Source organism: Cryobacterium sp. M91 (genome assembly GCF_002929615.1).
Taxonomy (GTDB): domain Bacteria; phylum Actinomycetota; class Actinomycetes; order Actinomycetales; family Microbacteriaceae; genus Cryobacterium; species Cryobacterium levicorallinum.
In genome coordinates this window covers 56,911-222,244 of sequence record NZ_PJJT01000086.1, presented here as the reverse complement: position 1 = coordinate 222,244, position 165,334 = coordinate 56,911, and the positions used below count along the sequence as shown (strand labels likewise).

The window sequence follows — 165,334 nt, the reverse complement described above, 5'->3', positions numbered from 1 at the left end:
AACTCAGTGCGAGTATTCGGCGGAAACAACTTGACCATAAAACGCTCCAATCACTAGAGCGTTGCTACGACCATATGACTTTGCCGAGGCCAATCCCCCCGATAAAGCCGTAACCGAGGTACACGAGCCACAATTGGTGGCTGAAAATGCCCACAGATCCGATCATGAACCCGCCAGACCAGAACAATGCCGCCACGAACATTGCCTTGCGCGGACCGTTCGTGTCGACCCAGGTGCCCATGAAGGCGGCCGACAGTCCGAGCATAACTATGGCGATGGAGAAAATCACGCCGATTTGGGTCAGGCTGGCGTCAAAATGCTCCACTAAAGCGGTCTTGTATACGCTGGATGCATACACCTGGCCAATGCATAGGTGCACAGCGAGGGCCGCTGGCGGGATCAACCACCGGTTGAATCCAGGACGAGCAATGGTACGTTCTCGATCGAGCCAGCTCATTGATAACTTCCTTGTTATAGTTGCGACGTTGCGACGTTGCGACGTTGCGACGTTGCGACGTTGGGGCAGCCGGGGCTGCCTGGTGCGGCTGGGTGACGTGGCGCGGCGTGATGCTGCGGACGTAAGAAGGCCGCCAGCGACAGGGCAGTCACCGCGGCCTTCCCCAGGACTACATCGGTGCTCTCGCTGTCTTACTTACCGCCACTGCCGGGGCTCGACTCACCGCCGGCCGTGTAGGAGGCAGCACCAACGCCAGCAAGTTGACCGCCGTTGACGATGAGATATTCCTCCCGAATAGGTCGATCGGCGAACCAGTCTTCGAGAATCTCCCGGGTACCTGCGGCGTAGCGAGCCTGAGCGGACAGAGTCGACCCGGACACGTGGGGGGTCATGCCGTTGTGCGGCATCGTGCGCCAGGGGTGGTCGGCCGCTGGCGGCTGCGGATACCAGACGTCGCCGGCATATCCAGCGAGTTGCCCGGACTCCAACGCGCGAACGATCGTGTCACGGTCGGTGATCTCGGCTCGGGCCGTGTTCACGATGTAGGAGCCTCGTTTCATTGACGAGATCAGGGCATCGTCGAAGAGGTGATACGTCTCCGGATGCAGCGGTGCATGGATCGATACAACGTCGACGGCCCTCACGAGCGAGGCCGCATCCGGGTGGAAGGTCAGCCCAAGTTCGCGCTCGATTTCGGGGGACAGCCTGTTCTTGTCGGTGTAGTGCAGGCGAACATCAAAGGGTGCGAGTCGGCGCAGAACGGCACGACCGATGCGGCCGGCCGCGATGACACCGACGTTCATTCCTTCGAGGTCATAGGCGCGCTCGACGCTGTCGGCTATGTTCCAGCCACCATTGACGACCCACTCGTGCGAGGGAAGGTAGTTGCGAACGAGAGCGAGGACTTGCATGACAGCGTGCTCGGCGACACTGATGCTGTTGCTATAGGTCTCCTCGACCACGGTGATACCGTGGCTGATTGCTGCGTCGAGATCAACGTGATCCGAACCGATGCCGGCCGTGATCGCGAGCTTCAATTTTGGCGCCTTCGCGATCCTTTCTGCGGTCAAATAGGCGGGCCAGAATGGTTGGGAAATCACGATGTCAGCGCTCACGAGCTCGCGTTCGAATACCGAATTCGGACCGTCCTTGTCCGAGGTGACCGCCAATTCGTGTCCGGCAGCTTCCAGGAACCTGCGCAGACCGAGTTCGCCGGAAACCGCTCCCAGGAGTGCACCGGGGGTGAAGTCGATGGCGGAAGGGCTCGGCAGTGTCTGACCATCTGGGTAGCCATCAAGTACAGGGATGCTGTCGCGTGCGTACTGCGGCGGGTACCCGGTGACGGAATCTGGGTAGAGGACGAGAAGAATCTTGGCCATGTGGACTCTTTCTGTGACGCCGGTTTGGCAGGTGCCCGCCCGGCTGATGCGCTGTACCCAGTGTCTGCCTCACTTTGCTGGCCTGTCCAAGACCAGAAATCGACCGGCCGATAACTGGCGGCTATCGAAGCGTCGGCGCCGTCGGCGCGGTCGTAGCGGAAAAGCCAGCTGAAAGCTCCTGGTTGAAGAGCTCGCCCAGCCTCTGGTCGAACAATTCGCCGAGCGAGAGTTTGGCGGCGACTGCCGCGAAGGCACGGGCAATAACCGAACCGGGCGAGGCCGCACTGATCGCCACGACAACGCGAGCCGTTGCGACGGGATCGACCAGCGGTACGATCCGTGTCCGCGCCGGAGGGGTGATGGTTTGCACCCAGGTGTGCGGGACAATGCTGGCCCACCGGCCTGTCCTCATATGGGCGTGGAGGGACGCGATCGAGTCCGTCTCTACCTGAGGCACCAGCTGCACATGGTTCCGTTCGAACGCTGCGTCGATCACTTGTCTACTGCGCATTTTCGTCGTTAACACGGCAAGTGGTAATCGGGATGCCTGCACCCACGACATGGAGGTGGAAATGTCCGGTATGAGCATTTCAGAGGCAATCAGCACGTAGCGCTCCTCGTAGAGGGGCACGACATCGAGCCCCGGGTCGTCGCTAGCGTCGACGTACGTCACGCCAGCATCCAACTCGAAGTCATGCAATCGGTGTGCGATTTCGGTTGACGACAGGCCCGACTTGATCTGTACCTTGACCAGCGGATGCGCGGCACAGAACGCCGCAACCGGTAGCGCGACCGTTGTCGATGCGCTGGGCACGACGCCAAGACGCAGTACACCGGTCACGCCGGATTTGAGAGCGTGAACCTCCGCCTTGAGCGCGTCACGCTCCGCCACAATCCGTTTGGCCCACATCACCAACAGTTCGCCCTCCGGGGTCAACCCCTCAAAAGCATGACCACGGTTGATCAGTGAGACATTGAGCTCCTGCTCCAGCTTGCTGATTCCCGCGGAAAGGGCGGGCTGGGAAACGTGACAGGCCGCAGCGGCGTGCGCGAAGTGTCGTTCCCGTGCGACAGCGACAAAATATTCCAGTTGGCGAAAAAGCACGCGTTCTCCTTTGATTCGAGGGTAATGACCCAACCGCCTGCTCGACTCTAGTTGCTGCCAGACAGTGGACCGGCGCGTTGACTTGCCAGCCGAGCTGAATTAGGACATGCTTATGTCATGTTAATAGCTCACCGCCGCGGAAGCGCGGGCACAGAAGGGTCGCACCCTGGAGCGAATGGTCTGGAGGAACGCACCTGGGACCGCGTGCGGCAGATGCTCGCGGAGGATGGCCCACTGTCCGCAGCCGATCTGGCCGCGCGCTTGGGACTTACGCCCGCTGCCGTGCGCCGTCACCTCGACCAGCTGGCCGAGGAAGGGGCCGTCGAAGAACACGTGCCCGCTACATCAGGTGGCCGCGGCCGGCCGGCCCGCGCCTATGTCCTCTCCGTGTCCGGTCATGCCGGTCTGGGGGCTGACTACGTTGATGTGGCGACCTCGGCGTTACGCTTTCTCGCCGAACGCGCCGGAGCGGATGCCGTTGGCGAGTTTGCCCGTGAACGCAGCGCACGACTCGAGCGGGGGTATGCCGCACAACTGCCCTCGACCGGCGGAGATGTCCGCGCCCGTGCAGAGGCACTGGCGTCGGTACTGAACGACGAAGGTTTCGCGGCGTCGATCCGGCCGGTCGGAGCTGACCTGCCAGCGAATGGTGTGCAGCTGTGTCAGGGGCACTGCCCTGTTCTGCATGTCGCGGCCGAGTTTCCGGAGTTCTGCGACGCCGAGACCGAGGCATTCTCTCGGCTGCTCGGAGTTCCGGTTCAACGACGCACGACTCTGGCGGGGGGCGCGCACAGCTGCGCGACGTTCATCCCCCTTGACGCTCTGGCCACGACGACCACCTCCGACACGAACAATCGCAACGATGGGACAAATGCATGAGTACCAGTGCAGGACTAATCACGGGAGTGCGTCCGATCACCGGCTCCGAGGCCATCAGTTCTGACGTCGGCGCGAACGCGGCATTCAGTATCGAGGAGTCGGCCGCCATCCGTAGCGACTTCCCGATTCTCTCGCGTCTCGTGCGCGGCGGAAAACCATTGGTGTACCTCGACTCCGGGGCCACGTCACACAAACCGCGCCAGGTACTCGATGCCGAACGCACCTTCTATGAGCAGCACAACTCCGCGGTTCACCGTGGTGCTCATCAGCTGGCCGAGGAAGCCACCGAAGCATTTGAATCGGCGCGCGCGACCGTTGCACGGTTCATCGGCGCACAAACTAAGGAGGTGGTGTTCACCAAGAACGCCACCGAAGCCCTAAATCTCGTGGCGTATTCGTTCAGCAACGCGGCCGCTACCGGGGCCATGGGCGGCGTCGAAGCGGATGTTGCGGCGCGCTTCAAGCTCGGCGTGGGCGACGAGATCGTGATCACCGAGATGGAGCATCATGCCAATCTCATTCCCTGGCAGGAACTTGCCCGGCGCAGCGGCGCTACCCTGCGGTGGATCGGTGTCACCGATGACGGTCGCTTAAACCTGAACGACCTGGAGACGGTCATCACCGACCGTACCAAGGTGGTCGCCTTCACGCATGTGTCCAATGTTTTGGGTACCATCAATCCGGTTTCGGCCATTGTGGCTCGGGCCCGGAAGGTCGGGGCTCTGACCGTGCTCGACGCCAGCCAGTCGGTGCCGCACCTGGGGATCGACGTCGTCGATCTCGACGTCGACTTTCTGGCCTTCAGTGGCCACAAGATGTTCGGCCCCCTCGGGGTCGGCGTGCTCTGGGGCCGCTCTGGCCTCCTGGAAGCCATGCCCCCCTTTCTCACCGGAGGCTCGATGATCCACACCGTGCACATGGAGGGCTCAACCTACGCCGCACCGCCGCAACGTTTCGAGGCGGGTGTCCCGGTGGCCGCGCAGGCCGTCGGCCTGGCTGCGGCCTGTGATTACCTGACCCGGTTGGGGATGCCGCGGGTGAGCGCCCATGAGCAGGCCCTCACCGAAGTCCTGCTGGCCGGCCTGGCCCAACGCCCGTGGATCCGTGTCATCGGACCGGCCGATGGTGCGGACCGTACCGGTGTGGTGTCTTTCGTGGTCGACGGCGTGCACGCGCACGACGTTGGCCAAATCCTCGACGATGCCGGAGTCGCGGTGCGAGTCGGCCACCACTGCGCCTGGCCATTGCACCAGCGTCTGGACGTGGCCGCGACCACGCGAGTGACCTTCGCGGCCTACAACACGGCGGCCGAGATCACCGTGTTGCTCAACGCTCTCGACCAGGTCCCCGTGGTGTTCGGGGTGGAGACACTGTGACCTACGTCATCGCCTTGCCCTGCGTGGACGTCAAGGACAGGGCGTGTATTGATGAATGCCCGGTCGATTGCATTTATGAGGGTGACCGGGCGCTCTACATCCACCCCGATGAGTGCATCGACTGCGGAGCCTGTGAGCCAGTCTGCCCGGTCGAGGCGATCTTCTACGAAGATGACGTGCCGGAGCAGTGGGCCGACTACTACAAGGCCAACGTTGAGTTCTTCGACGACATCGGCTCCCCGGGTGGAGCGGCCAAGGTCGGCCCATACGCCAAGGATCACCCGCTGATCGCGGCACTTCCCTCACAGCGTCGCTGACCGAAACGATCGGGCTGCTCGCAGCCAACAACAACTGACATGGAGACGAAATGAGTGCACCCACAACCTCGACTGGTATCTCTGACGAGGTCCGCGAATTAGCGAACCAGGAATATCAGTATGGATTTGTGACCGATCTGGAAACTGACGTCGCACCCCGCGGGCTGAACGAAGACATCATCCGGCTGATTTCGAGCAAGAAAAATGAGCCGGATTGGCTGTTGGAATGGCGGCTCCGTGCCTACCGGCACTGGACCACGCTCACGGCACCGACCTGGCAGCACGTCACCTATGGGCCGGTCGACTACCAGGACATCATTTACTACGCCGCTCCCAAGCCGAAAAAACGCGTGGAGAGCATGGACGAGGTCGACCCGGAGCTGCGGGAGATGTTTGACAAGCTCGGCATTTCGCTCGGTGAGCAGGAGCGTCTCAGTGGCGTGGCGGTCGACGCGATCGTCGATTCGGTCTCGGTTGCGACGACGTTCAAAGACAAGTTGGCCGAGGTTGGAGTGATCTTCTGCTCCTTCTCGGAAGCCGTTCAGGAGCATCCGGATCTGGTGCGTCAGTACCTCGGCTCCGTGGTTCCGTACAACGACAACTTCTTCGCCTGCCTGAACGCGGCGGTGTTCACCGACGGTTCGTTCTGTTACATCCCTAAGGGCGTGCGCTGCCCGATGGAGCTGTCCACCTACTTCCGCATCAACGCCGCCGACACCGGCCAGTTCGAGCGAACCCTGATCATTGCCGAAGAGGGCGCTTATGTCAGCTACCTCGAGGGCTGCACGGCGCCTGTTCGTGATACGAACCAGCTGCACGCCGCCGTGGTTGAGCTGGTGGCACTGGACGATGCCCAGATCAAGTACTCGACGGTGCAGAACTGGTATCCCGGAGATGCCGACGGCAAGGGCGGCGTGTACAACTTCGTCACCAAACGGGGCATGGCTTCCGGCCGCAACGCAAAGATTTCCTGGACCCAGGTGGAAACCGGCTCCTCGATCACCTGGAAGTACCCCGGTGTGGTTCTTAAGGGTGACAACTCGGTCGGCGAGTTCTACTCGGTGGCATTGACGGCCAGACGTCAGCAAGCGGATACCGGCAGCAAGATGGTGCACATCGGCAAGAACACCAAGAGCACCATCATCTCGAAGGCTATTTCAGCCGGTCACGGGCAGAACACCTACCGCGGTCTGGTGGACATGCGACATTCGGCCGTCGGAGCCCGCAACTTCACCCAGTGCGATTCGCTGTTGATCGGCAAAGACAGCGGTGCCCACACGCTTCCATACATCGAGGTGAAGAACCAGACCGGGCAGGTTGAGCACGAGGCATCGACCTCCAAAATCGGCGAGGAACAACTCCTGTACTGCCGGCAGAGGGGTATCCCGGAAGAAGAGGCGGTGTCGATGATTGTGAACGGTTTCTGCCGTGAAGTCTTCAAGATGCTGCCCATGGAATTCGCCGTTGAGGCGCAAAAACTGTTAACCGTAAGCCTGGAAGGAAGCGTTGGCTAATGCTGAAAATCGAAGAACTGCACGCCAGTATCGAGGACAAAGAAATATTGCGAGGGGTGAACCTGCAACTGAAGCCGGGTGAGGTGCACGCGATCATGGGCCCGAACGGTTCGGGAAAAAGCACCTTGGCCAGTGTATTGATCGGCCGCGAGGGGTACCAGGTCTCTGGCAGCGTCACGTATGAGGGTCAGGACCTGCTGACCTTGTCACCGGAAGAGCGCGCTGCCGCCGGTGTATTCCTGGCCTTCCAACATCCGGTTGAGATTCCCGGCGTCGGAAACATGTACTTCATGCGCACCGCCTTGAACTCCCTGCGCCGCCAGCGTGGAGAAGAAGAACTGGATCCGGTGGACTTTCTGGCGCTGGCTCAGGAGAAGATGAAGCTCGTTGAGATGGACCAGACCTTCATGAATCGCTCGGTCAACGAAGGATTCTCCGGCGGTGAAAAGAAACGCAACGAGATCCTGCAAATGGCGATCCTGGAACCCAAACTCGCGATTTTGGATGAGACCGACTCCGGTTTGGACATCGACGCTCTGAGGGTGGTCGCCAGCGGGGTGAACGCACTCCGGAGCGAAGGCCGCAGCATGCTCGTCATCACGCACCACCAGCGCCTTTTGGACTACATCGTGCCCGACCAGGTGCACGTGATGACCGCCGGCCGGATCGTGCGTTCCGGGGGCAAGGACCTGGCCGTCGAGCTCGAAGCGCATGGCTACACCGGTACGCAGGAAGCTGACGCAGATCGATTGAGCACGGCCGGGATATTGCGATGACCGTTCTGAGCGCGGCCAGCGGAGTGCTCGCTGGCTTCGAACCTCGGCTCGGCGCGCGTGATCCCGCCTGGCTCGCCGAGGCGCGGGTAGCCGCCCTCCAGTGGGTGGGTGAGCACGGCTTCCCGACCCACAAGGATGAGGACTGGAAATACACCGGGTTGGCCCCGATCCTCGCCGTACCGTTCGATGCCGCCACCGTGGCATCCGGCAGCCGGGTGACGGCAGAAATGATCGACGAGGCAGCGGTCGATCTCGGTGGTCCACGGTTGGTCTTCGTCAACGGCCATTTCTCGTCCGAATTCTCGCGAGTGACCGGGGTGCCGGCCGGTGCAGTCGTCACGACCCTGGCCGCGGTGCTGGCAGCCGGGCCTGATCGCCTCGAACCCTTTTTTGCGCATGCACCGGGAGTGCGTCACGCCTTCGCAGCGTTCAATGACGCTCTGGCCGAGGATGGCGCATTCATTCATCTTCCCAGCGGCACCATCGTGGACGAGCCGATTCAGCTGGTCTACTTCTCCGACACCGGTGGAGTCCCGCTGATATCCAGTCCACGTTCGGTGATAATCGCCGATTCTGACTCTCGTGCCACGATCGTCGAGACCTACGCCGGGATCGATTCCGACGTGTATTGCACCAACGCCGTCACCGAACTCCTCCTCGCCGAAGACGCCCACATTGAGCACTACAAGGTGCAAAACGAGCCGACGAGTGCTTTCCATGTGGCGCTGCTGTCCGTGCGGCAAGGGCGGGGCAGCCGATTCTCTTCCCGTTCCATCATGCTCGGCGCCAGCATCGCCCGGCACGAGGTGCGAGTTCAACTGGATGGCGTCGGCGCCGAGGTCAGCCTCGACGGCGTCTACCTGCCCCAGGGCGATCAACTCCACGACAACACGATCTTCGTCGATCACGCCGCGACCGACTGCACCAGCCACCAGCTGTATAAGGGAGTGTTGGACGGCCGGGCACACGGTGTGTTCAACGGTCACATTATGGTTCGTCATGGCGCTGACGGTACCGATGCGAACCAGAAGAACAAGAACTTACTGCTCTCCGACCGCGCCGAAGTCGACACCAGGCCCCGGCTGGAAATCTATACCGATGATGTGAAGTGCACGCACGGTGCTGCGGTGGGCCAAATGGATGAGGAGGCTCTGCTCTATCTTCAGACGCGTGCCATCCCGCTGGAAGCGGCCAGGGGCCTGCTCATCTACGCGTTTGTACACGAAATGGTGGACCGGATTGAGTTGGATCTACTGCGCGCCCAGTTGGAACGCGTGGTCGCCACCCGGTTCGGGAGTGACGCCACTGTGGTCGCTCCATGACGGCCGGCCCAGGGATCGCTTCGTTCAGTGCGGGAATCGCGGGTCTTTACCAGGAAATGGTCATCGACCATGGCCGCCGGCCACGGAATTTTCGTACAATCGACCGCGCGACGTGCTCGATCGAGGCCGTTAACCCGCTATGCGGCGATCAGTTAACTCTCGCCATTCAACTCACCGACGGCGTCATCGCCGACGTTGCCTTCACGGGGAGCGGATGCACCATTTCCCAGGCATCCGCTTCGCTGATGACCATGGCCGTCAAGGGTATGGCAGAGGAGGAAGCCCTGACGCTGTTCGCTCGCGTGCACACCATGCTCACCAGCGAATCCGAGGGGGAAGCGGCATTGGCCGAGGTGGGCAAGCTCGCGGTGCTCTCTGGCGTATGGGAGTACCCGACCCGGGTCAAGTGCGCCTCCCTGGCCTGGCAGGCGTTGCGCAGCGCGCTGGAAGGTGACGACCGCGCCGATGGCAGCCGTGTCGTCGGAACGGAGAAGTAGCCGATGGACTCAGGCCAATACAAGATCGTTGAACTCGAACACAGCTGCCAGGCGACGGTAATCCCGGGCGGGCAGCCGATGCTGCTTCAGGCCGGCGAGCAGGTTGTCATAACGCAAACCCTCGGTGCGAGCGTCACCGTCCAAACCTCAATGGGCTACCTCGTTCGGATCAGTGCCGAAGACTCGGCCGCGCTCGGCCTGAGCCGGCTGGTCGCCGAAACCGTGACCATGAATGACGGTCCGTTCGACCTGGACCAGGTGCTCGATGCGCTCAAGAACGTGTTCGACCCGGAAATCCCGATCAATGTTGTCGATCTGGGGCTGATCTACCTGTGCGAGGCGGAGCCGCTGCCCGATGGCACCCACCGGGTCGAAGTCAACATGTCAATGACCGCTCCGGGCTGCGGCATGGGCGATGTGCTCAAAGAGGATGCCCGCACCGCAATTCAGGCGGTTCCGGGCGTCGGCGAGATCGATATCGAACTGGTCTGGGACCCACCGTGGGGCCAGGACCGGATGTCGGAAGCAGCTCGGCTCCAACTCGGAATGTACTAACCAGGCACGACAATATCGGGCAGTTGATGGCGCCCAATGGAGACAGATGAATTCAACGCAGGGAATGCTCGCTCCGCAGATCTCCGTCGGGAACGCGCCGGTCGCGTTCAACGAATTTCTGAACCGGCCCGGCGCTGTCGGTGCCGACCAGGCGGTCGATGCCGGAGTGGCTGCCCACTATGGGGACCCCCTCGACGAGCAGCGCGCACTGGCTGCAGGAACCGCGATCGTGGACCTCTCACACCGGGCTGTGATTACCATCAGCGGTCCCGATCGCCTCAGCTGGATAAATTCATTGACCAGCCAGAGTGTCGCCGGTTTGGCGCCGGGCGAATCCTCGGAGACCCTTCTACTCAATATGACCGGGCGGATCGACTATGCGGTGCGCCTGTTTGATGACGGAACCGATCTGTGGCTGCTGATGGAGCGAAACGAAGTAGCAGGGCTGCTCACATGGTTGGGCAGCATGCAATTCGCGCTGCGGGTAGAACTGATGGATCGTTCCATCGAATTCGCGACCATCGGAACCCTCGGCCAGCCGACGCTTCCGGTTACGGCCCCTCATGGGCTTCCCGTGGTCTGGCGGGACCGGTGGATGAGCGTTGGCCCGGGTGGATTTCAGTACGCGAAGGCTACCAGGCATCCGGCGGCGGGCTGGACCTACAGCGAGGTATTGGTGCCGCGAAGCGCCCTGGCAGGGATCGTCGCCTCCGATATTCCTGTCGCTGGACTTGACGCCCTCGAGGCCTTGCGCGTAGCAGCCTGGCGGCCACATTTTTCCTCGGAGGTTGACGAAAAGACGATTCCCCATGAACTTGATTGGTTGCGCACAGCCGTGCACCTGAACAAGGGCGGTTATCGCGGCCAGCAGACGGTGGCCAAGGTGCACAACATCGGGCATCCCCCGCGCCGGCTCGTGATGCTCTACCCGGAAGATGCGCACAGTGCTGATAAACACAGTGTGCGGCCCGCGCGCGGCGACGAAGTTGTGGCACCGAACAAAGACGGTGCGGACCAGATCGTCGGGCGGGTGACTTCGGTTGCCCGGCATTTCGAATTGGGTACGGTCGCGCTCGCGGTCATCAAACGCGGCACCGATCCAACGGCCGAACTTTTGGTGCGAACGGCCGGCTGCGATATTCCGGCCAGGCAGGTCGTGATCGTCCCGCCGGACGCGGGCGCCGCAGCCACCGTAACCGTTTCTCGGCTGCCGCGCCGGGGGTAACGAACCTGAAGATGGTGCAGCCGAGTTCGGGCGGGAGTGATCTAGCCCTGGGGGAAGAGGAGGGGGAGTTGCAGCGTCAGCCAGGGGCTGAACGCCCACGGGGTGATGCGTACCGCCGTCACGAGGTCGTCGCGCGGCACCCACCGCCATTCCATTACTTCGTCGGCACGTGGCACGACCGTCGAGTGCGTGATCGCCGTGAAGACCGGGCATATTTCGTTCTCCACGATTCCGGAGGCGTCGATCGCCCGGTAGCGAAAATCGGGCAGCACCAGGGTGAGTTCGGTCAGGGCGATACCGAGTTCATGGCCCGCTCGGCGCCTGGCCGCATCAGCCAGGGTTTCGCTCGGTGCGGGGTGACCACAGAAGGAGTTGGTCCACACGCCGGGCCAGGCCTTTTTGGTCAGCGCCCGCCGGGTGACCAGGATACGCCCGTTCTCATCGAAGACGTGGCACGAAAAAGCCAGGTGCAGGGCGGTGTTATCGTCGTGCACGAGTGCCTTGTCGGCCGTGCCGATCGGTGTTCCATCGTCGGCCACCAGCACCACGGTCTCGATCTCAAGAATGTCGAGGTCTTTGGTCAAGCTGTTCTGCCCCACGTTTGTCCATCCTCTCAAGGTCTGTCCTTCAAATCTACGCCAGTGACGCGCGTAAAATTGGGGTTGATCGTTCAGTGTCGAATTGAAATGGAAAGTCTGTGGCCAAAGTTCCGCCCGCAACCCGCACCGCCCGATTGGATGCCCTGCCGTTTACCCGGGAGCATCGACGCCTTCTGGTCGGGTCCGGCCTGGGCTGGGCGTTGGACGCCATGGATGTGGGGCTCATCTCCTTCGTGCTGGCCCAATTGGCGGTGCAGTGGAACACGAACGGCATGGAATTGTCCTGGATCGCTTCCGCCGGTTTCGTCGGCATGGCCGTTGGCGCTGTTCTCGGTGGACTCTTGGCCGATCGCATCGGACGCCGCCAGGTATTTGCGCTGACCCTCCTCGTTTACGGCGTGGCGACGGGGGCATCCGCTCTTTCCGGATCGGTGGCCGTGCTGATCGCCTGGCGCTTCGTTGTGGGGCTCGGTCTCGGCGCTGAGCTTCCGGTCGCCTCGACCCTCGTTAGCGAGTTCGCGCCGCCGCGAATTCGCGGTCGGATCATCGTGTTGCTGGAATCGTTCTGGGCGATTGGCTGGACCCTCGCGGCAGTGATCGGATATCTTGTGGTGCCGTCGTCGGAGAACGGATGGCGCTGGGCCCTGGCCGTCGGCGCGGCCCCGGCCCTCTACGCCATGTTCGTGCGGTTGCGGCTTCCGGAATCGGTCCGTTTTCTTGAATCGCGTGGGAGGTTTGTACAGGCAGAGTCGACCGTTCGCCGCTTCGAACTCTCGGCCGGAGTCACGGTCCCACCCCCAGCATTGGACCCGGCCGATCGGGCCGGAGCCGAACGAAAGGTTTCCGCAGGAGGCTTCACCGCGCTGTGGCCGCCGGGACTGCGTGGCCGCACGGCCGCCCTCTGGTTGGTCTGGTTCTGCGTCAATTTTTCCTATTACGGTGCCTTCATCTGGTTGCCTACCGTTCTGGTCGCCTCAGGCTTCTCACTCGTGCGTTCCTTCGCGTATACGCTGATCATCACCGTGGCGCAGCTTCCGGGCTATGCCGCTTCGGCGTATCTAATCGAACGGTGGGGCCGACGTAGCACCCTCGCTGTGTTCCTGGTCGGTTCGGCCAGTTCGGCTGCTCTGTTTGGCCTCGCAACGAATGCCAGCCAGGTGATTGCAGCGGGCATGCTGCTCTCGTTCTTCAACCTGGGAGCGTGGGGTGCGCTCTACGCGGTGACGCCGGAGGTCTATCCCACTCGCATTCGGGCCACTGGCTCCGGGTGGGCGGCAGGCAGTGGTCGCATTGCCGCGATCGTCGCACCGCTGGCGGTGCCCCTCCTGCGCGATACCGGCGGAACCGGGCTGCTCTTCGCGGTTTTCGCGGGGTTCTTCGTGGTCGCTGCGCTCGGCACCATAGGACTCCCGGAGAAACGGGGCCTGGCTTTGAATGATTGATATCTTTCGGCCAGTGATGGTTCTGGTGTTGTGCGTGTTTCGGTTTGTCCTCCCGCCGTGCAGCATCAGAGTGAATCCCGTTTGGGGGGTGGTGATGGGGGTAGCGGTCGCCAGAGCGATGGGAACAAACTAAGCCCAACGGTCCCGTAAAATTTTGCAAACTTCAGATTCGGCGGGGCAGGGCCGGACGAAGGAGTTCATTCCATGAGAATAACGTGCCCGTATTGCCATTCTGAGGCCAGACTGAGACCGAATCCGGCTCCAGCTGACGGGGTCACTTCACCCCGATACGAACTCGAGTGCAGCGGTTGTAACGCCACTTCAGTCCGGCCCAACCCGGGACGGCGGCAACCTCGCTGCTCAGCGGACGGGACCTTTATCCCGGAATCGCTGGCTCGTGCTTCGGCGGGATAATTTACTTCAGGCCCAGGCGCCACACGGGGCATTCTCTCTGGTCAGGACTCGCGCCGTGCCTTCCATGAGCGTTGGCCTGCCGTGGATCTGTGGCCTAATCCCAATGCTGTGCACTTAGTATTAAAATTTTAACTTTCTGGCATGGCATGGCGCGAATTGGATGGGTAACTCCGGTAGGTCCGGAGCGGTTGAGTGATCATGTTTCTTTGGGCGTGTTGACGCGGGTCTTCCCGCCCGATGTGGTTGATGCCGTGATCGAGCGGACGGGTGCTTTCTAGCAGCGGAATCGGCTGTTGCCGTCCCGACTGATGGTCTACTACGTGATGGCCTTGGCCCTGTTTTCCGCTCGCTCGTATGAGGAAGTCATGCGGTCGTTGTTGGCTGGGATGGAATGGGTCACGGGGCGATTTCGCGAATGGACTTTGCCGTCCAGAGCAGCGATTTTTCAAGCACGGACTCGGTTGGGCTCGACGATGATGGTCGAGTTGTTCGCCCAGGTCGCTAAACCCTTCGGAGTTTCGGGCGGTAGCGGATTTTCCCGAAAGTGGCCGTTAGTTAGTGTCGACGGGACGACCCTGGATTTGGCGGATGTCCCAGCTATTGAGCGTGCCTATGGCCGTCCGGGGACAAAGACGGAATTCAAGAGCACATTCCCGCAGACACGGGTGCTGGGCCTGGTCGAAGGCGGCACCCATGCGGTAATTTCTGCGGTGGTCTCCGGGTATCACGCCGCTGAACATGACCTGTATCCGGCGCTGCTGGCAGATCTGAAAAAGGACATGCTGCTGTCGGCCGACCGCGGGTTCTATTCGTACTCGGCCTGGAAGGACAGCGTCGCCACGGGCGCTGACCTGCTTTGGCGGATGAAAGCCAACAACCTGCTGCCCGTGCTGAAGGAACTCGCGGACGGGTCCTACCTCTCGACCCTGTACCCCAGCAGCAAGGACCGGCGCAACAACACCGCGGGGATCCCGGTGCGTGTCATCGAATATGACGTCACCACCGGCGAGGATGTCAGCACGTTTCGCCTGATCACCAACATATTGGACCCGGTGGCCGCCGATGCGGACGACCTGGCCAGCGCCTACGCCAAGCGGTGAGAAATCGAGTCCTGTTTCGACGAACTCAAAACCCACCAACGCGGACCCGGACTCGTTCTGCGATCCAAAACACCCGACGGGGTACTGCAGGAAATCTATGGATTCCTGTGCGTGCACTACGCGATCAGATCCCTCATTGGCACCGTTGCTCAACACTTCGAGGAAGACCCGTTGCGCTTCTCCTTCACAGGCACCCTCCGGGCCGCGCGGCGATCCCTTGCCGCGCGCCCGGCTTTTTCCCCCTCAGCGATTGGCTGGAGCCTTCACCAACTTCTGCCAGGAAATCATCCACGAGCTCCTGCCCTTACGACGTCACCGCGTCGTCCCACGTGCCGTCAAACGCAAAATGTCCAAATGGCCAGTCAGGAAAATACTCAAACCAAGAACTTAAGTGAACAGCATTGGGCCTAAATCCCCCGATTGATGAATCTTGGCCGGCGCGCACGCTCCGGCCACCCGCCTCAGGTCGCGGTTTCGTTCGCCTCAACTGAGGCGCAGCGACTCGCGTTGCGGCACGACGGAAAAACCCAGCGCCTCGGCATGGGGTTTTTCCGTCGTGCCGTTCGGTGTCGGTTAGACGAACAAGTTCGCGCGCTCGAGGTCTTCGGCGAAATCCACCTCGACGGCGTAGAAGTCGGAGATGTTCACCGGCTCCACCAGCATGCGGTTCTGCTCGATCGCAAGCTCAATGCCGCGCTCGAAGTAGTCCTGGTCGGCTACCTTGCTCAGTTGGCGGATCAGCGTCGCCTTGTCGGCACTCGACACGTAGTTGATGCCGACGGCTTCGCCGAGTCCGCCCTTGACGGTCTTGGACAACTCCTTGATATAGCCCTCGGCGCTCGTCGTGTACTTGACCTCTTCATCGGACACCTTGTCGGTGTTCACGGTGACGAAGGACTGGTCGCGGGCCATCATGGCGGCCGCGCGGTCGAGAATGGCCGGGTCGAAGACGACATCACCGTTCATCCAGAGCACGCCGCCCGACTTCGACGCCTGCAGGGCACGCAGCAGGCTTTTCGACGTGTTGGTCTGGTCGTATTCTTCGTTGTAAACGAAGGATGCCTGTGGGAACGCTTCGATGATGTGCTCGAGCTTGTAGCCGACGACGATGGTGACCTTGGCGGCATTGCCGAAGGCGTGGGCGATGTTGTCGAACTGCTGCTGCATGATGGTGCGGCCATCGTTAAGTTCGGTGAGCGGCTTCGGCAGAGAGCGTCCGAGGCGGCTGCCCATGCCGGCGGCCAGAATAACGACCTGTGTCTTGACCGACTGCGTCTTACCTGCCTGTGTCGTCACGATTATCTCCTCAAGAATGGTTGGGGCTACGCCTGAAACCCCACTCGCTTGCGAAGAGTTTGCTTAGGATTCACCTACATGTTCACGTAAAGACACACCGTTATGTCAACCTCACCATAACCCGTCGGGTCGTTCCGCGGGCAGAAACGGCGCAGCACGTGTCCATTTCGTGACCCGGCATGGAGCGTACTCACAGGTTGAAATGGCTGTCAAGCGGCCTTCCGCGCCCTCAGGTCGTTGGTCCTTGGTAGGTTAGCTGAGTGACTTTTGTGCCGCTTAACTCCGAACCTGACGACGAATCTGTCACTGTCACTTCCGCTGAATCGAAAGCGCCTAACGCCGTGGAACGAAAGATCGTGGAACTCAACGCCGCGGGTCCGGCGGCAATTGAGTCAGCTCTCGTTGAACCAGCCACGCTGGAACCTCCCGTTCCGAAGCCGGCTGCGCGTAAACCTGCCGTGCGTAAACCTGCTGCGCGTAAACCAGCTGTACGCAAGCCAGCCGCTGGGGCATCGGCTGCGGCCACGGCTAAGAAATCGACCGCGCCTGAACCGAACGCATCAACCTCCTCTGACACAACGGCCACACCGGCCAAGCCGGCCGCACGCAAGCCGGCTGCACGCAAACCGACCGTGCGCAAGCCGGCGGTTCGAAAGGCATCCATCCCCGCGTCAACGACCGCTCCGGCACCATCCGCGGCCACGACGTCGTCGCTCGCCAACAGAGCGACCGACGAAACGACTCGTCCCTATGCGACGCGTGATGCGCTCCAGGACCGGCTCCGCGCCGCTGCGCCCACAGACCCGGCCGCGCCGGATCCCCAGACCGAGGTTCTAGCCGAGCTGGAGCCACAGACCGAGGTTCCGGCCGAGCTAGAGCTACCTACCGAGGTTCCAGCCGAGCTAGAGCCACAGACCGAGGCTCAATCCGAGATTCAAACGGCGCCCCAGTCAGCGCCCAAAACGGCACCCAGAACGGCCCCGAAGGCCGGACCGAAGGCGAGCCTGAAGGCACAACCGAAGTCCGTGCTCGCATCCGTGGCCAAGCCGGCCCCGATTGTGATCGAGGCCCGTGGCCTGATCAAACGCTTCGGACAGACCATCGCGGTTTCCGACCTCAACCTGACTGTTCGTGCCGGGTCATTTTATGGCATCGTCGGACCGAACGGTGCCGGCAAGACCACGACACTGTCCATGATCACCGGGCTGCTTCGGCCGGCAGCCGGAACCGTCACCGTGCACGGAATCGACGTCTGGAAGCGACCCAACGACGCCAAGCGCGTCATCGGGGTGCTGCCCGATCGGCTTCGGCTGTTCGATCGGCTGACCGGGGCGCAGCTGCTTTATTACGCTGGCACGCTCCGCGGGCTCGACAACGACACTGTGCGTACCCGGTCGGCGGATTTGGCCGCGGCGTTCGGCCTCGAGGACGCACTCAACCGGCTGGTCGCCGACTACTCCGCCGGCATGACCAAGAAGATCGCCCTGGCCTGTGCCATGATCCATTCCCCCCGCGTACTCGTGCTCGATGAACCCTTCGAGTCGGTCGACCCGGTTTCCGCGGTCAACGTCACCGAAATTCTGCAGAAGTATGTTGCTGCCGGCGGCACCGTCGTGCTGTCCAGCCACGGTATGGATCTGATTCAGCGGGTCTGCGATCACGTCGCGATCATCGTGCAGGGGCGGGTCCTGGCTGCCGGCACCGTTGACGAGGTGCGTGGTCAGAAGACGCTCGAAGACCGGTTCGTTGAACTCGCCGGTGGGCGCAAGGTGGCGGAGGGCATGGAATGGTTGCACAATTTTTCGGATTGAAACTCCGGCTGCTCGCTAACCTATTTTGCCGGAGTCCCTGGCAGGTCGTCGGCCTGCTCGTCGGCCTGCTCTACGGGCTCGGCGTTGCCATCACTTTTCTCGTCGCCCTGATCTCCCTGCGATTCGTCGGTGACCCGGTTCTGATTCGTGATTCGCTCATCGTGGCCGGATCGGTGGTGGTGCTGGGCTTTCTGCTCATCCCGATCGTCGCCGGAATCGACGACAGCATGGACCCACGCAAGTTCGCCTTCCTGGGCATTCCGAATCGTTCCCTGTCGCTGGGCCTGGCAGGGTCGGCTCTCATCGGTGTTCCGGCCGTCACGCTGAGCATTGTTCTGCTCGGCACGGTGTTTACCTGGTCGCGTGGCGTGGGCCAGACGCTGCTCGCGCTCGTCTCAGCCGGACTCATCCTGGCCACCTGCATTCTGTTGTCGCGAGTGAGCGCATCCCTTGCAGCATTTCTGCTCTCCACCCGGCGTTCGCGAGAATTCACCGGCCTCATTGGAGTCGTCGTGCTGGTCATGATTTCCCCGGTGGTCGTGGTGCTGATCAGCACGGACTGGGCCCGGCACGGCCGTACCCTGCTCGGCACGCTCGCCTCAATTCTGGGCTGGACGCCGCTCGGTGCAGCCTGGGCAGTGCCCGGGGACGCCTCCACCGGTGCCTGGGGCCCGGCCATTCTCAAGCTCGTGATCGCTGCAGCGTCGGTCTACACCCTGTGGTTGATCTGGCAGCTGGTCGTGGCGCGTATGCTCGTGTCGCCTGGTCGCGAAGCGGCAGCGAAGCAGTATTCTGGGCTGGGCTGGTTCGACCGCATGCCGCACAACGCCGTCGGCGCCATCGCGGCGCGCACCTTCACTTACTGGGCCCGTGACTCGCGCTACTGGGTATCGCTCATCATGATCCCGATCGTTCCGATTATCGCGGTCCTGCCACTCATTATCGCCGGTGTGCCCTTGCACTACCTCGCCTTGGTCCCGGTTCCGCTCATGTGCGTCTTCCTCGGCTGGACTATGCACAACGACGTCGCCTACGACAGCACGGCCATCTGGCTGCACGTTGCCTCCGGTACGCGCGGGGTAGCCGACCGCATCGGTCGGCTCGTTCCCGCATTGGTCATGGCCATCCCCGTTATCGGCATGGGGTCGGCCATCAGTATCTGGTTCTACGGAGACTGGACGGTGCTGCCATCCATGCTGGGAGTGAGCACCTGCATCCTTCTGGCCGGTCTGGGTTTTTCGAGCTACACCTCGACGAGGTTTCCGTACCCGGTCACGAAACCCGGCGACAGCCCGTTTGCGCAGCCGCAGGCCTCCGACACGGCAGCGGCTCTGGTGCAATCGTTGACCTTCACCGGCTCGATCGTTCTCGCGCTGCCCGCGCTCCTGTTCGCGTACCTGGGAATTACCGAGGATCCGGTCTGGCATCTGCGTAGCCTGGGAGCTGGAATCGGGCTCGGTCTGCTCGCCGTGATCGTCGGAATCTGGCTCGGCTCGCGCACCTTCGAACGACGTGGACCCGAGATGCTCGCCTCCGCGCAGCGCGCCTGATCACCACCTACCTGATCACCCCGTGCCAGCCCAGCCGGCCCGAGATTGCTTAGACTGGTGCCATGACTGAATTTCGCGCGAGCATTGCAGAACCCGGCCAGCCCGGCGGCGGAACGTCCACCCTCGACCGTGAGCTTGAAGAACTCATCAAGCAGGAGCAGCTTGAACCGGGCGACCACGAACGGTTTTCGCACTACGTCCCGAAAGACAAAATCATGGAGTCGGCCATTTCCGGCAAGCCGGTCAAGGCGCTGTGCGGCAAGAAGTGGTTGCCGGGGCGCGACCCGGAGAAGTTTCCGGTCTGCCCGACCTGCAAGGCCATCTACGAAAAGATGAAGGCCAAGTAGCAGGTAGTCCGGCCGCAGCTAGCGGTACGAGGTCGGAATAACAGCCTCGCCGCGCCCGAGCCGAAACGCTTCAATCGGCAATTCCTGCATAACGGATGCATTATGCGCGCGAGCGCGCAGGGTCCCGGCAGATCCCAGGTAGCGATTGTCGACAGTGCCGCCTTCGATGAGGGGCACGAGGAGTGTTCGTTCCAGTCCGCTGCGGGAATCGAACTGGGCAGCGGGCCCATGGTCGAGCACGACGATTTCTTCCTGCGCGATACCGGCGCCATCCACTCGGCGCAGTGCGCTCTTGCGTCCACCGATGGAGAGTTTCGCGGTTGAGGTCTTGGCAACGGAAATCCAGTCATCGCCGTGTCCCTTGTGTGCGACGAGCTTGTAGACCAGGCCGGCGGCCGGCTCGCCAGAACCGGTGACCACCGAGGTACCGACGCCAAAGGCGTCGACCGGGCTGGCCGACAGGGCAGCGATGGCGAACTCGTCGAGATCGCTCGTGACCGTGATCTTCGTGTTGACCGCGCCGAGCGCGTCAAGCTGGGCGCGCGCGGCGGCCACGACGGTGGGTAGATCCCCGGAGTCGATGCGGATTGAACCGAGGTCGGGGCCAGCGACCTTGACCGCCCGGGCGATGCCGGCGGGCACGTCGTAGGTGTCCACGAGCAGCGTCGTAGCCGCACCGAAGGCATCCACTTGCGCCTGGAATGCTTCTTCTTCGCTGTCGTGCAGCAAAATAAATGAGTGCGCGGCGGTGCCCATCGTTGGCAGGCCCCACTGGCGGCCGGCTTCGAGGTTGCTGGTCGAGGCGAAGCCGGCGATGAATGCGGCGCGGGCGGCAGCGACCGCCGAATGCTCATTGGTGCGGCGTGAGCCCATTTCGGCGATCGGGCGGCCGAGGCTGACCGAGACCATGCGCGCGGCCGCGCTCGCGACCGCGATGTCGTAGTTGAGCACGCTCAAAATGAGTGTCTCCAGAATGACGCCCTCGGCGAAGGTGCTTTCCACCAGCAGAAGCGGCGACCCGGGAAAGTAGGCTTCCCCTTCCTGATAGCCCCAGATGTTGCCGCTGAAGGAGTAATTGGCGAGATAGTCGAGGGTGGGCGTGCGCACGACCCCGTTCTGCTCCAGCCAGGTCAGTTCTTCGGTTTCGAAGCGAAACTGCCGAATCAGGTCCAGCAGTCGGCCGGTGCCGGCGACGATGCCATAGCGGCGGCCCGCCGGCAGGCGCCGGGCGAAGGCCTCGAACATGCACTCGCGATCGGCGGTCCCACTTTGGATTGCGGCGTCGACCATCGTGAGTTCGTAGCGGTCGGTTCGCAGTGCCGGTGAGTGCAGTGCCGGCGTGCGGGCGGCCGGGTCGCCATCTGCGGGAACGGGGAAAGTGGGGGACGGGGTCACCCGGCACAGCTTATCCGCTCGGTCGGGCTAGGCTTGATCTTCGTGACGGATGCGCCGATTGGTATTTTCGATTCCGGAGTGGGCGGCCTGACCGTCGCCCGGGCGATCAAGGACCAGTTACCGAACGAATCCATCCTTTATATCGGCGATACGGCGCACTCGCCCTACGGCTCGAAGAAGATCGCCGATGTGCGCGGTTTCGCACTCGACGTGCTCGATGACCTCGTCGCCCAGGACGTGAAACTGCTCGTCATTGCCTGCAACACGGCGTCGGCGGCCATGCTGCGCGATGCCCGCGAACGCTACAGCGTTCCGGTGATTGAAGTCATCCAGCCCGCAGTTCGGCGTGCGGTCGTGACCACGCGTAACCAGCGGGTCGGGGTGATCGGAACGGTCGGCACCGTCAACTCCCGCGCCTACAACGATGCCTTTGCTGCGGCGCCCCAAATCTCCCTGTTCAGCCAGGCTTGTCCCCGTTTTGTGGAGTTCGTCGAGGCCGGTGTCACGACCGGCGCCGAGCTGCTCGCCGTCGCCGAGGAATACCTCGCACCGCTGCGCGCGGCCGAGGTCGACACCCTGGTGCTCGGCTGTACCCACTATCCGTTCCTGCGCGGCGCGATCTCATATGTCATGGGGGAGGGCGTGACTCTGGTCTCCAGCGACACCGAAACCGCCAACGACGTCTACCGGGTGCTGGTCAGCCAGGGGCTCGAACGTGGCCGCACGAGTCCGCCGACCTATCGCTACGAGGCCACCGGTGACAGCGCCGAGGATTTTCTGGCCCTCGCTCATCGCCTGATCGGCCCCGAAATCAACCGGGTCGAACTGATCGAAACCGGCGCGATCAATCTGAGCGCACTCGCATCGCCACCCTTTTCCGTCTTGAACCCGAACCACTAGGAGTACACCGTGACCGAAACCCTGCGCGCCGACGGGCGCACCAACGACGAACTGCGCCCGATCACGATCGAGCGCGGCTGGAGCGACCAGGCCGAAGGATCGGCACTGATCTCCTACGGGCGCACCAAGGTGCTCTGCACGGCATCGTTCACCAATGGCGTTCCGCGCTGGATGAGCGGCAAGGGCAAGGGCTGGGTCACTGCCGAATACTCGATGCTGCCCCGCTCGACCAACAGCCGCATGGACCGCGAATCGGTTAAGGGCAAGATCGGCGGCCGCACCCACGAGATCAGCCGCTTGATCGGCCGCAGCCTGCGCGCTGTCGTCGATATGAAGGCGCTGGGCGAGAACACCCTGGTGCTCGACTGTGACGTGCTGCAGGCCGACGGCGGCACCCGCACCGCGGCCATCACGGGCGCCTACGTGGCCCTCGCTGACGCGCTTGAGTGGGGTCGCAGCAAGAAGTTCATCTCGCAGAAGGCGCAGCCGCTCATCGACAGCGTCTCGGCCGTGTCAGTTGGCATCATCGGCGGTGTCCCCATGCTCGATCTGGCCTACACCGAAGACGTGCGAGCCGACACCGACATGAACGTGGTCGTGACCGGTCGGGGCAAATTCGTCGAGGTGCAGGGCACCGCCGAGGCGGCACCGTTTGACCGCAGTGAACTGGACACGTTGCTCGATCTGGCGCTGAAGGGCGCCGTCACCCTGACCGAGTTTCAGACCAGCGCGCTGGGGAACTGACACGTGCAGATCGTTCTCGCCACGCACAACGCCCACAAGGTTGAAGAGCTGCGGCGCATCCTGGCCCCACAGCTTCCGGGCGTTGAGGTGCTCGCCTACGACGGCCCCGAGCCGGTCGAAGACGGCGTCAGTTTCACCGAGAACGCCCTGATCAAGGCCCGTGCTGCCGCGGCGCACACCGGGCTGCCGGCCATTGCCGACGATTCCGGCATCTGTGTCGACATTCTCGGCGGAGCGCCCGGCATCTTTTCTGCGCGCTGGTCTGGCCCGGCCAAAGATGCTGGCGAGAATCTGCGCCTGTTGCTCTGGCAGCTCAGCGACGTTCCCGAGCAGCACCGCGACGCGCACTTCACCTGCGTGGCAGCCCTCGCGCTGCCCGACGGCACCGAACGTGCCGTGACCGGCGAATGGCCGGGGCAGCTTCTGTTCGAACCGGCCGGCGAGAATGGATTCGGGTACGACCCGATCTTTCTGCCGGAGGGCTATGCCATCTCGGCCGCCGAACTCTCGGGGCACGTGAAAAACCAGGTTAGCCATCGGGCGATCGCCTTCGAGGGTCTCGTTCCGGTACTGCGCGAGGTGCTCGGCAGCTGATTCACTGCCAACTCGCCGGGCGGCTGGCGAGCAGCCCACCACGGCCCTAACCTTGTGCCATGGGCCACGATCACGCGCACGGCACCGGATCGAATCGGAGGCGTTTGTCGATCGCCATCGGCATCGTGGGTTCCGTTCTGGTGCTCGAGGTACTGGGAGCCTGGCTGACCGGCTCGCTCGCCCTGTTGGCCGACGCCGGGCACATGCTCTCCGACCTGTTCGGGCTCATCGTCGCGTTGACCGCCACCCTGGTCGCGGCAAGGCCAGCCACGGACCGGGCCACCTTCGGCTTTCAGCGCGCTGAGGTATTCGGCGCGCTCATCAATGGTCTGATCCTGCTCGTGGTGGCCGGTGTCGTCTCCGTCGCGGCGGTGCTGCGGCTGGTGCGCCCGAGCGACACGGAGGTGCTCGGCACTCCGATGCTCGTCGTTGCGATCATCGGTCTCGCCGCGAACGTGGCGGCTATGGTGCTGCTGCGTCCGGCCGCCGCCGGGTCGATCAACATGCGTGGCGCCTACCTCGAGGTGCTCGGTGACGCTCTCGGGTCGGTAGCTGTGATCGTCGCGGCCATCGTCATCCTCTTGACCGGTTTTGCGGGGGCGGATGCTGTCGCTTCGCTGGTCATCGCCGGAATGATCGTGCCGCGCGCTTACTTCTTGCTGCGGGACGTCGTGCGGGTGTTCAGTCAGTCAACACCGGCCGACACGGACGTGTCCGAGATTCGGCGCCACCTGCTCGGTACCACTGGTGTCGTCGCCGTGCACGACGTGCACGTTTGGGCCATTACGAGCGGCGCGCACGTGTTCACCGCCCACGTCGTCGTCGAACCGACGGTGCTCGCTGCCGGCACGGGCACCCTGCTCGACGAGCTGTCGGGGTGCCTGGCGAAGCATTTCGACGTCGCCCACTCCACCTTTCAGCTGGAACCGTCCGAGCACGCCGAGCACGAAGACCAGCAGCACCGCTGAGCTGATCAGAACCAGTTGATCAGAAGCAGCTGATCAGACCTCGTGCCGGCCGGAGTGGTTCGTCTTGAACGTGTCGGGGTCGAGCAGGTGGCTGCCGGTGGCTTCGCTGGGCCGATCGCGCAGGCGACGGGCCTTCACGACCGACTGCACGTAGTGGTACACCGTCGGGATCAGGGTGATCACGACGGCACCGATTAGGATCAGGTCGATGTAGGCCGTCACGAAGTCAGCGACCGGCGGAATGTAGCCGAGAAAATAGCCTGCAAGGGTCAGCCCGGTTCCCCAGAGCAGGGCACCGATCAGGTTGTACAGGGTGTACTTGCGGTAGTCCATGTGGCCGACACCGGCGGCGACCGGGGCAAAGGTACGCACGATCGGCACAAACCGGGCCACGATGACGGCGACGCCGCCGAAACGCACGAAGAATGCATTGGTGCGGTCAACGTTTTTAATGCTGAACAGGCCGGATTCCTTGCGTTCGAAGACGCGCGGGCCGAACTTATGACCGATGAGGTAGCCGACCTCGCCGCCGAGAAATGCCGCAAAGCCGATGGCCAGTGCGACCCACCAGATGTCGATCTGAATCACGCCGGCTGCGGGGAACGCGAGTAGGCCGGTGATGATCAACAGCGTGTCCCCGGGGAGGAGAAATCCGACGAGCAATCCGGTCTCGGCGAAGACGATGGCACAGACGACGAGCAGCGCCCACGGACCGGCCGATTCGATGATCTGGGTCGGGTCGAGCCAGGGAATCAGTGCGGTGGGATTCATGCAGGGAACTCCAGTTGGCGGCGGGCATTTATCGGGTGAGTGCAGCGGATAACGAGCCCAGAGTATCGCGCAATCGTGGGAAATTGCCCGGCCGCTCCGCCCCGGCATTAGGGGGAGGTGACGCCCGATGACCGTGTGCGGGAGAGGGGACTTGAACCCCCACGCTCGAAAGCACAGGAACCTAAATCCTGCGTGTCTGCCAATTCCACCACTCCCGCCGGTGTGCTCCTAGTCTAGACGGCCAGTTGCGCGGCAGGATCTCGCTGGCCGTCGTGATGACCAAGCAACGCCGCGGCATACGATTCCATCTGGGCACGCAGGGCGCCCACCAGTGCCGCCACGGCGGGCAGCCGCAGCGATTCGGTGCGCAATACCATCCAGTACGGCAGTCGCTCCTGAAAACTTTGCGGCAGCACCCGTACCAGATCAGCGTGCTGATCGGCCATGAAACACGGCAGGAAGCCGATTCCAGCGCCGGCCCTGGTGCCCTCGACATGCACGAAGACGTTCGTCGAGCTGAGCGACTCCCGCATCTGCGGTACCAGCCGCCTGGGCGCGTCGAGATCGTCGACCTGCAGCATCGAATCCACAAAATAGACGAGCGGATGCTGCGTCAGCTCCTCCACCGTCGTCGGAGTGCCGTGTTCGGCCAGGTACGGCCGGGAGGCGTACATACCGAGGTGGTAATAGCCGAGCAGGATCGATTCGGCCCGGTGCACCTGCGGCTCACCGACCACGACCTCGATATCCAGGCCGGAGCGGTGCTGCAGGGCGCGACGTGTCACGGTGACGATTTCAACTCGCAGCAGCGGATGCCGTCGCTGTAGCGCTGCCACGGCCGGGGCGGCGATGTAGGCGCTAAACCCGTCGGTGGCCGACATGCGCACCACTCCGGACAGCTGCGGGGAATCTGTCGCGGAGCTGCGCAGCAGGGTGAGCGCCGATTCGACGCCTTCGGCCGCAGTCAGGGCTCGGTGTCCGAGCTCGGTCAACTCCCAGCCGCCGACAGCGCGGGCCAACAGACGACCGTCGAGCGCCTTCTCCAGAGCGGCGATCCGCCGGGACACCGTGGTGTGGTTGAGGCCCAGGCCCTCGGCGGCGGTCGTGAAACGCCCGGTGCGGGCAACGGCCAGAAAGATCAGCAGATCATCGGGGTGTGGGTCGGTACCAGCCGGTTCAAAGGTCATATCTGCAATTATGCACACGCGCTCTGTCATTTTGACTCTTGTTGCCCGGCCGTCCTGCGGGAATACTCAGTCAGGTCGTGCTTCAGCCAGGCGGCCGAAATCTTCCGCGCACTTCTCACCGCACAGCACGTGTCATTGACGACACAAAGGAGACAGACAATGAGTGTCAATCAACGCGTTGGGGCTGCCGATTCCGGTAAGACCACGCCAACCGCCGGCAGCGAAACTGAAAAGTCCGGCCTCAAGAAGATCGTCGCCGCGTCGATGGTGGGCACGGTCGTGGAATGGTATGAGTTCTTTCTCTATGCCACGGCCGCGAGCCTGGTCTTCGGCACGGTCTTCTTCCCGAACGCCGGCAGTGAGCTGGACGGCATTATCGCCGCCTTCCTCACCTACGCCGTCGGGTTCATTGCGCGGCCTTTGGGCGGCATCGTGTTCGGCCAGATCGGTGACAAACTCGGTCGCAAGCACACCCTGCAGGTGACGATCATCATGGTTGGTGCCGCCACCTTCCTCATGGGCTGCCTGCCCGGCTTCGACACCATCGGCTACTGGGCCCCCGCGCTGCTCGTGGCCCTCCGCTTCATCCAGGGCTTCGCCGTCGGTGGCGAGTGGGGCGGCGCCGTTCTGCTCGTCGCCGAGCACAGCCCGAACGCGTCGCGTGGCTTCTGGTCAAGCTGGCCGCAGGCCGCCGTTCCGGTGGGCAACCTGCTCGCCACCCTCGTGCTGCTGACCATGACCTGGCTCCTTCCGCCCGAGCAGTTCCTCAGCTGGGGCTGGCGTGTGGCGTTCTGGCTCTCCGCGATCATCGTCGTGATCGGCTACTACATTCGCACCCACGTCAGCGAAGCCCCGATCTTTCTCGAGGCCCGTGCCCAGGTTGAGGCCGAGAAGGCCGTCAACTATGGCGTGCTCGAGGTCGTGAAGAAGTACCCCAAGGGAATCCTCGGAGCCATGGGTCTGCGCTTCGCCGAAAACATCCTGTACTACATCATCGTGAGTTTCTCGATCGTCTATTTGAAGACGGTGCACGAGTACGACACGGGCCAGCTGCTGATCGCCCTGCTGATCGCCCACGTCGTGCACTTCATCGTGATTCCGCAGGTCGGCCGCCTTTCGGACCGCCTCGGCCGTAAGCCCGTCTACCTCGCCGGTGCCGTGCTAGGTGCCAGCTGGGCATTCTTCGCCTTCCCCATGTTCGACACGCTGAACCCGGTGCTCATCATTCTCGCCGTCACGGTCGGGCTCTGCTTCCACGCCCTGATGTATGCCGGTCAGCCCGCGATCATGAGCGAAATGTTCCCGACTCGGATGCGCTACTCCGGGGTATCACTCGGCTACCAGGTCACGTCGATTCTGGCCGGGTCGATGGCGCCGATCATTGCCGCCGCGCTGCTGCAGCAGTACAACACGTGGGTTCCCGTCGCGATCTACATCATGATCGCCTGCGCGATCACCGTGGTCGCCGTCGTCACCCTGAAGGAGACCAAGGGGGCATCGCTGCGCGAGGTCGACGCGGTCGACGCCCGCAAGCATGGGCTCGAGCCCGCCTCCTCCGGCAACTGACCGGCTCAACTCATTCGATCGTCTGAGGTGGGGCGCCGTGGGTGCCCCGCCTCAGACCGACCCACCCTGCAGCGATCGCGCAACCAAAAGGAACCAAATGACTGATCTCACCGACGCCGTCAGCGCCAACACCTTCCTTGCCAGCAGCGTCTCCGTTCGAACCCTGAGCCAGCCCCTCGCCGGTCGTCGCGCCTTCGTCACCGGCGGGGCGAGCGGAATCGGCGCGGCCGTCGTTCGAACGCTCGCCGCTCGGGGCGCGCACGTCGTCGTCGCCGACATCGACACAGCGGAGGCGACCGCCCTGGCCGAGGAGGTCGGTGGATCAATCTGGACCGTCAACCTGATGGCCACCGAGGCCCTCACCGATAACGCTCTTGCCACTGCTCTCGACGGCGTCGACATTCTGGTCAATAACGCGGGAATTCAGCGGATCAATCCGATCCAGGACTTCAATCCGGCCGATTTTCACAACATTCTCACGCTTATGCTGGAGGCCCCGTTCCTGTTGATTCGGGCCGTACTGCCGCAGATGTACGCGGCGAACTTTGGGCGCATCATCAACGTGTCCTCGGTGCACGGCATTCGTGCCTCGCCGTTCAAGAGTGCCTATGTCTCGGCCAAGCACGGGCTTGAAGGCCTGTCCAAGGTGACCGCCCTCGAGGGCGGGGCGCACGGAGTGACGAGCAACTGCGTGGCCCCCGGTTACGTGCGCACCCCCCTGGTCGAGAAGCAGATCACCGACCAGGCTCTGGTGCACGGTATTCCGGAGGCCGAGGTGCTCAGCAAGATCATGCTCACCGAGAGCGCGATCAAACGACTGGTTGAACCAGCCGAGGTCGGGTCGCTCGTGGCCTGGCTCGCCTCCGACGATGCTGCCATGGTCACCGGGTCGAGCTACACGATGGACGGCGGCTGGTCAGCGCGCTGACGCTGGGTCGATCGCTGATAATCGCAACGGATGCCCGGCATCCGTTGCGACCATTTTTGGGGCTCGGGGCACCTAAAAACAAGCCCTGTGGATAACTTATACGCAGAACGGCAAATGAGGCCATTATACGGGGATGACCGAAGCCGTTCGTATCATCACAGAGCAAGTGCGATCGCGGGTGCGCCGCGAGGGCGTCGACCTGGCGGCCAATAACGCGCTGGTCGAGCAGTACGTGCGCGACGAACTGCGCCGGTACAGCGAGCGGGCGCTCAGCGGGCTCGCGCCGATGATCGCCGACGAGCACCAGGCCGCCCGCGAGGTTGTGGCCGCGCTGACCGGTTTCGGCGTCTTGCAGCCGTTTCTGGATGATCCGGAGATCGAAGAGATTTGGATCAATGGCCCGGCCCGGGTATTCGTCGCCCGCGACGGGGTCCCAGAGCTGACCACGCTGCTGCTCGGCGAGCAGGACGTGCGCGACCTCGTTGAGCGGATGCTGCAGGCCTCCGGTCGCCGAGTCGACCTCTCGTCGCCGTTCGTCGACGCCTCGCTACCGGACGGTTCCCGACTTCACGTCGTGATCCCAGATATAACGCGAAAATATTGGGCGGTGAACATCCGCAAGTTCACCCGGCGTATTCGCGATCTGAACCAGCTCGTCGGGCTCGGCTCACTCACCCAGCAGGCCGCCGATTTTCTGCGGATCTGCGTGCTCGGCGGCCAGAATATTCTGGTCTCCGGCGCCACCCAGACCGGCAAGACCACGATGCTGAACGCCTTGCTCTCGTCGACGCGGCCGGGTGAGCGCATCGTGACCGTCGAGGAGACCTTCGAACTCGATCTGTCGGCACGAGACGTCGTCGCGATGCAGTGCCGGCAGCCCAGCCTCGAGGGCACCGGCGAAATCACCCTGCGCCGCCTGATCAAGGAATCCCTGCGCATGCGGCCCGACCGGCTAGTGGTCGGTGAGGTGCGCGAGGCTGAAAGCCTCGACCTGCTGATCGCCCTTAATAGCGGGCTCCCCGGAATGTGCTCGATTCATGCCAACAGTGCCAGGGACGCGCTGGCCAAGCTCTCCACCCTGCCGCTGCTGGCCGGCCGCAACATCGACTCGTCGTTCGTGCTGCCGACGGTGGCCGGCTGCATCGACATCGTGGTGCACTGCGAGATTGATCGGCACGGCCGTCGCCGGGTCACTGAGATCATTGCGCCGAGCGGCCAACTGGCCGGCTCGACGATCGAGGCGAGCCCCCTGTTTCTGTCCCCGCACGGGCACCTCGATCCGACCGGCTCGCATCCCACCAAGCTCGCCAAATTTCGTGCCGCCGGCGTCGACCCGGCACTGGTGTTGCGGCAGGGTGCCGCATGACTCTCGTGCTGGGGTGCCTGCTCGGGAGTGGGCTCGTGCTGCTGCTGGCGCCGTTTCTCTGGCCGGCCGGCGCTGTATCCGCGGGAGGCCGGGCGGGCGCCGGGGAGCGGATGCGGGTGCGCCTGGTTCAGGGCGGGCTGCGGTCGGTGCCGGTGTCGGCGTTCCTGGCGGTGTCGACGATCGTGGGTGTGGCATCCGCTGCCCTGATGCAGGGCCTGTTCGCCGTACAGGCCCTGAGCGCCGTCGCCGGACTGGTCGGAGTGCTGCTGCCGTGGCTGATCGTCTCGTGGCGGGCCGCGGCCCGGCGCCGGGCCAATCGCACGGTCTGGCCCGATGTCGTCGACCATCTCGTGTCGGCACTGCGTTCCGGGCTGGCCCTGCCCGACAGCGTGAGTAGCCTCGCTCAGGCCGGACCGGTGGCCACCCGCACGGCGTTTGCCCAGTTCGAGCGGGAGTACCGGGCCACCGGCAATTTCAGCTACTGCGTCGACGAACTCAAACGCTCCCTCGCCGATCCGGTCGCCGATCGCATCCTGGAAACCCTGCGCATGGCCCGGGAAGTGGGTGGAAGCGACCTCACCGTGGTGCTGCGCAGCCTCGCAGCCTGGCTACGGCAGGATGCCGCGGTACGGCTCGAAGTTGAGGCGCGGCAGTCCTGGGTCGTCAATGCGGCCCGACTGGGGGTGGCCGCACCGTGGATTATCCTGGTGCTGCTCGCGTCCCGCCCGGAGGCTGCCGTCGCCTACAACTCGCCGGCTGGCGTCGCCGTGATCGCGAGCGGCCTGGCCCTGTCAATCGTGGCCTACCGGGTCATGCTCGCGCTCGGCCGGCTGCCGGAGGAACGCCGATGGTTCGCGTAGCCGGCGGGTGCAGGCCATGAGCGCGAGCCTGGGCTGGGCCGTCCTCTGCGGCAGCGGTCTCGGTGTGGGGCTGTGGTCGCTCGTGAGCCTGACGCCGCGGCTGACCCGGCCCCGTCTGATCGATCGGGTCGTGCCGTACATTCTCGACGTCTCCGCCGAAGCCCGCAGCATCGTCGCCCGAAAAACCGTTAACCCGATTCCTGTGCTGGGCAGCCTGTTTGCGCCGCTGTTCGGGGCGCTCACCCGCGGGTTGTCGAACCTGCTCGGCGGCAGCGAGTTCATCGCGCGCCGGCTCCACCAGTCAGGCTCGGCGAAGACCGCGCTGGAGTTTCGCTCGGTGCAACTGGTCTGGGCGCTTCTCGCCTTTGCCGCCGGCACGGTGATCACCATCGTCACCCTGCCGGAACTGCCGTGGCCGGCGCGCGTGGTAGTGCCGTTCGTGGCGGGAATCGGTGGCGCCGTGTTGCGGGACTGGCTCCTGCAACGGGCCGCCACCGCCCGGTTGGCCCGCATGCGCAGCGAGTTGCCGACCATTCTCGAATTTCTCACCCTGTCGCTGTCGGCGGGGGAAGGCATCCTGGATTCGATCCGGCGGGTGTCCCGCACGAGTTCGGGGGAGCTGTCGCGAGAATTCGCGGGGGTGATCACCGAGGTGCACGCGGGGGTACCGCTCGGGGTGGCGCTCTTGGCGCTGTCGCGGAGCATCCAGTTGCCGGAGGTGACCCGATTTGTCGATCAGGTCACCGGTGCTCTCGACCGGGGCTCGCCGATCGCCGAGGTGTTGCGCGCGCAGGCCCAGGATTCCCGCGACCAGACGAAACGCTCGCTACTCGAGATGGCCGGCAAGAAGGAAGTTGCCATGCTCGTGCCGCTGGTTTTTCTGATTTTGCCGATGACCGTTCTATTCGCTGTATTTCCCGGCCTGGTTGTTCTGCAGTCCGGCTTCTAAACGCACTGCCCGGTACCGTTCCGCTCACCAGAAAAGAGAATGCCATGTCCCGAATCATGCTTCGCTTCAAGGGTCTGCTCCGCGACGAGACGGGTGACGTGCCCGGTTGGGTGCTGATCACGCTCATGACGGCCGGTTTGCCTAATAAAACATAAATAGGGCTATCCGATGCCCTACGCGGTAGGTGGGTCATCGGCTCTCGGTACGGTGGCGCCGGGCGGATGCCCCCGCGAACGTAGGAGATACTCCGGAATGAGTACCCGGTGATTGGCGCCACTGTGCCGCTCGTATGTGGCCCGGTGCCCTGGTCATTCGGGCCGCACTACCATCTCAGCGGCGCGAGGATGCCCGCTAACGCACGAGTTCGGGATTGTCGGGCAAGTCGTCGGGGCTAGACCCGAGCAGAGGTAGGACCGCTCAGGTTAAGGCTTGAGCCAAGCTCTGACCTGGTCCTTTGCCGGCACGTTCAGCAGGATCCACCGGTCTCGGCCGTCTTGACGCACGTCGCCGTGAACCCAGACGTCTGTGCCCTCTTTAGAAAGCTTCTTGACCAGGCTGCACCATAGCTTCGCCTCGTCAGCGGGCACGAAGCCTACCTGTCTCTTGTCCTGATAAACGGCGACCGCATTCTTGTCGAACTTGTTGCCAGGATCCGCCATTAGCTGGAACGGTCCGATTCCCCTGCCGCGAATGGCCGACTGCCGATAGCTCACCCCGGCCACAGGCATCGTGTCCGTCGCATTCGGAAGGAAGGTTACTGTGCGCTTTCGACTGAAAAATCCCATAGCCAGCTCCCTGTTGTCTTGATCTTCGCATGAGCCGGGGATGAGTTCCTGTCCCAATCCGAGGGCCGCGACGACGGTTGCTTCGCGCGCGTGATGGGGTGGGGGGTGATGTGGCTGTGTCCGGAGCGCGGACTAGTGAAGCTCTGACTAGTTGGTGCGGGCCGCTACGTGAACGGCGTAGGCAGCCCGGAGGCGTGCGCCTTCTTCCTTGCGGCGCTGGAGGTCGCCTTTTCTCGTTTCAATCCGCTCGAGGTCTTCGGGCGTGACAACGCGCCAGGACTGATCGGACCGATCCCACAAAATGAACTCGTCCTTGAGTGTCCCAAAATGGCGCAGCACACCTTTGTCGATAGCCGGGTTTCCGTTGTGATTCTTGTATGCCCATTCTTGACCGAACTTGTCGCGCATTGCTCGGACCAAACGGCTTTGGTACGACCGACGAGGGCCATTCGTGCGGACCTCGTTCATGAGCCATTCTGCGATCTCGTACTTGTCAGCCATGATCGAACGCTAACGATCGGGGCTCAATCGGTTCTACTCCCAGTGAGGGGGCCGCGTGCTGGGAGCATGGGAATGCAAAAAAGCCCCCGCTGTCCGAAGACAACGGGGGCGTGAGTCGTTCGAGATTCGTTCTATTCTGCAAACTTAAGGTCGTCCAACTTTTCGACGTGCAGAACGCGGTCAGCCGTGCTTTTTGACCGAAGGCGCACCGCGTAGCGCTTGAACACTCGCTTGATGATCCTCTCGGCGTTCACGCCGTGCACGAGGGTCAGTGCCAGGCGCGGTCGGCCTTCTTGCGTGCCAGCACTTCCGGGTTGCAAACTTCGCCAGTGGTGACAAGTAACCGCGCCGCCTGAATGGTCCCCAGCAGTCCGTAGATTCCGCTTGGGTGCCTCTCGTGGCGCCAATACGTCAAGTACTGCACCCGCCATGCTGCGAACGCCTCCACAGGCGGCTCAGGCCATTCTGAGGGGTCAAACCGGGCCATGCGCACCGGGTGGTCGATAAGGGCATTGCGACGCTTACGAACGACCATCAGCGGCGACCCTTGCCGTACACGCCGCGAACGCCGCGACTAGCCGGGAGGTCGTAACCCTCGAGCGCAGGGATGCCGAGCGACACGAGCAGCCGGGCAAGGGTCAGGCGTTGCTGTCGAGCTTCTGCGATGGCGGGGTGCAGTCGGCTGCCCTGACTACTGGCAATCATCAGACCTTCCGTGGCAACTGCCGCGTCGAGCTGCACGATCCGGTCACGGGTTCGGCATCCTTCCTCGAGCATTGCCAGCTCGTGGTGTGCCCAGTCAAATTCAGTCGTGGCAGCGTCCCAAAGCTTCCTTCCAGCACTATTCAGGCCACGCGGAACAGTGAGTTTCGAGCCAGTTTCAGGGGGTTTCGTTTCAGTCAATTCGGGGTCCTAATTGGGTCAAAGCGGTCAAAGGGGCTCTTTGTTTCGCCGGGTGGACAAGATGTGCGCCTATGCCGCTAGTGGCGCAGCGGTGGGGCTTGGGGTCATACCCCCTATGCATGCCGATCTGTCGGGGCCGCAGGTGGGGCCGGCTCGTGTGAACCGGCCCCGTGTGGTGCCGGTCTACCAGTCCATCGCGGGCAGTCCTGCGGCTGTCAGGTAGGCATCCACGCGCTTCTTGGCGTCGGCTTCCACGGCTTTGTTCAGGTTGCTGTCGATGAAGCCAGTGAACGGCGGCTGCCGGTACTCGAGCTCTCCGGAGACGGTCGGGCTAACGTCGAGGGTGGCGGCGGCTGACTGCATCTGGCGCCGGGCGTGAGCGCGGGCTGAGCGGGAGCCGAGCCAGCCGACATATCCGGCGTAGGCTGCGTTGAGGTCGCCGGCGGTGGCCCCATCGACGGCCACCTGGTAGGAGGCGGTCCCGCTTTCTTCGAGTTCTTTATCGAGGCCGGGGGCGGCGTCGAACACTGCCTGTGCTTGTATGGCTCGCGCCTCCCGCGCAAGTTCGGTCTGTCGTACTTGCTCGGCGCGCTCGGTGGCTTCGATCGCGCTAAGTGCGGCGTGAAGTTCGTCGGCGGTGGCGGGCGTGGTGTTCTTGGTGGCGGTCATGTTATTTGCTTTCCTGGTTGTTCAGTTCGGTGAATGCTGCTTTGGCGTTGTCGGCGTAACCCGCTGACATGAGGGTGCTGGCCGACAGCGTGAGTCCGGCATCGAGTGCCTTCTCAACCTGGGCGCGGTGTTCTGCGACGGGTTTTGTGAAGGTCTTCGCAATGGAGGTGATGCGGCGATTCTTGCGAATGGTTTCGGGGTCTTCGCCGAGGCCCTCGAGGTTGATGATGTCCATGCTGTTACTCCTTGATTTCTTGGTCTTGCTCGGTGGGATGAAACTCTGTGGCGTGCTCGGCCATGACCTTGATACGCAGCGCAGCGTGCTCAATTTCGGGGTCGACGTACACAAGCCAGCCTTCGAGAGTGAGGGATGCCAGCGCCCGCAGTGAGTGCCGGTTGAGGTAATTGGTCGAGGCGTGGAAGCTCTCGGCACCCTCTCTGATCTCCGTGCGGGGGTAGTGGATCCACTCGGGCCGCTGGGTCGGGTCGTCGTGCAGCCCGAGTGCAGTGAGGGTCACAAGGGGGCCGTAGTCTGCCGGCCAGCCCCGCGAGCTTGTGGTGATGCTCAACAGGGCACCTCGAGGTCGTCGTAGTTGACGAACTGACCAAGGCCGGCCACGTCCTCTGTCCATTCATCGCTGCCATATGCCGCGGTCACAGTCGGTACCCGAATTTTCCGGTGCTATCGACGTAGACCGACCTATAGTCCGATGTCAGCAGGGTGCTGTGCACGGAGAGCGCACTAATCCCTGAATTGAATGTCCCGGTGGCTCCAGATACCGCACCACCAGCGCTCACGCTCCCGGTTGCGCTCACGTTCCCTGTCGCGCTCACGTTCCCTGTCACCGCGGATCCTGCCGGCGGGCTTGCCACGAGTGAATCAATGACCGCCTTCGTGTACGAGTTCGCCGCGATCGACGCTTGCACGCCGGCGTCGATGTTCAGGAGGGTTTCGTTGACTTTGGCGACCAGCAGTTGCACCTGCTTCGCCGTGTTGCCGATGTTCGTTCCAGACGGGCGTTGCAAATCGCGGAGCTGCATGCGGATGTCTTTCAGCTCGCGGATGAGCGGTTCGAGTCCGTCTCCCGGAGGGGTTCGATAGAGTGCCATGATTACTTCTCCTTTTCGTGGTGCGTGTTGGACTTGATGTTGTTTCGGTACCGCTTGCCGGCCCAGATTCCACCTAGTGGCCGGTCGAGCTCGGCATAGGTGGCGCATAGGTCGTAGAGCGGGCAGGCTCGGCAGATAGGACCGAGCGGCCCGATCTCCTGGTCGTCGTCGGTAAAGCGGTCGTCACGCTGGCACGCCGGGTCCGTGGTGAGCATGGCGACCTGTAACCGGGTGAATGCGACTGAGGCGCGGCTCATGCTGCGATCCGCTCGGCGTCGTGCTCGGGGTTCCTTTTCCCGCAGATACCCGCAGCGCGCGAGGCCGGGGCGAGCAAAGGAGCGGCGCAGACTCGGCAGGTGTCCAGAACTGGACAGGTGTCGGGGGCAGGTGTTCCATTTGGAACACCTACAGACGGTTCGACGGTCTGCGACGGTTCCAGCGGTTCCGTTACAGGGGCATCGGGAGACGGCTCGACAGTTTCAGACGGTCCAGACGGTTCCTGACGGGGGGTGATGCCGGACTGTCGCCACGACTTGAGGAAGTCGGCCCGGGCGTATCCGCGCTGGTCCCGCGAGTTCTTGGTAGACCTGATCTTGATGAGCACGAGGGTTCTGCCGAGTCGCTGCACGGTGAGCGCGCGACCGTAGGCACTCCCGGCATCCCAGTAATCCGGGTTGGTCTGGATCAACCGACTCACGAGGTCGTTGGTGTTCACGAACGGCTCACTCTCAGGCCATACCGCGTACAGGTCCATGAGCATTACCATCTGGGGCGGGAGCTTCATAAGACCCTCTTCTCGTTCCATCTCTACCTCTTGAATGTCTCGATCGATCAGGCGGTCTGCGACATCGGGCCACGTACCGCCCGCAGCCGCAGCAACGCGCTTGAGCGGGTTCCACTTCTCCTTCATGCGGCCTACGCAGCCGGTGGGCAGGTCGGGGCGAACTGTGCGGATGAATTCCCGGGCGGCGTCCATTGCACTCGCGAGCGCTTCCGCGTGGTCGCGGGCATCCGCTTCGATCTCTTCCCAGTCGGAGGATTCAACTACTCCGTACAGGTCAGGCATGAGCAGAACGCGGATCGACCGTGATCGGGTGTCATCGGGCAGGTGGGGGGAGTTGCCCGCCATTGCCACCGGGGCGTAAGTCGACATCTCGGCTACGTCCCATTCGCCGCCCTTGGCCGGCACGAGCACCGGGCGAGTGGCGCCGCGCTTGTACCCACTATTGAGAATTGCAATGAGGTCTTCGACGCCGGGTTTCTTCGGGTCGAGGGACCGGTCAACTTCGTCAATCAGGATCGTTCGGATTCCCTTGGACAGCATCCGGGCGAGCAACGCGGGGGATGAGATCGACGCGGCCTGAATCGGGTCGTGGCAGAGTCGCTGCAGGTGTTCCAGAACGGTCGTCTTACCGCTCCCTGGCATCGTGGAGTCGAGCACGAGCCGAGGGGTGGAATACGTTTCGAGTGCAACGTGAGTGTGTGCAGCCCAGAGCGCGAGCAGGTCGAGGTCGAGCGGGTCAGGCACGGAGATAAACCGGGCGAGCCATTCTCGAACTTCGGTCAAGGTAGACCCCAGTAATGAACCGCTTGAACCGTCTGTAACCGTCGAGCCGTCGAGAATGACGACATCGCCGCTCACTTGGCGCCGCCTGAGTAGATCTCGTGTCGGGTGATTTCAAGCTCCGCGTAGCTCGGCCCAATGCGGATCGGCGCACGCGGGTTAAATGCGGCGTTGTAGTAGCGCGTTGCATCGGCCTGCGCCTGGTCCCGTTCGATCTCCACGCGGGTCAGGTCGGGCAACACGCTGGCTAGCGCTGCACGGTGGCCTGCAAGGAAGAAGTCTGCAAGGGCCGGCGTGAGTTCGTCCAGGCTGATCTCGTCACGCAGTAGGCGGCTGAGAGCTGCACTGAGCGACTTCTCGACGGTGTGCCCGATCAGTGGGACTAGGCGAGCGTCGGGGGTTTCCGGTATGCTGGCGGTAGTCGCTTTATCAATGAGTTTCTGAGCCGGTCCCGTTCCCGCGGGCCGGTTCTTCTCGTTCACGCGGCGATTCCAGCGGGGCGCAGCAATGCGGCGAGGCGGTCGCGCTGTTCGGGAGTGAGCGGCGGTGCCTCACTCACTACGCGGGTGATGTAGTCCTCAACGCGTGCGGCCTTGAGTCGCAGGCGAGCGGCTACGAGGTCGGGGTCGTCGGCGGGGCGGGAGCGGGAGAGTGACGCGACACGAGCGCGTTCAATGGTCCAAGACAAAAAAAGCCTCCAAGCAGGGAAAAGCTTCCTCTGCTGAGAGGCTGGTGCAACCGGGGAGTTCTTATTGTGCGAACCCTAACGCCGTGCACGTGAAACTATAGCACCTACTTAGGTCTAGTTGCTAATCGAACTCTCTGAGTTGGCGAAATGATGCAGCTCCACCTCACGAACACCTAGAAAATTCAGCGAATCGAGCACCAAGTAGAACTCATCCGGGGCGGCGATAATCTTGGCGAGTCCACACTCGCGGCATGTCAGGTTCCACCGCTCACGGTAGCCGTCTGGTTTCGAGAAAAACGGGTGACGGTCTTTCGGCAGCCATTCGGTACCGACAAGCCACTGAAAGGCTTTATCAGCGATCGGCGTGTTCAAGACCTGCCCTTCACGTAGTGGCTCGGTGTACCCGCTCGGGTCCACTACCCATACCGCGCCATCGTCGCGCGCTATCGTGATGAAAGTGGCAATTTTCCACTTTGGGTGGGCACGTTTCGCCGTGCCAGAGCAATAGACCGAGACGTAATCGTGCTCAGGGTGCTGGGTGGGCTTACTTCCGCGCGACCCACCCGTTTTTTTGCGACTCATTGCAGTGCCTTTCGTTCATATTTGCACAATTGGAGGCCCCGGCCCACTCTCGCAGGCCGGGGCAGTGGTTGGGTTATTAGTTACGCGGCGAGCACGTCGAGGCGGTCAGCCATGCTGCGCAGCCATTCGGGGAATGCCTCGTAGGTGTCAGCTGCGTCTCTGAACTCCGCCGCCGTCATCTCGCCGCTTCCCTCAAAGCTGATATCCCCAGTGAATGTGCCTAGACGATCAGAGATGGAGCTGAGCACGATTCCTCCGTCAAAACTGGCATTCACAGCCTCGTGAGACCATTCGGATTCGGGCAAGACATGTTCATGGCCATCGCCGGTGCACTCGGCATACTTGCACGGCGTGTTTCGCGCCGCGGTCCATAGGCTATCGATCTCGGTGCGTGATACGTCGTTCATGTTGGTTCCCACCAAATTGGCTACAGTATTCATGATTCGTTTCTCCTTGCTTGGTGATTCGGATCTTGCCCTCGAGTTGTTGGATCAGCTCGGGGGCATCTTCAGGACTACGCGCCTATGAAAGCCACGCGATAGCCACATCTTCGGGGTCAAATACCCTCGTGTTCTTTTGCTTGGACACGGTGACGGTCATGAGTGACGCGATCACCTGCCGCTTTTGAGGTAAGCCGAGCAGCGCCCAGGCGTTGGCTGTGTCCTCTGCTAGTGCCAGGTCGGTCATCGTGGAGCCACCGTGAGCAGAGTCGATGACAGCTTGAATCCGGGCGAGCTTCCCCTGAATAGTTGCAACCTGTTCGCGCACTGCGGCTGGTCGCATTGTTCCATCTGCCACAAGCTCGGCCAGGTCGTCCCATCGACGGCGCAGCACAAGGGCTTCGGCCTGCTGCGGTGCGATGTCTTGATCTACCCGCATGAGCGCGAGCACGTCCGGCTGCGAGAATCTGGCTATGATGACGCTCTCCACGAGGGCATCTAAGCGCGCTTGGTCTCGCTGGGTGCACCAGTTGTCGGTGCAGGCGTAGGCGATGCGTGGCGGGCGGTCCACGCCCTTGCGCGGGTAGTCTGGACGGGCGAGCATCCGACCTCCGCAGACAGCGCAGAGGGCAAGTCCAGACAGTAGATATTTGGTCTTGTTGCTCCAATCGTGCGGAGTCTTACGGTGCGTTCGAAGTCGGGTGTAATCGTCCCACTTCTGGCGCGTGATGATCGGCTCCCAGTCACCTTCCGCGACAGCTTCACCCTTGTATTCTCGAATGCCGGCATAGGCCGGATTGCGAAGTCGTGCGCGCAACGTAGTGATGCTCCACGGCTTCCCGGTGACGGTCAGCGTGCCGCGAGAGTTGAACGCCTCGACAATTGAGTAATAGGACTCGCCCGCGAGATAGCTCTCGTACGCCTCCCGCAGCACGACCGCCTCGTGTTCTACGATCTGCACCTTGCCTCCGACACGTTCGTACCCGTACGGGCGGTTAGAGAATTGCCAGACGCCGGCATTTGCTCGCTGCACGTTCGCCGCGACCTGCCGAGCCCCCTTTTGCTCCACCTCGTACCGAGCAGCGGCGCCAAGTATTTGCGCCATCATCCTGCCTGCCGCGTTATTCAGGTCGAGATCCCCGGCCTTTACAGTGAGGATGCGGAGAGCGTGCTTCTCTGCGAGCTCGACCAATTCCACGAGATCCCGAACACGACGATAGAGACGGTCGGTGTGCCAGACGACAATGGTGGAAACGGTGCCCGCCTTGATCGCTGTGAGCAGTTCTTGGAATCCTGGGCGCGTTCCCTTTGATGCTGAGACATCGTTATCGATGTACTCGTGCGCGATTTCGAGACCCTGAGTAGCTGCGAGTGCACGGCATTCCGTGAGTTGGCGCGCTACGGCCGCGCCTGCCCCGTCCCTGTCGAGGGACTGTCTCACGTAAATGATTGCCTTCATGTTGATTACCCTACACACGTTATGGCCGGATTGGTTTTGATCATCTGGGGGCTCGCCGGTCCGGCCCTCAGCGGGGTCTTCCAGCAGGCCATGGATCGCGTCAGCAGTTTCTGACCGACCCATGCATAAGCGGATGCGGCGGCTCGCCTGGTTGCGCCTTCACGAGTTGCGCGACGAGGCGGGTAGCGCCGTGGCCGAGTTTGTCATGGTGGTGTCGTTGCTGACCTTTCTCACGCTCATGGTCATGCAGCTGGCGCTCGCGCTGCACATTCGCAACACTGTGCTCGATGCCGCGGCCGAGGGCGCCCGCTATGCCACACTCGCCGATAGCAGCCTGCCCGCCGGAGCTGCGCGAACGCGCGATCTGATCACGACCGCCATCGGATCGACCTATGCCACCGATGTGGTCGCTCGCTACGGCACCCGTGCCGACTACCCGAGCGTCGAAGTGCGGGTGGTGGCGCCGCTGCCACTGATGGGCCTGCTCGGTGCCCCGCGCGGACTGGAGGTGGTCGCGCATGCCGCGGTCGAAACGCTGGAGTAGTCGCTCCGGGGCGCCTGGAAGTGAGGCCGGTTCGGCCTCGCTGGAATTCATCACGGCGGGAATGATCCTGCTGGTTCCGCTGGTCTACCTCGTGCTCGCCCTGTCGTCGTTGCAGGGCGGTGCGCTCGCCGTGGAGGGAGCCGCGCGGCAGGCAGCCAGGGTCTACGTGCAGGCGCCGGACCAGGCCACGGCGACCGAGCGCGCTCGGCGCGCCGTGGCCTTCGCGCTCGAAGACTACGGACTGGATGCCGGAGATGCCGAGGTGCAGATCGAGTGCTCCGGTGGGCCTAGCCGATGCCTCACCCGCCAGGCTCTCGTGACGGTCACCGTGCGCATCGGCATCGCCCTGCCGCTCGTGCCCGACCTGCTCGCGCTCGAGCAGAGCGCGAGCGTGCCGATGACCGCGGCATCGACGCAGATCGTGTCCCGATTTGGCGGCCTCGAATGAGCGGGCGCCTGCCGCACGCCGGGGCCGAAGACGGGTCGACCCTGCTGCTCATCATCTTCTACGGCTTCCTCGCCCTGAGCCTCGTGCTCGTGGCACTCTCAGCGACGTCGCTTTACCTCGAGCACAAGCGGCTGCTGAGCCTCGCCGACGGGGCGGCGCTCGCCGGGTCCGAGGCCTTCACCCTCGGCGAGGTGCAGGTCGGCATGGTGGGCCCTCGGCCGCAGCTGCGCTCCGATGACGTGTCGGCCGCGGTGGACGAGTACCTGCGCCTCGTTCCCCATCCCTCGTTCGAGGCGCTCGGCGTGACGAGCGCGGCATCCGCTGATGGGCAGAGCGCGTCGGTGACCCTGCGGTCGTGGTGGCGCCCACCCGTGCTCACCCTCGTGGTTCCCGACGGGGTGCCGCTTGAGGTGACGGTGGTGTCCCGGGCTGTGTTCCACTAGCAGCGTCCCCTTCCGCGAGAGCGGGATAATTGCTGCCTCAGCACCCGTGAAGCAACACATTTCCCGCTCTCGAGGGAGATGGCCGGGGTAGGCGGGGAGCGCCCACAAAGGCGCACTAGCTTTTTCAGGATGGAAGCGTACTATGCACAGACACGTAGCCGACACGTAGCCGACACGGAGGCCTCTTACCCGTAGGAGGCATCACATTTTTACGCAGTCGAAACTCGTTCCAGCCCCGGTCCCCGGTTGGTAGTGCTGGCGACCTCGGGTCGTCGTTCAACCGGGCTGGTCGCCACCGGTTGACGTGGCCCAGCATGGCGGCTGAGAATTACCGAGAACGGCTGTTAATTCATGGATGCATTACTAGACCGACACGAAGTCGATGAGCACAGTGTGGAGCAGCTCGACTTCGAGTCTCTTCTCCCCTGCGAGGGAGTGCATCACTACCGCGGATTGAGCGGTCACGATCCGGCCGAATCGGGTGGCTTCATGGTGATCTCGCCGTGCTGTGGGCCCAAGGTCATCCAATGCTCCTCCCGGGTCGACGCGATGCGCGTGTCCGGAGTGCTCTACTGCGGTGCCTGCCAGCACGAACATTTGACCAGCGAATACACCTTCGTTCCGCTGCAGCCCTAGGCCGCGGTCGTCCGCGCATGCTCAGAGCGGATGCCGCGCGCGGTACCCTCGCTAGGTGCCCTGACGGCGCCGACAGGAGTAGTGTGCGTACCAAGCGGGGGCAGTGGAAGGGTGCGGGAGCTCAACTCGCCACCGAAGTCAGCATCAATTTCGGTTCGTCGCTGGCCGGACTGCTCATTCCCCTCGTCGGCTCGCCGGTCGTCGTCGCGGCCCGACAAATCGTCATGGTCATCGTCGTGCTGCCGCTGGCGCGGCCCAGGCTCAAGAACCTGACCTGGAGCCGCATCTGGCCGCCGCTTGCCCTCGGCGTCGTGCTCGCCGTGATGAATCTCAGCTTCTACCAGGCCGTGAGCATGCTCGGGCTGGGCGTTGCGGCGACCATTGAATTTCTCGGCCCGTTCGCTCTCGCCCTCGTTACCAGCCGCCGCATCCTGGACTTCGTGTGCGCCGCGGCCGCCGCCGGGGGTGTGTTTCTGTTGACCTGGTCGGACGGCACGCTCGACCTGCTCGGCATTGCGCTCGCCCTGACCGCAGCGGCTTCCTGGTTTTGCTACATCCTGCTGACCCGCAGGGTGGCGACCGAATTTGCCGGCCTTGAGGGTATCTCCATTGCCAGCCTGGTCAGCCTCGTGATCGTGGTGCCGTTCGCCGTGCTCACCCTCGACCTGTCGGCGTTCACCTGGGGCGTTGTCGGGTTGCTCCTGCTCGTCGGAGTGGTTTCCTCGGCCTTCCCGTACACACTCGACACGTACATTCTGCGGCGGATGAGCCCTCGGCTGTACGCGATCATCACAAGCTTCGGCCCGGTGATCGCGGCCGGGTTCGGCGCGCTCGTGCTCGGCGAGACCTTCACGCTGCTGCAGCAGATCGCGATCGTCGTGGTCTGCGTGGCCGCCGGGGCTGCGATCGCGACCCAGCGCGACCAGCCGAAGTCCGACCTCGAGCTGACCGCGGTCGCGATTCCCTGACGCGGCGACCCCGCGCGGGCGGCCGTACGAGGCTGGCCCGGGCATCCGCTTATCGAGCGGCGTCGAGGCCCTGTTTATTCGACGCGCAGGCCGAGGTGGGCGGCGAGAAGCGGCGCCAGCATGCCGAGCTGGGCATCGTCGATCGTGGCACCGCGCAGGCCCTCGAGGCCGTGGACGGCCGAGAAGTCACTCGAGCGCAGGTCGACGTCCTTGAGCTTGGCGCCGCCGACATCGAGGGTGCCGATGCGGCAGTTCTGCAGTTCGAGGCGCTGCACGGTGGCGCTGCCGAGGTCGAGCTCGTCGATAATGCAGTTGCTCAGCAGCACATCGGTCAGGGTCGCGTTGCGCAGATTTACGAAATCGAGCTTCGACCCGTCGATGTGCACCGAGCGCAGCGTCGCCTCGTAGGCCTCGACCGAGCCGAGTCGGGCGTGGTTGAGCTGCACGTCACGCCAGTTCGAGCGCGGCGCGCTGAACACCGGGGCATGCAGATCAGTGGCGAGACATTCCGAGAAGGATGCTCCGCGCAGCTTGGTCTCATGCAGCGAGACTCCCGCAAATTCACACTCCCCGAAGGTGATACCGGTCAGGTCGCGGCCGTCGAGGTTCACGCCGGTGTAGCGCTCGGCCTCGCGACCGTCGCCGGAGCAAAGCTGCGCCCCGTCGTCGTCGGCGAGGTCGGGCAGCGTGATGCGGTCGATCGACGCCTTGCGGGTGGCTGCTTTCGCCACCTTTATTCGATGGGTTCGAGCACGAAAACCGGAATCTTCCGCTCGGTCTTGACCTGGTAGGCGGCGTAGTCGGGGAACGCTGCCACGGCGCGCTCCCACCAGACGGCCTTTTCGTCGCCGGTGATCTCGCGGGCGCGCATGTCCCACTTCTCGGGCCCGTCTTGCAGCTCCACCTCGGGGTGCGCGATGACGTTGGCGTACCAGACCGGGTTTTTGGGGCTGCCACCGAGCGAGGCGACAGCGGCATAGTGGCCGTCGTGTTCGACGCGCATGAGCGGTGCCTTGCGCAACTTGCCGCTCTTGAGGCCGACGGTGGTGAGTACGATCACGGGCATGTCACGCAGAGTCGTGCCCTCGGTTCCGCCGGACTTCTCGTACAGGTCGACCTGGTCGCGCACCCACTGGGCGGTGCTTGGCTCGCATTCTCCGATGAGGGGCATATTTGGCCCAACGCGCGAGCCGCCGAGAACATTCCACCCGGTCAGGTTCGCCCTGTCAGAGCAGGCGGCCGGGGCGATGCGGGGCGTAGCGCGGAATGTAGCGGCGCAGCAGCACCGCGCCGCAGAGGCCAATTGCCCCCATGACGCCGCTGGCGACCGAGAGCGAGACCAGGGCGGTGATGCCGGCGACCGCCAGGGGAGCTGCGGCACTGCCGAAGTCGGCAGTGAACCGCCAGGCGCCCAGGAACGGTGCGGGATTCGGCCGCGGAGCGAGGTCGGCGCCGAGCGTCATCAGCAGGCCGCTGCCGACCCCGTTGGCGAGCGAGAGGAACATGGCCACGCCGATGAACCACCCCACGTTGCTCGGCAGGTCTTGGGTGAACGCGAGTGCCAGGTGGCCGGCACCGAGGCCGATCATCGAGGGCAGCGCGCTCCAGATGCGGCCGAACCGGTCCATGATCTGGCCGCTGACATAGAACAGGGCGAAGTCGATGCCGCCGGCGATGCCGATGATCAACGCCGTGTCGGGGGCGCTGATGCCGATACTGACCGCCCAGAGTGGCAGCATCACCGTGCGGCTGGCCCGCATCGCACCGATCAGACCGGCGCCCGTACCGAGCCGCAAAAGCACTCCGCGGTGACTCCAAATGGTCTGGAACAATCCCTGCACCGGCACGGCCGGTCGCGCCGTTCCGGTGCTGCTGATCGCGCCGGTGCTCGTGTCGGTGGCGTCGAATATGGTCGTATCAGCGGAGGGAGTGGCAAAGGTTTTCGACGGGTCTGGCAACAACAGCAGCGTCGCTGATGCGGCGACGCAGCAGATGATGAACACCCAAAACACGGCCTGCGTACCACCGGTGAGGTGAATCAGGCCGGCCGAGAGAAAGGGGCCGACAAACCAGCCGGCTCGAAACACGCCGCCGAGGGTCGACAGCGCGCGGGCCCGGTAGACCAGCGGCACATAGTTGGTCATGAAGGCATGCCGGGCGAGCGCAAAAATGGCTGTGGCGAGGCCCACCAGAAAAATGCCGAGACCGAGCACGAGTGGGTTGGGAGCGACAATGCAGACGATCACTGCACCGATGGTGAGAGCGGATGCCCAGATCATCGCGTTCCGTTCCCCGATGCGCGAGACGATCCAGCCGCTGGGAATATCGCCGACCAGCTCACCGAGCATGACCATCGCTGCAATCACACCGGCAATGGCCAGGGAGGCACCGAGGTCAGTCGCAACCAGGGGAATCAGCGGGATAATCGCGCCCTCGCCGATCGAGAACAGCAGGGTCGGTAGGAACGCGACCAGGGCGACCGAGCGCAGGCTGAAGGGGCGCTCGTGGTTGCTCATCGGTTCGATGCTACTCGCAGTGCAATCCCGACCGTGCTATCCCGACCCGTGCTGCTCAGACCCGTACGATCCCGCCCCTGTAATCCGGCACGTGCGATCCCGACCGTGTTTTCCGGAGTGCTGTTCGAGTGGTGCGCCCACCAGCTCGGCAGCACCGCGCCTTCGCCCGGTAGGCTGAACAGAACATGATTGACTTGGATTTCTCAGTACAGATCGCCGCGCTGCGGATCACGTTTGGCGACATCCGCTCGGTAATCGACATTGATCGACTGCGCGCGGAGATTGACGACCTCAGCGGCGAGGCCGGTGTGCCCGACTTGTGGGACGACACCGAGCACGCCCAGAAGGTGACGAGCGACCTCAGCCACCGGCAGTCGCAACTGGCCCGCATCGAAAGCATCGAAGTCCGCCTCGATGACCTCGAGGTGCTCGTGGAGATGGCCAATGACGGCCAGGGCGACCAGGAACTGGCCGACGAGGCCGGCGTCGAACTCGTCAGCCTGCAGAAGCTGCTCGGCGAGCTCGAAGTGCAGACCCTGCTCAACGGCGAATTCGACGAACGCAACGCCGTCATCACCATTCGCGCCGGCGCCGGGGGAGTGGATGCCGCCGACTTCGCCGAAATGTTGCTGCGCATGTACCTGCGCTACGCCGAACAGCACGACTACCGCACGACCGTGCTCGACATCAGCTACGCCGAAGAAGCCGGCATCAAGAGCGCGACCTTCGAGGTCGATGCCGCCTACGCCTTCGGCACGCTCAGCGTCGAGGCCGGAACCCACCGCCTGGTACGGATGAGCCCGTTCAACTCGGCCGGCAAGCGCCAGACCTCATTCGCCGCGGTCGAGGTGGTGCCTTTGATCGAACAGACCGAGTCTATAGAGGTGCCCGACGGCGATATTCGAGTGGATGTCTTCCGCTCGAGCGGCCCTGGCGGCCAGTCGGTCAACACCACCGACTCCGCCGTGCGCATCACCCACCTGCCCACCGGCACCGTGGTGAGCTGCCAAAACGAGAAGAGCCAGATTCAGAACCGGGCCGCCGCCATGCGCGTGCTGCAGTCCCGGCTGCTGGTACTCGAGCGCGAGAAAGAGGCCGCGACCAAGAAAGAGCTCGCCGGCAACATCACCGCGAGCTGGGGCGACCAGATGCGCAGCTACGTGCTCGCGCCCTACCAAATGGTCAAGGACCTGCGCACCGAGTACGAGGTGAACAACCCCAGCAACGTCTTCGATGGTGACCTGGACGGTTTCATTTCGGCCGGCATCCGCTGGCGCAAGAAAGCCCCCGAAGACTAAACGGATGCTGAGCCTTCCCCCTCTCGGGTATGTCGCAGTAGGGAAAACGCCAGCGGGTGCCTAGGCTCTAAGAGCTATGATCCGCTTTGATCACATAACCAAGAAGTATCCCGGCACCTCTCGGCCGGCCCTGAACTCGATCGACGTCGAGATTTTGCGAGGCGAATTCGTCTTTCTGGTCGGCGCCTCCGGATCGGGCAAATCGAGCTGTCTGCGGCTCGTGCTCAAGGAGGAGAAGCCGACTAGCGGCAGCATCCACGTGCTCGGGCAAGACCTGCGCTCGATCTCCAACCGCAAGGTGCCCTACTTTCGCCGCAACATGGGCGTGGTCTTTCAGGACTTTCGGCTGTTGCCGAACAAGACGGTCTTCGACAATGTCGCGTTCAGCCTGCAGGTCATCGGCAAGAGCCGTGGCTTCATTCAGGAAGCCGTGCCCGACACCCTGAAGATGGTCGGCCTGGCCGAGAAGGCCCAGCGCCTGCCGCACGAACTCTCCGGTGGTGAGCAGCAGCGCGTGGCCATTGCCCGCGCCATCGTGAACAAGCCCCAGATTCTGCTGGCCGATGAGCCCACCGGAAACCTCGACCCCACCACGAGCGCCGAAATCATGGCACTGCTCGCGAGCATCAACGCGGGCGGCACCACCGTGATCATGGCCACCCACGAGGCCGGCATCGTGGACAAGATGCAGCGCCGCGTGATCGAACTGGTCAACGGCGAGATCGTGCGGGATGAACGCCAGGGCGGCTACGCCACCGCGTCCATCCCGACCATCGTGCCGTCGTCTGAAGCGGATGCCGCAGCGAGCGACCCCGTGCCGGTCGCGTCGGCCGCCGTCGCAGCGCGGGCCGCGGCTCAACCCTCGTTGACGCATCCGTCGGCGCCGGTTCCCGAAACCTCCGTGTCCCTGCACCAGGCGGCGGCAGCTGCGGTTGCAGCGGCGGCCGCGTCGGTTGTTCCGACACCGTTTGAGTCGGCTCCTGCGGCCGAATCTCCTGCTGCAGAGGAGGCCGGTCCCGCCGTGGCCACGCCATCGATGGCGCGCCCGGTTCTTCCGGTCGCCCCGAACGACGCCCCCGAACAGCTCACCCTCGCCGAGAAACTCGGCCTGCGGGCGCCGGGCGAGAAACCCGACCAAACCGGCGAACAGAACGTGGGGCCCAACCGATGAGGCTCGGACTGGTGCTCTCCGAGGCCGCGAACGGTCTGCGACGCAACGCATCCATGGTCGTCTCCGTGGTACTCGTGACTTTCATCTCGCTGACCTTCGTCGGCGCGGCCGTACTGATGCAGATGCAGATCGGCCAGATGAAGAACTTCTGGTACGACAAGGCGCAGGTCGGTATCTACATGTGCTCCGACATCTCGCCGGGCGAAACCTGCACCGGCGGCGACGCCTCGGCAGAGCAGATCGCAGCCGTCGAGGCCCAGCTCGAATCGCCGACCCTGGCGCCGTTCGTCGACACCTACTATTTCGAGACGCACGAGCAGGCCTTCGAGAATTTCAAGAAGCAGTTCGCCGGCAACCCGGTGGCCGACTACGTTACCGCGGATCAGTTGAACCAGACCTTCTGGGTCAACCTCAAGGACCCGTCCCAGTCCGCCGTGCTGGTCGAGAGTTTGTCCGGGGTGGCCGGCGTAGAAAACGTCGCTGATCAGCGCAAATACCTGGACCAGATCTTCTCGGTGCTCAACGTCGCGAGCTACACCGCCATCGGCATTGCCGGGTTGATGCTGATCGCAGCGGCGCTGCTGATTGCCACGACCATCCGTTTGTCGGCGTTCTCGAGACGCCGCGAACTCGGCATTATGCGACTGGTCGGCGCGAGCAACCGGTTCATTCAAACGCCGTTCATTCTTGAGGGCGTCTTCGCGGCGCTGCTCGGCTCGCTGCTCGCCGGCGGCGCGATTGTGGCGCTGGTCTACTTCTTCGTGCAGGGGTATCTCGGGGCCAGACTCACCGGCTTTGCCCTGGTCGGTATGGATGATGCGCTCGTTGTGGTGCCCATCCTGCTGGTGGTCGGCGCGGTGCTCGCCGCGTTCTCGGCCAACTTCGCGATCACCCGCTACCTCAAGGTCTAAGCGTCAAGCGGATGCCCGCGCGCAACGACCAGGCGCGGGGCCGGTAGACTGGTTGGCTGTCTGACGGATCTTTCGGCGGCATCCACTTGACGAATGAGAATTGAGGTGAACACATGCCCAGGGAACGTGGCGAAAAGGTCGTGGCGACCAACCGCAAGGCCCGACATGACTACCTCATTAGTGACACCTACGAGGCCGGAATGGTCCTGAGCGGCACCGAGGTCAAGTCGCTGCGCGCGGGCCGGGCCACCCTGGTTGACGGCTACGCCTTCATCGAGGGCGGCGAGGCCTGGCTGGATGCGGTGCACATTCCGGAGTATTCCGGCGGCTCGTGGACCAATCACCCGCCGCGCCGCAAGCGCAAACTCCTGCTGCACAAGAAGGAGATCATTAAAATCAGCCACAAGACCAAGGAGGGCGGTTACACGCTCATTCCGCTGCGGATTTACTTCGCGGATGGTCGGGCCAAGGTTGAGATCGCCGTCGCCAAGGGTAAGAAAGAGTACGACAAGCGTCAGACTCTGCGGGAACGCACCGACAAGCGCGAATCGGACCGCGCGATGTCGGCGCAGCGCCACCTCGGCGACTAGGCAACTTCTGTAGTAGTATGGAGGGCTGCACCGAAACTGGTGCAGATTGGTAACTCAACAGCGTGTGACACGAACCCATCGCATGAGCTTTCATTTGGAAAGCGTGTGATGTGTAGGGGGATGATCGGTTTCGACATTGTTTGCGCAATTGTGAGAAGCGGGTCGAGGATGCAGGGTTATCTCGTAAACGATCTCTGCAAAACAATAAGTGCCAATTCAAAGCGCACTGACTTCGCTCTCGCTGCCTAAGCGAAAGCACTAAAGAAGTCCGCCAGACCGGGAATGCTCTCTACCCGGATCCTGACGCCATTTAGAGAGATTGCTTCTACATTGAGCCACGGGGTGTAGAGGGACTTAAACGAAGGCTGGGCCTGTCGGAGTAGATGCCAGTGGCAAATTCCGGGGCCGAGAAAGCGATTTCACTGGATACACCCGTAGAAGGCATATGACCACAGCAGTGGACCGGGGTTCAATTCCCCGCATCTCCACCACCGGTTCTGTCACACGCTGTTACCGCTCCTGAGGCCGCCCATTGGGCGGCCTCATTTGGTTTAAGCGGATGCTATAGTCAGCGCAGGCGCAGGCCGACCGACGGGCGGATGGGTTCGCGCTGGCCGCCGGAGTGCACGATGAAGTCGCCGTCGACACTGAGCTGGCTGGCATGGCAGCTGAGGGCGGCCACGACGGTGGCGCGATGGGCGTCGAGGTCGAACCATTCCGTATCCTCTGTGGGGGAGTGGAGAATCTCGGCGTAGGGGATGGCGAGTGCTCGGCTGGCGGCGAGGGCGGCGTCGTGTACGCGGACGTGGTCCGGGTGGCCGTAGCCGCCGGTTCGGTCGTAGCTGATGACCAGGCTCGGTTGCACGTGCTGGAGAACGGCGACGAGGTCGGTGGTGACCTCGGCGAGCGGAGCTCGGGCGAGGGCATCCGCTGCGGAATCGGCGGCAGGGCCGGCCAGGCCGGGGCGGATCCACTCCATACCGGAGTCGCGGTAGTGGCGCGGCGCGAGCCCGGGCGCGCGGGCCGGTGCCTCGCCGAGCCAGAATCCCTCGTTGATGCCGAGCGTCCGGGCGGCGCGCTCGAGTTCGCGCTCGCGTTCCTCGGCCAGGGCGGCAGTGCCGACGAGCGCCGCGAGCGGCCCCGCGACGACTTCACCGCGTTCACCGCGGGTGGCCGTAACCAGGGCGATGCGGATGCCGTGGCTCGCGAGATACGCGATGAGGCCGCCGGTGCCGATGGTCTCGTCGTCGGGGTGCGCGTGTACGAACAGCACCGACCTGACGGCGTCCAGAATGCTCATCGGGCAGAATCTCGATCGCTCTTCGGCGTGACAGTCGGGGGGACAGCGGATTCGAGAGCCATCCGTCGAGCCTATCGCCGACCGCCCGTGGCGCCCCACGTACGCCATAGGGCAAAAGATGGCACCTCGCGTAACACGCGCTTCGAACTGCGCGCGCTGCCCGGTACAGCTAGCCGCGAAGGACCGTTCGTGAAATGGACGTGCTCCCCGGAGCTTGACTCGATGGCGGCGACGATGGCGGTGGCGGGTTGGGGTCGACGAGGTCGTCATGGTGGACAGAGTCGCCGTGGATGGAGTCGACGAGGGTGTGCAGGGGTTCGTTGCTCCCGCCCCACTGCAGGGAGATGATCTCGGCCGCGATCGAGACCGCTGTCTCCTCCGGCGTGCGGGAGCCGAGATCGAGGCCGATCGGACTGCGCAGCCGGGCCAGCTCGCTATCTGTCACGCCGACCGCCCGCAGTCGTTCCAGCCGGTCGAGGTGGGTGCGGCGGGATCCCATGGCGCCGATATACGCCACCGATGGGCCGTGCAGGGCGGCTTCAAGCAGGGGAACGTCGAATTTCGGGTCGTGGGTGAGCACACAGATGACCGTGCGGGGATCGATGAGGCCGGCCGCGATCTGTTCGCGCAGGTAGCGGTCGGGCCAACTCACCACGACTTCGTCGACCCCGGGAAAGCGGGCGGCGGTGGCGAACACGCCACGGGCATCGCAGACCGTGACCCGGTAGCCGAGAAAGGTTCCGAGCCGGGCCAGAGCGGTGGCGAAATCGATCGCTCCGAAGACCAGCATGCGGGGCCTGGGCGCGTAGCTCGCGAAGAACACCCGCATGCCCTCGCCGCGACGCTCGCCGTCTGGACCGTAGGTCAGAGTCGTGTTGCGGCCGGCGGCGAGCAACCCCTGGGTGTCGTCGCCGATGGCGTGGTTGGCGCGGTCCGATCCGAGATCGCCCGCGAATCCCTGCGGCCGCACCACGAGGTGGCGGCCGATCCAGCCGGCATCCGGATGCTCGATCACCGTGGCGACCCCCACCGGGCGCCCGGCGTCCACATCGTCATACACCCCCTCGAGCAGCGCGAAGGTTCCGCGGGAGACGGGTTCGATGAAGACGTCGAGGATACCGCCGCAGGTCAGCCCCACCGCGAAGGCGTCGTCGTCGCTGATGCCGTAGCGCACGAGTACCGGCACGCCGTCCTCTACGACCTGGGTGGCCAGTTCGTAGACGGCGCCCTCGACGCAGCCGCCAGAGACCGAGCCGGCGACCGTGCCGTCGGCGCTGACCAGCATCGATGCGCCGGCTGGCCGAGGTGCCGACTGGAAGGTGCGCACGACGGTCGCGAGACCCGCCGTCGCGCCGCCCTGCCAGCCAGCGAAGAGGGTAGTGAGAACTTCACGCATGCCGGGCTCCCTTCTGTCGTCGGTCGACTCTAACGGCCGGATGCCCGTCGACCGATTCGGTATGCGATGAACGCTACCGTGGCCAGCAGACCCACAAGTTTCACCGGGTCGCTCAACTGGTCGGCAATGACGCCCTTGACCAAGCTCAGCGCGTCGAGGCTCGGGGCCGGCGCTGCCCGATAGGGCGCGCCGCGATGCCCACCAGCGGGCGCCCCGCGATGGCCGTCTGCCGGAGCCGCGCGCGGTGGCACTGGGCGCGGCGGCACGGCGCTGGGCAGCCGGGCGGGGGCATCCGGCGTGACGTTAGGGAGAGTATCGGCGGCCGGGGCATCCGCTTCACCGTCGGAATCAGCAGCGGCACCGCCCTCGATCAGGTCTTGCAGATTGCCGGCGAACAGCCCCATCATCTGCTCGGTGACGCTGCTGATGACGCCCTTGCCCATGGCCGCCGCCTTGCCGGAGAGGGACAAATCGGCGCTGACCGTGCCCTGGGTGACACCGTCGGTTTCGACCAGAACGAGGGTGACCGTGGCCTGGGCTGTACCCTGACCGCGGGTCTCCTGAGCCTTGCCGGAGAATACGGCCCGGTGTGCCTCGGCGTCGCGCTCGTCGACGTTCATCTGCCCGCGGTACTGCATCGTGACCGGGCCAAGCTTGACCTTCATCCCCACCTGGTAGTTGTCATCGCTGAGTTGGTTGAGAATCTGAGCGCCCGGCACACACCCGGCGACACGTTCGAAGTCCATCAGGGTGTCCCAGACCGTGTCGACGGGGGCGATAACGGTGAAGGTGCTGTCAAGTTGCATCAGGGTGTCCTCTGCTCGGTCAGGTCGGTTGGTGGGAGATTGCTCGTTGATCGGATGCTGGCGGGTCGCCGCGAATCGCGGCCGCCACCTCGGCCAGGGCGGCGTAGCTGTGGCCGCTGACGAAGGCGTCGCAGTAGGGGAGCGCGGCGGCCATTCCGCCGACGAGCGGCCGGTAGTCGACGGCGACCTTGCGCGGGTTCACCCAGATGATGCGGTGCGCGAGTCGGCGCAGGCGTGCCATCTGGGCGTCGACGTCGACCGGGTCGTCCTGCGCCCAGCCGTCCGAGAACACCACGATCACCGCTCCCCGGGCCAGACCGCGTCGCCCGAAATCGTCGATGAATCGACGGATGCTCGCGGCCAGCCGGGTACCGCCAGCCCAGTCCGTCGCGGTGGCGGCCGCCTGCGCGAGTGCCTGGTCCGGGTCGCGGAGCGCGAGCTGACGGGTCAGCCGGGTGAGCTGGGTGGAGAACACGAACGCTTCGGCCCGCGCGCCGGACGCCGCGCCCTGAAGCAGCGACAGGAACACCCGGGTGTAGGGCTCCATCGAGCCCGAAACATCGCAGAGCAGCACGAGTCGGCGCGGCTTCGACCGGCGGCGGGCGTGGTGCAGGGCGATCGGATCGCCCCCGGTACGCTGCGCTGACCGCACGGTGCGGGCCAGATCGAGCCGGTCACGGCTGTGCCGCGACGGATGCCTGCGGCGGCTCAGGCGGGTCGGCGTCGACAGCACGATGCGGGCAACGAGCTCGCGCAGGCGGGCGAGTTCGTCGGGGGCGAGGTCGGCGAATGCCATGTTGTGCAGGTGTTCGTCGCTCGAGGCCAGGGCGAGGATGGCGTCGTGCTCCGGGGCCTCGTTATCGTTGTCGCTCGAGTCGGTGCCGGGCAATGGGGCCGGCGGGCGATCGGCCCCAGGCTCGGGAGCTGCGGCCGGACGATTGGTCGGCGGGGTGGCCTGGGAACGGGTTTCCGAGCCGATCGCCGGGGGAGCATTGGGATCACCGCGGCTTTCGGCCGGGTCGAGTCGACCGTCGAAGACGGCGCTGAACACCGCGTCGAACCGGGCAAGGTGCTGCTGCTGGGAGACGAACACGATCCGGCAGGCCCAGTACAGGGCGGCGCGGTCGGTCGGGGGGACGAGGCGGAGCGCCTCGGCCAGCCGGGCCGCCCGGTCGGGCGACACGGGAAGTCCGGCGCGGTGCAGGGCCGTGCTGAACCCAGCGGCGAGGGCCGCAGCTTCGATCGGCAGGATCCGGACCTGGGCCGGCGGCTTCGGAAACCTCGGTGAGGCCGACTCGATGTCGCGCTGACGCGCGTCGGGCTTGCTGGTGCCTGGCTCACTTCTGCCGGGCACAGGTGCGCCGCGGTCAGGCACCGGCGGCCTCGACGACCCAGGCGGCCCCGCGAGCGGTAGCGAGATCGAGGTCGTCACGGTTCTTCAGCACGAAACCCCAGGTCTGCTCGACCGCCCGGCCGCTCAGCTGCTCCATGCCGAGCACCCCGAGCGCGCCCACCCAGTCGATGGCCTCGGCGATTCCGGGCGGCTTCACCAGGTCAAGCGAACGCAGGCGGGTGATGGCCTGTGCGGCCTCGGTCGCAATCACCTGTGAACTGCTCGGTACCCGGCGGCGCACGATCTGCGCGATCCGCTCCGGCCCCGGGTAGTCGATCCAGTGATAGAGACAGCGCCGGGTCAGCGCGTCATGCAGATCGCGGGTGCGATTGCTGGTGAGAATCACGATCGGCGGATGCGTGGCCCGCACGGTTCCGAGCTCGGGGATGGTGACCGCAGCCTCGGCGAGCAGCTCAAAGGTGAAGGCTTCAAACTCGGCGTCGGCCCGGTCGATCTCGTCGAGCAGCAGCACGGCCGGCCGCGGGCCCGCGTGCTCGATCGCCTGCAACAGCGGGCGGCGCAGCAGGTAGTCGCGGCCGAACAGCTCGGTCTCGGCCAGTTCAACCCCGCGCGCCTCGGCCAAACGGATGCCGAGCAGTTGCCGCGGGTAATTCCACTCGTACAGTGCCTCCCCGGCCGAGATGCCTTCGTAGCACTGCAGGCGAAACAGTTCGGTGTCGAGCAGTCGGGCGAGTGCCTTGGCGATCTCGGTCTTGCCGACCCCCGGTTCGCCCTCGAGTAGCAGCGGCTGCCGCATGCGGACGGCTAGGAACACCGCGGTTGCGAGCCCGTCGTCGGCTAGATAGTCCTCGGCATCGAGGGCGCGCTGTAGCGCGGCGACATCGGGCACGATCTCGGGCAGAGTCACCAACGCAGCCACCCCCATCGTGAAGTCGGGCGGTTACCGCGCGGGTGCCTACCGCGCGGTCGCATACGGCTCCGGATTCGCCAGAAACGCCTTGCGGCAGCCCGCCGCACAGAAATAGACGGTCTCGCCGTTGTGCTCGACCTGCAGCGTCGACGGCAGCGCGGCCACGGACATGCCGCAGACCGGGTCGATCGCGACGCCGGCGGCCTGCGACTCGGCAGCAGGTGGGTCGGTAGCACGCGCTTTGGCGTCAGGCGGCTCTGCGGCGATCGCCGAATCCGCCGCTCCCGCCACCGCACCGGCACCAGCCGCGCCCACACTAACCGCGCCCACACCAACCGGATGTCCCCGCCCGGCCCGCTCCTGCACCAGCTGCGCCAGAATCGACACCGCAATCTCTCCGGGCGTTCGCGCCCCGAGGTCAAGGCCCGCCGGACTGAACACCCGCGCGCGCTGCTCCGGCGACACGTTGAGCGACGCAAGCACCGCCGCACCGCGCCGGGGACTGGCCACGAGCGCCACGTACGGCACCCCCACAGCCAGCGCCGCCAGCAGCGCGGACTCCTCGTCCCTGCCGTGGGACGCGACGACCAGCGCAGCGTCGCCGGCCTGCGGGGCGGCAGAGGCGCCATCCGTTTGCAGGAGCTCGAAACCGACGAGCGGTGCGAGGGTGGCAAGGGCCGCGGCGTCGGGCGTCGACCCGACCACGATCAGGCGCGGCAGGGGAAGGCGCGGTTCGAGAAAGATCTCGATCGCCCCGCCGCTGACACAGGGGTTGGAGACCTCGACCGCGCCGTCCTCCACCGTGCTCGACGGTACACCGGCCACGACCTTGAGCAGCAGCGGCTGGCGGCTTTCGAGCACCTGCAGGCTGTACAGGCGAACGGATGCCTCCACGCAGGTTCCGCCGACGAAGCCCTCGATCTCGCCGGTCAAGCGCACGAGCGCCGTGTCGCCCGCGTGCGCGCTCGTCGGGCGCACCGCGCGCACCACGGTCGCGTGCACGAACGGTTCGCGGCGCGCCTCGAGCTCCCGCTCCAGCACGGACTTCATCTCGGGCATGCTAAACCGGCGGTCTCGTGCGGCCCTGCATGGCCTCCCAGACCCGGGATGGTGTGCACGGCATGTCCATGTGCACCACGCCGAACGGGGCGAGGGCATCCACGACGGCGTTGACGACGGCCGGCGGTGACCCGACCGTGGCAGACTCACCAACGCCCTTTGCTCCGATCGGGTGGTGCGGCGACGGAGTCACGGTGAAGCCGGTCTCCCAGTCGGGTACCTCCATTGCGGTGGGGATGAGGTAGTCCATGAACGAGCCGCCGAGGCAGTTGCCCTCGTCGTCGAACTCGATGATCTCCATCAGTGCCATGCCGACACCGTCGGTGAGGCCACCATGAATCTGGCCCTCGATGATCATCGGGTTGATTCGGGTGCCGCAGTCGTCGACGGCGATGAAGCGGCGCACCTTGACATGGCCGGTGCCCGGGTCGACGTCGACGACGCAGATATAGGCGCCGAACGGAAAAGTGAGGTTGGGCGGATCGTAGGTGACCTCGGCGTCGAGATTGCCGTCGATACCCTCGGGCAGCGCGACCGTGCCGTGGGCGCCCATCGCGATCTCGGCCATGGTCTTGCCCACGCTCGGATCGCCCTTGACGAACCAGCGGCCCTTCTCCCACTCGAGGTCTTCCGGCCGGGTCTCGAGCATGGCCGCGGCGATGAACCGGGCCTTCTCCCGCACCTTGCGGGCGACGAGCGCCACGGCGGCGCCGCTGACCGGAGTGGACCGGCTGCCATAGGTGCCGAGGCCGAACGGTGTCTGGTCGGTGTCACCGTGCACAACGTCGATGTCTTCCGGGGGGATGCCGATCTCCTCCGCCACGATCTGCGCGAACGTCGTTTCGTGGCCCTGACCCTGGCTTTGCACCGAGATGCGCACGACGGCCTTGCCGGTGGGATGGATGCGCAGTTCGGCGCCGTCCGCCATTCCGAGGCCGAGAATGTCCATGTCCTTGCGCGGTCCGGCACCGACCGTTTCGGTGAAGAATGAGATGCCGATGCCCATGAGCTCACCGCGTTCGCGTTTCTCCTTCTGTTCGCGGCGCAGTTCGTCGTAGCCGGCCATCTTCATCGACAGCCGCATGGTGGGTTCGTAATCGCCCGAGTCGTACTCCCAGCCGGTCTTGTTGGCGTAGGGAAACTGCTCCTTCTTAATGAAGTTTTTCAGGCGCAACTCTGCCGGGTCCATGTCGAGCTTGCGGGCCAGGATATCGACCATCCGCTCGACCAGGTAGACCGCTTCGGTGACCCGGAACGAGCAGGCGTAGGCCACGCCGCCGGGCGCCTTGTTGGTGTACACGCCGGTCACGGTGCAGTGCGCTGCCTGAAGGTCGTAGCTGCCGGTGAAGATGTGAAAGAACCCGGCCGGATACTTGGTGGGCTGGGCGGTGGCGTTGAACGCGCCGTGGTCGGCGAGTACGTTGGTGCGCAGGGCCAGGATCTTGCCGTCCTTGGTCGCCGCGATCTCGCCCTGCATAATGTAGTCCCGGGCGAACGAGGTGCTCATGAGGTTCTCGGAGCGGTCCTCGACCCATTTCACCGGTTTGCCGGTGACGATGGAGCCGACTACGGCGAGAATATAGCCCGGGTAGATGCCGACCTTGTTGCCAAAACCTCCGCCGATGTCGGGGGAGACCACCCGAATCTTGTGCTCGGGAATGCCGGAGACCATCGCGAACAGGGTGCGGTGGGCGTGGGGCGCCTGCGTCGTCTCGTACAGGGTGAGGCGGCCGTCGACGGCATCGAAGTCAGCTACGGCGCCGCAGGTTTCCATCGGCGCCGGGTGCACCCGCGGGTAGACGATCTCCTGCTTCACCACGACGTCGGCGCTCGCGAAGACGGCATCCGTTTCGGCTTTCTCGCCGGCTTCCCAGTCGAAGATGTGGTTGTCGGTGCGGCCCTCGAGGTCGTCGCGAATGACGGGAGCGCCCGGGTCCATCGCCTTGCGGGCGTCGACGACGGGCGGCAGTACGTCGTACTCGACCTGGATCAGTTCGAGGGCGTCGCGGGCGGCGTAGCGGTCGTCGGCGACGACAAAGGCGACCTCCTGGCCCTGGAAGCGCACCTTGTCGGTGACCAGCACGGCCTGCACGTCCATCGAGAGGGTCGGCGCCCAAGCCAGGCCGAGGGCCTGCAGGTCGCTGCCGGTGATGACGGCGTGCACGCCGGGATGGGCGAGCGCCGCGGTGGTGTCGATCGAGACCAGCCGGGCGTGGGCGATGGGAGCGCGCAGGATCGCACCGTGCAACATTCCGGGCAGCACGATGTCGTCGACATAGTGGCCCTTGCCACGCACGAATCGCGGGTCTTCCTTGCGTTGCATACGCCCGTGGCCGATTGGCCGGTCGTGGTCGCCGGCCGCCGGGTTCGACGGGCGGTCTTCGAGGATGGTCATGCGCGCACCTCTTCATCTTCGGTTGTGTCAACGGCGGCAACGAGCGGATGCTCGGCGGCCCACTGAATCGACCGCACGATGGTGGCGTAGCCGGTGCAGCGGCAGATCTGTCCCGAGATGGCCTCGCGAATGTCGAGCGGTTCGGGGTGCGGATTGTGGTCGAGCAGGGCGCGGGCGGTGAGCATCATGCCGGGGGTGCAGAAACCGCACTGCAGGCCGTGCTCCGCCATGAAGCCCTGCTGCACCGGGTCGAGAGTGGCGCCGTCGGCGAGTCCTTCCACCGTCGTGATCGTGTGGCCGTCGGCCATGGCGGCCAGCACGGTGCACGATTTCACCGGCTGGCCGTCCATGAGCACCACGCAGGTGCCGCAATTACTGGTGTCGCAACCCCAGTGCGTTCCGGTGAGCCGCAGGTCGTCGCGAATGAAGTGCACGAGCAGTACGCGCGGTTCGATCTCGCGGGTGACATCGGTGCCGTTGATGGTCAGGCTGATTTGCATGAGGGCTCAACTCCTAGATCGTGATCTCAGAAACGGATGCCGCGGCGCGGCGGCAGGCCGCCCGCAGCACCCTGCGGGTCAGCTCGTCGGCGAGGTGCCGCTTGTAGTCGACCGGTCCGCGCTGGTCGGTGAGGGGGTCGCAGGCGATGGAGGCCAGACGCCCGGCCTCCGTGAATAGCTCCTCGGTCGGAGCCTGGCCGACCAGCACGGCTTCGACCTCGGTTACATTGCGGTCGAGTCCGACCGCGGTGAGGCCGACGGCCACCTGGCCGATCGTGCCGTCGGACGCGAGGCTGACCGAAGCGCCGGCCGCGGCGACGGCCCAGTCTCCGACTCGTCGTTCGACCTTTTCGTAGGCGCTGCCGGAGCGCTCCCGAATCGGCACGCGCACCTCGATCAGCAGTTCGTTCTGGGCCACCGCGGTCTCGTACGGGCCGCGATGGAATTCGGCCATCGACAGCATCCGCTCACCGGCCGGCCCGCGCACGACGGCGACCGCTTCGAGCACGTGGCACACCGTGGACAGATCTTCGGCCGGGTCGGCCTGGCAGAGCGAACCGCCGATGGTGCCGCGGTTGCGCACGATCGGGTCGGCGATGACCCGTTCGGCGTCGGTGACGATGGGGAACAGGCGCTGGACGTCGTCGGATTCGAGCAGCGTCGTGTGCCGGGTCATGGCGCCGATGCGCAGCACGTGCTGATCAACGAGCACTCTGTCAATCAGCAAGTAGTCGAGCTCGAACAGGTCGTTGATGTCGATGAGCCAGTCCGGCCGGGCCAGACGCAGTTTCATCATGGGCAGCAGGCTGTGACCGCCGGCGACCACCCGGGACTCGGGCCCGTGACGATCGAGCAGGGCCAGGGCATTTTCGACCGAACTGGCACGAACATAATCGAACGGAGCCGGAATCTGCACGGGCTTCTCCTCACGAAAGAAGGTTCCTTGGCCCCACGCATCATTGCGCGACACCATTGTGTGCCACAGCTTGCTCCCCGCGCCCACCCGCTGTCAATAACGACCTCGGCGAAGTTAGGCGCTCCGGCGCGCTCTACCGGGCCAGATACTCGTCATGCTGCCGATGCGCCTCAGCTACCTGCTCTCGGATGCGGTTGATGTCCTTGGCCTTGTCGCGGTATTTCAGGTCCATGGCCAGGACCTGTTCTTCTTCCGCGGTCAGCATTCGGTAGATCCGCTCGCGCTCGGCCAGATCAGCGGTGTAATCCAGATCGAGGTAGCTGACCGCGTGGCGGCGCGCGTTGTTGATGGCGGTCTGGGCTTTGCCCGCCTTACTCAACAGCGAGGCCACGACGGTGATCGTGAGCGCTCCGATGATGACGCTCAGGGACAGCCCCGTGCTGATTTCCACGACCGGGACCGGTACACCACCGTTGATGAACGGCAGATTGTTCTCGTGGAGCGCGTGGAGCACCAGCTTGACGCCGATGAACGCCAAGACGAACGCCAGGCCGTAGGAGAGGTAAATCAGCCGGTCCAGGAGCCCGTCGATCAGGAAGTACAGCTGGCGCAGTCCCATCAGCGAGAACGCGGTCGCTGTGAAGACAATGTAGACGTTCTGGGTCAGCCCGAAGATCGCGGGAATGGAGTCCAGCGCGAACAGGATGTCCGTACCGCCGATCGCCACCATGACCAACAGCATGGGCGTGAGGGCCTTCTTTCCCTCGTGCATGGTGAACAGCTTGTCGCCGTCGTAGTGGTCGGTGGTGTGAAAGCTCCGCTTGGCCAGGCGGATCATGAAATTATCCGCCTGATTATCGCCGTGTGCTTCGGGCTTGAGCAGATTGCCCGCGGTGATCAGCAGAATCAGGCCGAAGATGTAGAACACCCAGGCGAAAGAATTGATCAGCGCCGCGCCCAGAAAGATGAACCCGGTGCGGGCAATCAGGGAGAAGACGATGCCGAACAGCAACACTTTCTGCTGGTCTTCGCGGGGAACCCGGAAGCTCGCCATGATGATCAGGAAGACAAACAGGTTGTCAACGGACAGCGCCTTCTCCGTGATGTAGCCGGCGAAATATTCCGACCCCATCGTGCTGCCGCCGAAGACCAAGACCAGGATGCCGAAGAGGATGGCCAGGCCGACGTAGATGGAGGACCACACAGCGGCTTCCTTCAGCGAGGGAACGTGCGCCTTGCGAATATGAAAGAAGTAGTCGAAGGCGAGCAAAGCCAGGATGACAACGATGGTGATGACCCAGATGAGGGGTGTAACAGTCATGAACCCTGCTTTCCTAAGGTGGCGGCAGTGAGCTTAGCCCAGTTGCGGATGCTGCGTGACTCTTGGCGGCAAAGTGGCGGCTTGCGGTTGCCCAAGGTTAACCGCTTCGTCCGCGCCCGAGTAATCACGGGCGGTTCTTCCACTCCTGCCAAAACTTCGACTCGGCTACGGCTGCCTTCTGCTGCTCGAGGGCGTGCAGGCGGCCGTAGCTGAAGGTGTTCTCGCCGCGCAGGTAGGCGTCGACCGCGCCGCGCTTGAGCAGGCGCTCGCGGGCGATGACGCTGTCGTGCTGGTTGCCGAGAATGGTTTGAAGTTTCTGGGCGAAGGCACTGACCGTGGCGGCGCGCTTGCGGCTGAGCGGATGCGCCGTCTCAGCCGCATAGCGCAGCCGCTTGGCCCGCTTGCGCACCTCGTGCAGGGCGAGGTCGCGCTCGGCGCCCGGCACGGTTTTCGTGGCGGTTCGCACCGCGCGGCGCAGTTTCTTCCATTTCTTATTGATCAGTGCCGGCACGACCGTGCGTGCTTCCTGCCTGGCCACGGCGGTGAACGGCGGTGAGGTCACGAGCGCCGCGAGGGCATCGAGCAGCCGAAAGTAGCGGTGGCTGTTGAGGGCAGTCAGGAGCGCGTGGTGCGCCGCGTCGGTGTCAGTATCCGCGCGACTGCCGAGACGCTCGCGAATCGGGCCGAGCAGCAGCCCCTCGGGTTCGCGGTCGAGGTGGCCTGTGAGGCGGCGCTGTATCACCTCTTCGTCGCGGGAGCCGCCCAGAACGGCCCCGAGCCAGGCGAGTTCGCTGCGCAGGTGCGGCACCACGGTCGCATCGAGCAGGGAGTGATAGGTGGCGAGAACCGAGCGCAGCCGCCGAGTGGCGACGCGCAGGGCGTGCACGCTTCCGGCTGTGGCCTGCCGTACCTGGGGATCCTGGGCGCGCAGCACCTCGTACTGTTCGTGCAGGTTCAACACCAAAACATCGCCGGCCCACCCCGAAGACCGGGGCCGCCGGGGCGCCGCGTCCGGACGCTCGGGAAACCGGTCGCCGAGGGCGCGGGCCAGCTTTGACGCGTGCAGCGACAAGTGGATGCCGCTCGCCGCGAGCATGGACTTCCCGGCGTCGAGCAGGTCGTCCGGACCATCGACGAGTTCGAGCTCCCATTCACGCCAGGCCGTCGTTGCCGGATCGGGGGTGAGACGCTCGGCCTGAACGTGGTCGTCGCAGAGCACCGCGAGGGTCTCGCCGCCCAGGCCGATCAGGGCATGCACCACCCGCTCGGTGTTCAGCCGGGCCACGGGAACGAGCGGGGAGTCCCGCACGTGAAACCGCACGAGTTGGGCGAGCGACTCGGGGACGGCATCCGCTTCGCTGTGCCCATTAAAAACGAGTACGTGCTTGCCCAGCGGTGCGTGAATTTCGCGCCGACGCCCGGCATCCAGCGGCAGTTTCAGGTGCCACCCGGCGTCGTCGCCGCCGGTGCGGCGACGCAGGGTGACGTGCTGGGCGGTGAGCACAAGATCGGCCGTGTCGAAATAGACGGCCTGAAGATCGTGGGTGACCGGCGCGGCAACCGTCTGCACCCCGGGAAGGTCGTACAACCGGGGCAGCAGCGCCGTTTCGTCGACGTCAAACTTGAGTTCTGTCTCGATGCCGCCGTTAGTATCCACGATTCAGCCTAGCGCGGGACCCGCGCCAGGCTGCCGAGGTCAGACGCCCGCGAGCCAGAGGTCGGGGCCGAAGATCTCGTAGTGGATGCGGTCGGCCGGAACGCCGGACTTTAGCGCCTGGGAGCGGAGGCTCTGCATAAACGGGAGCGGACCGCAGAGATACACCGAGGCGTCCTCCGGGATCGTCACGTTCTCCAGCGACATGAAGCCCTCGTGGTGGCCCTCACTCGGGATCTCCAGCCAGAGTTCGAGTTCGGCCGCCTCCAGCAGGGCGACGTCTTCGTTCATCTGGTCGCGCAGCGCCCAGCGCTCGAGGTTGCTCTCGGCGTGCAGTACGAGCACCTCACGCTTTGAGCCGGTGTCTACCAGAGAACGCAGAATCGAGGCGCTGGGCGTACAGCCGATTCCGGCCGAGGCCAGGACCAACGGGCCGGTGCCCGCATCGAGAGTGATGTCGCCACACGGCACGGAGAGGATGAGCGTGTCACCGACCTGTACGTCGCGGTGCAGCACGGGGGAGACCTCGCCGTCGGCGTCGAGCTTGGTGGTGAAGACGCGGGTCGTGGCCGTGCCGGCCGAGAGCGAATACTGACGCACCTGACGGATACCGTCGGGCATGACGGCGGTGACGCTGACGTACTGGCCCGGCAGGGCGGGCGTCACGGGAGTGTCGTCGGCCGGTTCAAGGGTGAACGTGACGGCGTCGGTTCCGGCAGCTTCTTTTTTCACAACGATCCAGGGGGCGAGCGGCTTGTCGCTGGCGAGTCCGGCGTAGAGGCCCTTCTCCATCTTGATCAGGGCGTGAGCCATCAACCAGTAGACCTCGGTCCAGGCGGCGGCGATGTCGGCGGTGATGACGTCGCTGAGTTCGTCGGCGATGGCCTCGAACAGGTACTTGTAGACGACGTCGTACTGCTCGGGCGTAATAGAAAGGGAGACGTGCTTGTGGGCGATGCGGGAGAGCATGGCCTCCGGCGTGGTATCAGGGTTCTGCACGAGGTGGGTCGCGAAGACGGCGATGCTGCCGGCGAGGGCCTGCTGCTGCGTGCCGTTCCTCTGGTTGGAGCGGCTGAACAGCCCGTCGAACAGTTCGGGGTGAATGGTGAGCATGCGGTGGTAAAAGTTCTTCGCGATCTGGGGCATCCGCTCGCCGACGAGCGGCAGGGTGGCTTCGATGAAGGGGAGAGACTGGGGCGAGAGCATGAATACTCCTTCTGCGTGGCGACACCCGTTCGTGGGGTCTGCGTCAAAAGTAGCATTTGATATACCAATTAAACGGATGTTTTCTACAAGTTGTAGAAATTAGGGACTTTAGTCCTACCGCACCAGACCGAGTTCGACCAGAACCGGTCCATTAGGTTTTCCGTGTGGCAGAGCCGTGATGACGATGCCGTCGAGCTCGCGGTAGAAGGATTCCCGCGCCCGGCGCAGGGCGCCGCGGAGGCCGCATCCGCTCAATAATGGGCAGGGGCCATCGGGCGAGTCGCACGCTGCCAGATCGGTGCGGGTATCGAGCTGGCGCAGGAGAGCCCCGACGGTGGCTTCGCGGCCGAGCGTGCTGATGCGCACGCCGCCGGTGCGTCCCCGGATGACCTCGACCAAGCCCAGCTCGCGGAGCCGCATGATGGCCTTGGTGACGTGGTTGTAGGGCGTGCCGACCTCGGTGGCGACGACCCGTGAGGTGTACGTGATGCTCTCCGGCGCCGCTGCCAGCAGCATGACGACCCGCAGGCACACGTCGGAAAAAGCAGTGATCCTCATTCCCTAACTGTAGGTGCGCGGCTCGCGCCCCGAGAGTAGGAGAGAATGGGGCAAGTGAACACTGAGTCGGAGACGCTGTTTGAGATAATCCGCTTCGTGGACCTGGCGGGCGTGCTCGCCAATGCCATTCTCGGCGGCGTCGCCGCGCGCACCGCACGCCTCGACATTGTCGGCTTCGTGGTGCTCGCGATCATGAGCGGGCTTGGCGGCGGCATGATTCGCGACACGCTGCTGCAGCAGGGCACGCCGGCCGCACTGCTCGACCCGGCCTACCTGATCTGCGCCATCCTCGGCGGGGTCATCGCCTACTTCGTGACCTTCAACGGTCGCTGGACTCGCCGCGTGCTGCTGCTGCTCGACGCGCTCGCCGTGGGCTGCTGGTCGGCGGTCGGGGCGCAGAAGGCGCTCGAGGCCGGTCTCGGCTGGCTCCCGGCGATTTTGCTCGGCATTATCACGGCCGTCGGCGGCGGCATGGTGCGGGACATTCTGCTGCTCAAGGTGCCGACGATCTTCGGCGGAAACACGCTCTACGCCACGAGCGCGCTGCTCGCGAGCACCGAAATGGTCATCCTGAGCAAGCTCGGATTCGTCGCGATCGGCACCGGAGTCGCGATTCTCAGCGGCGCCGCGCTGTCACTGCTGGCCAAACGCTACGGCTGGATTCTTCCGACCGGGTACGCGCTGCGCATCCCCAAGCCGATTCTGCTGCTCAACCCCCGGGCTTGGCGGCAGCGCCGCCTCGATGCGCGCAACGCCCGCAACGGTGTGAATCCCGACGATCCGGGTGCCGGAGTCTAGTTTCGGCGCCCTCAGGCCGGGTTCAGCACGGCGAGGGTTGCCGCGTGCAGCAGGCCGTTCGTGGCCAGGGCGCTGCCGTGCCACGGTCCTGGCTGGCCGTCGATCGAGGTGAAGATGCCGCCGGCTTCCTGCACGATCGGGGCCAGGGCGGCCATGTCGTAGGGCTGCAGGTCGAATTCGCCGGCCACGTCGAGGTGCCCCTCGGCGAGCAGCATGTACGACCACATGTCGCCGTAGGCGCGAGTGCGCCAGACCTGGCGCGAAAGCGTGACGAGCTCGTCGAGGTGCCCGGCCTGATCCCACTGCTGCAGGCTGCCGTAGCTGATGGATGCTTCGGCGAGGGTCGCGATGCCGGAGACGCGTAGGCGGGTGGGGGCGGCATCCGCTTTGCTGCTGCTGCTGCTGCTGCTGCTGCTGTCGGCGGTCGTACTAGTTGACCAGGCGCCGCTGCCGGTTGCGGCCCACCAGCGTTTACCGAGGGCGGGGGCGCTGACCACGCCGAGCACGGGGACGCCGTCGATGGCGAGCGCGATGAGGGTGGCCCAGATCGGGATGCCGCGGAGGAACCCGGCAGTGCCGTCGATGGGGTCGATGATCCACTGGCGCGTGGTTGATCCGGCCGTGCCGAATTCCTCGCCGAGAATGCCGTCATCGGGGCGCTCTTTGGCCAGCCGGTCGCGGATGGCGCGCTCGACCGCCCGGTCGGCATCCGTCACCGGGGTGCGGTCGGGTTTGGTCGTCACGACGAGATCGAGCGCTGTGAAGCGGGCACGGGAGATCACGTCGGCAGCATCGGCGAGGGCAAGAGCCAGCTGTAGGTCGTCGGAAAGGGCGTAGTTTTGCGGTTCGGTCACGGTCTCAAGGATAGTAATTTCACGAACGGATGCCGGTCACCGCCGCTTTTCGGCCTCGATTGGCATCATGCCCTCTTGGGGTGTTAGGGTTACACGTTGCCGCGGATAGTTCCGCTGTTTGACATGCACCTCTAGCTCAATTGGCAGAGCAACTGACTCTTAATCAGTGGGTTCCCGGTTCAAGTCCGGGGGGGTGCACCATAAAACCCCGTCGTTACTGTCTCACAGTGCGGCGGGGTTTTTTCTGCCCGTTTCGGGGCCTGATTGTCGGGTTTGCGCTCCCCGCTCTAGTTTGAACACGTGCCACCTTCTGAGTCACATGCCGCGAGACCCCGAGGCGTCGCTGGCCGTGCACGCGGCGCGGAGGAGAATTGCTGTGCACACTTGCTCTGGACGGAGTGTGCAGAGCAACTATGATGTGATCATGTCACTGGCACACTTGACGATCAATCCCGAGGACGTACGCTCGAACACTCGCGACAGCGACCCGCGCCCGGCCTGGCTGGAGCAGGTTGCCGCCTACGTACAGCGGGCCGCCGCCGAGGGCGCCTCGGTGACGCTTACATCAAAGCAGCGGATGTTGACGCCCGATCAGGTCGCCGCAGCGTTGGGGGTCTCTCGGTCGACGATCTCGCGGAAAATCAAGGCTGGCGAGATCCATGTAGTGAAGGTCGGCAACCGTAACCGCATTCCATACGAGGAGTTCGAGCGGTTCTGGGATGCGACGATGGCGAACGACGCGGCGCTGGTGGGCGACGATATCGAGGCTGAGTTCTTTGGTGAAGCTAGGGAATCCTGTCACTAACTCGGGGTAGCAGATTCGTTATCCCGACTTAGCTCGTGAAGCCGTGATAGGGCACTAGATGTGGGCCGTCACGGAGAGGTGGGCGAACTCGACAAACTAACCAGGTGATCGCTCGCGCCGTAACAGCCGCTGGCTCCGTAATGCCGTCTTGGCTGCTTCTTTGTGCATGGCAATTTGCGAGGCGGGCGAGGTCGGCGATGAGCCGTTCAGAGCTGTGGCGGGACTTATTGGCTAACGAGCTGCTGTGCCCTTTGATGTGAAATGTGGAGCGCCAGACCAATGTCCCGAACGGTGAGCCCCTGGTTGCGAAGTTCACGAGCGGCGGCGGACCACTCTGCCGCAGCCCTCGATCGCGCCATAGCTTCAGCGTGGCGAGCAAGGTGGACCGCCGCGACATGTTCCTGAACGGCCGCGGGGAGTTCCACCGAGATGTCCATCTCAAAGCTGTCTTCCGCAACCTCCAGGAAAGATGCGATGTAGTCACGCGTCATTTCCTCCACTTCTGACAACGAGCGCGCCTGAGTCGCACCTTCCAGAGCGGGGATTTCGATGTACCAAAAACGTCCGTCGCGGCGGACCGTAGCTGCATAGGTGTCCATTGCCGATGTCCAATCGTTATTCCTCAACTACTTACTGAGGGCTTGCTGAAGTCCTTCAGAATTTTCGCGGCGAGCATTTCGCCGCGCTGTCCGAGATCACGTCTCGATGGCGGGGATCATGATCACGACTCCATTGAACGTGAACTTGTCGTGCTTTGTTCCACTCGCCGGAAGCCACTCAACATTGTTTGTCTTTGCAAGCAGCACGATGCGTTTCTCGAGAACCGCCCTCTCAGCTAGTAATAGTCGAGTTAGCTAAAGACGCTTCAGTCTAGTGCACCATAGACAAAACTCAAGCTGGCTCGTGGTCACGGGCCGTTCGGGCGTGCGCCAGGCACTGCGTCGCTCGCACCAGTCGTCGAGGGGATGGACTGGCGTTTAGGGCTCGCGGCCACTTTAAGAAAAAACACCCATTATGGGTACATTTACTGGTAAATTTCCGCGAGGTGGCAGATTCCGTCAGTGGAAATCGGACATCAGTTCAACTCTTTCCCTACGAACGAGGAATCTGTGATTGTGAAAAACCTATTTTCCCGGCGAAGCGTGCGCAAGCCTGTCATTGCCGGCCTCGCGGTCGCTGCGCTTGCAACCATGGTTCTCGGCTTAACCGGGGTCTCCCCGTCGTTCGCAACGGACGAGACGAACCTGCTGCCCGGGGCCAGTGTGAAGAATTCGGCGGGTTTGATGGGTATCGTCGGCGAGAACTTCGACAACGGCGCTTGGGTCTATTCAGGTCCCGCCGTGGACGAAGAAGTCACCGGGGAAGATGCGGACTGCTCAGAGTATTGGAACGTGGTCGTGATCCTCTGCGATCCGTCACCCACGACCGGATCCACGGGAGTTCTCACCCAGTTCTCGTCGGATACAGGATTGACGTGGGAAATGAACGGACAGAATTCGGTCGGATTCGTTGTTCTGGACCTCGGTCAGGAGTCGACGTTCAGCTCACTCGAGGTCTATCAGATGAAGGGTTCCGACGGCCAGACGACACGTGCGCAGCTTTTCGTGAGCAGTGCCGATTCAGAGACCTGGCCGACTCAGAGCGACGGCTCGTGGACCAGCGTCGCCTCGGGACCGGTGGCGGACGGGCCGGCTCAGACCGGTACTGGACCGGTGACCAACACGGCCGTCACGACTTATGACTTCGCGGCGACCACTGGGCGGTACGTGATGCTGTACTCGGAGAACGATGGCAGCCTCGATGAGGACGACTGGATCGAGACCGCTGGTGCGAAATTGTTCGGCTTCGTCGGCGCTGGGCCAGTGCCCACGGTCGAGCCGACGGTCGAGCCGACGGTTGTGCCGACAGTTGTGCCGACAGTTGTGCCGACGGTTGTGCCCACCCTAGGCTTCGATCTTGGCTTCGCCGTCGGAGACGTCGTCGACGGCTCAGAGATCACCGTGTCGGGTGCCGGTTTGCTTCCGGATTCCGCCTATGACCTAGTCGTACGCTCAACCCCGGTCACGATCGCGTTCGGATCTGCCAACTCCAGCGGTGCCTTCTCTGGCACCGGTGTGATGCCAGCCGGTCTCGCGGCCGGAGTGCACACGGTCACCCTGAGTGGTATTGCCGCAGATGGTACCGCGATCACTCGCGTGGCCTACTTCACCGTCAGTGCCTCCGGAACGGTGACCTATTTGTCCTTTGATGCGGCCGAGGCGCTCGCCTCGACCGGCTTCGCTGGTGCCCCGATCGGCCTCGCAGCTCTGCTGCTGCTCGCAGTGGGTGGCGCGCTCGTGATTCGTCGTCGTCAGGTCGCCCACTAGGCTCCCGCGAGAGCGGAGATTTTGCTGCTTCACGATCGCTGAAGCACCAAGATCTCCGCTCTCACTTGCGCTCAATCGGGTCTAGTCGCGGGTGGTGTGTGGGAGGGCTTCGATGGGGCAGGCTCTAGACTGTGGCCAGAGTCCGGGTTCGTGCAGGAACCGGCCGCATTGTCGCGGAGAGGTCACGTTTGTCCCACACCGAGTTGTCCACAGCCCAGTCCAGCGACGCGTCGAGTGCGGAATTGAGCGGCGAGGTGCTGCTGCAGCGGGACGGATCGCTGGCCCGCATCATTCTGAACCGGCCCAAGGCCCTGAATGCCCTCACGCACGACATGATCCGCAGTATCGCCGCAGCGCTCACCGACTGGGCTGACGACGAGACCGTGCAGACCGTGCTGCTCACCGGCAGCGGCGACCGCGCCCTGTGCGCCGGCGGCGACATCGTCTCGATCTACCGCGACGCCCGCACCGATCCAGACGAGAATGCCCGGTTCTGGGCCGATGAATACACCCTGAACGCGCAGATCAAGCGGTACCCCAAACCCTTCGTCGCCCTGATGGACCGCATCGTGCTCGGTGGGGGAGTCGGCCTCTCCGGCCACGCCTCACACCGCGTCGTGACCGAACGCACCCGACTCGGCATGCCGGAGACCACCATCGGTTTCGTGCCCGACGTCGGCGGTACCTACCTCTACTCGCGCACCCCCGGCGAGCTCGGCACCCATCTCGCCCTTACCGCCGCGATCATGACCGGTTCCGACGCGATCGCGCTCGGGCTCGCCGACAGTTTCGTCGACTCGACCCGGCTCGATTCCCTGGTCGAGGCCCTCAAACGGATGCCCGTTGCCGCGGCCATCGCCGAGTACGCCGAGTCGACGGTGCCCGCGGCCCCGCTGCTGGCCGAGCGCACCTGGATCGACGAGTGCTACGTCGGCAACAGCCTGCCCGGGATCATCGATCGGCTGCAGAACTCTCCCGTTGCTGCGGCCCGCGACGCCGCCATGGCCATTCTGGCCAAGTCGCCCACCGCGCTCACGGTCACCCTCGAAGCCCTCCGCCGCGCCCGTGAACTCGACAGCCTCGAAGCGGTGCTCGAGCAGGAATACCGAGTCTCCCTGCGCATGGTGGCCGGCCACGATGTGGTCGAGGGCATTCGCGCCCAGGTCATCGACAAGGACCGCAACCCGAACTGGCAGCCGAGCAGCCTGGACGCCGTGTCCGGCACCGATGTGCAGGCGCACTTCGCGCCGTTGGGGGAGCGCGAGCTGCGCCTGCCACGCGTACACGTTCCGGCCGAGCCCGAAACGAGCGTGCAGCCAAGCACGAGCGTCGAGCCCGGCATGACCGGCGAAATCCACACGACCGGCGAACTCCGCCAGAACACCGAACGGAAGGCCACCGCATGAGCGACACAACCCAGACCGAAACTCTGACCGACGCCGACACCTACGAAAACATCCTGCTCGAGCGCCACGGCCGGGTCGGCGTGATCACGCTAAACCGCCCGAAGGCACTGAACGCCCTCAACTTCCACACCATGCAGGACGTCGTCGGTGCCGCCACCCGGCTCGACACCGACCCCTCGATCGGCGCGATCATCATCACCGGTTCGGAGCGGGCCTTCGCGGCCGGCGCCGACATCAAGGAGATGGCATCGATGAGCTACATGGATATGTACCTCCAAGACTGGTTCGCCGGTTGGGACAAGCTCGCCGCCGTGCGCACCCCGGTCATCGCCGCTGTTTCCGGCCACGCCCTCGGTGGCGGCTGCGAACTCGCCCTGATCTGCGATTTCATTATCGCCTCCGACACCGCGACGTTCGGCCAGCCCGAGATCAAGCTCGGCGTCATACCCGGCATGGGCGGATCCCAGCGCCTGACGCGCGCCGTCGGCAAGGCCAAGGCGATGGAGATGATCCTCACCGGCCGTACTATCGACGCCGTCGAAGCCGAACGGGCCGGTCTCGTCGCCCGCATCGTGCCCGCCGCCGACCTGCTGGCCGATGCCCTCGCGAGCGCCACGGAGATCGCGGCCAAATCGGCACCGATCGCGATGCTCGCCAAGGAGGTCGTCAACGCGGCGTACGAATCGATGCTGAGCGGCGGCATCCACTTGGAACGTCGCCTGTTTCATTCGGTGTTCGCGACTGAAGATCAGAGCGAGGGCATGGCCGCCTTCATCGAAAAGCGGTCACCGAATTTCACGAACCGCTAACGACCACGCTTCCAGCTGTACTCATTCTCCGGCCGCCCGGGCGTGCCGTAGCGCGGCGCGCGCAGCACGAGACCGGTGTTGGCGAGATATTCCAGGTAGCGGCGCGCGGTCACCCGGGAGAGCCCCAGCGGCTCCATCAGCTCACTCGCCGAGACCGGCGCGGTCTGGGCCTGCAAGTAGGTGACCAGCGGATTCAGCGTCGAATCGGCCAGGCCCTTCGGAAGCGGAATATTGGTCGGCGCGCGCAGGCTCGCGAACGCGTTATCAACCGCCGACTGCGTCACAACGGATGCGTGCGCGTTCAGTTCCGCACGAAAGTCCCGGTAACTAGACAATTTCGCAGCGAAGGTCGAGTAGGTGAACGGCTTGATCAGGTACTGCACGACGCCGGCCGCGATCGCCCCGCGCACATTGTCGAGGTCGCGCACCGCGGTGATGGCGATGATATCCGTGGCCAGACCGGCCGAACGGATGCGCCGGCTCACGTCGAGCCCGTGGCTGTCCGGCAGGTTCATGTCCATCAGCACGAGGTCGATCGGGGTGCCGGCCGAGGCAGCGGCCGCTACCCGGCGAAAGGCCTCCTGCCCGGTGCCGACCGTGGCGACGAGCTCGAACCCGGCCAGGCGACCGATGTAGACGGCGTGCGCCTCGGCGGCGAGTGGTTCGTCCTCGACGACGAGCACGCGAATCGGTGCAGAGTCAGCCATGATCGACCGCCGCGGCGAGCGTTTCGGGCGGTGTCGGTGCGGCCGTGGTGTCTGCTGCTGCGGGCAGAGGCGCTGCGGGCAGAGCAATCGCCGGAATCGTCACCGTGAACACGGCACCCTCGCGACGCCCGATGGTGAGTGTGCCACCGAGGCGCGTGACCGCCTGGCGAACCAAAGCCAAACCGAGGCCGCGGCCGCCGACCGGCCCAGTGCCCTTGGTGCTGAATCCCAGCCGCAGCACCTCATCGATGACATCGAGTGCCACACCGGCACCGCTGTCGGCCACCTCGATCACGACGGCCTGCTCGGTCGACGACACCGTGACAGATACGCGGCGTGGGTCGTCGCCGCCCGCCGCCGCATCGAGCGCGTTGTCGACCAGATTGCCGAGCACCGTCACGAGGTCCTGGATCGACAGCCCGGACTGCGCGAGCGTGCCGGACGCCGTGACGGTCAGGGTGATACCCAGTTCGTTGGCCTGCGCCGATTTGCCCATGATCAGGGCGCTGATCACCGGTTCGTCGACCGAGCCGACCATTTCGTCGGCGAGTCGCTGGCTCAATTCGAGGTCTTTTGTGGCGAATTCGAGTGCCTGCTCGGTACGGCCGAGTTCCATCAGCGACACGATCGTGTGCAGCCGGTTGGAATGCTCGTGGGTCTGCGCTCGCAGTGCATCGGACAGGGTCCGCATTGACTGCAGCTCACTGCCCAGGTTCTGCAGATCGGTGTGGTCGCGAATCGTCGCCACGAACCCCATCGGTTCCGCCCGGGCACCCGCGTTCCCCGAGGCGGTCGCCGGCTCCTGGTTCACTACGAGTACTCGCGTGCCGGTCACATGAATCTCGTCGTGCGCGTTGCGGCCGCTCCGCAGCAGATCTCCGAGACTCGGCGGCAGGCTCAGGGCGGTCAAAGCCTGCGGTCGCTCGAAACTTCCCGCAGCCGGGCGCGGCGGAATCCCCAGCAGGGTGGCCGCCTGATCGTTGTAGAGCACGAGGTCACCGTGCAGATCGACCAGCACCAGGCCCTCCCGCACGGAGCGCAGCACGGAGTCGTAGTAGACGAACAGTTGCGCGAGGTGCTCCGGTCCCCAGCCCAGGGTGACCCGGCGCAGATAACGCCCAAGCAGCCAGGTGCCGACCGACCCGGACGCCAGCAGCGCCAGCGCCAGGCCCAGCACCGAAGGCAGCTGTGCGTTCAGGGCGATCGAGATGTTCGTCGTCGTGGTGCCTACCGCGACGAGCGCGCGAACCGTATCGCCGGCATCCGTTACCGGCACGACGGCACGAACGGATGGCCCGAGCGTTCCGGTGCTGATTTCGGTGAAGGCCGTTCCGGACACGGCTGGCTGGATCGCGCCGATGTAGTCCTGGCCGATTTCGGCCGCGTTCGGATGGGTCCAGCGGGTGCGGTCCGGGGCCATGATCGTGATGAAGTCGAGCCCGGCGTCCTGCGTCAGCTCGAGGGCGTAGGGCTGCAGCATCGTGCTCGGGTCGGCGGCTTCGCTGGCCGCGAGCACGAGGGGACTGTCAGCGATGGCGGTGGCGACGGCCAGCATCCGGTTGCTGGTCTCGTCGTAGCCACGATCGCGAGCTTCGACGAACAGAATGGTCGCGACCAGGCCCGACAACACGACGATGAACAGCGCGTGCGCGACAAAGAGCCGCCTGGCTATGCTCCATTCCCTGCGCATTCGTAGGTACCTTTCTGTGACTCATGAACAATATGACCGCAACCGTGACCCCGTGAGCCGTGTCGACCAGTGTGGAACACATTGCAGCAGCCGGTGCCCGCAGTGGCTCCGATAAGCCTAGACAAAGGAGTCTGCCATGGCATCGACGCCATCACCCCGTACCAAGTCGAAGAAACCCGCCAAGCCCAGGAAGAAGATCGACTCGTCGCACTACCTCTATATGGCCGTTATTATCGCGGTCATTCTCGGTATCGTCGTTGGTCTGGTCTGGGGCGGCGAGAAGGGCTTCGCTGTCTCGCTCAAGCCGCTCGGTGACCTGTTCATCGCCCTGATCAAGATGATGATCGCGCCGATCATTTTCTGCACCATCATTCTCGGCATCGGCTCGATCGCCAAGGCCGCCACCGTCGGCAAGATCGGCGGCCTGGCTCTCGGCTACTTTCTGGTCATGTCGACCTTCGCGCTCGGCATCGGCCTGGTCGTCGGCAACATGATCCACCCGGGCGACGGTATCGACCTGTCGGATGCCACCTACAAGGCCACCGAATCCGCCGACACCCAGGGTTTTTTGCTCGGGATCGTCCCCGCTACTCTGTTCTCGTCGCTGACCAGCGGCAACATTCTGCAGACGCTGCTCGTGGCTCTCATCGCCGGCTTCGCGCTGCAGCGAATGGGCCCGGCCGGCAAGCCGATTCTTGAGGGCATCGCCCACGTGCAGGCCCTGGTCTTTCGCATTCTCATTATGGTCATGTGGCTTGCCCCGATCGGCGCATTCGGCGCGATCGCGGCGGTCGTCGGTGCCACCGGCATTCAGGCCGTGATCAGCCTGTTCACTCTCATGGTCGCCTTCTACATCACCTGCATCCTCTTTATCGTGGTCATTCTTGGCGGCCTGCTCAAACTCGTCACCGGCGTGAACATTTTCAAGCTCATGCGCTACCTCGGCCGGGAATACCTGCTCATCGTCTCGACTTCGTCGTCGGAAGCAGCCCTGCCGCGCCTGATTGCCAAGATGGAACACCTCGGCGTCTCCAAGCCCGTTGTCGGCGTCACCGTGCCCACCGGCTACTCGTTCAACCTCGACGGCACCGCCATCTACCTCACCATGGCGTCGCTGTTCATTGCCAATGCGCTCGGCCAGCCGCTCGCGCTCGGCGAGCAAATCGGCCTGCTTGTGTTCATGATTATCGCGAGCAAGGGAGCCGCCGGAGTATCCGGTGCTGGCCTGGCCACCCTGGCCGCCGGACTGCAGGCGCACGCCCCGCAACTGGTCGGCGGCGTCGGCTTTATCGTCGGCATCGACCGCTTCATGTCCGAGGCCCGCGCGCTGACCAACTTCACCGGCAACGCGGTCGCGACCGTCATGATTGGTTCCTGGACCAAAGAAATGGACCGGGTGCAGGTCGATCGCGTGCTGGACAAGCTCGAACCGTTTGACGAACGCACCATGCTCACCCACGGTCACGTCAGCGTCGCCGACACCCAGCGCACCGAAGAGAAGGCCGCGCAATCCCGGGTATTGGAACGCGTTTGAGTCGAAAAGGCGAGTATTAGACTCGCGCTAAGGGTGTCGTCCGGAAGAATCCTCCCGGGCGGCACCCCTTTTTTTTCTGCCCTTTCGGGCAACCGAAACCGGGGTGTGTTAGGATTGTTGACGGTCTTACAACCCTTCACCAGGACGCGCAGACGTAGCCACCATTTGAGATGGAACGGCCGCCTTCGTATGGTGCGGCACCGACGGATGCGATCCCATGATTGCTCCAGCCCGCGTTGACTATCGCGTTTGGGCCGCTTGGCGCCAACCCGTCCGACAAGAGAGCACGCCCCAGTGTCAGCCGTGAAATCGGCTACGTTCGGCGTGCACCGGAGAACGCGTGACCGAGAGTTCAGAAACCATAGCCGTCAAGGCAGATCACCTCTACAAAGCATTCGGACGTCGTCCGCATGAAATCGTCAAGAAGCTCAAGGCCGGCAAGAGCCGCGCCGAAATCTCTTCCCTCGGAGTGGCCGCCGTCATCGACGCTTCCTTCGAGGTCAAGAGGGGCGAGATCTTCGTCGTCATGGGCCTGTCCGGCTCGGGCAAATCGACTCTCATCCGCATGCTCAACGGCCTGTGGGAGACCACCTCCGGCACCGTCACCGTTGGCGGCACCGACATCACCGACGTGTCGGCCAAGGAATTGCGCGACGTGCGCCGCAAGAGCATTTCCATGGTCTTCCAGCACTTCGCCCTGCTGCCACACCGCACCGTGATCGACAACGTGGCCTACGGCCTGGAGATTCAGGGCATGGGGCGAGCAAAACGCCTCGCCAAGGCCCAGACGATCATCGACCTCGTCGGTCTCGCTGGTTGGGCCGACAACCTGCCGTCCGAGTTGTCGGGCGGAATGCAGCAGCGAGTGGGCCTCGGACGAGCCCTCGCCGCCGACACCGACGTGCTGCTCATGGACGAAGCCTTCTCGGCCCTCGACCCGCTCATTCGCCGTGAGATGCAAGAGCAGCTCATCGAGCTGCAGGCCGCGCTCGGCAAGACCATCATTTTCATCACCCACGACCTCAACGAGGCCATGTTCCTGGGCGACCGAATCGCCGTCATGCGTGACGGCCGCATCGTGCAGATCGGCACGCCGGAAGAGATCCTGACCGACCCGGCCAACGACTACGTCGCCCAGTTCGTGCAGGATGTCGACCGGGCGCGCGTGCTCACCGCGACGACCGTCATGGAACCGGTTCGGGCTGTCGTCACCAAAACGGCTGGCCCGCGAGCCGCGCTCCGCACGATGCGAGACCTCCAGACATCCGTTGTTTTCGTGCTCAACCGCGACCGCAGTTTCGCCGGAATCGTGCGCGACCGCGACGTGCTCAAAATGGTCAAGGTCGGGGACGCCGACCTCCGAACAATTATTCGAGACGATGCCACCACAGTTGCGCCCGATACTGCCCTTGTCGATCTCGTCGAGCCTTCCGTCGGCAGCGACCTGCCCATCGCAGTCGTCGACTCGAAGAGTCGCTTGCTCGGAGTCATTCCGCGCGTCACCCTGCTCGCTGCAATTGGCAACGTCACCACGAGCACTGGTGAACTGCCGGTGATCCACCCGCCGGCGACTATTGCGGTCAACGTTATTACCGATATTTTGCGCGACACCGCGCTGGACGGAGCCGAAGCGTGAACGACTTCCGTATTCCCCTCGGCACCTTGATCGAATCCTTTATCGAATGGATCACGGTTACCTTCGGGTTTGTTTTTGATTTCATTCGCCTGATTGTTGACGGTGCCTTCGGAGGCGTAGCCTTCGTGCTCGTCGCGCCGCCGTTTTACGTCATCATCGCGATCGCGGCGGCCATCGGCTTCGCCGTCCGCGGCTGGAAGTTCGCCGTGGGAACAGTGATCGGCCTCGGCCTCATTCTCGGTGTCAATCAGTGGGAAAACGCGATGTTGACCCTCGCCCTGGTTCTCGTGGCGAGCATCATCGCCATCGGGCTGAGTGTTCCGCTCGGTATTCTCGCGGCCAAATCTTCGGTCGCCTCGAGTGCCATCCGGCCGATGCTGGACTTTCTGCAGACTATGCCGGCCTTCGTCTACCTGGTTCCGGCCCTCATTCTGTTTCGGGTCGGCGAGGTTCCCGGCATCGTGGCGACCATCATCTTTGCCATGGCACCCGGTGTGCGGCTCACCGAACTCGGCATCCGCGGGGTCGACAAGGAGGTCGTCGAGGCCGGCCAGGCCTTCGGCGCGAGCCCGTGGCGTATCCTCAGGCAGATTCAGCTTCCGCTGGCAACGCCGACGATCATGGCCGGCATCAACCAGGTCATCATGCTGTCGCTCTCGATGGTCGTCATCGCCGGCATGGTCGGCGCCGGTGCTCTCGGCGGTGAGATTGTGGCGGCGCTGTCGCGTCTCGACGTCGCCCTCGGTTTCGAGGCCGGTCTCGCCGTGGTCATCTTGGCGATCTTCCTCGACCGTGTCACCGCCGCGCTCGGCAATGGAAGCACTCCGCTCGGACGTATGCTCGCTGCCCGTAAGGCCAATCGCGTGGCTGCGAACTCTGCAGCACAGCCGGCAAACGTGCCAGCATCGGCTCTCGTCTGACCTGGTCATTCCGAGTCCCTCCTCCCAACGGATGCCCCGCATCCGTTCCATGTGCGCAGGCTCCAAGGGAGCTGGCGCACGCACCACGAGTCAATCCCCAGTCGCCCGCAGCGGGTGGCACGAAAGGAAGACGCATGAAAATTCGTTCAACACCCCTTATCGCCCTTGGAGCGGTTTCGCTCCTCGCCCTAGCGGGCTGTGCCGCCGAAACCGAGGTCGACACGGTCGGAAACGGCAACGACGACCAGAAGAACGTCACCCTCGCCGTGTTCAACGGCTGGGATGAAGGCGTCGCGGTCTCCGAGCTGTGGAAAGCCATTCTCGACGAGAAGGGTTACAACGTCGAACTCGAGTACGCCGACGTCGCCCCCGTCTACGAGGGCCTCTCTACTGGCGACTACGACCTCACCATGGACATCTGGCTGCCCGACACCCACGGCAAGTACCTCGAGACCTACGGCGACGAGATCACCGACCTGGGCGCCTGGAACAACGAGTCCAAGCTCACCATCGCGGTGAACGCGGACGCCCCGATCGACTCGCTTGCCGAACTGGCCGAGAACGCTGACCTGTTCGGCAACCAGATTGTGGGCATCGAAGCCGGCGCCGGCCTGACCGCTGCGACCGAAGACCGTGTCATTCCGTCTTACGGCCTGGAGGGCATGGAATTCACCACGTCGTCGACGGCGGCCATGCTGACCGAACTCAAGGCAGCCACGGATGCCGGCGAGAACGTCGTCGTGACCCTCTGGGAGCCGCACTGGGCTTACGGTTCGTTCCCGATCAAGAATCTCGAAGACCCCGAGGGTACCCTCGAGTCCGTCGAGAGCCTGCACTCCTTCGGCAGCGCCGACTTCTCGGAGAAGTTTCCCAAAGCCAGCGGCTGGATCGAAGGCTTCGAGATGGACCTCGAGACTCTGTACACCCTCGAAGAGGCCATGTTCGTCGACTACGACGGCTCGGACTACGCTCCGATCGTCGCCCAATGGATCGAAGACAACCAGGAGTACGTGGACGGCCTCACCAGCTAATCACGGATTCTGAACGAAGAACGGCCCGCGTCCTCGGACGTGGGCCGTTCTGTTTATTGTCGCGGAGTAGAACTTGTCGATAGATACATGCTTTTGACATAACGTCGCCGTGGTCAGCCATCAGCTGTTCATGGAGTTACCGGCGCGACTCTCGGTACAGCGGAGGTGGTGTAGGCCACGCCGGGTGTGGAATCCCCAACGTTTGTCGCTTAAGCGGAGTCGCGCCAGACGATAGGTGTCTGAAGAAGGATGCCGTCGGCGGGTTGCTCCTCGCCGCGCAGCTGGCCGAGCACGCACCCCGCTGCTCGCTCACCCAGGCCGAAGGCCGGCTGGTGCACGGTCGACAGGTGTGGCTGGGTGCGCAGCGCCCAGGAACTGTCGTCAAATCCGACGATGCCGACGTCACCGGGCACGCTGCGCCCGGCATGGCGGAGCGCTTCGAGTGCTCCCGCTGCTACGGCGTCAGAAGCCGCGAACACGCCGTCAATCAGTGGGTCGCGTTCAAGAAGCGTGCGCATGCCTTCAATCCCGTCGGTGAAGGTGTAGAGCGGTACTCGGGCGACGAGAGCAGGGTCGAAGCGGTCGCCCAGGGCATCCGTGAAGCCGGCGAGTCGGTCGGCGCCGGAATCGCGATCGAGTGCGGCTGCGACCATGCCAATGCGCTTGCGTCCGGTCTGCATGAGGCGTTCGGTGATCGCGCGCGCTGATGCCCGATTGTCGATTCCTACGAATGGCAGCGGGCTCTGCTCTGGCGGATGTCCAACGAAAGCCGCCGGAAGACGCAGCTTCTCGATGACTCGGGTGATTGGGTCTTCGCGGCGGGCGGAGACGATGATTACCCCGTCGACGAAACCGCCGCTGAGGTAGCGGGCGACGCGGTCGGAGTCGCGCTGGGAGTCGATGACGAGACTGACCATCTGGTAGTCCGAGTGGGAAAGCACGGTGTTGGCTCCGAGCAGGATTCCGCCGATGTTCGGGTCATCCAGAAATAGCGAGTGTGGCTCGTGCACAATGAAGCCAACCGCTTCTGAGCGCTGCATGACCAGGCTGCGCGCTGCGTTGTTCGGTACATAACCGACCTTCTCGATGGCGGCTTCGATGGCGATGCGGGCTGACGCCGAGACGTAGGGTTCGTCGTTTACGACCCGACTGACCGTGCCGCGGGACACGCCAGCCTCCACAGCGACGTCGTGAATCGTCGCGCGTTTGCGTCGAGACGGAATTATCACCATTTGATAACTGTAACGCGCACGAACAACCGCCGCGCTTGACAGGACCGCCGGCAGATACTTAGTCTGTGTACGTTCACAGAAAACCCAATGGAGAGTTTTTTCTTGATTCTGTGTACGTTCACAGAGCCGTCAACAGTGTGTCGCCAATACGGCTTGCACGCCACAGTCAGGGAGCGCATGAACTCGCGAGCAGCCACTTTGAACGAGACGGCCACGGCCGCTCCGTTCGTGCACGAGGGCATCGCCTACGGCTGTGACTACAATCCCGAGCAGTGGGGGCCCGAGACGTGGACCGACGACGTGCGCCTGATGCGCGAGGCCGGCGTTGACCTCGTCGCCATCAATATCTTTGGCTGGTCCCACCTCGAACCGCGGGCGGGCGAATACGACTTTGCCACCCTCGACACGATTATCGAGCTCTTGCACGCCAATGGCATCCGGGTCAATCTCGGCACCGGCACCTCCTCGCCGCCGCCGTGGCTGACCACGCTCCACCCCGAGATGCTCCCGGTCACCGCCGAAGGCACCGCCCGCTTCCCGGGCGGCCGCCAGGCCTGGTGTCCGAGTTCGGCCGTGTTCCGTGAGCACGCGCTCGCCCTGGTGGAGAAGGTCGCCGAGCGGTACGGCCACCACCCGGCCGTCGCCCTCTGGCACGTGTCCAACGAACTGGGCTGCCACAACGCGCTTTGCTACTGTGATGACACCGCGGCTGCGTTTCGCCTCTGGCTGCAGGCGCGCTACGGCACGATTGACGCTCTCAACGCCGCCTGGGGTACCTCGTTCTGGAGCCAGCGCTACGGCGAGTGGGCCGAGATCCTTACCCCGCGGCTCACGCTGTCCAGCCGGAACCCCGGCCAGATGCTCGACTTCCACCGATTCAGCTCAGCCGAACTGCTCGACTACTACCGCCTCGAGGCCGCGGTGCTGCGCCGCCACTCGAACGTGGCCGTGACCACCAATTTCATGGTCACCGCGCACATCCGTAACCTCGACTACTGGTCTTGGGCCGGCGATATGGACATTATCGCCAACGACCACTACCTCGACCATCGCCTCGCCGACCCAGCCATCGAACTCGCTTTCGCCGCTGACCTCACTCGTGGGCTCGCCCAGGGGGAGCCTTGGCTGCTCATGGAACAGGCCACCGGCGCCGTCAACTGGCAGCCGCACAACCTGGCCAAGGTGCCCGGCGAGATGACTCGCAATTCCCTCGCCCACGTCGCCCGCGGTGCCGATGGCATCTGCTTCTTCCAGTGGCGCGCCTCCCTGCAAGGGTCAGAGAAGTTCCACTCCGCCCTGGTACCCCACGCTGGCACCGACACCGTGCTCTGGCGCGAGGTCGTGGCCCTGGGCGCGACCCTTGATCGCCTCGTCGAGGTCGCCGGCAGCCGGGTCGTCGCGGATGCCGCGATCATCTTCAGCTGGGAGGCCTGGTGGGCCGGCGACGGAGAGTCTCGCCCCTCCCATGCGGTGCGCTATCTCGACCAGGTGCACGCCGCCTACACGGCCCTGCACCAGCTCGGCGTCACGGTCGACATCGTCTCGCCCGACGCTGATTTCTCGGCCTACCGCCTCGTTGTCGCCCCGTGCCTCTACCTGATCTCTGACGAGCAGGCCCGGAACCTGGGTTCCTATGTTGCGGCCGGCGGCCACGCCCTGATCACTTTTTTCAGCGGCATCGTCGACGAAGACGACCGGGTGCGCTCCGGTGGCTACCCTGGCGCGTTCCGCGAGCTCCTCGGAATCACTGTGGAAGAATTCTCACCGCTGCTGCCCGGACACGTTCTCACCCTCGACTCTGGCGCCGCCGCGAGCCTATGGAGCGAACGCCTGCGGGTGGACACCGCCGAGGTGGTGGCGAACTACCTTGACGGGCCACTACCCGGAATCCCCGCCATCACTCGCAACGGTCACGGAAGCGGGACCGCCTGGTACGTTGCGACCGCGCTGGAGCCCGGAGCATTGAGGAACCTCATGCGCACGATTGCTGAGGAAGCACGCGTTACCGCGGTTGGCCCGGAGAGCGCGGGAACCATCGAGGTCGTTCGCCGAGTGAACGCCACCGGCAGCTACCTGTTCATCATCAACCACGGTCACGACGACGTTGAGCTTCCGGCCTCCGGCCATGAACTTGTCGTCGGAGAGCCCATCGGTCGAGTCGTGCGCGTGCCGGCCGGCGCCGTCCGCGTGATTAGAGAGGACCCCGCATCATGAGCGCACCTGCCGTTCCTATGACGGATGCCGCGGGCGCCGCCGCTGGGAAGGGGCCCCGCGCAGCCAAGCCGCCAGGAGCAAAGCCCCGCGTGCAGCACAAAGGAGCGATCCTCGCGTTCGTGATCCCGTTCGGTGTACTGTTCGCCCTGTTCTACCTCCTGCCGATCGGCTATGCGATCTACCAATCGCTGCTCGTGATCGAGCGCGAGGGCACTTTCGGTCAAGCGACTCAGGTCTTCGGCGGACTCACCCAGTACATCCTGGTCTTCCAGAACGGGCCTTTCTGGGAGTCGATCGGCCGGGTGCTCGCCTTCGGCGCCGTGCAGGTGCCGATCATGCTCGGCCTCGCACTGCTATTCGCCCTGCTGCTGGACTCGCCGCTCGTGCGCGGAAAGAAGTTCTTTCGGCTGGCGTTCTTTGTTCCCTACGCGGTGCCCGGCGTCATCGCCGCGATCATGTGGGGCTACCTCTACTCGCCCAACCTGTCACCGTTCAGTGCCGTCACCGAGAACATCAATTTCCTCTCGGCGGACCTCGTTCTCTGGGCCATCGCCAACGTCGTCACCTGGGTCTTCGTGGGATACAACATGCTCATTATCTACTCGGCGCTGCTGGCGATCCCGGCCGAGCTCTACGAGGCCGCCCGCCTCGACGGGGCTGGGCAGCTGCGCATCGCCTGGTCGGTCAAGATCCCGCTGATCATGCCGGCGATCGTCCTGACCGCGATCTTCTCGATCATCGGCACCCTGCAGCTGCTCGCCGAACCGCAGGTGTTCCGCAGCTTCAGCTCGGCTGTGACCAGCACGTTCACTCCGAACCTGACGGTGTACTCCACCTCATCGATCCCGAACTTCAACCTGGCCGCCGCGTTCTCCGTGGTGCTGGCCCTGGCCACGTTCATCCTTTCCTTCACGTTCCTGAAGTTCACGCAGCGGAAGGAAAGCAAGTGAGCACCCTGACACCTACCAAGCCGGCACGCGGAATCCGTTCCTTCGAGGGCAAGACACCGCGCGCGCAGCGAGAGAGCCCGTTCGCCCGGGCCAGCGCCATGATCGTCATGGGCGTCTTCACGCTCTATTTCCTTGTGCCGATCTGGTGGCTGCTTGTCGCGGCCTCGAAGAACCGCTCCGAGTTCAACAGCACGAACCCGCTCTGGTTCGCTGACTTCTCCCTGTTCGAGAACATGGCAAACCTGGTGGCCTACCGCGACGGCGTCTACCTCAAGTGGATGCTCAACAGCGCGCTGTACGCCGGTGGCGGCGCCCTCGTGGGCACGCTCATCGCCGGAATGTGCGGGTACGCACTGGCCAAGTACAACTTCCCGGGACGCGAACTGATCTTCAACGTCGTGCTTGGCGGGGTGCTCGTGCCCGCCACGGCTCTGGCACTGCCGCTGTTCCTGATCTTCAGCCAGATCAGCCTGACCAACACGTTCTGGTCGGTGTTCCTGCCCAGCCTGGTCAGCCCGTTCGGGGTCTACCTCTCCCGCATCTACGCGTCGGCCAGCGTTCCCGACGAACTGATCGAGGCCGCCCGCCTCGACGGCGCCGGCGAACTGCGCACCTTCTTCACTGTCTCGGTGCGGATGATGGTGCCGGCCCTCGTCACCGTCTTCCTCTTCCAGTTCGTCGCCATCTGGAACAATTTCTTCCTGCCGCTGATCATGCTGCGCGACGAGACCCTGTTCCCGGTCACGCTCGGCCTCTACGCCTGGAACTCGCAGGTCAACCAGATCCCCGTGCTGCGCGATTACGTTCTGATCGGCGCTCTGCTGTCGATCATCCCGCTGATCATCATCTTCCTGCTGCTCCAGCGCTTCTGGCGAAACGGCCTCAGCGCCGGTTCGGTGAAGTAGCCAGCTTCACCCCCTCGCTTTCCCCCCCCCAGCTGCACCACCCCCACCCCCAATAGAAAAGAAGAATAATGCAGATCAAGAAGAGAGCAGCCACCGTCGCTTTGCTCACCGCAGCCACGGTCGTGCTGGCTGGCTGCGCGTCCGGCTCGACCACGCAGGACAGCGGCGACGCCGCAGCCTGCGCACCCTCGGACGGCAAGGTTGATCTGACCTTTACGACCTGGATCCCGGGGATCGAGGACGTCGTCAAGATCTGGAACGAGGACAACCCCGACGTTCAGGTGAAGGTGCAGACCGGCCCGAACGGCAACGGCGGCACGTACCAGAACTTCTTTAACCAGCTCAAGGCCGGCAACGCGCCCGACCTCGGCCAGATCGAATACGATGCCCTCCCCAACTTTCGCGTGCAGGACGGACTGACCAACCTCGCTTCCTGCGAGGGTGTGCTCGATGCTCAGGACAACTTCGTGGATTGGACCTGGGGTCAGGTCAACTTCGGTGAAGCAGACGCTGTTTACGCGGTGCCTCAGGATGCCGGGCCCATGGCCATGTTCTACCGCGCAGATCTCTTCGCGGCCAACAACATTGCGATCCCCACCACCTGGGAAGAGTTCGCCGTTGCCGCAGAGGCCGTGCGCGCCACCGGCGGATACATCACCAACTTCTCGCAGAGCGACATCAACCAGTTCGCCGGATTCGTCTGGCAGGCCGGCGGAAGCTGGTTCGAGAACGATGGTGATAACTGGACCATCGACCTGACCAGCCCGGAGTCCGTCAAGGTTGCCGACTATTGGCAGGACCTGATCGACCGCGACCTCGTCTCGACCAACCCGCCGTGGACCGACGAGTGGAACAACGCCTACAACACCGGCTCCAACTGGACCTGGAACTCCGCAGCCTGGGGTGCGAACTCCATTGCCAGCGGCGCTCCGGACACCGCCGGCAACTGGTCCGTCGCCCTCTCACCGCAGTGGGCTTCCGGCGACAACGCCGCCGGCAACTGGGGTGGCTCGTCGACCGCGGTCTTCAAGGGCTCGAAGCACCCGTACGAGGCCGCCCAGTTCGCGCTGTGGCTGAACACCTCTGACGAGGCGCTCACGATGCTGAACGAGTCGGCCAACCTGTACCCGGCCGCCAAGAGCGGCCTGGAACTGCCGGCCCTCAAGGAAGGCGTTGAGTTCTACGGTGGCCAGCCCATCTATGACGTGTTCGCCGAGGCGTCAGCTCAGGTATCGCCCGACTTCGTCTGGGGCCCAACCATGACGCAGGTGTACAACGACACCTCGGACGGCTTCAAGGGCGCTGTCACGGGTAATGGCACCCTGACGGAGGCTCTCACGAGCGCTCAGCAGAGCACGATCAACGCTCTTGAGGCTCAGTCGATCCCGGTCAACAAGTAGCATCAGTTCTACTGTGCCCATTTCCTACCTCCGTGCCGCGGGCACCAGCCTGGTGCTGGACGCCCGCGGCACGGGGGTGCCCGTCATCGTGCACTGGGGTGCCGACCTGGGCGATTTGAGCGCCGCTATGCTGACGACGTTGGCCGACGCATCCGTGCCGGCGATCGCGCCAAGCTCGATCGACGTGCCTCTGCGGCTCACCCTGCTGCCCACCCTCGCGCAGGGGTGGAGCGGACGCCCGGGAATCAGCGGTTTCCGGCCGGGCCTGGGCAGCCCGGCCATCGACCTTAGCCTGGTCGGCGTTCGAGCCGGTGAGCGCCCCGCGGGGCGCGCCGCATTGCCCGGTACCCAGACCCTGACACTCTTGCTGGCCGATGCCGCCGCACAGATATCCATGCGCACCGACCTTGAACTCTCGGTTCAGGGGGTGCTTCGGCTGCGCCACACCGTGACTAATACGAGTACCGCCGCCGGCGACGCAGCATTCGAACTCGGTTCGCTCGACGTCATCCTGCCAATTCCCGGTCGGGCCGGCGAACTGCTTGACTTCACCGGGCTGTGGACTCACGAGCGCCGGCCGCAACGCAGCATCCTTGGCCACGGCGTGTGGAGCCGGGAGTCCCGACACGGCCGCCCCGGGCATGACGACTCCTTTCTCATGGTGGCCGGAACACCCGGATTCGGTTTTCGTTCCGGTGAAGTGTGGTGCACCCACCTCGCCTGGAGCGGTGACAAGCGCGCCTGGGCGGAGAACAGCCCCTTGGGCTTTTCGGTGCTCGGAAGCGGTGAACTGCTGGCTTCCGGCGAGCTGGGTGTGGCCGCCGGTGAGAGTTACAGCACCCCCTGGACCGTTGCCGCATACTCGGAGGCTGGGCTCGACGGGCTGTCGGCGCGGCTGCATCCGTGGATCCGATCGTGGTCAACTATTAAGACGCCGCGCCCGGTCGTGATGAACACGTGGGAGGCCGTCTACTTCAAGCACGACCTGCCTACTCTGGCTCGACTTGCGGATGCCGGGGCGCGGGCCGGCGTGGAACGATTCGTCCTCGACGACGGCTGGTTCACCAATCGTCGAGATGATCGCCGTGCCCTCGGCGACTGGTTCGTCGACCCCGTGACCTGGCCCCATGGCCTGCATCCTCTGATCGAACATGTGCACGCGGTCGGCCTGGATTTTGGCCTCTGGGTCGAACCGGAGATGGTGAGTCTCGATTCGGAGGTGGCCCGTGCGCACCCGGAGTGGGTGCTCGGTGGAGTCTCGGAATCCGCCGCCGGTGAAAAAGCGGCGCTGACCTGGAGGTTCCAGCGCGTGCTCGACCTTGGCCATCCGAAGGCCTTTGCGTGGGTCTTGGCACGGCTCACCGCCCTGCTCACGGAGTACCCGATCGCCTACCTAAAGTGGGACCACAACCGCGATCTGCTGGCCGGTTCCGCGCACCGGCAGACGGCGGCGCTGTACCGGCTCATCGATGCGGTACGCGCGGCGCATCCGGGCGTCGAGATCGAGTCCTGTGCGTCAGGGGGAGCCCGGATCGACCTGGGTATCCTCGAGCGCGTCGACCGGGTCTGGACCAGCGATACCAACGACCCGCTCGAGCGACAGCAGATCCAGCGCTATACGGGTGTGCTCATGCCGCCGGAATACCTCGGGGGGCATCTCGGTGCGGCCACGGCGCACACCACCGGACGCACCTCCGAGCTCAGCTTCCGACTGGCGACTGCCCTGTTCGGCAGCGCCGGCATCGAGTGGGACCTCACCAGCGCCAGCGCCGAGGAGCTCGGGCAGATCGCTGAGTGGATCACGCACTATAAGCGCCTGCGCCTCCTACTGCACTCCGGCGTCGTTGTAAGGGCCGACCCCAGCGACCCGGCCCTCGAATTGCACGGCGTCGTCTCGCCCGACCAGAACACGGCCCTCTTCGCCCAGGTGGCCCTCACCGCTCCGCGTTCGGCGCTGCCCGAACGGATGCGGTTTCCCGGGCTCGCGCCAGAGCGGCGCTACCGAGTGTCGCCGCTGCTGCTCGGAGGCGCCCCGCGCGCAATTCAGGATGCACCGCCGGCATGGAATGCCGCGGGTGGAGGCTCAAGCGCCGCTTCACCGACCGTCGACGAAGCTGCCATTGGCAGTGTCGGAGGATCGGTTACGCTGACCGGAGCGGTGCTCGCCCTCGTCGGGCTGACCGCGCCGCTGCTTGCCCCGGAGCAGGCCGCACTTTTCGCGGTCGACGCGGTCGACTGAACGATTCTGTCTGTGCCGGGTGTTACGCGGCTTCGAGCTCGCGCACCTGCTGCAGCCAGACGTCGAACAGGTCGCTGTCGAAGTCGTCGACGCTCTTGAGCTTGTACTCGCTCATTTCGGCCGACCCGCTCGCGTTGAGCTTGCCCGAGTGATCGGTGATGGCCTGTCCGCGCCAGAACAACACGGTGACGAAGGTGGGGTACGCCTTGAATCCGGCGACCGGTAGGTCATCGTCGAGCCAGACCGGATGTCCGTGCCACAGTTCCGTCGAGGTCTCCGGCAGGGCCAGGTCGAACTTGTCCCGGAGCAGGCCGACGACGGTCGCGAGCGGCTCGGCCGGCACGGCCACGTACTCGGCGATGGTCGTCGGCTTGGCAGCGGCTGCGACAGTGGCGATAGCCGGGGCGTCGACGTGGAATTCGGTGGGGGCGGAGGTGAACGTGGATGTCAGGTGAATAGCCTCTTTCGATGCTGGAGCTCAGGCCCGGCGAGGTGCCGGACAGATTCGTTACTGCTTCCACACTCTCACGGAATTCGCGTTCGTGGCTGGGCGGACACTCAGGAACAGCGCTTCCGGGCACAGGAAAAAGCGCCGCCCGCCGACCGGGTGGTCGACGGGCGGCGCCCGATGAAACGTGAGGTTCTAGGCCGCCGGACCACCGGCAACGGCGAGGATGTCAATGACGAACACCAGGGTGTCGGTACCGGAGATGCCCTGGGTACCCTCCTCGCCGTAGCCGAATTCCGGCGGAATCACGGCCAGGACCTGGGAACCGACGGTCTGACCGACCAGAGCTTCGGTGAAGCCGGCGATCACGCCGTTGGTCGGGAACAGGCTGTAGTCGGCCCGGCCCCAGGAGGAATCGAAGGTTTCGCCGGTGGCCCAGAGGGCACCGGTGTAGGCGACGGCCACGCTCGCGCCATCGGTCACGACTTCTCCGTCACCGGTCTTCAGGTTCGTGATCTTCAGGTCGGTGGGAGCGTCGGTGGCGGGGATGGTGATGGTCGGTGCGCCGTCATCGGCGAGGGCCACGGTTGGGAAGCCGTCTTCGACGGGCTGGTCCTCGCCGGAGGCCTGGGTCGGGACATCCTCGATCACGCTGATGACGTCCATCACGAAGATGACCGGCTCGCCGGCGGCGACGCCGGTCGTGCCCTGGTCGGCGAAGGCATCCGCTGCCGGGCTCACGGTGACAATGCGTTCACCCTCGACAGCGCAATTGGCCGAACGCACCAGGCCCGGCAGAAAGCTCGTGTCATTGATCGGAATCACGAGGCTGGCACCGTCGGTGTTGTAGGTCGTCGGCTGAATGACCTCTTCGGTCTTGGCGTTGTAGAGGGTGATCGCCACCTCGACGATCGAGTCCGTCTTGGCGGTGTCGGTTCCGGTGCCTTTGACGGCGACCGTGCGCTGCGAAGCCGTCGGCTCCAGTGGTGCATCGATCGAGATGTCGAGCGGAGCGCCGAAGTCACCGGTGACCTTCACGCTATCGGAGAGCTTGCCCGACTCGGTGCAGTCAGCCGAGGGGGAGCTAGCGGCAGCGGCATCCGTTGCTTCGGTCGTGTCGCTGCTGCCGCAGGCGGTGAGCGCGAGCGTCAGGCCCACAATGGTGAGCAGGGCGGGGATTTTCGACACGGGGCCTCTTTCGAGAACGTAGCAAGTTGGCAGGCAATTGTTCGGTTGGCGCGAACGGCCAAGTGCCTACTCTGCCACGCCTCGCCTCGGAGCGGGCTGAATGGCGCGCGGTGGCGCGATTCAGTCGTCGAGACCGCGCGCGATCAGCGCCTCGCCGAGGGCATCCGCTGCATAAAGTGAGCGCACCACCACCGGTACTGCGATCGACATGAGCGACCACTGCGTACCGCGCGCGGTGCGCGCCTCGAGTACCTCGCGCACGATGTCACTGACCAGCGGAATACAGCGAATGGTGAGGGCCACGAGCAGTCCTACCCTGTCGGGGTCGACGAACCGTCGAAAAGGGCGCAGCAGCGTCTGGAACGCTTCGAGCACCGCCGTGACCGTTGTGGTCATGGTGAACAGGGCGGCGAGGGCGACGGCGACGAGCAACCGGCCAGCCATGAGGGCAGCCACGAGCCAGCCGGAGAGCAGCCCCTGGATGGGCACGGCGATTAGCAAAATGAACAGAATCGGAATGATCTGCCCCGCGGCGGCTCGCACCGGAACGCGGGCGATCACAAACAGCAGCACGACCCCGGCCACGGCGCCGCCGATAAGGCGGAGGTCGGGCGAGGTTCCGATCAGTAAGACGCAGAGCGAGAGCAGAAACAGCTTGAGCAGCGTCGGCGCGCGGTGAATGAACGAGCTGCCGGGGCTGTACAGCCCGATCATGCGAGCAGGGCGCGATAGGCCGCGAGCGACCGTTCCGGCGTGCCGTCGGCCACGACTTCGCCCTCCTCGATCACGATCACCCGGTCGAATTCTTCGACCAGGTGCAGGTGATGGGTGACCACGATGACCTGCTGGGGGAGCGTCTGCAACAGTTCGCTGATGCGCCGCACATTGCGGGCGTCGAGCAGAGTGGTCGGTTCATCGGCGACAATCGTCGCCGGCTCGGCGACCAGCACGGCGGCGAGAGCCAGCAGCTGTTTCTGCCCGCCGGACAGGCGATGCGCCGGATGATCGGCGTGCTCGCTCAGCCCGAACTGAGCGAGCGCGGCCGTCGTGCGCTCGTCGATCTGCCCCTTATCGAGGCCGCGGCGCCGCAGCGTGAAGGCGACGTCTTCCCGCACCGTGGGCATTACGATCTGGTTGTCGGGGTTGGTGAAGATGAACCCGATCTTGCGCCGCACGTCGCGGGCGTGCCGGCCCACAGTCTGCCCGTCGACTGTCACGGTGCCGCTTTGCGGGGTGACGAGCCCGTTGATCAGGCGCACCAGGGTGGACTTGCCCGAGCCGTTCGCGCCGACGATACCGATGCGCTGCTCGGTCAGGTGCAGGTTCACATCACGCAGCACCGAGCGGGCGCCGAACGCATGCGAAACCTGCTCGAAGCGGATGCTGCTCACGCGTGGCCCTGGCGCCCCTTCGGCAGCGCGATCAGGCCGGGGTAGGCCTTGTGTACCTGGCGGGCGACCAGCACGGTCACGATGACCTTGATCAGGTCGCCGGGCAGGAAGGCGACGTTCAGGCCGATCGCAGTCCAGAGCGGCAGCCCGAGATTGATGGCCATGACCGGAATGCCCAGGAGATAGACGGCGACGATGCCGCCAAGAATGGTGGCACCGAGGGCCGGCCAGAACGGGTACTTCGGCAGCAGCCGGGCGGTGAGGTAGCCGGTGACGAAAGCACCGAGGAGCCAACCGTACAGGTAGCCGGCAGCCGGGCTGACGGTGAAGACGCCGATTCCACCGCGGGCGCCGGCGAGCAGGGGCAGCCCGACCGCGGTCAGCACGAGGAACAACAGCACGGCGAGGGTTCCCTTGCGCGGGCCGAGAATGGCGCCGGCGAGCATCACGCCGAGGGTCTGCATCGTGATCGGCACCGGGCCGATATTGAGCGGTCCCGGCAGGCCGAGCGCGGCGATGAGGGCGGCGAAAATAGCGATCTGGGCAAGATCACGGGCGGGCAGAATGCGGCGAGCCGGAGCGCTCGAGCGGATGGTGTCGGTCATGTTTTCAATTTAGATATCGGCAGGTACCCGGCGCTGAAGAATACCTACAATAAAAAGCGCTGAACTGTAGAGGTTGTGATTTTTAGCCCGCCAGCACTCGGGTGGGGGAGGCCAGGCCCGCGACGATGGCATCCGCTGCCCGCACCAGCGCCAGGTGGGAGAGCGCCTGCGGGGTGTTGCCGGCCTGGTGCCCGCCCGCAACGTCGTACTCCTCGGAGAGCAGGCCGACATCGCTGACGAAGCCGAGCAGGCGGTTCATCAGTATGTTGGCATCGTCGATGCGGCCGGAGGTGGCGTACTGCTCGACCAGCCAGAACGAGCAGGCCAGAAACGGATGCTCACCCGGCGGCAATCCGTCCACCCCGGCAGTCGTGCGGTAGCGCAGGAGCAGGCCATCGCGGCAGAGGTCCGCCTCGATCGCGGCCACGGTACCGAGCATGCGCGGATCGGTCGGTGCGCAGAAGCCGACCTGAGGGAGGACGAGGAGGGAGGCATCCACTTCGGTACTGCCGTAGTACTGCACGTAGCTGCCGAGGTTTTCGTTGAAACCGCGGGTTTCGATGTCGGCGCGCACCTCGTCGCGCAGCGTCTTCCAGCGTTCGAGCGGACCGTCGAGGCCGCACTCCTGGATGCCGCGCACGGCACGGTCGAAGGCGGCCCAGACCATGACGCGGGAGTGCGTGAATTCGCGGGCCTGCCCGCGCACCTCCCAGATGCCCTGGTCGGCCCGGCGCCAGTTCTTCTCGAGAAAGCTCATGAGTGCTCGCTGCAGCGGCCAGGAGAACTCGGTTTCGCGCACCCCGGCAGCGCGTGCGGCGTGCAGAGCGACCATGACCTCGCCGATGACGTCGGACTGGAACTGGTTGACCGCGTCGTTGCCAACCCGCACGGGGGAGGAGCCGTTGTAGCCGGGCAGGCTGCTCAGCTCGCGTTCGGGGAGGTAGCGCTCGCCGGAGAGCCCATACATGATCCGCACGTCGCTCGGATCCCCGGCAATGGCGCGCAGCAGCCAGGCCCGCCAGTCGCCGGCTTCCACCTCGTAGCCGTGGCTGAGCAGCACCTCGAGCGTGAGTGAGGCGTCCCGCAGCCAGACGTAGCGGTAATCCCAGTTGCGGGTGCCACCGGTCTGCTCGGGGAGTGACGTGGTCGCTGCGGCCACGATGCCGCCGGTTCGTTCGTGCGTCAGGGCGCGCAGCACCAGCAGCGAACGAACCACCTGGGCGCGCAGGGGGCCGTCGTGGCTGCAACGGGATGCCCAGCTCTGCCACCAGGCGCGGGTCGAGCGGTAGGCCGCATCGATGTCGATGGCCGGTGGAATCTCCCGGTGCGAGCGATACCAGGTCATTTGGGCATCGACGGTTTCGTCGGCGATGACATCGAAGTGCGATTCGTGCCGGTGGTCTGACGCGCGGAGCGCCGGGCCGCGCACGACGATGGCGTCGGGTCCGGCGATCGCGACCAGGCCGCGCACCGACTCGCCCTTCAGCTGGCGCACCCACGGAATCGTCGTCGCATAGCCAAAGCGGATGCGCAGATCCTGCGTCATCGCCATCGTGCCGGTGATGCCGCGCACCCGGCGCACCAGGTCGGCCCGGCCATCACCGTGCGGCATGAAGTCGAGCACCTCGACCTGCCCGGTGCTGGTGGTCCACAGTGTCGATAGCACGAAGGTGTCGCCGTCGTAGCGGCGGGTGGCGATGGCGTTTGGGTCGGCGGGAGCGAGCAGCCAGCGGCCATGGTTTTCATCGCCGAGCAGCGCACCGAACATTGACGCGGAGTCGTAGCGGGGCAGGCAGAGCCAGTCGATGCTGCCATTGAGTCCGACGAGTGCCGCCGAATGGCAGTCGCTGATCAGTGCGTAGTCCTCGATGGGGAGTGCCATCAGGCCATCCTGTCAGCAGGAGGGTGAGAGTGCGCTGACGATCTGCTTAGGCTACGAGGCGAGCGGAGGCGAGGGTGGCCGACGCTTTGTCGATCCAGGCAGCGGATGCTGCGGCGAGGTCGTCGTCCGCGCTGGCCACGGTTGCAATGGGGGCCGTGTTGATCAGCTGGGTGTGGATCGGGGCTGCGTCGATTGGCTGCGCGGTGATCGGGACGGGATCGTTCCAGGTGACAATCGGGGCCGGGGTCCAGGACAACGCCGTCGGTTCGCCGCTGCTTTCGCCGCGCAGCGTCGCCTGCTCGGTGAGGATGGTCTCGGTCAGTTCGACCGCGATCTCCCGGGCCTTGAGCCCGTGAAATATGACGTCGGTATCGCCGGGGGTCCGGGGCGAGAGCGTCCAGTCGCCGTTTTCGCCGATGAGTTCGCGGAGTTTGTCGTGCAGCAGCTCAAAAATCTGTTCGTCGCCAAGGACCGGGGCTGCGGCCACGCTCATCGCCGCGCTCGCGGCCAAACGTCGGCGTCGACGACCAAACATGACGAGCCCCTTTCAGATGCAGCCGACAATCAGCTACTGCCTCCAGTTTCGGTCACCAAACCGCGACTCGCCGGACGGCGCGCCGACCAGCAGCCGAACTCAGCTGTCGATTTCGCGTTTATTGGCGTCTTCGATGACCGTGCCGATGGCCACAGCGGCGCTCAGCGCCCACCCCAGCCACAACATCACCAGACGCCAGTCGCGCGGTCCGTGCCTGGTGGCCTGCACGGTGTTCCATCCGCCGGCGATGACGCCGATCATGGCACTGCTGAATATGAACTTTCGCATGTGAACCTCCGGCCTAAGGTTACCCGGAGCCTCCCCGGCCTGGGCAAACCCGAATAGGCTGAGAAAAACCCCTGAACTGACCGATCGGACAGGATCTGACCGATCGGTCAACTAGCCTGTGGTCGTGCCCATTCTTCCTGCGACATCCGCTGCACCGCCGGCCGGCGGCATCCGCTCACAAACCGGCGCCGACCTGCGCCAGGTCGCGCTGACCCAGTTCGCGTCGGTGGGATTCGCGGCAACCTCGCTGCAGAATATTGCCGACATCGCGGGCTTCTCCAAATCCAGCGTGCTCTACCACTTCGCCTCCAAGGAGATGCTGCTCGAGCAGGTGCTCACGCCGGCCTTCGACCAGCTCGAGGTCGTTCTCGACCGCTTCGTGACCGAGCCCGAGACCATTGCCACCCGTGAGCGGTTCGTCGATGACTTCATCGACTTTCTGCTCGAGTTTCGGCTGGAACTGCACACCTTCATCAACCAGGCCCAGTCGCTGCGCGGCATCGCCATCATCGACCGGGCCGGACTGCTCATCGTTCGTCTCGCCGCGAGTATCTGCCACGACGACGCGAGCAATGAAGACCGCCTGCGGTTCGGCTTCGCCCTCGGCGGTGCCGCCTACTCGCTCGTGGCCGGCATGACCTTTCTGGGCGAGGCCACCCTGCCCGACGACGACCTGCGCCCGGCGCTGCGCACCGTGATGACCGAACTGCTCGCCCCCGTCTCCGTACACCCGCGCCCCGCTCACTCATGAATTTCTGCGCCGTCCGAAAGTAGTTTTCATGGCAACCGTTCTGTATCGTCTCGGCCACTTCGCCTACCGGCGGGCCTGGCTCGTCATCGGCATCTGGGTGCTGCTGCTCGCCGGCATCTTCGGCGGCGGCATGGCCCTCAACGGCCAGACGCAGGAGTCCTACGCGATCCCCGGCACCGAGTCGCAGGATGCCATCGACTCGCTCGCCGCGGTGTTCCCCTCGGCGGCCGGCGCGCAGGTGCAGGTCGTTTATCACGTGCCGAGCGGGGCATCCATTGATGATGCGCCGTACCGGGCCGCCATCGAAAGCATGGCCACAGAGATCGGCGTCATCGACGGCGTCGACACCGTGATCACCCCGTTCAGCGACTACGCAGCGGATGCCGTCTCGAGCGACTCCGAGACCGCTTTCAGTCAGGTGGCGCTCACTGGGCAATCCACCGACGTGTCCACGGACACCCTCGACGCCCTCGTGGCCACTCGGTCGATCGGGGAGGACGCCGGCTTGCAGGTCGCGTTCGGTGGCCAGGTCTTCCAGGACAACACCTTCGGTATCACCGTCACCGAGGTGCTCGGCGTGCTCTTCGCCGGCGTCGTGCTGCTCATCACCTTCGGTTCCCTGCTCGCCGCCGGCATGCCGCTTCTCATGGCCATGATCGGCGTCGGCGTCGCGATCGGCGGCATCACCGCGGTGAGCGCCTTCGTCTCGGTCTCGAGCACCGCCCCCATGCTCGCGCTCATGCTCGGGCTCGCGGTCGGCATCGACTACTCGCTGTTCATTTTGTCGCGGCATCGATCCCAGCTGGCTACCGGCATGAAACCGCACGAATCGGCCGCGACGGCCGTCGCCACCGCCGGTGGCGCCGTGGTCTTTGCCGGCATCACCGTGATCATCGCCCTGCTCGGACTACTCGTGGTCGGCATCCCCTTCTTGAGCGTGATGGGACTCGGCGCCGCATTCGCCGTGCTGGTCTCGATCGGCGTGGCCGTGACCCTGCTGCCCGCCGTGCTCGGCGTGGTCAAGGGCAAACTCATCCCAAAAGTCGGCAGACGGGCCCACCGTCGGGCGACCACCCCCGACGATGGAAGACCGACCCTGGGCCGGCGCTGGGTCGGACTGGTACTCAAGGCCCCGATCGTCGCCGTCATTGTGGTGGTCGGCGTGCTGGGAACCCTCGCCATTCCCGCACTCAGCCTCGACCTCAACCTGCCGGACGGCGGCTCCGAACCGGCCGGCTCCACCCAGCGGGAGGCCTACCAGCTCATCAACGACGGCTTCGGCCCCGGCTACAACGGCCCGCTCGTCGTCGTCGTCGACATCACCCAGACCACCGACATCTTCGGTGACCTCGACACCATCGGCGCCCAGATTCGCGACCTGCCGGGCGTCGCCTACGTGGGCACGGGTACCCCAAACCCCACCGTCGACACGGCTATCATTCAGGTGATGCCCGACAGCGCACCGGATGCCGCGGCCACGAAAGACCTCGTGCAAATGATTCGAGACCTCGGCCCGGGCATCACCGCGAGCCTCGGCACCCCGATCGCCGTCACCGGCGCGACTGCCGTCGGCATAGACATCTCCAACCGGCTGACCGACGCGCTCATTCCCTTCGCGCTCATCGTGGTTGGGCTCTCGATCATTCTGCTCATGATGGTGTTTCGCTCCGTCTTCGTGCCGATCAAGGCCGCGCTCGGCTTTTTACTGTCGGTGTTCGCCGCCATCGGCGCCACCGTGGCGATCTTTCAGTGGGGCTGGTTTCCCGACCTGTTCGGCGTAGAAAACCCCGGCCCCATCCTCAGCTTTCTGCCAATTCTGCTCATGGCGGTCTTGTTCGGCCTCGCGATGGACTACGAGGTGTTCCTCGTCTCGGGAATGCGCGAGGAATTCGTGCGCACCGGCAACGCCCGGCAATCGATCATCCACGGCTTCGCCCATGCCGGCCGGGTTGTCACCGCCGCGGCCCTGATCATGTTCTTCGTCTTCTTCGCGTTCGTCCCCGACGGCACCGGCGCCATCAAAGGCATCGCCTTCGCGCTGGCTGTAGGGGTCATGCTCGACGCCTTCCTGGTGCGCATGACGCTCGTTCCGGCCGCGATGGCACTCGCCGGAAACGCCGCCTGGTGGCTGCCACGCTGGCTCGGGCGGCTGCTGCCGAACGTCGATATCGAGGGGGAAGGACTGCGCCAGCACCTGCACGACAGCGCGTGGGCGGCGGAGCAGACCGATGCGATCACGGCCGATGAAGTCGTCTTCGGCCTCGAGACCGCGCCGATCGGTCCGCTCAGCCTGAGTATTCCGGCTGGTTCGCTCGTGCGGCTCACCGGCACGGCCGGTCACCGCCGGGTCGTCGCGGCCACCCTCGCCGGACGACTTGATCCGGTCAGCGGACGACTGCAGGTGCTCGGCTACCCGCTGCCATCCGACCGGCAGCAGACCCTGCGCCGGGTTGCCCTCGCCGATATCGGTGAGCATCGGGACACCGAGATCACCGTCGGAGAACTGCTCGCCGAACGGCTGCGGCTCACCCTGCCCTGGTACCGGACTGCCGCGGTCGCTAGCCGTCGCGCCGTCTGGATCAGCAGTATTAACCGGGCCCTGGGTGCCGGTCAGTCGGTGACGGCCGCCACGACGATTTCGGCGCTACCGGCCCACGGTCGGGCGACCGTGCTGGTCGCGGCGGCGCTCACCGAACGCCCCGGTGTGGTCTTCGTCGACCTCGGTGAGGGCCTCCCCGAGCCCTTTCTGGGCCGGGACCTGGCGACGGTACTGGCCATGCTGGCACCCCCGACAACCACGCTGGTGCTCGGCGCTGCACGCTTCGACATCGATGGCCCGGAATCGGCGCACGATCGACCGTGGCAGCAGATCGATCTCGACGCGCCAGTTGACGACGACCTGATGATGGATTCCCTCGATGGAAAGGCTCTGCAGCGATGAGCACCGCACTCGACAAACTGTTCAGCCGTACCGCGCGGCAGCGGCGGCTGACCGTCGCCGCTCTCGTGGCCGTCGTGGTCGCCGTGCCGCTCGCCGTGGCCGGACTGTTCACGGTGGCTCTCGTCTCGGCCGATGACCGGGTCGACACCATTCCCGCGATCGTCGTGAACAACGACGAATTCGTCACGACCACCCTGCCGGACGGCACCGAACAACAGGTTCTAGCCGGTCGATTGCTCGTGACCGAACTGACCGCGCCCAGCGCCAGCGATGCCAGCACGGCCGGATTCGACTGGACTATCTCCAACACGGCCGACGCGCAAGCGGCGCTCGCCGCCGGAGACGCCTACGCGATTCTGACCATCCCCAGCGATTTCTCCGCCTCGATCAACTCGCTCTCGGGCAGCACCCCGGTGCAGGCAGACCTCGATATTCGCACCGATGATGCCCATTCCTACCTCGCCGGCTCGCTGGCCCAATCGGTCGGCTCGGCCATGACGGGCGCCTTCGGCCAGGCGATCACCGCGCAGTATCTCGAAGGCCTGTACACGAATCTCGCCCTGCTTGGCTCGTCCCTAACGGATGCCGCCGACGGCGCGGCCGCGCTCTCCACCGGGGTGAGTGGGGTCAAGGCCGGCCTCGATTCCCTTGCGGCCGGCACGGCGACCGCCGCTACCGGGGCGGCATCCGCTGCCAGCAGAGCGACGAGTTATGCCTCGGGCGTGGCCTCCTATACCGACGGCGTCACCGGGCTGAGCGCGGGGCTGACCGAGCTGAAGTCCGGCGCCGGCGCGCTGGCTCCGCTCGAAACCGGGCTCCCGGCCTACGCCTCGGGAGTGCAGGGAACGGCGGCAGCGTTCACGGCCCTCAACGCGCAGATGCAGGCTGACCCGAACGTCGCAGCCTACGCCGGCGCGCTCGCGCAAATTCAGGGCGGCCTCACCGCACTCGGCGCCCAAAGCCCGGGCATCGGGGCAGCTGGCACCGGAATTGGGTCGGTGCTGGACGGCATCTCGTCGAGTGCGAACGGTGCGCTTACGCTCGCGGCCGGCGGCCCAGCCTTGTCAAGCGGCGCAAGCGATCTCGCGACCGGTGTGCAGGGAATTTCCGCCGGGCTCGGTACCCTCGCTTCCGGCACCCAGTCGGCCCAGGCCGGGACGCACGCACTGGAAGCCGGGGCCGCCGAGCTCGCGACCGGGCTGGCGGACGGCGCGGCGGGGGCATCCGTTTTCACCGATACCGATACCGATGCCGCGACCACCGCCGCGGTCGTCTCCGAGCCGGTCAGTGTCACGACCGAGCGCGACCACTTGATCGACTCAGCCGGCCCGATCATCGGCATGATTTTCGTGCCGGTCGGCCTGTGGATCGGCGCCCTCGTCGTCTTTCTGCTGTTCAAACCGCTCACAGCATCCACCCTGGCGTCGACGACGAGCACCGGCCGGTTGCTGCGTCGCGGCCTCGGCCGGGCCTTCGCCATCGTTGCCGGCCAGGCCGTTCTGGTCACCGTGCTGCTGCATACCGCCCTCGATGTGGCGTGGACGCTGCTGCCGGCCACCCTCGGCTTCGCCCTGCTGTTGGCCTTCGTGTTCGTGGCCGTGCAGCACTGGCTGAGCGTCGCGTTCGGTCGGGTCGGCATCGTCATCTCGCTCGTGCTGCTCGCCCTGCAACTCGCCGCGGCGAGTGGGCTGTACCCGATCGAACTCGTCGCCGCCCCATTCCAGGCGTTGAGCCCCTTTCTGCCGCTGACCTGGGCCGTGAACGGCCTGCAGGCGATTGTCAGTGAAAGCGGGGGAGCGGATGTTGCCGCCGCCGCCGCAATACTGCTCCTGTTCGCGATCGGTAGCGTGCTGCTCTCGTTCTGGAGTGTGGCCCGAGCGCGCGGAGCCCGCTCGTTCGGGCTGGGGCTGGCCAGGGCGTAGGGCGCGGTGCCCCCATGAGACTGGGGGGCGACTGGTATCCTTGGGAGGGCAACACAGGCGTGCACCGCGGGTGTGCCCGGAACGGATGATCCATTACTTATTCAGCCGACTCCACGCGGTTCGACCGCGACCAGACCGCACTCGACGATTCAGGGGCTGACGCTGCGCCCGATGACACCGCAACCGGTGCGTACACGCTCGTCGTCGTCTCCAACCGGCTGCCGGTCGATTTCGAGGAGGGCGACGACGGTGCCGTCACCTGGCGCACTTCACCCGGTGGCCTGGTCACCGCACTCGAACCGCTCATGCGTGCGTCAAACGGCGCCTGGGTCGGCTGGCCCGGCGTCGCTGATCGCTCCTTTACGCCGTTCGATAATGACGGCATCTCGCTCGTGCCCGTGCGGCTCAACGAAGAAGACATTGAGGACTACTACGAGGGCTTCTCCAACGACACCCTCTGGCCGCTCTACCACGACGTTATTGCGCCGCCGAGCTATCACCGCGAAACCTGGGACGCCTACGTCAGGGTGAACCGTCGATTCGCTGCCGCCGCCGCAGCGGTCGCCGCCCCCGGAGCCACGGTCTGGGTGCACGACTACCAGCTGCAGCTCGTTCCGCGCCTGCTGCGGGAGGCCCGCCCCGACCTCGTCATCGGCTTCTTCAATCACATTCCATTTCCGCCATATGGCATTTATGCTCAGCTGCCCTGGCGTAAACAGATTCTGCACGGCCTGCTCGGCGCCGACGTTATCGGCTTTCAACGAGTAGCGGATGCCGGCAATTTCTCCCAAGCGGTGCGTCGCCTCTATGGCTATGCCACCCGCGGCGTCGTTATCGACGTGCCCACCGGTGACAACGGCCAGAGCGGCCAGACCGGGGAGACTCGTCGTGTCATCGCCAAGCACTTTCCCATCTCGATCGACGCGGCCGCCTACGAAGAACTGGCTAGACGCCCCGATATCCAGGCCCGCGCACGTCAGATTCGGGAGGACCTCGGCAACCCGAAAACGCTCATGCTGGGTGTCGACCGGCTCGACTACACCAAGGGCATCGGCCACCGCATCAAGGCCTTCGGGGAACTGCTCGCCGACGGACGCCTGAGTGTCGAAGACGTCACCCTGGTGCAGATCGCGAGCCCGTCCCGCGAACGGGTCAGCACCTATATGGCCCTGCGCGACGAGATTGAACTCGCCGTCGGTCGACTCAACGGTGACTTCTCCACGATCAGCCACACCGCCATCAGCTATCACCACCACAGCTACCCGCGTGAAGAAATGGTCGCGATGTATCTCGCCGCTGACGTCATGCTCGTCACCGCGCTGCGTGACGGCATGAACCTCGTCGCCAAGGAATACGTCGCCGTGCGCTTCGATGCCGACGGGGTGCTCGTGCTGAGCGAGTTCGCCGGCGCCGCCGATGAACTCAAACAGGCCATCCTGATTAATCCGCACGACATCGACGGAACCAAGGACGCCATCGTGCGCGCGGTCGAGATGCCCCGGCGGGAACGCGCTAGACGTATGCGGTCGCTGCGCCGCAAGGTCGCGGAGAACGATGTTGCCGCCTGGTCGGCCTCGTTCCTGCGGGCCCTCACCGGCGGCGCTGCCGTGGCGGCCGGAATCCCCGACGATCTCGACCTGGCCTTGCAGAGTCTTGCCGGTGCCGAGAACGTGCTCATCGCCCTCGACTTCGACGGAACGCTGGCCCCGCACGTTGACCACCCCGAAGACGCCCGTGCAATCACCGGCACCCGGGAAGCCGTTCAAGCCCTGCTCGACCTGCCCGGGGTGCGCGTAGCCTTCGTTTCTGGGCGCGCCCTGGTGAGTCTGCAGCACGTTGCCCAGCCGCAGAGTTCGGTGTTGCTCACCGGCTCGCACGGCATCGAGGTTCAGCTGGACACCCCCGAGATTGAACTCAACCTGGTCTCCTCTGAGCTCGAACAGCTCGACACCCTTGCCCGGGTGCTCACCAGCATCTCCGGATCGATTGCCGGGACCACCATCGAGCGCAAGCCCGCCGGTCTGGCCCTGCACACCCGGCTCGCGACCGAGAAAGACGGCCAAACTGCCCAGCGCGAGGCAAGGGAACAGCTCACCGATCAGCTGCCCGGACTTACCGTTCGCGAAGGTAAGAACGTGCTGGAATTCTCGGTACGCTCCAGCACCAAGGGCGATGCCCTCGAGAAGCTGCGCGAGTACACCGGGGCCGACCGGGTGTTCTACGCTGGCGACGATGTGACCGATGAAGACGCCTTCGCGGCATTGCGTGACGACGATCTCGGCCTCAAGATCGGCCAGGGCGCGACCCTCGCCGGCTACCGGGTGCGCAGCCCCAAGGAAGTCACTCAGGTCCTCGTGCGCATCGCCGCACTCCGTGCTGGCCTTGCGCTCTGAGGCCCCATTGAAAATAGAGGGCGCCCTGAGGTTCTAGACTCGGGGCATGTCTGAGATCGATGTGAAACCCCGTAGCCGCGCCGTCACGGATGGAATCGAGGCCACCACATCGCGTGGAATGCTTCGCGCCGTCGGCATGGGCGACGCCGACTGGGACAAGCCCCAGATCGGCATTGCGAGTTCGTGGAACGAGATCACGCCGTGCAACCTCTCGCTCGACCGCCTCGCCCAGGCCGCCAAAGAAGGCGTGCACTCCGGTGGCGGCTACCCGCTGCAGTTCGGCACCATCTCGGTCAGCGACGGCATTTCGATGGGCCACGAGGGCATGCACTTCTCGCTCGTCTCGCGTGAGGTCATCGCTGACTCGGTCGAGGTCGTCATGCAGGCCGAACGTCTCGACGGCAGCGTGCTGCTGGCCGGTTGCGACAAATCCCTGCCCGGCATGCTCATGGCCGCCGCCCGCCTCGACCTCGCCAGCGTGTTCCTCTACGCCGGATCGATCGCCCCGGGCTGGGTCAAACTTTCCGACGGCACCGAAAAAGACATCACCATCATCGACGCGTTCGAGGCCGTCGGCGCGGTCAAGGCCGGCCGCATGAGTGAAGCGGATGCGAAGCGCATCGAGTGCGCGTTCGCTCCGGGCGAGGGCGCCTGCGGCGGTATGTACACCGCGAACACCATGGCCAGTGTCGCGGAAGCCCTCGGAATGAGTCTGCCCGGCTCGGCAAGCCCGGCATCCGCTGACCGTCGCCGTGACTATTTCGCCCACCGCTCGGGCGAGGCCGTGGTCAACATGCTGCGCCTCGGTATCACCGCCCGCGACATCCTCACCCGCAAGGCATTCGAGAACGCCATCGCCGTGGCCATGGCCTTCGGCGGCTCCACCAACGTCGTGCTGCACCTGCTCGCCATCGCCCGCGAGGCCGAGGTCGAGCTGACCCTCGACGACTTCAACCGCATCGGCGACAAGGTTCCGCACATCGGCGACCTCAAGCCGTTCGGCAAGTACGTCATGAACGACGTGGACCGCCAGGGCGGCGTGCCCGTCGTCATGCGTGCGCTGCTCGAGGCCGGCCTGATCCACGGCGACGCGCTCACCGTGACCGGCAAGACCGTCGCCGAGAACCTCGCCGAGATCGACCCACCCGACCTCGACGGTGAGGTGCTGCGCACCCTCGACAACCCGATCCACAAGAGCGGTGGCATCACCATCCTCAAGGGCAGCTTCGCGCCCGAAGGTGCTGTGGTGAAGACCGCCGGCTTCGACGCCGCCGTCTTCGAAGGCCCCGCCCGGGTGTTCGAGCGAGAGCGCGCAGCGATGGACGCCCTGACCGAGGGGAAAATCTACAAGGGTGACGTCGTCATCATCCGCTACGAAGGCCCGAAGGGCGGGCCGGGAATGCGCGAAATGCTCTCGATCACCGCCGCCATCAAGGGCGCTGGGCTCGGCTCCGATGTACTACTATTAACGGACGGTCGATTCTCAGGCGGCACAACCGGACTGTGCATCGGCCACATAGCACCCGAAGCGGTGGACGCAGGTCCAATCGCCTTCGTGCGCGATGGGGATCTGATACGGGTCGATATCGCAGCTCGCACGCTTGACCTACTGGTCGCACCTGCTGAGCTGGCCGCCCGGCAAGTCGGCTGGGCGCCTCTTCCCCCGCGCTATACCCGGGGCGTGCTGGCAAAGTACGCAAAGCTCGTGCATTCCGCCGCCGAAGGCGCCATCACCGGCTGACGCTGCGCACCGGCTCACCGGCACACCCCGTGGGGACACGCTGATAGATGTCGCAAGACCGATTTCAAAGTAGGGATTCTACGATCATGACCACGGAAACCACGCCTGTGCCCTCGGCCCCCGCGTCCGCGGAGCCGGAAATGCTCACCGGTTCTGGGGCGATCATTCGCACCCTGGAGCTGCTCGGTGTTACCGACGTTTTCGGTATCCCCGGCGGCGCCGTCATCCCGCTGTACGACGAGCTGATGACGCAAACCAAGATCCGCCACATTCTGGTGCGCCACGAACAGGGTGCCGGTCATGCCGCCGAGGGTTATGCCTCCGCAACCGGCCGGGTCGGCGTGGCGATCGCCACGAGCGGACCGGGTGCCACCAACCTGGTCACGGCCATTGCAGACGCCTACATGGACTCGGTCCCGCTGCTCGCGATCACCGGCCAGGTCTTCTCGACGTCCATGGGAACGGATGCCTTCCAGGAGGCCGACATCATCGGCATCACGATGCCGATCACCAAGCACTCCTTCCTGGCTCGCCGGGCAGAGGAGATTCCGGCTGCCATCGCCTCGGCGTACCACATCGCCTCGACCGGACGCCCCGGCCCGGTGCTCGTCGACATCACCAAGGACGCGCAGCAGAACTTGGCACCGTTCATCTGGCCGCCGAAGCTCGACCTTCCTGGTTACCGGCCGATCGTCAAGGCCCACGGCAAGCAGGTGCAGGTTGCGGCCCAGTTGCTGCTCAATGCCAAGAAGCCGGTGCTCTACGTGGGCGGCGGTGTGATCCGGGCCAAGGCCTCACCCGAGCTCCTCGTGCTCGCCGAGACGACCGGCGCACCGGTCGTGACCACCCTGATGGCACGTGGCGCCTTCCCCGACTCGCACCCGCAGCACCTCGGAATGCCGGGCATGCACGGCACCGTTCCCGCCGTGCTCGCGCTGCAGGAGAGCGACCTCATCATTTCGTTCGGAGCACGCTTCGACGACCGGGTGACCGGAAAGATCAGCGAATTCGCCCCGAATGCGAAGATCGTGCACGTTGACGTCGACCCGGCCGAAATCTCCAAGATTCGTCTGGCCGATGTACCCATCGTCGGTGATGCCAAAGATGTCATCGCCGATCTCATCGTTGCCTGGCAGGAGGCGGTTCAGGCCGCCGCCCCCGACGCCGGTGTTCCCGACACCGCTGAGTGGTGGACCTACCTGCGTGGCTTGAAAGACGAGTTCCCGCTCGGCTTCACCGAGCCCACCGACGGCCTGTTGGCCCCGCAGTACGTGATCCAGCGAATCGGCGAGCTCACCGGCCCGGAAGCGGTCTACGCGGCCGGCGTTGGCCAGCACCAGATGTGGGCGGCGCAGTACATCAAGTACGAGCGTCCCAATTCCTGGCTCAACTCGGGCGGAGCCGGCACTATGGGGTACTCGGTTCCCGCGGCGATGGGCGCCAAGGTCGCCGAGCCGGACCGCGTGGTCTGGTCGATCGACGGCGACGGTTGCTTCCAGATGACCAACCAGGAACTCGCCACCTGCACGATCAACAAGATCCCGATCAAGGTCGCGATCATCAACAACTCCTCCCTCGGCATGGTGCGCCAGTGGCAGTCGCTGTTTTACGACGGGCGGCACTCCTTCACCGACCTGAACACCGGTCACGGCACCGCCATGGTTCCGGACTTCATCAAGATGGCGGATGCCTATGGTGCGCTCGGAATTCGGGTCACCAGCAAGGACCAGGTCGATGACGCCATCAAACTGGCCCTCGCCACCAATGACCGCCCCGTCGTCATCGACTTCATTGTGAGCCCCGGCGCCATGGTGTGGCCGATGGTTCCGCAGGGAGTCAGCAACAGTTTCGTTCAGTACGCCAAAGACCATGCACCCACCTGGGGAGACGAGTAACCGTGACGAGCCACGTTCTGAGCCTGCTCGTCGAGGACAAGCCCGGCCTGCTCACACGCGTCGCTGGCCTGTTCGCGCGTCGCGGCTTCAATATTGAGAGCCTCGCCGTGGGGCACAGCGAGATCGCCGGGCTGTCCCGCATCACGATTCTGGTTGACGTCGAGGACATCCCGCTCGAGCAGGTGACGAAGCAGCTCAACAAGCTGATCAATGTGATCAAGATCGTCGAACTCGACCCCACCCAGTCGGTGCAGCGCGAACACCTCCTGATCAAGGTCAAGGTGGACAACACGACCCGGTCGCAGGTGCTCGAAGCGGTCACCCTGTTCCGAGCCCGGGTCGTCGACGTCGCCGCCGACGCCCTCGTCATCGAGGTCACCGGTGACACCGGCAAGACCCAGGCGTTCTTGCGCATTCTCGAGCCGTTCGGAATTCGTGAACTTGCGCAGTCGGGCATGCTCGCCATCGGCCGCGGTTCCAAATCGATTACCGAGCGCGTCTTCAAAAACTAACGGTTTCAACTTTTTCTACTAATCAATTCACGAGGAGAAATACACATTGTCTGAGATTTTCTACGACAAAGACGCCGACCTGTCGATCATTCAGGGCAAGAAGGTGGCCGTCATCGGCTACGGCTCGCAGGGTCACGCCCACGCGCAGAACCTGCGCGACTCCGGCGTCGAGGTCAAGATCGGCCTGAAGGACGGCTCCAAGAGCAAGGCCAAGGCCGAAGAAGCCGGCTTCACCGTGCTGTCCACAGCGGATGCCGCGGCCTGGGCCGACGTCATCGTCATCCTCGCGCCCGACCAGGTGCAGCGTCATCTGTACAAGGACGACGTGCTGCCGAACCTGGCTGCCGGTAAGGCCCTCGTCTTCGGACACGGATTCAACATCCGCTTCGGGTACATCACGGCGCCCGACGGCGTTGACGTCGTCATGGTCGCCCCGAAGGGTCCGGGCCACACCGTGCGCCGCGAGTTCGAAGCCGGTCGCGGCGTTCCCGTGATCGTCGCCGTCGAGAAGGACGCCTCGGGCAACGCCTGGCCGCTCACCCTCAGCTACGCCAAGGCGATCGGTGGCCTGCGCGCCGCCGGCATCAAGACCACCTTCACCGAAGAAACCGAAACCGACCTGTTCGGCGAGCAGGCAGTGCTCTGCGGCGGTACCTCACAGCTGATCCAGTACGGCTTCGAGGTTCTCACCGAGGCCGGCTACCAGCCGCAGGTTGCGTACTTTGAGGTGCTGCACGAGCTCAAGCTCATCGTCGACCTCATGTGGGAGGGTGGCATCGCCAAGCAGCGTTGGAGCGTCTCCGACACCGCCGAGTACGGCGACTACGTCTCCGGCCCGCGCGTCATCGACCCGAGCGTCAAGGAGAACATGAAGGCCGTTCTCGCCGACATCCAGAGCGGCGCGTTCGCCGAGCGCTTCATCGCCGACCAGGACAACGGCGGAGTCGAGTTTCTCGCCCTGCGCAAGAAGGGCGAAGAGCACCCGATCGAGGCCACCGGCCGCAGCCTGCGCAAGCTCTTCGCGTGGAATGCCTCGAACGACGACGACTACACCGACGGTTCGGTGTCGCGCTAAGCATCCGCTTAGATTGAGGAAGGGGTTCTCGTTCGCGAGAGCCCCTTCTTCGTTCCCCGGCACGAGCGTCGAAAGGGCAGACGAATGACAACGGATGCCGTGGGCACCGAAAATCAAACGGTGTGGCGCAATCGCATGTCGGCCCTGGCCATGCTCGGCGTGTGCCTCTACGTGTTCATCGACGTGGCGCTGCAATTTCTGCCGCCGCACTACAGCCCGATCAGCGACGCCGAGAGCAACCTCGCGGTCGGGCCGTTCGGCTGGATCATGAACCTCAATTTTCTCGGGCGAGCGGTGTTCTGCGTCGCCGCCGTAATGGCGATCGCGCTGGCGGCCAGGCTGCTGGTCCCACGGCGTCGGGACCTGCTGCTCGGCGCCGGCCTCGGGCTGTTTCTTGTTGGGGGAGCCAGCTCGGCCGTGCTCGCTTTCTTTCCGACCGATGTCAGCGCGTCCCACGAGAGCACCCTGCAGACGTCGACCACCGTCGGCGCCATCCACCTGGCCGTAGCGTCCTTCGGCTTCGTCGCGGCCCTGATCGCCATCCTGCTACTTACGGCCTGGTTGCGCATCCGCCAGGTTATGCCGCGGGTGCAGCCGTGGGCGATAGTTTTCGCGGCGTTCACCCTGACCGGTCTGCTCGCAGTCGTCGCCGCCAGTGCCTGGGCGCCCGGTGTGGTCGGGCTCGCGGAGCGCGTGGCCCTCGTGGGTGTTCTGGGGTGGACGTGGTGCGTGAGCGCCGGAATCCGTCGACTGGCCTGACTCACACCAGCCGGCCCGCGCTGAACACTCGGTGAACAGAATGATCTCACTGCTAAGTATTCGGCAGTCGCCCCCAAACTGGGGTGATGTCTACTCTCTCTCGACGTGATCTCTTCTCGGCCGGTGTTTTCGTTGTTGCCGGCGCCGCAGCAGCGACCGTGGGCGGCCAGCCAGCCAGCTCGAACGCCGCCGTCCTGTCCGCCGGCACCCGATTCGACCACGGCGTTGCCTCCGGAGACCCGTTGCCCGACGGCATCCTGCTCTGGACTCGGGTCACTCCGATGACCGAAGCCGCACCCGGGTCGGGCCTGGGCCCCGACGTCTCGGTGACCTGGGAGGTGGCCGAGGACTCGGGCTTTTTGCGGGTCGCAGCGAGGGGCACGACCATAACCGGTGCAGCCCGGGATCACACGGTGAAGGCGACACCCACCGGGCTGCGGCCGTCCACCATCTACTGGTTTCGCTTCAGGTCCGGCGGAGTCGCCTCCCCGGTCGGTCGCACCAAGACAGCCCCGGCCGCCGGTGTCGCCATCGATCGTCTGCGCCTCGGTGTCGTGTCCTGCGCCAACCTGCAGGCGGGCTTCTTCACCGCGTACCGCCACCTCGCCGATCGCGGCGACCTCGACGTCGTGCTGCACCTCGGGGACTACCTCTACGAATACGGCGTCGGTGAGTACCAGGCCCGTGACGTGGTCGTGCGGCCACACGACCCCACGACCGAAATGATCACCCTCGAGCACTACCGTCGTCGGCACGCGCAGTACAAATCCGACCTCGACCTGCAGTCGCTGCACGCCGCGGTGCCCGTCATCGTCACCTGGGACGACCACGAATCCGCCAACGATGCCTGGTCGGAGGGCGCCGAAAACCACGCCGAGGGCGCCGAGGGCACTTGGAAGGCGCGGCGGGAGGCGTCCCAGCAGGCTTACGCCGAGTGGATGCCGGTGCGCTACGACGTGGGCGGCCAGCTCTATCGTCGCTTCGGCTTCGGCGACCTGGCGAGTGTGTCGATGCTCGACCTGCGCAGCTACCGCAGCGAGCAGGCCGCGAACATGGTCAGCGCCGACATCTCCCGCCCCGACCGCACCATCACCGGCACCGCACAAATGGACTGGCTCCTCGACGGGTTCACGCAAACCGACACGCAGTGGAAACTGGTGGGGAACCCGGTCATGATCGCGCCGGTGCGCTTTCCGTCGACGTTGTCCACCGCCGAGATCGGGGGAGTGCAGGCCCTCCTTGGCACCACGACGATCGACGGCGTGCCGTACAACGTCGACCAGTGGGACGGCTACGCCGCCGATCGCAGTCGTGTGATCAGTCACCTGCGCGACCACGGCGTAACGGATACCGTCTTCCTCACCGGGGACATCCATTCCGGCTGGGCCTGCGACATTCCGGCCGACCCGCTGACCTACCCGACAACCGGCACCTCCGTCGCCACCGAACTGGTCTGCACCTCGGTGACCAGCGACAATCTCGACGACATTCTCGGGGTGCCGCCGCGCACCGCGTCCCTCGCCGTTGAAACCGCGTTCCGGACCGCGAACCCGCACGTCAAATACCTCGACTTCGACTCGCACGGCTTCTCCGTGCTCGAGGTGACACCGGCAGCGGTGCGGATGGACTGGTACGTGCTGTCGGAGCGCACCAGCCCGGCGTCCACGAGTTCACTGTCGACGTCGTTCCGGGTCGCGGCCGGTACGCAGACGGTGACGGCCGCGTTGTGAGCGGCCTCGATTCGCTGACAACGGTGAGCCAAGCAGACGGCATCGCCAACCGTCGGACATTTCTCAAGATCGCCGTGGGCGCCGGAGCTGCCGTCGTGCTGTCCGCTGCGCCGGGAGCGGCCTGGGCCGCGACATCCGCTGCTGCAGACCCAAAAGCCCCCGCCGCCCGTACCCGGGTGTACGTGCTGGTCATTGACGGATGCCGCCCCGACGAGATCACTCCCGAGCTCACACCCCGCCTGCACGCGCTGTGTACACAGGGCGTCAATTTTCCGGCGGCCCGGTCGCTCCCCATCATGGAGACCATCCCCAATCACGTCATGATGATGACCGGCGTCCGGCCGGACCGCTCCGGTGTTCCGGCGAATGCCGTCTACGACCGTGCTGAAGGTGTTGTGCGCAACCTGGACCGACCGAGCGATTTGCGGTTTCCGACCGTGCTGGAGCGGCTGCGAACCGGTGGCCTGACCACCGGATCGGTGCTCAGCAAGGAGTACCTGTTCGGAATATTCGGCGAACGCGCGACCTACCGGTGGGAGCCGGCGCCGCTCGTACCGGTGAGCGGCCACGCGCCCGACCAGTTCACGATGGACGCCCTCATCGCCATGGTCACGGCGTCCGACCCCGACCTGGTCTTCGCCAACTTCGGCGACATCGACCGGTTCGGGCATTCTGACGAAACCGGCTCTTCGGTCAAGATCGCCCGCACCGCCTCTCTTGCCCGGAGCGACTCTCAGATCGGTCGTTTCGTCGATCACCTGGTCACTGTCGGGCTCTGGGAGAGCAGTGTCATCATGGTGCTCGCCGACCACTCGATGGATTGGTCGATCCCCTCGAACCTGATCTCGATTGATCTGATTTTGCAGGATCACCCAGAACTGCGCGAGCAGGTCGTCATCGGTCAGAACGGCGGCGCCGACCTAGTGTACTGGGTGGGCAGCGACGCCGGCCGTGCTGCCGGACTCGCCGAAGTCCGTGCTTTGGTCACGGCCCACGAGGGGGTGCTCGCGGTGCATGAACCGGCAGAGCTGCGACTGGGCGCAAACGCCGGTAACCTCGTGGCCTACTGCCGGGCGGGCTGGCGTTTTTCTGATCCGGGCGTGCTGTCGAATCCGATTCCGGGCAATCACGGGCATCCGACGACGGAGCCGATTCCGTTCTTCATCTCCGGTGGAAGCCCGCGCGTGCGCACCGGAATCACCCTGTCGGACCCGGCGCGCACGATGGACGTAGCACCGACGGTGGCCGCTTTTTTCGGTCTCGCAGCGCCGGCCGGTGGCTATGACGGAGTCGACCGGGCGGTGGCCTTCACCTCCGTGTGAAAACCCGTTGATTACCCCATTATGGGTAGAGTCGAGGAATGCACCGGTCGCATGGCCGGTTCCGCTGGTCCTGTGCACCGATGCACAGCTTCGCCGCAAGTCCTGCAAAACGGGGGCCTGTGGGGCCTCCTTTCCACTCGCGTAAGGCCGGTACCACCATGACCTCAGGCAACAACACCGGCGACGTCAAGCTGGTCTCCCCTGCCCCCCTCGACGACGGTCCGCTTCCCAAATGGAAGATCGTTGGCCCCGGACTGGTCGTGGCCGCGACCGGCGTCGGAGCCGCCGACATGGTTGCCACCCTCGTCGCCGGATCCCGATACGGCTACGCCCTGCTCTGGGCGGTCATTCTCGGCGTGATCCTTAAGATCGTGCTGGTCGAGGGCGCCGGCCGGTACACCCTCGCTACCGGCATGACCATCTTCGAGGGCTGGCGGTCCCTCGGCAAGTGGACCACTTGGTACTTCGGGCCGTACATTATGTTGTGGGGATTCGTCTACGGGGCCACAGCCATGTCCTCCGCTGCCCTGCCCCTCGCCGCACTGTTTCCGGTCTTTCCGCTGCCGGTCTGGGCCGTTCTCATGGGTCTCGCCGGTCTGACCATGGTCTGGTTCGGCCGCTACGCCTTCTTCGAGAAGGTCACAGCAGTGCTCGTCGGCATCATGTTCATCACCGTCGTCGGCCTCGCCGTCATCGCCGTGCCCGACTTTCCGGCCATGCTCACCGGCCTCGTGCCGATCATTCCTGAGGGGGGAGTGCTTTACACGCTCGCTTTGGCCGGCGGTGTCGGCGGCACCATCACCCTCGCCGCTTACGGCTACTGGCTGCGCGAAAAGGGTTGGTCCACTCCGCGCTGGATGAAAGTCATGCGCATCGACAACCGCATGGCCTACGTCATGACCGGCATCTTCGTCGTCGCCATGCTCATCGTCGGCGCCGAGGTGGTCGCCGCTGCCGGTATCACCCTGAGCGCGGGGGACAAGGGACTGCTCGACCTCTCCACGGTGCTCAACGAGAAGTACGGCGTCGTCGTCGGTACCGGATTTCTGGTGGGCTTCTGGGCGGCATCGTTCTCATCGATCATCGGTGTGTGGAACGGCGTGAGCCTCATGTTCGCCGACTTCTGGGGCAATATGCGCGGTAAGAAGTCCGGCCACCCCGACACCCTCGTCGGTGGCAAATACTTCAAGTTCTACCTGTTATGGCTCACCTTTCCGCCCATGATCCTGTTTTTGCTCGGCTCACCGATCGGCCTCATTCTGGCCTACGGCGTACTTGGCTCACTGTTCATGCCGTTTCTCGCCATCACCCTGCTGGGACTGTTGAACGGCAAGCGCATCCCGCGGGAATGGCGCAATAAGTGGTTCACCAACGGTGCGCTGGGCATCTGCGCGCTGCTCTTCATCGTGTTGGGCGTGCAACAACTGGTCACCGCTCTGAAGCCGCTGTTCGGGTAGCTTCGGCGGCAACCGGATACTCTGGAAAAATGAATGCCACACGCGACGACGATGCGCTGAACTGGGCCGGTGACGACGACCCGACGTTGGCTCCCGGGGGAACCGGTCGGGCCGCGCCAGAGACGACCAGCCTGCCGGAGGGGTGGACCACCCCCAAAAAGGATGCTGCCCCCACCGACATCGCAGCGGATGCCGATAAGACCGAATCGGATGGCGCGGCCGCGAGCTCGGCCGCCCTGGTGGGCGTGGGCATCCTCGCCGGAATGTACCTGCTCTACTCGATCGGCTGGTTCATTGGCGTGTCCCGTCTCGCGCGTTCGACGGTTCTCATTTCGGGCGATCCCGTCGCCGATTTTATGACCTCCCTCGGCGGCTGGCTGGCCGTGGCGGCACCCGTGATCTGGTTTGGGGCGACCTTCTGGCTCACCCTGAGCCGGCCGCGCGCACGCTGGGTCTGGTTGCTGATCGGCGCGGTCGTTTTGATTCCCGGGCCCTTCCTGCTCGGATCGGGGCTCCCCGGATGAGCGACCTCGAGCCCACCGGCACCGTTGGTACGAATACCGTGCACCGTCGCCGCCCGCCGCGCTGGATCCTGCTGACCATCGCACTGTTCATCGGGCTGTTCTACGCCTACGACGTCTGGGAAGCCATCGGCAACCTGGTCGGTCTGAATTTGCAGGCGCAGTCCCTCGACACCCAGCTGAGCGGCTTCGGCTGGGCCGTGCTGATCTTTGCGGTACTCCTGCCGGTGCTGGTCTACGCCCTGGCCTTCTGGCTCGGCCGCAACCGGGCCTTCGGAGTGCAGGCGCTGACCCTGCTCGTCGGACTCTGTGCGGTTGCTGCCCTGTCGCTCGACATCGCCACGGTGTTCGGCCTCGGTCGGCTGATCGCCTGACTAGATCACGGCGACCACGATCAGAGCCATCAGCACCAGTTGGGCGATGAGTCGGGGAACGAACGGAATCGCGATCCGCCCGAATCGTTTCTTGTGCCGGGCGGCATAGGCGTTAGCCGGAAACACCGCCGCCAGAAACAGCACGAGAGCCCCAGCAGCTAGCAGCATAGTCGGGGGATACAGCAACCCGAAGCCGCCGGCCAGCTCGCACAGCCCGGTGAACAGTACGAGGTTGGTCGGGTTGGTCCAGCCCGCCGTGCGCAGGCGCGGCGGAATCATCGCCGCCATGGTGCGCTGCACCGAGGGCAGAAAATGGATGATCCCGGCGCCGATGAAGACCACCGCGAGAATAACCCGCAGGGCCAGTTGGAGTCCGTCTATTACGTCGCTGCTCATGGCTCTATTGTGCAGCCGGTAGGGTGGAAAAAGAGTGGCGCCTATTGCCCTGCCACCAACACCCGCAATCTAAGGATCCGATTTTATTGTCGAAGCCCGTCGTCCTGATCGCCGAAGAACTTTCCCCCGCCACCGTCGATGCTCTCGGGCCCGACTTTGACATTCACCAGGTAGACGGCACGGATCGCTCCGCGCTGTTCGCCGAGCTCGCCACCGCGCAGGCCGTTCTGGTGCGCTCCGCCACCAAAATGGATGCCGAAGCGATTCAGGCCGCTCCGTTCCTGAAGGTCATCGCTCGTGCGGGCGTCGGCCTGGACAACGTTGATATTAAGGCGGCCACCGCGGCCGGCGTCATGGTCGTCAACGCTCCCACCTCCAACATCATCTCGGCCGCTGAGCTGACCGTCGGGCACATCCTGAGCCTCGCCCGTCACATCCCCGCCGCCTCCGGCGCTCTCGCCGACGGTCAGTGGAAGCGCTCCAAGTACACCGGCACCGAGCTGTACGAAAAGACCATCGGCATCATCGGTCTCGGCCGCATCGGCGCCCTGATCACCGCGCGCATGCAGGCCTTCGGCACCAACGTCATCGCCTACGACCCCTACATCACCTCGGCGCGCGCCCAGCAGCTCGGCGTGACCCCGGTCACCCTCGATGAACTGCTCGCGCAGTCCGACTTCGTCACGATTCACATGCCGAAGACGCCGGAGACCACCGGAATGATCGGTGCAGCCCAGCTCAAGCTCATGAAGCCGACCGCGTTCGTCGTCAACGTCGCCCGCGGCGGACTCATCGACGAAGACGCACTGCACGAAGCCCTCGTCGCCGGCACCATCGCCGGCGCCGGCCTCGACGTGTTCGTCAGTGAACCGCCGACCGGCTCGCCGCTGCTCGGCCTCGACAACATCATCACCACGCCGCACCTCGGTGCGTCGACCGACGAGGCGCAGGAGAAGGCCGGCGTCTCCGTCGCCAAGTCCGTGCGCCTCGCACTGTCGGGCGAGCTCGTGCCCGACGCGGTCAACGTCGCCGGTGGCGTCATCGATCCCTACGTGCGTCCCGGCATCCCGCTGGTCGAAAAGCTCGGCCAGGTCTTCTCCGGTCTCGCCGCCCACAGCCCGCTCACGAGCGTCGACATCGAGGTGCGCGGCGAACTCGTCGAGTACGACGTCAGCGTGCTCAAGCTCGCCGCGCTCAAGGGCATCTTCACCAACGTGGTCAGCGAAACCGTCTCCTACGTCAACGCGCCGCTGTTGGCCGATCAGCGCGGTGTCACCGTGCGCATGCTCACCGACGCTGAATCGCCCGAGTATCGCAACGTGATCACCCTGCGCGGAGCCCTCGCCGATGGTTCGCAGGTCTCCGTCTCGGGTACCCTTACCGGCACCAAGCAGATCGAGAAGATCGTCGAGATCAACGGTTACGACGTCGAGGTTCCGTTCGCCAAGAACCTTATCGTCATGCTTTACACCGACCGCCCCGGAATCGTCGCCGTGTATGGCCGCGAATTCGGTAACGCCACCATTAACATCGCCGGCATGCAGATCGCCCGCCACGTGGCCGGCGGCAAGGCTCTCAGCGTTCTGACCGTCGACTCCGAGGTTCCGGCCGGTCTGCTGGCCTCTGTTCGCGCGGCCATCGAAGCCGAGATCATGGTGGAGATCGTCCTCACCGACTAGCTCTCTTCAAAACGGATGCGAGTGGGCAGAGGCAAGGCCGGCGCCCACTCGCATCCGCTGTTAAACGACTCCGACGCGCGAAGTGAGTCCGAAGGGTCGCAAATCGTACTGCCGGGGTTGGTTTAGGACGTTTTACGACCCCGCGCGGCGTGGGCAGCGGGATATCCGGTTCAGGTCTGCGGTAGGATCCGGCCGATCAGGGTGATCAGCCGGGTCATGGACTCGGCGGTGTGCTCCTGCGGCGCCAGTTCGTGTTCGGCCAGCGAACTGTTGACGTAGAGTCCGTCGCTAATGAGCATGATCGCCTCGGCGGTATCCGGGTCGTGGACAGCGTCTTCGATGACCGAGAGCCAGCGCCGCCGAATGTCGCCGAGCACCTGCATGGCCCGTGGATCGCGACCCTGGGCGAGGCGGGAGCCAGCGATGTAGGCGCGGTCGAGCGGGCTGCCGGTGTGCACCGAGGTTCGAATGAGGTAGTCGACCGGGCCGGCCGGGGCCGTGCGGATGTTCTCGGCATCCTCTTTCGCGAGCGCATCGAGACGGGCCAGCATGCCCTCGATCAGGGCGCCTTTCGAGCTGAAGTGATAGAGCAGTCCGCCCTTGGAGACCGCAGCGGCCGCCGCGACGGCATCCAGCGTTGCCGAGCGCTCTCCGCCCTCGACCAGCAACTCCTCGAAGGCATCGAGCAGACGATCCCGGGTAGGAACGGATGATGCTGGCACATTTTTCGACATTGGCCCATGGTACCGAAATGGGCGGGCTTCACGCTGGACAACTATACCGTCCAGCCGGTACAGTAAACCTTGTGCCGCTGAAGGAGCGGTCGCAAAAACTACCCAGAGAGTGTTGAGATCGTGTCTGCCCCTGTTGTTCCCACCCAGCCCCTTGACCTGACCAGCACCGCCCTGAGCAGCGCGACCCCGCAGGCGCGCGGCGCCGTGTCCGCTCTGACAGTCGTGCACGATCGCCGACGATGGTGGGCGCTCGCGGTGCTGATGCTTCCGGTGCTGCTGGTGTCGATCGACAACACCGTGCTCAACTTTGCGCTCCCCGCCATCTCGGAGGCGACTCGGCCGACCGGGGTGCAGCTGCTCTGGATGGTCGACATCTACCCGCTCGTGCTCGCCGGCCTGCTCGTGGCAATGGGCAGCCTGGGCGACCGCATCGGACGTCGCCGCCTGCTGATGATCGGTTCGGCCGGCTTCGGTGTGGTATCGGTGTTCGCGGCCTTCGCCCCGAGCATCGAGGGGCTCATCATCGCCCGCGCCGCCCTCGGATTCTTCGGCGCCATGCTCATGCCGTCGACTCTGTCGCTGCTGCGTTCCACCTTCGTCGACCGCGACCAGCGTCGCCTCGCTATCGCGATTTGGGCCACCGGCTTTGCGGCTGGCAGCGCCCTTGGCCCGGTGGTCGGCGGCATTCTGCTCGAGCACTTCGCCTGGGGCTCGGTCTTTCTGATCGCCGTTCCCGTTCTGCTGCCGCTGCTCGTGCTGGCGCCAATTCTGGTGACCGAATCGCGGGATCCGCACCCGGGGCGCATCGACCTGCTCAGTATTGCCCTCTCACTCGGCACCATGCTGCCGATCGTCTACGGCATCAAGAGCATCGCCGAGCACGGCGTGACCTGGATCACGGTCGCCCCGATCGCGCTCGGACTGGGGCTCGGCGTCTGGTTCGTGCGTCGACAGCTGCATGTGCCGAACCCCATGCTCGACATGGGGCTGTTTCGACGCGGCGCTTTCAGCGGCGCGGTCGGCGTCAACTTGCTCAGTGTCACGGCGCTGGTCGGCTGCCTGTTCTTCATCTCGCAGCACCTGCAACTCGTGCTCGGGTTGTCGCCGTTGAACGCTGGGCTGGTGCTCGTTCCCGGCCTGGCCGCGATGATCGTGGCCGGACTGCTGATCGTGCCGATTGCACGCCGGGTACGGCCGTCGCGGGTGGTGCCCGTGGCGCTGCTGGTGTCGGTGGCTGGATTCGCGTCGATCGCGCTGCGCGGCGGTGCAATCGATGCGTTCTGGATCGGCGTCGCCTTCGTGCTGCTCGGCATCGGAATCGGCGCGGCCGAAACCGTCTCGAACGAGCTCATCGTGGCGACCGCGCCGGCCGACAAGGCAGGGGCGGCATCCGCTGTGTCTGAAACAGCCTACGAACTGGGAGCGGTGCTCGGAACGGCCGTACTCGGCACCATCCTCACCGTGTCCTACCGGGCGGCGGTACTGTTGCCGGACGGCCTGAGCGCGGCCGACCGGCTGGCGGCGGGGGAGACTCTCGGCGGGGCGGTGTCCGTGGCTGGCCATCTTTCGCCCGCGGCCGGGGAGCAGCTGCTCGAGTCGGCCCGACACGCCTTCGACAGCGGTGTGGGCCTGACCGCCTGGATCGGCGTCGCGCTGGTGCTCGGAGCGGCCGTCGTGGCGCTGCTGTCGCTGCGCCGGGCCCGCTAAAGCCCGCGAAAGCGGGTGAAGCGGTGTTTCGCGAGTGCTGAAGCAACACTTCACCCGCTTTCGCGTGCTGGGGCCGAGCTACAGGTCGTCGATCGAGTTCTCGCGACGGGTGACCTGCTCGCCGTTCGCCGGGTCGGCGATTGTGCGGGTGGTGCTCACGCTGTTGCGGCGGCGGGTCATCAACACGATGCCGAGGATCGTCACCAGCGCGCCGGCCGCGAGCAGAATGTAGCCGACGAGCGTCAGATCAATGCCGGTGACGGTCACGTCGAGGGCCCAGACCAGAATGGCGCCGACGACCAGCAGAAAGATTCCTAGTCCGATACTCATGATTTCCTGCTCTCCATTGGTGGTGCCTTGGCGACAAGCCTAGGCACTTCGGCGACAAAGGTAAGGTTTGACTATACGCAATTTAGGTGTTCGTTGACTGTTCGGAGCCGCATGTCTCGTACTATCAAACTCGCTGTCATTCCCGGAGACGGGATTGGACCGGAAGTTGTCGCTGAGGCCGTGAAGGTACTCGGCGCCGTCACTGCCCGCGATGACGTCACGATTGAGACGAGCACCTTTCAGCTGGGCGCCGCGCGGTTCCTCGAAACCGGTGATGTGCTCACCGACGCTGACCTCGCGTCGATTCAGCAGCACGATGCCGTTCTGCTCGGCGCCGTCGGCGGCGTTCCCGGCGACCCACGGCTGAAAGACGCCAACATTGAGCGGGGCTTGCTGCTCGGCCTGCGCTTCGCCCTCGATCACTACGTGAACCTGCGGCCCTGCACGATCTACCCCGGTGTGACGAGCCCGCTCGCCGCCCCCGGCGTGGTTGACTTCGTCGTCGTGCGCGAGGGAACCGAAGGTCCCTACGTCGGCAACGGCGGCGCCATTCGCCGTGGCACCCCGCAGGAGGTCGCCAACGAGGTCTCGGTCAACACCGCCTACGGCGTCGAACGCGTCGTGCGCTACGCCTTCGAGGTCGCCCAGGGGCGTGAGCGCAAGCGCCTCACCCTGGTGCACAAGACCAACGTGCTGGTCTTCGCCGGCAGCCTGTGGCAGCGCATCGTGAACGAGGTGGCGCTGGAGTACCCTCAGGTCGCGGTGGATTACCTGCACGTCGACGCGGCGACCATTTTCTTTGTCACGAATCCGGGTAGATTCGATGTACTCGTCACGGACAACCTCTTTGGCGATATTCTCACCGACCTGGCAGCGGCAATCAGCGGCGGCATCGGCCTGGCAGCCTCCGGCAATATCAACCCGACGGGCCGCTTTCCCAGCATGTTCGAGCCGGTGCACGGCTCGGCCCCCGATATCGCCGGCCAGCAACTCGCCGACCCGACCGCGGCCATCCTCTCGGTGGCGCTGCTGCTCGATCATCTCGGGCTGACGGATGCCGCGGCTCGCGTCAACGACGCGGTTGCCGACGACCTGGCGCGCCGCTCCACTTCGGTGCGACGCAGCACGGCTGAGGTGGGAGACGCCATCGTGACGCTTTTGACAGACAAGGTACTCAAATGAGCAAGACCACAACGTTTCCCCTGAACTTCACCGTCACCCCGTCGACCGAGGCCCGCGCCGAAGCCGAACGCGCCGAAATTCTCGCCGACCCGGGCTTTGGCAAGCACTTCACCGACCACATGGTCACCATTGATTGGTCGGTCGATGCCGGCTGGGACGACGCCCGCGTCACACCCTACGGACCGCTGCTGCTCGACCCCGCCTCGTCGGTGCTGCACTACGGCCAGGAGATCTTCGAGGGTCTCAAAGCGTACCGGCACGCCGACAACACGATCTGGACCTTCCGGCCCGAGAAGAACGCCCAGCGCCTGCAGCGTTCCGCGCACCGGCTGGCTTTGCCCGAGCTGTCCGTCGACGACTTCATCGAGTCGATCAGGCAGATGATCGCGATCGACGGCGACTGGGTTCCTTCAGCGCCGGAGACGAGCCTCTACTTGCGCCCGTTCATGATCGCCAACGAGAGCTTTCTCGGCGTGCGCGCCGCCCACCAGGTGAGCTTCTACGTCATCGCCAGCCCGGCCGGCGCCTACTTCGCCGACGGCGTTGCCCCGGTGAAGATCTGGCTGTCGACCGAATACTCCCGCGCCGGTCGCGGCGGTACCGGCGCTGCCAAGTGCGGCGGCAACTACGCCGCGTCGCTGCTGCCCCAGATGGAAGCCTACGAAAACGGCTGTGCCCAGGTGCTCTTTCTCGACGGCGAGACCGGCAGCCACATCGACGAGCTCGGCGGTATGAACGTGTTCTTCGTGCACGGCACCGACACGCTCGTCACGCCGCGCCTGACCGGATCCATTCTGGAAGGCGTCACCCGCGACAGCATCATGCAGCTCGCCCGCGACCGAGGTATGACGGTGGAGGAACGCGAAGTGACGCTCGGGGAGTGGCGTGAGGGTGTCGCATCCGGTGCCATCACCGAGGTCTTTGCCTGCGGAACCGCCGCCGTCGTCACCCCGATCGGCCAGCTCAAGGCGCGCGACTTCACGATCGGTGACGCGGATGCCCCCGCCGGCGAGATCACCCTGTCGCTGCGCCAGGAACTCACCGACATTCAGTATGGGCGCCTGCCCGACCGTCACGGTTGGCTCACCCGGCTAAGCTGAACCTTTTGGCCTTTGCGGGCGGGAATGAGACACGTGAAGATCGCACGCTACAGCTACCAGGGCGCCATCGCGTTCGGCATCGTTGACGACGACGAACTGGTCGTGCTCACCAGCGACCCGATGTTCGCCGGCTTCGACACGACCGGCGACCGGGTCGCCCTGGCCGACGTGAAGCTGCTCGCGCCGGTGATTCCGCGGTCGAAGGTCGTTGCTATGGTCTCGGCCGAGGCGTTCGTGCTGCGGCCGAACACCGCCGTCGTCGGCCCCGGCGACGCCGTCGTGCTGCCGGCCGCGTCGGAGCAGATTGAGGTCGACGGCCAGCTCGCCATCATCATCGGCAAGATCGCCAAGAACGTTTCGCCAGCGGATGCTTTGAGCCGCGTCTTTGGCTACACCGTCGCGACGGTCGTCACCGCGGCCAACCTCGCTTCGGGTGTAGCGGGCGCCTTCGACACGTTTTTGCCGCTCGGTCCGGTCATCGAGACTGAATTCGATGAGGCGTCATCAGCGCTGCGCGGGCTTATCAACGACGAGGAATTTCAGGCGGTCGCGCTTGACGATGACGACCGCATGACAGAGGACACGGTTTCTGCCCTGGTCGCGTTCGCCTCGAGCGTGTTCACGCTGTTGCCCGGTGATGTGATCCTGCCCGGACGCCTGGACACGCCCGCGGCCGTCGTCGATGGGGACACGATCACGATGGCGATCGCGGGCATCGGTTCGCTGGTGAACCCGGTGGTGCGCCCGGCTTGACCCGCGAGCGGGCACCAAGATCCAGGCAAAGCCCGGGCCCGGATCCGGGCGCCGGACTCAGTCGGGGGCGTCGGGGAACCAGATCCTGACCTGGTTCGACGCCGTGTTCAGCAGGGCGATCGCCTCATCCCGGTTCACCCGGGCGACGAGCATTGCGCTCAGGGACAGGGAGGCCAGGGTGCGCACGCGCTCGTCGACGGATTCCGCCGCTGACGATGACGGTGCCGCGGCCGATTCGAGTGCGTGCCTGAGCGCATCGGTCAACTCGATGCGGTATCCCTCCACGACGGCGCGGGTCGGCTCGTCGTGCGCGGCGAGGCCGGCGGCGCAATTGACCAGAAGGCATCCGGTCTGCGCTGAGTCGGGGGCCTGCGTGACCGTTGCGCGGGCGAGGCCGGCGAAGTACTCGAGCAGGGCTGAGGAATCGCGGGGGCCCGCTCGCAATCCGGCCAGCCGCGGCCGGATAACGGTCTCCAGATAGTCGGTGACCGCGGCGTCGAAGAGCCCGCGTTTGCTCCCGAACGCGTGGTACAGGCTGGACCGCCCGACGCCCGTGGCCGCCTCCAGCTCGGCCAGGGATGCGCCGTCGAACCCCTTGTCCCAGAACAGGTTTCGCGCAGCCTGCACGACCACTCCGCTGTCAAAGGTCTGCATCCGCCCCATGTTCGCTCCTTGAATCCTGTCCGACGATCGGACAATTTTGTGCACCGATGAGTCTACTATATAGTAAAACGATCGTTCTAGAACTAGCAGAGGAGCCGACCATGGCGTCAAATACCGTCAGTACCCAGATCCAGCTCGTGAACCGTCCCGTCGGCTGGCCGACGGATGCGGACTTCCGCACCGTGACCGTCGACCTGCCGGAACTTGCGGCCGGCCAGATTCGAGTCGCGAATGAATTCATCTCCGTCGACCCGTACATGCGTGGCCGGATGAACGATGTGAAGAGCTACATACCGCCGTTCGTGCTCGGTGAGACCATGACCGGCGCGGCTGTCGGCCGCGTCATCGCCTCCGCAAACGAGGCGTTCGCCATCGGCGACGTCGTCACCCATCAGTACGGCTGGCGTGACCTGGTGCAGGAGGACGCCGCCGGCTTCAGGGTCGTTCCCGAGCTCCCCGGCGTTCCGGCCTCCGCATACCTCGGGGTGCTCGGCATGACCGCCCTGACCGCCTACGTCGGCCTGCTCGAAATCGCGGGGCTCAAGGAAGGCGACACCGTGTTCGTCTCCGGCGCAGCCGGAGCGGTCGGCAGCATGGTCGGCCAGATCGCCCGACTCAAGGGCGCCAAGCGCGTCATCGGCTCCGCCGGATCGCCCGAGAAGGTCGCGCTGCTCACCAGCAAGTACGGCTTCGACGCCGCGTTCAACTACAAGGACGGTTCGATCACGGACCAGCTCGCCGCTGCAGCACCCGACGGCATCGACGTGTACTTCGACAACGTCGGCGGTGAGCACCTCGAGGCAGCCCTGGCCTCCTTCAACGACGGCGGCCGCGCGGCCCTGTGCGGCGCTATCTCCTTGTACAACAGCACGGATGCCCCGGCCGGTCCGAACAACCTGTCCAACATTGTCACCCGCGGCCTGACCCTCAGGGGATTCACCATCGGCAACTACTGGGCCCACCTTCCGGCATTCTCCGCCGAGATGGCCGCCTGGCTGGACTCCGGCGAGATCGTCTTCGACGAGACCGTCGTCGACGGCGTCGAGAACAGTGTCGAAGCGTTCCTCGGCCTCATGCGCGGCGAGAACACCGGCAAAATGGTCGTTCGCACGGGCGGGCTCATCCCGACCCTATGATTCGAATCACCCCGCACAATTCCGCGAACGACTTCACTGAAAACGGAGACACTATGACCCACGTACTTTTCGTCGTCAGCGCTGCTGACCACTGGACCCTCAACGACGGCAGCTTGCACCTCACCGGTTATTGGGCTGAAGAGCTCGCCGAGCCGCACCGCCTGTTCTCCGCCGCCGGCTGGCAGATCAGCATCGCCACACCGGGCGGTGTGGCCCCGACCATCGACCCGGTCAGCCTCCGTGCCGATGCGGCCGGGGGAGAGGACCGTGCAGCACAGATCATCGACTACATCGGAACCATCTCCAGCCAGCTCGATGAACCGCTCAGCCTTGACGACATCACCGTGGCCGACTACGACGTGGTGTTCTACCCGGGCGGTCACGGCCCGATGGAAGACCTCGCTGTGGACGCCGACTCTGGGCGCATCCTCACCGAATCTCTCGACACCGGCCGCATCCTCGGCGTGCTCTGCCACGCCCCGGCCGCCCTGCTCGCTGCTCAGCGTGCCGACGACAGCTGGCCGTTCACCGGCTACCGGATGACCGGCTTCACGGACGCCGAAGAGGTTCTCGGCGGACTGGCTCCGAAGGCTCCGTGGCTGGTGCAGAGCCGCCTGGTCGAACTGGGCGCCGACTTCATCGCCGGCGAATCATTCGCTCCGCACATGGAGATCGACCGCAACCTCTACACCGGTCAGAACCCGGCCTCATCGGGCGCCCTCGCCGAGGCGATTATTGCGGCCGTCGCCGAGAAAGCATAACGGCGGGCGACGTCGGGCCCAGGGGCTCGGCGTCGCCGACAGCGAACGTATGCCCAGCGTTGCCTGGCTGTACCTAGCCGCGGCGCAGCGCGTCCAGCACGGCGTCCACGTCGTCCCGATCATTCCAAAGATGGAACGCCACGCGGGCTCGACCGGCGCGGCCAGAGGCGGTGATTCCGGCGGAGGCGAGGCGAGCGAGGTCGCGGCCACCGGCATCCGGCCAGCTGACGATGGCCTGATCAAGCCGAGGCAAGCCGAGACCGTCACTCAGGGCATCACCGAGCCCCGCAGTGTGGGCGCGCACTTCGGTCATATCCAGACGGCGGAACAGGTCGATGGCCGGTTCGGCACCGACCCAGGCCGGCCAGGCCGGCGATACGTCGAACCGGCGGGCCTCGGCAGCAAGCGCCATCGCCGGACCATAGCAGGATGCCCACAGGTCGTCTCCCGCATACCATCCGGCATTGATCGGGTGCAGTTGTGCGGCGAAAGTCTCGGCGACCGTGAAGAACGCAACGCCGCGCGGGGCGCAGAGCCACTTGTAGCTGTGGCAGATAGTAGCGTCGAACTGGGAGGCGTCGACCGGCATCCACCCGGCGGCCTGGGTGGTGTCGCAGAGTGTGAAGGTACCTGTTACACGTGCGGCGGCCCGGATGGCGTCGCTGTCGGCGACAGTTCCGGTGGCGGATTGCACGAGCGAGAAGGCGACCAGCCATGTGTTCGCGGTGAGACTCGAGGCCAGATCGGCGAGGGGGACCTGCCGCACGGTCACGCCGCGGTGCGCCTGGGCCAGAAACGGGAACACCATCGAGCTGAAGTCACCGAGGGGCAGCACCACTTCGGCACCGTCGGGCAGGCTCGCGGCGATCAGGCCGGCCATGACTGAGGTCTGCGAGCCGATCGCGACGCTGTGGGCTGTGACGTTCACCAGATCGGCGTACCCGACGCGTACGCGCTCGACGACCTCACCGTAGCGGGAGGCGCAGGCCTGGCCGCCGGCCCAGGCCTCGGTATCGGCGCGCATCGCGGCGATCGTGTCGATCGTGGGCAGTCCGAGGGTGCAGGCGGCGAGGTAGCCGCGGCCCGAGGCGTAGCGGGCGCGGGCTTCGAGGAGGGTTACCGTCGTCGTGCTCGTGCTCGTGCTCGTGCTCGTGTCAGCGGTCTTGCCGGCGCCCGGGTTGGTGGCCGTTTTGGCGGTGGGGCTGCTGGTGCTCGTTGCTGCGGGGCTCATGTTTCTAGTGTGACCATCGAGAATGCATGCGACAACGGCCAGTATCTGATGCATTGCATAACTAAGAATTATGATTGAGGACATGATCCATTTGCCCGGCGAGAACCCCGACATCGGCGCCAACGCACTGAGGGTCGTGGGGGCGGTGCACGAATTCGGGTCCATCACCCGCCCTCGGCTACAGCCAGCCGGCAGTGAGCCAGCAGCTCAAACGGCTCGAGAAGCGGCTCGGGCTCGCCGTGGTCGAACGTGTCGGCCGTGGAGTGCGACTGACCGAGGCCGGCCTCGTATTGGCGCGGCACGCCGTGACCGTGGCCACAGCGCTCGATGCAGCCGGGGGGGGAGATTGCCGAGCTGCAGGGGCTGCGCACCGGGCTGGTGCGTCTCGTGGCCTTCCCGTCGGCATCCGCTACCCTCGTGCCAAGCCTGCTGGCGCGCATGAAGCAGCAGCATGCCCAGATCAGCATCACCTATCTCGAGGCCGAACCGCCAGAGGCCGTCGCCGCCGTGCGCGAGAATCGGGCCGACCTGGCCATCACGTTCAGCTACCCGGGCGACCGCGTGGATCCGCACCGGCAGAGCGCCCAAGGGCTGCGGGTGGCGACCCTGCGGCGAGACGAGATGATGCTGGTGCTGCCGGCCGGGCATCCGCTGGCCGGTGCTGCCGCACCGATCGACCTCGGCGACCTCGCCGACGAGAACTGGGTGGCTGGGTGCCCGCGCTGCCGCGGCCACCTGCTCGACCTGTGCGATCGCCGCGGATTCGCCCCGCGCATCAGCTATGAGACTGACAACGCCGCCGCCGTGTTTGGCCTGGTCGAGGCCGGCATCGGGGTCGCGCTGCTTCCTGCCCTCGCGATCGAGTCGGTCGGCCGGCGCGCGGGCGCCTCTATCCGGGCCACATCCGGGCAGGACCATCGCACCCTGCACGCCGTGACAGCTGCCGGAGCCGAGCGTGTACCAGCCCTGGCCGCTGCGCTGCGCGCGCTGGTCGCGATCTCGTCGGTCGTCTAGGCGGCGTGCGCCGGGCCCACCTTACGAAAGCGGGCCCATGCTCGATCATGGGCCCGCTTTCCGGGCCCGGGCCCGGACAGAAGTAGGTCCGGGATCGCCCAACTAGAATCATGAGTAATGTCTGACACCACTGCACACCCGTTTTCTACCGCCACCGGAACCGACGTTCGCGTGCGGTTCTGCCCCTCTCCAACCGGAACGCCCCACGTGGGCCTCGTCCGCACCGCCATGTTCAACTGGGCCTACGCCCGGCATACCGGCGGCACGATGATCTTCCGCATCGAGGACACCGACGCCGCCCGCGACAGCGAGGAAAGTTTTCTCCAGCTCGTCGAGGCGATGCGCTGGCTCGGGCTCGACTGGGACGAAGGCGTGGATGTCGGCGGCCCCCAAGCGCCGTACCGCCAGTCCGAGCGCTACGACATCTACCGCGGAGTCATCGAGCAGCTCAAGGCGAGCGGCCATATCTACGAGAGTTTCGTCACCGGCGAAGAGATCGAGAAGCGTAACCGCGACCTCGGACGTGACCCGAAAATGGGCTACGACAACTTCGAGCGCGATCTCACCGAGGAGCAGAAGGCCGCCTACCGGGCCGAGGGCCGCTCCCCGGCGCTCCGCCTGCGGGTGCCGGACACCGAGCTCTCCTTCGATGACCTCGTGCGTGGCGAGATCACCTTCCCGGCCGGCTCGTTTAGCGACTTCGTGGTCGTGCGGCCGAACGGGCATCCGCTGTACCCCTTCGTCAACCCGGTCGACGACGCGCTCATGGGCGTCACGCACGTTCTGCGCGGCGAGGACCTGCTCTCGAGCACCCCGCGCCAGATCGCGCTCTACCACGCGCTCATCGACATTGGCGTGACCACCTTCGTGCCGAGCTTCGGTCACCTGCCCTACGTCATGGGCGAGAAGAACAAGAAGCTCAGCAAGCGCGACGCCGAAGCGAACCTGTTTCTGCACCGCGACCGTGGATTCATCCCCGAAGGACTGCTCAACTACCTCGCCCTGCTCGGCTGGTCGCTCTCGCACGACCGCGACGTGTTCACGATCGACGAGTTCACGGCCGCGTTCGACGTCGTCAACGTCAACCCGAACCCGGCCCGGTTCGACCTCAAGAAGGCCGAATCCATCAACGGCGACCAAATTCGCCAGCTCGAAGCGAACGACTTCGCCGCCCGCCTGGTTCCCTACCTCGTGACCGCCGGCGTGCTCGGCGAGACCCCGAGCGCCGCCGACCTGGCCCTGCTCGCTCAGGGCGCCCCGCTCATCCAGGAACGCATCGCGCTGCTCGGCGAAGCGCCCGCCATGCTCGGTTTTCTCTTCGTGACCGGCGCCGACCTCATTCTCGAAGCGGATGCCCTCGCCTCCCTCCCGCAGAACGCCGCCGACATTCTCGGCGCAAGTCGTACCGCCCTCGAAGGTATTCCTGCAGTGGAATGGACCACCGACCGTGTGCACACGCTGCTGGCCGAGACCCTCATCGAGGGCCTGGGACTCAAGCCGCGTGTTGCTTTCGGACCGCTGCGCGTCGCACTGTCGGGTCGCAAGATCTCCCCGCCGCTGTTCGAGTCGATGGAAATTCTTGGGCAGGCTGAAACTCTGGATCGCCTCGATCGGGCGCTGGCGGTAGTGACGGCCGCCTGACCGCGGGGTCGGAGGGGCTTCGACTCGCCGGGGGACACCTCGGTTTGGCCTCTCCAGCCCAAGTGGGCTAGGCTACTACTCGGCCCGATCTTCGGATTAGGCATTGGGGTATGGTGTAATTGGCAACACGGATGATTCTGGTTCATTTGTTCTTGGTTCGAGTCCAGGTACCCCAGCACTAGCCGCTGAGTTTCCGCGGAAACCAGGGGCATTTCTTCTTTTCCAGACACCGCCCGCTCGAGGAGTGGCGGCAGACTCGCTCGGGACCGCCATATCGGCGCATATGCGTCGTCGCGTGAGATACCTGCGGTACGGAGTCAAGCGTGGACGTTTGAGCAGGTCCTAACCTGGCAGCGTTGAGGATCGAAGGCGGCCAATTCTCCGGACGCGAATCCTGAGCAACGTGAACGGACGCCCCAGCCTTGAGACCTGGTCACCCTCGGGTCGTGCAGGCGTTGCCCGCAAGCCAGTCTGGGGGGATACTCACAACATCAGTGGCGTTCCGGAGTGAACGCGGCCGGCATCCGCTTCGCTTCGTCGTCACCCTCCACCGGGAGGTTGTCATGGATGCACGACGAACTTTTTCAGTCATCGGCGTCGTTCTCGTCGAGATCGCCCTTGTCGGGGCGGCCCTGACGGGGTGCGCCGTCGCCCAACCTCAGCAGCCTGAGGTCACCCCAAACGCCCCCAGCTCGTCAGCTCCCAGCACGTCGTCGTCGCCGGCGCCGCCTCCCGACACCGGCGGAAGCAAAATATCGGTCGGGCTCGCGCAACTCTCAATCGGTGGCAGTGTGAGTTTTGACGAAAATACGTTTGCCGACAATTGCGTAACGGTGAACTGAATCGTCGAACAGGATAACTTCAGGATTCCGGAGAATGTGCAGATCTGGATCAGCGGTGCCACCTTCACGGACGACGCCTACGCGCTCGCCGATTCTGGATGCAGCGGCGAGAATCCGCCGTGCATCGGGTTCATCTTCGACGTCGCCAACCAGACCTGCGATCTGGCGATCGCGCCGACCGGCAAACAGCCGAGTTCGCCGGATGTGCAGCTGGACGTGAGCATCGCCGGCGAGGTCATCTGCGCTGAGGGTGAGACCTTTGAGTGCGCGAAATTTTTATCCGCGTTAGTCACCGAGAGCACCCTCAGCATCCCCCTTGACACGCCTCCCGTCGCCGATGCACCTCCCGCGGATGAGAGCTTGGGAGCGACTCTGAGCGGACCCGCCTGATGCCCGAACCGGGGGAGAAGGAGGGTGGTGCACAGTTCGAACGCCGGTTGAACGTTCTCGGCAGCATCATCGCTCCGGCGACGCTTCTGGGCGCCCTGCTTTTCTATTTCGGCTACGTTTCGTCTCGGGCCCAGTACGACTACTTCGGCATTGACGTTGACGTCGACGTCATCGGCCTGAGCACGCAAGACTACGTGATGCGCAGCCCACAGCCGCTCATGCTGCCGCTTCTCGTGTTCGCGCTGGTCGGCGCAGCCCTGATCGCCTGGCACGCGCAGATCCGACGTCGCTCGAGCCGAGCCGGCTGTGCGGCTGCGGTGAGGCGGGGCGTCGTCGTCGGCCTGGTCATCCTGGTAATAGGGGTCGTCGCGCTCCTCGCCTCTCCGCTCCTCGCCGGATGGGGCTACTACCCCCTCGTCACTCCGCTCGTCCTGGCGTTGGGCGGCGCGATCGCAGCGTACTCCCTGGGTACCGTGCGGTTCCTGGCTCGCACAGCCGGTGCGAGTCACCGCCCGCCTCCGGGCGTCGTCGTGCTGCTCTGGGCTGCGGTCGCCGCCTGCGTGTTCTGGGCGACGGCCACGGTCGCGCAGTGGTCGGGCCTGGGTCTCGCCCAGCAACAGGCGCGGCGCCCTGACAACCTTCCCAGCGTCATTGTCGACACCGAGGAGCGGCTCTTTCTCCCGGACGAGGAGCGGGTGAACGAAATCGAGCTGCCCGCGTCGGCCGACGAGACGTTTCGGTTCCGCTATTGGGGGCTGCGACTCCTCATTGTCGGAGGGGATCGCATGTTTCTCATCCCCAACGCCTGGGACAACCACAACACAACTCTCGTGCTGCCGCTCGATGGCTCGGTTCGTCTGCAATTCCAATTCCGCAATCTTGAGCCCTGAACAAATGCTGGATCGAATCCAAGAAGGTATTTCGCTCGCCGGCTGACGGCGACATCGCCGGCGCGACTCTCGCCGCCGAGGCATCCGCTCTGGATCTGAGCGATGAGTACCGGGAAACGAAATGCTCAGGCGTTCTCGAGTTCCGCGATCACAATCTTCTTCTGGCCCATCATCACGCCGATCTGCTCGGGTCGGCGAGTCAGATCGGCCATATTCTCGGGGATGATCTGCCAGCTGATACCGAATCGGTCTTTGCACCAGCCGCACTGCTCAGAATCGGGCACGTGGGAGAGCTTGGCCCAGTACGCGTCAATTTCGCCTTGGTCCTTGCACAACACCACGAAGGAGATCGACTCGTTGAACGTGAAAACGGGCCCGCCGTCTAGACAAACGAAATCCACTCCGTTCAGGGTGAATGAACCGTTCAGCGCCTTGCCGGTCATTCCGGCGAAGTGTTCGTCGAGCGCAGCGTCGGGGTACTCGACGATCGAATTGATCCGCGAATCAGGGAACACGTCAACGTATATTCCATTGCCTCGCGGGCCGTGTCATCGAACCACAGGCACGGCTGGATGGGTAAAAACTCGGCCATCGATACCTCCTTATCGGGGTTTGCTGCTTCTGAAATTAGTTCGACCCTCGACCGTTGCCAAGACTCGTTCAGGGCTGCCCGGGATGCGCCGGCCGGATGGTGTTTCGGACTAACCGGTGACGGGCTCTCGTCGGTATTCCACCGCGGGAGCGCTGAGTAGCGCGAGTGGACCGACACTGGATTGCACTCGTGGGCAAAAAGTCCGATCAGACGTTCTTGGACTCATCAGGGCAGAGTGAAATTTTGTAATTCAAGCGGATGCCAGATGTGGGTTTCTCGGCGCGTTGTGCCGAATGAGCACAGCACCTGGCGTGACCCGACCAGCTTAACTACCCCCGATGGGGGATCATTTTGACGATTCGTGATATAGATTTAAGTGAGGGAAATTCCCCCGGTCGACTCGCGGCAATCCAGCGAGGCGAGGTTGCCGACCGCGAGCCTGTTCTGCCATACCGTGAAGCGTTCCCGCACCGCACGCTCACAGCGCACTCTATAGATCACGGAAGGCGTGATGACTATGACCCCCCACAACCGCAAGAATCATTCCCGGCCGTCCGCCGCCGCTGATTCCGCAGCTACGGTCAAGGCGAACCTTCCCGGTGGAGACAGCGCGGTAGCGCAAGAGGCGCTCCTGGCGAAGAATTTGCTGCAGCAGACGGTGAGTCTGCAGGACGCGATCTTCAACAGTGCCAACTTCTCCAGCATCGCCACCGACGCCCAGGGCGTCATTCAAATTTTCACCGTCGGTGCGCAGCGGATGCTCGGCTATACGGCGGAGGAAGTGGTAAACAAGATCACTCCGGCTGCTCTCCACGATCCGGAAGAGATTATTATGCGGGCGGCCCAGCTGAGCCTGGAGTTCGGCACCACGATCCAGCCCGGATTCGAAGCACTCGTCTATAAGGCGAGTCGCGGTATTGAAGACATCTATGAAATCACCAAGATTCGCAAGGATGGCAGCCGGTTTCCGGCCATCGTCTCGGTCACCGCGCTGTGTGATGAAGACGCCGCCATTATCGGCTACCTGCTGATCGCTACCGACAACACGTCGCGCAAGCAGGTGGAGGTCGCCCAATCCGTGCTGGACCAGCGGTTGCGCGACCAGCAGTTCTATACGCGCTCACTGATCGAGTCGAATATCGACGCGCTCATGATGACCGACACCCTGGGAATCATTTCCGACGTCAATCAGCAGATGATCGAACTGACCGGCCGAACGCGGGACGAACTCATTGGCGCGCCCTGCCGCAATTTCTTCACCGACCCGGCTCGGGCCGACACGGCAATTCAGCGAGCCCTCACCGAGAGCCGGGTCAACGACTACGAGCTCACGGTGCAAGCGCTCAACGGCGATGAAACGGATGTCTCCTACAACGCGGCAACGTTCTACGATCGCGACCGGGTCGTTCAGGGCGTGTTCGCATCTGCCCGGGATGTGACCGAACGGAAGCGGTTCGAACGGGCGCTTAAGGAGACCAACATCGAGTTGGAACACGCCAGCCGGATGAAGACGGAGTTTCTCGCGACGATGTCGCACGAATTGCGCACGCCCCTGAATGCGATCATCGGGTTCTCCGAGGCGCTCAAAGACGGGCTCATGGGTGATATGAGCGATTCCCAGCGGGACTATATCGGAGATATCTTCACCAGCGGACATCACCTGCTCGATCTGATCAATGACATTCTCGACCTGTCCAAGGTCGAGGCTGGAATGATGGAGATCGAGCTGGAACCCGTTGATGTGCGCTTGTTGCTCGAGCAGAGCCTGCTGATTGTGCGCGACGGAGCGGCCGCCCATGATATCCAGTTGCGCTTTGAGGGTGCAGAAGACCTCGGCGTGCCGCTTCTCGATATGCGCAAAACCAAGCAAATCGTCTATAACCTGCTGTCGAACGCGGTCAAATTCACGCCCGACCATGGGAATGTCACCCTGATGGCCAAACGGGTGCCGCGGAGCGCCGTCGGAAAAATTGCCGGTTCGTGGCCCGTGCACGATTTTCCGCTGCCCGCCAGCACAGTTTTGGATTTCCTCGAAATTCGCGTCGACGACACTGGCATGGGCATTTCCTCCGAGAATATGTCCAAACTTTTTCTCGCCTTCAGCCAGATCGACAGCACCCTGGCCCGACGGTTTGAGGGCACCGGCCTCGGTCTGGCCACGGTCAAGGAGATGGTGGGGATTCAGGGCGGAACGGTGGCCGTGGCCAGCGCCGAGGGCGAGGGCTCGACCTTTGTCGTGTGGCTGCCGCTGGGAGCCACCGACCAGGTCGCACCGGCCTGGTCGGCGCCGGGAGACGAATTGACGGGGACCACCGATCGCGAGTCGGCACCGGCGAGTAAGGTGGCGGGCGCAACCGACCGGCCCAAGCCGCATCCGTTTAACCCGGCACCGGCTGCCGTCGCGCCAAAGTCGGCCGAGCCGGAAGCGGTAACGCCGGTTGGACCCGACCGGCAGGTGCACTCGACCACAACCGGCCAGCCGGCCGCCAGGTCGCAGGCGCAGCAGGAACATGAAGCGAAGTCGGAGAAACACGTTGCCCTCGTCATAGAGGATGACGCCAAGAGCGCAGAGGTACTGCGGCTGCTGCTCGAGGCTGAGGGGTTTCGCGTCATCGTCGCCCCCAGCGGCGAGGAAGGCCTCGCCGTCGCTCCGCACCAACAACTCAGCCTGATCACCCTGGACATCCGCTTGCCGGGAATGGACGGGTGGGGATTCTTGATTCGGCTGCACGAGTTCGCGGATCTGGCGGCGGTTCCCATCGTGATCGTCGCAGGGGATACCGATGTGGCCCTGGCCCTGACCCACGGTGCGGCGGCCGTGTTGGAGAAACCGATCAGTCGGGTAGTTCTGCAGAAATCGTTGAACGTGCTGGGTCTCGGCCCGGACGCGCTCCGCACGCGGCGGGTTCTGGTGGCCGATGACGACCCCGAAACCGTTGATGTGATTGCCCGGTTCCTGACTCGCCCGGAGTACGCCGTGGAACGCGCGTTCACCAAGAATGATGCGATCGAGATGGCGCAGCGCCTGCATCCTGACCTATTGCTGCTCAACCTGATGATGGAAGGATTTAGCGGTTATCAGGTGGTCCTGGCCCTGCAGAGTGACCCGAATACCGAACACATTCCCGTGCTCGTGGTCACCGGTAAGCGGCTCACCAAGCAGGAGCTGGCCGCCGTCGACAGCGACCCGACCCAGCCCGTGCGCGTACTGGGAACCGAGAATTTCAATCGAACGGCGTTCATAGCCGAGGTGAAGCGAGCGCTAAATTCGGGCCTGGATCTGGGTGATGAATAGTGGCCAGGATTCTGATTATTGAAGACAACCCGATCAATATGAAACTGGCCAAGCTGTTGGTGCGACGGGCCGGGTATTCGACACTGGAAGCGGTCGATGCCGAGAGTGGATTATTGCTGGCCCGGGTCGAAGTTCCCGACTTGGTTCTCATGGACATCCAGTTGCCGGGAATGGATGGCTTCGCCGCCACCACCGAGTTGAAGAACGATCCGGTGACCGCCGACATCCCGGTGATTGCGCTGACCGCCATGGCCATGAGCCGAGACCAGGAAAAAGCCCGCACCGCTGGCTGCGACGCCTACATCACCAAGCCCCTGCACTATAAGGAGCTTCAGGACGCGATCAACTGGCTCATGCCGCGGGTGGACGATGAGGTTGCGTCGCACGAAGCGGGATCGCTCACCCGAAATGTTCTCGAGCGCGGAAACGAATTCGAGCAGGCCAGCACAGAAGCGGATGCCTCGCCCTCCCCGGAAAGCCGGGCTGCGGTTCGCGCACCGGGCGCGACCCGCATCCTCGTGGCCGAGGACAACCTGACCAACCAGAAGCTCATCCTGTGGCAGCTGCACCTGCTGGGTTACGAAGCCGATGTGACCGACAACGGTGCGCTCGCGTTCGCGCGGTGGACGAGCGGCGACTACGACCTGGTAATCACCGCTCTGCACCTGCCAAAGATGAACGGTTACGAGCTGGTCTCGGCCATCCGGGCGGCCGAGCCGCCCGGTACGCGGATGCCGATTCTGGCCATGACCGCGAGCGCGGTGCGCGGCAGCGATGCTGACCAGTCGCGCTTGGTCGGCATGAACGAGTACCTCATGCGGCCGCTGCACCTGGCCAAATTGCGCGCGGCTCTCGTTAAGTGGCTACCGGTCGAATCCGACACCGAGCAGGGTGAGCTCCTATAGACCCGGGATGCTCAGCGTCTGCCGGAGGAGAGTGACCGTGCGGTCCAGCGCCTCGGCCAGGGTCAGCCGGGTGGGGCGTTCCCGACCATCCTCCTGGCTTGGGTCGGCCGTCGCTCCGAACTGGGGGCAGGGAATCCACTGCAGCGCCATGAACCGCAGCACGCCCAGCAAGGCGTGCGTGAGCAGCTCGGCCTGGCCGTGTCGAAAGACTCGGTCAGCGTCGGTTTCGGTGTCTGTGTCGACCCCTCGGGCTAGTCGCAGGTAGACGAGCTCAGCGACCTCATCGGTGACCCGGGTCATCCGTTCCATCTGCTCCTGCAGGAGCTGCGGATGCAGGCCAAAGATCCGAATTCGGTCGGTGAAGAGCTGCTCGTGGATGCCGTCCGGCGGCCCCATCGCGCTCATCAGCCCGAGGACGTCGGGCAGCAGGTCGTCTCCCGGCGCTGCGATGAACTCGCGAGCGCTTGCCTCGTCAATGGTCGGCGGTTCGGCACCGATAATGGCGGCCGTCTTCGTCTTGAAGTAGTTGAAGAAGGTGCGCTGCGAGATGCCGCTCGCGGTGCAGATCATATCCACCGTGACGTTGTCGAAACCGTGTTCCAGTACGAGGCTGACCGCGCTCCGTTCCACGCGCAAGCTCGTCGCGTGGTGCTTGTCCTCGCGGGAGCGCGGGCGAGTGGAGGTGGTGGGGGTGTTGATCATGACTCGTCCTGGTTCATCGGTGTGCTTTATCGGATTGCCGGCGCTACTCGTAGCGCAGCGACTCGATCGGGTTCTGCTTGGCGGCTCGCTGGGCCGGAAGGGTTCCCGAGAGGAACGCGATCACCATGACCAGCAGAATGACGAAGGCCACCGACATCGGTTCGAACAATAGGATATTCAGCCCGGGCAACCCGGAGAGGAAGCCCTGCGACAGCACGGCGCTCAGCGCAGAGCCGAGGCCGATGGCCACACCGGCCCCGATGGCGCTGCCGAGGAACCCGATAAAAATGGCTTCGAGGCTGAACAGGGTGTAAACCTTGCCACCGCTCATGCCCATGGCCTTCATCAGGCCGATCTCGCGGGTGCGTTCCTGCACGCTCATCAGCAGGGTATTGATGATGCCGAATGCCGCGGCGATCAGGGCGATCACGGCGAAGGCGTTGAGCACACCGACGATGCCGTTGATCACGGTCTGCACAGCGCCGAGCTGGTCCTCGATGGTGCTGGCGGAATAGCCCTCGGTCGCGAGGTCGGCCTTGAGCGCGCTGATGCCCTCGGCAGAGAGCGCGGTATCGAAGTGGGCGACGGCCACGCCGTAGCTCGTGACAGCGGTGTCGATGCCGCCGGACTGCGCGTCGGCCAGTTCAGCGATCAGGGCATCGTTGGCCCCGGCACCGGCAGCGAGCAGACTCTCGAGCGAGACGCCGACGACGGTGGCGTCGACCACGTGCTTCTCGCCGAGAATGTCGGTGATCCCAATAGAAACGGATGCCCCCACCGCGTCATCCGCGGAGGCGAAGCCGAGCGGAGTCACAAAGGTGTCCTGCAGCACCAGCTGCGCCTCCTCGGCACTGCCGTCGAGCTGCGCGCCCGCCGTGAGGTCGGCCGTGGTCACCGCCGAGGTGGCATTGATGCTGAACTCGTACCGTGTGCCCGAGTCATATTCGACGTAGTCGGGCTGCACCGAACGGATCGGGTCGACCGACTCGATGCCGGACGTTTCGGCGATCGCCCGGAGGTCGGCATCCGTCAGAGCCTTGGTCGTGGTGCCGGGGGGACCTTGCCGACTGGAGACCGACGCGGAACTCTCGGCGTCATATTCGACCGGGCCGTCGCCGGCGGCGGTCGCAGCGCTGGCCTGGGTGATGATGAACACGTCGGGCGAGCCGAGGGCACCGACCTGGGCGTCGACGTACTGGCTGACGCCGGCGCCGACCGCGTTGGTCAGGGTGAGGGTGAAGGCGCCGACGAAGATGGCCAGCACGGTCAGCGTGGTGCGGAGCTTGCTGCGAAAGGTGTTGGAGATCGCGGTGGCGACGAGGTCTTTGGTTCTCATACTGCGCCTCCGGCGGTGTTCATTGCTGCAGTGCTGTGTGCTGCGGGGGCGTGGGTGGCCAGCTGGGAGACGATGAGTCCGTCGCGAATGTAGATCTGGCGGTCGCAGCGGGCGGCGAGATCCTCGTCGTGGGTGACGATGACGACGGTGATGCCCTGGCTGCGGTTCAGCTCGAACAGGATGTCTTCGACGACGGCGCCGGTGGCGGTGTCGAGGTTGCCGGTCGGTTCGTCGGCGAAGATCACGCGCGGCGAATTGACCAGGGCTCGTCCGATGACGACGCGCTGCTTCTGCCCGCCCGAGAGAGTCGTGGCCTTGTTGCTGGCCTTGTCGGCGAGCTCGAGCTGCGTAAGAACCTGCATGCCGATGCGGCGGCGTTCCTTGCCGCCCATACCGGCGATCTTGAGCGGGAGGATGACGTTGTCGAGCACGCTCACGTTTGGGGTGAGAAAGAACTGCTGAAAGACGAAGCCGAATTCCTTATTGCGCAGTTCGTTGACGGCGCGCTTGGACAGCGACTTGGCGTCCTGGCCGGCGACCTGCAGTGTTCCCTTGTCGGGTTCGTCGAGCAGCGCGAGCAGGTGCATGAGGGTGGACTTGCCCGACCCGCTCTTGCCGACGATCGCCACGGTCTCGCCCGGCGCGATCTGCACGGACACGCCCTTCAGCGCGTCGAACCGGCTCGTGCCAGAGCCGTAGGATTTCTCCAGGCCTTGCGCATCAATTACCCACTCGGAGTCCATCGGGCGTCCCTCAGTTCGGTGCTAGATCCTACAAAATGCAGTAACTGCACTGTAATTTGCAGTAGCTGCAAATTGGCTGAGGGGAAGTGCGCTGTCGCAGCTACAGATCGAGGCTGTCTCCCGGTTCCAGGGCGAAGAATTCGCCGCCACCCTGCTCGGTGACACCTTGGATTCGTGCGTTGGACAGGTCTTTCCCGGCCCGGGATAGCAGCATCTCGTGGGTCGTGAAACTGCGCTTCGGCTGGACGGCCAAAACGTAGTCCATCGCCTCACTGATTTTCATCCAGGGCGCCGCGGCCGGAACGGCGAGTGTGCCGACCGTGACGCCCTCGGGAACCGTGAAGGCGTCACCGGCGTAGTAGAACTCGTCATTGACCAGCACTCCAACGTTGTCAATGGCCGGAATCGACTCGTGAATGATCGCGTGCGTCGCCCCGAAGAAGCGCAGGCTGAACGGGGCGACCTCGATCTCGTCCCCGGCCTGCACCGTCGTCACCTCGAGATCGGCATCGAAGGCGGCGATCGCCCGAGCGACTCCGGCCGGCGCGAAGATGCGCAGGTCGGAGTTCATTTCGACGATCCGGCCCAGCTGTTCCGGGGTCCAATGGTCGGCGTGTTCGTGGGTGATAACGACGGCTACGGCGCCCGCCGTGCCGGTAAGCGCCGTGGTGAACGAACCGGGGTCGATGTAGAGCTTCTTGCCCGAGAGCTCGAGGATCAGGGCGGCATGCTCCAGCTTGGTCAATTTCATGTCCCCGAGCTAACCGCGATTCGAGTCGTGGCGCAACAGCATCCGCTGTCGTGATTGCTGTTTTGCCGCTGTCACGACGCGCCGTGTGCGCTCAGTTTGGAACTGCGCTGGTCCGTGTGGCATACTCGGTAAGTTGCAAAAACGGCCCCATCGTTTAGCGGCCTAGGACATCGCCCTCTCACGGCGGTAACGCGGGTTCGAATCCCGCTGGGGTCACAATTGCCCGGCTTCCTTCTCTTGAAGGGGCCGGGCGTTTTTGTTTAAGCGGTCTATTTGGTATGAAGACGCCAGAGCGAGGTGACCTCGCTCTGGCGCACGGCGTGCAGCGGGTCGCTCGTGTCGGTCGCCCGGGAGTGCACGGCGGCCGCTTCGAGCGCACCGATCACCCGCAGGCCGGCGGTGTCGATCACGGTCATGAGGTCAGCGCGAGTGCGCAGCCCGACCAGTTCGGCAAAGTCGGAGAGCACCAGCCAGACCTCACCGTTCGGCTCCAGATGGTCGATCACGCCGGCCAGGAAGCCCTTGAGCATGCGCGAGCCGGGGTCGTAGACGGCAGCGTCGAGCAGGGAATGCGCGGTCGCCGGAATCCACGGCGGGTTGCAGACGATCAGATCGGCACGCCCCTCGGGAAACAGGTCGGACAGCTGCACCTCGATGCGCCCGGAGAGCCCCAGTCGGGACACCGTTTCTCGAGCGGATGCCACGGCGCGCGGTTCGAGATCGGTCGCGATCACCCGTGGTACGCCCCGGGTCGCCAGCACCGCCGCGAGCACTCCGGTGCCGGTGCCGATGTCGAAGGCCACCCGCGGCGCGGCCAGCGGAGCCGTCGCCACGAGATCGACGTATTCGCTGCGCACCGGAAAGAAGGTGCCGTAGTGCGGGTAGATCGAGGCGTTCAGCGCGGCGACGCGAATGCCCTTGGTGCGCCACTGGTGTGCACCGATCGTGCCGAGCACCTCGTGCAGCGACACAACGGATGCCTCCGCGATGCTCCCATAGGCATCCACTGTGGCGGCGACCACGTCGGGAGCCCGGCGCAGTCCGATGATGTTGCCGATCTCCAGCGGGACCAGCAGCAGGCTGAGAATGCGCGCCCGGTGCGATCGGTTCTGCCGGTAGCGATAGAACAGTTCGGCGGTGGTGCGCTGGGTTTTGTCGGGGCGGGGCCGGGTGCGGTGTTCCAGAGCGGTCAGAATCTGGCGGGCGTTCTGAAAATCGCCGGTCCAGAGCAGGGCGACACCCTGTGAGGCCAGCCGGTAGGCGGCATCCGCTGTGATGGTGTCGTCAACCGGCACGACACGTTTCGGGGCCGGGGCGCCGTTGGCTGATCGCCAGAGCGCGGAGGTCGACACTCCGTTTTCGGACCAGTCGAGATACTCGCGCGGGGGGCCAGCGGCCGTCATCGAACCCGGTCCATAGTCATAAGGTCCAACTATAGGTGGCGCCGCGGCGACCGGGGTCGAGTGCTGGGCGCGACCAGCGCACTGTTAGAATTCTGCAAGCGAAGGGGAGTATCCCTCTGGGCCCGATCGGGTCCTATGTCGCGATCGTCAATACGGGCCGCACTGGCGGGGCCCCGGTCGCGGTGGTATCGATGGGCTCCGAACGGATGCTTTCGGTGCGGGAGAGACTTTCGGGTTCTGTAACACCTGACTCCCGTCATTTCTTGAAAGGCCCCCGTGGAACTCGCTCTCCCTCTCTGGTTCGAAGCCGGATCCCTCGTCGTTCTGACCCTGATTTTGGTCGCCGACCTGCTCATCGTCTACAAGCGCCCGCACGTTCCGAGCATGCGAGAGGCCGGCCTGTGGGTCGGTTTCTATGTGGGACTCGCGCTGATCTTCGCGCTCCTGATGCTGGTGCTGGGCGACGCCGAACACGCCGGCCAATTCCTGGCCGGCTGGCTTACCGAGTACAGCCTGTCGATCGACAACCTGTTCGTCTTCGTGATCATCATGGCCCGGTTCTCGGTGCCGAGAAAGTACCAGCAGGAAGTGCTGATGGTGGGCATTATCATCGCCCTCGTGCTGCGTGGAATCTTCATTCTGCTCGGTGCCCAGCTGATCGAGAGTTACGCCTGGATCTTCTACATCTTCGGCGCGTTCTTGTTCTACACCGCGGTGAAGCAGGCGTTCTCGTCGGAGGAAGAAACCGAAGAGAAAGAAAACGGCGTCATCCGTTTGCTCCGTCGGCGCATTAGCATGTCCTCGGAATTCGACGGTTCCAAGGTGCGCACGCTGATCGACGGCAAGAAGGTCTTCACCCCGATGCTGATCGTGTTCATCGCGATCGGTACGACCGACCTCATCTTCGCGCTCGACTCCATTCCGGCGATCTTCGGCATCACCCAAAGCCCGTTCATCGTCTTCACGGCCAATCTCTTCGCCCTTATGGGCCTGCGGCAGCTGTACTTTTTGCTCGGCGGACTGCTCGAACGCCTCGAATACCTCAAGTACGGTATCGCCGTCATCCTCGGCTTCATCGGCGTCAAGCTCGTGCTGCACGCGATGCACACCAACGAGGTGTTCTTCATCAACGGCGGCGACCCCATGTTGTGGGCACCCGAGATCGACACCTGGACTTCGCTCGGCGTGATCATCGGTAGCATGGCCGTGGCAACGATTGCGAGCCTGATCAAGGCCCGTCACGATGCCCTCAAGCGTGGGCACACGCTCGCCGAAGAGATTTCGGTCAACGCTGGGGAATGATTGAACGAGGCCAGATGGCGGCGAACGGAGGATTCATGACTCTGAATCAACAGAGCACCATCGAATTTTCCAGCAGCACCGCCAGTCTCGTGTTCAGCGTGCGCAGCGAGGTGGGCAACGTACGCAAGGTAAATGAGGACAGCGTTCTCGCGCAGTCTCCGGTCTTTCTGGTGGCCGACGGCATGGGCGGACACGCCCAGGGTGACGTCGCCAGTCAGACCGTGCTGGGCGTGTTTGACGAGCACATCGCCCGCGACCTGCCGTCCACCCCGGAGCGCATTCTGGATGCCATCCACTCGTCGAACGATGCCGTGCGTGATCTCAGCGCTGAAGGCGACTCGGGCACCGCTGTGTCGGGAACGACCCTGGCCGGGATCGCGCTGGTCGATGCCGGCGACGAGGTCGGTTATCACTGGATGGCCTTCAACGTCGGAGATTCCCGGGTTTATACCTGGTCCGATGGCGTTTTGACCCAGTTGTCGATCGACCACTCCGCAGTGCAGGAGATGGTCGATGCCGGCCTGATTTCTCGAGCGGATGCCGAGAATCACCCGGAACGCAATGTCATCACCCGGGCCATCGGCGCCGACGAATTTGTCGACGCGGATGTCTGGCTGCTACCCGCTTCGGGGGAGCAGGCGTTCCTGATCTGCTCCGACGGGCTGACCAAGGAACTCGACGACGTGACGATTGCGCGGTTGCTGGCCACGGACATCCACTCGGCTGTTGACGGGCGCAGCATGGCCGACATTCTCGTCGATGCTGCGATCGAACACGGTGGACGTGACAACGTGAGCGTCGTCTACGTGGAGTCGACGGTCAGCTGAGCAGCGCGAACCGGGCCTGCGGGGGAGGTGTTACCCTGAATCCGTGGTGCTGAACCGACTTCTTATCTGCCGCGACGAGTCCCTGTACTGAGGCCTCCCTCGTCGCGGCGTTCGGCGTGGCTGCCATCGATTCGTGAGGAAGACGCTCAAAATGACCAACGTAATACCCACTTCGACCATTAGTTCCGACGCCGGCCTGCGCACGCTCGCCGAGAAGGTCTGGGACAAGCACCTCGTCACCAAGGGTGAAGACGGAACCCCCGACCTGATCTACATCGACCTGCACCTGCTGCACGAGGTGACCAGCCCGCAGGCCTTCGACGGACTGCGCCTGGCCAACCGGCCGCTGCGCCGGCCGGATCTGACCATCGCGACCGAAGACCACAACACACCCACGCTCGCGATCGACAAGCCCATCGCCGACCCGACCAGCCGCACCCAGATCGAGACGCTGCGTCGCAACTGCGCCGAATACGGGGTACGGTTGCACTCGCTTGGTGACATCGAGCAGGGCATCGTGCACGTCGTCGGCCCGCAGCTCGGCCTGACCCAGCCCGGCATCACCGTGGTCTGCGGCGATTCGCACACCTCCACCCACGGAGCCTTTGGAGCGATGGCGCTCGGCATCGGCACGAGCGAGGTCGAGCACGTCATGGCGACCCAGACGCTGCCGCTGAACCCGTTCAAGACTATGGCGATCACCGTCAACGGCGCACTGCGCACCGGGGTCACCGCGAAGGACATCATCCTCGCCGTGATCGCCAGGATCGGCACCGGCGGCGGAGCCGGCTACGTGCTCGAATACCGTGGCGAGGCCATTCGCGCTCTCTCCATGGATGGCCGCATGACCATCTGTAACATGTCGATCGAGGCCGGCGCCCGCGCCGGCATGGTCGCGCCCGACCAGGTCACCTATGACTACCTCAAGGGTCGCGCCCACGCACCGCGCGGCGCCGACTGGGACGCGGCCGTCGCGTACTGGCAGACCCTGGCCACCGACGAGGGTGCCAGCTTCGACGCCGAGGTCATCATCGACGCCAACGAGCTCGAACCCTTCGTGACCTGGGGTACCAACCCCGGCCAGGGCGTCTCGCTGAGCGGATCGGTGCCGAACCCCGCCGAAATCGTCGACGCCAATGAGCGCTCGGCGGCCGAGCGGGCCCTGGAATACATGGACCTGACGGCCGGAACGCTGATGAAGCAGATTCGGGTCGATACCGTCTTCCTCGGCTCCTGCACCAACAGCCGGATCGAAGACCTGCGGGCCGCCGCCGAGATCATCAAGGGCAAGAGCAAAGCGGAGGGACTGCGCATGATGGTCGTTCCTGGCTCGGCCCGGGTACGCATCGAGGCCGAAGCCGAAGGGCTTGACCAGATCTTTCTCGATTTCGGCGCCGAATGGCGTTTCGCTGGCTGCTCGATGTGCCTCGGCATGAACCCCGATCAGCTCGAACCCGGCGAACGCTGCGCGTCGACCAGTAACCGAAACTTTGAAGGACGACAGGGCAAGGGCGGGCGTACCCACCTGGTGTCGCCGCTCGTCGCGGCCGCCACGGCCATTCGCGGCACGCTCTCAAGCCCGTGGGACCTCGTTCAGGATGGAGACTAAGCAACATGCAGAAATTCACTACCGTCACCGGCATCGCGGTGCCGCTGCGCCGATCCAACGTGGACACTGACCAGATCATCCCGGCCGTGCACCTCAAGCGTGTCACGCGCACCGGCTTCGAAGACGCCCTGTTTGCAGCCTGGCGCCTCGACCCCGAATTCGTGATCAATAAGAAGGAGTACCAGGGCGGTCGGGTACTCATCGCCGGCGCCGATTTCGGCATCGGTTCCTCGCGGGAGCACGCCGTCTGGGCGCTGCGCGATTACGGCTTCGACGTAGTGCTCAGCCCCCGCTTCGGCGACATCTTTCGCGGCAACTCGGGCAAGCAGGGCTTGCTCGCCGGCCAGATCAGCGAAGCGGATGCTGAAACCCTGTGGAACCTGGTCGAGTGCGATCCGGGCGTGGAGTTGACCGTGGATCTGGTCAGTAAAATCGTGCGTGTCGGCGATCTGACGGTGAATTTTGAAATCGATGATTACACTAGATGGCGGCTGCTCGAAGGTCTGGATGACATCGGGCTGACCCTGCGTGACGAAGCGCGAATCAGTGAATTTGAAACCAAACGCGAATCCTGGTTGCCCCGCACCCTTCCCGCCCTTTCCCCCGAATCTTCCAGAATTAATTTGATGTAATTTGCATTTGCACTAATTTGCACCAGGACAGGTAACTTGTGAGCACTCTGCGCGAAACAGATCGTAGCGAAACCGACGAGGCGAAGAAGTTGAACGACGCTCGAAACCACGACGACGCGAATGAGCGGGGGAGCGCTGCGAACCACGGAGCATCCGTCGGCCTGACCGCTGACAAGATCACCATTCGAGGGGGAATTCCCCTGGTCGGCCGCATCGAGGTGAAGGGGGCGAAGAACCTCGTCACCAAGGCCATGGTCGCCGCCCTCCTCGGTGAGACCCCGAGCGTGCTCAAGGACGTTCCGAATATCAGCGATGTTCGGATCGTTCGCGGGCTGCTCGAGGTACACGGCGTCAAGGTCACCGAGGGCGACGAACCCGGAACCCTGGTCCTCGACCCGGTTGACGTGGAGAGCGCGCACTTCGCCGCGATCGACGCCCATGCCGGTTCCTCGCGCATCCCGATCCTGTTCTGCGGCCCGCTGCTGCATCGCCTCGGTGAAGCGTTCATCCCCGATCTCGGCGGCTGTCGCATCGGCGACCGCCCGATCGACTTTCACCTCGAGGTGCTGCGTAAGTTCGGTGCCGTCGTCGAGAAGCAGCCCAACGGCATCCGCATGTCGGCGCCGAACGGACTCAAGGGCGCCAAGCTCGAACTGCCCTATCCGAGCGTCGGAGCCACCGAGCAGGTGCTGCTCACCGCGGTGCGGGCCGACGGCATCACCGAGCTCAAGGGCGCGGCGATCGAGCCCGAGATCATGGATCTCATCAACATTCTGCAGAAGATGGGCGCCATCATCACGGTCGACACCGACCGGGTGATTCGCATCGAGGGCGTCGAACGCCTGCTCGGCTACAACCACCGCGCGCTGTTCGACCGCAACGAGGCCGCCAGCTGGGCTGCAGCGGCCCTCGCCACCGACGGAGACATCTTCGTCGGCGGCGCCCGCCAGCCCGAAATGATCACTTTCCTCAACGTGTTCCGCAAGGTCGGCGGCGCTTTCGATATCTGTGACGACGGCATCCGTTTCTATCACCCCGGCGGCGATTTGAAGCCCGTCATTATTGAAACGGATGTCCACCCCGGCTTCATGACGGACTGGCAGCAGCCGCTTGTCATCGCGCTGACCAAGGCTCACGGCACGTCGATCGTGCACGAAACCGTGTATGAGCAGCGCTTCGGCTTCGTCGACGCCCTCGTCGAAATGGGCGCGACCATTCAGATTCACAAGGAATGCCTCGGCGGCCATCCGTGCCGGTTCGGTCAGCGCAATTTCAACCATTCCGCCGTCATCACCGGACCGACCAAGCTGCACGGCGCCGATATCGTCGTACCCGACCTGCGCGGCGGCTTCAGCCACTTGATCGCAGCGCTCTCGGCCGACGGCACGTCCACGGTCAGCAACGTGGGAATCATCAGCCGAGGTTACGAAAACTTCATCGGCAAGCTGCGGCTTTTGGGGGCGGACTTCGATCTCGAAGGATAATAGGCGCGTGCCTGAAAATAACGACGTGCCCGCAACTCCCGAGTCGACTGCCAAAATTCGTTCGGAGAAGAGCAGCCCTTCGGCATTCTGGATTCTCGCCGGGTTGATTCTGCCGGTGATGAACCTCGCCGCCCGCTACGAGATTCTCGATGCCCACAAGTTTCCGCGGAGCGGCGCGTTCGTGTTCTCGCCGAACCACTACAGCGAGATCGACCCTGTGGTCATGGGGGTCGTGGCCTGGAAGCTGGGGCGGCTGCCTCGGTTTCTGGCGAAGGCATCCGTTTTCAAGATCCCGGTCATCGGCTGGGTGCTGACCAAATCGGGGCAGATTCCGGTGCAGCGCGGCGGATCGGTGCGCGGGAGTGAGCCGGTCAAGGCCGCCCAGCGACTGGCCGATAAGGGCCAGATCGTCGTGGTGTACCCGGAAGGGTCACTCACCCGTGACCCCGACCTGTGGCCGATGCGCGGCAAGACCGGCGCCGTGCGCATCGCGCTGGAACAGGGGATTCCGATCGTGCCGGCCGCGCACTGGGGCACGCAGCACCTGATGGAACGGTATTCCAAGAAGGTGCACCTGTTTCCGCGCAAGACCATCACAGTGAAGATCGGCGACCCGATCGACCTCGCGCAGTTTCGGGGACGCAGCCTCGACACGGCGACGCTCAACGAGGCGACCGCCGTCGTAATGCTCGCCATCACTGCGTTGCTGGAAGACTTGCGCGGCGAGAAAGCCCCGGTCAAACGATGGAATCCGGCGGAGCACAACCAGAAAGAGACCGGTCGTTTTGAAGCCTAGAACCCCCCAGCTGCCGAAGATTCAACCAGGCACCCGGGTGGCCGTGCTCGGCGCGGGCAGTTGGGGTACGACCTTCGCCAAAATTCTGACGGATAGCGGTGCCGATGTCGTTCTGTGGGCTCGCCGCCCCGAGTTGGCCCGGGAAATCTCCGAAGCGCGCCGCAACAGCGACTACCTGCCCGGGGTGAACCTGCCCGTCGGGCTGCGCGCCACGAGCCGTCTTGACCTGGCGCTGGCCGGAGCGGAAATGGTGTTCGTCTCGGTGCCCAGCCAGTCGCTGCGCGAAAACCTGAAGCAGGTTGAACCGTATTTGGCCGAGAACGCGATCATCATCTCGCTGATGAAGGGTGTCGAACGCGCAACCGGCATGCGCATGAGTTCGGTGATCGAAGAGGTGCTCCGCATCGACCCCGATCGCATCGCGGCGATCAGTGGTCCCAACCTCGCGCTGGAAATCGCCAAGGAACAGCCGACCGGCGCGGTCGTCTCCTCGGCGAGCTTGGAAACGGCGCAGGCCGTGGCCAAACTGGCAACCAACCGCTACTTCCGCTCCTACGTCAACACCGACGTCATCGGCACCGAGTTCGGCGGCGTGCTGAAAAACCTCATCGCGGTCGCCATCGGCATCGTCGACGGCGTCGGCTACGGCGAGAACACCAAGGCCTCGATCATCACGCGTGGTCTGGTCGAAATGACTGATTTCGCGGTCGCCTACGGCGCTCAGCCCGAGACTCTGGCCGGACTGGCTGGCCTCGGTGACCTCATAGCCACCTGTCAGTCGCCGCTGTCGCGCAACAACACAGCGGGCCGGCTGCTCGGCCAGGGTTACAGCATTAACGACGTCGTCAAGCAGATGCAGCAGACCACCGAAGGCCTCGCCTCGGTCAAGCCGATTCTGGAACTCGCACGCGCCAAGGGCGTCGAGATGCCCATCGTCGAACAGGTACGTCAGGTACTCGACGGCACGCTCAATCCCCGCGACATTGCGCCGCACCTCACAACTGACTCCGGCGAACCGCAGGGCGAAAGGACACTTGACGATGGACAAGCTCACGGTGGTGCTTCTCTTTGGGGGGCGTTCCAGCGAACACTCGATCAGCTGCGCCACGGCGGGAGGGGTGCTGGCAGCCCTCGACCCTGATGCGTACACCGTCATCCCGGTCGGAATCACCCGGGACGGTGCCTTTGTGCTCGAAGAAAACGACCCCGCCAAGTTTGCCCTCAACGCCTCAGCGCTGCCTGTCGTTGCGGACAACGGCACCCGCGTGCGGTGGCCGGAGAGCGCGTCCAGCCGGGAATTGACTGTCGTCGACGCGTCCGGTGAGCGAACGCTTGGCCCGGTCGACCTTATATTCCCGATTTTGCATGGACCGTTCGGTGAGGACGGCACCATCCAGGGCATGCTCGATCTGCTCGGCCTGCCCTACGTCGGGTCGGGAGTTCTCGCATCCGCTTTGGGCATGGACAAACACTTCGCCAAGACCGTCTTTCAACAGGCTACCCTGCCCGTTGCGCCGTGGCGCACCATCACAGCGGATGACTGGGTAACGGCTCCCGGTTTGGCCTATGCGGCCCTGGAACAGCTCGGCCTGCCCGCGTTTGTGAAGCCGGCGCGGGCCGGATCGAGCGTCGGCGTCAGCCGGGTGTCGACCCCGGACCAACTGACCGAGGCCATGACGGTCGGGCTCGCCGAAGACAACAAGGTGCTGATTGAATCCGGGCTGGTCGGCCGGGAGCTCGAGATTGCGGTACTGCAAGGGCGCCCGGGGGAACCGACCCGCGCCTCCACGGCCGGCGAAGTAGTGGTGACCGGCCGGGACTTCTACGATTTTGCCGCGAAGTATCTCGACGCGCCCGGCGTCGACCTGGTCTGCCCGGCGCCGCTGGCACCCGAGGAACTGGCCGAGGTACAGCGGCTGGCCATTGCCGCGTTCGAGGCGATCGGCGGCGCCGGCCTGGCCCGCGTGGACTTCTTTCTCACCGCGACCGGCTGGGTGATCAACGAGATCAACACCATGCCCGGGTTCACGAGCATCTCGATGTTCCCGAGCTGCTGGCTGGCCAGCGGCTACACCTATCCCAAGCTGATCGACGAACTCATCGCTGTGGCCATAGCCCACGCCCGCCACGGCTCCTGACCCGCCGACTCCGTCGGCATCCGTCGGCATCCGTCGTATTAGGCTGCTTGCGCGGGAGTTGTGGCCTGGCCAGAACTCCCGCGCAGTTCGCCGCGCGGGAACTGCGCCAGTACGCGGGAGTTGGGCATCCCGCGCAGCGGCGCAACTCCCGCGCAGCGCGAAGTGAAGGCAACCAACCCGCCGCCGCGCTCGGAGCAGAGCCATCCAGACGTCGTATTTAGCCGCTTTGCACTTAAGCTGGCCATCGACCAGCGCGACCCGGTCTGCGGTACGCGGCTTCGCGAGACCTCCGCTCAGAGGCTAGGGTGCGCTCGTGGCTCCATCAGTCGGGAGATCCAGATCTTCCGCGCCGACGCACGCACCAGTCGCCGGCACGTATCCGACCGCGTTGGACACGTCGATGAGCGTCGTCGACCCGCTCACCCGTTCAGAGTCGATCACGATTTCGATGGCCGGATCGCGACCATACGTCGTGTACCGGTAGGTCGGGGCGTCGGAGTCGTCTTCGATCCAATCGATGCCGTTGATGTTCAGGCACGGCAGCGTCGTGGGTTCCGGCACCGTCACGCCACAGTGCAGCAGCACCGCGGCCGGGTCACCCCAGGCGCCGGTCGCCTGCGCATTCGTTTCGCGGGCCGCCTCATCGGCGACGCTGGATGGCAGGTGCACGATGACGTCGGCACAGGCCACGTTGGTGGCATCGGGGGCCGGCGTCAACGGCACGACAGCGGCGCAACCGGCCAGCAGCAGCGAGCTCGCGAGCACGCTGAAGACGGCGACGGAACGTACGGGAATTGAGCGCAGGAGCAGGAATGGGTGAGGCATCGCATTAAGGCTACCGTTTCTTACATGACGACTTCTGCAGATGCCCCGCGTCCCGCCCCTGCGACGCCATCCCGACTGGCCTCGGCAGCGCCAGTTTCAGCATCGCAATCGCCCAAAATTTCCGTGCCGGAGTCGGCTGCGTCTGCAGCGGTCAACCCGTCGCGTGCGCCCGAGCTGAAGGCATCCGCTTCGGAAACGCTCGCCGATCTCAGCGAAGGCGCCGTGCTCGCACGAATCTTTCCCCGGCTGCCGACCGCGGCAGCCGAACTGCTCGGCCCCGGCGACGACGCGGCGGTCATCTCGGCGTCCGACGGACGATTCGTCGTCACCACCGACATGATGATTCAGGGTCCCGACTTTCGCCTGGCCTGGTCGACACCGCACGATCTCGGTTGGAAAGCTGCAGCGACCAATCTTTCCGATGTTGCCGCCATGGGCGCTCGCCCGACCGCCCTGGTCGTTGCGATCGCGGCTCCGCCATCGACACCGGTGTCGGTGCTCGAGGGCATCGCTGACGGGCTGCGAGACTGCTGCGAGGCGCTCGCCCCCGGCTGCGGCGTGGTCGGCGGCGACCTGTCGGCGTCCGACGCGCTGACCCTCGCTGTGACGGCGTTCGGCGACCTCGAAGGGCGCGCGCCCGTCGTGCGCTCGGGCGCGCGCCCAGGCGACACAGTGGCGCTCTCCGGGCGGCTCGGCGACGCCGGCGTTGGCCTCGAGCTGCTGTTCCGCCTCGGCGTCGACGACAACGGAGTGCCCAACCTCGCTCGCGCCAATGCGCTCAAGCTCACGCACCCGGCCGAGGTCGCCGCCCAGCTGACTCCCGTGCCGCCCATTACGAGCGGTCCGATCGCTGCCGTGGCTGGCGCTACCGCCATGCTCGATGTCTCTGACGGCCTCGCTATCGACGCCGGACGCATCGCCCGGGCCAGTGGTGTGGCCATCGACTTCGATTCCGCCTGCCTCGGCGATCGCATCGAGGTCGCTCTCGGCGGCGGCGAAGACCACGGATTGCTGGCCACCTTCGGGCCAGACACGGCACTGCCGCGCGGTTTTCGCCGCCTCGGAATCGTCACCGCGGCATCCATTGCGCTCCCGGCCGGCTCGATCACCGTCGACGGGGCGCCGCACGACCAGGGTGGCTGGGACCCTTATCGCGGCTGGGACGGTTCCGCCGGCTAGATCGACTGTGACGGCGCCCGGTACGAGAATCGTGCTGGCCGTCGCTCGAACTACGGCGCAGGCTGCTCGACGGGCGACGCGTACCAGACGGTCGTATCGCCATAGTCTTTGCGGCGTTCAAGCTCGAGTCCCGTACCCCACTCCGGCTCGGGCGAGCGTGAGCTGCGCTCGAGTACCACGAGCGCGTCGTCGGCCAACAACGGGGCGAGCGCGCTCAAGTTGTGGCCCAGCTCAATCTCACTGAGGTCATACGGAGGGTCGATGAACACGACGTCGAAGCCCTCTTTCGTAGCGGCTAAGAATGACTGGACCGCCTGCGAGGAAACCGCAATCTTCAGGTCGGTGCCCTTCGGTGCAGACCGCTGTACGGCCTCGCCGTTCTTGCGACACATGGCCGCCGCGCCGTAGCCGTTCTCGACCAGCGTCACCACTCGCGCTCCGCGACTGGCAGCCTCGAGGCCCAGGGCGCCCGACCCAGCGTACAAATCCAGCACACGCATGCCGTAGACGGCGTCCCGCGAGTCGAGGGCCGAGAAAATAGCTTCCCGTACGCGATCACTCGTGGGCCGCGTGCCCGACTTGGGAACGGCCAGGGTCAAAGAGCCGGCAAACCCGGAAATAATTCGCGTCATAACCCTCCCGAGCCTAGCCGCAGCCGTTCCCGTGTGGCCGCACACGACGCAATGTCGGAGGCCCGGTTTACCATGGAACCATGACCGGTTCGAGTGCTGCCCATGGCCCCGAATTCGATGGTGCTTCTCTGCCGGCGCCCGAGCTCAAACCGCTCACCCTCGACACCACCCTCAAGATCGCCCTCGGCCCGGCCAGGGCTACCGCGCTGCGCAAGGCCTTCGCCATGGAGACCGTCGGTGACCTGCTGAGCCATTACCCGCGCGACTACGCCGACCGCGAGGTACTCCGGCCCCTGAATCAGGTCACGCCCGGAGCCAACATCACCGTCATCGCCGATATCGTTTCGGTGCGAGAACGTCGCATGTCGTCTAAGCCGGGCACGATCGTTGAGGTGGTAATTTCTGACGGCGGGGGCGAGTTCACCCTCACGTTTTTCGGTAAGAAGAGCCAACAGTGGCGGCTTGACCAATTACGTCCCGGTCTGCGTGGCAGTTTCTCGGGCAAGGTGGGCAGGTATCAGGGCCAGAGCCAGCTGGCGAACCCGGCGTACAAGACCTTTGAGAGTGAAGAAGAAGAGGCCCGCGACGATCCGTCCGTTCGGCTGAGGCACAAGCCGCTCATTCCGATCTACGCGGCAACGGCTTCGGAGACCAGCTGGAGTCTGCAGACCATGATCGACCTTGTCCTGCGGCGTATGGACACTTTGCCCGACCCTGTTCCCGACGATCTGCGGGCCGAACACGGCCTGCTGACCCACACCGAGGCCATCCGCTGGATCCACAGCCCCGACAATCCGGCCGAATGGATGGCCGCACAAAACACCCTTCGGTTCACCGAGGCCTGGGTGCTGCAGTGCGCCCTGATGCAGCGGCACAGCCTGGCCAGGGAGCGTCGCACCCGCCCGCGGGTACCAACGCCCGGTGGGTACCTCGAACGTTTTGACGCCGCGCTGCCGTTCGTGCTCACGGTCGACCAAGAGATCTGCGCGGTCGAGATCGCAGGCGACATGTCCCAGTCCGGCCCGATGAACCGCCTGCTGCAGGGCGAGGTCGGTTCGGGCAAGACCGTGGTCGCGCTTCGGGCAATGCTCGCCGTGGCCGACAGTGGTGGCCAAACGGCTCTGTTGGCCCCGACCGAGGTGCTGGCCGGGCAACATCTGCGGTCGATTACGACCCTGCTCGGCCCCGATCTCGCGGCCGAACTCATGCCGACCCTGCTCACCGGCAAACTTCCAGTCGCGCAGAAGCGCAAGGCCCTGTTGCGCACAGTGTCCGGCCAGTCCCGCATCGTGATCGGCACCCACGCGCTACTCAGCGACACCGTGACGTTTTTCGACCTTGGGCTGATCGTGATTGACGAACAGCACCGATTCGGCGTCGAGCAGCGGGAAACCCTGCGGTTGAAGGGCGCCGAGCCACCGCACGTTCTCGTCATGACGGCCACTCCGATTCCCCGCACCATTGCCATGACGGTGTTCGGCGACCTCGACGTGAGTACCATCCGCATTTTGCCGGCCGGGCGCCAGGGCATCACGAGCATCGTCGTGCCGCTGGCCGATCACCCAGACTGGTTCCAGCGCATCTGGACCAAGCTCGCCGAAGAGCTCGCTTTGGGTCGACAGGGATTCGTGGTCTGCCCGGCAATTTCGCCCGCCGAGGTTGAAGAAGACGCCGAACTGGCACCCGCGTCTGAGGACGACAAGAAGACTCCGCTCGCCAACGTTGAGACCGTGCACGAGAGGCTGCGTGGATTTGCGCCCCTGGCCGGGTACCGCATCGAGGCCCTGCACGGGCGCATGACGAGCGAGGAAAAGGATCGCATCATGCAATCCTTTGCCGCCGGTGAGATCGACGTTCTCGTCGCGACGACCGTCATCGAGGTGGGCGTTGACGTGCCCAACGCTTCGGCCATGGTCGTGCTCGACGCTGAACGCTTCGGCGTCTCCCAACTGCACCAGCTGCGCGGTCGGGTCGGACGTGGCGGCGTGCCCGGGCTGTGCCTGTTGGTCACCAACTCCCGCACCGGCTCGCCCTCCCGCCAGCGCATCGGTGACGTCGCCGCGACCCTCGACGGTTTTCGGCTCGCCGAACTCGACCTGGCGCTCCGCCGGGAAGGTAATGTGCTCGGCGATATGCAATCCGGCGAGGGAACGTCCCTGCGTTTTCTTCGGGTGGCCGAGGACGGCGACCTGATTGCCGAGGCGCGACAAGCCGCCTTCCATCTCGTTTCGGGGGATCCGGGCATCCGCACCAACCCGGCCCTGCGCGACGCGATTGCCCGTCGACTAAACGAATCCGAGCGCACCTGGCTCGTGAAAGGCTGAATATGCCCACTGAAGCGCACGACCAGGCAGCACACCGTCAGTCTCTGGCAGTAGGGTGTGAGCATGCGCAGGATCGCCGTTGTCCCTGGATCATTTGACCCCGTCACACTGGGCCACTTGGACGTGATCAATCGCGCGGCCGGCCTGTTTGACGAGCTGCATGTGCTTGTGGTGCACAACCCCGACAAATCGGCCCTGTTGCCGATCAGTCAGCGCGTGTCGCTGCTGGAACAGGCCATCAAAGAAGCCGGACTCCCCACCAACATCGTGGTCGCCAGCTGGAGTATGGGCTTGCTCGTCGACTACTGCATGGATGTCGGCGCCAGCGTGCTGGTGAAAGGCATCCGCTCTCAGGTGGATGTGGCTTATGAGACGCCGATGGCGATTGTCAATCGCAACTTGGCCGCAGTGGAGACGGTCTTCCTCTTGCCGGATCCGGCCAACGCCCACGTCTCCAGCTCGCTGGTCCGTCAGGTGGCCGGCCTCGGCGGCGACGTCTCGCCGTATGTGCCGCGGGCCGTGGCGCAGTATCTGGAGCGGTCGCGGGTATGAACCGCCAGCCGGCTCGCTCCTCTGAGGACTTAGCGTCGGTTCCGCCAGCCGACACCGCTCAGCTCCGGACTGCGCCGTTCACCACCGAGTCGGGCGTTGACCTCACCGAGCTTCAGGCCGCCGGGCGCGCGATCATGCGCAACGTCGAGACGGTCATCGACGGCAAGCACGAGGCCGTGCAGATCGCCCTGACCGTGCTGCTGGCCGAGGGACACCTGCTGATCGAGGACGTTCCCGGTGTGGGTAAGACCATGCTCGCCAAGGCGCTGGCTCGTTCCGTGGACTGCACGGTCGGGCGAATCCAATTCACGCCCGACCTGCTGCCCTCGGACGTGACCGGCGTCTCGGTGTTCAACCAGGCCGAACGTCGCTTCGAATTCAAGCCAGGGCCGGTGTTCGCCAACATCGTCATCGGTGATGAAATCAACCGGGCGAGCCCAAAGACGCAGTCGGCGCTGCTGGAATCGATGGAGGAACGCCAGGTCACCGTCGACGGCGTCACCTACCCGCTCGCGCTGCCGTTCACCGTGATCGCCACCCAGAATCCGATCGAGATGGAGGGCACCTATGCCCTCCCGGAGGCTCAGCGGGACCGATTCATGGCGCGCATCTCCATGGGGTACCCCGACATCGGGTCCGAGCTCGCCATGCTCGACTCGCGGGATACCAACAGCCCGCTCGCGCTGATCTCCGCTGTTGTTTCGGGGCAGATCCTGCGCGACATGATGCACACCGCCCGAGCAGTATTCGCCTCCGGCGCCGTGAAGGAATATGCCGTCAATCTGGTGCGCGCCACACGCGATGATCGGGACCTGCGCCTCGGGGCCAGCCCGCGGGCGACCCTGCAGCTCATTCGCGCGGCCAAGGCACAGGCCGCCCTGAACGGACGAGACTACGTGCTGCCCGACGACATCGACTCCCTGGCCGTGGCGGTGCTCGGCCACCGGCTGGTTCCGACCAGCCGCGCCCTCGGCCACCACCACCAGGACAGCGGCCCCGTCATCGACGACATCGTGCGCCGAATCCTGGGCGACACTCCCGTTCCGGTGGGAGCTGCTGCGTTCGCTGTCCCGGCATCCGCTGTACCCAAAACGGCCGTGCTGGCATCGGGGCGGTCAGGGCCGGTGCTGCCGGCCGTACGCGGGATTCCAGCCAAACCGGTCGGTTCCACCGGACAGCCCTAGCTCATGGCCGCGCGCGGGGCAGGTGGTTCGGAGCGGTCGGCTTGGCTGCAGCGGCTCACCGCTGGGTTGACCTCCCGGCTCACCCGGCGCGGCGGTGTCTGTCTGATGGTCGGAGCCGTGATCTTCGCCAACGCGGTCGTCGTGAACAGCCGGGATCTGCTGTTCGTGGCCAGCATGCTCATCGTGGCGCCGCTCATCGCGGTCGGCTATGTGTCCGTGCGACCGGCGCGGGTGGAAGTGACCCGCACCTTCCGGCCGCCGATCCTGTCGGCCGGCGGCGAGAGCGTCGTGTCGCTGCATCTGCGCAACCTCTCGGCGCGGCCGTTGAGCGGCGCCCGCTGGGCCGATACCCCATCGCCCGGTATTACTACGCCGCCCGCCGCCATCCTGCCGCTGGTGAGTCGGCGAGGCGCGCCCGGTGACAGCGTGCGGCTGGAATACGCACTCTCGCCGCGTCAGCGCGGTGTCTACGCGGTGGGACCCCTCGGGGTGTCCCGTCACGACCCGTTCGGCTTCGCGCACGGCCTACGTCTGTTCGGTGAGCCGCATGACCTGATCGTCACACCGCGGGTCATGCTCCTTCCCGGCGGGGGACTGGCCCAGACCAGCAATGACGGTTCGATTCGGGAACTGCTGCGCCAGGCCATCCAAACCTCCGACGAACTCATCGCTCGTGAGTACCGGCCCGGGGATGCTCTGCGCCGCGTGAACTGGCCGGCCACAGCGCGGCACGGCGAAATCATGGTGCGGCAGGAGGAACAGCGCAGCAATCCTGAGGCCCGCATTGTGCTCGATACCACCCTGGCCGGTGCCGCCGGCCTGGGTCCCGGTCGGGTACCGCCGCATCTCGTGGCCGCATTCGAACTCGAGGTCGAGCTGGCGGCATCCGTTGGGGTGCACCTGATAGACGCGGGCTACCGGCTCGAAGTCATCGAACTCGGCGCGAGCCAGCTGGTGCCGGGCGGCGAACAGACGCTCGGTGGGCTGCACGGCGACGTGCCGGCCAGTTATCGTGCCCTCGGCGGCGATCGGGCCCTGTTGGAGGGCCTAGCGAGCGTCGTTCCGGTGCCGTGGCCAAGTCGCAGCGCGCGCCTGGCGGCGTCACGACGAGTGCCGGTGCGTGCGGCCCTGCGCGGCGCAGAGTCGTCGCTGCCGACCTTTGCACTGTTGGTCAGCCTGTCTGAAGCGGATGTCGACGACCTCGTCGCCCTCGCCCGTCACTGCGATCCCGCCATTACGTTCGTGCAACGCACCGTCGTCGCTGTCGCCCGCGAACGGCTGCAGGAAGCCGGCTGGCGCTGCCTGGAGGTCGCGAGCATCGATGACCTCGAAACCGTGTGGAACGACGTGAATCGGGAGCGAGGCCCCGTTCATGACTAGCCTGGCGACGAAGCCGGTCGCTCTGCGCGGAGTCACCCCAGCCCAACCCCGACCGCGTGCCCGGCGGGGCGGTCGAGGTGCCGCCCGCTGGCCGCTGGCCCTGACCCAGCTCGTGCTGGTGCTCGTGTGCTGTGCGGCACTGGGCCCCCTGCTGCGGGGCACCGCCTGGTGGTGGGTCTGTGCAGTGGTCGCCAGCGCCGTGCTGCTGGGTTCTTCCGTATTCGGCCGTCTCGGCCTGCCGAGGGCCGTCGTTCCGTTGGCGAACACGGTGGTGTTGCTGGGCGCTCTGACGCTGCTGTTCGGCGGCGGATCCGGCCTGTTCTGGCTCATTCCGACACCACAAACGGTGGGCACGTTCAGCGGATTGATTGCCGCAGGGGGAGAGTCAGTTGCCCAGCAGAGCACGCCGGCGGCGGTGACCGTCGGCATCCTCTTTCTGCTCGCCGGCGGAACGGGACTGATCGCTATTCTGATGGACCTGCTCGCCGTGACCCTGCGCCTGCCGGCCGTCGGCGCGGCTGTGGCGCTCGTGCCGCTGCTGATTCCGGGCTTCATCATCGAGGACGGTGCCGATCTCGCCGCACTCGTGGCGGCGGCCGCCGCCTTTCTGCTGCTGCTGCGGGTGGACGTCTACGTTGGCCGCGTGCGGGAAGCCCGGCATGCACCGGCCGGACCGCACGCGCCCCGCGCCTTTCGGTCGGATCGGCCACGCGGGCCCGGACCGATGAGCGGCTCCATCGTGGTGGCATCGTTGACCATCGTGGGCGCCCTGATTCTGAGCACGGTCGCCCCGGCCTTCACTGTCGGGGGACTGGTCGCCTCCCGGTCCGGCGGTTTGCTGTTCGGCAGCGGCGTCAGCCCGATGATCAACCTGGGGCAGGATCTGCGTCGGCCCAAGGCCGGTCCGGCCTTCCATTACACCTCGACCGGCACCGAGCAGCCCTATTTCACACTACTGACCCTCGACGAAGTGATCGGCCTGAATTGGACGGCGCGCATCGACGCAGCCGACGTGCAAAACACCGTCGATCGCATTCCGCGACCCTTCGGTCTCGACGCCAACGTGGAGACCGCCCCGGCATCGACCACGGTCGTCATCGACGGCGTCACCAGCCGATGGCTGCCAGCGCCGGCCCGTGCCACGAGCATCGACGGGCTGAGCGGCCGATGGTATTGGGATAGCCGCACCCGGGCGATTACCAGTCGTTCCTCGAACACCGTCGGCCAGGAATACACGGTGTCGGCGTTGGAGCTCAAGCCAACGGCCTTGCAACTGCGCAGTTCGAGCACGAACTTTCCGGCGAGCGTGCAGGGCAACCTGCAACTGCCGGTAGACTCGCCGCCCATCATCGAGGAGACGGCCCGGCGAGTCTCAGCCGACACCACGTCGAACTATGACGCGGCGGTCGCCATGCAAAAGTACCTGCGCAGCAGCGTTTTCGCCTACGACACCGATGCCCCGGTCGAGGACGGCTACGACGGCGGCGGCGTCGACGTGATCGGGCAGTTTCTAGAAGCCAAGCGCGGCTACTGCGTGCACTTCGCCGCCACCATGGCCGCGATGGCCCGCACCCTCGGCATTCCCTCGCGGGTGTCGCTCGGCTATCTGCCCGGCGTCAAGTCGCAGGATCTCGAACAGGGGCTGGGCCGCTACAACGTTGATTCGCACGACCTGCACGCCTGGCCGGAACTGTACTTCGTCGGCATCGGCTGGGTGAAATTTGAGCCGACGCCTGGCCGGGGCATCGTGCCCAACTACGAGCAGGCCGAGGATACCGGCACGCCGTCGACCGAGCCCGGTGCGCCCGGCTCCACGAACGCACCAGGCCTGAGCCCCGATCGGCTCGCCGACGATTCCGCCCTGGAACGCGGCGCGTCGGCGCAAACCGGCGACGCCGGTAACCGGCTCGGCATCGTCGGATTCAGCGCACTGGGTCTGCTCCTGCTTCTGGTTCCGGGTGCGGCGAGACGGATGCTGCGGCGCTGGCGGGTGCGCCGCATCCGCTCCAAAAATGCCGGCGCGAGCCTCGCCTGGCTCGAAGTGCAGCACACCAGTCTCGATCTCGGGGTGCCTGTGCGCGTCACCGAGACGCCGCGCGCGTTCGCCGTGCGCCTGGAGCGGCTCGGCCCCCTCGACCCGGCGTCGGCGGCAGCGCTCGAACGAGTGCTGCTGGCGGTGGAACGGTCCCGGTTTGACCGATCGTCGGGCCAAGCGGAAACCCTCGTCGACGATCTGGCCCTGGTGGTGCGCGGGCTGCACGTCGGCGCGAGTGTCGGCATCCGTTTGCGAGCCCTGTTTGCGCCGCGATCGCTGTTCACCGTGCTGGGAGCGGTGCTGCGCGGGGAACGTCGAGCCGCCCCGATCGGCCCCTGAACGGAGTACCCACGCAGAAAGCGTAGAATTTACGACCGTGACTAAGTTCAAGAAGACGCCGTACACGGTCGACGTGCGCGACCTCATTAACCGCCCGGGCACCATGCACGAACGCCACCTCGGCATTGACGTACCCGACGACCTCGGCGCTGGCCTGGTGGCGGTGAAAGCCGGGTCGACCCTGTCGGCTGAGCTGCGCCTCGAGGCGATGCACGAGGGAATTCTGGTAAGCGTCGAGGTCTATGCGCGGGCACTCGGTGAGTGCGGTCGATGCCTGAAAGACATCGACCTGCCGGTCCGAGTTCATTTTGCCGAGCTTTTCGGTTATCCTCAGGAGGAAGCCTTCGAGTTTGAGATTTCGGACGACCATGTCGATTTGGAATCTTTGATCCGGGACGCGGTAGTGTTATCACTTCCGTTCCAGCCGGTATGTCGGCGTGATTGCCCTGGTCTTGACAGTGAGACCGGGCTGCCGCTTGCCGAACTGCCCGAACTCGTTTCCGACGAGAGCTACGATCCCCGGTGGTCAGCGCTTGCGGGGTTTACGGCTTCCACAGACAAAGACATGGATGCGGACATCCATGTTTCAGACAGAGAAGAGAAGTAGTCATGGCAGTACCGAAGCGCAAGATGTCGCGTTCCAACACCCACTCGCGTCGCGCGCAGTGGAAGGCCACGCCTCCCACCCTCGTAAAGACCATGGAGGGCGGCAAGGTTGTCTACAGCCTGCCGCACCGTGCCAAGGTTGTCACCGACTCCACCGGCACTCCGTTGTTCATGGAATACAAGGGCCGTAAAGTCGCCGACATTTAAGTCGCCTCTTCTCTCCAGACCAGAACTCGGTCGATGAAAAGAGTTAATACCGAGCGGTCGCCCCTGTTGGCGACCCTCGGCGTGCAGATTGAACCGGTGATTCTGGAGCTAGCTCTGACCCACCGGTCTTTTGCGTACGAAAACGGCGGCATTCCCACAAACGAGCGCCTGGAATTTCTCGGCGACTCGATTCTGGGGCAAGCCGTCACGGTCATGCTTTACCGTACCTACCCGAACCTCGACGAGGGTCACCTCGCGAAGCGTCGGGCCAGCCTGGTGTCCACGGCCGCTCTCGCGCAGATTGCCCGCGGCCTCGGCCTGGGCGACTACATTCTGCTCGGTCGGGGCGAGACCCTCACCGGCGGCCGCGATAAGGCATCCATTCTCGCCGATACCGTCGAGGCGCTCATCGGCGCCACGTTTTTGGATGCCGGTGGCGAAGCTGCCACCGCGTTCGTGCTGCGCTTGATCGAGCCACTGCTGGCTGAACCTGGCCATTTTGGTGTGTCGATGGACCCGAAAACGAGCCTGCAGGAGCTCGCAGCGAGCGCTGGCGTCGGCGTTCCCGTGTACACACTCGAAGGTAGTGGCCCCGACCACTCCAAGGTGTATGTCGCGACGGTCGTTATTGGTTCGGCCGTGACCGCCCAGGGCGTCGGCCCCAGCAAGAAGTTCGCCGAAATGGCTGCGGCTCGTGACGCAATCGACCAGCTCAACGCGCTCTAACTTCTATGCCGGAGCTCCCCGAGGTTGAGGTCGTGCGTGCCGGTCTCCAGCCGGCCGTCACCGGCGCTCTCGTCACCGGGGTTGAAATCTTCGACGAGCGCTCCCTGCGTCGGCACGTTCCGGCGGCCGGATCCTTCGCCGAGCAGCTCACGGGGCGGCGAATTCTCGCCGCCGTGCGTCGCGGCAAATTCCTCTGGTTGCCCCTCGACAGCGATCGCGCCCTGGTCGTTCACCTCGGTATGAGCGGCCAGGTGCTGCTGCGCACACCGGGTGCCGCGGAGGATCGCATGTTGCGCATCCGCTTGACGCTGGAACACCCGACCCACGGCGAGCTGTGGGTCAATTTCGTCGACCAGCGCATCTTCGGCAGCATGGCCGTCGACGCGATGGGCCCGACCCGTGACAGCCTGCCGGGCGGATATTCGGGTCAGCCCCAAGCGGATGCCGCCTGGCAGAACCGCATTCCCTCGCGGGTAGCGCACATTGCTCGCGACCCGATCGACCCCTCGTTTGCTTCGAACGCCTTCTTCGCCGCTCTCGCGCGCAAGAACACCGGCATCAAGCGGGCGCTGCTCGACCAGAACCTGATCAGCGGCATCGGCAATATTTACGCGGACGAGGCGCTCTTTGCCGCGCGGATCCACTACGAGCAGCCCGCAGCATCGCTGTCGGCGGCGAAGGCCAGAACGTTGCTCGCGGCCGTGCGCACCATTCTGCAGCGTGCCCTCGCCGAGGGCGGCACCAGCTTCGACGCCCAGTACGTCAACGTGAACGGGCAGTCCGGCTACTTCGCGCACAGCCTCGAGGCCTACGGTCGGCAGGGCACGCCGTGCTCCCGTTGCGGGACCCTGATCGTGCGCGAGCAGTTCATGAACCGCGGCTCGCACTTCTGCCCGCGCTGCCAGCGCCTGCGCTGACTGCCGGTCGGAGCCCTCGGTTTTCCGGATCATTTTTCGGCCGGCACGACCCGTTTCCAGGCACCCTCATAGCCCATCGGCACGAAGCCGAGCGCCTCGTTGACCACGAGCATGTGCCGGTTCTCTTCGGCGTTGAAGGTCGTCACCGACGGATGCCCCGGGCTTTCCTGCGCAAGATACTCCAAATTCGCCGTCTTCAGTAGCATGCCGAGGCGGTGCCCGCGGTGTTCCCGCAAGACCAGGGTGTCCTCCTGGCTGACGGACCGCTCGCGTTCGGCCGGTACCGACAGCTGGGTGAAGGCGACCAGGTGACCGCTCGGCTCGTGCAGCGCGGCGGCGGTGAGCATTCTCCGGGGGCTGGAGCCACGGGAGGTCTCCTCGTCGACCAGCCGGTCGGCGGTCCAGACGTCTTCGGGTTCCGTAAGGCCCGCAGTCGGGGCGTCGGTGCTCATCCGGGTATAGGGGACGGCGAGGTCGTCGCGCCAGCGCGGGGGAGTGCCCGCGCTCCAATAGTGAACGGTGTAGTCGCCGCCGGCGTGCGCTGCTGCATCCGCTTGAAAGCGGCGGATCACGCCCTCGTCGGCGGGTAGTGCGAGTCGGCTGCCGCGCTCGACCTGTTCTAGCCGGTAGCCGCGCGCGAGCAGAAAACGCACCTCGGCGTTGTCTTGTGGGACCGACCCGAAGCCGGTCGGTGCGGTCAGGCGTTCTCCGGGGGTATCCGCAGACACCGTGTACACGATCAGCTCGTGCCGATTCTCGGTCCCGACAAGGTGTTCGACCCGGTCGGCGAGGGCCGTGCCGATGCCGCACCTGCGCCAGGCTGGCAGCACCTGCACGCCCAGCCAGGCATGGTCGTCGTTTGCGTCGAGCAGGGTTTCATAGGTGGCGCGGGCCACCACTGTGCCCTCAACCCGAGCAACGAACATGCGCTTAGGGTCGTATTTCGGATTGAGCCATCCGGGCAGCAGCTCGGCAGCCGAATAGTTGAGTGCGTTCGTACCAAACCCCTCAGCCTCGACGAGGTTTCGCAGCGCGGCCACCGCCACGAAGTCGGGCCAGCTGGGCGCGTGCGGTGTAGCGGGAATGACGAGTTCGTCGATTGAGAAGTCGCTCATGCTGCGCCACAGTAATCCGAACAGCACCAGTCCGTGCGGCCGGCCCCGCATAGAACCGCGGATAATTTCGCCCGCAGCCCCGATCTGAGTGCCGAGGCCGCCGAAACGTCTCCGCGGTTCTGCACGCAACTCTTCCCAATAAGCGGATGTCCCGGCCGCTGTCGGTGGCGCAGGGTACCGTTGAACCAGCCCCGAGACCAGGACTCGCGGCCGACCGACCGAAAGGGTGCCCGTTGTATCTGAAGAGCCTCACCCTCAAGGGGTTCAAATCGTTCGCGCAGCCGACGACGTTCGCCTTCGAGCCCGGCGTTACGTGCGTGGTCGGCCCGAACGGGTCGGGCAAGTCCAACGTGGTCGACGCGCTCGCCTGGGTGATGGGGGAGCAGGGTGTGAAAACCCTGCGCGGCGGCAAGATGGAAGACGTCATCTTCGCCGGCACATCGACGCGCGGGCCGCTCGGTCGGGCCGAAGTCATCCTCACCATCGACAACTCCGACGGCGCCCTGCCGATCGAGTACTCCGAGGTCACCATCTCCCGCACGCTGTTTCGCAATGGCGCGAGTGAATACGCCATCAACGGGCGCACCTGTCGGCTGCTCGATGTGCAAGAGCTGCTCAGCGATTCCGGTCTCGGCCGGGAGATGCACGTCATCGTCGGTCAGGGTCAGCTCGACGCCGTGCTGCGTGCGACCCCCGAAGAGCGTCGCGGCTTCATCGAAGAAGCCGCGGGCATTCTTAAACACCGACGTCGCAAAGAGAAAACGCTGCGCAAGCTCGACGCCATGCAGACCAACCTCACCCGGCTGAGCGACCTCGCCGGGGAAATTCGCCGCCAGCTCAAACCGCTCGGCCGTCAGGCCGACATCGCCCGCGAGGCGCAGACCATCGCCGCCGTGGTGCGCGATGCCCGCGCGCGCTTGCTCGCTGACGACGTTGTGCTGCTGCGCGCCGCGCTCGACGCCCATAATCACACCGAGAGCGAACGGCACACCGAACGGGTCGTGCTGCAGGAGCAGCTCGCGCAGAAGCAGGGTCGGGTGCAGCGGCTCGAACTGGCCCAGGTCGGCGACGCCGTCGATCTGGCCCGCCGCACCAGTTTTGGCCTGGAGTCGGTGCAGGAACGCCTGCGCGGCCTGTTCACTCTCGCCAACCAGCGACTGGCCCTGCTCGGTTCGCAGGCTGAGCCGACCGGTCCGGCCTTCAGCGTCACGCCCGCCATGCTGACGGATGCTGCTGCCGAGGTTGAACAACTGCGCGCAAGCATCGGGACGGCCGAGACGGCCTGGGGCACCGCCCGGGAGCAGAGCGCGGCGGCACGGTCGCAGCTGGATGC

Annotated in this window: 155 protein-coding genes, 4 tRNA genes, 1 other RNA gene and 2 pseudogenes (1 of these 162 cut by a window edge); 96 read left to right on the top strand and 66 right to left on the bottom strand. The window is 64.8% G+C overall.

Features of this window, described 5'->3' with window-relative positions; all coding sequences use genetic code 11:
• Positions 1-82: 82 nt before the first annotated feature.
• The 3 genes and pseudogenes from CXY80_RS12280 to CXY80_RS12270 form a co-directional block, all read right to left on the bottom strand.
• Positions 83-457 (bottom strand): annotated as a pseudogene (locus CXY80_RS12280) (MFS transporter); the annotation flags it as partial.
• Positions 458-648: 191 nt separating this feature from the next.
• Positions 649-1,836 carry an NAD-dependent formate dehydrogenase gene (locus tag CXY80_RS12275; protein ID WP_104132674.1) on the bottom strand — a complete coding sequence of 396 codons (1,188 nt, stop codon included), beginning with the start codon at positions 1,834-1,836 and terminating at the stop codon, positions 649-651.
• Positions 1,837-1,957: 121 nt separating this feature from the next.
• Positions 1,958-2,941, bottom strand: a complete 984-nt coding sequence (locus CXY80_RS12270; protein WP_092449401.1) for a LysR family transcriptional regulator — start codon at positions 2,939-2,941, stop codon at positions 1,958-1,960.
• A gap of 117 nt (positions 2,942-3,058) precedes the next feature.
• On the opposite strand from CXY80_RS12270, the gene CXY80_RS12265 reads away from it, so the two are divergent.
• From CXY80_RS12265 to CXY80_RS12225, 9 genes are all read left to right on the top strand, one after another.
• The gene (locus CXY80_RS12265) at positions 3,059-3,820 is read left to right on the top strand and encodes a metalloregulator ArsR/SmtB family transcription factor (RefSeq protein ID WP_092449399.1); all 762 of its coding nucleotides are present in this window, start codon (positions 3,059-3,061) and stop codon (positions 3,818-3,820) included.
• The gene (locus tag CXY80_RS12260; RefSeq protein WP_104132673.1) at positions 3,817-5,196 is read left to right on the top strand and encodes a SufS family cysteine desulfurase; all 1,380 of its coding nucleotides are present in this window, start codon (positions 3,817-3,819) and stop codon (positions 5,194-5,196) included. The genes CXY80_RS12265 and CXY80_RS12260 overlap by 4 nt, the downstream gene beginning before the upstream one ends.
• Positions 5,193-5,513 carry a ferredoxin gene (fdxA, locus tag CXY80_RS12255; RefSeq protein ID WP_092341486.1) on the top strand — a complete coding sequence of 107 codons (321 nt, stop codon included), beginning with the start codon at positions 5,193-5,195 and terminating at the stop codon, positions 5,511-5,513. Before CXY80_RS12260 ends, fdxA begins: the two co-directional genes overlap by 4 nt.
• Before the next feature lie 50 nt (positions 5,514-5,563).
• Positions 5,564-7,027, top strand: a complete 1,464-nt coding sequence (gene sufB / locus CXY80_RS12250) for a Fe-S cluster assembly protein SufB (RefSeq protein WP_092449396.1) — start codon at positions 5,564-5,566, stop codon at positions 7,025-7,027.
• Positions 7,027-7,803, top strand: a complete 777-nt coding sequence (gene sufC, locus CXY80_RS12245) for a Fe-S cluster assembly ATPase SufC (protein ID WP_092449394.1) — start codon at positions 7,027-7,029, stop codon at positions 7,801-7,803. The genes sufB and sufC overlap by 1 nt, the downstream gene beginning before the upstream one ends.
• A complete protein-coding gene (gene sufD / locus CXY80_RS12240; RefSeq protein ID WP_198415548.1) occupies positions 7,800-9,125 on the top strand; it encodes a Fe-S cluster assembly protein SufD in 1,326 nt (441 codons plus the stop codon). Before sufC ends, sufD begins: the two co-directional genes overlap by 4 nt.
• Positions 9,122-9,622: a Fe-S cluster assembly sulfur transfer protein SufU gene (gene sufU / locus CXY80_RS12235; protein ID WP_104132672.1), complete on the top strand. Its 501-nt coding sequence runs from the start codon at positions 9,122-9,124 to the stop codon at positions 9,620-9,622. The genes sufD and sufU overlap by 4 nt, the downstream gene beginning before the upstream one ends.
• 3 nt (positions 9,623-9,625) lie before the next feature.
• Positions 9,626-10,177: a putative Fe-S cluster assembly protein SufT gene (sufT, locus tag CXY80_RS12230; RefSeq protein WP_092449390.1), complete on the top strand. Its 552-nt coding sequence runs from the start codon at positions 9,626-9,628 to the stop codon at positions 10,175-10,177.
• Between the two features lie 64 nt (positions 10,178-10,241).
• The gene (locus CXY80_RS12225; RefSeq protein ID WP_104132671.1) at positions 10,242-11,402 is read left to right on the top strand and encodes a folate-binding protein YgfZ; all 1,161 of its coding nucleotides are present in this window, start codon (positions 10,242-10,244) and stop codon (positions 11,400-11,402) included.
• A gap of 41 nt (positions 11,403-11,443) precedes the next feature.
• Here CXY80_RS12225 and idi read toward each other — a convergent pair whose 3' ends face one another.
• Positions 11,444-12,001 (bottom strand): isopentenyl-diphosphate Delta-isomerase, encoded by a 558-nt coding sequence (gene idi / locus CXY80_RS12220; RefSeq protein WP_233195327.1) that lies wholly within the window; start codon positions 11,999-12,001, stop codon positions 11,444-11,446.
• Positions 12,002-12,099: 98 nt separating this feature from the next.
• On the opposite strand from idi, the gene CXY80_RS12215 reads away from it, so the two are divergent.
• Positions 12,100-13,443: an MFS transporter gene (locus CXY80_RS12215; RefSeq protein ID WP_233195326.1), complete on the top strand. Its 1,344-nt coding sequence runs from the start codon at positions 12,100-12,102 to the stop codon at positions 13,441-13,443.
• Positions 13,444-14,003: 560 nt separating this feature from the next.
• Positions 14,004-15,200: pseudogene (locus CXY80_RS12210) on the top strand (IS4 family transposase); the annotation flags it as partial.
• Between the two features lie 330 nt (positions 15,201-15,530).
• Here the strand turns inward: CXY80_RS12210 and CXY80_RS12205 are convergent.
• A complete protein-coding gene (locus CXY80_RS12205; protein ID WP_255411851.1) occupies positions 15,531-16,253 on the bottom strand; it encodes a phosphocholine cytidylyltransferase family protein in 723 nt (240 codons plus the stop codon).
• 842 nt (positions 16,254-17,095) lie between these two features.
• On the opposite strand from CXY80_RS12205, the gene CXY80_RS12200 reads away from it, so the two are divergent.
• The 3 genes from CXY80_RS12200 (at position 17,096) to CXY80_RS12190 (ending at position 19,961) form a co-directional block, all read left to right on the top strand.
• Positions 17,096-18,064: an ATP-binding cassette domain-containing protein gene (locus tag CXY80_RS12200; RefSeq protein ID WP_166787489.1), complete on the top strand. Its 969-nt coding sequence runs from the start codon at positions 17,096-17,098 to the stop codon at positions 18,062-18,064.
• Positions 18,040-19,614, top strand: coding sequence for a hypothetical protein (locus CXY80_RS12195; protein WP_104132670.1), 1,575 nt, complete (start codon positions 18,040-18,042; stop codon positions 19,612-19,614). Before CXY80_RS12200 ends, CXY80_RS12195 begins: the two co-directional genes overlap by 25 nt.
• 62 nt (positions 19,615-19,676) lie before the next feature.
• Positions 19,677-19,961 carry a DUF3039 domain-containing protein gene (locus tag CXY80_RS12190; RefSeq protein ID WP_092449385.1) on the top strand — a complete coding sequence of 95 codons (285 nt, stop codon included), beginning with the start codon at positions 19,677-19,679 and terminating at the stop codon, positions 19,959-19,961.
• A gap of 18 nt (positions 19,962-19,979) precedes the next feature.
• Here CXY80_RS12190 and CXY80_RS12185 read toward each other — a convergent pair whose 3' ends face one another.
• The gene (locus CXY80_RS12185; protein ID WP_233195346.1) at positions 19,980-21,251 is read right to left on the bottom strand and encodes a nicotinate phosphoribosyltransferase; all 1,272 of its coding nucleotides are present in this window, start codon (positions 21,249-21,251) and stop codon (positions 19,980-19,982) included.
• A 147-nt stretch (positions 21,252-21,398) separates the two neighbouring features.
• On the opposite strand from CXY80_RS12185, the gene murI reads away from it, so the two are divergent.
• From murI to CXY80_RS12165, 4 genes are read left to right on the top strand one after another with little or no spacing between them, the layout of a single operon-like run.
• Positions 21,399-22,256 carry a glutamate racemase gene (gene murI, locus CXY80_RS12180; protein ID WP_104132669.1) on the top strand — a complete coding sequence of 286 codons (858 nt, stop codon included), beginning with the start codon at positions 21,399-21,401 and terminating at the stop codon, positions 22,254-22,256.
• A gap of 9 nt (positions 22,257-22,265) precedes the next feature.
• Positions 22,266-23,000, top strand: a complete 735-nt coding sequence (gene rph, locus CXY80_RS12175; RefSeq protein ID WP_104132668.1) for a ribonuclease PH — start codon at positions 22,266-22,268, stop codon at positions 22,998-23,000.
• Positions 23,001-23,003: 3 nt separating this feature from the next.
• A complete protein-coding gene (gene rdgB, locus CXY80_RS12170) occupies positions 23,004-23,594 on the top strand; it encodes an RdgB/HAM1 family non-canonical purine NTP pyrophosphatase (RefSeq protein ID WP_092449379.1) in 591 nt (196 codons plus the stop codon).
• Positions 23,595-23,653: 59 nt separating this feature from the next.
• A complete protein-coding gene (locus tag CXY80_RS12165) occupies positions 23,654-24,562 on the top strand; it encodes a cation diffusion facilitator family transporter (protein WP_104132667.1) in 909 nt (302 codons plus the stop codon).
• A gap of 33 nt (positions 24,563-24,595) precedes the next feature.
• Here the strand turns inward: CXY80_RS12165 and CXY80_RS12160 are convergent, their stop codons facing one another.
• From CXY80_RS12160 to CXY80_RS12150, 3 genes are all read right to left on the bottom strand, one after another.
• Entirely contained in the window at positions 24,596-25,333 is a 738-nt protein-coding gene (locus CXY80_RS12160) for a DedA family protein (RefSeq protein WP_092449375.1), read from the bottom strand.
• Positions 25,334-25,469: 136 nt separating this feature from the next.
• Positions 25,470-25,551, bottom strand: a tRNA-Leu gene (locus CXY80_RS12155).
• Between the two features lie 15 nt (positions 25,552-25,566).
• Entirely contained in the window at positions 25,567-26,520 is a 954-nt protein-coding gene (locus tag CXY80_RS12150) for a LysR family transcriptional regulator (RefSeq protein ID WP_198415547.1), read from the bottom strand.
• Positions 26,521-26,679: 159 nt separating this feature from the next.
• On the opposite strand from CXY80_RS12150, the gene CXY80_RS12145 reads away from it, so the two are divergent.
• The 5 genes from CXY80_RS12145 (at position 26,680) to CXY80_RS12125 (ending at position 32,189) form a co-directional block, all read left to right on the top strand.
• The gene (locus CXY80_RS12145; protein ID WP_092449371.1) at positions 26,680-28,086 is read left to right on the top strand and encodes an MFS transporter; all 1,407 of its coding nucleotides are present in this window, start codon (positions 26,680-26,682) and stop codon (positions 28,084-28,086) included.
• 163 nt (positions 28,087-28,249) lie between these two features.
• Positions 28,250-29,014 carry a 3-hydroxybutyrate dehydrogenase gene (locus CXY80_RS12140; RefSeq protein WP_092449456.1) on the top strand — a complete coding sequence of 255 codons (765 nt, stop codon included), beginning with the start codon at positions 28,250-28,252 and terminating at the stop codon, positions 29,012-29,014.
• 133 nt (positions 29,015-29,147) lie between these two features.
• On the top strand, positions 29,148-30,380 hold the full coding sequence (locus CXY80_RS12135) for a CpaF family protein (protein WP_104132666.1): 1,233 nt from the start codon (positions 29,148-29,150) through the stop codon (positions 30,378-30,380).
• Complete coding sequence (locus CXY80_RS12130) at positions 30,377-31,240, top strand: type II secretion system F family protein (RefSeq protein WP_092449367.1); 864 nt, start codon at positions 30,377-30,379, stop codon at positions 31,238-31,240. Before CXY80_RS12135 ends, CXY80_RS12130 begins: the two co-directional genes overlap by 4 nt.
• A 16-nt stretch (positions 31,241-31,256) precedes the next feature.
• A complete protein-coding gene (locus CXY80_RS12125; protein WP_092449454.1) occupies positions 31,257-32,189 on the top strand; it encodes a type II secretion system F family protein in 933 nt (310 codons plus the stop codon).
• Positions 32,190-32,611: 422 nt separating this feature from the next.
• Here the strand turns inward: CXY80_RS12125 and CXY80_RS12120 are convergent, their stop codons facing one another.
• The 14 genes from CXY80_RS12120 to CXY80_RS12050 all read right to left on the bottom strand — a co-directional run bounded on the left by CXY80_RS12120 (position 32,612) and on the right by CXY80_RS12050 (position 40,890).
• A complete protein-coding gene (locus CXY80_RS12120) occupies positions 32,612-32,974 on the bottom strand; it encodes an HIRAN domain-containing protein (RefSeq protein WP_104132665.1) in 363 nt (120 codons plus the stop codon).
• 147 nt (positions 32,975-33,121) lie between these two features.
• Positions 33,122-33,475: a hypothetical protein gene (locus tag CXY80_RS12115; RefSeq protein ID WP_104132664.1), complete on the bottom strand. Its 354-nt coding sequence runs from the start codon at positions 33,473-33,475 to the stop codon at positions 33,122-33,124.
• Positions 33,476-34,009: 534 nt separating this feature from the next.
• Entirely contained in the window at positions 34,010-34,180 is a 171-nt protein-coding gene (locus CXY80_RS12105) for a hypothetical protein (RefSeq protein WP_199182261.1), read from the bottom strand.
• A gap of 381 nt (positions 34,181-34,561) precedes the next feature.
• Positions 34,562-35,047 (bottom strand): hypothetical protein, encoded by a 486-nt coding sequence (locus CXY80_RS12100; protein WP_104132661.1) that lies wholly within the window; start codon positions 35,045-35,047, stop codon positions 34,562-34,564.
• A gap of 1 nt (position 35,048) precedes the next feature.
• Entirely contained in the window at positions 35,049-35,282 is a 234-nt protein-coding gene (locus tag CXY80_RS12095) for a hypothetical protein (protein ID WP_104132660.1), read from the bottom strand.
• Positions 35,283-35,286: 4 nt separating this feature from the next.
• On the bottom strand, positions 35,287-35,616 hold the full coding sequence (locus CXY80_RS12090) for a hypothetical protein (protein WP_104132659.1): 330 nt from the start codon (positions 35,614-35,616) through the stop codon (positions 35,287-35,289).
• 85 nt (positions 35,617-35,701) lie between these two features.
• Complete coding sequence (locus tag CXY80_RS12085) at positions 35,702-36,157, bottom strand: hypothetical protein (protein ID WP_104132658.1); 456 nt, start codon at positions 36,155-36,157, stop codon at positions 35,702-35,704.
• Positions 36,158-36,159: 2 nt separating this feature from the next.
• A complete protein-coding gene (locus CXY80_RS12080) occupies positions 36,160-36,414 on the bottom strand; it encodes a hypothetical protein (RefSeq protein WP_104132657.1) in 255 nt (84 codons plus the stop codon).
• The gene (locus CXY80_RS12075) at positions 36,411-37,724 is read right to left on the bottom strand and encodes a DUF3631 domain-containing protein (RefSeq protein ID WP_233195324.1); all 1,314 of its coding nucleotides are present in this window, start codon (positions 37,722-37,724) and stop codon (positions 36,411-36,413) included. Before CXY80_RS12075 ends, CXY80_RS12080 begins: the two co-directional genes overlap by 4 nt.
• A gap of 71 nt (positions 37,725-37,795) precedes the next feature.
• On the bottom strand, positions 37,796-38,203 hold the full coding sequence (locus CXY80_RS12070) for a hypothetical protein (RefSeq protein WP_104132655.1): 408 nt from the start codon (positions 38,201-38,203) through the stop codon (positions 37,796-37,798).
• The gene (locus CXY80_RS12065; RefSeq protein WP_104132654.1) at positions 38,200-38,409 is read right to left on the bottom strand and encodes a hypothetical protein; all 210 of its coding nucleotides are present in this window, start codon (positions 38,407-38,409) and stop codon (positions 38,200-38,202) included. The genes CXY80_RS12070 and CXY80_RS12065 overlap by 4 nt, the downstream gene beginning before the upstream one ends.
• Positions 38,410-38,523: 114 nt before the next feature.
• A complete protein-coding gene (locus CXY80_RS19150) occupies positions 38,524-38,991 on the bottom strand; it encodes a hypothetical protein (protein ID WP_146070727.1) in 468 nt (155 codons plus the stop codon).
• A gap of 80 nt (positions 38,992-39,071) precedes the next feature.
• Positions 39,072-39,431 (bottom strand): hypothetical protein, encoded by a 360-nt coding sequence (locus CXY80_RS12055; protein ID WP_146070726.1) that lies wholly within the window; start codon positions 39,429-39,431, stop codon positions 39,072-39,074.
• Between the two features lie 82 nt (positions 39,432-39,513).
• A complete protein-coding gene (locus CXY80_RS12050; protein ID WP_158251642.1) occupies positions 39,514-40,890 on the bottom strand; it encodes a recombinase family protein in 1,377 nt (458 codons plus the stop codon).
• 121 nt (positions 40,891-41,011) lie between these two features.
• Between CXY80_RS12050 and CXY80_RS12045 the strand changes: the two genes are divergently transcribed.
• The 5 genes from CXY80_RS12045 (at position 41,012) to CXY80_RS12025 (ending at position 43,929) form a co-directional block, all read left to right on the top strand.
• Positions 41,012-41,434: a TadE/TadG family type IV pilus assembly protein gene (locus tag CXY80_RS12045; protein ID WP_233195323.1), complete on the top strand. Its 423-nt coding sequence runs from the start codon at positions 41,012-41,014 to the stop codon at positions 41,432-41,434.
• Positions 41,409-41,882 (top strand): hypothetical protein, encoded by a 474-nt coding sequence (locus CXY80_RS12040; RefSeq protein ID WP_092449365.1) that lies wholly within the window; start codon positions 41,409-41,411, stop codon positions 41,880-41,882. Before CXY80_RS12045 ends, CXY80_RS12040 begins: the two co-directional genes overlap by 26 nt.
• Complete coding sequence (locus tag CXY80_RS12035; RefSeq protein WP_092449363.1) at positions 41,879-42,325, top strand: pilus assembly protein TadG-related protein; 447 nt, start codon at positions 41,879-41,881, stop codon at positions 42,323-42,325. The genes CXY80_RS12040 and CXY80_RS12035 overlap by 4 nt, the downstream gene beginning before the upstream one ends.
• Before the next feature lie 351 nt (positions 42,326-42,676).
• Entirely contained in the window at positions 42,677-42,961 is a 285-nt protein-coding gene (locus CXY80_RS12030; RefSeq protein ID WP_104132650.1) for a hypothetical protein, read from the top strand.
• 83 nt (positions 42,962-43,044) lie between these two features.
• A complete protein-coding gene (locus tag CXY80_RS12025; protein ID WP_233195321.1) occupies positions 43,045-43,929 on the top strand; it encodes a DMT family transporter in 885 nt (294 codons plus the stop codon).
• Positions 43,930-44,003: 74 nt separating this feature from the next.
• Here the strand turns inward: CXY80_RS12025 and CXY80_RS12020 are convergent, their stop codons facing one another.
• The 3 genes from CXY80_RS12020 to CXY80_RS12010 are packed head-to-tail and all read right to left on the bottom strand — an operon-like array spanning position 44,004 to position 46,445.
• Positions 44,004-44,660: a pentapeptide repeat-containing protein gene (locus CXY80_RS12020; protein WP_092449357.1), complete on the bottom strand. Its 657-nt coding sequence runs from the start codon at positions 44,658-44,660 to the stop codon at positions 44,004-44,006.
• 2 nt (positions 44,661-44,662) lie between these two features.
• On the bottom strand, positions 44,663-45,100 hold the full coding sequence (locus CXY80_RS12015) for a nitroreductase family deazaflavin-dependent oxidoreductase (protein WP_104132648.1): 438 nt from the start codon (positions 45,098-45,100) through the stop codon (positions 44,663-44,665).
• 55 nt (positions 45,101-45,155) lie between these two features.
• Positions 45,156-46,445, bottom strand: a complete 1,290-nt coding sequence (locus CXY80_RS12010; protein ID WP_104132647.1) for an MFS transporter — start codon at positions 46,443-46,445, stop codon at positions 45,156-45,158.
• Positions 46,446-46,630: 185 nt separating this feature from the next.
• On the opposite strand from CXY80_RS12010, the gene prfB reads away from it, so the two are divergent.
• The 5 genes from prfB (at position 46,631) to ssrA (ending at position 50,906) form a co-directional block, all read left to right on the top strand.
• Positions 46,631-47,743, top strand: a complete 1,113-nt coding sequence (gene prfB / locus CXY80_RS12005) for a peptide chain release factor 2 (RefSeq protein WP_104132646.1) — start codon at positions 46,631-46,633, stop codon at positions 47,741-47,743.
• Between the two features lie 76 nt (positions 47,744-47,819).
• The gene (gene ftsE / locus CXY80_RS12000; protein WP_092449349.1) at positions 47,820-48,914 is read left to right on the top strand and encodes a cell division ATP-binding protein FtsE; all 1,095 of its coding nucleotides are present in this window, start codon (positions 47,820-47,822) and stop codon (positions 48,912-48,914) included.
• A complete protein-coding gene (gene ftsX / locus CXY80_RS11995; protein ID WP_104132645.1) occupies positions 48,911-49,825 on the top strand; it encodes a permease-like cell division protein FtsX in 915 nt (304 codons plus the stop codon). The genes ftsE and ftsX overlap by 4 nt, the downstream gene beginning before the upstream one ends.
• Positions 49,826-49,938: 113 nt before the next feature.
• The gene (gene smpB / locus CXY80_RS11990) at positions 49,939-50,415 is read left to right on the top strand and encodes an SsrA-binding protein SmpB (protein ID WP_092449344.1); all 477 of its coding nucleotides are present in this window, start codon (positions 49,939-49,941) and stop codon (positions 50,413-50,415) included.
• A gap of 116 nt (positions 50,416-50,531) precedes the next feature.
• Positions 50,532-50,906: a transfer-messenger RNA gene (ssrA, locus tag CXY80_RS11985) on the top strand.
• Positions 50,907-50,983: 77 nt separating this feature from the next.
• Here the strand turns inward: ssrA and CXY80_RS11980 are convergent.
• The 13 genes from CXY80_RS11980 to CXY80_RS11920 all read right to left on the bottom strand — a co-directional run bounded on the left by CXY80_RS11980 (position 50,984) and on the right by CXY80_RS11920 (position 65,790).
• On the bottom strand, positions 50,984-51,715 hold the full coding sequence (locus CXY80_RS11980; RefSeq protein ID WP_104132644.1) for a PIG-L deacetylase family protein: 732 nt from the start codon (positions 51,713-51,715) through the stop codon (positions 50,984-50,986).
• A gap of 169 nt (positions 51,716-51,884) precedes the next feature.
• On the bottom strand, positions 51,885-53,111 hold the full coding sequence (locus CXY80_RS11975; RefSeq protein WP_104132643.1) for an XdhC/CoxI family protein: 1,227 nt from the start codon (positions 53,109-53,111) through the stop codon (positions 51,885-51,887).
• 29 nt (positions 53,112-53,140) lie between these two features.
• Positions 53,141-53,917 carry an SRPBCC family protein gene (locus tag CXY80_RS11970; protein WP_092449337.1) on the bottom strand — a complete coding sequence of 259 codons (777 nt, stop codon included), beginning with the start codon at positions 53,915-53,917 and terminating at the stop codon, positions 53,141-53,143.
• Between the two features lie 19 nt (positions 53,918-53,936).
• On the bottom strand, positions 53,937-55,271 hold the full coding sequence (locus tag CXY80_RS11965; protein WP_233195318.1) for a VWA domain-containing protein: 1,335 nt from the start codon (positions 55,269-55,271) through the stop codon (positions 53,937-53,939).
• A 13-nt stretch (positions 55,272-55,284) separates the two neighbouring features.
• Entirely contained in the window at positions 55,285-56,190 is a 906-nt protein-coding gene (locus CXY80_RS11960; protein ID WP_233195317.1) for a MoxR family ATPase, read from the bottom strand.
• A gap of 36 nt (positions 56,191-56,226) precedes the next feature.
• Positions 56,227-57,231 (bottom strand): XdhC family protein, encoded by a 1,005-nt coding sequence (locus CXY80_RS11955; protein WP_233195315.1) that lies wholly within the window; start codon positions 57,229-57,231, stop codon positions 56,227-56,229.
• Between the two features lie 10 nt (positions 57,232-57,241).
• Positions 57,242-59,635 carry an aerobic carbon-monoxide dehydrogenase large subunit gene (locus tag CXY80_RS11950; RefSeq protein ID WP_104132641.1) on the bottom strand — a complete coding sequence of 798 codons (2,394 nt, stop codon included), beginning with the start codon at positions 59,633-59,635 and terminating at the stop codon, positions 57,242-57,244.
• Positions 59,632-60,135: a (2Fe-2S)-binding protein gene (locus CXY80_RS11945; RefSeq protein WP_104132640.1), complete on the bottom strand. Its 504-nt coding sequence runs from the start codon at positions 60,133-60,135 to the stop codon at positions 59,632-59,634. Before CXY80_RS11945 ends, CXY80_RS11950 begins: the two co-directional genes overlap by 4 nt.
• Before the next feature lie 13 nt (positions 60,136-60,148).
• Entirely contained in the window at positions 60,149-61,108 is a 960-nt protein-coding gene (locus tag CXY80_RS11940; protein ID WP_233195313.1) for a xanthine dehydrogenase family protein subunit M, read from the bottom strand.
• A gap of 76 nt (positions 61,109-61,184) precedes the next feature.
• The gene (locus CXY80_RS11935) at positions 61,185-62,372 is read right to left on the bottom strand and encodes a TerC family protein (protein WP_104132639.1); all 1,188 of its coding nucleotides are present in this window, start codon (positions 62,370-62,372) and stop codon (positions 61,185-61,187) included.
• A gap of 124 nt (positions 62,373-62,496) precedes the next feature.
• On the bottom strand, positions 62,497-64,029 hold the full coding sequence (locus CXY80_RS11930; RefSeq protein ID WP_104132638.1) for a CYTH and CHAD domain-containing protein: 1,533 nt from the start codon (positions 64,027-64,029) through the stop codon (positions 62,497-62,499).
• A 39-nt stretch (positions 64,030-64,068) separates the two neighbouring features.
• Complete coding sequence (locus CXY80_RS11925; protein WP_104132637.1) at positions 64,069-65,232, bottom strand: globin domain-containing protein; 1,164 nt, start codon at positions 65,230-65,232, stop codon at positions 64,069-64,071.
• A gap of 114 nt (positions 65,233-65,346) precedes the next feature.
• On the bottom strand, positions 65,347-65,790 hold the full coding sequence (locus tag CXY80_RS11920) for an Rrf2 family transcriptional regulator (RefSeq protein WP_092449320.1): 444 nt from the start codon (positions 65,788-65,790) through the stop codon (positions 65,347-65,349).
• Between the two features lie 54 nt (positions 65,791-65,844).
• On the opposite strand from CXY80_RS11920, the gene CXY80_RS11915 reads away from it, so the two are divergent.
• Positions 65,845-66,588 carry a trimeric intracellular cation channel family protein gene (locus CXY80_RS11915; protein WP_092449318.1) on the top strand — a complete coding sequence of 248 codons (744 nt, stop codon included), beginning with the start codon at positions 65,845-65,847 and terminating at the stop codon, positions 66,586-66,588.
• A gap of 11 nt (positions 66,589-66,599) precedes the next feature.
• Here the strand turns inward: CXY80_RS11915 and CXY80_RS11910 are convergent, their stop codons facing one another.
• On the bottom strand, positions 66,600-67,442 hold the full coding sequence (locus tag CXY80_RS11910; protein ID WP_104132636.1) for an inositol monophosphatase family protein: 843 nt from the start codon (positions 67,440-67,442) through the stop codon (positions 66,600-66,602).
• Between the two features lie 125 nt (positions 67,443-67,567).
• Between CXY80_RS11910 and CXY80_RS11905 the strand changes: the two genes are divergently transcribed.
• Both CXY80_RS11905 and CXY80_RS11900 read left to right on the top strand, forming a co-directional pair.
• Positions 67,568-67,643, top strand: a tRNA-Lys gene (locus CXY80_RS11905).
• Positions 67,644-67,866: 223 nt separating this feature from the next.
• Positions 67,867-68,247 carry a helix-turn-helix domain-containing protein gene (locus tag CXY80_RS11900; RefSeq protein WP_198415546.1) on the top strand — a complete coding sequence of 127 codons (381 nt, stop codon included), beginning with the start codon at positions 67,867-67,869 and terminating at the stop codon, positions 68,245-68,247.
• A gap of 224 nt (positions 68,248-68,471) precedes the next feature.
• Here the strand turns inward: CXY80_RS11900 and CXY80_RS11895 are convergent, their stop codons facing one another.
• Complete coding sequence (locus CXY80_RS11895; RefSeq protein WP_092449314.1) at positions 68,472-68,846, bottom strand: hypothetical protein; 375 nt, start codon at positions 68,844-68,846, stop codon at positions 68,472-68,474.
• A gap of 516 nt (positions 68,847-69,362) precedes the next feature.
• Between CXY80_RS11895 and CXY80_RS11890 the strand changes: the two genes are divergently transcribed.
• From CXY80_RS11890 to CXY80_RS11880, 3 genes are all read left to right on the top strand, one after another.
• Positions 69,363-70,613 (top strand): hypothetical protein, encoded by a 1,251-nt coding sequence (locus CXY80_RS11890; protein ID WP_146070725.1) that lies wholly within the window; start codon positions 69,363-69,365, stop codon positions 70,611-70,613.
• Between the two features lie 188 nt (positions 70,614-70,801).
• Complete coding sequence (locus tag CXY80_RS11885) at positions 70,802-72,019, top strand: enoyl-CoA hydratase/isomerase family protein (RefSeq protein ID WP_233195311.1); 1,218 nt, start codon at positions 70,802-70,804, stop codon at positions 72,017-72,019.
• The gene (locus CXY80_RS11880) at positions 72,016-72,828 is read left to right on the top strand and encodes an enoyl-CoA hydratase (RefSeq protein WP_104132634.1); all 813 of its coding nucleotides are present in this window, start codon (positions 72,016-72,018) and stop codon (positions 72,826-72,828) included. The genes CXY80_RS11885 and CXY80_RS11880 overlap by 4 nt, the downstream gene beginning before the upstream one ends.
• On the opposite strand, the gene CXY80_RS11875 is transcribed toward CXY80_RS11880, so the two are convergent.
• On the bottom strand, positions 72,825-73,535 hold the full coding sequence (locus tag CXY80_RS11875; protein ID WP_104132633.1) for a response regulator: 711 nt from the start codon (positions 73,533-73,535) through the stop codon (positions 72,825-72,827). The two genes, CXY80_RS11880 and CXY80_RS11875, sit on opposite strands and share 4 nt — an antisense overlap.
• The gene (locus tag CXY80_RS11870) at positions 73,528-75,225 is read right to left on the bottom strand and encodes a sensor histidine kinase (protein ID WP_104132632.1); all 1,698 of its coding nucleotides are present in this window, start codon (positions 75,223-75,225) and stop codon (positions 73,528-73,530) included. The genes CXY80_RS11875 and CXY80_RS11870 overlap by 8 nt, the downstream gene beginning before the upstream one ends.
• 136 nt (positions 75,226-75,361) lie before the next feature.
• On the opposite strand from CXY80_RS11870, the gene CXY80_RS11865 reads away from it, so the two are divergent.
• The 4 genes from CXY80_RS11865 to CXY80_RS11850 all read left to right on the top strand — a co-directional run bounded on the left by CXY80_RS11865 (position 75,362) and on the right by CXY80_RS11850 (position 80,346).
• Complete coding sequence (locus CXY80_RS11865) at positions 75,362-76,759, top strand: cation:dicarboxylate symporter family transporter (RefSeq protein WP_092449305.1); 1,398 nt, start codon at positions 75,362-75,364, stop codon at positions 76,757-76,759.
• Positions 76,760-77,099: 340 nt separating this feature from the next.
• Positions 77,100-78,395: a glycine betaine/L-proline ABC transporter ATP-binding protein gene (locus CXY80_RS11860; RefSeq protein ID WP_092449304.1), complete on the top strand. Its 1,296-nt coding sequence runs from the start codon at positions 77,100-77,102 to the stop codon at positions 78,393-78,395.
• On the top strand, positions 78,392-79,315 hold the full coding sequence (locus tag CXY80_RS11855; RefSeq protein WP_092449303.1) for a proline/glycine betaine ABC transporter permease: 924 nt from the start codon (positions 78,392-78,394) through the stop codon (positions 79,313-79,315). The genes CXY80_RS11860 and CXY80_RS11855 overlap by 4 nt, the downstream gene beginning before the upstream one ends.
• 134 nt (positions 79,316-79,449) lie before the next feature.
• Positions 79,450-80,346, top strand: coding sequence for a glycine betaine ABC transporter substrate-binding protein (locus CXY80_RS11850; RefSeq protein WP_104132631.1), 897 nt, complete (start codon positions 79,450-79,452; stop codon positions 80,344-80,346).
• A gap of 209 nt (positions 80,347-80,555) precedes the next feature.
• Here the strand turns inward: CXY80_RS11850 and CXY80_RS11845 are convergent, their stop codons facing one another.
• Positions 80,556-81,578 carry a LacI family DNA-binding transcriptional regulator gene (locus CXY80_RS11845; RefSeq protein ID WP_104132630.1) on the bottom strand — a complete coding sequence of 341 codons (1,023 nt, stop codon included), beginning with the start codon at positions 81,576-81,578 and terminating at the stop codon, positions 80,556-80,558.
• 177 nt (positions 81,579-81,755) lie between these two features.
• Here CXY80_RS11845 and CXY80_RS11840 point away from each other — a divergent pair, with 177 nt between their 5' ends.
• From CXY80_RS11840 to CXY80_RS11820, 5 genes are all read left to right on the top strand, one after another.
• On the top strand, positions 81,756-83,792 hold the full coding sequence (locus CXY80_RS11840; protein WP_104132629.1) for a beta-galactosidase: 2,037 nt from the start codon (positions 81,756-81,758) through the stop codon (positions 83,790-83,792).
• On the top strand, positions 83,789-84,742 hold the full coding sequence (locus CXY80_RS11835) for a carbohydrate ABC transporter permease (RefSeq protein ID WP_104132628.1): 954 nt from the start codon (positions 83,789-83,791) through the stop codon (positions 84,740-84,742). Before CXY80_RS11840 ends, CXY80_RS11835 begins: the two co-directional genes overlap by 4 nt.
• Positions 84,739-85,647 carry a carbohydrate ABC transporter permease gene (locus tag CXY80_RS11830; protein ID WP_369828684.1) on the top strand — a complete coding sequence of 303 codons (909 nt, stop codon included), beginning with the start codon at positions 84,739-84,741 and terminating at the stop codon, positions 85,645-85,647. The genes CXY80_RS11835 and CXY80_RS11830 overlap by 4 nt, the downstream gene beginning before the upstream one ends.
• Before the next feature lie 68 nt (positions 85,648-85,715).
• Positions 85,716-87,047 (top strand): extracellular solute-binding protein, encoded by a 1,332-nt coding sequence (locus CXY80_RS11825; RefSeq protein ID WP_092449298.1) that lies wholly within the window; start codon positions 85,716-85,718, stop codon positions 87,045-87,047.
• Positions 87,048-87,060: 13 nt separating this feature from the next.
• Complete coding sequence (locus CXY80_RS11820) at positions 87,061-89,286, top strand: alpha-galactosidase (RefSeq protein WP_104132627.1); 2,226 nt, start codon at positions 87,061-87,063, stop codon at positions 89,284-89,286.
• Between the two features lie 22 nt (positions 89,287-89,308).
• On the opposite strand, the gene CXY80_RS11815 is transcribed toward CXY80_RS11820, so the two are convergent.
• The 8 genes from CXY80_RS11815 to CXY80_RS11780 form a co-directional block, all read right to left on the bottom strand.
• Positions 89,309-89,635: a DUF1801 domain-containing protein gene (locus CXY80_RS11815; RefSeq protein WP_158251640.1), complete on the bottom strand. Its 327-nt coding sequence runs from the start codon at positions 89,633-89,635 to the stop codon at positions 89,309-89,311.
• Positions 89,636-89,929: 294 nt separating this feature from the next.
• On the bottom strand, positions 89,930-90,922 hold the full coding sequence (locus tag CXY80_RS11810) for an FKBP-type peptidyl-prolyl cis-trans isomerase (protein WP_104132625.1): 993 nt from the start codon (positions 90,920-90,922) through the stop codon (positions 89,930-89,932).
• Between the two features lie 120 nt (positions 90,923-91,042).
• A complete protein-coding gene (locus tag CXY80_RS11805; protein ID WP_092449294.1) occupies positions 91,043-91,636 on the bottom strand; it encodes an energy-coupling factor transporter transmembrane protein EcfT in 594 nt (197 codons plus the stop codon).
• Complete coding sequence (locus CXY80_RS11800; RefSeq protein ID WP_092449293.1) at positions 91,633-92,313, bottom strand: energy-coupling factor ABC transporter ATP-binding protein; 681 nt, start codon at positions 92,311-92,313, stop codon at positions 91,633-91,635. The genes CXY80_RS11805 and CXY80_RS11800 overlap by 4 nt, the downstream gene beginning before the upstream one ends.
• Positions 92,310-92,918 carry a biotin transporter BioY gene (locus CXY80_RS11795; RefSeq protein WP_092449292.1) on the bottom strand — a complete coding sequence of 203 codons (609 nt, stop codon included), beginning with the start codon at positions 92,916-92,918 and terminating at the stop codon, positions 92,310-92,312. The genes CXY80_RS11800 and CXY80_RS11795 overlap by 4 nt, the downstream gene beginning before the upstream one ends.
• Before the next feature lie 82 nt (positions 92,919-93,000).
• Positions 93,001-94,800 (bottom strand): glycoside hydrolase family 15 protein, encoded by a 1,800-nt coding sequence (locus tag CXY80_RS11790; RefSeq protein ID WP_104132624.1) that lies wholly within the window; start codon positions 94,798-94,800, stop codon positions 93,001-93,003.
• Positions 94,801-94,846: 46 nt separating this feature from the next.
• Entirely contained in the window at positions 94,847-95,335 is a 489-nt protein-coding gene (locus CXY80_RS11785) for a hypothetical protein (RefSeq protein WP_146070724.1), read from the bottom strand.
• Between the two features lie 99 nt (positions 95,336-95,434).
• On the bottom strand, positions 95,435-95,623 hold the full coding sequence (locus CXY80_RS11780) for a hypothetical protein (protein WP_092449289.1): 189 nt from the start codon (positions 95,621-95,623) through the stop codon (positions 95,435-95,437).
• 124 nt (positions 95,624-95,747) lie between these two features.
• Here CXY80_RS11780 and CXY80_RS11775 point away from each other — a divergent pair, with 124 nt between their 5' ends.
• The 14 genes from CXY80_RS11775 to CXY80_RS11710 all read left to right on the top strand — a co-directional run bounded on the left by CXY80_RS11775 (position 95,748) and on the right by CXY80_RS11710 (position 115,016).
• On the top strand, positions 95,748-96,374 hold the full coding sequence (locus tag CXY80_RS11775) for a TetR/AcrR family transcriptional regulator (protein WP_158251639.1): 627 nt from the start codon (positions 95,748-95,750) through the stop codon (positions 96,372-96,374).
• A 28-nt stretch (positions 96,375-96,402) separates the two neighbouring features.
• On the top strand, positions 96,403-99,315 hold the full coding sequence (locus CXY80_RS11770; protein ID WP_104132621.1) for an MMPL family transporter: 2,913 nt from the start codon (positions 96,403-96,405) through the stop codon (positions 99,313-99,315).
• The gene (locus CXY80_RS11765) at positions 99,312-101,237 is read left to right on the top strand and encodes a YhgE/Pip family protein (protein WP_104132620.1); all 1,926 of its coding nucleotides are present in this window, start codon (positions 99,312-99,314) and stop codon (positions 101,235-101,237) included. The genes CXY80_RS11770 and CXY80_RS11765 overlap by 4 nt, the downstream gene beginning before the upstream one ends.
• Before the next feature lie 92 nt (positions 101,238-101,329).
• Positions 101,330-103,630, top strand: a complete 2,301-nt coding sequence (locus tag CXY80_RS11760; protein ID WP_104132619.1) for a bifunctional alpha,alpha-trehalose-phosphate synthase (UDP-forming)/trehalose-phosphatase — start codon at positions 101,330-101,332, stop codon at positions 103,628-103,630.
• A gap of 46 nt (positions 103,631-103,676) precedes the next feature.
• Positions 103,677-105,371, top strand: a complete 1,695-nt coding sequence (gene ilvD / locus CXY80_RS11755) for a dihydroxy-acid dehydratase (RefSeq protein ID WP_104132618.1) — start codon at positions 103,677-103,679, stop codon at positions 105,369-105,371.
• Between the two features lie 86 nt (positions 105,372-105,457).
• Positions 105,458-107,266 carry an acetolactate synthase large subunit gene (locus CXY80_RS11750; RefSeq protein WP_092449284.1) on the top strand — a complete coding sequence of 603 codons (1,809 nt, stop codon included), beginning with the start codon at positions 105,458-105,460 and terminating at the stop codon, positions 107,264-107,266.
• A 2-nt stretch (positions 107,267-107,268) separates the two neighbouring features.
• Positions 107,269-107,778 (top strand): acetolactate synthase small subunit, encoded by a 510-nt coding sequence (ilvN, locus tag CXY80_RS11745; RefSeq protein WP_092449283.1) that lies wholly within the window; start codon positions 107,269-107,271, stop codon positions 107,776-107,778.
• A gap of 46 nt (positions 107,779-107,824) precedes the next feature.
• Positions 107,825-108,853 carry a ketol-acid reductoisomerase gene (gene ilvC, locus CXY80_RS11740; protein WP_092449282.1) on the top strand — a complete coding sequence of 343 codons (1,029 nt, stop codon included), beginning with the start codon at positions 107,825-107,827 and terminating at the stop codon, positions 108,851-108,853.
• 84 nt (positions 108,854-108,937) lie between these two features.
• On the top strand, positions 108,938-109,612 hold the full coding sequence (locus CXY80_RS11735; protein ID WP_104132617.1) for a DUF998 domain-containing protein: 675 nt from the start codon (positions 108,938-108,940) through the stop codon (positions 109,610-109,612).
• Between the two features lie 86 nt (positions 109,613-109,698).
• On the top strand, positions 109,699-111,342 hold the full coding sequence (locus tag CXY80_RS11730) for an alkaline phosphatase (protein WP_104132616.1): 1,644 nt from the start codon (positions 109,699-109,701) through the stop codon (positions 111,340-111,342).
• Positions 111,339-112,664, top strand: coding sequence for an alkaline phosphatase family protein (locus CXY80_RS11725; RefSeq protein ID WP_233195309.1), 1,326 nt, complete (start codon positions 111,339-111,341; stop codon positions 112,662-112,664). Before CXY80_RS11730 ends, CXY80_RS11725 begins: the two co-directional genes overlap by 4 nt.
• Before the next feature lie 158 nt (positions 112,665-112,822).
• Positions 112,823-114,121 carry an Nramp family divalent metal transporter gene (locus CXY80_RS11720; RefSeq protein WP_092449279.1) on the top strand — a complete coding sequence of 433 codons (1,299 nt, stop codon included), beginning with the start codon at positions 112,823-112,825 and terminating at the stop codon, positions 114,119-114,121.
• 29 nt (positions 114,122-114,150) lie between these two features.
• A complete protein-coding gene (locus CXY80_RS11715; RefSeq protein WP_104132615.1) occupies positions 114,151-114,645 on the top strand; it encodes a DNA polymerase III subunit gamma/tau in 495 nt (164 codons plus the stop codon).
• Positions 114,642-115,016, top strand: coding sequence for a hypothetical protein (locus CXY80_RS11710; RefSeq protein ID WP_092449277.1), 375 nt, complete (start codon positions 114,642-114,644; stop codon positions 115,014-115,016). The genes CXY80_RS11715 and CXY80_RS11710 overlap by 4 nt, the downstream gene beginning before the upstream one ends.
• On the opposite strand, the gene CXY80_RS11705 is transcribed toward CXY80_RS11710, so the two are convergent.
• On the bottom strand, positions 115,017-115,412 hold the full coding sequence (locus CXY80_RS11705; protein WP_092449276.1) for a DoxX family membrane protein: 396 nt from the start codon (positions 115,410-115,412) through the stop codon (positions 115,017-115,019).
• A gap of 86 nt (positions 115,413-115,498) precedes the next feature.
• On the opposite strand from CXY80_RS11705, the gene serA reads away from it, so the two are divergent.
• Positions 115,499-117,091 carry a phosphoglycerate dehydrogenase gene (gene serA, locus CXY80_RS11700; protein WP_092449275.1) on the top strand — a complete coding sequence of 531 codons (1,593 nt, stop codon included), beginning with the start codon at positions 115,499-115,501 and terminating at the stop codon, positions 117,089-117,091.
• Positions 117,092-117,261: 170 nt separating this feature from the next.
• Here the strand turns inward: serA and CXY80_RS20465 are convergent, their stop codons facing one another.
• Positions 117,262-117,825 (bottom strand): TetR/AcrR family transcriptional regulator, encoded by a 564-nt coding sequence (locus tag CXY80_RS20465; protein ID WP_092449274.1) that lies wholly within the window; start codon positions 117,823-117,825, stop codon positions 117,262-117,264.
• A 204-nt stretch (positions 117,826-118,029) separates the two neighbouring features.
• Between CXY80_RS20465 and CXY80_RS11690 the strand changes: the two genes are divergently transcribed.
• Positions 118,030-119,532, top strand: a complete 1,503-nt coding sequence (locus CXY80_RS11690) for an MFS transporter (protein WP_233195340.1) — start codon at positions 118,030-118,032, stop codon at positions 119,530-119,532.
• A 78-nt stretch (positions 119,533-119,610) separates the two neighbouring features.
• Here the strand turns inward: CXY80_RS11690 and CXY80_RS11685 are convergent, their stop codons facing one another.
• Positions 119,611-119,862, bottom strand: coding sequence for a DUF6458 family protein (locus CXY80_RS11685; RefSeq protein ID WP_092341415.1), 252 nt, complete (start codon positions 119,860-119,862; stop codon positions 119,611-119,613).
• A 111-nt stretch (positions 119,863-119,973) separates the two neighbouring features.
• On the opposite strand from CXY80_RS11685, the gene CXY80_RS11680 reads away from it, so the two are divergent.
• The 3 genes from CXY80_RS11680 to CXY80_RS11670 are packed head-to-tail and all read left to right on the top strand — an operon-like array spanning position 119,974 to position 122,897.
• A complete protein-coding gene (locus tag CXY80_RS11680) occupies positions 119,974-121,044 on the top strand; it encodes a 3-isopropylmalate dehydrogenase (protein ID WP_104132614.1) in 1,071 nt (356 codons plus the stop codon).
• Positions 121,041-122,144 carry a branched-chain amino acid aminotransferase gene (locus CXY80_RS11675; RefSeq protein WP_104132613.1) on the top strand — a complete coding sequence of 368 codons (1,104 nt, stop codon included), beginning with the start codon at positions 121,041-121,043 and terminating at the stop codon, positions 122,142-122,144. Before CXY80_RS11680 ends, CXY80_RS11675 begins: the two co-directional genes overlap by 4 nt.
• Before the next feature lie 33 nt (positions 122,145-122,177).
• Complete coding sequence (locus CXY80_RS11670; protein WP_104132612.1) at positions 122,178-122,897, top strand: fumarylacetoacetate hydrolase family protein; 720 nt, start codon at positions 122,178-122,180, stop codon at positions 122,895-122,897.
• Between the two features lie 57 nt (positions 122,898-122,954).
• Here the strand turns inward: CXY80_RS11670 and CXY80_RS11665 are convergent, their stop codons facing one another.
• Entirely contained in the window at positions 122,955-123,560 is a 606-nt protein-coding gene (locus CXY80_RS11665; RefSeq protein WP_104132611.1) for a TetR/AcrR family transcriptional regulator, read from the bottom strand.
• 101 nt (positions 123,561-123,661) lie between these two features.
• On the opposite strand from CXY80_RS11665, the gene CXY80_RS11660 reads away from it, so the two are divergent.
• Both CXY80_RS11660 and CXY80_RS11655 read left to right on the top strand, forming a co-directional pair.
• Positions 123,662-124,696, top strand: coding sequence for an NADP-dependent oxidoreductase (locus tag CXY80_RS11660; protein WP_104132610.1), 1,035 nt, complete (start codon positions 123,662-123,664; stop codon positions 124,694-124,696).
• A gap of 53 nt (positions 124,697-124,749) precedes the next feature.
• The gene (locus CXY80_RS11655) at positions 124,750-125,457 is read left to right on the top strand and encodes a type 1 glutamine amidotransferase domain-containing protein (RefSeq protein ID WP_104132683.1); all 708 of its coding nucleotides are present in this window, start codon (positions 124,750-124,752) and stop codon (positions 125,455-125,457) included.
• A gap of 73 nt (positions 125,458-125,530) precedes the next feature.
• Here the strand turns inward: CXY80_RS11655 and CXY80_RS11650 are convergent, their stop codons facing one another.
• Positions 125,531-126,688, bottom strand: a complete 1,158-nt coding sequence (locus CXY80_RS11650; protein WP_104132609.1) for an aminotransferase class V-fold PLP-dependent enzyme — start codon at positions 126,686-126,688, stop codon at positions 125,531-125,533.
• Positions 126,689-127,015: 327 nt separating this feature from the next.
• On the opposite strand from CXY80_RS11650, the gene CXY80_RS11645 reads away from it, so the two are divergent.
• The 5 genes from CXY80_RS11645 to CXY80_RS11620 all read left to right on the top strand — a co-directional run bounded on the left by CXY80_RS11645 (position 127,016) and on the right by CXY80_RS11620 (position 131,465).
• Entirely contained in the window at positions 127,016-127,702 is a 687-nt protein-coding gene (locus CXY80_RS11645; protein ID WP_233195307.1) for a LysR substrate-binding domain-containing protein, read from the top strand.
• A 117-nt stretch (positions 127,703-127,819) separates the two neighbouring features.
• On the top strand, positions 127,820-129,343 hold the full coding sequence (gene gltX, locus CXY80_RS11640; RefSeq protein WP_104132608.1) for a glutamate--tRNA ligase: 1,524 nt from the start codon (positions 127,820-127,822) through the stop codon (positions 129,341-129,343).
• Positions 129,344-129,447: 104 nt separating this feature from the next.
• Positions 129,448-129,519, top strand: a tRNA-Gln gene (locus CXY80_RS11635).
• Between the two features lie 702 nt (positions 129,520-130,221).
• Positions 130,222-130,575 carry a hypothetical protein gene (locus CXY80_RS11625; RefSeq protein ID WP_092449265.1) on the top strand — a complete coding sequence of 118 codons (354 nt, stop codon included), beginning with the start codon at positions 130,222-130,224 and terminating at the stop codon, positions 130,573-130,575.
• Complete coding sequence (locus CXY80_RS11620; RefSeq protein ID WP_199182260.1) at positions 130,575-131,465, top strand: hypothetical protein; 891 nt, start codon at positions 130,575-130,577, stop codon at positions 131,463-131,465. The genes CXY80_RS11625 and CXY80_RS11620 overlap by 1 nt, the downstream gene beginning before the upstream one ends.
• A 125-nt stretch (positions 131,466-131,590) precedes the next feature.
• Here the strand turns inward: CXY80_RS11620 and CXY80_RS11610 are convergent, their stop codons facing one another.
• Complete coding sequence (locus CXY80_RS11610) at positions 131,591-131,980, bottom strand: VOC family protein (protein WP_233195305.1); 390 nt, start codon at positions 131,978-131,980, stop codon at positions 131,591-131,593.
• A gap of 588 nt (positions 131,981-132,568) precedes the next feature.
• Here CXY80_RS11610 and CXY80_RS11605 point away from each other — a divergent pair.
• Together CXY80_RS11605 and CXY80_RS11600 are read left to right on the top strand one after the other, a co-directional pair.
• The gene (locus CXY80_RS11605; protein WP_146070723.1) at positions 132,569-135,352 is read left to right on the top strand and encodes a response regulator; all 2,784 of its coding nucleotides are present in this window, start codon (positions 132,569-132,571) and stop codon (positions 135,350-135,352) included.
• On the top strand, positions 135,352-136,257 hold the full coding sequence (locus CXY80_RS11600; protein WP_104132605.1) for a response regulator: 906 nt from the start codon (positions 135,352-135,354) through the stop codon (positions 136,255-136,257). The genes CXY80_RS11605 and CXY80_RS11600 overlap by 1 nt, the downstream gene beginning before the upstream one ends.
• On the opposite strand, the gene CXY80_RS11595 is transcribed toward CXY80_RS11600, so the two are convergent.
• The 4 genes from CXY80_RS11595 to CXY80_RS11580 form a co-directional block, all read right to left on the bottom strand.
• Entirely contained in the window at positions 136,252-136,959 is a 708-nt protein-coding gene (locus tag CXY80_RS11595; protein WP_104132604.1) for a TetR/AcrR family transcriptional regulator, read from the bottom strand. The two genes, CXY80_RS11600 and CXY80_RS11595, sit on opposite strands and share 6 nt — an antisense overlap.
• A gap of 43 nt (positions 136,960-137,002) precedes the next feature.
• On the bottom strand, positions 137,003-138,295 hold the full coding sequence (locus CXY80_RS11590; RefSeq protein WP_104132603.1) for an ABC transporter permease: 1,293 nt from the start codon (positions 138,293-138,295) through the stop codon (positions 137,003-137,005).
• Complete coding sequence (locus tag CXY80_RS11585) at positions 138,292-139,038, bottom strand: ABC transporter ATP-binding protein (RefSeq protein ID WP_104132602.1); 747 nt, start codon at positions 139,036-139,038, stop codon at positions 138,292-138,294. Before CXY80_RS11585 ends, CXY80_RS11590 begins: the two co-directional genes overlap by 4 nt.
• Positions 139,039-139,138: 100 nt before the next feature.
• Positions 139,139-139,789, bottom strand: coding sequence for an MBL fold metallo-hydrolase (locus CXY80_RS11580; protein ID WP_104132601.1), 651 nt, complete (start codon positions 139,787-139,789; stop codon positions 139,139-139,141).
• A gap of 143 nt (positions 139,790-139,932) precedes the next feature.
• Here CXY80_RS11580 and CXY80_RS11575 point away from each other — a divergent pair.
• Positions 139,933-140,005 (top strand) — tRNA-Glu (locus CXY80_RS11575).
• A 53-nt stretch (positions 140,006-140,058) separates the two neighbouring features.
• Here CXY80_RS11575 and CXY80_RS11570 read toward each other — a convergent pair.
• Complete coding sequence (locus CXY80_RS11570) at positions 140,059-141,192, bottom strand: class I SAM-dependent methyltransferase (protein ID WP_104132600.1); 1,134 nt, start codon at positions 141,190-141,192, stop codon at positions 140,059-140,061.
• Positions 141,193-141,468: 276 nt separating this feature from the next.
• Here CXY80_RS11570 and CXY80_RS11565 point away from each other — a divergent pair, with 276 nt between their 5' ends.
• From CXY80_RS11565 to CXY80_RS11530, 8 genes are all read left to right on the top strand, one after another.
• Positions 141,469-142,494 (top strand): TerC/Alx family metal homeostasis membrane protein, encoded by a 1,026-nt coding sequence (locus tag CXY80_RS11565; RefSeq protein ID WP_092449257.1) that lies wholly within the window; start codon positions 141,469-141,471, stop codon positions 142,492-142,494.
• 35 nt (positions 142,495-142,529) lie between these two features.
• The gene (locus CXY80_RS11560; RefSeq protein ID WP_104132682.1) at positions 142,530-143,321 is read left to right on the top strand and encodes a PP2C family serine/threonine-protein phosphatase; all 792 of its coding nucleotides are present in this window, start codon (positions 142,530-142,532) and stop codon (positions 143,319-143,321) included.
• A 151-nt stretch (positions 143,322-143,472) separates the two neighbouring features.
• A complete protein-coding gene (leuC, locus tag CXY80_RS11555) occupies positions 143,473-144,930 on the top strand; it encodes a 3-isopropylmalate dehydratase large subunit (protein WP_104132599.1) in 1,458 nt (485 codons plus the stop codon).
• A 5-nt stretch (positions 144,931-144,935) separates the two neighbouring features.
• Positions 144,936-145,562: a 3-isopropylmalate dehydratase small subunit gene (gene leuD / locus CXY80_RS11550; RefSeq protein WP_104132598.1), complete on the top strand. Its 627-nt coding sequence runs from the start codon at positions 144,936-144,938 to the stop codon at positions 145,560-145,562.
• A gap of 161 nt (positions 145,563-145,723) precedes the next feature.
• Positions 145,724-147,046 (top strand): UDP-N-acetylglucosamine 1-carboxyvinyltransferase, encoded by a 1,323-nt coding sequence (gene murA / locus CXY80_RS11545; RefSeq protein WP_233195338.1) that lies wholly within the window; start codon positions 145,724-145,726, stop codon positions 147,044-147,046.
• A gap of 25 nt (positions 147,047-147,071) precedes the next feature.
• Positions 147,072-147,842, top strand: coding sequence for a 1-acyl-sn-glycerol-3-phosphate acyltransferase (locus CXY80_RS11540; RefSeq protein WP_233195304.1), 771 nt, complete (start codon positions 147,072-147,074; stop codon positions 147,840-147,842).
• Entirely contained in the window at positions 147,832-148,983 is a 1,152-nt protein-coding gene (locus CXY80_RS11535) for an NAD(P)H-dependent glycerol-3-phosphate dehydrogenase (RefSeq protein WP_233195303.1), read from the top strand. The genes CXY80_RS11540 and CXY80_RS11535 overlap by 11 nt, the downstream gene beginning before the upstream one ends.
• Positions 148,883-149,980, top strand: coding sequence for a D-alanine--D-alanine ligase family protein (locus CXY80_RS11530; RefSeq protein ID WP_104132597.1), 1,098 nt, complete (start codon positions 148,883-148,885; stop codon positions 149,978-149,980). Before CXY80_RS11535 ends, CXY80_RS11530 begins: the two co-directional genes overlap by 101 nt.
• Before the next feature lie 300 nt (positions 149,981-150,280).
• Here the strand turns inward: CXY80_RS11530 and CXY80_RS11525 are convergent, their stop codons facing one another.
• Positions 150,281-150,805: a DUF3515 family protein gene (locus tag CXY80_RS11525; protein WP_104132596.1), complete on the bottom strand. Its 525-nt coding sequence runs from the start codon at positions 150,803-150,805 to the stop codon at positions 150,281-150,283.
• A 174-nt stretch (positions 150,806-150,979) separates the two neighbouring features.
• On the opposite strand from CXY80_RS11525, the gene thiL reads away from it, so the two are divergent.
• On the top strand, positions 150,980-151,984 hold the full coding sequence (gene thiL / locus CXY80_RS11520) for a thiamine-phosphate kinase (protein WP_233195332.1): 1,005 nt from the start codon (positions 150,980-150,982) through the stop codon (positions 151,982-151,984).
• Positions 151,985-152,034: 50 nt separating this feature from the next.
• Here the strand turns inward: thiL and rsmD are convergent, their stop codons facing one another.
• Complete coding sequence (gene rsmD, locus CXY80_RS11515) at positions 152,035-152,616, bottom strand: 16S rRNA (guanine(966)-N(2))-methyltransferase RsmD (protein ID WP_104132594.1); 582 nt, start codon at positions 152,614-152,616, stop codon at positions 152,035-152,037.
• Positions 152,617-152,696: 80 nt separating this feature from the next.
• Here rsmD and CXY80_RS11510 point away from each other — a divergent pair, with 80 nt between their 5' ends.
• The 9 genes from CXY80_RS11510 (at position 152,697) to mutM (ending at position 162,886) form a co-directional block, all read left to right on the top strand.
• Entirely contained in the window at positions 152,697-154,940 is a 2,244-nt protein-coding gene (locus CXY80_RS11510; protein ID WP_104132593.1) for an ATP-dependent DNA helicase RecG, read from the top strand.
• 63 nt (positions 154,941-155,003) lie between these two features.
• Positions 155,004-155,492, top strand: coding sequence for a pantetheine-phosphate adenylyltransferase (gene coaD / locus CXY80_RS11505; protein WP_092449249.1), 489 nt, complete (start codon positions 155,004-155,006; stop codon positions 155,490-155,492).
• 134 nt (positions 155,493-155,626) lie between these two features.
• On the top strand, positions 155,627-156,676 hold the full coding sequence (locus CXY80_RS11500) for a MoxR family ATPase (RefSeq protein ID WP_092449421.1): 1,050 nt from the start codon (positions 155,627-155,629) through the stop codon (positions 156,674-156,676).
• A 3-nt stretch (positions 156,677-156,679) separates the two neighbouring features.
• On the top strand, positions 156,680-158,056 hold the full coding sequence (locus CXY80_RS11495) for a DUF58 domain-containing protein (protein ID WP_104132592.1): 1,377 nt from the start codon (positions 156,680-156,682) through the stop codon (positions 158,054-158,056).
• Positions 158,049-160,430, top strand: a complete 2,382-nt coding sequence (locus tag CXY80_RS11490) for a DUF3488 and transglutaminase-like domain-containing protein (RefSeq protein ID WP_104132591.1) — start codon at positions 158,049-158,051, stop codon at positions 160,428-160,430. The genes CXY80_RS11495 and CXY80_RS11490 overlap by 8 nt, the downstream gene beginning before the upstream one ends.
• A gap of 37 nt (positions 160,431-160,467) precedes the next feature.
• Complete coding sequence (locus CXY80_RS11485) at positions 160,468-161,037, top strand: DUF177 domain-containing protein (RefSeq protein ID WP_233195301.1); 570 nt, start codon at positions 160,468-160,470, stop codon at positions 161,035-161,037.
• Between the two features lie 2 nt (positions 161,038-161,039).
• The gene (gene rpmF, locus CXY80_RS11480; protein ID WP_092108959.1) at positions 161,040-161,243 is read left to right on the top strand and encodes a 50S ribosomal protein L32; all 204 of its coding nucleotides are present in this window, start codon (positions 161,040-161,042) and stop codon (positions 161,241-161,243) included.
• Positions 161,244-161,276: 33 nt separating this feature from the next.
• A complete protein-coding gene (gene rnc, locus CXY80_RS11475) occupies positions 161,277-161,969 on the top strand; it encodes a ribonuclease III (protein WP_092449246.1) in 693 nt (230 codons plus the stop codon).
• 5 nt (positions 161,970-161,974) lie between these two features.
• Complete coding sequence (gene mutM / locus CXY80_RS11470; protein ID WP_104132590.1) at positions 161,975-162,886, top strand: bifunctional DNA-formamidopyrimidine glycosylase/DNA-(apurinic or apyrimidinic site) lyase; 912 nt, start codon at positions 161,975-161,977, stop codon at positions 162,884-162,886.
• Between the two features lie 29 nt (positions 162,887-162,915).
• Here mutM and CXY80_RS11465 read toward each other — a convergent pair whose 3' ends face one another.
• Positions 162,916-164,001 (bottom strand): GNAT family N-acetyltransferase, encoded by a 1,086-nt coding sequence (locus CXY80_RS11465; RefSeq protein ID WP_158251638.1) that lies wholly within the window; start codon positions 163,999-164,001, stop codon positions 162,916-162,918.
• A gap of 233 nt (positions 164,002-164,234) precedes the next feature.
• Here CXY80_RS11465 and smc point away from each other — a divergent pair, with 233 nt between their 5' ends.
• Positions 164,235-165,334, top strand: partial view of a chromosome segregation protein SMC gene (gene smc, locus CXY80_RS11460; protein ID WP_104132588.1) — the 5' end (the start) only. Its footprint extends 2,566 nt past the window's final position; only the first 1,100 of its 3,666 coding nucleotides appear in the window; the start codon lies at positions 164,235-164,237; the stop codon falls past the right edge of the window.

Excerpts from the sequence above, each read along its gene's own strand:
- CXY80_RS11950 (WP_104132641.1), bottom strand. The coding sequence starts at position 59,635 with ATGACCATCCTCGAAGACCGCCCGTCGAACCCGGCGGCCGGCGACCAC.
- rsmD (WP_104132594.1), bottom strand. The coding sequence starts at position 152,616 with ATGACGCGAATTATTTCCGGGTTTGCCGGCTCTTTGACCCTGGCCGTT.
- CXY80_RS11530 (WP_104132597.1), top strand. The coding sequence starts at position 148,883 with ATGGACAAGCTCACGGTGGTGCTTCTCTTTGGGGGGCGTTCCAGCGAA.
- CXY80_RS12045 (WP_233195323.1), top strand. The coding sequence starts at position 41,012 with ATGCATAAGCGGATGCGGCGGCTCGCCTGGTTGCGCCTTCACGAGTTG.
- CXY80_RS11465 (WP_158251638.1), bottom strand. The coding sequence starts at position 164,001 with ATGAGCGACTTCTCAATCGACGAACTCGTCATTCCCGCTACACCGCAC.
- CXY80_RS12105 (WP_199182261.1), bottom strand. The coding sequence starts at position 34,180 with ATGATTGCCAGTAGTCAGGGCAGCCGACTGCACCCCGCCATCGCAGAA.
- CXY80_RS11975 (WP_104132643.1), bottom strand. The coding sequence starts at position 53,111 with ATGCGTGAAGTTCTCACTACCCTCTTCGCTGGCTGGCAGGGCGGCGCG.
- CXY80_RS11650 (WP_104132609.1), bottom strand. The coding sequence starts at position 126,688 with ATGAGCCCCGCAGCAACGAGCACCAGCAGCCCCACCGCCAAAACGGCC.
- CXY80_RS11945 (WP_104132640.1), bottom strand. The coding sequence starts at position 60,135 with ATGCAAATCAGCCTGACCATCAACGGCACCGATGTCACCCGCGAGATC.
- CXY80_RS11570 (WP_104132600.1), bottom strand. The coding sequence starts at position 141,192 with ATGACGGCCGCTGGCCCCCCGCGCGAGTATCTCGACTGGTCCGAAAAC.
- leuC (WP_104132599.1), top strand. The coding sequence starts at position 143,473 with ATGACCAACGTAATACCCACTTCGACCATTAGTTCCGACGCCGGCCTG.
- CXY80_RS11595 (WP_104132604.1), bottom strand. The coding sequence starts at position 136,959 with ATGATCAACACCCCCACCACCTCCACTCGCCCGCGCTCCCGCGAGGAC.
- CXY80_RS11805 (WP_092449294.1), bottom strand. The coding sequence starts at position 91,636 with ATGATCGGGCTGTACAGCCCCGGCAGCTCGTTCATTCACCGCGCGCCG.
- CXY80_RS12160 (WP_092449375.1), bottom strand. The coding sequence starts at position 25,333 with ATGAATCCCACCGCACTGATTCCCTGGCTCGACCCGACCCAGATCATC.
- CXY80_RS12015 (WP_104132648.1), bottom strand. The coding sequence starts at position 45,100 with ATGCCCCTCATCGGAGAATGCGAGCCAAGCACCGCCCAGTGGGTGCGC.
- coaD (WP_092449249.1), top strand. The coding sequence starts at position 155,004 with ATGCGCAGGATCGCCGTTGTCCCTGGATCATTTGACCCCGTCACACTG.
- CXY80_RS12050 (WP_158251642.1), bottom strand. The coding sequence starts at position 40,890 with ATGAAGGCAATCATTTACGTGAGACAGTCCCTCGACAGGGACGGGGCA.
- sufC (WP_092449394.1), top strand. The coding sequence starts at position 7,027 with ATGCTGAAAATCGAAGAACTGCACGCCAGTATCGAGGACAAAGAAATA.
- prfB (WP_104132646.1), top strand. The coding sequence starts at position 46,631 with ATGATTGACTTGGATTTCTCAGTACAGATCGCCGCGCTGCGGATCACG.
- CXY80_RS11680 (WP_104132614.1), top strand. The coding sequence starts at position 119,974 with ATGTCTCGTACTATCAAACTCGCTGTCATTCCCGGAGACGGGATTGGA.
- CXY80_RS11590 (WP_104132603.1), bottom strand. The coding sequence starts at position 138,295 with ATGAGAACCAAAGACCTCGTCGCCACCGCGATCTCCAACACCTTTCGC.
- sufT (WP_092449390.1), top strand. The coding sequence starts at position 9,626 with ATGGACTCAGGCCAATACAAGATCGTTGAACTCGAACACAGCTGCCAG.
- CXY80_RS11795 (WP_092449292.1), bottom strand. The coding sequence starts at position 92,918 with ATGACCGACACCATCCGCTCGAGCGCTCCGGCTCGCCGCATTCTGCCC.
- CXY80_RS12130 (WP_092449367.1), top strand. The coding sequence starts at position 30,377 with ATGACTCTCGTGCTGGGGTGCCTGCTCGGGAGTGGGCTCGTGCTGCTG.
- CXY80_RS11880 (WP_104132634.1), top strand. The coding sequence starts at position 72,016 with ATGAGCGACACAACCCAGACCGAAACTCTGACCGACGCCGACACCTAC.
- CXY80_RS12125 (WP_092449454.1), top strand. The coding sequence starts at position 31,257 with ATGAGCGCGAGCCTGGGCTGGGCCGTCCTCTGCGGCAGCGGTCTCGGT.
- CXY80_RS11895 (WP_092449314.1), bottom strand. The coding sequence starts at position 68,846 with ATGGACACCTATGCAGCTACGGTCCGCCGCGACGGACGTTTTTGGTAC.
- CXY80_RS12165 (WP_104132667.1), top strand. The coding sequence starts at position 23,654 with ATGGGCCACGATCACGCGCACGGCACCGGATCGAATCGGAGGCGTTTG.
- CXY80_RS11785 (WP_146070724.1), bottom strand. The coding sequence starts at position 95,335 with ATGTTTGGTCGTCGACGCCGACGTTTGGCCGCGAGCGCGGCGATGAGC.
- CXY80_RS12035 (WP_092449363.1), top strand. The coding sequence starts at position 41,879 with ATGAGCGGGCGCCTGCCGCACGCCGGGGCCGAAGACGGGTCGACCCTG.
- CXY80_RS11770 (WP_104132621.1), top strand. The coding sequence starts at position 96,403 with ATGGCAACCGTTCTGTATCGTCTCGGCCACTTCGCCTACCGGCGGGCC.
- CXY80_RS11495 (WP_104132592.1), top strand. The coding sequence starts at position 156,680 with ATGGCCGCGCGCGGGGCAGGTGGTTCGGAGCGGTCGGCTTGGCTGCAG.
- CXY80_RS11925 (WP_104132637.1), bottom strand. The coding sequence starts at position 65,232 with ATGCTCTCGCCCCAGTCTCTCCCCTTCATCGAAGCCACCCTGCCGCTC.
- CXY80_RS11735 (WP_104132617.1), top strand. The coding sequence starts at position 108,938 with ATGACAACGGATGCCGTGGGCACCGAAAATCAAACGGTGTGGCGCAAT.
- CXY80_RS20465 (WP_092449274.1), bottom strand. The coding sequence starts at position 117,825 with ATGTCGAAAAATGTGCCAGCATCATCCGTTCCTACCCGGGATCGTCTG.
- CXY80_RS12095 (WP_104132660.1), bottom strand. The coding sequence starts at position 35,282 with ATGGACATCATCAACCTCGAGGGCCTCGGCGAAGACCCCGAAACCATT.
- CXY80_RS11780 (WP_092449289.1), bottom strand. The coding sequence starts at position 95,623 with ATGCGAAAGTTCATATTCAGCAGTGCCATGATCGGCGTCATCGCCGGC.
- CXY80_RS12080 (WP_104132657.1), bottom strand. The coding sequence starts at position 36,414 with ATGAGCCGCGCCTCAGTCGCATTCACCCGGTTACAGGTCGCCATGCTC.
- CXY80_RS11875 (WP_104132633.1), bottom strand. The coding sequence starts at position 73,535 with ATGGCTGACTCTGCACCGATTCGCGTGCTCGTCGTCGAGGACGAACCA.
- CXY80_RS11580 (WP_104132601.1), bottom strand. The coding sequence starts at position 139,789 with ATGAAATTGACCAAGCTGGAGCATGCCGCCCTGATCCTCGAGCTCTCG.
- CXY80_RS11970 (WP_092449337.1), bottom strand. The coding sequence starts at position 53,917 with ATGCAACTTGACAGCACCTTCACCGTTATCGCCCCCGTCGACACGGTC.
- CXY80_RS12100 (WP_104132661.1), bottom strand. The coding sequence starts at position 35,047 with ATGACCGCCACCAAGAACACCACGCCCGCCACCGCCGACGAACTTCAC.
- smpB (WP_092449344.1), top strand. The coding sequence starts at position 49,939 with ATGCCCAGGGAACGTGGCGAAAAGGTCGTGGCGACCAACCGCAAGGCC.
- CXY80_RS11920 (WP_092449320.1), bottom strand. The coding sequence starts at position 65,790 with ATGAGGATCACTGCTTTTTCCGACGTGTGCCTGCGGGTCGTCATGCTG.
- ftsE (WP_092449349.1), top strand. The coding sequence starts at position 47,820 with ATGATCCGCTTTGATCACATAACCAAGAAGTATCCCGGCACCTCTCGG.
- CXY80_RS12150 (WP_198415547.1), bottom strand. The coding sequence starts at position 26,520 with ATGACCTTTGAACCGGCTGGTACCGACCCACACCCCGATGATCTGCTG.
- CXY80_RS11585 (WP_104132602.1), bottom strand. The coding sequence starts at position 139,038 with ATGGACTCCGAGTGGGTAATTGATGCGCAAGGCCTGGAGAAATCCTAC.
- CXY80_RS11865 (WP_092449305.1), top strand. The coding sequence starts at position 75,362 with ATGGCATCGACGCCATCACCCCGTACCAAGTCGAAGAAACCCGCCAAG.
- CXY80_RS12040 (WP_092449365.1), top strand. The coding sequence starts at position 41,409 with ATGCCGCGGTCGAAACGCTGGAGTAGTCGCTCCGGGGCGCCTGGAAGT.
- CXY80_RS12190 (WP_092449385.1), top strand. The coding sequence starts at position 19,677 with ATGACTGAATTTCGCGCGAGCATTGCAGAACCCGGCCAGCCCGGCGGC.
- CXY80_RS11845 (WP_104132630.1), bottom strand. The coding sequence starts at position 81,578 with ATGGTGATAATTCCGTCTCGACGCAAACGCGCGACGATTCACGACGTC.
- CXY80_RS11980 (WP_104132644.1), bottom strand. The coding sequence starts at position 51,715 with ATGAGCATTCTGGACGCCGTCAGGTCGGTGCTGTTCGTACACGCGCAC.
- CXY80_RS11750 (WP_092449284.1), top strand. The coding sequence starts at position 105,458 with ATGACCACGGAAACCACGCCTGTGCCCTCGGCCCCCGCGTCCGCGGAG.
- CXY80_RS11715 (WP_104132615.1), top strand. The coding sequence starts at position 114,151 with ATGAATGCCACACGCGACGACGATGCGCTGAACTGGGCCGGTGACGAC.
- CXY80_RS11660 (WP_104132610.1), top strand. The coding sequence starts at position 123,662 with ATGGCGTCAAATACCGTCAGTACCCAGATCCAGCTCGTGAACCGTCCC.
- CXY80_RS11850 (WP_104132631.1), top strand. The coding sequence starts at position 79,450 with ATGAAAATTCGTTCAACACCCCTTATCGCCCTTGGAGCGGTTTCGCTC.
- leuD (WP_104132598.1), top strand. The coding sequence starts at position 144,936 with ATGCAGAAATTCACTACCGTCACCGGCATCGCGGTGCCGCTGCGCCGA.
- CXY80_RS11675 (WP_104132613.1), top strand. The coding sequence starts at position 121,041 with ATGAGCAAGACCACAACGTTTCCCCTGAACTTCACCGTCACCCCGTCG.
- sufB (WP_092449396.1), top strand. The coding sequence starts at position 5,564 with ATGAGTGCACCCACAACCTCGACTGGTATCTCTGACGAGGTCCGCGAA.
- CXY80_RS11645 (WP_233195307.1), top strand. The coding sequence starts at position 127,016 with ATGCAGCCGGGGGGGGAGATTGCCGAGCTGCAGGGGCTGCGCACCGGG.
- CXY80_RS11765 (WP_104132620.1), top strand. The coding sequence starts at position 99,312 with ATGAGCACCGCACTCGACAAACTGTTCAGCCGTACCGCGCGGCAGCGG.
- CXY80_RS12085 (WP_104132658.1), bottom strand. The coding sequence starts at position 36,157 with ATGGCACTCTATCGAACCCCTCCGGGAGACGGACTCGAACCGCTCATC.
- CXY80_RS11655 (WP_104132683.1), top strand. The coding sequence starts at position 124,750 with ATGACCCACGTACTTTTCGTCGTCAGCGCTGCTGACCACTGGACCCTC.
- CXY80_RS11490 (WP_104132591.1), top strand. The coding sequence starts at position 158,049 with ATGACTAGCCTGGCGACGAAGCCGGTCGCTCTGCGCGGAGTCACCCCA.
- rpmF (WP_092108959.1), top strand. The coding sequence starts at position 161,040 with ATGGCAGTACCGAAGCGCAAGATGTCGCGTTCCAACACCCACTCGCGT.
- CXY80_RS11720 (WP_092449279.1), top strand. The coding sequence starts at position 112,823 with ATGACCTCAGGCAACAACACCGGCGACGTCAAGCTGGTCTCCCCTGCC.
- CXY80_RS11730 (WP_104132616.1), top strand. The coding sequence starts at position 109,699 with ATGTCTACTCTCTCTCGACGTGATCTCTTCTCGGCCGGTGTTTTCGTT.
- rnc (WP_092449246.1), top strand. The coding sequence starts at position 161,277 with ATGAAAAGAGTTAATACCGAGCGGTCGCCCCTGTTGGCGACCCTCGGC.
- CXY80_RS12030 (WP_104132650.1), top strand. The coding sequence starts at position 42,677 with ATGGATGCATTACTAGACCGACACGAAGTCGATGAGCACAGTGTGGAG.
- CXY80_RS12145 (WP_092449371.1), top strand. The coding sequence starts at position 26,680 with ATGAGTGTCAATCAACGCGTTGGGGCTGCCGATTCCGGTAAGACCACG.
- CXY80_RS12010 (WP_104132647.1), bottom strand. The coding sequence starts at position 46,445 with ATGAGCAACCACGAGCGCCCCTTCAGCCTGCGCTCGGTCGCCCTGGTC.
- CXY80_RS12135 (WP_104132666.1), top strand. The coding sequence starts at position 29,148 with ATGACCGAAGCCGTTCGTATCATCACAGAGCAAGTGCGATCGCGGGTG.
- CXY80_RS11835 (WP_104132628.1), top strand. The coding sequence starts at position 83,789 with ATGAGCGCACCTGCCGTTCCTATGACGGATGCCGCGGGCGCCGCCGCT.
- CXY80_RS11955 (WP_233195315.1), bottom strand. The coding sequence starts at position 57,231 with ATGAAGTCCGTGCTGGAGCGGGAGCTCGAGGCGCGCCGCGAACCGTTC.
- CXY80_RS11500 (WP_092449421.1), top strand. The coding sequence starts at position 155,627 with ATGCGCAACGTCGAGACGGTCATCGACGGCAAGCACGAGGCCGTGCAG.
- sufD (WP_198415548.1), top strand. The coding sequence starts at position 7,800 with ATGACCGTTCTGAGCGCGGCCAGCGGAGTGCTCGCTGGCTTCGAACCT.
- CXY80_RS11685 (WP_092341415.1), bottom strand. The coding sequence starts at position 119,862 with ATGAGTATCGGACTAGGAATCTTTCTGCTGGTCGTCGGCGCCATTCTG.
- CXY80_RS19150 (WP_146070727.1), bottom strand. The coding sequence starts at position 38,991 with ATGAGTCGCAAAAAAACGGGTGGGTCGCGCGGAAGTAAGCCCACCCAG.
- CXY80_RS12260 (WP_104132673.1), top strand. The coding sequence starts at position 3,817 with ATGAGTACCAGTGCAGGACTAATCACGGGAGTGCGTCCGATCACCGGC.
- CXY80_RS11840 (WP_104132629.1), top strand. The coding sequence starts at position 81,756 with ATGAACTCGCGAGCAGCCACTTTGAACGAGACGGCCACGGCCGCTCCG.
- CXY80_RS11825 (WP_092449298.1), top strand. The coding sequence starts at position 85,716 with ATGCAGATCAAGAAGAGAGCAGCCACCGTCGCTTTGCTCACCGCAGCC.
- CXY80_RS11510 (WP_104132593.1), top strand. The coding sequence starts at position 152,697 with ATGACCGGTTCGAGTGCTGCCCATGGCCCCGAATTCGATGGTGCTTCT.
- CXY80_RS11605 (WP_146070723.1), top strand. The coding sequence starts at position 132,569 with ATGACTATGACCCCCCACAACCGCAAGAATCATTCCCGGCCGTCCGCC.
- CXY80_RS12185 (WP_233195346.1), bottom strand. The coding sequence starts at position 21,251 with ATGGTCGACGCCGCAATCCAAAGTGGGACCGCCGATCGCGAGTGCATG.
- gltX (WP_104132608.1), top strand. The coding sequence starts at position 127,820 with ATGTCTGACACCACTGCACACCCGTTTTCTACCGCCACCGGAACCGAC.
- CXY80_RS11560 (WP_104132682.1), top strand. The coding sequence starts at position 142,530 with ATGACTCTGAATCAACAGAGCACCATCGAATTTTCCAGCAGCACCGCC.
- CXY80_RS11870 (WP_104132632.1), bottom strand. The coding sequence starts at position 75,225 with ATGCGCAGGGAATGGAGCATAGCCAGGCGGCTCTTTGTCGCGCACGCG.
- CXY80_RS11620 (WP_199182260.1), top strand. The coding sequence starts at position 130,575 with ATGCCCGAACCGGGGGAGAAGGAGGGTGGTGCACAGTTCGAACGCCGG.
- mutM (WP_104132590.1), top strand. The coding sequence starts at position 161,975 with ATGCCGGAGCTCCCCGAGGTTGAGGTCGTGCGTGCCGGTCTCCAGCCG.
- CXY80_RS12265 (WP_092449399.1), top strand. The coding sequence starts at position 3,059 with ATGTTAATAGCTCACCGCCGCGGAAGCGCGGGCACAGAAGGGTCGCAC.
- CXY80_RS11940 (WP_233195313.1), bottom strand. The coding sequence starts at position 61,108 with ATGGTGTCGCGCAATGATGCGTGGGGCCAAGGAACCTTCTTTCGTGAG.
- ilvD (WP_104132618.1), top strand. The coding sequence starts at position 103,677 with ATGTCTGAGATCGATGTGAAACCCCGTAGCCGCGCCGTCACGGATGGA.
- CXY80_RS12275 (WP_104132674.1), bottom strand. The coding sequence starts at position 1,836 with ATGGCCAAGATTCTTCTCGTCCTCTACCCAGATTCCGTCACCGGGTAC.
- CXY80_RS12195 (WP_104132670.1), top strand. The coding sequence starts at position 18,040 with ATGGTTGCACAATTTTTCGGATTGAAACTCCGGCTGCTCGCTAACCTA.
- sufU (WP_104132672.1), top strand. The coding sequence starts at position 9,122 with ATGACGGCCGGCCCAGGGATCGCTTCGTTCAGTGCGGGAATCGCGGGT.
- CXY80_RS11665 (WP_104132611.1), bottom strand. The coding sequence starts at position 123,560 with ATGGGGCGGATGCAGACCTTTGACAGCGGAGTGGTCGTGCAGGCTGCG.
- ftsX (WP_104132645.1), top strand. The coding sequence starts at position 48,911 with ATGAGGCTCGGACTGGTGCTCTCCGAGGCCGCGAACGGTCTGCGACGC.
- CXY80_RS12055 (WP_146070726.1), bottom strand. The coding sequence starts at position 39,431 with ATGAATACTGTAGCCAATTTGGTGGGAACCAACATGAACGACGTATCA.
- CXY80_RS11900 (WP_198415546.1), top strand. The coding sequence starts at position 67,867 with ATGTCACTGGCACACTTGACGATCAATCCCGAGGACGTACGCTCGAAC.
- CXY80_RS11525 (WP_104132596.1), bottom strand. The coding sequence starts at position 150,805 with ATGCCTCACCCATTCCTGCTCCTGCGCTCAATTCCCGTACGTTCCGTC.
- CXY80_RS12120 (WP_104132665.1), bottom strand. The coding sequence starts at position 32,974 with ATGGGATTTTTCAGTCGAAAGCGCACAGTAACCTTCCTTCCGAATGCG.
- CXY80_RS11705 (WP_092449276.1), bottom strand. The coding sequence starts at position 115,412 with ATGAGCAGCGACGTAATAGACGGACTCCAACTGGCCCTGCGGGTTATT.
- CXY80_RS11935 (WP_104132639.1), bottom strand. The coding sequence starts at position 62,372 with ATGACTGTTACACCCCTCATCTGGGTCATCACCATCGTTGTCATCCTG.
- CXY80_RS11710 (WP_092449277.1), top strand. The coding sequence starts at position 114,642 with ATGAGCGACCTCGAGCCCACCGGCACCGTTGGTACGAATACCGTGCAC.
- CXY80_RS12115 (WP_104132664.1), bottom strand. The coding sequence starts at position 33,475 with ATGGCTGACAAGTACGAGATCGCAGAATGGCTCATGAACGAGGTCCGC.
- CXY80_RS12225 (WP_104132671.1), top strand. The coding sequence starts at position 10,242 with ATGCTCGCTCCGCAGATCTCCGTCGGGAACGCGCCGGTCGCGTTCAAC.
- CXY80_RS11790 (WP_104132624.1), bottom strand. The coding sequence starts at position 94,800 with ATGGCACTCCCCATCGAGGACTACGCACTGATCAGCGACTGCCATTCG.